The sequence below is a fragment of the Mycobacterium colombiense genome (assembly GCF_001953985.1).
Lineage (GTDB): Bacteria > Actinomycetota > Actinomycetes > Mycobacteriales > Mycobacteriaceae > Mycobacterium > Mycobacterium colombiense_B.
In genome coordinates, this window is sequence record NZ_MBEI01000079.1 from 1 (window position 1) to 230,686 (window position 230,686).

At 67.6% G+C, this 230,686-nt stretch carries 185 protein-coding genes, 1 tRNA gene, 3 rRNA genes and 3 pseudogenes (1 of these 192 cut by a window edge); 115 read left to right on the forward strand and 77 right to left on the reverse strand.

Translation table 11 applies throughout. The annotated features are described in order from the left end of the window. Positions 1 to 733, reverse strand: a 733-nt coding sequence (locus tag A5732_RS24105) for a hypothetical protein (protein WP_142256671.1), incomplete at its 3' end; no start/stop codon positions are given. Positions 734 to 782: 49 nt separating this feature from the next. Next, positions 783 to 1,541 carry a hypothetical protein gene (locus A5732_RS24110; protein ID WP_076103502.1) on the reverse strand — a complete coding sequence of 253 codons (759 nt, stop codon included), beginning with the start codon at positions 1,539 to 1,541 and terminating at the stop codon, positions 783 to 785. Positions 1,542 to 1,692: 151 nt separating this feature from the next. Here A5732_RS24110 and A5732_RS24115 point away from each other — a divergent pair, with 151 nt between their 5' ends. Then, a complete protein-coding gene (locus tag A5732_RS24115) occupies positions 1,693 to 2,982 on the forward strand; it encodes a mannosyltransferase (RefSeq protein WP_076103503.1) in 1,290 nt (429 codons plus the stop codon). On the opposite strand, the gene A5732_RS24120 is transcribed toward A5732_RS24115, so the two are convergent. Further along, positions 2,979 to 3,263: a 4a-hydroxytetrahydrobiopterin dehydratase gene (locus A5732_RS24120; protein ID WP_044487049.1), complete on the reverse strand. Its 285-nt coding sequence runs from the start codon at positions 3,261 to 3,263 to the stop codon at positions 2,979 to 2,981. The two genes, A5732_RS24115 and A5732_RS24120, sit on opposite strands and share 4 nt — an antisense overlap. A gap of 72 nt (positions 3,264 to 3,335) precedes the next feature. Continuing rightward, positions 3,336 to 4,109, reverse strand: coding sequence for a cell division protein DivIVA (locus A5732_RS24125; protein ID WP_076056086.1), 774 nt, complete (start codon positions 4,107 to 4,109; stop codon positions 3,336 to 3,338). A 214-nt stretch (positions 4,110 to 4,323) separates the two neighbouring features. Here A5732_RS24125 and A5732_RS24130 point away from each other — a divergent pair, with 214 nt between their 5' ends. From A5732_RS24130 to A5732_RS24160, 7 genes and pseudogenes are all read left to right on the forward strand, one after another. After that, positions 4,324 to 4,716, forward strand: a complete 393-nt coding sequence (locus A5732_RS24130) for a (deoxy)nucleoside triphosphate pyrophosphohydrolase (RefSeq protein WP_076056002.1) — start codon at positions 4,324 to 4,326, stop codon at positions 4,714 to 4,716. 460 nt (positions 4,717 to 5,176) lie between these two features. Further along, positions 5,177 to 8,875, forward strand: coding sequence for a nitrate reductase subunit alpha (locus A5732_RS24135; RefSeq protein WP_076103634.1), 3,699 nt, complete (start codon positions 5,177 to 5,179; stop codon positions 8,873 to 8,875). A gap of 34 nt (positions 8,876 to 8,909) precedes the next feature. Then, positions 8,910 to 10,523, forward strand: coding sequence for a nitrate reductase subunit beta (gene narH / locus A5732_RS24140; protein WP_076103504.1), 1,614 nt, complete (start codon positions 8,910 to 8,912; stop codon positions 10,521 to 10,523). After that, a pseudogene (narJ, locus tag A5732_RS24145) lies at positions 10,520 to 11,189 on the forward strand (nitrate reductase molybdenum cofactor assembly chaperone). The gene narH and the pseudogene narJ overlap by 4 nt, the downstream one beginning before the upstream one ends. Beyond that, a complete protein-coding gene (gene narI, locus A5732_RS24150) occupies positions 11,182 to 11,913 on the forward strand; it encodes a respiratory nitrate reductase subunit gamma (protein ID WP_076056007.1) in 732 nt (243 codons plus the stop codon). The pseudogene narJ and the gene narI overlap by 8 nt, the downstream one beginning before the upstream one ends. Before the next feature lie 70 nt (positions 11,914 to 11,983). Further along, positions 11,984 to 13,873, forward strand: coding sequence for a translational GTPase TypA (gene typA, locus A5732_RS24155; RefSeq protein WP_076056008.1), 1,890 nt, complete (start codon positions 11,984 to 11,986; stop codon positions 13,871 to 13,873). A 45-nt stretch (positions 13,874 to 13,918) separates the two neighbouring features. Next, positions 13,919 to 15,814: an ABC transporter family substrate-binding protein gene (locus A5732_RS24160; protein WP_171975097.1), complete on the forward strand. Its 1,896-nt coding sequence runs from the start codon at positions 13,919 to 13,921 to the stop codon at positions 15,812 to 15,814. 9 nt (positions 15,815 to 15,823) lie between these two features. Here A5732_RS24160 and A5732_RS24165 read toward each other — a convergent pair whose 3' ends face one another. Further along, positions 15,824 to 16,435: a TetR/AcrR family transcriptional regulator gene (locus A5732_RS24165; protein WP_076056011.1), complete on the reverse strand. Its 612-nt coding sequence runs from the start codon at positions 16,433 to 16,435 to the stop codon at positions 15,824 to 15,826. Between the two features lie 96 nt (positions 16,436 to 16,531). Between A5732_RS24165 and mshB the strand changes: the two genes are divergently transcribed. The 4 genes from mshB to A5732_RS24185 all read left to right on the forward strand — a co-directional run bounded on the left by mshB (position 16,532) and on the right by A5732_RS24185 (position 21,534). Then, a complete protein-coding gene (gene mshB, locus A5732_RS24170; protein WP_076056013.1) occupies positions 16,532 to 17,443 on the forward strand; it encodes an N-acetyl-1-D-myo-inositol-2-amino-2-deoxy-alpha-D-glucopyranoside deacetylase in 912 nt (303 codons plus the stop codon). Positions 17,444 to 17,535: 92 nt separating this feature from the next. Continuing rightward, the gene (locus A5732_RS24175; RefSeq protein WP_076056015.1) at positions 17,536 to 17,997 is read left to right on the forward strand and encodes a hypothetical protein; all 462 of its coding nucleotides are present in this window, start codon (positions 17,536 to 17,538) and stop codon (positions 17,995 to 17,997) included. A gap of 93 nt (positions 17,998 to 18,090) precedes the next feature. Next, positions 18,091 to 20,730, forward strand: coding sequence for a bifunctional FO biosynthesis protein CofGH (locus A5732_RS24180; protein ID WP_081389612.1), 2,640 nt, complete (start codon positions 18,091 to 18,093; stop codon positions 20,728 to 20,730). A 39-nt stretch (positions 20,731 to 20,769) separates the two neighbouring features. Beyond that, positions 20,770 to 21,534 (forward strand): maleylpyruvate isomerase N-terminal domain-containing protein, encoded by a 765-nt coding sequence (locus A5732_RS24185; protein WP_076103506.1) that lies wholly within the window; start codon positions 20,770 to 20,772, stop codon positions 21,532 to 21,534. Between the two features lie 24 nt (positions 21,535 to 21,558). Here A5732_RS24185 and A5732_RS24190 read toward each other — a convergent pair whose 3' ends face one another. Beyond that, positions 21,559 to 21,891, reverse strand: a complete 333-nt coding sequence (locus A5732_RS24190) for a hemophore-related protein (RefSeq protein ID WP_007773659.1) — start codon at positions 21,889 to 21,891, stop codon at positions 21,559 to 21,561. 388 nt (positions 21,892 to 22,279) lie between these two features. On the opposite strand from A5732_RS24190, the gene fdxA reads away from it, so the two are divergent. The 7 genes from fdxA to A5732_RS24225 all read left to right on the forward strand — a co-directional run bounded on the left by fdxA (position 22,280) and on the right by A5732_RS24225 (position 35,603). Next, a complete protein-coding gene (gene fdxA / locus A5732_RS24195) occupies positions 22,280 to 22,606 on the forward strand; it encodes a ferredoxin (RefSeq protein ID WP_007773662.1) in 327 nt (108 codons plus the stop codon). Positions 22,607 to 22,647: 41 nt separating this feature from the next. After that, a complete protein-coding gene (gene dapC / locus A5732_RS24200) occupies positions 22,648 to 23,733 on the forward strand; it encodes a succinyldiaminopimelate transaminase (RefSeq protein WP_142256676.1) in 1,086 nt (361 codons plus the stop codon). Positions 23,734 to 23,828: 95 nt separating this feature from the next. Beyond that, positions 23,829 to 26,192, forward strand: a complete 2,364-nt coding sequence (locus tag A5732_RS24205) for an APC family permease (protein WP_076103635.1) — start codon at positions 23,829 to 23,831, stop codon at positions 26,190 to 26,192. Between the two features lie 359 nt (positions 26,193 to 26,551). After that, complete coding sequence (gene pks2 / locus A5732_RS24210; RefSeq protein ID WP_076103508.1) at positions 26,552 to 32,938, forward strand: sulfolipid-1 biosynthesis phthioceranic/hydroxyphthioceranic acid synthase; 6,387 nt, start codon at positions 26,552 to 26,554, stop codon at positions 32,936 to 32,938. Between the two features lie 336 nt (positions 32,939 to 33,274). Next, positions 33,275 to 33,943: an adenylyl-sulfate kinase gene (cysC, locus tag A5732_RS24215; protein ID WP_065053445.1), complete on the forward strand. Its 669-nt coding sequence runs from the start codon at positions 33,275 to 33,277 to the stop codon at positions 33,941 to 33,943. Between the two features lie 74 nt (positions 33,944 to 34,017). After that, positions 34,018 to 35,277: a sulfate adenylyltransferase gene (sat, locus tag A5732_RS24220; RefSeq protein ID WP_076103509.1), complete on the forward strand. Its 1,260-nt coding sequence runs from the start codon at positions 34,018 to 34,020 to the stop codon at positions 35,275 to 35,277. Then, positions 35,274 to 35,603, forward strand: a complete 330-nt coding sequence (locus A5732_RS24225; protein ID WP_076056025.1) for a DUF6955 family protein — start codon at positions 35,274 to 35,276, stop codon at positions 35,601 to 35,603. Before sat ends, A5732_RS24225 begins: the two co-directional genes overlap by 4 nt. A gap of 2 nt (positions 35,604 to 35,605) precedes the next feature. On the opposite strand, the gene fadD21 is transcribed toward A5732_RS24225, so the two are convergent. Further along, on the reverse strand, positions 35,606 to 37,339 hold the full coding sequence (gene fadD21 / locus A5732_RS24230; protein WP_076103510.1) for a fatty-acid--AMP ligase FAAL21/FadD21: 1,734 nt from the start codon (positions 37,337 to 37,339) through the stop codon (positions 35,606 to 35,608). A 66-nt stretch (positions 37,340 to 37,405) separates the two neighbouring features. Beyond that, positions 37,406 to 39,001, reverse strand: coding sequence for a PucR family transcriptional regulator (locus A5732_RS24235; RefSeq protein WP_076056028.1), 1,596 nt, complete (start codon positions 38,999 to 39,001; stop codon positions 37,406 to 37,408). A gap of 83 nt (positions 39,002 to 39,084) precedes the next feature. Here A5732_RS24235 and pruA point away from each other — a divergent pair, with 83 nt between their 5' ends. Together pruA and A5732_RS24245 are read left to right on the forward strand one after the other, a co-directional pair. Continuing rightward, complete coding sequence (gene pruA / locus A5732_RS24240) at positions 39,085 to 40,716, forward strand: L-glutamate gamma-semialdehyde dehydrogenase (RefSeq protein ID WP_076103511.1); 1,632 nt, start codon at positions 39,085 to 39,087, stop codon at positions 40,714 to 40,716. Further along, positions 40,716 to 41,681 (forward strand): proline dehydrogenase family protein, encoded by a 966-nt coding sequence (locus A5732_RS24245; RefSeq protein ID WP_076103512.1) that lies wholly within the window; start codon positions 40,716 to 40,718, stop codon positions 41,679 to 41,681. The genes pruA and A5732_RS24245 overlap by 1 nt, the downstream gene beginning before the upstream one ends. Before the next feature lie 90 nt (positions 41,682 to 41,771). Here the strand turns inward: A5732_RS24245 and A5732_RS24250 are convergent, their stop codons facing one another. From A5732_RS24250 to A5732_RS24270, 5 genes are all read right to left on the reverse strand, one after another. Beyond that, a complete protein-coding gene (locus A5732_RS24250; protein ID WP_076103513.1) occupies positions 41,772 to 42,353 on the reverse strand; it encodes a TetR/AcrR family transcriptional regulator in 582 nt (193 codons plus the stop codon). Positions 42,354 to 42,388: 35 nt separating this feature from the next. Continuing rightward, complete coding sequence (locus tag A5732_RS24255) at positions 42,389 to 43,558, reverse strand: lipid-transfer protein (protein ID WP_076103514.1); 1,170 nt, start codon at positions 43,556 to 43,558, stop codon at positions 42,389 to 42,391. Continuing rightward, complete coding sequence (locus A5732_RS24260; protein WP_076103515.1) at positions 43,555 to 44,004, reverse strand: MaoC family dehydratase; 450 nt, start codon at positions 44,002 to 44,004, stop codon at positions 43,555 to 43,557. Before A5732_RS24260 ends, A5732_RS24255 begins: the two co-directional genes overlap by 4 nt. Before the next feature lie 77 nt (positions 44,005 to 44,081). Next, a complete protein-coding gene (locus tag A5732_RS24265) occupies positions 44,082 to 44,489 on the reverse strand; it encodes a Zn-ribbon domain-containing OB-fold protein (RefSeq protein ID WP_076103516.1) in 408 nt (135 codons plus the stop codon). Beyond that, positions 44,489 to 45,034 (reverse strand): FAS1-like dehydratase domain-containing protein, encoded by a 546-nt coding sequence (locus A5732_RS24270; RefSeq protein WP_076103517.1) that lies wholly within the window; start codon positions 45,032 to 45,034, stop codon positions 44,489 to 44,491. Before A5732_RS24270 ends, A5732_RS24265 begins: the two co-directional genes overlap by 1 nt. Before the next feature lie 197 nt (positions 45,035 to 45,231). On the opposite strand from A5732_RS24270, the gene A5732_RS24275 reads away from it, so the two are divergent. From A5732_RS24275 to A5732_RS24290, 4 genes are all read left to right on the forward strand, one after another. Further along, positions 45,232 to 46,692: an aldehyde dehydrogenase family protein gene (locus A5732_RS24275; RefSeq protein WP_076056091.1), complete on the forward strand. Its 1,461-nt coding sequence runs from the start codon at positions 45,232 to 45,234 to the stop codon at positions 46,690 to 46,692. A gap of 106 nt (positions 46,693 to 46,798) precedes the next feature. Next, on the forward strand, positions 46,799 to 47,707 hold the full coding sequence (locus A5732_RS24280; RefSeq protein WP_076056042.1) for an alpha/beta fold hydrolase: 909 nt from the start codon (positions 46,799 to 46,801) through the stop codon (positions 47,705 to 47,707). A 29-nt stretch (positions 47,708 to 47,736) separates the two neighbouring features. Next, on the forward strand, positions 47,737 to 49,152 hold the full coding sequence (locus A5732_RS24285) for an acyl-CoA synthetase (protein WP_076103518.1): 1,416 nt from the start codon (positions 47,737 to 47,739) through the stop codon (positions 49,150 to 49,152). Between the two features lie 187 nt (positions 49,153 to 49,339). Next, positions 49,340 to 50,635, forward strand: coding sequence for an MFS transporter (locus A5732_RS24290; protein WP_076103636.1), 1,296 nt, complete (start codon positions 49,340 to 49,342; stop codon positions 50,633 to 50,635). An 8-nt stretch (positions 50,636 to 50,643) separates the two neighbouring features. On the opposite strand, the gene dapD is transcribed toward A5732_RS24290, so the two are convergent. Continuing rightward, on the reverse strand, positions 50,644 to 51,597 hold the full coding sequence (gene dapD, locus A5732_RS24295; RefSeq protein WP_142254577.1) for a 2,3,4,5-tetrahydropyridine-2,6-dicarboxylate N-succinyltransferase: 954 nt from the start codon (positions 51,595 to 51,597) through the stop codon (positions 50,644 to 50,646). Positions 51,598 to 51,879: 282 nt separating this feature from the next. On the opposite strand from dapD, the gene A5732_RS24300 reads away from it, so the two are divergent. The 3 genes from A5732_RS24300 (at position 51,880) to dapE (ending at position 55,065) form a co-directional block, all read left to right on the forward strand. After that, on the forward strand, positions 51,880 to 52,695 hold the full coding sequence (locus tag A5732_RS24300; protein WP_076103637.1) for a PPE family protein, SVP subgroup: 816 nt from the start codon (positions 51,880 to 51,882) through the stop codon (positions 52,693 to 52,695). A 34-nt stretch (positions 52,696 to 52,729) separates the two neighbouring features. Further along, positions 52,730 to 53,893, forward strand: a complete 1,164-nt coding sequence (locus A5732_RS24305; RefSeq protein ID WP_076103520.1) for a PPE family protein — start codon at positions 52,730 to 52,732, stop codon at positions 53,891 to 53,893. A 107-nt stretch (positions 53,894 to 54,000) separates the two neighbouring features. Then, positions 54,001 to 55,065 carry a succinyl-diaminopimelate desuccinylase gene (gene dapE / locus A5732_RS24310; RefSeq protein ID WP_076103521.1) on the forward strand — a complete coding sequence of 355 codons (1,065 nt, stop codon included), beginning with the start codon at positions 54,001 to 54,003 and terminating at the stop codon, positions 55,063 to 55,065. On the opposite strand, the gene A5732_RS24315 is transcribed toward dapE, so the two are convergent. Continuing rightward, on the reverse strand, positions 55,062 to 57,188 hold the full coding sequence (locus tag A5732_RS24315) for an AAA family ATPase (RefSeq protein WP_076103522.1): 2,127 nt from the start codon (positions 57,186 to 57,188) through the stop codon (positions 55,062 to 55,064). The two genes, dapE and A5732_RS24315, sit on opposite strands and share 4 nt — an antisense overlap. 88 nt (positions 57,189 to 57,276) lie before the next feature. Between A5732_RS24315 and A5732_RS24320 the strand changes: the two genes are divergently transcribed. The 7 genes from A5732_RS24320 (at position 57,277) to A5732_RS24350 (ending at position 63,042) form a co-directional block, all read left to right on the forward strand. After that, positions 57,277 to 57,840 carry a TIGR00730 family Rossman fold protein gene (locus A5732_RS24320; RefSeq protein WP_076103523.1) on the forward strand — a complete coding sequence of 188 codons (564 nt, stop codon included), beginning with the start codon at positions 57,277 to 57,279 and terminating at the stop codon, positions 57,838 to 57,840. Positions 57,841 to 57,914: 74 nt separating this feature from the next. After that, positions 57,915 to 59,693, forward strand: a complete 1,779-nt coding sequence (gene fadD6, locus A5732_RS24325; RefSeq protein WP_076103524.1) for a long-chain-acyl-CoA synthetase FadD6 — start codon at positions 57,915 to 57,917, stop codon at positions 59,691 to 59,693. Between the two features lie 177 nt (positions 59,694 to 59,870). Next, positions 59,871 to 60,695, forward strand: a complete 825-nt coding sequence (folP, locus tag A5732_RS24330) for a dihydropteroate synthase (RefSeq protein ID WP_139334785.1) — start codon at positions 59,871 to 59,873, stop codon at positions 60,693 to 60,695. After that, complete coding sequence (locus A5732_RS24335) at positions 60,692 to 61,708, forward strand: glucosyl-3-phosphoglycerate synthase (protein ID WP_076056055.1); 1,017 nt, start codon at positions 60,692 to 60,694, stop codon at positions 61,706 to 61,708. The genes folP and A5732_RS24335 overlap by 4 nt, the downstream gene beginning before the upstream one ends. 56 nt (positions 61,709 to 61,764) lie before the next feature. Further along, complete coding sequence (locus tag A5732_RS24340; protein WP_076056057.1) at positions 61,765 to 62,124, forward strand: DivIVA domain-containing protein; 360 nt, start codon at positions 61,765 to 61,767, stop codon at positions 62,122 to 62,124. After that, positions 62,121 to 62,702, forward strand: coding sequence for a DNA-3-methyladenine glycosylase I (locus tag A5732_RS24345; protein ID WP_076056059.1), 582 nt, complete (start codon positions 62,121 to 62,123; stop codon positions 62,700 to 62,702). The genes A5732_RS24340 and A5732_RS24345 overlap by 4 nt, the downstream gene beginning before the upstream one ends. Positions 62,703 to 62,868: 166 nt before the next feature. Further along, positions 62,869 to 63,042, forward strand: a complete 174-nt coding sequence (locus A5732_RS24350; RefSeq protein ID WP_003878471.1) for a DUF3117 domain-containing protein — start codon at positions 62,869 to 62,871, stop codon at positions 63,040 to 63,042. A 29-nt stretch (positions 63,043 to 63,071) separates the two neighbouring features. Here the strand turns inward: A5732_RS24350 and glgA are convergent, their stop codons facing one another. Beyond that, complete coding sequence (gene glgA / locus A5732_RS24355) at positions 63,072 to 64,235, reverse strand: glycogen synthase (RefSeq protein ID WP_076103525.1); 1,164 nt, start codon at positions 64,233 to 64,235, stop codon at positions 63,072 to 63,074. A gap of 170 nt (positions 64,236 to 64,405) precedes the next feature. On the opposite strand from glgA, the gene glgC reads away from it, so the two are divergent. After that, complete coding sequence (gene glgC, locus A5732_RS24360) at positions 64,406 to 65,620, forward strand: glucose-1-phosphate adenylyltransferase (protein ID WP_076103526.1); 1,215 nt, start codon at positions 64,406 to 64,408, stop codon at positions 65,618 to 65,620. On the opposite strand, the gene A5732_RS24365 is transcribed toward glgC, so the two are convergent. From A5732_RS24365 to A5732_RS24390, 6 genes are all read right to left on the reverse strand, one after another. Next, a complete protein-coding gene (locus A5732_RS24365; protein ID WP_076103527.1) occupies positions 65,617 to 67,302 on the reverse strand; it encodes a CocE/NonD family hydrolase in 1,686 nt (561 codons plus the stop codon). The two genes, glgC and A5732_RS24365, sit on opposite strands and share 4 nt — an antisense overlap. Before the next feature lie 29 nt (positions 67,303 to 67,331). Further along, the gene (locus tag A5732_RS24370; protein ID WP_076056067.1) at positions 67,332 to 68,006 is read right to left on the reverse strand and encodes a methyltransferase family protein; all 675 of its coding nucleotides are present in this window, start codon (positions 68,004 to 68,006) and stop codon (positions 67,332 to 67,334) included. A 7-nt stretch (positions 68,007 to 68,013) separates the two neighbouring features. Next, positions 68,014 to 69,657 carry an ABC transporter permease gene (locus A5732_RS24375; RefSeq protein WP_142256672.1) on the reverse strand — a complete coding sequence of 548 codons (1,644 nt, stop codon included), beginning with the start codon at positions 69,655 to 69,657 and terminating at the stop codon, positions 68,014 to 68,016. Continuing rightward, a complete protein-coding gene (locus A5732_RS24380; RefSeq protein ID WP_076056071.1) occupies positions 69,654 to 70,607 on the reverse strand; it encodes an ABC transporter ATP-binding protein in 954 nt (317 codons plus the stop codon). Before A5732_RS24380 ends, A5732_RS24375 begins: the two co-directional genes overlap by 4 nt. Beyond that, the gene (locus tag A5732_RS24385) at positions 70,597 to 71,235 is read right to left on the reverse strand and encodes a TetR/AcrR family transcriptional regulator (protein WP_076056073.1); all 639 of its coding nucleotides are present in this window, start codon (positions 71,233 to 71,235) and stop codon (positions 70,597 to 70,599) included. Before A5732_RS24385 ends, A5732_RS24380 begins: the two co-directional genes overlap by 11 nt. Before the next feature lie 126 nt (positions 71,236 to 71,361). After that, the gene (locus tag A5732_RS24390) at positions 71,362 to 72,030 is read right to left on the reverse strand and encodes an O-methyltransferase (protein ID WP_076056074.1); all 669 of its coding nucleotides are present in this window, start codon (positions 72,028 to 72,030) and stop codon (positions 71,362 to 71,364) included. A gap of 202 nt (positions 72,031 to 72,232) precedes the next feature. Between A5732_RS24390 and sigE the strand changes: the two genes are divergently transcribed. The 4 genes from sigE (at position 72,233) to tatB (ending at position 75,589) form a co-directional block, all read left to right on the forward strand. Then, the gene (gene sigE, locus A5732_RS24395) at positions 72,233 to 72,988 is read left to right on the forward strand and encodes an RNA polymerase sigma factor SigE (RefSeq protein WP_076103529.1); all 756 of its coding nucleotides are present in this window, start codon (positions 72,233 to 72,235) and stop codon (positions 72,986 to 72,988) included. 129 nt (positions 72,989 to 73,117) lie between these two features. After that, positions 73,118 to 73,513 (forward strand): anti-sigma E factor RseA, encoded by a 396-nt coding sequence (rseA, locus tag A5732_RS24400; RefSeq protein WP_170880157.1) that lies wholly within the window; start codon positions 73,118 to 73,120, stop codon positions 73,511 to 73,513. 145 nt (positions 73,514 to 73,658) lie between these two features. Further along, on the forward strand, positions 73,659 to 75,173 hold the full coding sequence (gene htrA / locus A5732_RS24405; protein WP_076056078.1) for a serine protease HtrA: 1,515 nt from the start codon (positions 73,659 to 73,661) through the stop codon (positions 75,171 to 75,173). Beyond that, complete coding sequence (gene tatB, locus A5732_RS24410; protein ID WP_076056080.1) at positions 75,173 to 75,589, forward strand: Sec-independent protein translocase protein TatB; 417 nt, start codon at positions 75,173 to 75,175, stop codon at positions 75,587 to 75,589. Before htrA ends, tatB begins: the two co-directional genes overlap by 1 nt. A gap of 24 nt (positions 75,590 to 75,613) precedes the next feature. Here the strand turns inward: tatB and A5732_RS24415 are convergent, their stop codons facing one another. From A5732_RS24415 to A5732_RS27425, 6 genes are all read right to left on the reverse strand, one after another. Next, entirely contained in the window at positions 75,614 to 76,771 is a 1,158-nt protein-coding gene (locus tag A5732_RS24415; protein WP_139334781.1) for an Mrp/NBP35 family ATP-binding protein, read from the reverse strand. A 69-nt stretch (positions 76,772 to 76,840) separates the two neighbouring features. After that, positions 76,841 to 78,184 carry a lytic transglycosylase domain-containing protein gene (locus tag A5732_RS24420; RefSeq protein WP_178413061.1) on the reverse strand — a complete coding sequence of 448 codons (1,344 nt, stop codon included), beginning with the start codon at positions 78,182 to 78,184 and terminating at the stop codon, positions 76,841 to 76,843. 104 nt (positions 78,185 to 78,288) lie between these two features. Next, complete coding sequence (locus A5732_RS24425) at positions 78,289 to 78,831, reverse strand: DUF1003 domain-containing protein (protein WP_076103530.1); 543 nt, start codon at positions 78,829 to 78,831, stop codon at positions 78,289 to 78,291. Beyond that, the gene (locus A5732_RS24430; RefSeq protein WP_076056084.1) at positions 78,828 to 80,135 is read right to left on the reverse strand and encodes a magnesium transporter MgtE N-terminal domain-containing protein; all 1,308 of its coding nucleotides are present in this window, start codon (positions 80,133 to 80,135) and stop codon (positions 78,828 to 78,830) included. The genes A5732_RS24425 and A5732_RS24430 overlap by 4 nt, the downstream gene beginning before the upstream one ends. A 127-nt stretch (positions 80,136 to 80,262) precedes the next feature. Further along, the gene (locus tag A5732_RS24435; RefSeq protein ID WP_081396091.1) at positions 80,263 to 80,688 is read right to left on the reverse strand and encodes a DUF4190 domain-containing protein; all 426 of its coding nucleotides are present in this window, start codon (positions 80,686 to 80,688) and stop codon (positions 80,263 to 80,265) included. A gap of 10 nt (positions 80,689 to 80,698) precedes the next feature. Beyond that, positions 80,699 to 80,845 (reverse strand): hypothetical protein, encoded by a 147-nt coding sequence (locus A5732_RS27425; RefSeq protein ID WP_171975091.1) that lies wholly within the window; start codon positions 80,843 to 80,845, stop codon positions 80,699 to 80,701. Positions 80,846 to 80,925: 80 nt separating this feature from the next. Here A5732_RS27425 and A5732_RS24440 point away from each other — a divergent pair, with 80 nt between their 5' ends. Genes A5732_RS24440 through A5732_RS24465 form a run of 6 tightly spaced genes read left to right on the forward strand, consistent with a single transcriptional unit; the run spans position 80,926 to position 86,422 of the window. Beyond that, positions 80,926 to 81,447: a general stress protein gene (locus tag A5732_RS24440; RefSeq protein ID WP_065054053.1), complete on the forward strand. Its 522-nt coding sequence runs from the start codon at positions 80,926 to 80,928 to the stop codon at positions 81,445 to 81,447. Positions 81,448 to 81,469: 22 nt separating this feature from the next. Next, complete coding sequence (locus A5732_RS24445; protein ID WP_076103532.1) at positions 81,470 to 82,882, forward strand: extracellular solute-binding protein; 1,413 nt, start codon at positions 81,470 to 81,472, stop codon at positions 82,880 to 82,882. 44 nt (positions 82,883 to 82,926) lie between these two features. Next, positions 82,927 to 83,814, forward strand: a complete 888-nt coding sequence (locus A5732_RS24450) for a carbohydrate ABC transporter permease (protein WP_076103639.1) — start codon at positions 82,927 to 82,929, stop codon at positions 83,812 to 83,814. After that, entirely contained in the window at positions 83,804 to 84,655 is an 852-nt protein-coding gene (locus tag A5732_RS24455) for a carbohydrate ABC transporter permease (protein WP_076103533.1), read from the forward strand. The genes A5732_RS24450 and A5732_RS24455 overlap by 11 nt, the downstream gene beginning before the upstream one ends. Positions 84,656 to 84,659: 4 nt before the next feature. Beyond that, a complete protein-coding gene (locus A5732_RS24460; RefSeq protein ID WP_076103534.1) occupies positions 84,660 to 85,838 on the forward strand; it encodes an ABC transporter ATP-binding protein in 1,179 nt (392 codons plus the stop codon). Further along, positions 85,835 to 86,422 (forward strand): suppressor of fused domain protein, encoded by a 588-nt coding sequence (locus A5732_RS24465; protein WP_076055412.1) that lies wholly within the window; start codon positions 85,835 to 85,837, stop codon positions 86,420 to 86,422. The genes A5732_RS24460 and A5732_RS24465 overlap by 4 nt, the downstream gene beginning before the upstream one ends. 6 nt (positions 86,423 to 86,428) lie before the next feature. On the opposite strand, the gene corA is transcribed toward A5732_RS24465, so the two are convergent. Next, positions 86,429 to 87,529, reverse strand: coding sequence for a magnesium/cobalt transporter CorA (gene corA / locus A5732_RS24470; RefSeq protein WP_064952716.1), 1,101 nt, complete (start codon positions 87,527 to 87,529; stop codon positions 86,429 to 86,431). A 191-nt stretch (positions 87,530 to 87,720) separates the two neighbouring features. On the opposite strand from corA, the gene A5732_RS24475 reads away from it, so the two are divergent. From A5732_RS24475 to A5732_RS24485, 3 genes are all read left to right on the forward strand, one after another. After that, positions 87,721 to 88,710 carry a malate dehydrogenase gene (locus A5732_RS24475; RefSeq protein WP_076055410.1) on the forward strand — a complete coding sequence of 330 codons (990 nt, stop codon included), beginning with the start codon at positions 87,721 to 87,723 and terminating at the stop codon, positions 88,708 to 88,710. Positions 88,711 to 88,803: 93 nt separating this feature from the next. Continuing rightward, positions 88,804 to 90,012, forward strand: coding sequence for an NAD(P)-dependent malic enzyme (locus tag A5732_RS24480; RefSeq protein ID WP_076055408.1), 1,209 nt, complete (start codon positions 88,804 to 88,806; stop codon positions 90,010 to 90,012). After that, complete coding sequence (locus A5732_RS24485) at positions 90,009 to 90,878, forward strand: glycine betaine ABC transporter substrate-binding protein (protein ID WP_076103535.1); 870 nt, start codon at positions 90,009 to 90,011, stop codon at positions 90,876 to 90,878. Before A5732_RS24480 ends, A5732_RS24485 begins: the two co-directional genes overlap by 4 nt. A gap of 77 nt (positions 90,879 to 90,955) precedes the next feature. Here A5732_RS24485 and A5732_RS24490 read toward each other — a convergent pair whose 3' ends face one another. From A5732_RS24490 to A5732_RS24505, 4 genes are all read right to left on the reverse strand, one after another. Continuing rightward, positions 90,956 to 91,807 (reverse strand): SDR family NAD(P)-dependent oxidoreductase, encoded by an 852-nt coding sequence (locus tag A5732_RS24490; RefSeq protein WP_076055405.1) that lies wholly within the window; start codon positions 91,805 to 91,807, stop codon positions 90,956 to 90,958. Between the two features lie 95 nt (positions 91,808 to 91,902). After that, on the reverse strand, positions 91,903 to 92,730 hold the full coding sequence (locus tag A5732_RS24495; RefSeq protein ID WP_064952702.1) for an SDR family NAD(P)-dependent oxidoreductase: 828 nt from the start codon (positions 92,728 to 92,730) through the stop codon (positions 91,903 to 91,905). A 106-nt stretch (positions 92,731 to 92,836) separates the two neighbouring features. Beyond that, positions 92,837 to 96,472, reverse strand: a complete 3,636-nt coding sequence (locus tag A5732_RS24500) for a multifunctional oxoglutarate decarboxylase/oxoglutarate dehydrogenase thiamine pyrophosphate-binding subunit/dihydrolipoyllysine-residue succinyltransferase subunit (RefSeq protein WP_076103536.1) — start codon at positions 96,470 to 96,472, stop codon at positions 92,837 to 92,839. Between the two features lie 187 nt (positions 96,473 to 96,659). Then, positions 96,660 to 97,439, reverse strand: coding sequence for a hypothetical protein (locus A5732_RS24505; protein WP_171975092.1), 780 nt, complete (start codon positions 97,437 to 97,439; stop codon positions 96,660 to 96,662). A gap of 271 nt (positions 97,440 to 97,710) precedes the next feature. Between A5732_RS24505 and A5732_RS24510 the strand changes: the two genes are divergently transcribed. Both A5732_RS24510 and A5732_RS24515 read left to right on the forward strand, forming a co-directional pair. Beyond that, positions 97,711 to 99,699 (forward strand): MFS transporter, encoded by a 1,989-nt coding sequence (locus A5732_RS24510; RefSeq protein ID WP_076103538.1) that lies wholly within the window; start codon positions 97,711 to 97,713, stop codon positions 99,697 to 99,699. A gap of 212 nt (positions 99,700 to 99,911) precedes the next feature. Next, complete coding sequence (locus A5732_RS24515; protein WP_139334554.1) at positions 99,912 to 101,156, forward strand: N-acetylmuramoyl-L-alanine amidase; 1,245 nt, start codon at positions 99,912 to 99,914, stop codon at positions 101,154 to 101,156. Between the two features lie 55 nt (positions 101,157 to 101,211). Here the strand turns inward: A5732_RS24515 and A5732_RS24520 are convergent, their stop codons facing one another. Beyond that, the gene (locus A5732_RS24520) at positions 101,212 to 104,634 is read right to left on the reverse strand and encodes a TM0106 family RecB-like putative nuclease (protein ID WP_076103539.1); all 3,423 of its coding nucleotides are present in this window, start codon (positions 104,632 to 104,634) and stop codon (positions 101,212 to 101,214) included. 60 nt (positions 104,635 to 104,694) lie between these two features. Then, positions 104,695 to 105,285: an LppP/LprE family lipoprotein gene (locus A5732_RS24525; protein WP_064952151.1), complete on the reverse strand. Its 591-nt coding sequence runs from the start codon at positions 105,283 to 105,285 to the stop codon at positions 104,695 to 104,697. 166 nt (positions 105,286 to 105,451) lie between these two features. Here A5732_RS24525 and A5732_RS24530 point away from each other — a divergent pair, with 166 nt between their 5' ends. Next, positions 105,452 to 107,155 carry a DEAD/DEAH box helicase gene (locus A5732_RS24530; protein ID WP_076103540.1) on the forward strand — a complete coding sequence of 568 codons (1,704 nt, stop codon included), beginning with the start codon at positions 105,452 to 105,454 and terminating at the stop codon, positions 107,153 to 107,155. Beyond that, entirely contained in the window at positions 107,152 to 108,294 is a 1,143-nt protein-coding gene (locus A5732_RS24535) for an acyltransferase family protein (RefSeq protein ID WP_076103541.1), read from the forward strand. The genes A5732_RS24530 and A5732_RS24535 overlap by 4 nt, the downstream gene beginning before the upstream one ends. A gap of 204 nt (positions 108,295 to 108,498) precedes the next feature. Here the strand turns inward: A5732_RS24535 and A5732_RS24540 are convergent, their stop codons facing one another. The 4 genes from A5732_RS24540 to A5732_RS24555 all read right to left on the reverse strand — a co-directional run bounded on the left by A5732_RS24540 (position 108,499) and on the right by A5732_RS24555 (position 113,038). Beyond that, positions 108,499 to 109,080, reverse strand: a complete 582-nt coding sequence (locus A5732_RS24540; protein WP_064952136.1) for a TetR/AcrR family transcriptional regulator — start codon at positions 109,078 to 109,080, stop codon at positions 108,499 to 108,501. Next, complete coding sequence (locus tag A5732_RS24545; RefSeq protein WP_170879961.1) at positions 109,080 to 110,321, reverse strand: cytochrome P450; 1,242 nt, start codon at positions 110,319 to 110,321, stop codon at positions 109,080 to 109,082. The genes A5732_RS24540 and A5732_RS24545 overlap by 1 nt, the downstream gene beginning before the upstream one ends. 87 nt (positions 110,322 to 110,408) lie before the next feature. Beyond that, a complete protein-coding gene (locus A5732_RS24550) occupies positions 110,409 to 111,776 on the reverse strand; it encodes an FAD-binding oxidoreductase (RefSeq protein WP_076103542.1) in 1,368 nt (455 codons plus the stop codon). A 20-nt stretch (positions 111,777 to 111,796) separates the two neighbouring features. Next, positions 111,797 to 113,038 carry an MFS transporter gene (locus A5732_RS24555; RefSeq protein ID WP_076103543.1) on the reverse strand — a complete coding sequence of 414 codons (1,242 nt, stop codon included), beginning with the start codon at positions 113,036 to 113,038 and terminating at the stop codon, positions 111,797 to 111,799. 61 nt (positions 113,039 to 113,099) lie between these two features. Between A5732_RS24555 and A5732_RS24560 the strand changes: the two genes are divergently transcribed. The 3 genes from A5732_RS24560 to A5732_RS24570 are packed head-to-tail and all read left to right on the forward strand — an operon-like array spanning position 113,100 to position 116,133. Next, positions 113,100 to 113,927 (forward strand): uracil-DNA glycosylase, encoded by an 828-nt coding sequence (locus A5732_RS24560; RefSeq protein ID WP_076103544.1) that lies wholly within the window; start codon positions 113,100 to 113,102, stop codon positions 113,925 to 113,927. Further along, positions 113,924 to 115,054: an FAD-binding protein gene (locus A5732_RS24565; protein WP_076103545.1), complete on the forward strand. Its 1,131-nt coding sequence runs from the start codon at positions 113,924 to 113,926 to the stop codon at positions 115,052 to 115,054. The genes A5732_RS24560 and A5732_RS24565 overlap by 4 nt, the downstream gene beginning before the upstream one ends. A gap of 47 nt (positions 115,055 to 115,101) precedes the next feature. Then, positions 115,102 to 116,133, forward strand: a complete 1,032-nt coding sequence (locus tag A5732_RS24570; RefSeq protein ID WP_076051534.1) for an LLM class flavin-dependent oxidoreductase — start codon at positions 115,102 to 115,104, stop codon at positions 116,131 to 116,133. Here the strand turns inward: A5732_RS24570 and A5732_RS24575 are convergent. Together A5732_RS24575 and A5732_RS24580 are read right to left on the reverse strand one after the other, a co-directional pair. After that, positions 116,130 to 120,044, reverse strand: coding sequence for a diguanylate cyclase domain-containing protein (locus A5732_RS24575; protein ID WP_076103640.1), 3,915 nt, complete (start codon positions 120,042 to 120,044; stop codon positions 116,130 to 116,132). The genes A5732_RS24570 and A5732_RS24575 overlap by 4 nt on opposite strands. 195 nt (positions 120,045 to 120,239) lie before the next feature. Continuing rightward, on the reverse strand, positions 120,240 to 120,674 hold the full coding sequence (locus A5732_RS24580) for an HIT family protein (RefSeq protein WP_076051543.1): 435 nt from the start codon (positions 120,672 to 120,674) through the stop codon (positions 120,240 to 120,242). Positions 120,675 to 120,757: 83 nt separating this feature from the next. Here A5732_RS24580 and A5732_RS24585 point away from each other — a divergent pair, with 83 nt between their 5' ends. Beyond that, the gene (locus tag A5732_RS24585) at positions 120,758 to 122,143 is read left to right on the forward strand and encodes an amidase (protein WP_076103546.1); all 1,386 of its coding nucleotides are present in this window, start codon (positions 120,758 to 120,760) and stop codon (positions 122,141 to 122,143) included. Here A5732_RS24585 and A5732_RS24590 read toward each other — a convergent pair. Further along, positions 122,140 to 122,637: a DNA-deoxyinosine glycosylase gene (locus tag A5732_RS24590; RefSeq protein ID WP_076103547.1), complete on the reverse strand. Its 498-nt coding sequence runs from the start codon at positions 122,635 to 122,637 to the stop codon at positions 122,140 to 122,142. The two genes, A5732_RS24585 and A5732_RS24590, sit on opposite strands and share 4 nt — an antisense overlap. Before the next feature lie 40 nt (positions 122,638 to 122,677). Between A5732_RS24590 and A5732_RS24595 the strand changes: the two genes are divergently transcribed. Continuing rightward, complete coding sequence (locus tag A5732_RS24595; protein ID WP_436971840.1) at positions 122,678 to 123,799, forward strand: adenylate/guanylate cyclase domain-containing protein; 1,122 nt, start codon at positions 122,678 to 122,680, stop codon at positions 123,797 to 123,799. A gap of 305 nt (positions 123,800 to 124,104) precedes the next feature. Then, positions 124,105 to 124,689 (forward strand): hypothetical protein, encoded by a 585-nt coding sequence (locus A5732_RS24600; RefSeq protein WP_076103548.1) that lies wholly within the window; start codon positions 124,105 to 124,107, stop codon positions 124,687 to 124,689. 38 nt (positions 124,690 to 124,727) lie between these two features. On the opposite strand, the gene A5732_RS24605 is transcribed toward A5732_RS24600, so the two are convergent. The 6 genes from A5732_RS24605 to A5732_RS24630 form a co-directional block, all read right to left on the reverse strand. Continuing rightward, positions 124,728 to 126,569, reverse strand: coding sequence for a serine/threonine-protein kinase PknH/PknJ (locus A5732_RS24605; RefSeq protein WP_076103549.1), 1,842 nt, complete (start codon positions 126,567 to 126,569; stop codon positions 124,728 to 124,730). A 176-nt stretch (positions 126,570 to 126,745) separates the two neighbouring features. Next, complete coding sequence (locus A5732_RS24610; protein WP_436971841.1) at positions 126,746 to 127,927, reverse strand: BTAD domain-containing putative transcriptional regulator; 1,182 nt, start codon at positions 127,925 to 127,927, stop codon at positions 126,746 to 126,748. Between the two features lie 254 nt (positions 127,928 to 128,181). Further along, positions 128,182 to 128,874: a hypothetical protein gene (locus tag A5732_RS24615; protein ID WP_076051539.1), complete on the reverse strand. Its 693-nt coding sequence runs from the start codon at positions 128,872 to 128,874 to the stop codon at positions 128,182 to 128,184. Positions 128,875 to 129,037: 163 nt separating this feature from the next. After that, a complete protein-coding gene (locus A5732_RS24620) occupies positions 129,038 to 129,382 on the reverse strand; it encodes a DUF732 domain-containing protein (RefSeq protein WP_076051540.1) in 345 nt (114 codons plus the stop codon). A gap of 129 nt (positions 129,383 to 129,511) precedes the next feature. After that, positions 129,512 to 131,416: an ABC transporter ATP-binding protein gene (locus A5732_RS24625; RefSeq protein ID WP_076103550.1), complete on the reverse strand. Its 1,905-nt coding sequence runs from the start codon at positions 131,414 to 131,416 to the stop codon at positions 129,512 to 129,514. Further along, positions 131,413 to 133,179 carry an ABC transporter ATP-binding protein gene (locus A5732_RS24630; protein ID WP_076103551.1) on the reverse strand — a complete coding sequence of 589 codons (1,767 nt, stop codon included), beginning with the start codon at positions 133,177 to 133,179 and terminating at the stop codon, positions 131,413 to 131,415. Before A5732_RS24630 ends, A5732_RS24625 begins: the two co-directional genes overlap by 4 nt. Before the next feature lie 182 nt (positions 133,180 to 133,361). Here A5732_RS24630 and A5732_RS24635 point away from each other — a divergent pair, with 182 nt between their 5' ends. Next, a complete protein-coding gene (locus tag A5732_RS24635) occupies positions 133,362 to 133,919 on the forward strand; it encodes a DUF3558 domain-containing protein (RefSeq protein WP_076052433.1) in 558 nt (185 codons plus the stop codon). An 8-nt stretch (positions 133,920 to 133,927) separates the two neighbouring features. Then, entirely contained in the window at positions 133,928 to 134,488 is a 561-nt protein-coding gene (locus tag A5732_RS24640) for a DUF3558 domain-containing protein (protein ID WP_076052434.1), read from the forward strand. Positions 134,489 to 134,598: 110 nt separating this feature from the next. Here A5732_RS24640 and A5732_RS24645 read toward each other — a convergent pair whose 3' ends face one another. From A5732_RS24645 to A5732_RS24655, 3 genes and pseudogenes are all read right to left on the reverse strand, one after another. After that, a complete protein-coding gene (locus A5732_RS24645; protein WP_076103552.1) occupies positions 134,599 to 135,102 on the reverse strand; it encodes a SixA phosphatase family protein in 504 nt (167 codons plus the stop codon). Positions 135,103 to 135,168: 66 nt separating this feature from the next. Continuing rightward, positions 135,169 to 135,603 carry an oxoglutarate dehydrogenase inhibitor Odhl gene (odhI, locus tag A5732_RS24650; RefSeq protein ID WP_076052411.1) on the reverse strand — a complete coding sequence of 145 codons (435 nt, stop codon included), beginning with the start codon at positions 135,601 to 135,603 and terminating at the stop codon, positions 135,169 to 135,171. Positions 135,604 to 135,778: 175 nt separating this feature from the next. After that, positions 135,779 to 136,108: pseudogene (locus A5732_RS24655) on the reverse strand (DUF222 domain-containing protein); the annotation flags it as partial. A 1,223-nt stretch (positions 136,109 to 137,331) separates the two neighbouring features. On the opposite strand from A5732_RS24655, the gene A5732_RS24660 reads away from it, so the two are divergent. The 3 genes from A5732_RS24660 (at position 137,332) to A5732_RS24670 (ending at position 142,443) form a co-directional block, all read left to right on the forward strand. Continuing rightward, a complete protein-coding gene (locus A5732_RS24660; RefSeq protein ID WP_076103553.1) occupies positions 137,332 to 138,483 on the forward strand; it encodes a metallophosphoesterase family protein in 1,152 nt (383 codons plus the stop codon). After that, the gene (locus A5732_RS24665; protein WP_076103554.1) at positions 138,480 to 141,101 is read left to right on the forward strand and encodes an AAA family ATPase; all 2,622 of its coding nucleotides are present in this window, start codon (positions 138,480 to 138,482) and stop codon (positions 141,099 to 141,101) included. The genes A5732_RS24660 and A5732_RS24665 overlap by 4 nt, the downstream gene beginning before the upstream one ends. Positions 141,102 to 141,198: 97 nt before the next feature. Next, the gene (locus A5732_RS24670; RefSeq protein ID WP_076103555.1) at positions 141,199 to 142,443 is read left to right on the forward strand and encodes an alpha/beta hydrolase; all 1,245 of its coding nucleotides are present in this window, start codon (positions 141,199 to 141,201) and stop codon (positions 142,441 to 142,443) included. Here the strand turns inward: A5732_RS24670 and A5732_RS24675 are convergent. The 4 genes from A5732_RS24675 to A5732_RS24690 all read right to left on the reverse strand — a co-directional run bounded on the left by A5732_RS24675 (position 142,430) and on the right by A5732_RS24690 (position 147,849). Further along, on the reverse strand, positions 142,430 to 144,052 hold the full coding sequence (locus tag A5732_RS24675) for an ABC transporter family substrate-binding protein (RefSeq protein WP_249266723.1): 1,623 nt from the start codon (positions 144,050 to 144,052) through the stop codon (positions 142,430 to 142,432). The two genes, A5732_RS24670 and A5732_RS24675, sit on opposite strands and share 14 nt — an antisense overlap. Positions 144,053 to 144,116: 64 nt before the next feature. Next, the gene (locus A5732_RS24680; RefSeq protein WP_076103556.1) at positions 144,117 to 145,952 is read right to left on the reverse strand and encodes a dipeptide ABC transporter ATP-binding protein; all 1,836 of its coding nucleotides are present in this window, start codon (positions 145,950 to 145,952) and stop codon (positions 144,117 to 144,119) included. Beyond that, entirely contained in the window at positions 145,949 to 146,875 is a 927-nt protein-coding gene (locus A5732_RS24685) for an ABC transporter permease (protein WP_064950594.1), read from the reverse strand. The genes A5732_RS24680 and A5732_RS24685 overlap by 4 nt, the downstream gene beginning before the upstream one ends. Next, entirely contained in the window at positions 146,872 to 147,849 is a 978-nt protein-coding gene (locus A5732_RS24690; protein ID WP_076103642.1) for an ABC transporter permease, read from the reverse strand. Before A5732_RS24690 ends, A5732_RS24685 begins: the two co-directional genes overlap by 4 nt. A gap of 214 nt (positions 147,850 to 148,063) precedes the next feature. On the opposite strand from A5732_RS24690, the gene A5732_RS24695 reads away from it, so the two are divergent. Beyond that, complete coding sequence (locus A5732_RS24695; RefSeq protein WP_076052406.1) at positions 148,064 to 148,555, forward strand: beta-class carbonic anhydrase; 492 nt, start codon at positions 148,064 to 148,066, stop codon at positions 148,553 to 148,555. A gap of 22 nt (positions 148,556 to 148,577) precedes the next feature. Here the strand turns inward: A5732_RS24695 and A5732_RS24700 are convergent, their stop codons facing one another. After that, positions 148,578 to 149,018 carry a PaaI family thioesterase gene (locus A5732_RS24700; RefSeq protein WP_076052405.1) on the reverse strand — a complete coding sequence of 147 codons (441 nt, stop codon included), beginning with the start codon at positions 149,016 to 149,018 and terminating at the stop codon, positions 148,578 to 148,580. A gap of 201 nt (positions 149,019 to 149,219) precedes the next feature. Here A5732_RS24700 and cysD point away from each other — a divergent pair, with 201 nt between their 5' ends. From cysD to A5732_RS24720, 4 genes are all read left to right on the forward strand, one after another. Further along, positions 149,220 to 150,149 (forward strand): sulfate adenylyltransferase subunit CysD, encoded by a 930-nt coding sequence (cysD, locus tag A5732_RS24705; RefSeq protein ID WP_076052404.1) that lies wholly within the window; start codon positions 149,220 to 149,222, stop codon positions 150,147 to 150,149. Beyond that, complete coding sequence (gene cysC, locus A5732_RS24710) at positions 150,149 to 151,990, forward strand: adenylyl-sulfate kinase (RefSeq protein ID WP_076103557.1); 1,842 nt, start codon at positions 150,149 to 150,151, stop codon at positions 151,988 to 151,990. Before cysD ends, cysC (A5732_RS24710) begins: the two co-directional genes overlap by 1 nt. 57 nt (positions 151,991 to 152,047) lie before the next feature. Then, complete coding sequence (locus tag A5732_RS24715) at positions 152,048 to 152,533, forward strand: Rrf2 family transcriptional regulator (protein ID WP_064950599.1); 486 nt, start codon at positions 152,048 to 152,050, stop codon at positions 152,531 to 152,533. Between the two features lie 177 nt (positions 152,534 to 152,710). Further along, positions 152,711 to 153,139 (forward strand): DUF6188 family protein, encoded by a 429-nt coding sequence (locus tag A5732_RS24720; protein ID WP_065075113.1) that lies wholly within the window; start codon positions 152,711 to 152,713, stop codon positions 153,137 to 153,139. A 33-nt stretch (positions 153,140 to 153,172) separates the two neighbouring features. Here A5732_RS24720 and A5732_RS24725 read toward each other — a convergent pair whose 3' ends face one another. Next, positions 153,173 to 153,562, reverse strand: a complete 390-nt coding sequence (locus tag A5732_RS24725; RefSeq protein WP_064950601.1) for a VOC family protein — start codon at positions 153,560 to 153,562, stop codon at positions 153,173 to 153,175. A 52-nt stretch (positions 153,563 to 153,614) separates the two neighbouring features. After that, the gene (locus A5732_RS24730) at positions 153,615 to 154,037 is read right to left on the reverse strand and encodes a VOC family protein (RefSeq protein ID WP_076103643.1); all 423 of its coding nucleotides are present in this window, start codon (positions 154,035 to 154,037) and stop codon (positions 153,615 to 153,617) included. Between the two features lie 57 nt (positions 154,038 to 154,094). On the opposite strand from A5732_RS24730, the gene A5732_RS24735 reads away from it, so the two are divergent. Beyond that, positions 154,095 to 154,973: an LLM class flavin-dependent oxidoreductase gene (locus tag A5732_RS24735; protein WP_076103558.1), complete on the forward strand. Its 879-nt coding sequence runs from the start codon at positions 154,095 to 154,097 to the stop codon at positions 154,971 to 154,973. 76 nt (positions 154,974 to 155,049) lie between these two features. Continuing rightward, on the forward strand, positions 155,050 to 155,922 hold the full coding sequence (locus A5732_RS24740; protein ID WP_076103559.1) for a tetratricopeptide repeat protein: 873 nt from the start codon (positions 155,050 to 155,052) through the stop codon (positions 155,920 to 155,922). A 20-nt stretch (positions 155,923 to 155,942) separates the two neighbouring features. Here A5732_RS24740 and A5732_RS24745 read toward each other — a convergent pair whose 3' ends face one another. Both A5732_RS24745 and A5732_RS24750 read right to left on the reverse strand, forming a co-directional pair. Beyond that, complete coding sequence (locus A5732_RS24745; protein ID WP_076103560.1) at positions 155,943 to 157,670, reverse strand: NAD-binding protein; 1,728 nt, start codon at positions 157,668 to 157,670, stop codon at positions 155,943 to 155,945. Positions 157,671 to 157,942: 272 nt separating this feature from the next. Beyond that, positions 157,943 to 158,314 (reverse strand): nuclear transport factor 2 family protein, encoded by a 372-nt coding sequence (locus tag A5732_RS24750; RefSeq protein ID WP_064950605.1) that lies wholly within the window; start codon positions 158,312 to 158,314, stop codon positions 157,943 to 157,945. Between the two features lie 34 nt (positions 158,315 to 158,348). Here A5732_RS24750 and A5732_RS24755 point away from each other — a divergent pair, with 34 nt between their 5' ends. Both A5732_RS24755 and A5732_RS24760 read left to right on the forward strand, forming a co-directional pair. Then, entirely contained in the window at positions 158,349 to 158,918 is a 570-nt protein-coding gene (locus tag A5732_RS24755; RefSeq protein ID WP_171975099.1) for an NUDIX domain-containing protein, read from the forward strand. 74 nt (positions 158,919 to 158,992) lie between these two features. Continuing rightward, entirely contained in the window at positions 158,993 to 159,502 is a 510-nt protein-coding gene (locus tag A5732_RS24760; RefSeq protein WP_171975094.1) for a hypothetical protein, read from the forward strand. A gap of 34 nt (positions 159,503 to 159,536) precedes the next feature. Here the strand turns inward: A5732_RS24760 and A5732_RS24765 are convergent, their stop codons facing one another. Together A5732_RS24765 and A5732_RS24770 are read right to left on the reverse strand one after the other, a co-directional pair. Continuing rightward, positions 159,537 to 159,824, reverse strand: coding sequence for a DUF732 domain-containing protein (locus A5732_RS24765; RefSeq protein ID WP_064950629.1), 288 nt, complete (start codon positions 159,822 to 159,824; stop codon positions 159,537 to 159,539). A gap of 282 nt (positions 159,825 to 160,106) precedes the next feature. Next, a complete protein-coding gene (locus A5732_RS24770; RefSeq protein ID WP_142248560.1) occupies positions 160,107 to 160,781 on the reverse strand; it encodes a glycoside hydrolase in 675 nt (224 codons plus the stop codon). Positions 160,782 to 160,878: 97 nt separating this feature from the next. On the opposite strand from A5732_RS24770, the gene A5732_RS24775 reads away from it, so the two are divergent. The 3 genes from A5732_RS24775 (at position 160,879) to A5732_RS24785 (ending at position 164,367) form a co-directional block, all read left to right on the forward strand. Continuing rightward, complete coding sequence (locus tag A5732_RS24775) at positions 160,879 to 161,379, forward strand: nitroreductase family deazaflavin-dependent oxidoreductase (protein ID WP_076052395.1); 501 nt, start codon at positions 160,879 to 160,881, stop codon at positions 161,377 to 161,379. Positions 161,380 to 161,680: 301 nt separating this feature from the next. After that, positions 161,681 to 163,222: an adenylate/guanylate cyclase domain-containing protein gene (locus tag A5732_RS24780; protein WP_076103563.1), complete on the forward strand. Its 1,542-nt coding sequence runs from the start codon at positions 161,681 to 161,683 to the stop codon at positions 163,220 to 163,222. Between the two features lie 134 nt (positions 163,223 to 163,356). Beyond that, complete coding sequence (locus A5732_RS24785; protein WP_142256673.1) at positions 163,357 to 164,367, forward strand: hypothetical protein; 1,011 nt, start codon at positions 163,357 to 163,359, stop codon at positions 164,365 to 164,367. Positions 164,368 to 164,488: 121 nt separating this feature from the next. On the opposite strand, the gene A5732_RS24790 is transcribed toward A5732_RS24785, so the two are convergent. After that, a tRNA-Arg gene (locus A5732_RS24790) sits at positions 164,489 to 164,564 on the reverse strand. A 127-nt stretch (positions 164,565 to 164,691) separates the two neighbouring features. Between A5732_RS24790 and argS the strand changes: the two genes are divergently transcribed. From argS to A5732_RS24900, 21 genes and pseudogenes are all read left to right on the forward strand, one after another. After that, positions 164,692 to 166,344, forward strand: coding sequence for an arginine--tRNA ligase (gene argS, locus A5732_RS24795; RefSeq protein ID WP_076103564.1), 1,653 nt, complete (start codon positions 164,692 to 164,694; stop codon positions 166,342 to 166,344). Continuing rightward, a complete protein-coding gene (lysA, locus tag A5732_RS24800) occupies positions 166,341 to 167,759 on the forward strand; it encodes a diaminopimelate decarboxylase (protein ID WP_076103565.1) in 1,419 nt (472 codons plus the stop codon). The genes argS and lysA overlap by 4 nt, the downstream gene beginning before the upstream one ends. Positions 167,760 to 167,762: 3 nt before the next feature. Then, a complete protein-coding gene (locus A5732_RS24805; RefSeq protein ID WP_076103566.1) occupies positions 167,763 to 169,085 on the forward strand; it encodes a homoserine dehydrogenase in 1,323 nt (440 codons plus the stop codon). After that, on the forward strand, positions 169,082 to 170,164 hold the full coding sequence (gene thrC / locus A5732_RS24810) for a threonine synthase (RefSeq protein WP_076052389.1): 1,083 nt from the start codon (positions 169,082 to 169,084) through the stop codon (positions 170,162 to 170,164). The genes A5732_RS24805 and thrC overlap by 4 nt, the downstream gene beginning before the upstream one ends. A 37-nt stretch (positions 170,165 to 170,201) precedes the next feature. After that, positions 170,202 to 171,137 carry a homoserine kinase gene (thrB, locus tag A5732_RS24815; RefSeq protein ID WP_076103645.1) on the forward strand — a complete coding sequence of 312 codons (936 nt, stop codon included), beginning with the start codon at positions 170,202 to 170,204 and terminating at the stop codon, positions 171,135 to 171,137. 267 nt (positions 171,138 to 171,404) lie between these two features. Beyond that, positions 171,405 to 173,258: a transcription termination factor Rho gene (gene rho / locus A5732_RS24825; protein ID WP_076052388.1), complete on the forward strand. Its 1,854-nt coding sequence runs from the start codon at positions 171,405 to 171,407 to the stop codon at positions 173,256 to 173,258. Between the two features lie 156 nt (positions 173,259 to 173,414). Then, positions 173,415 to 173,645 (forward strand): 50S ribosomal protein L31, encoded by a 231-nt coding sequence (gene rpmE, locus A5732_RS24830; protein WP_007773875.1) that lies wholly within the window; start codon positions 173,415 to 173,417, stop codon positions 173,643 to 173,645. Positions 173,646 to 173,744: 99 nt separating this feature from the next. Beyond that, positions 173,745 to 174,818, forward strand: coding sequence for a peptide chain release factor 1 (prfA, locus tag A5732_RS24835; protein ID WP_065141879.1), 1,074 nt, complete (start codon positions 173,745 to 173,747; stop codon positions 174,816 to 174,818). Continuing rightward, the gene (gene prmC / locus A5732_RS24840) at positions 174,815 to 175,678 is read left to right on the forward strand and encodes a peptide chain release factor N(5)-glutamine methyltransferase (protein WP_076052387.1); all 864 of its coding nucleotides are present in this window, start codon (positions 174,815 to 174,817) and stop codon (positions 175,676 to 175,678) included. Before prfA ends, prmC begins: the two co-directional genes overlap by 4 nt. Next, positions 175,675 to 176,334, forward strand: coding sequence for an L-threonylcarbamoyladenylate synthase (locus A5732_RS24845; RefSeq protein WP_065073584.1), 660 nt, complete (start codon positions 175,675 to 175,677; stop codon positions 176,332 to 176,334). The genes prmC and A5732_RS24845 overlap by 4 nt, the downstream gene beginning before the upstream one ends. Before the next feature lie 28 nt (positions 176,335 to 176,362). Next, a pseudogene (locus A5732_RS24850) lies at positions 176,363 to 177,572 on the forward strand (glycosyltransferase family 4 protein); the annotation flags it as partial. A 215-nt stretch (positions 177,573 to 177,787) separates the two neighbouring features. Continuing rightward, positions 177,788 to 178,273 (forward strand): ATP synthase subunit I, encoded by a 486-nt coding sequence (locus tag A5732_RS24855; RefSeq protein ID WP_064950620.1) that lies wholly within the window; start codon positions 177,788 to 177,790, stop codon positions 178,271 to 178,273. Further along, entirely contained in the window at positions 178,266 to 179,021 is a 756-nt protein-coding gene (gene atpB, locus A5732_RS24860) for a F0F1 ATP synthase subunit A (protein ID WP_076052386.1), read from the forward strand. Before A5732_RS24855 ends, atpB begins: the two co-directional genes overlap by 8 nt. A gap of 95 nt (positions 179,022 to 179,116) precedes the next feature. After that, positions 179,117 to 179,362, forward strand: coding sequence for a F0F1 ATP synthase subunit C (locus tag A5732_RS24865; RefSeq protein WP_065052998.1), 246 nt, complete (start codon positions 179,117 to 179,119; stop codon positions 179,360 to 179,362). Between the two features lie 9 nt (positions 179,363 to 179,371). Further along, entirely contained in the window at positions 179,372 to 179,905 is a 534-nt protein-coding gene (locus tag A5732_RS24870) for a F0F1 ATP synthase subunit B (RefSeq protein WP_064950623.1), read from the forward strand. Positions 179,906 to 179,911: 6 nt separating this feature from the next. Continuing rightward, positions 179,912 to 181,252, forward strand: coding sequence for a F0F1 ATP synthase subunit B/delta (locus tag A5732_RS24875; protein ID WP_076052385.1), 1,341 nt, complete (start codon positions 179,912 to 179,914; stop codon positions 181,250 to 181,252). Between the two features lie 59 nt (positions 181,253 to 181,311). Continuing rightward, on the forward strand, positions 181,312 to 182,991 hold the full coding sequence (gene atpA / locus A5732_RS24880) for a F0F1 ATP synthase subunit alpha (RefSeq protein WP_076052384.1): 1,680 nt from the start codon (positions 181,312 to 181,314) through the stop codon (positions 182,989 to 182,991). Between the two features lie 6 nt (positions 182,992 to 182,997). After that, positions 182,998 to 183,906, forward strand: coding sequence for a F0F1 ATP synthase subunit gamma (locus tag A5732_RS24885; RefSeq protein ID WP_076103567.1), 909 nt, complete (start codon positions 182,998 to 183,000; stop codon positions 183,904 to 183,906). Between the two features lie 21 nt (positions 183,907 to 183,927). Beyond that, positions 183,928 to 185,397: a F0F1 ATP synthase subunit beta gene (gene atpD, locus A5732_RS24890; protein ID WP_064949971.1), complete on the forward strand. Its 1,470-nt coding sequence runs from the start codon at positions 183,928 to 183,930 to the stop codon at positions 185,395 to 185,397. Positions 185,398 to 185,431: 34 nt separating this feature from the next. Next, positions 185,432 to 185,797 (forward strand): F0F1 ATP synthase subunit epsilon, encoded by a 366-nt coding sequence (locus tag A5732_RS24895; protein ID WP_064949972.1) that lies wholly within the window; start codon positions 185,432 to 185,434, stop codon positions 185,795 to 185,797. 6 nt (positions 185,798 to 185,803) lie between these two features. Then, on the forward strand, positions 185,804 to 186,247 hold the full coding sequence (locus A5732_RS24900) for a DUF2550 domain-containing protein (RefSeq protein WP_064949973.1): 444 nt from the start codon (positions 185,804 to 185,806) through the stop codon (positions 186,245 to 186,247). A 21-nt stretch (positions 186,248 to 186,268) separates the two neighbouring features. Here the strand turns inward: A5732_RS24900 and A5732_RS24905 are convergent, their stop codons facing one another. Further along, on the reverse strand, positions 186,269 to 186,850 hold the full coding sequence (locus tag A5732_RS24905) for a cob(I)yrinic acid a,c-diamide adenosyltransferase (protein ID WP_076052382.1): 582 nt from the start codon (positions 186,848 to 186,850) through the stop codon (positions 186,269 to 186,271). Positions 186,851 to 186,918: 68 nt separating this feature from the next. On the opposite strand from A5732_RS24905, the gene murA reads away from it, so the two are divergent. The 4 genes from murA to rrf all read left to right on the forward strand — a co-directional run bounded on the left by murA (position 186,919) and on the right by rrf (position 193,668). Beyond that, positions 186,919 to 188,172: a UDP-N-acetylglucosamine 1-carboxyvinyltransferase gene (gene murA / locus A5732_RS24910; protein ID WP_076103568.1), complete on the forward strand. Its 1,254-nt coding sequence runs from the start codon at positions 186,919 to 186,921 to the stop codon at positions 188,170 to 188,172. Positions 188,173 to 188,542: 370 nt separating this feature from the next. Next, a 16S ribosomal RNA gene (locus A5732_RS24915) occupies positions 188,543 to 190,073 on the forward strand. Positions 190,074 to 190,356: 283 nt separating this feature from the next. Beyond that, a 23S ribosomal RNA gene (locus A5732_RS24920) occupies positions 190,357 to 193,466 on the forward strand. A gap of 89 nt (positions 193,467 to 193,555) precedes the next feature. Continuing rightward, positions 193,556 to 193,668 (forward strand): 5S ribosomal RNA (rrf, locus tag A5732_RS24925). The 16S, 23S and 5S rRNA genes sit together here, the layout of an rRNA operon. Positions 193,669 to 193,884: 216 nt before the next feature. Here rrf and A5732_RS24930 read toward each other — a convergent pair. Next, the gene (locus tag A5732_RS24930; protein ID WP_076052381.1) at positions 193,885 to 195,054 is read right to left on the reverse strand and encodes a PPE family protein; all 1,170 of its coding nucleotides are present in this window, start codon (positions 195,052 to 195,054) and stop codon (positions 193,885 to 193,887) included. 13 nt (positions 195,055 to 195,067) lie between these two features. After that, on the reverse strand, positions 195,068 to 195,367 hold the full coding sequence (locus A5732_RS24935) for a PE family protein (RefSeq protein WP_076052380.1): 300 nt from the start codon (positions 195,365 to 195,367) through the stop codon (positions 195,068 to 195,070). A gap of 354 nt (positions 195,368 to 195,721) precedes the next feature. Here A5732_RS24935 and A5732_RS24940 point away from each other — a divergent pair, with 354 nt between their 5' ends. Next, complete coding sequence (locus A5732_RS24940; protein WP_076103569.1) at positions 195,722 to 196,864, forward strand: PPE family protein; 1,143 nt, start codon at positions 195,722 to 195,724, stop codon at positions 196,862 to 196,864. Positions 196,865 to 196,918: 54 nt separating this feature from the next. Here the strand turns inward: A5732_RS24940 and A5732_RS24945 are convergent, their stop codons facing one another. From A5732_RS24945 to A5732_RS24960, 4 genes are all read right to left on the reverse strand, one after another. Next, on the reverse strand, positions 196,919 to 197,635 hold the full coding sequence (locus A5732_RS24945) for a hypothetical protein (RefSeq protein WP_076103570.1): 717 nt from the start codon (positions 197,633 to 197,635) through the stop codon (positions 196,919 to 196,921). A gap of 23 nt (positions 197,636 to 197,658) precedes the next feature. Continuing rightward, positions 197,659 to 197,967: a hypothetical protein gene (locus tag A5732_RS24950; RefSeq protein WP_076052377.1), complete on the reverse strand. Its 309-nt coding sequence runs from the start codon at positions 197,965 to 197,967 to the stop codon at positions 197,659 to 197,661. 96 nt (positions 197,968 to 198,063) lie between these two features. Then, positions 198,064 to 198,555, reverse strand: coding sequence for a methylated-DNA--[protein]-cysteine S-methyltransferase (locus tag A5732_RS24955; RefSeq protein WP_076103571.1), 492 nt, complete (start codon positions 198,553 to 198,555; stop codon positions 198,064 to 198,066). Further along, on the reverse strand, positions 198,552 to 200,039 hold the full coding sequence (locus tag A5732_RS24960) for a DNA-3-methyladenine glycosylase 2 family protein (RefSeq protein ID WP_076103572.1): 1,488 nt from the start codon (positions 200,037 to 200,039) through the stop codon (positions 198,552 to 198,554). Before A5732_RS24960 ends, A5732_RS24955 begins: the two co-directional genes overlap by 4 nt. A 223-nt stretch (positions 200,040 to 200,262) precedes the next feature. Here A5732_RS24960 and A5732_RS24970 point away from each other — a divergent pair, with 223 nt between their 5' ends. Then, positions 200,263 to 201,336 (forward strand): GGDEF domain-containing protein, encoded by a 1,074-nt coding sequence (locus tag A5732_RS24970; protein ID WP_076052374.1) that lies wholly within the window; start codon positions 200,263 to 200,265, stop codon positions 201,334 to 201,336. Positions 201,337 to 201,376: 40 nt separating this feature from the next. Here the strand turns inward: A5732_RS24970 and A5732_RS24975 are convergent, their stop codons facing one another. After that, entirely contained in the window at positions 201,377 to 202,291 is a 915-nt protein-coding gene (locus A5732_RS24975) for a LysR family transcriptional regulator (protein ID WP_076103573.1), read from the reverse strand. 89 nt (positions 202,292 to 202,380) lie between these two features. Between A5732_RS24975 and A5732_RS24980 the strand changes: the two genes are divergently transcribed. Continuing rightward, the gene (locus tag A5732_RS24980; RefSeq protein ID WP_249266721.1) at positions 202,381 to 203,616 is read left to right on the forward strand and encodes an MFS transporter; all 1,236 of its coding nucleotides are present in this window, start codon (positions 202,381 to 202,383) and stop codon (positions 203,614 to 203,616) included. Positions 203,617 to 203,858: 242 nt separating this feature from the next. Then, complete coding sequence (locus A5732_RS27430; protein ID WP_170880008.1) at positions 203,859 to 204,020, forward strand: hypothetical protein; 162 nt, start codon at positions 203,859 to 203,861, stop codon at positions 204,018 to 204,020. A 55-nt stretch (positions 204,021 to 204,075) separates the two neighbouring features. Here the strand turns inward: A5732_RS27430 and A5732_RS24990 are convergent, their stop codons facing one another. Beyond that, complete coding sequence (locus A5732_RS24990; protein ID WP_076103574.1) at positions 204,076 to 205,695, reverse strand: adenylate/guanylate cyclase domain-containing protein; 1,620 nt, start codon at positions 205,693 to 205,695, stop codon at positions 204,076 to 204,078. A gap of 45 nt (positions 205,696 to 205,740) precedes the next feature. On the opposite strand from A5732_RS24990, the gene nucS reads away from it, so the two are divergent. Both nucS and A5732_RS25000 read left to right on the forward strand, forming a co-directional pair. After that, entirely contained in the window at positions 205,741 to 206,412 is a 672-nt protein-coding gene (nucS, locus tag A5732_RS24995) for an endonuclease NucS (RefSeq protein ID WP_076052428.1), read from the forward strand. 23 nt (positions 206,413 to 206,435) lie between these two features. Next, positions 206,436 to 206,744 carry a hypothetical protein gene (locus A5732_RS25000; RefSeq protein WP_076052369.1) on the forward strand — a complete coding sequence of 103 codons (309 nt, stop codon included), beginning with the start codon at positions 206,436 to 206,438 and terminating at the stop codon, positions 206,742 to 206,744. 10 nt (positions 206,745 to 206,754) lie between these two features. Here the strand turns inward: A5732_RS25000 and mce are convergent, their stop codons facing one another. Continuing rightward, positions 206,755 to 207,222, reverse strand: a complete 468-nt coding sequence (gene mce, locus A5732_RS25005) for a methylmalonyl-CoA epimerase (protein ID WP_007773907.1) — start codon at positions 207,220 to 207,222, stop codon at positions 206,755 to 206,757. 78 nt (positions 207,223 to 207,300) lie between these two features. Here mce and A5732_RS25010 point away from each other — a divergent pair, with 78 nt between their 5' ends. Continuing rightward, complete coding sequence (locus tag A5732_RS25010) at positions 207,301 to 208,482, forward strand: acetyl-CoA C-acetyltransferase (protein ID WP_076052368.1); 1,182 nt, start codon at positions 207,301 to 207,303, stop codon at positions 208,480 to 208,482. 180 nt (positions 208,483 to 208,662) lie between these two features. Continuing rightward, on the forward strand, positions 208,663 to 209,577 hold the full coding sequence (locus A5732_RS25015; protein ID WP_076052367.1) for a tetratricopeptide repeat protein: 915 nt from the start codon (positions 208,663 to 208,665) through the stop codon (positions 209,575 to 209,577). Positions 209,578 to 209,581: 4 nt separating this feature from the next. On the opposite strand, the gene glgB is transcribed toward A5732_RS25015, so the two are convergent. Both glgB and A5732_RS25025 read right to left on the reverse strand, forming a co-directional pair. Continuing rightward, positions 209,582 to 211,777, reverse strand: coding sequence for a 1,4-alpha-glucan branching protein GlgB (gene glgB / locus A5732_RS25020; RefSeq protein ID WP_076052366.1), 2,196 nt, complete (start codon positions 211,775 to 211,777; stop codon positions 209,582 to 209,584). A gap of 23 nt (positions 211,778 to 211,800) precedes the next feature. Next, positions 211,801 to 213,894, reverse strand: coding sequence for an alpha-1,4-glucan--maltose-1-phosphate maltosyltransferase (locus A5732_RS25025; protein WP_216351591.1), 2,094 nt, complete (start codon positions 213,892 to 213,894; stop codon positions 211,801 to 211,803). Between the two features lie 227 nt (positions 213,895 to 214,121). On the opposite strand from A5732_RS25025, the gene glgP reads away from it, so the two are divergent. The 6 genes from glgP to A5732_RS25055 all read left to right on the forward strand — a co-directional run bounded on the left by glgP (position 214,122) and on the right by A5732_RS25055 (position 227,440). Continuing rightward, on the forward strand, positions 214,122 to 216,764 hold the full coding sequence (gene glgP, locus A5732_RS25030; RefSeq protein ID WP_076103576.1) for an alpha-glucan family phosphorylase: 2,643 nt from the start codon (positions 214,122 to 214,124) through the stop codon (positions 216,762 to 216,764). Positions 216,765 to 217,050: 286 nt separating this feature from the next. After that, the gene (locus A5732_RS25035) at positions 217,051 to 220,332 is read left to right on the forward strand and encodes an MFS transporter (RefSeq protein WP_081389509.1); all 3,282 of its coding nucleotides are present in this window, start codon (positions 217,051 to 217,053) and stop codon (positions 220,330 to 220,332) included. Further along, positions 220,325 to 221,242, forward strand: coding sequence for a DegV family protein (locus tag A5732_RS25040; protein ID WP_076103577.1), 918 nt, complete (start codon positions 220,325 to 220,327; stop codon positions 221,240 to 221,242). The genes A5732_RS25035 and A5732_RS25040 overlap by 8 nt, the downstream gene beginning before the upstream one ends. After that, complete coding sequence (locus tag A5732_RS25045; RefSeq protein WP_076052361.1) at positions 221,235 to 222,137, forward strand: DegV family protein; 903 nt, start codon at positions 221,235 to 221,237, stop codon at positions 222,135 to 222,137. The genes A5732_RS25040 and A5732_RS25045 overlap by 8 nt, the downstream gene beginning before the upstream one ends. Further along, positions 222,097 to 222,993: a DegV family protein gene (locus tag A5732_RS25050; RefSeq protein ID WP_139334615.1), complete on the forward strand. Its 897-nt coding sequence runs from the start codon at positions 222,097 to 222,099 to the stop codon at positions 222,991 to 222,993. Before A5732_RS25045 ends, A5732_RS25050 begins: the two co-directional genes overlap by 41 nt. Positions 222,994 to 223,000: 7 nt before the next feature. Then, positions 223,001 to 227,440: a protein kinase domain-containing protein gene (locus A5732_RS25055; RefSeq protein ID WP_076103578.1), complete on the forward strand. Its 4,440-nt coding sequence runs from the start codon at positions 223,001 to 223,003 to the stop codon at positions 227,438 to 227,440. Between the two features lie 3 nt (positions 227,441 to 227,443). Here A5732_RS25055 and A5732_RS25060 read toward each other — a convergent pair whose 3' ends face one another. Both A5732_RS25060 and A5732_RS25065 read right to left on the reverse strand, forming a co-directional pair. Next, positions 227,444 to 229,486 carry an ATP-dependent DNA helicase gene (locus A5732_RS25060; RefSeq protein WP_142256674.1) on the reverse strand — a complete coding sequence of 681 codons (2,043 nt, stop codon included), beginning with the start codon at positions 229,484 to 229,486 and terminating at the stop codon, positions 227,444 to 227,446. Between the two features lie 23 nt (positions 229,487 to 229,509). After that, positions 229,510 to 230,686, reverse strand: partial view of a nicotinate phosphoribosyltransferase gene (locus tag A5732_RS25065; protein ID WP_075236742.1) — the 3' portion only. It continues 140 nt past the right edge of the window; the window shows 1,177 of its 1,317 coding nt (coding positions 141–1,317); its start codon lies off the right edge, out of view; it ends in the stop codon at positions 229,510 to 229,512.

Consider the following 230,686-nt stretch of genomic DNA (forward strand, 5'->3'; position numbering starts at 1 on the left):
CCTCCGGTGCGGGCGCGGGGGCCGGGGGGGCCGCTGCCGGCGCCGGTGGCGCCGGGACAGGCGCCGCGGCCGGCACGTTGGCCGGTTGGGCGGGACCCGGCGCGGCGGGTGCCGCGGCGGGCGCGGGACCGGCCGCGTGCGCCGGGTCGATGCCGGCCGGCAGATGCGCCTCGGGCGCCGGAGCGGCCGCGGGTGCGGGCACGGCGGGTGCGGGTGCGGCTGCGGGTACCGGAGCGGCTGCGGGTGCCGGCGCGGCCGCGGGTGCGGGTGCGGCTGCGGGTGCCGCCTCGGGGGCCGGTCCGCCGGGTGCCGCCGCTGGGGCCGGGCCGGCCGCGTGGGCCGGGTTGATGCCGGCCGGCAGGTGAGCCTGCAAACCGGGTTCCACCCCCGCCGCGGGCACGTGTTGCGCCGGCGCGCCGGGCTCGGCGACGAACTGATTGACTGCGGCCGCAACGTTTTTCGACTCGTTGGGCGTGCTCGGGTTGTGCGCGAAGGCTTGCGCTGCGGCCATCAGCAGCTGTGTCGCTTGCTGCGGGTCGGTCGCCGCTTGCTGGATGAGCGGGCTCAGCTGCGACAAAGCAGGCAGACCCGGCAGTCCTTGGGCCGCATTCGGTTGCGGTGTCGGCTGCGGTGCCGCCGGGTCGGCTGCCGCGCTCGGGCAGAGCCCGAACGCGACAGCCGATGCCGTGACGACAGCGGCCAAACCTTTGGACAGATTCCAAGTGGTTGCCACGGTGTGTGTCCTCCGGTTCCAGTAGCGATTTAGCCGTTTACGAAACTGATCAGGGCAGGGCGGCCAGCAGTGGCGATACCGGGCTGGCGGCCGGCGCGGGTGCCGCCGGTGCCGCGGGTGCCGCCGGTGCGGCCGGAGCCTGACCCGAAGCGAGCGCCGGCAGGTCCTGCGGGAGCGTCATTTTCGGAGGCACACTGACCGGCAGGCCGGCCGGCATCGCCGGCATGTTGACCTGCGCCTGCGGGAGCTGCGGAGCCGGCGGAGTGGCCGGTGCAGCCGGAGACGACAGCCCCGGGATCGCGGGCAGGCCCGGGATCGAAGGAGCGGACGGAGCGGCGGGACCCGCAGCCGCCGGCTGCGCACCCGTCAGGCCCTGGATCATCCCCGGAATACCGCCGGTCGCCGTCGACGGCGCTGCGGGGGTCGCCGACTGCGCCAGTCCCGGAAGGAAGGGGTTGGCCGCCGCAGAAGGCACCTGGGCGGCGGGGCCGGTCGGTGCGGTCAGTCCGGGGATCGACGGAAGTCCCGCCGCCGGAGCCGCCGCAGTCGCCGGAGAGGTGGCCGCCGGAACACCCGGGAAGCTGATGCCCGGAGTGGCCGGAGCCGCCGGCGGCGTGGCGCCGAGTGCGGTCGCGAGGTTCTGCAGGATTTGCGGTGCGTTGGCCGCCGAACTGATCAGCTGCTGCGGAATGTTCGGCATGGCCGGGGCCGGCACGGGGTCGGCGTGGGCGATTCCGCCCGTCAATAGTGCTGCGGACGAACCGACCACGACGGCGGCTGCACGCATGTAAGTCCAGATGGTTGGCATGACTCTCCCTGATTGATCGATTACAGGTTCGGCGCTGAAGTTACTTTGATGCAGATGGGACTCAAGTGACACGTGTGGCATTTATGAACTCGTTACGGATACGAGTGACAAGGGTGACCCAACGGGTGAAAAGAGCCCTGCACGAAGCTGAATGGGGACCGACGGCGGGGCGGCGCGTACCCCGCTCGCTAAAGTCGGGCGGATAGACACCACCTCGGCCGCTCCGGCGGCACCCAAGCCCCAGCGGTTGGCGACTCTCCTTCAGGCGGCCGCGCCGATGCTGCTCATCGCGAGCATCGCCGCGCGGCTGGCGTGGACGTATCTGGCTCCCAATGGCGCGAACTTCGTCGACCTGCACGTGTACCTCGGCGGGTCGGCGGCGATCGACCACCCCGGCACCTTGTACAGCTACGTCTACGCCGACCAGACGCCGGACTTCCCGCTGCCGTTCACCTACCCGCCGTTCGCGGCGGTCGTGTTCTACCCACTGCACCTGTTGCCGTTCGGCGTCGTGGCCTTCCTCTGGCAGATCGCCACCATGGCCGCGCTGTACGGCGCGGTGCGGCTCAGCCAGCGCCTGATGGGCGTGGCCGACGACGCCGCGGGCCGGCGTGTCGCGATGTTGTGGACGGCGGTCGCCATCTGGACCGAGCCGCTGCGCAGCACATTCGACTACGGACAGGTCAACGTGTTGCTGATGACCGCGGTGCTGTGGGCGGTCTACACCACCCGGTGGTGGCTGTCGGGGCTGCTCGTGGGCGCGGCGGCCGGCATCAAGTTGACCCCCGCGATCTCCGGTGTCTATCTGCTCGGCGCCCGCCGGTGGGGCGCCGCGGTGTTCTCGGCGGTCGTTTTCGTTGCCACCATTGGGATTTCGGCCTTGGTCGTCGGGGATCAGACGCGCTTCTACTTCACCGACCTGCTGGGCGATGCCCACCGGGTGGGCCCCATCGCCACCTCGTTCAATCAGTCCTGGCGCGGCGGCATTTCACGGATCCTGGGCCACGACGTGGGATTCGGCCCGCTGCTGGTGGCCGCCGTCGCCGTCACCGCGGTGCTGGCCGTCCTGGCCTGGCGCGCGCTGGACCCCGCCGATCGGCTGGGCAGGCTCCTGGTGGTGGAGCTGTTCGGGCTGCTGCTTTCACCGATTTCGTGGACCCACCACTGGGTGTGGCTGGTGCCGCTGATGATCTGGGCGATCCACGGCCCGGTGCGCGAGCTGCGCGGAGCGCGCATCGTGGGCTGGGGCTGGCTGGCACTCACCGTGATCGGCGTGCCGTGGTTGCTGAGCTTCGCCCAACCGACCATCTGGCAGATAAGCCGACCGTGGTACCTGGCGTGGGCCGGCCTGATCTACATCGTGGCGGCGGTGGCGACGTTGATCTGGATCGCCGCTAGCGGCAGTCGGGAGACCGAGGAGAAGCGCCCGGCCGCCGTCTAGTTGTCGACGATGCCGTCGATGTCGCGGGCCATATCGATGTCGTTTTTGGTGATGCCGCCCTCAGAGTGTGTGACGAGGGCGAAAGTCACTGTCCGCCAACGAATATCGATGTCCGGGTGGTGGTCCTTGCTCTCCGCGTGCTCGCCCACCCGGCGTACGGCATCGATGCCGGCGAGAAAACTCGGAAATTTGATCGAGCGGCGCAGGGCGCCGTCGGCGCGCTCCCATCCGTTGAGATCGGGCAGTGCGGCGTCTACTTGCTCATCCGTTAACACAGCCATGCCTCCGACGCTATACCGTCACCGGCCATGCCGCGGTAGAGAAATATGCGACCCTTCCCGATGGGCGGTCAGCTACGAGGCAACAGCGGGACCCGGTGCCTGACTTTTCTGGTCCAGCTGCACCACGACGCTTTCCTCCGGCGGGTTGTTTCGTTCTTGGTATGCCGTCTCGAGGATCGCCGGAACCCTTTGAAGGTCGCGGGCTACGCCCATCAGTTCTTCCAGGATCATGATTCGTCGCTGATTCGCCTCACCCAGCGCCCGCCGAGCCTGCTCATCGCAATAACGAGCTCTCTGTTTCGCCTCGGCGAGGAGTTGGTCGCGCTCATGCTGGGCTTCCTGCCACGCCGCTTCGATCGACGACCGGGCTTCAGCGCGCATCCTGGCGAGTTCGGCGTCGAACTCTTTCCTGGTCGCCGCACACTCCGCCTCCAGCGCTTTGCGTTGCTCGGCGATGTCCGCCAGCAACTCCCGGTGCTCTCGTTGGGCGGCCTCGGCCTCGGCCTCGGCCTCGGCGATCAGCGCTTCTACCTCGGCGCGTGACTCGCCCTGCATCTGGGAAATCTCATCGAGCGCACGCCGCAGCAACTTCGCCATCCGATGCTGCATCGCGTACGGCGACGGCGAGGTGTCCGAGAGGAGGGCGACCTCATCCTTGAGGCAGGCGACTTCGATCCGGAGCGCGACCGCTTCATTGCCGGATTCGTTTCGCTCGGCCCTGAGGTTGCGGACTTCGTCGATCAGGAACTTCTGCTTGGCGAGCAACACCTCGATGTAGGCGTCGACCGCAGCCGTGTCATAGCCCCTGAACGTGCGGGAGAACGTCGTTGCGGGTTCGGTGGTCATTGCCAACCCCCATTCCTGGAAGTGCCTATAGAGATAGTGACCGGCTAGAGCCGAGTATCTCACGATGGCGCTCAAATCGGAACAGAACCGTTGTGTCACAAGGGAATTCGATCCACATCGCGGGGTTTCGATGCCCTCCCGGTGAAATTTGGTCTTCACCGGCTGAGGGCGTCGTGGCCTGGCCGGGGGCCCCGACGGTATACCGTCACTGGCCATGCCGACCCAGATCGTCGTCGCGGGCGCCGTGATCTGCGACGCCAAGGTCTTGGTGGCCCAACGCGTGCGTCCGCCGGAGCTTGCCGGCCTGTGGGAGCTGCCCGGTGGCAAGGTCGCACCCGGTGAAACCGAGCGCGACGCGCTAGCTCGCGAGCTGGCCGAGGAGCTGGGCCTGGCGGTCGGTGACGTCGCGGTGGGCGAGCGGCTGGGTGCCGACGTCGCGGTGGACGGCCGGTTCACGCTGCGGGCCTACCGCGTGCGCCTGATCCGCGGCGAGCCCGACGCCCGCGATCACGGCGCGTTGCGCTGGATCACGGCTGCTGAGCTGCACGATCTCGACTGGGTTCCGGCCGATCGTGGCTGGTTAGGGGACCTGAACCGGGCCCTTTGACGGGTGCCTCATAACAAGTCCACAGACTTCCGGCAGCTTATGTACAGCCGCGTTGCAGGTCTTCCTAGTGAACTGAATAGAACAATATGACTTGTAATAACGACGCCACACGAAGCTGCCCTGGATGTGCGTGCCGATATCGAGCCGAATGCTTGTGCAGACCTTCCCGTCATGGCCTCGGCGCCGTGCCGGGACACTGAAGGGCGCGCAAATACGGATGCTCATCACGACTTTTTCCGTAATTTGCCCACGCGCGGCGAACCTGATTTCGCCCTCGGCGCAGACCTATGCTGGTGCTGTATCGCCCCCCAGCCCGCGGGCCTGAGATGCCGAGCGTTGAGCCGATCCGAGCTGGTGCGGGCGGGTGGATCACCGGGCTGATTGCCGAACACAATGCACACGGGGCCGAACGATCGGCCCGGCGACGAGGCGCGACGCTACCGAATTGGAGGAGCACTTCTTGACTGTCACACCTCACATTGGCGGAGTGCTCGAGGAGCTCTTGGAGCGCAGCGGGCGGTTTTTCACGCCCGGCGAGATCTCGGCCGACCTGCGCACGGTGACGCGGGAGGGCGGCCGCGAAGCCGACGTGTTCTACCGGGACCGCTGGAGCCACGACAAGGTGGTTCGCTCCACGCACGGGGTGAACTGCACCGGGTCCTGCTCGTGGAAGATCTACGTCAAAGACGGGATCATCACCTGGGAGACCCAGCAGACCGATTACCCGTCGGTGGGTCCGGACCGGCCCGAGTACGAACCGCGCGGCTGTCCGCGTGGTGCGTCGTTTTCCTGGTACAGCTACTCGCCGACCCGCGTGCGCTACCCGTACGCCCGGGGCGTGCTGGTCGAGATGTACCGGGAGGCCAAGGCGCGGCTCGGCGACCCGGTGCTGGCGTGGGCCGACATCCAGGCGGATCCCGAACGTCGCCGCCGCTATCAGCAGGCGCGCGGAAAGGGCGGGCTGGTCCGGGTCACCTGGGCCGAGGCCACCGAGCTGATCGCCGCCGCCCACGTGCACACCATCAAGACCTACGGACCGGATCGCGTCGCCGGGTTCTCTCCGATCCCCGCGATGTCGATGGTGTCCTACACCGCGGGCTCGCGGTTCTTCGAGCTGATCGGCGCCCCGATGACGTCGTTCTACGACTGGTACGCCGACCTGCCGGTCGCCTCGCCGCAGGTCTTCGGCGATCAGACCGATGTGCCCGAATCCGGGGACTGGTGGGACGCAGCGTATTTGATGATGTGGGGCTCCAACGTCCCGATCACCCGCACGCCCGACGCGCACTGGATGGCCGAGGCGCGCTACCGCGGCACCAAGGTGGTGACCGTCAGTCCGGACTACGCCGACAACACCAAGTTCGCCGACGAGTGGATGCCGTGTGCGGCCGGCACCGACGGGGCGCTTGCCATGGCAATGGGTCACGTCATCCTCTCGGAATGCTATGTCCGCAAGCAGGTTCCGTTCTTCGCCGACTATTCCCGCCGCTACACCGACCTGCCGTTCCTGATCAAGCTGGAAGAACGCGGCGACATGCTGGTGCCGGGAAAGAACCTCACGGCCGCGGATCTGGGGGAGGCCGTCGAGAATGCGGCGCTCAAGCCCGCCGTGCTGGACGAGACGACCGATTCCGTTGTGGTGCCGCACGGTTCGCTGGGATTCCGGTACGGCGAATCGGGCGTCGGCAAATGGAATCTCGATCTGGGCGAGCTGACGCCGGCGCTCAGCGTGCGCGACGCCCGCCGCCGCAACGGGGACGAGGACAGCGCGCTGGTCCACCTGCCCAGCTTCGACACGGTGGACGGCGAGGGCACCACCGTGGCGCGCGGTGTCCCGGTGCGCCGCATCGGTAAGCACCTGGTGTGTACCGTCTTCGACCTGATGCTCGCCCAATACGGTGTGGCGCGGCCCGGCCTGCCCGGCGAATGGCCCACCGGCTACGACGACGCCACCCAGCAGAACACCCCGGCGTGGCAGGAAGCGATCACCGGCGTGTCGGCCGCCCAGGCCATCCGGGTGGCAAGGGAATTCGCGCACAGCGCCGAGGAATCCGGCGGCCGCTCCATGATCATCATGGGTGGCGGCATCTGCCACTGGTTCCACAGCGACGCCATCTACCGTGCGGTGCTCGCGCTGCTGATGCTGACCGGATCGATGGGCCGCAACGGCGGCGGCTGGGCCCATTACGTCGGCCAGGAAAAGGTGCGCCCGCTCACCGGATTCCAGACGATGGCGATGGCAACCGACTGGGTGCGTCCACCACGACAGGTGCCCGGCGCCTCGTACTGGTACGCACACACCGACCAATGGCGCTACGACGGGTACGGCGCGGACAAGCTGGCCAGCCCGGTGGGCCGGGGCAGGTTCGCGGGCAAGCACACCATGGACCTGCTGGCGTCCTCGGTGGCCATGGGGTGGAGCCCGTACTACCCCCAGTTCGACCGGTCCAGTCTGGACGTCGCCGACGAGGCACGCGCCGCCGACCGCGACGTCGCCGACTACGTCGCCGAACAGCTCGGCCAGCGCAAGCTGAAGCTCGCCGTGACCGATCCCGACAACCCCGTGAATTGGCCACGGGTGCTTACCGTTTGGCGCGCCAACCTGATCGGTTCGTCGGGCAAGGGCGGCGAGTACTTCCTGCGCCATCTGCTGGGGACCGATTCCAACGCTTCGGCGCTGCCTCCGGAGGAGGGGGTCCGGCCCGCTGACGTCACGTGCGAGGGGGACATCCCCGAGGGCAAGCTCGACCTGATGATGTCGATCGACTTCCGGATGACCTCGACGACGCTGGTGTCCGACATCGTGCTGCCGGCGGCGACCTGGTACGAGAAGGCCGACATCTCCAGCACCGACATGCACCCCTACGTGCATGCGTTCAGCGCCGCGACCGATCCGCCGTGGGAAACCCGTTCGGACTTCGACGCTTTCGGCGCCGTCGCCCGAGCCTTCAGCACCATGGCCAAGGACCACCTGGGTACCCGCACCGACGTGGTGCTCACCGCGCTGCAGCACGACACCCCGGACGCGATGGCCTATCCCGATGGCACCGAACAGGATTGGTTGCACTCCGGTGCGACGCCGGTGCCGGGGCGGACGATGGGCAAGCTCACCGTGGTGGAGCGCGACTACACCGCCATCTACGACAAGTGGCTGACCCTGGGCCCGCTGGTCGACAAATTCGGCCTGACCACCAAGGGCATCACGGTGCACCCCTTCCGCGAGGTCGAGGAGCTCGCCGCCAAGTTCGGTGTGCTCAAATCCGGTGTGGCGGCGGGTCGTCCGGCCATCACCACCGCGTCGCGGATGGCCGACGTGCTGCTGCTGCTGTCCGGCACCACCAACGGCCGGCTGGCGGTCGAGGGCTTCCACGAACTGGAGAAGCGCACCGGTCAGCGGCTGGTGCATCTGGCAGAAGGCAGCGAGGACAAGCGCATCAGCTACGCCGACACCCAGGCGCGGCCCGTTCCCGTGGTCACCAGCCCGGAGTGGTCGGGCAGCGAAACGGGCGGCCGCCGCTACGCGCCGTTCACCATCAACATCGAGAACCTCAAGCCGTTCCACACCCTCACCGGGCGAATGCATTTCTATCTCGCGCATGACTGGGTCGAGGAGCTCGGCGAGCACCTGCCGGTGTTCCGGCCGCCGCTGGACATGGCGCGCCTGTTCGGCCAGCCCACGCTCGGCGCATGCGAGGACGGCATCGGGCTCACCGTCCGGTACCTGACGCCGCACTCGAAGTGGTCGTTCCACTCCACCTACCAGGACAACCTGTACATGCTGTCGTTGTCCCGCGGCGGCCCGACGATGTGGATGAGCCCGGGCGATGCGGCGAAAATCCAAGTGCGCGATAATGATTGGGTTGAGGCGGTAAACGTCAACGGCATCTACGTGTGCCGGGCGATCGTCTCGCACCGGATGCCCGACGGCGTGGTCTACGTCTACCACGTTCAGGAGCGCACCGTGGACACGCCGCGCTCCGAAACCAACAACAAGCGCGGCGGTAACCACAACGCGCTGACCCGGGTGCGCATCAAGCCGAGCCACCTGGCCGGCGGCTACGGTCAGCACGCGTTCGCGTTCAATTACCTGGGCCCGACCGGTAACCAGCGCGATGAGGTGACCGTCGTGCGTCGTCGCAGCCAGGAGGTGCAGTACTGATGGGCACCGACACGGCGCGAAAGGGGGGACCGCGATGAAGGTCATGGCGCAGTTGGCGATGGTGATGAACCTCGACAAATGCATCGGTTGTCACACGTGTTCGGTGACCTGCAAGCAGGCCTGGACCAACCGATCCGGTACCGAATACGTCTGGTTCAACAACGTCGAAACCCGTCCCGGACAAGGCTATCCGCGCACCTACGAGGACCAGGAGCGGTGGCGCGGCGGCTGGATCCGCGACAAGAAGGGCCGGCTGCGGCTGCGCGACGGCGGTCGCCTGCAGAAACTGCTGCGGATATTCGCCAATCCGAAGCTGCCCCTAATCGGCGACTACTACGAGCCCTGGACCTACGACTACGAAAACCTGACCACGGCGCCCGCGGGTGACACCTTCCCGACGGCCGCACCCAAGAGCCTGATAACCGGTGAGCCCATGAAGATTTCGTGGGGGCCGAACTGGGATGACAACCTGGCCGGGTCGCCGGAGGTCCTGACCGAGGACCCGATCCTGAAGAAGGTCAGCGAAGAGGTCAAACTCTCGCTCGAAGAAACCTTCATGTTCTACCTGCCCCGCATCTGCGAGCATTGCCTCAACCCGTCCTGCGTCGCGTCGTGCCCGTCGGGCGCGATGTACAAGCGCAGCGAGGACGGCATCGTGCTGGTCGACCAGGACCGCTGCCGCGGCTGGCGGATGTGTGTGTCCGGATGTCCTTACAAGAAGGTCTATTTCAACCACAAGACGGGCAAGGCCGAGAAGTGCACGCTGTGCTATCCGCGGATGGAGGTCGGCCTGCCGACCATCTGCTCGGAGACCTGCGTGGGGCGGCTGCGCTATCTGGGCGTGGTGCTCTACGACGTCGACCGGGTGCTTCAGGCGGCGTCGGTGGAGAAGGAGACCGATCTGTATCCGGCGCAGTGCGAGATCCTGCTGGACCCCAACGATCCGGAGGTCATCGCCGGCGCGCGGGCGGAGGGCATCCCGGACGAGTGGATCGAGTCCGCACAACGTTCCCCGGTGTATGCGCTTATCCACACCTACAAGGTGGCGCTGCCGTTGCACCCGGAATACCGCACCATGCCGATGGTTTGGTACATCCCGCCGCTGTCGCCGGTGGTCGACGCGGTCAGCCGCGACGGGCACGACGGGGAGGACATCGGCAACCTGTTCGGCGCGCTGGACGCGCTGCGCATCCCGATGCAGTATTTAGCCGAACTGTTCACCGCCGGCGACACCGCGGTGGTCGAGGGCGTGCTGCGGCGGCTTGCGGCGATGCGCTCCTACATGCGTGACATCAACCTCGGCCGCGAGACCCAGCCGCACATCCCGCATTCGGTCGGCCTGACCGAAGAAGAGATCTACGAGATGTACCGGCTGCTCGCCATCGCGAAATACGAGGAGCGCTACGTCATTCCGACCGCGTTCGCGCCGCAGGCCCGCGACCTCGAGGAGATGGGCTGCTCGCTGACGGGTGACGGCGGGCCCGGCATGTACGAGTCGGATCCGGTGGTGTCGGTGGAGACCTTCCACACCCTCCAGCAGCGCGGCGACGATCCCGGCAACATGCGGCCGTCCGGCCGGGTGAACCTGCTCAACTGGAAGGGCGGCCAGGTGCCCGCCGGAATGTTCCCCGAAGAGCCGCAGCGATGAAACTGCTTGCGGCGCTTCGCGAGCGCTCTACCAACCGGACGATGCAGGATCGCCTGGTGTGGCAGGCGGCGTCGCTGCTGCTGGCCTACCCCGACGACGGGTTGGCCGGGCGGCTGGACGTTGTCGACGAATTGCTCGCCCACATCAGCGGTCCGCCGGCGGCGCTGCTCGGGCAGACGGTCGCGGCGCTGCGCGCCCGCGAGCCGATGGCCGCCGCGATGGACTACGTCGCCACCTTCGACATGCGCCGGCGCTGCACGATGTACCTGACCTACTGGACCGCGGGGGACACCCGCAATCGCGGCCGGGAGATGCTGGCGTTCGCCACCGCGTACCGGGAGGCGGGTGTGACGCCGCCAAGCGGCGAGGCGCCCGACCATCTGACGGTGGTGCTCGAATTCGCCGCCACCGTCGATCCCGAGGTGGGTCGGCGACTGCTGGATCAGCACCGCGTGCCGATCGACGTGCTGCGCGGCGCCCTGGCCGACGCCAAGTCGCCATACGAACCGACGGTCACGGCGGTCTGCGAGACCCTGCCCGTCGCAACCGATCAGGAAGTTCGCCGCGCCGAGCGGCTGGCGAAAGCCGGACCACCGGCGGAAGCCGTTGGGCTGCAACCATTTACCCTGACCGTGCCACCGAAGTAAAGGAACGCCAAGTGTTTAGCAACGTCCTGTTCTGGGACATAGCGCCCTACGTCACGCTGTCGGTGCTAATCGTGGGCACCTGGTGGCGCTACCGCTACGACAAATTCGGCTGGACCTCACGCTCGTCGCAGATCTACGAGTCGCGACTGCTGAACATCGCCAGCCCCATCTTCCATTTCGGCATCCTGGCGGTGTTCGCCGGACACGTGATGGGACTGTTCGTCCCGCCGAAGGTCACCCAGATGATGAAGATGAGCGACCACTTCTATCACCTCCAGGCGGTCATCGCCGGGTCGGTGGCCGGCATCGCGACCCTGATCGGGATCGGGTTGCTGATCTACCGCAGGTTCACCCGCCCGGCGGTGACCATGGCCACCAGCCGCAGCGACAAGGTGATGTACGTGGTGCTGCTGCTGGCGATCGTGGTGGGCCTGTACTGCGACCTGATCGGCACCGGCCCGCACGGCGGCGAGTTCCACTATCGCTACACGGTCGGCTTGTGGTTCCGCCGGATCTGGATATTCCAGCCGCACGGTGAGGTGATGACCAACGCGCCGCTGGACTACCAGCTGCACGCCCTGATCGGCATGGTGCTGTTCACGCTCTGGCCCTTCACCCGGCTGGTGCACGTGTTCAGCGCCCCGGTCGTCTATCTGTTCAGGCCCTATATCGTCTACCGCAGCCGCGAGGCGGCCGGCAAGGACCAACTGGTCGGTACGGCACCGCGCCGTCGGGGCTGGTAGCGGGGCGGCAAGGGGCGACCGGTTACCAGCCGGTTCGCTATCCGGGGCCCCCGCTGCCACAATCACCGACGTGCTATTTCGCAACGTCGCCATCGTCGCCCACGTCGACCACGGAAAGACCACCCTGGTTGACGCGATGCTGCGGCAGTCGGGCGCGCTGCACCACCGGGGTGACGACGCGGTCGAGCGCCTGATGGACTCCGGGGACCTGGAGAAGGAAAAGGGCATCACGATTCTGGCCAAGAACACGGCCGTGCATCGCAAGAATGCGGACGGAACGACGACCGTCATCAATGTCATCGACACCCCCGGCCACGCCGACTTCGGTGGTGAGGTGGAGCGCGGACTGTCCATGGTCGACGGGGTGCTCCTGTTGGTCGACGCCTCCGAGGGCCCGCTGCCGCAGACCCGTTTCGTGCTGCGCAAGGCCCTGGCCGCCCACCTTCCGGTGATCCTGGTCGTCAACAAGACCGACCGGCCGGACGCCCGGATCTCCGAGGTCGTCTCGGAGAGCCACGACCTGCTGCTCGACGTCGCATCGGACCTCGACGAGGAAGCGCAGAAGGCCGCCGAGCACGCCCTCGACCTGCCGACGCTGTACGCCTCGGGGCGGGCGGGCATCGCCAGCACGACGGAACCGGCCAATGGCGAGAACCCCGAGGGCGACAACCTCGACCCGCTGTTCGACGTTCTGCTCGAGCACATTCCGCCGCCGCAGGGCGATCCCGAGGCGCCGCTGCAGGCGCTGGTGACCAACCTCGACGCGTCGGCCTTCCTCGGCCGGCTCGCGCTGATCCGCATCTACAAGGGCCGGATCCGTAAGGGCCAGCAGGTGGCCTGGATGCGCGAGGTGGACGGGCATCCCGTCATCACGAACGCGAAGATCACCGAACTGCTGGTGACCGAGGGCGTGGAACGCACGCCCACCGACGAAGCCATCGCCGGGGACATCGTCGCCGTCGCGGGCATTCCGGAGATCATGATCGGCGACACGCTGGCCGATCCGGACCACGCGCACGCGCTGCCGCGCATCACCGTCGACGAGCCCGCGATCTCTGTGACCATCGGCACCAACACCTCGCCGCTGGCCGGCAAGGTGAAGGGGCACAAGCTGACCGCTCGCATGGTGAAGTCGCGGCTCGACGCCGAACTCGTCGGCAACGTCTCCATCAAGGTCGTCGACATCGACCGGCCCGACGCCTGGGAGGTGCAGGGCCGCGGCGAGCTCGCGCTTGCGGTGCTCGTCGAGCAGATGCGGCGCGAGGGTTTCGAGCTCACGGTCGGCAAGCCGCAGGTGGTCACGCAAACGATCGACGGCAAGCTGCACGAGCCCTACGAGGCGATGACCATCGACTGCCCCGACGAGTTCGTCGGCGCGATCACCCAGCTGATGGCCGCCCGCAAGGGCCGCATGGAAGAGATGACCAACCACGCGGCGGGCTGGGTCCGGATGGACTTCATCGTGCCCAGCCGCGGCCTGATCGGCTTCCGCACCGACTTCCTCACCCTGACCCGCGGCACCGGCATCGCCAACGCCGTGTTCGACGGCTACCGGCCGTGGGCGGGGGAGATCCGCGCCCGCCACACCGGCTCGCTGGTGTCCGACCGCGCCGGCACCATCACGCCGTTCGCCATGATCCAGCTCGCCGACCGGGGCCAGTTCTTCGTCGAGCCCGGCCAGGACACCTACGAGGGCATGGTCGTCGGAATCAACCCGCGCGCAGAGGATCTCGACATCAACGTCACCCGCGAGAAGAAACTGACCAACATGCGCTCGTCGACCGCCGATGTCATCGAAACGTTGGCCAGGCCGCTCGAGCTCGATCTCGAGCAGGCCATGGAGTTCTGCGCACAAGACGAATGCGTCGAGGTGACCCCGGAGATCGTGCGGGTGCGCAAGGTCGAGCTGGACGCCACCTCCCGGGCCCGCAGCCGGTCGCGCGCCAAGGCCCGGGGTTAACACCGCGTGGTCGGACGGGCTGCTGGGCAGCTGCTCGATACCCTGATCAGCGTGCCGAGACGCGTCCGCCGCTTGTTCATGGTGCTCGGCGGCCTCGTCTCGTTGGTCGGACTCGTCCTGTCGGCCTGCACGGTCAACCCGCCGCCGGCGCCGCAGAGCACCGATACGCCGCACAATTCGGTTCCGCCGCCGCCCCGGGTCAGCGAGATCATCATGGGCATCGACTCGATCGGAGCGGGCTTCAATCCGCACCTGCTGTCCGACCTGTCCCCGGTGAACGCCGCGATCAGCGCGCTGGTGTTGCCCAGCGCCTTCCGGCCCGTCCCCGACCCCAACACGCCGACCGGCTCACGCTGGGAGATGGACCCCACCCTGCTGGTGTCGGCCGAGGTGACCAACCAGAACCCGTTCACGGTGACCTACAAGATCCGGCCCGAGGCGCAGTGGACCGACAACGCGCCGATCGCCGCCGACGACTTCTGGTACCTGTGGCACCAGATGGTCAGCCAGCCAGGGGTCGTCGACCCGGCCGGGTACGACCTCATAACCGGCGTGCAGTCCCTGGAGGGGGGCAAGCAGGCGGTGGTCACTTTCGCCGAACCGTATCCGTCGTGGAAAGAGTTGTTCAGCAACATCCTTCCGGCGCACATCGTCAAGGACGTGCCCGGGGGCTTTGCCGCCGGCCTGGCCCGGGCGCTTCCGGTCACCGGCGGGCAATTCCGCGTGGAGAGCATCGATCCGCAGCGCGACGAGATCCTGGTGGCGCGCAACGACCGCTACTGGGGACCGCCGGCGAAACCCGCGCTCATTCTCTTCCGGCGCGCCGGTGCGCCGGCCGCGCTGGCCGATTCCGTGCGCAACGGCGACACCCAGGTGGCGCAGGTGCATGGCGGCTCGGCGGCCTTCGCGCAGCTGTCCGCCATCCCCGACGTCCGGACCGCCCGGATCGTGACGCCGCGGGTCATGCAGCTCACGCTGCGGGCCACCGAGGCCAAACTGGCTGACACGCAAGTGCGTAAGGCGATCCTGGGGCTGCTCGACGTCGACCTGCTCGCCGCGGTGGGCGCGGGCAGCGACAACACCGTCACCCTGGCCCAGGCCCAGATCCGCGCGCCGAGCGACCCCGGATACGAGCCGACCGCGCCCCCGGCGATGACGACGCCCGCGGCGCTGGCGTTGCTGGAGGGCGCCGGATACAAGGTCGAACCCAACTCCTCGGCATCACCTGAGCCGACCCCGCCGAACACCGGGCCGCCCGAGGTCATCCGCGGCCGGATCAGCAAGGACGGCCAACAGCTTTCACTGGTCATCGGGGTGGCGGCGAATGACCCGACCGCGGTCGCGGTGGCCAACACCGCCGCCGACCGGTTGCGCAACGTCGGCATCGCCGCGACCGTGCTGGCGCTGGACCCGGTCACCCTGTATCACGACGCGCTGAACGACAACCGAGTCGACGCGATCGTCGGCTGGCATCAGGCGGGCGGAAACCTGGCGACGCGGCTCGCCGCCCGATATGGCTGTCGCGCACTGGAATCGACCCAGGTTCCGATTTCCAACGGGCCGGCGCCCGTGCCCACCCCCTCCGCCGGTCCGAAGCCGTCCACCGGCCCGGCCGCCCCGTCGACGACCCCGACGACGACGCCGCCACCCAGCCGCCCCGCCGATCCCAACGCCCTGGTGCAGGCGCCGTCGAACCTGACGGGGATCTGCGATCGCAGCATCCAGTCGAACATCGACGCGGCCCTGAACGGCACCAAGAACATCAACGACGTGATCACCGCGGTGGAACCGCGGTTGTGGAACATGTCCACCGTGCTGCCGATCCTGCAGGACACCACGATCGTCGCCGCCGGCCCGAGCGTGCAGAACGTCAGCCTGTCCGGTGCGGTTCCGGTCGGCATCGTCGGCGACGCCGGCCAGTGGATCAAGACCGGGCCGTAACCCGCGTCGTCAGTCGGCGGCCCGCGCCGCCCGCGGCGGGATCACGGTGTCGACCATCAGCGCCAGCTCGCGCCGGTTCGGCGGCGACCCGTTCAGCAGGAAGTGCTGGTTGATCAGGGCCGACCCGATGCGGGCGGTGAGCGGCGTGACGACCTGCGGGTCCAGATCGCCGTCCTCGATGGCGGCCTGCAGGATCGATTCCACGATCTGCAGCCGCGGCCGTACCACGGCGTCGGCGAAGATGGCCCGCATCTCGGGTTCGTGCAACAGCTGATGGATGACGTCCAGACCGGGGAAGCTGGTCTTTCCGGCCAGCAGGTCACGCTGGGCGGTGAACATCGCCAGCAGGTTCTCTCTGGCCGAACGGCCGGAACGCAGCTCGGGCAGCGGCGGCAGCGCGAAAACCAAAGCGGCGTGCACCAGCTCGCACTTGGTATCCCAGCGCCGGTAGAGCGCGGCTTTGCCGGTGTGGGCCCGCGCCGCGATTCCCTCCATGGTCAGGCCGCCGTAACCGACTTCGGTCAGCTCGGCCAGGGTCGCCTCGTAGAGGGCGCGTTCGAGGACCTCACCTCGCCGACGGCTTCGGCTGCCGGTGTGGTCTGCGTCCGTTAGCTGAGGCACTCCTTGATAGTAGCCGTGCGCGTTCCTATCTGTCGCTTACCGGTGGGTAGCCGCCGGGCTGCCGAAATGGGCGCCGCTGACGGTAGGGTGCCGTCCATGCCTGAGTCGCCGCGGCTGCTGTTCGTCCACGCGCATCCCGACGACGAAAGCCTCGGCACCGGCGCCACCATCGCCCACTACGCCGCCAGCGGCGCGGACGTCCGCGTCGTCACCTGCACGCTGGGCGAAGAGGGCGAGGTGATCGGCGATCGCTGGGCCGAACTCGCCGTCGATCGCGCCGACCAGCTGGGCGGCTATCGGATCGGCGAATTGACCGCCGCGCTGCGGGCGCTGGGCATCGGCGAACCCCACTATCTCGGGGGCGCCGGCCGGTGGCGCGATTCGGGCATGCGCGGCACTCCGCGGCGGCACCGGCAACGATTCATCGACGCCGACGAGCGCGAGACCGTCGGCGCGCTGGTGGCCGTCATTCGCGAGCAGCGCCCGCACGTCGTCGTGACCTACGACCCGGGCGGAGGCTACGGGCATCCCGATCACGTGCACGCGCACCGGGTGACGGTGGCCGCCGTGGCGGCGGCCGGGCCGGGGGCCGGCGCCGACTTCCCCGGCGAGCCCTGGGCAGTGCCGAAGTTGTACTGGTCGGTCTTCGCGACACGCACATTCGAGGCGGCCATGGACGCCCTGACGCCCGAGGATCTGCGGCCCGAGTGGGCGATCCCGCCCAAGGAAGAGTTCACCTTCGGCTACGCCGACACCGACATCGACGCCGTCGTCGAGACCGCCCCGGCGGCCCGGGAGGCCAAGCGGGCGGCGCTCGCCGCGCATGCCACCCAGGTGGTGGTCGGACCGACCGGTCGGGCCTGCGCGCTGTCCAACAACGTGGCGATACCGATACTCGGCGACGAGCACTACGTCCTGGCCGCCGGCGCCGCGGGGGAGCGCGACGGGCGCGGCTGGGAGACGGACCTGCTCGCAGGGCTTGGTTTTCCCGCGGCCCCCACGCGGTAGGCTGCCAATCAGGCAGCCACGGAAGGAATTCGCATGGACCCCGACCTGGACCCTAATCAGCAGCACTGGCAGGACCGGCTGGACAGCCTGCAATGGGTTATCGGTTCCATCATGTCCAACATCGACAGCGTCCCGACCTGACCGAAACCAAGCCACGCGTCGCGCCCGTCGACGACAGCGGCGCCACCGACCCCGCGATCCGTTTCGTCGTGTTGGCCCTCTTGGCGGTCGACGGGGTGTTCTCCGCACTTGCCGGAGCTCTGCTGCTGCCTCTCTATATCGGGACGGTTCCGTTTCCGATCAGTGGACTGATTTCTGGACTGGTCAACGCGGCGCTGGTGTGGGCCGCCGGTCGCTGGACCCGCTCGCCGCGGCTCGCGGCGTTGCCGTTGTGGACCTGGCTGCTGACGGTGGCGGTGATCAGCATGGGCGGCCCGGCCGACGATGTCATCCTGGGCGGCCGCGGCCTGATGGCCTACGGGGCGTTATTGCTGCTGGTCCTGGGGGTCGTACCGCCCGTGTGGGTGCTGTGGCGGCGCGGCCGGGGCGTCTGACATTCGGCAGGGATGTCGCCCGCCTGCCCGCGCGGGTGTGCCGCTACTGTTGACTGTTGCCCAGACGGGACCCGCCAACGGGTGCCACGATTTATGTTGGGACGCACGGATGAAATTCGATCGTCGGGAAGTTACACCAAAGTGCTGTTGACTCCGGGCGAGGAGCCTACCGCTTTGCCTAACCCTGTGGTTCCGGCCAAGGCCCCCACTGAGGTCAGTGCCTCTGCGCTGCGACGGGTATTGCGACGGGCTCGAGATGGTGTGGCGCTGAACATCGACGAGGCCGCGATCGCGATGACCGCGCGCGGCGCGGATCTCGCGGATCTGTGCGCCAGCGCGGCGCGGGTGCGTGACGCGGGTCTGGAGTCGGCCGGACGCCGCGGCCCGGGCGGCGGGCTGCCGATCACCTACTCACGCAAGGTTTTCATCCCGGTCACCCATCTGTGCCGGGACAGCTGCCATTACTGCACCTTCGTCACCGTCCCCGGCAAGCTGCGCGCCCAGGGCGCCGGCATGTACCTGGAGCCCGACGAGATTCTCGACATCGCCCGCCGCGGTGCCGAACTGGGTTGCAAGGAAGCACTATTCACCCTCGGTGATCGGCCCGAGGATCGCTGGCCGGAGGCGCGCGAGTGGCTGGAGGCCCGTGGCTATGACTCCACGCTGTCCTACGTGCGCGCGATGGCGATCCGGGTGCTCGAGGAAACCGGCCTGCTGCCGCACCTGAACCCCGGCGTCATGAGCTGGTCGGAGATGGCGCGGCTCAAGCCGGTGGCGCCGTCGATGGGCATGATGCTCGAGACGACGTCGCGGCGGCTGTTCGAAACGAAAGGGCTTGCGCACTATGGCAGCCCGGACAAGGACCCGGCCGTCCGGCTGCGGGCGCTGACCGACGCGGGCCGGTTGTCGATTCCGTTCACCACCGGCCTGCTGGTCGGCATCGGCGAGACCCTCGCCGAACGTGCCGACACCTTGCACGCGATTCGCAAGTCGCACAAGGAGTTCGGTCACGTGCAAGAAGTGATCGTGCAGAACTTCCGGGCCAAGGAACACACCGCGATGGCCGCCGTCCCCGACGCCGGCATCGAGGACTACCTGGCGACGGTGGCGGTGGCGCGGTTGGTGCTCGGCCCCGGGATGCGCATTCAGGCGCCCCCGAACCTGGTATCCCGCGACGAATGCCTCGCACTGATCGGCGCCGGAGTCGACGACTGGGGCGGTGTTTCACCGCTGACGCCCGACCACGTCAACCCGGAGCGGCCGTGGCCGGCCCTGGACGAGCTGGCCGCCGTCACCGCCGAGGCCGGCTACGAGCTGGTTCAGCGGCTGACCGCGCAGCCCAAATACGTGCAGGCGGGCTCGGCCTGGGTCGACCCGCGCGTGCAGGGACACGTGACGGCGCTGGCCGATCCGGCGACCGGTCTGGCTCGCGACGTCAACCCGGTGGGGATGCCCTGGCAGGAGCCCGACGACGTCGGCTCCTCGGGCCGGGTCGACCTCAACGCGGCGATCGACAGCGAGGGCCGCAACACCGAAACCCGCAGCGATATCGACAGCGCCTTCGGCGACTGGGAATCGATCCGTGCCCACGTCAACGAACTGGCCGCGCAGGGCGCCAAAGCGCCAGAACGCCTGGACACCGACGTGCTTGCCGCGCTGCGCTCCGCCGAACGCGACCCCGCCGGCTGCTCCGACAGCGAATACCTGTCGCTGGCGACCGCCGACGGTCCGGCGCTGGAAGCCGTTGCCGCCCTTGCGGATACGCTGCGCCGCGAGACCGTCGGCGATGACGTGACCTTCGTGGTGAACCGCAACATCAACTTCACCAACATCTGCTACACCGGGTGCCGGTTCTGCGCGTTCGCGCAGCGCAAGGGGGACGCCGACGCGTACTCGCTGTCCACCGAGGAGGTCGCCGACCGCGCGTGGGAGGCGCACGTCGAAGGCGCCACCGAGGTGTGCATGCAGGGCGGCATCGACCCCGAGCTACCGGTCACCGGCTACGCCGACCTGGTCCGGGCGGTCAAAGCGCGGGTGCCGTCGATGCACGTGCACGCGTTTTCGCCGATGGAGATCGCCAACGGTGTTACCAAGAGCGGGTTGAGCATTCGTGAGTGGCTGATCAGCCTGCGCGAGGCGGGCCTGGACACCATCCCGGGCACCGCCGCCGAGATCTTGGACGACGAAGTGCGCTGGGTGCTGACCAAGGGCAAGTTGCCGACGTCGTTGTGGATCGAAATCGTCAGCACCGCACACGAGGTGGGGCTGCGGTCGTCGTCGACCATGATGTACGGCCATGTCGACAGCCCGCGGCACTGGGTCGGCCATCTCAACGTGCTGCGCGACATCCAGGACCGCACCGGCGGTTTCACCGAATTCGTGCCGTTGCCGTTCGTGCACCAGAGCTCGCCGCTGTATCTGGCCGGCGCGTCGCGTCCCGGGCCCACCCATCGCGACAACCGGGCGGTGCACGCGCTGGCTCGAATCATGTTGCACGGCCGCATCTCCCAGATTCAGACCAGCTGGGTCAAGCTCGGTGTCGAGCGCACGCAGGTGATGCTGAACGGCGGCGCCAACGACCTGGGCGGCACGTTGATGGAGGAGACCATCTCGCGGATGGCCGGTTCGGAATTCGGCTCGGCCAAGACGGTGGCCGAGCTGATCGCGATTGCCGAGGGCATCGGCCGCCCGGGGCGGCAACGCACCACCGACTACACGACCCTGGCCGCCTAGTTCGCTTTCTTGTCACAGGCGGCGGGTATACCCGAAGCCGTGAAGCGACGAATCGACGACGACAGATTTCCCGAGTGGGCGCCGTTCGTGGATGCGGTGCGCAGGCACGCACCCGACGCCGGCACCTGGTGTGAAGCATGGACGGTGCGCGACATCGTCGTCCATCAGGCCGGAAACGCCGAAGAACTCGCCCGGGTACTCGGCGGCCATCTGGCGGGTGAGCCCGTCGCCACCCGCGGCTTCGAGGAACGCGAGGGCCCGTTGCGCGCCCTGAACGACGCGGACCTGTGGGACGCGCTGCTGGACCGGATGGTCACCCTCAACGATGTCGCGGCGGCCGCCGAAGGGGTGCCCGCCGACACCGATGTCGCCTGGACGGGACGCACCATGAAGGTGCCCTGGTTCGCCGAGCACATGCGCGAGGAGCTCGTCCTGCACGGCTGGGACATCACCGGGGACGAGCCGGCCGCCCAGGCCCGGCTCGCCGAGCCGTGGATGACCACGCACAGCGTCCTCGCGGTCGGCAGGCCGCTGCTGGTGAAGGGGGCCAAGCAGCTGCAGCCGGGTGAGCGGATCGAGGCCCGCCTGCGAGCCGACGGCACCGACGACGTCGTCCTGGCCGCCGATCCGGATCAGATCACCATCGCTTTGGCCGAGCCGGACGGCCCGGCCACCCTGGAAACCGACGCGGCCGCGCGCGTGCTGTTGCTGTGGGGCCGTAGGCCCGCCGATCCATCACGCATTCGCAGCCGCGTCGGGCCGGACACCCTGGGCCGGGTACGCCGCCTGCTCGGCGGTTACTGAACCGCTTCGTGCGAAGCGATCGGCTCAGTAGTTGTTACAGGTAACCGCGACCTGGTTGATGTCGTCGTAGTACTTCTGCGCCGACGGCATGGCCTGGATCTGCTGGGCCATCTGCTGGCGCTTCGGCGGCGGCGCCGCCAGGAAGTTGCGGATGTAGGACTGCGCGACAGGCGACGAGTTCAGCTGCTGGGCGGCAGCCGGGTCAGTCGCGTTCAGCGCCGCGATGACCTGCCCGTAGTTGCAGGTGGTGTTGATGATCGCGTCCGACGGGTCGGCCGATGCGACCCCGGCCGCGGCCGTCAACGCCACCGCCGCGCTGCCAACCGCAACGCCCAATTTGCTCAACGACAGCCTCATGTGTGGACACCTTCCCCGAGTTAATGCACCGCTATTACGGCGAGAACGTCTGCCCAGCGGTTGCCGTCTTTCGGATGAGATTACCAGGCCCCGTGAGCGTGCTCGCAACGCAAGAGCTATCGACCGCCACTGCCGAAGCGTTACTTTTCGCAGGTCAGCGGCTCGTCAGCGTTGTTCGCCCTCGGCGAAACGGGACCCGGTCGCGGCCTCCGAGACTGTCGGTCTTAAATCTGTGTATCGACAGGCGCGCCAAATGGTTGACCTGTATCTGCAACGTCTAGTATCAGTAACCGAGAGCTTCATCGGAAGCGGTCGGACGCGCCGGTGCGAGCTGAACAGCAGCCACATTTCAGCCCACGAGATGACCTAGTACATGGAGGAGACGTCTGTGACGTACACGATCGCCGAACCCTGTGTCGACATCAAGGACAAAGCCTGTATCGAGGAGTGCCCGGTCGACTGCATCTATGAAGGCGCTCGGATGCTCTACATCCACCCCGACGAATGCGTCGACTGCGGGGCGTGCGAGCCGGTCTGCCCCGTCGAAGCGATCTACTACGAAGACGACGTGCCGGACCAGTGGAGCCAGTACACGCAGATCAACGCCGACTTCTTCGCCGAGCTGGGATCACCCGGCGGCGCGGCCAAGGTCGGCATGACCGAGAACGACCCGCAAGTGGTCAAGGATCTGCCACCGCAGGGCGAAGGCGACTGAGCGGCCCGGTGCCACACCAGCTCAAAAAGCGCCGGCCGGCCGTGTCGGCGTCCCTGCCGGAGTTCCCCTGGGACACCCTGGCCGACGCGAAAGCGCAGGCCGGCGCCCATCGGGACGGGATCGTCGACCTCTCGGTCGGCACCCCGGTCGACCCGGTCGCCCCGGTTATCCAGGAGGCGCTGGCCGCCGCCGGTTCGGCGTCGGGCTATCCCGCCACCGTGGGCACCGCCCGGCTGCGCCAATCGGCGGTCTCGGCGCTGGACCGCCGGTTCGGCATAACCGGGCTGACCGAGGCGGCCGTGCTCCCGGTCATCGGCACCAAGGAGCTCATCGCCTGGCTGCCCACGCTGCTGGGCCTGGGCCCCACCGACCTGATCGTGGTGCCCGAGCTGGCGTATCCGACCTATGACGTCGGGGCCCGGCTGGCCGGGGCGCGGGTGCTGCGCGCGGATTCGCTGACCCAGCTGGGCCCGCAATCGCCGTCGCTGTATTACCTGAACTCGCCGAGCAATCCGACCGGACGCGTCCTCGGCGTCGATCACCTGCGCAAAGTGGTCGGCTGGGCCCGCGACAGGGGCTGCCTGGTGGCCTCCGACGAGTGCTATCTGGGACTGGGCTGGGACGAGCAGCCGCTGTCGATCCTGCATCCCTCGGTGTGCGACGGCGACCATGCCGGCCTGCTCGCGATCCACTCCCTGTCCAAGAGCTCGTCGCTGGCCGGGTACCGGGCCGGTTTCGTCGCCGGAGACCCCGAGCTGGTCGCCGAGCTGCTCGCCGTGCGCAAGCACGCCGGGATGATGGTGCCCACGCCGGTGCAGGCGGCCATGGTGGCGGCCCTGGACGACGACGCCCACGAGCTGGCGCAGCGGGAGCGCTACGAACGGCGCCGCGCGGCGCTGCTGCCCGCCCTGCGCTCGGCCGGCTTCACCATCGACTACTCCGAAGCCGGCCTTTATCTGTGGGCCACCCGCGGCGAGCCGAGCCACGACAGCGTCGCGTGGCTGGCGCAGCGCGGCATTTTGGTGGCGCCGGGCGATTTCTACGGGCCGCGCGGTGCGCAGCACGTGCGGGTTGCTCTGACCGCCAGCGACGAGCGGATCGCCGCCGCCGTGCAGCGGCTCGCCTAACCCGCCCAGCCGGCGCGCGCCGCGGGCGCCCGGGACGGGCGGGCGTGCACAATGCATCGGAGGCGTTCCACGTTCTCTGGCTAAGGACGGTGCTCGTGACCAGTTCGACCGGCAAGCTGCGCATCCCGCTCTCGCTAGGGGACATCGCCAAGCGGGTGTTCCTCGGAAAGCCGCTGATCACCGAGGACATCGCGTCCGAGAAACTATCGAATTCCGTTGCGCTGGGCGCACTTTCGCCTGACGCCGTCTCCTCCGTCGCGTACGGTCCCGAGCAGATCCTGATCGAACTGCTGCCCCACGCCGGTCTGGCCGCGTTCCTCCTGCTGCTGCCCATCACCGGTGTCATCCTGCTGATCCTGGTGCTGGTGGCCGCGTCGTATCGGCAGGTGGTCATGGCCTACACCCGCGCGGGCGGTTCGTACATCGTCGCGCGCGACAATTTCGGGCCCAGAGTTGCGCAGATCGCCGCCGCGGCGCTGTTGATCGACTATGTGGTCACCGTCGCCGTGCAGTCGGCGGCCGGGACCGTCGCGGTGGTCTCGGCGATTCCCGCGCTGGGCCCGTACAGCCTCGAGATCACCGTCGCCGTGGTGCTCATCATCTGCTACGCCAACCTGCGGGGCCTGAAGGAAGCGGGATTGCCGTTCGCGGTGGCGACCTATTCCTTCATCGTCATGGTCGGGCTGACCATCGTGATCGGCGTCGTCCGCGCGGCCATCGGGAACCTGCCCACCTACGATCCCAGCCACATGGCCGGCACGGTGCCGGTGCACCAGGGCAACGGCCTGGTGCTGGGCGCCACGATCTTGGTGCTGCTGCGTGCGTTCGCCAACGGCGGTTCGTCGCTGACCGGGGTCGAGGCCATCTCCAACACGGTCGACTACTTCCGAAAGCCCCAGGGCCGCAACGCGCGTCGAGTGCTGACCGCGATGGCGACCGTCCTCGGCCTGCTGCTGGCCGGCGTCGCCTACCTGGCCCACGTCACCCACGCGACGCCGTATCTGACGGAGTACCCCTCGGTGCTCTCGCAGATCGGCCGCGCCGTGTTCGGCAGCGGTACCGTCGGTGACGTCTTCTACGTCCTGGTCCAGGCGGCGACGGCCTCCATCTTGTTCACCGGCGCGAACACCAGCTTCAACGGCTTTCCGGCCCTGGCCAGTTTCGTCGCCGAGGACCGCTTCCTGCCCCGGCAGCTCACCAAACGTGGCCACCGCCTGGTGTTTTCGAACGGCATCATCACGCTGACGGCGCTCTCGGTCGCACTGCTGGTGACCACCGGCGGGTCGGTGAACGCGCTGGTGCCCTTCTACGCGATCGGCGTGTTCACCGGCTTCTCGATGGCCGGCTACGGGATGACCAAACACCATCTGACGCACCGGGAACCGGGCTGGCGACGCCGGCTGGCGATCAACCTGTCCGCGGCGGTCTTGTCGACGATCGTGGTGGGCATCTTCGCGGTGGCGAAGTTCACCGAGGGCGCCTGGCTGGTGGTCGTCGTGTTCCCCCTGTTGGTGTTCATGCTGACCCGGCTCAACCGCGAATACCGCGCCGAGGCGGCCATTCTCGAGATGTTCCGCACCGACCGCCCGGAGCTGGTGAAGTACGCGCGGCACCGGGTGTTCGTGTTCGTCGACTCCGTCGACCTGGCGGTGATCGAGGCCTTGCGCTACGGCCGGGGACTGCGGGCCGACGAGCTGATCGCGGTGCACTTCATGGTCGACCCGGCCCACGCCGCGCTGCTGCGAAAGCGTTGGGACCATTTCGAACTCGACACTCCGCTGCGGATTGTGGATTGCCCCGACCGCCGGATCAGCCGGGCCGCGCAGCTGCTGGTGGCCAAGGCGCTCGACGAGAACGCGCGGACCAATGTGACGGTGCTACTGCCGCGCCGGACCTTCGCCCGGCTGTTGGGCCGGGTGTTGCACGACCGCACCGCGGACAGGATCTCGCGAGCGGTCAGCCTCATCCCCGACGCCGCGGCCACGATCGTGCCCTACGATGTCGAATCCCGGATCAGGGAGGCCTACCCCGACACCTTGGAGCAGCGCCTCGGGCAGGGCATCGACAAGATCGAGGCGTGGGTGTCCCAGGACGAGGACCGGAAGGTCGACGCCTACGAACACCCCGAGCGGCCCCGGTCGGTGATCATGGTGGCGGGCCTGATCTCCGGGCAGCGCGCCAGCGTCGAAGGGCGGGTCAGCGAGGTCGAAGACGTCACGACCCGCGGCCGGACCCATCGGCAGATCGTCATCGGAGACAACACCGGCGAAATGACCGTCACCTTCCGCCCGGGCAACGGGGGCGCCGACATCCAGCCCGGTCAGGTGCTGCGGATCACCGGCAAGGCCCGCCAGACCGGTACCCGGGCCATATCCATGCTCGACCCGGCATATCAAGTCATCGAGGACCCCGCGAAGGACGCCGAGTCCGAGGACTCCGACCAAGCCGCCGATACGTAACCGGCCGGCTGAATAGCCGCCAATTGCCTTCCGAGTGAGGCGCTTTCGATGCCCCGGTTCCCACCAAGGATGGCGCGGGTTGGGTAGGCGCCAGGGCGTGCCGGGGAGCCGCATCAACGGATTGCACAGTCACGGCGCGTGTTTCGCGACCACTCAGTCTTGCCGGCGCGTTTTCGGAACGCCGACCCGAAATTGTTTACTCCGGCTAAGCTGACCTGGTCCGAAGGTAAACTGACATCTGCATAATAGGCTGAAACACGTGAGCACAGACGGTGCGTGCCGATGCTCACGGCCACCCGCGCGCATGCGCATGGCTATCGAATGCCCAACCGGTTGGGCGAGGATAGGGGACTTGCACTTTGCGTGCCGCGAACGTCACACCCGTTGCCGTTATCGGGATGGCCTGCCGGCTCCCCGGCGGGATCGATTCCCCCCAACGCCTCTGGGAGGCGCTGCTGCGCGGTGACGACCTCGTCGGCGAAATTCCCGCCGACCGGTGGGATGCGGACCTGTTCTACGACCCCGAGCCCGGCGTACCCGGCCGATCGGTAACCCGGTGGGGGGCGTTCCTCGACGATGTCGGCGGCTTCGACTGCGACTTCTTCGGGATGACCGAGCGCGAGGCCACCGCGATCGACCCGCAACACCGCCTGCTGCTGGAGACGTCCTGGGACGCCATCGAGCACGCCGGCCTGGATCCCGCGTCCCTGATCCATTCGCAGACCGGGGTATTCGTCGGCCTGACGCACGGCGACTACGAATTGCTGTCCGCCGACTGCGGCGCGGCCGAAGGGCCGTACGGATTCACCGGCACCAGCAACAGCTTCGCGTCCGGGCGCGTGGCCTACGCCCTCGGCCTGCGCGGCCCGGCCGTCACGGTGGACACGGCGTGTTCGTCGGGGCTGATGGCCGTCCACCAGGCGTGCGGCAGCCTCGGCAGCGGCGAATCCGACCTCACCCTGGCCGGTGGCGTCGTGGTGACCCTGGAACCGCGCAAGTCCGTTTCGGGCTCGCTGCAGGGCATGCTGTCCCCGAGCGGCCGCTGCCACGCCTTCGATGTCCGCGCCGACGGCTTCGTGTCCGGCGAGGGCTGCGTGATGCTGCTGCTCAAGCGGCTCGACGACGCGCAGCGCGACGTCGAGCGCATCCTGGCGGTACTGCGCGGCACCGCGGCCAATCAGGACGGCCGCACCGTGAACATCGCGGCGCCCTCGGAAACGGCTCAGGTCGCCGTGTACCGGAAGGCCCTGGAAATCGCGGACGTCGACGCGGCCACGGTCGGCCTGGTCGAGGCGCACGGCACCGGCACCCCCGTCGGCGATCCGATCGAATTCGCCAGCCTGGCCGCCGTATACGGCACCGGCGGCCCCTGCGCCCTGGGATCGGTGAAGACCAACTTCGGCCACCTGCAGTCGGCGTCCGGGCCGCTGGGACTGATGAAGGCGATCCTCGCGCTGCGGCACGCCGTGGTGCCGCAGAACCTGCACTTCACCCGGCTCCCCGACGAGATGGCCCGGCTCAAGACGGATCTTTTTGTGCCGCAGAGCAATACGCCGTGGCCCAGCAACGGCCCCCACCCGCGACGCGCCGCGGTGTCGTCGTACGGGATGTCGGGCACCAACGTGCACGCCATCCTGGAACAGGCCCCCGAACAGGCGCCGGCGCAGGCTCCTGATGAGCCGGCCGGGTCCCCGCTGCTGTTTCCCCTGTCGGCCACCTCCGCCGAGCAGCTGCGTGTCACGGCCGCCCGGCTGGCCGACTGGCTGGACGAGCACGGCGCCGTTGACGGCGAAAGTGGCGCCGGCCTATGGGATCTGGGCTACACGCTGTCGCGCCGGCGCGCGCACCGGCCGGTGCGGACCGTGGTCTCGGCGAACAGCTTCGGCGAGTTGCGCGCCGAGCTGCGCGCGGTCGCCGACAGCGACATCCCGTACCAGCCCGCGGTGGGGCAAGGCGACCGCGGACCGGTGTGGGTGTTCTCCGGCCAGGGTTCGCAATGGCCGGGAATGGGCGCCGAACTGCTGGCCAAGGAGCCGGTGTTCGCCGCGACCATCGCGGCCATCGAGCCGTTGATCGCCGCGGAATCCGGCTTTTCCGTGACCGAGGCCCTGTCCGGGCCGCAGACGGTGACCGGCATCGACAAGGTGCAGCCGACGATCTTCGCGATGCAGGTCGCGCTCGCCGAGACGATGAAGTCCTACGGGGTGCGTCCCGGGGCCGTCATCGGGCATTCGCTCGGCGAATCCGCGGCGGCCGTCGTCGCCGGCGGGTTGTCGGTGGCCGACGGTGTGCGCGTCATCTGCCGACGCTCGAGGCTGATGGCGCGGATCGCGGGCAGCGGTGCGATGGCATCGGTGGAACTGCCGGGACAGCAAGTGTTGTCCGAACTTTCGATTCGCGGCGTCTCCGACGTGGTGCTCTCGGTGGTCGCGTCGCCGACATCGACCGTCGTCGGCGGTGACACCCAGACCATCCGCGATCTGGTCGCGGCCTGGCAGGAGCAGGACGTGATGGCGCGCGAGGTGGCCGTGGACGTCGCCTCGCATTCACCGCAGGTGGAACCGATCCTCGACGAGCTGGTCGACGCCCTCGCCGAGCTGCGACCGACGGCGCCCGAGGTTCCGTACTATTCCGCGACACTGTGGAATCCGCGCGAACGGCCGTCGTTCACCGGCGAATACTGGGCCGAAAACCTGCGCTACACCGTGCGATTCGCGGCCGCGGTGCAGGCGGCACTCAAGGATGGGTTCCGCGTCTTCGGTGAGCTGGCGCCGCATCCGCTGCTGACGCACGCCGTCGAGCAGAACGCCGGCAGCCTGGACATGCCCATCGCCGCCCTGGCGGCCATGCGACGACGCGAGCCGGGGGTACCACCCGCATGCGGGGGAGAGCTGCCGTTCGGCCTGCGCCGCTTCGTCGCCGACGTGCACAGCGCCGGCGCGCAGGTCGACTTCGCCGTCCAGTACCCGACCGGGCGATTGGTGGACGCCCCGCTGCCGACGTGGACCCACCGCCGGTTGATGCTCAGCCGCGAGGCAAAGGAGCAGGCGCACGGCGCCTCGGTCCAGGCCGTGCACCCCTTGCTCGGTGCGCACGTGCACCTGCAGGAGGAACCCGAGCGCCACGTCTGGCAGGGCGAGATCGGCACCGACGCCCACCCGTGGCTTGCGGATCACCAAATCCACGGTGTCGCGGCGTTTCCCGGTGCCGCCTATTGCGAGATGGCGCTCGCGGCCGCGCGTGCGGCCCTCGGTGACGGCGCCGAGGTCCGCGACGTCGCGTTCTTGCGGACGCTGTTGCTGGGTGACGAGACGCTGGCGTCGGCGGCCGCGACGGTCGCCGCACCCGGTGTTCTCGACTTCACCGTGGACACCCACGGGGAGGGCGAACGCATCCGCCGGGCGAGCGCGGTCCTGCATGTCGACGCGGGAGCCGACGCGGATTCGGCCGAGTCGCAGCTGCCGCCCGCGCACGACCTGGACACGCTGATCGCCAACCACCCGACGCGCATGGGCGGTGCGGAATTGCGAAAGGCGTTCGACGCCGTGGGAATTCACTACGGCCCGGCGTTTTCTGGCCTGGCCGCCGTGCTGGTTCCCGACGGGGAGATCACTACGGTGCTTGCCGAAGTGGCACTGCCCGGCGCCATTCGCTCGCAGCAGTCGGCCTACGCCGCGCACCCGGCTCTGCTCGACGCGTGCTTCCAGTCGGTCGTCGTCTCACCGCAGGTGCAGCAGGCCGGCGCCGGCGGCCTGCTATTGCCGGTCGGTGTGCGCAGGCTGCGTAACTATCACTCGACGCGCAACGCGCACTACTGTCTCACCCGGGTCACGTCCGCCCGGCCCGGCGAATGCGAAGCAGACCTCGACGTGCTGGACCAATCCGGAACGGTGCTGTTGACCGTCGAGGGACTGCGGCTGTCCGGCGGCACGTCCGAACGCGAACACGCCCACCGGCTGCTCAACGAGCGGCTGTTGACGATCGATTGGGAGCCCCGGGAGCTGCCCGAGGCCGCGCACGGCGAGAGCGGCTCGTGGGTGCTGCTCAACGCGTCCGACGATCGCGACCCGCTGCCGGCGCGGCTTGCCGAGGTACTGAATTCCGATGGCGCGCACTGCACCACGGTGCCGGTTCCCCTCGGGACCGTGGACACCGCATGGCTGCGGACGCTACTGTCCGGCGGCGGCGCGACCGCCTCCAACGGTAACGGCCCGCTGAAGGGGCTGACCGGCGTCGTCGTGGTGACCGCGGGATCCGCTGGCGCCGTGGGCGATCCGCACGCGCAGCGGCGCGGCCGGGATCACGTGTCGCATCTCGCGGCCATCGCCCGCGAGCTCTCGGAGCTGCCGGGGGAGTCGCCGCGGTTGTACGTGGTGACCCGCAACGCCGCGAGCGTGGCCGCCGGTGATGTGGTGAACCTGACGCAGGCCGGGCTGCGCGGACTGATGCGGGTGATCGACTCCGAGCATCCGCATCTGAGCGCCACCCAGATCGATGTGGACGACTCGACCGATACCGAACAGGTTGCGCTGCAACTGAAAAGCGGCTCGGAGGAAGACGAGACGGCCTGGCGCGGCGGCCAGTGGTACGCCGCGCGCCTGCGGCCCGGTCCGCTTCGCCCGTCCGAGCGGCGCACCACCGTCGTCAATCACGAGCGCGACGGCATGCGCCTGCAGATCCGCACTCCCGGTGACCTCGAATCGCTGGAGTTCGCCGCGTTCGACCGGGTGGCGCCCGGGCCGGGGGAGATCGAGGTGGCGGTGGCCTCGTCGACCATCAACTTCGCGGATGTGCTTGTCGCCTTTGGGCGTTACCCCACATTCGAGGGCTACCAGCAGCAGTTGGGCGGCGACTTCGCCGGCGTGGTGACCGCCGTCGGCCCGGACGTCTCCGAGCACAAGGTCGGCGACCCCGTCGGCGGAATATCCCGCAACGGATGCTGGGGCACATTCGTCATCGCCGACGCCCGGCACGCGGTCACGCTGCCGCCCGAGGTGCCGCTGGAAGACGCGGCCGCGGTGCCGACCGCGTCCGCGACCGCGTGGTACGGACTGCACGATCTGGCGCGCATCGCACCGACCGACAAGGTGCTCATCCATTCCGGGACCGGTGGCGTCGGGCAGGCGGCCATCGCGATCGCCCGGGCCGTGGGCTGTGAGATCTTCGCGACCGCGGGCAGCCCGCAGCGCCGGCAACTGCTGCACGACATGGGTATTGAGCACGTCTATGACTCGCGCAGCACGGAATTCGCCGACCAGATCCGCCGTGACACCGACGGGTACGGCGTCGACGTGGTGCTCAACTCGCTGCCCGGCGCCGCGCAACGGGCGGGGATCGAATTGCTGGCCTTAGGCGGACGCTTCGTCGAGTTGGGCAAGCGGGACATCTACGGCGACAGCCATCTGGGCCTGTTCCCGTTCCGGCGCAACCTCTCGCTGTTCGCCGTCGACCTCGCGCTGCTGACTTTCAGCCACCCGCACACGGTTCGGCGCCTGTTGAGCACCGTGTATCAGCGCACCGCCGCCGGTGAACTTCCCTTGCCGCGCACCACGCACTATCCGATTCACGACGCGGCCGCCGCGGTGCGTCTGGTCGCCGGCGCGGGACACACCGGCAAGGTGGTGCTGCAGGTGCCGCGGGCGGGAAGCAGTGTGGCCGCCGTGCCGCCGGACAAGGTGCGGCCGTTCCGCGCCGACGGCGCCTACATCATCACCGGCGGACTCGGCGGCCTGGGTTTGTTCCTGGCCGGCAGGATGGCTTCTCGTCACGCCGCGGCGGGCTGCGGACGGATCGTGCTCAACTCCCGCTCGCAACCCAACGAGCAGGCGCGCGACGTCATCGAGCGGCTTCGGGCCGCGGGGGCAGACATCGCGGTGGAGTGCGGTGACATCGCCGAGCCGCAGACGGCCGAGCGGTTGGTGGCGTGCGCCACGGCCACCGGGCTGCCGGTGCGGGGCGTGCTGCACGCCGCCGCGGTCGTGGCGGACGCCACGCTGGCGAATGTCACCGACGAGCTCATCGACCGGTGCTGGGCGCCAAAGGTTTACGGCGCGTGGAACCTGCATCAAGCACTGCGGGAAACCGGGCAGCCGCTGGACTGGTTCTGCGCCTTCTCGTCGGCCGCCGCGCTGGTGGGGTCGCCTGGGCAGGGCGCCTACGCCGCGGCCAACAGCTGGCTGGACGCGTTCGCGTATTGGCGCCGCGCCCAAGGTCTTCCGGCCACCTCGATCGCCTGGGGCGCGTGGTCCGAGGTAGGCCGCGCCACCGCCCTGGCCGAGGACGCCGGCATCGCGATCACGCCGGCCGAGGGTTTCCGCGCCTTCGAAACGCTGCTGCGCTACGACCGCCCGTATTCGGGCTACGCGCCGATCGTGGGGACGCCATGGTTGACGTCCTTCGCACAACGCAGCCGCTTCGCCGAAGCGTTCGGCTCGCTGGGCCAAGGCAAACCGGACACCGGCAAGTTCCTCGCCGAGCTGCAGGCGCTGCCGCGCGAGGAATGGCCGTCGGCCATCCGCCGGCTGGTCTCCGGTCAGATCAGCCTATTGCTCCGGCGCACAATCGATCCGGATCGGCCGCTGTCCGACTACGGCCTGGATTCGCTGGGGAACCTGGAGCTGCGGACCCGCATCGAAACCGAAACGGGTGTGCGCGTCAGCCCCACCAAGATCACCACCGTTCGCGGTTTGGCCGACCACCTGTGCGAGGAGCTGGCCGACCTGGAAGCCGCGCCGACAGCATCCTGACCCGCAAAGGCGCCGGACCGTAAATAAAATTGCGTCGGCGTTTACCGTCGCGCCGCGTCACATCCCCCGCCACGCGATTGCCGTCCGGGTTCCGGAACGGCCTGGATGCGGCAGGGTCAGCGGGTAGCCCAGCAACGGAAAAACCCCCGTAAGTTGGCCATCTTTACTTGTGGGCTGGTTCTAATCCGGATTCGTTGCTAAACAATATGGTGAAGGTGTGTGGCCAGGATCGATGCGGCAAAGTTGCCGCGCGGAAGCTGGGCATCGGTGTCGGCGGGTGAACAATCCGGCGCACGCGTCCATGCGCGGCTGAAACGTTGTGAACAGGAGCTGGCAATGTCGAACAACATCACCTGGCACGAACACCAGATAAGCCGCACCGAACGGGAAAGACTCAACGGTCACAAGGGGTGCGTCATCTGGTTCACCGGCCTGAGCGGCAGCGGCAAGAGCACGGTGGCCAACGTCGTCGAGCAGAAGCTCTACGAGCGGGGCATCCGCAGCTACCTGCTGGACGGGGACAACGTCCGCTATGGACTCAATGCCGGCCCCGACCTTCTCGAGGAGCGCCACGGGCCCGAGTTCGCGAAACGGTTCGGCCTGGGATTCTCCGCCCAGGATCGCGAGGAGAACATCCGCCGTATCGGCGCGGTCGCGAAGCTGTTCTGCGAGTCCGGCACCATCGCGCTGACGGCGTTCATCAGCCCCTACGTGCGTGATCGTGACGCCATCCGGGCCACCCTGAACGACGGCGATTTCCAGGAGATCTTCATCGACACCCCGATTGAGATCTGCGAGCAGCGCGACCCGAAGGGCCTCTACAAGAAAGCCCGCGCCGGCGAGATCAAAGGGTTCACCGGAATCGACGATCCCTATGAGGCCCCGGCACAGCCCGAGCTGCGGCTCGAAGGCGGCAACAAGGACGCGGACACGTTGGCCGAGGAAGTGATCGCCCATCTCGAGCGGGCGGGCGTCATCTCGGCCACGGTCCGGCCAGACGCTTAGCGGAGGGGTCCGGCAGTGACGGCGTCGGGAGCCGTCCACGGGCAAGCGCTGATTACCGAAACGAGGTCACTTTCATGAGCTACCAAGGCCATAACGGAAAGCCGATCGTGGAACGGGTCTCCACGGAGAATGCGGCGGGCCAGATCGAAGGGTTGCCGCGCATCCCGATCCCGAAAGCCACCGCGCACGAGGTGATCAGCCTGTCCTACGGGTTCTTCACCCCGCTGACCGGGTTCATGAGCCGGCGTGAAGTCGATGGCACGCTGGACAACTTCCAGCTGCCGGACGGCACGCTGTGGAGCATCCCGATCGTGTTCGACCTTTCCGCGGAAGACATCGAAAGGTACGGGGTGAAGGAGGGCGAACGCGTCGTCCTCGAATATCTCGATGCCCCGATGGCGATCTTCGAGGTCTCCGAGATCTACGAATACGACCTGCAGCGGATGGCCGAAAAGACCTACGGCACCACCGATCCCCGGCACCCGGGCGTCAAGAAGACGCTGGCGTACGCGAATCGGTTCGTCGGCGGCGACATCACGCTCATCAACGAGCCGGTGTTCAACGAACCCTTCAAGAGCTTCTGGCTCACGCCGCGGCAGCACAAGGATGCGCTGGCGAAAAAGAACTGGACGCGCGCCGTCGCCCATCAAACCCGCAACGTCCCGCACACCGGCCACGAAGCCCTGATGAAGCAGGCATGGCTGGCCGCGAACGAGGACCAGCCTGTCGACAACCTGAACACCGGCGTGCTGGTCAATGCCATCATCGGCCAGAAGCGCGTCGGCGACTACATCGACGAGGCAATCCTGTTGGCGCAAAACGAGTTGCGGACCAGTGGGTATTTCCGCGAGGACGTCCACCTGGTGTCGTTCACGCTGTGGGACATGCGCTACGCCGGGCCGCGCGAGGCCATCTTCCACGCGATCCTGCGGACGAACCTCGGCTGTACGCATCACATGTTCGGGCGAGACCACGCCGGCGTCGGCGATTTCTACCACCCCTACGATTCCCAGAACATCCTCAAGGAACACCGCGGCGAGCTGGGCATCAAACCGGTGTTCCTGCGCGAGAACTGGTACTGCCCGGTGTGCCAGGAGGTCACCAACTCGGCCCTGTGCGGTCACGACGACCAGTCACAAAGCTTCAGCGGCAGCCTGATTCGCAGCATCCTGACCGACGAGGTCAAGCCGACCCAAAAGGTGATGCGGCACGAGGTCTTCGAGGTCGTGATGGACAGCGCCGCCAAGTACGGCCAGGGTTCGCCGTTCGTCACCGAGGATTATCTGAAAGACAGATTGCCGGTCTTTACGCTGAACCAGTTGGAGAACTCATGAGCAACGGCGAGAAGAAGATCAAGGTCAACGTCTGGATCAACGAGGAACGGCTGGAAGCGCTGGCGAATGCCGGAATGGCGGACCTGGCGATCGAGGCGTTCGCCGGCATGAAGCTGCTCGAGATCTACACCACCGACGAGCAGAAAGACATTCTGCTGCAGCGCTTTCCCGGGGCTAAGTATGACTCGGCCACCACTCGCTCGATCGAGTTGTTGCCGAAGCAGGCCAAGGACAGGCTGCTCGAACTGTCCATCAAGATGCACTCCACCGGCCCCGACGTGGTGGGTCACTTCCTGGAGGAAGCCCAGGCGGCGAACAGCCAATAGGGCTAAGCGTCCAGCCGGGTGAACTGCCGGCGGCGGTACTGCTCGACGCATGCGGCCCGCCGGATCTTGCCGCTGGTGGTGGTGGGAATCGATCCCGGTGCCACCAGCACCAGATCGGCGACGTTGAGCCCGTGCGCGTTCGATATCGCCGCGGTGACGTCGTTCTTGACGGTGTCGAGGTTGCGCTTCGCGTCCGCGTCGGAATCGCCGCGCCTCTTCAATTCGATGATGGTGACCAGCTTTTCGGTCTCGTCCACGGGAACCGAGATGGCCGCGACCCGGCCGCCGGTGACCCGCTGCACCGTCGACTCGATGTCCTCGGGATAGTGGTTGCGCCCGTAGACGATCAGCAGATCCTTCATCCGGCCCACGATGAACATCTCGTCCTCGCAGATGAAACCGAGGTCGCCGGTGCGCAGCCACGGTCCCACGGGCGTGCCGGGCGACGGGTCGGCCAGGACGCCGCCGAAGGTGCGCCGCGTCTCCTCCGGCTTCTGCCAGTAGCCGTCGGTGACGTTCTCGCCGCTGACCCAGATTTCGCCGACCGTCCCGGCCGGGCACAGGGTCCTGGTGTCCGGATCGACGATCCGCACCGCCGGCGCCGTCGGCGTGCCGTAACTCAGCAGCGGTGAGCCGGTCTCTGCCGAGCACCGCTGCGCCCTGCCCTGCGACAGTTGCTCGGGTTCGAAGTGGACGACGTGCGGGGCGCCGCCGCCGGCGCGGCTGGCCACGAAGACGGTGGCCTCGGCCAACCCGTAGGAGGGCTGCATCATGTGTTCGCGAAAGTTATACGGCGCGAACCGTTTACAGAACCGGTCGAGCGTGGCGGGATGGATCCGTTCGGCGCCGCTGACGATGCTGATTACGTTGCCCAGGTCGACTCCGGCCAGGTCGTCCTCGGTGGTCTTGCGGACGGCGAGCTCGAAGGCGAAGTTCGGCGCCGCGGAGAACACCGGATCGGTCTGGGACATCGCGTGGATCCAGCGCGCCGGGCGCTGCAGGAACGCGACCGGGCTCGTCACATCGCCCAGGTAGCCGCCCAGGATCGGGGCGATGACGCCCTGCATCAACCCCATGTCGTGGTAGAAGGGCAGCCACGACACGCAGACGGTGTCGCGCGGGGCCAGCCCGTGGAAGCCGGGAAAGTACGCGGCCATCAGTTGCTGGAAATTCACGTGCAGGTTGCGGTGCGAAACCATGACGCCGGCCGGAAGGCGCGTGGAGCCCGACGTGTACTGCAGGTAGGCGATGCTCGGGGCGCCGCTGATCCGGATGCTCGACGAGTCCGGCTGGTCCAGGTCCAGCGCGTCGACGGCGATGACGGCCGCGGGCGACTCCGGCCGTTGCAGGTAGTCGTTGACGGTCGCGGCGGCCGCGGACGTGGTGAGGACGACGGTGGGTGTGGTGTCCGCCAGGACGGCGGCGACGCGCTCGTCGTGCGAGCCCGGCTGCGGAACCGAGAGCGGGACCGCGATCAGCCCGGCCTGGATCGCGCCCAGGAACGCCACAATGTAGGGAAGGCCCTGGGGGGCAAGGATGACCGCGCGGTCCCCGGTGCTGCCATGCCGCTTGACCTCGTGCGCAACGTTCAGGGTTCGCTGGTACAGCTGCGCCCACGTTAGCGTCTCGGTGACGCCGGCCCAGTCCTGCTCGTAATCGGTATACCGGAACGCCACGTCGTCGGGTTGCAGACCGGCGCGTTCCCGCAGCAGGGAGACGACCGACGAACTTTGCATGCGGGTTAGGGTACCGCTTCTGGGTTTTCGCGCATGCCGGCCGCCGTGTCCGGGAACGCGAGCGGGTCAACGACTTTCCAGCACCCGCAATCCCAGCGAAAACAGCAGCCGCACCTCGGGATCGGCAAGCGACGCCGACAACGATTTCTCGATCCGTCGCACCCGGTAGCGAACCGTATTCGGATGCACCCGCAACGCTTGTGCGGCCGCGGCGATATCGCCGAAGGCGTCCAGATAGACCCGCAGCGTCTCGGCAAGCACCGGCTCGTCGTCGCGCAGCGCCACGATCCGCGGGTCGATCAATCGCTCGTCGCTGCCGACCAGGGTCACGATCTCGTCGAGCAGCACGGTGGTGCGCGCTTCGGCCAGCGACGTCACCTGTCCGAACGAAATCGGGTGCCGCTCAGCGCTGTCCAGCACGCGGTCCACCTCGATGCGCGCCGCGGCAATCCCGGACAGGCCGGCGACGGGTGCGGCGATGGCCGCCCGTAGCTGCACCCCGAGTTCTGCGCGCATCGCGCCGATGGTGCCGCGCACCCACGAGGTGACCGACCGGTTGCGCGTCTGGGGGAGGAGCACATACGTGCGCGCGCCGTTCGAGGCGACCTGGGCGTCGGCGCGAAAAGCGCTGGCGCTCAGCGCGATAACATCGGCGAGCCGACCGTGACCGGGTGAGCCGTCGGCCGCGTCCCAACCGATCAGCGCCGCGTCGCCGTCGGCGGCCAGGCCCAGTTCACCGGCAACCGCGGCGACGTCGACGTGCGCAAGGGTCTCGGCATCGGCGAGGCCGAGGAGTTGCTGCACCCGCCGGGCATGCGTGGACGGCCGGGCCGCCAGCCGCGACATGATGCGGGCGGCCAGCACGGCGGCACCCCGCAACATCTCCTCGGCGTCGTCGGCCAGCGGTTGCGAGCCTTGTTGCACCCAGATGGTTCCGGCGAACACCGGCGGCCGCCGCGCGTCCGGTGCCGGCCGGTGGATGCCGACGGCCAGTCGCGGGCGCAGCCCCAGCTCGGGCCGCTCGGCGACGCGGACGACGTCGCCGCTCGACCGCAACGCGTCGAAGATGCCCCATTGGCCGATCCACTCGAGATGTTCGGGCGGGCCGGCCCTGCCCAGGATGGACAGGCGGCGCAGCTCGTCGGCTTCGTCGTTGGAGGCGGAATAGGCCAGCACGTGCGATTGGGCGTTTTCGATGCTGACCATGCCGTGGATGCGGTCGGCGAGCGACTGCGCCAACCCGAACAGGTCGGTGCCCGAGTCGTCCGTCGCATCCGCGCGGTCCCCGTGATGCTCGAGGACGTGGTTGACCAGCTGGTAGAGCCGCTCCCAGCGGGCCCGCGGGTCGGCGGCCACCACGGCGGAGCCGGCCGCAACGGCCTTGGCCACCAACGCATTCGACGGCTCTTTGACGAAGATGGCCACCGGTACGCGCTCGCGCGCCTGCTTGTCCACCCACCGCAGCGCCTCGTGGTCGGCGACCCCGAGAAGGAAGAAGACATCGGCCGAGCCCGCCGCGGCCGCCAGCCCGAGCCGCACGTCGTCGGAGTCGATCAGTGCCGCGGACCCCACCGGCAGGTCCAGGCCGCGGGGCGCGTCGACCAGGCTCACCAGGGTTGCGTCCAGCGCGAGTAGCAGCTGTCCCAGCCCGACGCCGGCCATGTTGTCGGATTTTACTACGGATACTGGCCCGTATTGTCCGATCGGCTAATTAACTGCGGGTCCGCCGCGAGGATCCTTGCAGGATGGACGCCATAACCCAGGTCCCGATGCCGGCCAACGAGCCGGTCCACGACTATGCGCCACACTCGCCGGAACGCGCCCGGCTCCGGACCGAACTGGCCGCGCTGACCGATGGCCCGATCGACCTGCCGCATGTCATCGGCGGCACCCATCGGATGGGCGACGGCGAGCGCATCGACGTCGTCCAGCCGCACCGGCACGCCGCGAAGCTGGGCACATTGACCAACGCCGGGCACGCGGACGCGACGGCGGCGATCGAGGCCGCGATGGCCGCGAAACGCGCATGGGCCGCACTGCCCTTCGACGAGCGGGCGGCGGTGTTCCTGCGCGCCGCCGACCTGCTGGCCGGACCGTGGCGGGAGAAGATCGCCGCCGCGACGATGCTCGGCCAGTCCAAGTCGGTCTATCAGGCCGAGATCGACTCGCCGTGCGAGCAGATCGACTTCTGGCGATTCAACGTGGCGTTCGCGCGTCAGATCCTGGCGCAGCAGCCGATCAGCGGGCCGGGGGAGTGGAACCGCAGCGAGTACCGCCCGCTGGACGGCTTCGTCTACGCGATCACGCCGTTCAACTTCACCTCGATCGCAGGCAACCTGCCGACGGCGCCCGCGTTGATGGGCAACACGGTGGTATGGAAGCCGTCGATCACCCAGACGCTGTCGGCGTATCTGACCATGCAGCTGCTCGAGGCCGCGGGGCTGCCGCCCGGGGTGATCAACCTGGTCACCGGCGACGGCTTCGGCGTCTCCGATGTGGCACTGGCCGATCCGAGGCTGGCGGGCATCCACTTCACCGGGTCGACGGCCACCTTCCAACAGCTGTGGCAGCAGGTGGGCGCCAATATCGGCCGCTACCACAGCTATCCGCGACTGGTCGGCGAGACCGGCGGCAAGGACTTCGTCGTCGCCCACGCCTCGGCACGCCCGGAGGTGTTGTGCACGGCGCTGATTCGCGGCGCGTTCGACTACCAGGGCCAGAAATGCTCTGCCGCGTCGCGGGCCTTCGTCGCACAGTCGGTGTGGCGCCGCATGGGTGACGACTTCCTGGGGAAGGCCGCCGCGCTGCGCTACGGCGACGTGACCGACCTGACCAATTACGGGGGAGCGCTGATCGACCGGCGCGCCTTCATCAAGAACGTCGATGCCATCGAGCGGGCCAAGGGCGCACCGCACGTCACCATCGCCGTCGGTGGCGAATACGACGACAGCGAAGGCTATTTCGTGCGGCCCACGGTGTTGCTGTCCGATGACCCGACCGACGAGTCGTTCGCGACGGAATACTTCGGCCCGCTGCTGTCGGTGCACGTGTACCCAGACGACGATTACGAGCGAATCCTCGACGTCGTCGACACGGGGTCGCGGTACGCGCTGACGGGCGCGGTCATCGCCGACGACCGCGACGCCGTGCTGACCGCACAGGAACGGTTGCGGTTCGCCGCCGGGAACTTCTACGTCAACGACAAGCCGACCGGCGCGGTCGTCGGGCGTCAGCCGTTCGGGGGATCGCGCGGCTCGGGCACCAATGACAAGGCCGGATCGATGCTGAACATGTTGCGCTGGACGTCGGCTCGCACCATCAAGGAGACCTTCATCCCGGCAACCGACCACAGCTATCCGCACATGGGCGCCGAGTGATGGCCGGACTGTTCGCCACCACCCTGCGCCCGGCGATCCTGGCCGCGAGCCGCCGCGAAGGCCTGCGCCGCACCGCCGAACGGCTGAAGGTGACCCGTAAGGTGGTGCACCGGTTCGTACCCGGGGAGACCATCGATTCCGTGGCGAATAGCGTGGCGGTCCTTCGTGATTCGGGCCGACTCATCAGCATCGACTATCTGGGCGAGGACGTCGCCAACGCCGACGACGCTGACGCGGTGGTGCGGACCTACCTGAATCTGATCGACACGTTCGGCGAGCCCGGCGGGGCGGGCGACGGCGTCCGGCCGCTGGAAGTCTCGGTCAAGCTGTCGGCGCTGGGGCAGTCGCTGGAGCGGGACGGACACAAGATCGCGCGGGAGAACGCATGGTCGGTCTGCGACGCCGCCCAGCGTGCCGGCGTGTGGGTGACGGTGGACGCCGAGAATCACACCACCACCGATTCGACGCTGCGCATCGTGCGCGACCTGCGCGCCGAATTCCCTTGGCTGGGCCTGGTTTTGCAGGCGTATCTGCGGCGCACCCTGGAGGACTGCGAGGAATTCGCCGGCTCCGGCGCCCGGGTCCGGCTGTGCAAGGGCGCCTACGACGAACCGGTCTCGCTGGCCTATCGCGAGCCGACCGAGGTCACCGACTCTTATCTGGCATGTCTTCGGGTGCTGATGGCCGGGTCCGGCTACCCGATGGTCGCATCCCACGACCCGCAGATCATCGCCGCGGTGCCCGAGATGGTGCGCGAATCGGGCCGCCGCGGCGGTGAATTCGAATACCAGATGCTCTATGGCATCCGCGACGACGAGCAGCGGCGTCTCGCCGCGGCCGGCAACCGGGTGCGGGTGTACGTCCCGTTCGGCACCCAGTGGTACGGCTACTTCATGCGGCGGCTGGCCGAACGCCCGGCGAACCTGACATTTTTCCTGCGGGCGCTGGCGGAACGCGGCCACTGAGTGTGCGGCAGTGGCTTTGAGTGTGCGCTCAGGGCGGCGACACGCCGATAATCCCGCCCTGGAGGCACACTCAACGCCGCGGTCGCACACTCAACGCCGCCGCGGGCGATCGCTGGCGAAGCCGCGCACCACGTGGGCGCGAACGAATTCCGCCGCCACGTCCGGATCGTCCATGTCCAGCGTCGAGGACGGCGTGCTGAACAGCGAGAACAGGATGCGTGCGAACCATTCACCGGCGGCCTCGATGTCGAGGTCCTTGCGCACCTCGCCCGTGAGCCGGGCGGCGGACAGGTAGGGGGCGAAGAACTCGACGCATTCGCGCAGCAGCACGCCGGCGTCCTTGGTCAGCAGCAGGCTGATGGCATCCTCGTCAAAGTACTTCTCCGAGGCGATGACCCGGCGCGCCTGCGTGACGAATACCGCTGCAGCACAGAGCTTGTCCTCGAGGGTACTGCTCGGATCCATCGCCTTGGTCATTTCGCGGTAGAACTGCTGCGACGCGTGTTCGGCACAGGCCTCGACGATGGACGCCTTGTCGGAGAAGTATTCGTAGATGGTGCTGCGGGAAACCCCGGCCCGTCTGGCGATGTCGACGATGGTCGCCTTCTGCAGCCCCTGCTTGCCGAAACACGCGAACGCCGACTCCACGATCAGCTCGCGGGTGTCGGTCATTTGGCTGTCTGCAGAAGTCTGAGTCACGGAACTCCTCAGTCCGCCGGTGCGAGGATCAGGCCACTGGTCGGCACGCCGGTTCCCGACGTCACCAGCACGTGCTCGACGTTGTCGACCTGGTTGTAGGAGGTGCCCCGCACCTGGCGTACCCCCTCGGTGATGCCGTTCATGCCGTGGATGTAGGCCTCGCCTAGCAGGCCGCCGTTGGTGTTGATCGGGAAGTCCCCACCCAGCGACAGCCGTTCGACGGTGGCGAAGTCCTTGGCCTCCCCGCGCCCGCAGAAGCCAAGCTCCTCGAGCTGGGCGAACACGAACGGCGTGAAATGGTCGTAGATGAAGGCGGTTTGGATGTCCTGTGGCTTGAGCCCCGAGTCACGCCACAGCTGCCGGCCCACCACGCCCATCTCCGGCAGCCCGGTGATCTCGTCGCGGTAGTAGCTCGTCATCATCTCCCCGTTGTGGGCCGCTCCCTGCGCGGCCGCGGTGATGATGGCCGGCGGCTGGCGCAGGTCGCGGGCGCGCTCGGCGCTGGTGACGACGAGCGCGACGCCGCCGTCGCTTTCTTGGCAGCAATCCAGCAGGCGCAGCACCGGTTCGACGATCCAGCGCGAATTCTGGTGGTCTTCCAACGTGATCGGGCGTTCATAGAACCAGGCATCGGGGTTGGTCGCCGCGTGCTTGCGATCTACCACCGCGACCCGGCCGAAGTCCTCGTTGGTGACGCCGTACGTCGACATGTAGCGCTGGGCGTGCATCGCGACCCAGGCCGCGGGCGTGAGCAGCCCGAACGGCGCGTAATGCGCCATGAACAAGGGCGTTTCGGCCATGCTGCGGCCGCTGCCGCCGAACCTGAAGCCGGACCGTTCGTTGAAAGCTCGCCAGCACACCACCACGTCGGCGACACCGGTGGCGACGGCCATTGCCGCGTGCACGACGGTGCCGGCGGCCGCGCCGCCGCCGTGGTGCACGCGAGAGAAGAAGCTCAGGTCGCCGATGCCCACGTTGCGCGCGATGTCGATCTCATCGCTGGAATCCATGGTGAACGTGACCATGCCGTCGACGTCAGCGGGTGCCAGGCCGGCGTCGTCGAGTGCGGCGCTGACCGCCTCGCACGCCAATTGCAGCTCGCTGCGCCCGGATTCCTTCGAGAACTCCGTCTGGCCGATCCCGACGATGGCCGCGGCGCCCGGCAGCGTCCGGTTCATGCCTGGGACCCGTCGAGCAGGCTGAGCACCGCGGTGCCGGACACGTGGTCGCCCAGGCTGTTGGCGCCGGCGAAGGTCACCTCGACGAAGTTCTCGCCGTCCGATCCTCCGGTCTTGCCGGTGACGCTGCCGGTGAACCGCAGCGGGTCGTCCGGGAAGCACGGCACGCCAAGGCGAATCGACAGGTTCTTCACCATCGCCTCGGGTCCGGCCCAGTCGGTGAGGAAGCGCACGCAGTAGCCGTTGGTGGTCAGGATGTTCATGAACAGGTTGGGCGAGCCCTGCTGTTTGGCGTAGTCGCGGTCGTGGTGCACCGGCATAAAGTCGCGGCTGGCGATCGCGCCGGCGACGATCATCGTTGTGGTGATCGGGATTTCGAGCGGCGTGACCTCGTCGCCCTCCGTGATGTCCTGCCATCGCAGGGTGCGGTTGGCGGTCGTCGTCATTCGTGTCCTTCCGAATAGGTTGCGTCAAGGCAAGTAAGCTGGGTCCAAGCGGGTCCGCGCGAAAAAGCTGAAATCCATTACAGCGCCAGGCCGCTGGGCCGGAATTGGTGCAACACCAGGCCATCGTCGAACGACTGGTAGTAGACCTCCACGGGCAGTCCTGGCGTCACATCGGACGGATCGATTGCGGTCAGGTTGGACACCAAACGGACACCCTCTTCAAGTTCGACCAGAACGACGACGTAGGGGTATTCGAAGAACGGGAACTTGGGCTCGTGCGGCATCACATAGCTGTAAACGGTGCCGCGGCCTGACGACTCGATCGTCTCCCAGTGCAGCGAACGGCAGTGCGGGCACATCGGGCGGGGCGGGTGCCGCAACTGCCCGCAGCCTCCGCAGCGCTGGATCAGAAGTTTGTTCTTTCGCAACCCATTCCAAAAGAACTCGGTGTCGGCGGTGATCGCCGGCGCGAGACGGGTCGCCATCAGCTCGCCGGCCTGAATCGCAGCACCCGGAATCGCTGCCGTCCTAACACTGCACCGTTCTGGTCGGTGTAGGTGGTCAGCCAGGTCAGAAAGAAGCCGGTGCCCAGCGCGGTCTTCTTCTCGTCGGAGACCGACTCGTAGACCGTAGTCGCGCTGATCACGTCGCCCAGCCGCGGGTAGCGCTCGATCTCGAACTCCGAATTGGTTGCCACCGTGCTGGTGTAGCCCGCCTCGTCAAGAAATGCCGTTGGGTTGCTTTGGATCTCGACGGGCGCCCCGCCGCGTTCGCCGATGCCCTCGAGCTTAGGTGACGGCATGGTCCAGGATTGCAGCATCACCGGTGGCGACACGATGCCGCCGAACCGTGACGAGGCGGCGAACTCCGGGTCGATATAGACCGGGTTCATGTCGGCCATCGCGTACGCCCAGTGCCGGATCATCGGCTGGTTCACCGGGTCCGGTGCGAGCGAAGGTTTTCCGGTGCCGCCGGTCGGTTGCCCGACCAGGGCCCGCACCTTGGCGCTGACGGTTTCTGAGTCGGTCACGTAACAAAGCCCCTCTCGCAGGACACCTAATCCGACAGATTGATGCGATCTGTCATGCGAGTCGTGTGTACTCTGCGCCGTCACGCGCTGTCAATACGACGGCAAAGCATGGCAAGAGCGAGGAATTCGCGCGACTGATGATTGACGGCGGCAGCTGCGGCGAGTACACCAAGTGATCAGATGACCGGAGGATGCAGATGGCCGATTCACCCGCACTTGTCCAGACCTATCAGCTCTACATCGGGGGTAACTGGGTCGAGCCGCAAGACGGCCGGTACGACGACATCTCCCCGTCCACCGAAGCCGTGATCGCCACCGCGCCCGATGCGAGCGTCGCGCAGGTCGGTGACGCGATCGGTGCCGCACGGCGCGCCTTCGACAGCGGGCCGTGGGGCACGATGAGCGCCGAGCAGCGCGCTACGTGCCTGAACCAGCTGGGCGAGGCGCTGACCAAGCACGCCGACGACTTCTTCGCGCTCTCCCAGGCGGAGTGGGGCTGCATTGCCAACGAGCGCATGATGCAGATCGACGGTGCCGGGTTCATGTCGATGCATGCCGCCGGGCTCGCCACCCAGCTGACCGATCAAGAGGTCACCGGACTAAGCGCCGGAACCACGTTGTTGCGGCATGCGCCGCTGGGTGTGGTCTCGGTTCTGACGCCATGGAACTTTCCGCACTGCCTCAACGTCATGAAGCTGAATCACGCTCTGGCGGCGGGGAATACCGTCGTGCTCAAGCCGTCCCCGCTGACCCCGCTGGCTGGGCTGGCGCTCGCGCGGATCATCGACGAGCACACCGACATCCCGCCCGGTGTGGTCAATGTCGTCACCCCGTCCAGCGTGGACGCGGCCAAGCTGCTCACAACCGATCCGCGGATCGACATGGTGAGCTTCACCGGCAGTTCGGTCGTGGGCCGGCAGGTGATGTCTGCCGCCGGTGACACGATGAAGCGGATCCTTCTCGAGTTGGGTGGCAAGTCGGCGAGCATCGTCCTCGACGACACCGAGATCACCGACGAGATGCTGCAGCAGATGCTCTTCGCGAGCTGTTCGCTGCACGCCGGGCAGGCCTGCATCCTGCACAGCCGGCTGCTGCTGCCCGATTCGCTGCATGACGACGTCGTCGACCGGCTCGCCGCACTGGCCCGTGACGTCAAGGTCGGCGATCCGTTCGATCCCGAGGTGCAGATGGGCCCGCTGATCAGTGCGGCGCAACGGGATCGGGTCGAGGCCCACATCGCCGCCGCGCTCCAGGAGGGAGCCAAGCTGGTGACCGGCGGCCGTCGTCCGGCCGGCCTGGACGTCGGCTTCTACGTCGAACCGACGATCCTCTCCGGCGTCGAACCGAATTCGACTATCGCGCAAGAGGAAGTGTTCGGTCCGGTGTTGGCGGTGCTGCGCTACCGCGACGTGGACGACGCGATCGCGATCGCGAACAACTCGCAGTACGGGCTCTCCGGCGCGGTCTGGAGTGGCGATGTAGATCGCGCGGTGGGTGTGGCGCGCCGCATCCGGACCGGCCAGATCGCCGTCAACGGCGTCAGCCCCGGCGGCGCGCCGTTCGGTGGCTTCAAACTCAGCGGGCTGGGCCGCGAGGGCGGTGGCATCGGCGGACTCCATCAATACATGGAGCCGATGGCCATCGGGGTTCCCGCGTAAGGCGACCGCCCCCGGGCGTACTCGGAATCGCTTTGAGGCGCGTCACCGAGTTTGGTCTCTGCGTCACCCTTTGGCGAAGCGCGCCTGACGTGCCAAGCTGCTCGACATGGTCATCGAGATCGCCCGCCCCAAACTCGAAGGAAACGTCGCCGTCGGCGAGGACCGCCAGATCGGCTTCGCTGAGTTCGGCGATCCGCAGGGCCGGGCCGTCTTTTGGCTGCACGGCACCCCAGGCGCCCGCCGCCAGATTCCCACCGAAGCCCGTCTCTACGCCGAGAACCACAAGATCCGGCTGATCGGGCTGGACCGCCCCGGGATCGGCTCCTCGACGCCCCACCGCTACGAGAACATCCGGGCCTTCGCCGACGACCTGCGGACCATCGCGGACACGCTCGGCATCGACAAGATGGCCGTCATCGGCCTGTCCGGCGGCGGTCCCTACGCACTCGCGTCGGCCGCGGTGCTCTCCGATCGGGTCGTTGCCTGCGGCGTGCTCGGCGGCGTCGCGCCTTTCCTCGGCGACGAAGGCATCACCAGCGGCCTGATGAACCTGGGCAAACGGGTGGCACCCCTGCTGCGGTTGGGCGGTGACCCGCTGCGGATCGGCGCGAGCCTGGTGGTCCGGGCCATCCGTCCGGTCGCGAATCCCGCGCTGTATCTATATGCCGCGATATCGCCCGAGGGCGACCGGCGCCTGCTGACCCGGCCGGAGTTCGGCGCCATGTTCCTCGACGACCTGCTCAACGGCAGCCGCAAACAGCTGGCGGCCCCGTTCAACGACATCATCCTGTTCACCCAGGACTGGGGATTCCGGCTCGACGAGGTCAAGGTTCCGGTGCGCTGGTGGCACGGCGACAGCGACCACATCGTGCCGTTCGCCCATGGCCAGCACGTCGTGTCCCTGCTGCCCGACTGCGAGCTGATCGTGCTCCCGGGCGAAAGCCACCTCGGCGGCCTCGGCCGCGGCGAGGAGATCCTGTCCACCCTGATGAAGATCTGGGACGAGAAAGGCTGACCTTCCGCGGCGCCGGGTAGCCTGCTGACGTGCTGCTGGCGTCCCTGAATCCTTCGGTCCTCACCGCCACCGATGTCGCCGACGCGGTACGCATCGACGGCACCGTGCTCAGCCGCAGCGACCTGGCCGGCGCCGCGACGTCGGTGGCCGAACGGGTGGGCGGCGCGGGCCGCTTCGCCATCCTGGCCGCCCCGACCGCCGCGACGGTGCTGGCCGTCACCGGGTGCCTGATCGCCGGGGTGCCCTTCGTCCCGGTGCCCGCCGACGTCGGCGCGGCCGAACGCCGGCACATGCTCACCGACTCCGGAGTAAAAGCCTGGCTCGGACCGGCGCCGGACGAGCCGGAGGGGCTGCCGCACATCCCGGTGCGGTTGCACGCCCGCTCCTGGCACCGCTACGCCGAGCCGTCGCCCGACGCCACCGCGATGATCATCTATACCTCGGGGACCACCGGGCTGCCCAAAGGCGTGGTGCTGAGCCGACGGGCGATCGCCGTCGACCTCGACGCCCTCGCGGAAGCCTGGCAGTGGACGGCCGACGACGTCTTGGTACACGGCTTGCCGCTCTTTCACGTGCACGGCCTGGTGCTGGGCCTGCTCGGCTCGCTGCGGATCGGGAACCGCTTCGTCCACACCGGCAAGCCGACGCCGGCGGGCTACGCGCAGGCCGGGACCGAGCACGGGGGCACGCTGTTTTTCGGGGTGCCCACGGTGTGGTCGCGGGTGGTGGACGACGAGGCGGCCGCCCGGGCGCTGCGCCCGGCGCGGCTCCTGGTCTCCGGCAGCGCGCCGCTGCCGGTTCCGGTGTTCGACCGGCTGGCCGGGATCACCGGACACCAGCCCATCGAACGCTACGGTGCGTCGGAATCGCTGATCACGCTGTCCACCCGGGCCGACGGCGAGCGGCGCCCGGGGTGGGTGGGCCTGCCGCTCACCGGCGTGCAGACCCGGGTGCTCGCCGACGACGGCGGGCTGGTGCCGCATGACGGCGAGACCGTCGGGAAGCTGCACGTGCGCGGGCCGATGATGTTCGACGGCTACCTGAACCGGCCGGACGCCACCGCCGAGGCGTTCGACGCCGACGGCTGGTACCGCACCGGCGACGTCGCGGTGATCGACGCCGACGGGATGCACCGCATCGTCGGGCGCGAGTCGGTCGACCTGATCAAGTCCGGCGGTTACCGCATCGGTGCGGGCGAGATCGAAACGGTGCTGCTCGGGCACCCGGGCGTCCAGGAGGCGGCGGTGGTCGGGATGCCCGATGCGGACCTGGGTCAGCGCATCGTCGCGTTCGTCGTCGGATCGGCCGACGGCGACGCCCTGATCGACTATGTCGCCCAGGAGCTTTCGGTGCACAAGCGGCCGCGCGAGGTGCGCATCGTGGACGCGCTGCCGCGCAACGCCATGGGCAAGGTGCTCAAAAAGCAGCTGCTGACCGACGGCTGAGCGGCCGCCCAACCGGGTGGCACCCGGTCAGCCGGTCGCCGAGACACGCAGCAATTTGCCAGCTCCAGCGCCGAGCGTGGCCGCGAAGCTTCACCTACCGTCGTAACCGTGCATCGACGTAACCGGGCGGCGAAAGGCCGCCATGGGTGACCCCGCTCGGCCCGTGGGCACCTCCGTGCCCACCCCCATGCGGCGGATCGCGATGGCCTGCCTGGTGGGCTCGGCCATCGAGTTCTACGACTTCCTGATCTACGGGACCGCGGCGGCGCTGGTGTTTCCCGCGGTCTTCTTTCCGCACCTGGGCCCGACGGTGGCCACCATCGCCTCGATGGCGACGTTCGCGACGGCGTTCCTGTCCCGCCCGATGGGGGCGGCCGTCTTCGGCTACTTCGGCGATCGGCTGGGCCGCAAAAAAACGCTCGTCGCCACCCTGCTGATCATGGGCGGATCGACGGTCAGCGTGGGCCTGGTCCCCGACACGGCGTCGATCGGGATCGCGGCGCCGCTGATCCTCATCGTCCTGCGGCTGCTGCAAGGCTTCGCCGTCGGCGGCGAATGGGCAGGGTCCGTCCTGCTCAGCGCCGAATACGCGCCGCCCGGCAAACGCGGCTGGTACGGCATGTTCACCTCGCTGGGCGGCGGCACTGCGGGCATCCTCGCCAGCCTGACCTTCCTCGCCGTCAGCCTCACCGTGGGCGAGAGCAGCCCCGCGTTCCTGGACTGGGGATGGCGGGTGCCCTTCCTGATCAGCAGCGGGCTGATCGCCATCGCCCTCTATGTGCGGCTCAACATCGACGAGACCCCGCTGTTCGTGGAGGAGAAGGCCCGCAACGAGGTGCCCAAAGCGCCGCTGGCAGAGCTGGTGCGCTTGCAGCGGCGGGAGATCGTGCTGGTGGCGGGCTGCTTCCTGGGCGGCATGGGCTTCGTCTACCTGGGCAACACTTTCCTGGTCATGTACGCCTACTCCCACCTGGGCTACTCGCGCAGCTTCATCTGGGGCGTCGGCGCCCTGGGCGGGCTGACCAGCATCGCGTTCGTCTCGTTCGGGGCGTGGCTGTCCGACCGCGTCGGGCGTCGCCGGGTGATGCTGTGCGGGCTGGCGGCGTGCCTGCCGTGGGCGTTCGTGGTCATCCCGCTGATGGACACCGGCAATCCGGTCATGTACGTGGTCGCCGTCCTCGGCATGTTCGCCTGCGCGGCGGTGGCCAACGGCCCCACGGGAGCCTTCGTTCCCGAGCTGTTCGCCACGCGCTACCGCTACAGCGGCGCGGCGGTGGCGATGAACCTGGCCGGCATCCTCGGCGCCGCGGTGCCGCCGCTGCTGGCGGGCACCCTGCTGGCGACCTACGGCAGCTGGGCGATCGGGCTGATGATGGCGACCCTCGTGGTGGCCAGTTTCGTGTCCGTCTCGCTGCTGCCCGAGACCAGGGGGACCGCGCTGCGGACCGTCGCGGTCGACGAGCGGGTCCCCGCCGACCTATAGGCGCGCCCTCAGTTGGCGTGCAGGTCCTCGTTGAGGGCGATGCCCTGCCCGCCGCGGGCCACCACTTCCACCGCCCCGCTCACCGAATTGCGGCGGAACAACAGGTTGTTGCCGCCGGACAGCTCCAGGGCCTTCAGCGTCTTGCCTTCGGGCGTAATGACTTTGGTGCCCGCCGTGACATACAGGCCCGCCTCGACGACGCAGTCGTCCCCCAGCGAGATGCCCAGGCCCGCGTTGGCGCCGAGCAGGCAGCGCTTGCCGATCGAAATCACCTCGGTGCCACCGCCGGACAGCGTGCCCATGATCGAGGCGCCACCGCCGATGTCGGAGCCGTCGCCCACCACCACGCCGGCGGAGATGCGTCCCTCCACCATCGACGCCCCCAGCGTGCCGGCGTTGTAGTTGACGAAGCCCTCGTGCATCACCGTCGTGCCCGGGGCCAGGTGGGCGCCCAGCCGCACCCGGTCGGCGTCGGCGATGCGCACCCCGGTCGGCAGAACGTAATCGACCATGCGGGGGAACTTGTCCACGCCATAGACCGTCACCGGTCCGTGGCGCCGCAGCCGCGCCCGGACGGCCTCGAAACCCTCGACGGCGCACGGCCCCCGATTAGTCCAGACGACATTGGTCAATACCCCGAATAAGCCGCCGGCGTTCAGCCCATGCGGCGCCACCAGCCGGTGCGAGAGCAGATGCAATCGCAGGTAGGCGTCGTAGGCGTCGGCGGCCACGTCGTCCAGTGAGCCGATGACCGTGCGCACGGCGACGGTCTCGGTGCCGCGGTCGTCGTCGCGGCCGATCAGCGCGGTCAGCTCCGGGGGGACGTCGGACAGCGCCAGCCGCGATGTCGCGCCGGTGCCCGATTCGGTCAGTTCCGGTGCGGGAAACCACGTGTCGAGGATCGATCCGTCGGCGGCCAGCGTTGCCAGCCCGATACCTGCAGCTCCAGTCACGGCGGTCAGGTTACTTCCTGGGCCCGGCCCGGATCCGCGCGCCCTGCGGCGCAATCGGCCAAGCGCGCCGCGCGAAAGCCAAAGGCCAACGCGGGCAACGCAATTCGGCAGGCCAGGGCCGGTGGTATGGGTCCGTGGACGTCCGGCTTGGCCAGTCGTAGCAGGTCAAGGCGTGAATTTCACCGTTTCGGGTACGCAGCTTCCGGGGTCCGGGGGTCGTTTTTCTGACCTCGTCGCAGGTCCCTTCGTCGCCGGTCCGTTGTGGCCGCCTGATTGCCCGAGGAGAAGAACATGTCCTTTGTCACCACCCGGCCCGAGGCGCTGCTGTTCGCGGCGAGCACCCTCGAAGGCCTCGGCTCTTCGATGGCCGCCCAGGACGCCGCGGCCGCGGCGCCCACCACGAGCATCGCTCCCGCGGCCGCCGACGAGGTGTCCGCGTTGCAGGCCGCGCAATTCTCGGCCTACGGCGCGTGGTACCAGCAGGTCAGCGCCCAGGCGAAGGCGATTCACCAGACACTGGTGAACAACCTGAACAGCAACGCCGGTTCGTATGGAACGACGGAAGCCGCGAACAAGGTCACCACCAGCGCCGCGGCGTTGCCCGCCGCCGCGCCGGCCGCCGCAGCCGCCGACCCGCCGCCCGGGGACGCCGCCCTCGGCACCACCATCGAGTGGGGGCAGAACGTCGGCGCCGCCGCGTCGGACTTCATCACCTTGGGCGAGGGGCAATTCGCTCCCGTCCCCGGCGCGGCCGGGATCCCGAATTTGTCGGGTGATGTCGGTGCGGCAACCCCGGCGAGCGCGCCCGTCCCCGCCACTCCCGCGGGCGTGGGTGCGGCGCCGGTACTGGCGAGCGTCGGTCGGGGTCCCTCGATCGGTGCGCTGTCGGTGCCGCCCAGTTGGGCGACAAGCGGTGTGCCCGCGATGAATCCCACCGCCGCGACGCTGACGGGGGCGGGCTTCACCAGCGCCGCACCCCACAACGCGTCGATGACCACCATCCCGGGTGGCCTGCCGTCGATGGCCACCACCGGGCGCGGGGGCTACGGCCTGGGCGCACCCCGCTACGGCGTCAAGCCCGTCGTGATGCCCACACCTGCCGTCTAGCACCCACTTAAAAGCTGAGAAGAGGAGTCCCGCAATGACTTTCGATTTCGGAGCACTGCCCCCAGAGGTCAACTCCCTACGCATGTACACCGGCGCTGGAGCCGCGCCGATGATGGCCGCCGCGACGGCGTTCAGCGCCCTGGCTGACGAACTGAGCACCAACGCCACGGCCACCCAGTCGGCCATTTCGAATCTGACCGGCGAGGAGTGGATGGGTCCGTCCTCGGCCGCGATGGCCACCGCCGCCGCGCCGTACGTGATGTGGATGCACACCACCGCGGCCCAGTTGCAACAGGCGGCCTCTCAGGCCATCGCATCGGCGGCCGCCTACGAGGCTGCCTTTGCGATGACGGTGCCGCCGCCACTGGTCGCGGCCAACAGGGCCCAGCTCGCGTCCCTGGTCGCGACGAACGTCCTGGGCCAGAACACCGCGGCCATCGCGGCCACCGAGGCGCAGTACGCCGAGATGTGGGCCCAGGACGCCGCGGCGATGTATGGCTACGCCGCGTCGTCCGCCGCCGCGGCCCGGCTGAGCCCGTTGACATCACCGGCGCCCACCAACAGCCCGGGCGGGCTGGGCGTGCAGACGGCGGCCACGGCCGCGCAGACGAGTGGGCTCCGCGGGGTCGTCTCCAACGTGCCCAACGCCGTGCAGTCGTTCGCCGCGCCGGCCGCCGCGCCCGCCGCATTGCCGGGGGCGAGCGCGGTGGGGACCGCGCTGGACAGCGTGCTCGGCGACCCCGTCGTATCCAACGTCGGCAACGCGGGTTTCGACGTCGTGTCCTGGAATGTGTTCAACACCATCGTGTCCAACATCCTGTACAACCACACCCTGGACGTCGCGGCCGCCGGCAGCGTGGCCGGCAGTGTGGGAGGCGCGGCCGGCGGTGGCGCTTTGGTGGCCGCGGCGGCACCGGTCAGCACCGCGGGCGGGGGCGCCGCCCCGGTGCTGGCGAGCGTGGGCTCGGCGGCCCCGGTCGGCGGATTGTCGACGCCCGCAGCGTGGTCGGCCGCCACCCCCCGGGTCCCCGCCGCGACCGTCGCGGGCACGGGGTGGACCGCACCCGTCGAAGACCCGCACACCACCTGGGCGTCCGGCATGCCGGCGGTCGCCTCCGCGGGGCGGGGCGGCGGCTATGGCATGGGCCCGCGCTACGGCGTCAAACCCAAGGTGATGCCCACGCGGTTGCTCGTCTAGCCCGCCGCGCTTCCGCGGTTCGCCGACATTGGTGACTCGCTACATCGATCGCGGCGACCCGCTGCTCCCGGCTCCGCCGCGCTTGCGATCGCCACTATCGTTGGACCGTGCTCGACTTACGCGGAGACCCGATCGCGCTGACCGCTGCGCTGGTCGACATCCCGAGCGAATCGAGGGACGAAGCGCGGCTGGCCGACGAGGTCGAGGCCGCGCTGCGCGCCCAGACCGCCGGGTTCGAGATCGTTCGCAACGGCAACGCCGTGCTGGCACGCACCAACCACGGGCGGCCGTCGCGGGTCCTGCTGGCCGGACACCTGGACACCGTGCCGGTGGCCGGAAACCTGCCCAGCCGCCGCGAGGGCGACGACCTGTACGGCTGCGGCACGGCGGACATGAAATCGGGGGACGCGGTCTTTCTGCATCTCGCCGCCACCGTCGCCGACCCCGTGCACGATCTGACGCTGGTGATGTACGACTGCGAGGAAATCGACGCCGCGGCAAACGGATTGGGCCGCATCGAACGCGAGCTGCCGGACTGGCTGGCCGCCGACGTGGCAATTCTGGGCGAGCCCACGGGAGGCTACATCGAGGCCGGCTGCCAGGGCACCCTGCGCGTGGTGGTCAGCGCCAGCGGTATCCGTGCGCATTCGGCGCGATCCTGGTTGGGCGACAACGCGATTCACAAGCTCGGCGCCGTGCTGGAGCGGCTGGCCGCGTACCAGGCGCGCAGCGTCGACATCGACGGCTGCGTCTACCGTGAGGGTCTGTCGGCCGTGCGGATCGACGGCGGCGTGGCGGGCAACGTCATTCCCGACGCGGCCGCGGTGACGGTCAACTTCCGTTTCGCCCCCGACCGGTCGCTGCCCGAGGCGCTGCAGCACGTGCACGACGTGCTCGCCGGGCTCGACGTGCACATCGAACAGACCGACGCGGCGGCCGGCGCGCTGCCCGGGCTGTCCCAGCCCGCCGCCAAGGCCCTGGTCGAGGCGGCCGGCGGCAACGTCCGGGCCAAGTACGGCTGGACCGACGTGGCACGGTTCGCCGCGCTGGGCATACCGGCGGTCAACTTCGGGCCGGGTGATCCCAATCTGGCGCACAAGCGCGACGAGCGGGTCACGGTCGCCAACATCACCGCCGCCGTGGACGTGCTGCGCGGTTACCTGAGCGGCTAAGCGGGCCCGGCCCCGCACCGCTGCGCCTGCGCGGCGGCGTCGGCGGCGGCCGCGTGCATGCCGATCGAGGTCAGCTCGTCCGACACCGCCCGCAGGCCCGCGTCACCGCCGGCGGCCAGCGCGCGGGCATGGGTCAGCGCGATTCTGCCTGCGACGCAGTCGATCTCGGCGCACAGCCGGGCCAAAGGATCGGCGGCCCGGGTGTCGCCCAGCCGTACGGCCTCGTGCCAGACGCGCACCGCCACGCCCCGCTGGCCGCCGCGTTCGGCCATCCGGGCGGCGTCGCGCGCGGCGGCCACCGCGCCGTGTGGGTCGCGCACCAAGGCCAGCCGCCACGCCCGCGCCACCCCGAGCTCGGGCGCGAACAGCGCCGACTTGGTTCCGTGCCGGGATTCGGCCCTGCTCAACGCCTTTGCCGCGGCGGCGGTGTCGCCCTGCTGGGCCAGCGCGGTGGCCAGCAGCGTCAGCGACAGCGGCCCCCACGAGTATCCGGTGCGCTCCAGGGTGGCGGCCGCCGGAGCCAATAATGCTGCCGCAGAGGCGAATTCGCCGCCGGCGATCAGCACATGCGCCAGCAGCACCTCGCCGATGGCGCGGCCCGGCTGTTGCAGTTCGGCGAAGTCGGTGAACTGCTGCGCGAGCCGGCGGGCTTGGTCGGGGTGGCCGGCCATCAGCAGCGCGGTGGTCTGACCCAGCCCGATGGTGAAGCGCAGCAGCCCGGGGTGTTCGGCGGCCAGGGCGCGCTGCGCGAGCGGCTCGACGTCATCGAAGCGGCCTTCGCGCGCCGCGCACAATGCGCCGGCGCTGGCCGCCCAGGCCACCGCCTGGTCGTCGGCCGCCGGCGATGCCAGGACGTCGCCGGCGACCTTGACCGCGTGCCCGACGTTGCCCGCGTTCATCGCGAAGGTCGCGCTGAGCGCGTCCAGGGTGGTTCGCGGGCCGGTATCGGTGACCCGATTGCGCACGGTGCGCAGGAACGCGGTGGCGCGCTCGGGTTCGCTGAGCATCCAGAACTGGTTCGCCGCCCGCAGCAGCGCCCAGTCCATCAACGCCGCTTCGGTCAACGCGGTGGAGTCGACGTCGGCCAGCACCGAATCGGCCTCCCGGCCGCGGCCCTGCCACGCCAGGGCGTGCGCCAGGGCGAGCCGCGCCGCCAACCCACCGGAGCGCTGCAGCGCCGACCGGGCCAGCCGTTCGCCCAGCGGCAGGTCGCCCAGCCGCAGCGCCTGCTGGGCGGCGGCGACGACGTCGGCGACCCGCGGGGGAGTGTCGCTGTCCAGCGCCAGCGACACCAGCCGCAACCGGTCACTGAGGTGCTCGGACGGCCGCCGCGACAGCAGCCGGACCAGGTCGGTGCGCCGTTGCCGGGCGTCTTCGGGGTCGAGCGCGGCCCGCGTCCGCTCCGCGAACAGCGGGTGGGCGGTATAGACGACCGGGTCGTCCGACGACCCGCCGCGCGTCCGGGTCTCCGCGGCGCCCCACGTCACCGCCTCGGCCACCGCGCCGTCGCCGGCCAGCGCGGTCAGGTCGGCGACCGAGAGCGGCTCCGCGACGGCGAGATACTCGAGCACCGATCGCGCCGCCGGGGGGAGCTCGGCGAGGAACGTGGTGATCTCCGCCGGCGCGGCCGCCCCGCCGGGCGGCTCGACGTCGATCCGGGTGAGCAGGCCGTCGCGCCACAGCGCCGCGATCGCCTCGGGGGCGGAGTCGGCTTGCGCGGTGACGATGAGCCGTCCCGCGCCGTCGCGCGCCAGCTGATAGACCAGCGTGGCCGACAGCACGTCCAGGTGCTGGGCATCGTCGACGATCAGCAGGAGGTCGTCTCCGCCCAGCGATGCCCGGGCGGCCCGCAACAGCGCGGCCGGCTTGCCGAGTTCGGCGATCTCCACCAGATGGCTGAACGCCCCGAACGGGACGGCGCGTTCGGTCGGGGTGCCGGTGACCCAGCGGACGAGCGTGTTCGGGTGCCGGCCGGCGAACCGCTCCGCGGCCACCCGGGCCAGGGTGGATTTGCCGACGCCGTCGGGTCCCAGCACCACCGCCCCGCGGGCCCCCTCGGCCAACGACGCATCCAGCCGCTCTGAGGCCGTCGCATGTTGGGGGACGTTCCATCGAATCGGCACTGCCGAATTTTATGGTGCGAGGGCTAGGCGGCAGGGCGAAAGCCCCAGATATGACGGGCCGTATGGGCTTGGTCTACCTTTGGCAAATATGCCCGGCCAACGCGATTCGTCCAGCGAGTGGTCGGTGTGTGTGTACTGCGCATCCGGACCGGAGCATCCCGAATTGCTCGGAGTCGCTGCGGAACTCGGCGAGGCGATCGCCGAGCGCGGTTGGACGCTGGTGTGGGGTGGGGGCCGGGTGTCGGCGATGGGCGCGGTGGCGAGCGCGGCGCGCGCCCGCGGTGGCCGGACCGTCGGCATCATTCCCAAGGTCCTGATGCGCCGCGAGGTCGCCGACGCGGACGCCGACGAGCTGATCGTCAGCGACACCATGCACGAGCGCAAGCAGCTCATGGAGGACCGCGCCGACGCGTTCATCGCGCTGCCGGGTGGCATCGGGACCCTCGACGAGTTGCTTGACGCATGGACGACCGCCTTCCTCGGTCTGCACGAGAAACCCATCGTGTTGCTGGATCCCTTCGGTCACTACGAAGGGCTGTGGACCTGGTTGTGCGGACTGCTGGACAGCGGTTACATCTCCCAGGCGGCGATGGACCGGTTGGTGCTGGTCGACAAGGTGAGTGCGGCGCTGGAAGCGTGCGCACCCGGCTGAGGCCGCCGACGGGTTTGCCACCCCTACTAGGCTGTCCGCCGAGCTTGACTTTGGAAACGAATCGAGGGGATCACGTGTCCGATCGTGACGGGGGAGCGCGCACGGCGGTCAAACTGACCGACATCGCATTTCGGGCGCCGGCCGTGCTGGCCGACCTGCCCGTGATCGCGCGCGGCGCGATGACCGGGCTGCTGGCTCAGCCGGGCTCCAAGAAATCGATCGGCACGGTGTTCCAGGAGCGGGCCGCCCGCTACGGCGACCGCATCTTCCTGCGCATGGGCGATCAGCAACTGACCTACCGCGACGCCAACGCGGCCGCCAACCGGTACGCCGCCGTGCTGGCCGCGCGCGGCGTCGGCCAGGGCGACGTCGTCGCCATCATGCTGCGCAACTCGCCCAACACCGTGCTGGCCATGCTGGCCGCGGTCAAGTGCGGCGCGGTCGCCGGCATGCTCAACTACCACCAGCGCGGCGAGGTGCTCGCGCACAGCCTCGGACTGCTCGACGCCAAGGTGCTCATCGCCGAGGCCGATCTGGTCAGCGCCGTGGCCGAGTGCGGCGGCTCGGGCAGCACCGAGACGCTGACCGTCGAGGACCTGGAGCGGTTCGCGGTGAGCGCGCCGGCCACCAACCCCGCCTCGGCGTCGGCCGTGCACGCCAGGGACACCGCGTTCTACATCTTCACCTCGGGCACAACGGGATTCCCGAAGGCCAGCGTCATGACGCACCTGCGCTGGCTCAAGGCGCTCGCGGCGTTCGGCGGGATCGGGTTGCGGCTCAAGAGCTCCGACACGCTCTACTGCTGCCTGCCGCTGTACCACAACAACGCGCTGACGGTGGCGCTGTCGTCGGTGATCAACTCGGGGGCGACGCTGGCGCTGGGCAAGTCGTTCTCGGCGTCGAAGTTCTGGGACGAGGCGATCGCCAACGATGCCACCGCGTTCATCTACATCGGCGAGGTGTGCCGGTACCTGCTCAACCAGCCGGCCAAGCCGACCGACCGCGCACACAAGGTGCGGCTGATCGCCGGAAACGGGTTGCGCCCGGAGATCTGGGACGAGTTCACCACGCGATTCGGCATCGCCCGGGTCTGCGAGTTCTACGCCTCCAGCGAAGGCAACGCCGCATTCATCAACGTCTTCAACGTGCCCCGCTCCACCGGCGTCTTCCCGATGCCGCTGGCCTACGTCGAGTACGACCCGGACACCGGCGCCCCGCTGCGCGACGACAACGGGCGGGTCCGTCGGGTTCCGGCCGGCGAGCCCGGGTTGTTGCTCAGCCCGGTCAACCGGCTGCAGCCCTTCGACGGCTACACCGACCAGGAGTCGAGCGAAATGAAGTTGGTGCGCAACGCCTTTCGCGAGGGCGACTGCTGGTTCAACACCGGCGACGTGATGAGCCCGCAAGGCATGGGCCACGCCGCGTTCGTCGACCGGCTCGGCGACACCTTCCGGTGGAAGGGCGAGAACGTCGCCACCACGCAGGTCGAGGCGGCGCTGGCGTCCGACGACTCCGTCGAGGACTGCACGGTCTTCGGGGTCGAGGTGCCCCGCACCGGCGGCCGCGCCGGCATGGCCGCGGTCAAACTGCGCGACGGCGCCGAATTCGACGGGCAGTCGCTGGCCCGCTCCGTGTACGACCAGCTGCCCGTCTATGCGCTGCCGCTGTTCGTGCGGGTGGTGGAGTCCATCGAGCAGACCACGACGTTCAAGAGCCGCAAGGTGGAGCTGCGCGATCAGGCCTACGGCTCGGACGTGGAGGACCCGCTGTACGTGCTGGCCGGGCGCGACGAGGGCTACGTGCCGTACTACGACGAGTACCCCGGCGAGGTGGCCGAGGGCAAACGACCCTAACCGCCGAATGTGCGGCTGGCCGCACATTCGGCGTCCACTGTGCGGCTGGCCGCACATTCGAGCGTCGGGTTCACCGTCGGCGGTCCCCGGGCCGCGCCCGCGGCGGCGACCGGGCACCATGTACGTGTGCAGTCAACTTGGTGCGGCCGCCCGGTCGCGGGCGATCGTGCGCTGATCATGGCCATCATCAACCGCACCCCGGACTCGTTCTATGACAGGGGCGCGACCTTCAGCGACGAGGCCGCCAGGGCGGCCGTGCACCAAGCCGTCGCCGACGGCGCCGATGTCATCGACGTCGGCGGCGTCAAGGCCGGCCCCGGTCAAGAGGTCGATGCCGACACCGAGATCGCCCGGCTGGTGCCGTTCATCGAATGGCTGCGCGACGCCTATCCGGACCAGCTGATCAGCGCCGATACCTGGCGCTCGGAGGTCGCCAAGGTGGCCTGCGCGGCCGGCGCGGACCTGATCAACGACACCTGGGGCGGCATCGACCCGGCGCTACCGGAGGTGGCCGCGGAGTTCGGGGCGGGTTTGGTGTGTTCGCACACCGGCAACGCGCTGCCGCGCACGCGCCCCTTCCGGGTGAACTACGGCACCACCACCCGGGGCGTGGTCGACGACGTCATCGCCCAGGTCACCGCGGCCGCCGAGCGTGCGGTGGCCTGCGGGGTGGCCCGCGACCGGGTGCTGATCGACCCCACCCACGACTTCGGCAAGAACACCTTCCACGGGCTGCTGTTGTTGCGGCACGTGGGCGATCTTGTTAACACCGGATGGCCCGTGCTCATGGCTTTGAGCAACAAGGACTTCGTCGGGGAGACTCTGGGTGTGGAACTGACCGAGCGGCTCGAGGGAACGCTGGCCGCCACCGCGCTGGCGGCCGCCGCGGGTGCGCGCATGTTCCGCGTGCACCAGGTCGCGGCCACCCGCCGGGTGCTGGAAATGGTGGCCTCGATCCAGGGCACCCGCCCGCCTGCGCGCACGGTGAGGGGGCTGGCATGACCGCGTCGGACCTGTTCGCCGGTGATCTCGCCAAGCACAGGGCGCTCGCCGCCCGGCCCGGAGACGTGTGGCTGGCCAACGACACGCGCAACCGTCCGGGCTGGACGATCGCCGAACTCGAAGCGGCGAAGGCCGGGCGGACCATCTCGGTGGTGCTGCCGGCCCTCAACGAGGAAGAAACCATCGAGTCGGTGATCGAAAGCATCTCGCCGCTGGTCGATGGGCTGGTCGACGAGCTGATCGTGCTGGATTCGGGCTCCACCGACGACACCGAGATCCGCGCCGTCGCCGCGGGAGCCCGCGTCGTCAGCCGCGAGCAGGCCCTGCCCGAGGTGCCGATACGTCCCGGAAAGGGCGAGGCGTTGTGGCGCTCGCTGGCGGCCACCAGCGGCGACATCGTGGTGTTCGTCGACTCCGACCTGATCGACCCGCACCCCATGTTCGTGCCGTGGCTGGTCGGCCCGATGCTCACCGGCGACGGCATTCACCTGGTCAAAAGCTTCTACCGACGACCCCTGCGGGGCAGCGAGCTCAGCGACGTCGGCGACGTGGGCGGCGACGTCAGCGCCACCGGCGGCGGGCGCGTCACGGAGCTGGTGGCCCGGCCGTTGCTTGCGGCGCTGCGTCCGGAGCTGGGCTGCGTGGTGCAGCCGCTGGGCGGCGAGTACGCGGCCAGCCGCGAGCTGCTGACCTCGCTGCCGTTCGCGCCGGGCTACGGCGTCGAGATCGGCCTGCTGGTGGACACCTTCGACCGGCTGGGGCTCGACGCGATCGCCCAGGTCAACCTCGGGGTGCGCGCGCACCGCAACCGGCCGCTGGCCGAGCTGGGCGTGATGAGCCGCCAGATCATCGCGACCCTGCTGTCGCGCTGCGGCATCTCGGACTCCGGCATCGGGCTGACCCAATTCGTCGCCGACGGCCCCGAGGGCTCCGACTTTCAGGGCTACACCCAGCGCACCTCGCCGGTGTCGCTGGCGGACCGGCCGCCGATGCAGGTGCTCAGGCCCCGGTAGGTCCCGCGGTCACGCTGAACGTCGCCGTGTCGGTGGCATAGGGCAATATCGATCACGTGGCGTTGGTGTTGCTGTACCTGGTGGTCCTGGTGCTGGTGGCGATCGTCCTGTTCGGCGCGGCCAGCCTGTTGTTCGGTCGCGGCGAGCAGCTGCCGCCCCTGCCCCGGGGGACGACGGCCACGGTGCTGCCGGCGTTCGGGGTGACCGGCTCCGACGTCGACGCCGTCAAGTTCACCCAGGTCCTGCGCGGTTACAAGACCAGCGAGGTGGACTGGGTGCTGGATCGGCTCGCGCGCGAGCTCGAGGCGCTGCGCGGCCAACTGGCCGCCGTGCACGCCGCGCCGGCCGCCGGGCAGGAGGCCGAGGGCGAACCCGGGGAACCAGACGACGGCGAGGATCGTCAGGACTCATTGTGAGTGAAGACGAGCTGGTTCGCTGCAGCTGGGCGACCGTGCGACCGGGGCCCGATTTCGAGCTCTATCGCGACTACCACGACCGCGAATGGGGCCAGCCGGTGCGCGACGGGGTCGCGTTGTTCGAGCGGATGAGTCTGGAGGCCTTTCAAAGTGGCCTGTCATGGCTGATCATCCTTCGGAAACGGGAGAATTTCCGGCGTGCGTTCGCCCGGTTCGACATCGCCGAGGTCGCCGAATACACCGAGGCCGACGTGCAGCGGCTGATGGCGGATCAGGGAATCGTGCGCAACCGCGCCAAGATTGAGTCGACGATCGCCAACGCCCGGGCCGCCGCTGAACTGGGAACTCCGGCGGACCTGGCGGACCTGCTGTGGTCGTTTGCGCCGTCGCCGCGGTCCCGGCCGGCCGACCCGTCCCAAATCCCCTCGGCCACTGACGAATCGAAGGCCATGGCCCGCGAACTCAAACGGCGCGGCTTCCGTTTCGTCGGCCCGACCACCGCCTATGCGCTGATGCAGGCGACCGGCATGGTCGACGACCATATTGACGGTTGCTGGGTGCCCGCCACCGCCCGCTGAACACACACTTGTGGGTCTTTGTACAAGTGATGACCTGGATAGGGAACAATGGAGGGGTGATAAGGCAGTTCGATGCCGGGCATGGCTTGAAGTTCGCTGGCGGGGCATGCTCGGTGCCGACCAGGTCCGCACGGGCGGGCCAGCTCGAATCTGGAGGGAGCACTCGATGGCGGCGATGAAGCCCCGGACCGGAGACGGTCCTCTGGAAGCAACGAAGGAGGGGCGCGGCATCGTGATGCGGGTACCACTTGAGGGAGGCGGTCGACTTGTCGTCGAGCTGACGCCCGACGAAGCGGCTGCCCTCGGTGACGAACTCAAGGGCGTCACGAGCTCCAGCTAGGGCTTGCCGCCGAACGGATGTCGGCGGCGTTACGCACACACCTTCCGATAGATCTCCAGGGTCTGCTCGGCGACGTGGGCCCAGGAGAACTCTTCGACGCAGCGCTGGCGTCCCGCCTTGCCGTAGCGCTGCGCCTTGTCTGGGTCGGCGATCAACGCGTTGACCGCTTCGGCCAATCCGGTCTGATAGCCCTGCGCGTCGTCGGCGTCGTAATGCACCAGCGTCCCGGTGATCCCGTCGGCAACCACCTCCGGGATGCCGCCGACATCGGACGCCACCACCGCCGCCGAGCAGGCCATCGCCTCCAAATTCACGATGCCCAACGGCTCGTACACCGACGGGCATACGAAAACCGATGCCGCCGAAAGGATTTCGCGTAACTCCCCGATGGGCAGCATTTCCCGGATCCAGAAGACCCCGGTGCGGCTGCGCGACAGCGCGGCCACGGCGTCGCGGATCTCCTCGGCGATCTCCGGGGTGTCGGGCGCGCCGGCGCACAACACCACCTGCGCCTCCGGGCTGAACCGGTGGCCGGCGGCCACCAGGTGCGCCAGCCCCTTCTGCCGCGTGATCCGGCCCACGAACACCACGATGGGCCGGGACGGATCGACGCCGAGTTCGGTCAGCATCGATCCGCTTTGCACCGGCCCCGCCGGGTACCAGACGTCGGTGTCGACGCCGTTGCGGATGACGTGCACGGCGCTGGGATCCAGTGTGGGATAGACACGCAGGACGTCCTCCCGCATCGCGGAGCTGACCGCGATGACGGCGTCCGCCGCCAGCACGGCGGTCTGCTCGATCCAGCTCGAGATCCGGTAGCCCCCACCGAGTTGCTCGGCCTTCCACGGGCGCCGCGGTTCGAGCGAGTGCGCGGTCAAGACGTGCGGGACGCCGTAGAGCAGTGCGGCCAGATGCCCGGCCATGCCGGTGTACCAGGTGTGTGAATGCACCACGTCGGCCTCCGACGCCGCGTTCGCCATCATCAGGTCGGCCGACAGGGTCGACATCGCCGCGTTGGCGCCCTGGAGCCGCGGGTCGGGCTCATGCACGTGGGCGCCCGGGCGCGGTGCGCCCATGCAATGCACGTCGACCGCGCACAACCGGCGCAGCTGGGCGACGAGCTCGGTGACGTGTACCCCCGCCCCGCCGTAGACCTCCGGCGGGTACTCCCGCGTCATCATCGCCACCCGCATACCCCGAACCGTAGTTCGGCGACGGGGCTCGCCGCGAGTCGGGTTCGCCACAGCGCGGCGCCATCTTCGCGGCGTGCGCGGCCAAATACCTTGACGGACAGCCCCACAGAACGTCGCCAATCACCCCTTCCCCCTGGCAGCCCTTCGCAACGGCCGATAGGTTTGACAGCATGAGGGAAGCGCCACACGTGCTGGGCATCGTCCTGGCCGGCGGTGAGGGCAAGCGGCTGTATCCGCTGACCGCGGACCGCGCCAAGCCCGCGGTTCCTTTCGGGGGCGCCTACCGACTGATCGACTTCGTCCTGTCCAACCTCGTCAATGCGCGGTATCTGCGCATCTGCGTTCTCACCCAGTACAAGTCGCATTCACTGGACCGTCATATTTCGCAGAACTGGCGGTTGTCCGGCCTGGCCGGTGAGTACATCACCCCGGTGCCCGCCCAGCAGCGGCTCGGCCCGCGCTGGTATACCGGCTCGGCCGACGCGATTTACCAGTCGCTCAACCTGATCTATGACGAAGACCCCGACTACATCGTGGTTTTCGGTGCCGACCACGTGTACCGGATGGACCCCGAGCAGATGGTCCGGTTCCACATCGACAGCGGCGCGGGCGCGACGGTGGCCGGCATCCGGGTGCCCCGCAGCGAAGCCACCGCGTTCGGCTGCATCGACTCCGACGAGTCGGGCCGCATCCGCCAGTTCGTGGAGAAGCCACTGGATCCGCCGGGCACCCCGGACGACCCCGAGCAGACGTTCGTGTCGATGGGCAACTACATCTTCACCACCAAGGTGCTCATCGACGCGATCCGTGCGGACGCCGACGACGACCATTCCGATCACGACATGGGCGGCGACATCATCCCGCGACTGGTCGACGACGGGATGGCCGCCGTGTACGACTTCAGCGACAACGAGGTGCCCGGCGCCACCGATCGTGACCGCGCCTACTGGCGCGACGTCGGAACGCTGGACGCTTTCTACGACGCCCACATGGACCTGGTGTCGGTGCATCCGGTGTTCAACCTGTACAACAAGCGCTGGCCGATCCGCGGCGAGTCGGAGAACCTGGCGCCGGCCAAGTTCGTCAACGGCGGTTCCGCGCAGGAGTCGGTGGTAGGCGCGGGCAGCATCATCTCGGCGGCCTCGGTGCGCAACTCGGTGCTCTCGTCCAACGTGGTGGTCGACGACGGCGCGATTGTGGAGGGCAGCGTGATCATGCCCGGCGCCCGCGTCGGCCGCGGCGCCGTGGTGCGCCACGCGATCCTGGACAAGAACGTCGTCGTCGGGCCGGGCGAGATGGTGGGCGTGGATCTGGAAAAGGACCGCGAGCGCTTCGCGATCAGCGCCGGCGGTGTCGTCGCCGTGGGCAAGGGCGTCTGGATCTAGCCCGGGATCTCCGGAATCAGCAGGTGGGCCTCGCGCTGCGGTCCCCAGTGCAGCGTGACGCGGCCGCGCGGCGAGCCCTGGTACCACGCCGGAAACTGGCCGGTGAGTGGGTTTCTCGGGGACAGCCAGCGCGCGGCGACCACCAGCCGCAGCTGGTCGCCGGCGCGGAACAGCGTCGCCGACGGGCCCAGCTCCACCTCGACCGCGGCCACCTCGCCGGCCGACAGCGGCCGCGGATCGACGCCCGTGATGACGGGTTCGGCCGGCCGGGACAGTTCGGGGTCCAGGGTGCGCAGCGCAATTCGCTGCCATCCGCTGGTCACCCGGTCGCGGCCGTAACCGTAGGACCCCTCGAAGCCGACGAACCGCCCGTCGCGCCACTTCTCCACACCGACGAACAGGTTCGCGTCGTCGCAGCCGCTCAGCTCGACCCACAGCCGGGCCACCATCGGGCCGGTCAGCTCGACGTCCTCGGTGACGGTCCAGGCGAAAGATGCCGCACCGGAACGTGTTCCGAACGCGATGCGGCCGGGCGTCGCGGGCTGTTCGGCCGTCAGCGCGCCGGCATCGCCCAAATACAGTGGGCGCCAACGCGTGCGGGCCAGCGGCCATTCGGCCTCTTCGCGCACCGCGGTGACGGTGTCGCGGTCCTCGCGCACTTCCAGGCGCACACTGCGCGAGGCCGTAGCGCCGCCCAGCACGTCGCGGAAGAACTTCAGCTGCTCGGCGCGCGCCGCGTCGGAGTAGAAGGTCGTCCACTTGCCGCCGCGGTGCGTGTAGAGCCGGGCGTGGTCGGAGCCGCCGTGCACGAATGCCCGCATCGAACCGCGGCTGTGCAGGTTGTTGTCCGAGAAGCTGCCGCAGACCAGCATGGGGACCTTGATCGCCGACAGGTCGGGCGCCAGCGAGCGCCAGAACTCGTCGCGCTGCGGGTGGTCTTCCTGCATCCGCGCAAGGTCGTAGCTCTGCCGGGTGTCTCGACTGAGGTTGCGCGACCACAACCGGCTGAAGCCGATCTCGTGAACGCCGCCGGGAAACATCAGGTCGCGGTAGGCGTCGGTGAACCCTTCCCACGGGCAGATCGCCCGCAACGCCGGCGGCGCCAGGGCGGCCACGGCGTACTGGCTGATCGCCAGGTAGGACACCCCGAGCATGACCACGTTCCCGTCGCTCCACGGTTGTTCGGCGATCCACTGCACCAGGTCGTAGGTGTCCTCGGCTTCCTGGCGGGACAACAGGTTCCCGGTGCCGTCCGAATGGCCGCAGCCACGCGAGTCGGCGTTCACCACGACGAAGCCCTGCGCGGTCCACCATGCTGGGTCCGGTGCCTCCCAGCCGGTCAGGGTGGAAAAGGCCACCGGTTGCGGCTGGCGTATCACGCGGTACTGCACCGAAAACGTCGTCTTGTTGCCGCGCCGGGTCGGCAAGTTGTCCTTGCCGTACGGGTGGATGCTCAGGATGACCGGCCGGGGTGCTTCGGCCCCTTCGTGAAAGACGTTGGCCCGCAATACCGTTCCGTCCCGCGTGGTGACGGCCACGTCACGCTCGACCTGCAGATCCGCGGGCGGGTCGGTGACCGTGACGGGCGGCTTGGCGACCCCGCGAATCCTGGTCAACGCATACCGCAGCGCGCCGGGGCGCCGCCACGGGCGGTCCAGCGCCGGTGGCCGATGGTGCGCCACGTCAATACCCTAAGCGGCCGGTCCGGTGGCTACCAGACGTACGGCACCAGCCGGTAGCGCACGCGGTCGGCATATTCGCGGTATCCGGGCAATTCCCGGAGAAGCAGCTTTTCCTCATCGCGGATGCGCAGCGTCAGTCCGATGGTGCCCGGGATGATGAAGAGCAATCCCCAGTACGAGCCGAGCGCCAGGGGGATGCCGATCATCATGATCACATTGCCGACGTACATCGGATGGCGCACGAATTTGTAGAGGCCGTCGGACACGACAGTCTGGCCGCTTTCCACCGTGACCGTGGCGCCGGCGTAGCTGTTCTGGACGATCACCAGCATGGCGATGCCGAGGCCCGTCGCCACCAGCACGTCACCGAGCACCGACAGCCACGGCGGCACCGACGACCAGCCGAACCGATGATCGAGCGCGCTGAACACCATCGTCGCGAACAGGCCGAGAAACGACCCGGCGATGATGAACTTCTGAGCCTTCCGGGGCTCGGCCCTCGGGCCGGCGCGCATGCGGCGCTGCAAAGCCGCGGGATTGGCCCGGGCCAGGTAGACCGTGGGGACGATGGTCGCCACCGTGAACACGGCGATGAAGACCCACGCCTGCCAGTAATGCAGGGTGCCGGCCGGCAGGAGGAGGATCAAAATCCAGGAGAGAATGCCCCAGAGGGATGTCGCCGTTATTCTGATCCCGGTTTTCATTGCCCTCCTAGCAGCGGAGATCGCGGCGCCGAAAAACTATGGCACCCAGAGCCACCAACCCTACGTCTATGGCCAGTAGCCATAACAGTGGTACGACGGTGAAATCTGAGCCGATTCGCGGAATGTGCGCAAACGGTTCCAGGTCGAGTATCCACTGCGAGAAACCGGCCAACGACCCGATCAGGTACAGCGCCACGAAGCCGATCAGCGCACCCCACGCCACCGGCGTCAGGCGCGGCGCAAAGCCGAACACGCAGACCGTCACGGCCGACAACAGCCATACGGCGGGCAGTTGGACGGCCGCGCTGGCAACGACCATGGGCAGCTTGGCGCCGACATCGCCGGCCGCGACCCCGTAGACGACGCCTGCGGTCAGGCCGCTGGCCAGCATCGCCGCCGCGGACCCGGCAAGCGCGGTCACCAAATGACTTGTCAGCCAGCGGGTTCGCGACACCGCGCCGGCCAGCACCGTTTCGGCGCGCTGGCTCGATTCTTCCTGGTGCAGCCGCAACGTGAGCGAGACGGCGAACGCGGCGGCCACCATGCCCATCATGGAAAACGCGACGGCGATGAACGCCTCCTCGAGGGCGCTGGTGCCGCCCATCCGCGCGACGATGTCGCGCGCCACGCCGCTGTCGCCCAGCTCGTCGCCGATGCCGTGCACCACGCTGCCGATCAGCAGGCCATACAGGCACAACCCAGCCGTCCACAGCAGCAGCGCGGCGCGGTCCAGCCGCCACGTCAGCCCGAACGCGTTGCCCAGCGCCGGCGCGGCGTCGGCGGGGCCGGGCCGCTCCGCGATCAGCCCGGCGCCGACGTCGCGCCCGGCGAGCAACCGATACGCCAGCACGGTCAACACGGCCGTCGTCACCAGGTGCAGCACCAGCACCCACCAGCGGTCGCCCGCGTACGGTTTGACCTGCAGCGACCATCCCAGCGGCGAGAGCCACGACAGCGTGCCGTCACCGGCGTCGCCGACGGCACGCAGGGTGAACGCGGCGCCCAGTACTGCGAACGCGGCACCGCGGGCGAACCGGGCGCTCGGCGACAGCTGCGCGGTCACCGCGGCGACGGCGGTGAACACCAGGCCGGAGCAGGCCAGCGCCGCCCCGAAGGCCAGCGACCCGCCGGCCGGGACGTCGGTGCTCAGTAGGCCGGCCGCACCGATCACACCGGTGGCGATCGATGCTCCGAACGACAGCAGCAGCGCCGCGCTCAGGCTGGCGTAGCGGCCGATCGCGGTCGAGTCCACCAACTCGGTGCGCCCGTTCTCCTCGTCGGCGCGGGTATGCCGGATCACCGTGAGGATGACGGCCACCGCGATTAACACGTGGAACATGCCGGCTTTCCAAATGCCCACGGCGCCAAGGCTGTCGTTGTACACCTGGCCGTAGAGGGCGCGCTGGGCCGGGCTGGCCATGATGGAGGCCGCGAATCCGGCGCGGGCGGGCGCGGTGGGGTAGACCTTTTCGATGCTGCCGACGTACACCGTGGCCAACGGTAGCGACAGCAGCAGCACCCACAACGGCATCGAGACGCGGTCGCGGCGCAGGTAGAGCCGCAGCATCGCGAGCGTTCCGGAGAAGCTCGAACTCCCAAGCGGCGCAGGCGATGCCGACGCGAAAGGTCGGTCCAGCGTGGTCGTGCTCATGACAGCGAGACCTTCGCTTCGTCGCGTCCGTGCCGACCGTCGCCGCCCGACGTGTCGTAGTGGCGCAGGAAAAGCTCTTCGAGGGTCGGCGGCTGGCTGACCAGGCTGCGCACCCCGGCGTCGCCGAGGACTCGGATGAGCTCGCCCAGGCTCTCGCTGTCCACCTGGGCGCGCAGTGTGTTGCCTTCGACGGTGATGTCCTCGACGCCCTTGATGCGCCTGAGATCACCTGGATCGCCGGTCATTTCGGCCTTGATCGAGGTGCGGCTCAGGTGCCGCATGGAGTTAAGCGAGCCGCTTTCGATGGTCTTGCCGGCGCGGATGATCGTGACTCGCTCGCACAACGCTTCCGTCTCGGCCAGGATGTGGCTCGACAACAGCACCGTCGCGCCCCGGTCGCGGGCCTGCGCCACGCACTGCTGAAACACGTTCTCCATCAACGGGTCCAGGCCGCTGCTCGGCTCGTCGAGGAGCAGCAGCCTGGCGTGCGACGAGAACGCCGAGATCAGCGAGACCTTCTGGCGGTTGCCCTTGGAGTACGTGCGAGCCTTCTTGTGCGGGTCCAGGTCGAAGCGCTCGATCAGCTCGGCGCGGCGCTTCGTGTCGATGCCGCCCCGCATGCGGGCCAGCAGGTCGATGGTCTCACCGCCGGTCAGCGACGGCCACAGGGTGACATCGCCTGGCACGTAGGCGATTTGGCGATGGAGGTCGACGGCCTGGGCCCAGGGGTCGCCACCGAGCAGTCGCACGCTGCCGCCGTCGGCCTTGACCAGGCCCAGCAGGATGCGGATGGTCGTCGACTTCCCGGCGCCGTTGGGCCCGAGGAACCCGTGGACTTCGCCTTCCCGCACCGTGAGGTCCAGGCCGTCCAGCGCCCGCACCACACCGAAATTCTTGGTGAGGCCGCGGATCTCGATGGGCGCGACACCGGTGGCGTTTTCAGTTGGCATCAGATTCTCCTTGATCTTCAGCGGCCAGGAATGCGTCGTACATGGTCCGGTCGGTCAGCAGCCCCTCGGTGTAGACCTCGAGCGCGGGCAACACCATGTCACGCGAGTAGTCGCGCAGCACCGCCCGCAGATCCGTTGGTGTTTCATGCATCTGGATGTAAAGCAGGAAGCCGCCGCCACCGGTGATGGCCAGATACCTGGCCCTGGCCTTGGGGTCGCGGCTGGGCTTGATCGTCCCGGCGCGCACGCCCTCTTCCATGTATTCCTCGGCGTTGTCGATCATCTTGCGCCACAACATGTTTGCCAGGTCGCCGCCGGCCTGCATGCTGCGCACCAGATACGCCATCAGTGGCGCGTATTCCTCGATCTCGGCCATCTGGGCGAACCACGTGGCCGGGTCGTTGGACTGCAGTGCCTCCGACTTGGTGCCGCGAATCGTTTCGGCGATGTAGTCCTCGCACGCCTTGCGCAGACCGTCCTTGGAGCCGAAGTGGTGAATAACCAGTGCGGCGCTGACGCCGGCTGCTTCGGCGATGGTGCGCAACCCCACGCCGAACCCGTGCTCGCCGAATTGTTCGATGGCCGCGTCTCGGATCCGCGCGGCTGCGGTCAAGTCGGCTGAACGCATGTTCAGTACGCTAAACGCACGTTCAGTGCGCGGTCAAGGACGACACGCGTCAAGAATCCATAAAGATGTGGACGACCCGGAAACGGTCAGCGCCGAAGCGGCGGGATGCAGAAAACTCAAGGCGAATCAGTCGCGAACGGCGGCTAGGATGCCGTCGCCGAGCGGCACCAGTGCGGGGGTGAGGCGCTCGTCCTCGGCGATCAGGCGCGCCGCCTCCCGCACCGCGACGACCTCGGCGTCGCGGGCAGCCGGATCACCGGCCCGGCCGCCCAGCGCGGCGCGATGCACCACGATCACGCCACCGGGGCGCAGCAGCCGCACGCCCTCGACCACGTAGTCCGGCTGATCGACCGGGTCGGCGTCGATGAACACCAGGTCGTAGGACTCGTCGGCGAGCCGGGTGAGCACCTCCTGGGCGCGGCCACCGATCAGCCGGGTGCGCGACGGGCCGATGCCGGCTTCGGTGAACGCCTGCTTGGCCAGCCGCAGGTATTCGGGCTCGATGTCGATCGTCGTCAAGACGCCGTCGTCGCTCATGCCGGACAACAGCCACAGCCCGCTGACGCCCGCGCCGGTGCCCACTTCGGCGATGGCCTTGCCGCCGCTCAGCTTGGTCAGCAGGCTCAGCAATGCGCCGACCGCCGGTGTCACCGCGCCGGCGCCGATGTCCTCGGCCCGCTCCCGCGCGGCCGCCAACAGCGCGTCTTCCGATATCGAGCTTTCGGCGTGCGCGAAGAGCGATTCGGCCCGGCTGGGCGCTGCCTGGCCGGGGGCTTCTGCGTCGATGCCGTCCATGCGGGCAGCGTATTCCACTTCGGCGCGCAGTCCGACAGGCGCGCCTGAATCAGATCGGGGTGACACGCCCAACGGTCCAACTGCGTTTAAGGTCACTGCGCGCTGGATATCTCCTGCACAGCGCAGGTAACGATACGGTTTCTCAGGGTCAGCTCAGATTGTTCATATACCGCACATACTCCGGTACGCGACGGTAGGCCCTATGGATCGCGGAGGGCGTTGGACCGGGAATACCGAATGGGAACTACCTGTTGGCACCAGTGACGAAGTGCCATTGTTCGGCACGCCGGATTCGGAGGATTTGATCATCACCACGCTTCTCAGCCCGTCCAGCATGTCTCATGCGCAGGAGCTCCCCGCCGACGAGTGGGTGGAGCCGTCCGACGCGCTGCAAGGGACCGCGGTGTTCGACGCGACTGGCGACAAGGCGGCCATGCCGTCCTGGGACGAGTTGGTGCGCCAGCACGCCGACCGGGTGTACCGGCTGGCCTACCGGCTTTCCGGCAATCAGCACGACGCCGAGGACCTCACCCAGGAGACCTTCATCCGGGTCTTCCGGTCGGTGCAGAACTACCAGCCGGGAACGTTCGAAGGGTGGTTGCACCGCATCACCACGAACCTGTTCCTCGACATGGTGCGCCGGCGCTCGCGCATCCGGATGGAGGCGCTGCCCGAGGATTACGAGCGGGTGCCCGCCGACGAGCCGAACCCCGAGCAGATCTACCACGATTCGCGGCTGGGCCCCGACCTGCAGGCCGCGCTCGACTCGCTGCCGCCGGAATTTCGTGCCGCTGTCGTGCTGTGTGACATCGAGGGTCTGTCCTACGAGGAGATCGGTGCCACGCTGGGCGTCAAACTGGGGACCGTCCGCAGCCGCATCCACCGCGGCCGCCAGGCGCTGCGGGACTATCTGGCCGCGCACCCCGATCACGACGCCGTGCGCGCCAAGTCGGCGTAATCGCCGAGCGCCCGCCTAACGTTCGGGCAGCTATTCAGCCGCATTGCGGTCTTGGCCTCGGCATCGCGCGCCCTCTCGCGTTACATTCGAATAAGGCGGCGTTAAGAAATGCATGGCGAGGAGTTGGTGATGCCCGATCGTGGACATGTGTTCCGCCGCGCGTTCTCCTGGCTCCCCGCTCAGTTCGCCTCCCAGAGCGACGCCCCCATTGGGGCACCACGCCAGTTCGGGTCCACCGAGCACCTGTCCGTCGAAGCAATCGCGGCGTTCGTCGACGGCGAGCTCCGGATGAACGCGCACCTGCGGGCCGCGCATCATCTGTCGTTGTGCGCCCAGTGTGCGCGCGAGGTCGAGGACCAGAGCCGGGCGCGCGCTGCGCTGCGTGATTCGCGCCCCATCCGCATCCCCAGCACGCTGCTCGGCATGCTCGCCGACATTCCCTACGAGTCGCCCGACGACTCCTCCGCGCAGGCAATCGACCGCTTCGCCGACCGTGACGGACGTGAGCGGCGCAAGCGCCGGTAGCGTCCAGTCCACCCCACACGCGCGTTCATGCCGACCGACGGCGCGCCATGGATACTAGGGTGGACACGGACAACGCCGGTGCCGCGAATTTCGCCCGGTAAAGGCCTGTCTCGAGCGCTCAAGTAGAGGATCCAAAAGGGATAACGTGACCTCCGACCAAGGCTACGACCAAGCAAAAGACAGCGGCAACCGCTTAGCGCCGCGCCCCGTCTCGCGTCCGCCGGTCGACCCCGCATCGACCCGGGAGTTCGGTCGTCCCGCCGGGCTGCGCGGGTCGTTCGTGGCCGAACGGGTCCGTCCGCAGAAGTACCGGGACCAGGCCGAATTCCGGCCGAGCAACCGGCCGGCCGACCCCGTGCTGCAGGAGGCTTTCCACCGGCCCGACGGCAGCCCCGACTCGCTGCAGCGCCATCCGGTGGACGCCAACGCGCTGGCCGGCGAGAAAAACGGTGTGGGGCCCGACGGGCAAGACGATCCCTGGCGAGACCCTGGGGCCGCGGCGGCATTGGGCACGCCGGCGGTGGCGCCGTCGCGATCCGGGACCGCGCTGGGCTACGGCGGCAAACTGGGCGTGCGCGACGTGTTGTTCGGCGGCAAGGTCTCCTACCTCGCATTGCTGATCCTGCTGTTGATCGCGTTGGTCATCGGCGTGCTCGGCGGTGTGATCGGTCGCAAGACGGCCGAGGTCGCCGAGGCGTTCACCACCTCGAAGGTGACGCTGTCGACCAATGGCAACGGCGAAGCGCCGGCCGGCCGCTTCGCCAAGGTGGCGGCCGCGACGGCGGGCGCGGTGGTGACCATCGAGTCCAAGAGCGACCAGGAAGGCATGCAGGGCTCCGGCGTCGTCGTCGACGGCCGCGGCTACATCGTCACCAACAACCACGTCATCTCCGAGGCGGCGAACAACCCCAGCCAGTTCAAGACGACGGTGGTGTTCAACGACGGCAAAGAGGTGCCGGCGAATCTGGTGGGCCGCGATCCCAAGACCGACCTGGCCGTGCTCAAGGTCGACAACGTCGACAACCTGTCGGTCGCGCGCCTCGGCGACTCCGACAAGGTGCGGGTGGGCGACGAGGTCCTGGCCGCGGGTGCACCGCTGGGGCTGCGCAGCACCGTGACGCACGGCATCATCAGCGCGCTGCACCGGCCGGTGCCGCTGTCGGGGGAGGGCTCGGACACCGACACGGTGATCGACGCGCTGCAGACCGACGCCTCGATCAACCACGGAAACTCCGGTGGTCCGCTGATCGACATGGATTCCCAGGTGATCGGCATCGACACGGCCGGTAAATCGTTGTCCGACAGCGCAAGTGGGCTGGGCTTCGCGATCCCGATCAACGAGGCCAAGCAGGTCGCCCAGACGCTGATCAAGGACGGCAAGATCGTGCACCCGACGCTGGGCGTCAGCACCCGGTCGGTGAGCAACGCGATCGCGTCCGGCGCCCAGGTGGCCAACGTCAAAGCGGGCAGCCCCGCGCAAAAGGGCGGAGTCCTGGAGAACGACGTCGTCGTCAAGGTCGGCAACCGCAAGGTCGCCGATGCCGACGAGTTCGTCGTCGCGGTGCGGCAGTTGACCATCGGCCAGGATTCGCCGATCGAGGTCGTCCGCGACGGCCGCCACGTCACGCTGACCGTCAAGCCAGACCCTGACCAAAGCTGATGTTCGGCAGCCTGAGCTGGGAGCACATGCTCGTCCTCGTCGTGGTCGGGCTGGTGGTCCTTGGGCCCGAGCGGCTGCCAGGTGCCATCCGGTGGACGTCCAACGCCTTGCGTCAGACGCGTGACTACCTAAGCGGTGTGACCAGCCAACTGCGCGAGGACCTTGGTCCCGAGTTCGACGATCTGCGCGTCCCGCTCAGCGAACTGCACAAGCTGCGGGGCATGACACCGCGCGCGGCGCTGACCAAGCATCTGCTGGACGGCGACGACTCCTTCCTGACCGGAGCCTTCGACAAACCCGCGAATGGCGCCGCGCCGCAGACCCCGCACCCGGCCCCGCACCCGGCGAACGGCCAGGCGCTGACGGCCGAACAACAGGCCGGCGGTCACACACCGTTCGACACCGACGCGACCTGACGGCCATCAGCGGCCGCGGGTGGGTCAGCGCCGGGTCGGATCGAGCCCCAGCGATACGCCGGCGAGCCCGCGCTTGCGCGACGACAAGCTGTCGGCCACCCCGCGCAGCGCCTTGCCCACCGGCGAATCGGGTGCGCTCAGCACCAGCGGCGTGCCGGAATCACCCGCCGCCACCAGCTCCGGATCAAGCGGGATCTGCCCCAGCAGCGGCACGTCGGCGCCGACCGCCCGGGAGAGCCGCTCGGCCACCTGCTGGCCACCGCCCTCACCGAACACCTGCAGCGTGGAGCCGTCGGGCAGGGTGAGCCCGGACATGTTCTCCACGACGCCGACGACGCGCTGACGGGTCTGCAGCGCGATGCTGCCCGCCCGCTCGGCGACCTCGGCCGCGGCCAGCTGCGGCGTCGTCACCACCAGGATCTCCGCGTTCGGAATCAGCTGCGCCACCGAGATGGCGATGTCGCCGGTCCCCGGGGGCAGGTCGAGCAGCAGGATGTCCAGATCGCCCCAGTAGACGTCGGCCAGGAACTGCTGCAGCGCGCGGTGCAGCATCGGCCCGCGCCACACCACCGGGGTGTTGCCCTCGGTGAACTGGGCGATGGAGATGACCCGGACCTCGTGCGCGATGGGCGGCAGGATCATCGACTCGACCTGGGTGGGCCGCTCGGTGGTGCCCATCATCCGGGGGATGGAATGGCCGTGGATATCGGCGTCCAGCACACCGACCGACAGGCCGCGGGCCGCCATCGCCGCCGCCAGGTTGACGGTGACGGTGGACTTGCCGACCCCGCCCTTGCCGGACGCGACGGCGTAGACCCGGGTCAGCGAATTCGGTTGTGCGAACGGGATAACGGGCTCGCGCGCGTCGCCGCGCAACTGCTTGCGTAGCTCGGTGCGCTGCTCGTCGTTCATCACGTCCAGGGTGACCTTGACCGCGCCGGTGCCCGGGACGTCGGCGACCGCCTGGCTGACGCGGTCGCTGATCTCGGTTTTCTTCGGGCAGCTGGCGGTGGTCAGGTAGATCGCGACATGCACCGCGCCGTCGGGCTCGGTGTCGACGCTCTTGACCATCCCGAGTTCGGTGATCGGACGCCGCAGTTCGGGGTCGATCACCTTGCCCAGGGCGGTGCGGATAGCCGCGCTCAGGTCGGCTGCTGAATCGGAAGAGTCATGGCGGGACATCACCGCCGAGTGTAGGCGTGCGCGACGATGCCGTTTTGCGGCGTCCCGCCGGGCTGTTTGGTGGGCCGGTCAGTTCGCCGGACCGGGTCCCGCCGGCTTCGGCTTCAGCGCGCCGGGAGCCGCGCCCGACGGGCCGGCGGGCTTGGGCGCCGGCGCGGCCTGCGAGGGTCCGGCGGCCGCGGGAGCCGGCGCCGCGGCCGGGGGAATCGGCGGGGGTCCGGCGTCCGGGGGCGGCGCGCCGAACGGCGGCGGCGCCGGGGGCGCGAACGGTGCCGGAGGCGCGAACGGCGGCGGAGGGCCGGCGGGAGGCGTGCCCTGCGAGCCGATGCAGATCACCGTGCAACCGGGAAGCTGGGCCGGCGCCTGCTGGGGCGTGGGCGTCATCCACGGGAACATCGGCGGGGGGCTGACGAGTGCCGGGCTGCTCAGGTCGATCAGCGGAATGCGCGCCAGCGGGTCGTCCAGCGGCAGGCCGTTGATGTTCATCGGCAGGTTGGGGCCGAGCCCCTCGGGGTGCTCGAGGTGCGCGTCGCCCAGCGGCGGCGGCGGTCCGGTCATCGGCGGCAGGTCGACCGGCACGACGCCGGTGGCGTAGGCCGCCGCCCAGCCCAGCACGTTCTGCGCGTAGGGCATCGAGTTGTTGTAGCGCAGGATCGCGGTCAAGACCTGCGTCTGATCACGCAGGTTGAGCCCGCCGCTGCACAGGTAGCGGGCGGCCGCCAGGGTGGCGTCGAAGATGTTCTGCGGATCCGCCACGCCGTCGCCCTTGCCGTCGGAGGCGTAGCGTGCCCAGGTCCCCGGCAGGAACTGCATCGGTCCCATCGCGCGGGCGTAGGTGACGCGGTTGCCGGCGCTGCTCTGGATGATCGTTTCGTTGCCGGGCAGCGTGCCGTCCAGCGACGGTCCGTAAATGGGGCTGATCGCGGTGCCACGGGCGTCGACCGCACCGCCGCCCGCGTGGCCCGATTCGATGCGTCCGATGCCGGCCAGCAGGTTCCAGCTGACGCCACAGCCCGGGGCGGCGGCGGCCATCTTCTGTTCCGCGCTGCGGTATGCGGCCAGCGCGATGCTCGGAATGCCCAGTGCGCCAGGCGCGTTGACGATCATCGCCGGCGGCGGCGCGGACAGTGCGGGCTCGGCGACGTGGAAGACGGTCGGGCCGCGGTCGACCGCGACGACGGCGGGCCCGGTGAGGTCGGGGATGGTCGGCGAGACCGCGGCCACCGGGGTGACGGCGGCATGCCGCGACGGCATTCGCACCGGAAGCGGAGGGGCCGCGGCGCTGACCGCCCCCGCGAAGACCAGTGGAGTAATCATTGCTACGCCGAAAATCGGCTTGCGCGTGTTCCGAAGTGCTCGCTGCCGCTCAGTCGCGGCGGCGGGGCTCTCACCCCGGCTTCCCCCAATGCGCACTCGACCGTCCTAGGTGTGAGCTGGGCTTACTTTCGTTAGCTCGGTGAACCAGATCACCATACATAACTCTTGTGACACGAGTGGCGCAATGGTCCAAACGGTTCTCACCTGGATTTCTTAGCCGTGCGCTCCAGGCCGTCGCCGCCCTGAATCGCGTCGCCGTCCGCGGTTTCGGACAGCAGATTGGTCAGCAGTTCGCGCACGTCATCGAGCTCGTGACGCAAGTATTCGCGGGTCACGCCCTCGCCCACGGCCAGCCGCAGCGCGGCCAGTTCGCGGGCCAGGTACTCGGTATCGGCTTTGGTTTCGGCGGCGCGACGACGGTCTTGCTCCAGTGCGACCCGGTCGCGGTTCTCCTGGCGGTTCTGCGCCAACAGGATCAACGGGGCGGCGTACGCGGCTTGGGTCGAGAAGGCCAGGTTCAGCAGGATGAACGGATAGGGGTCGAAGCGCTCCGCGACCGCGATGAGATTGAATGCGATCCACATAATCACCACGACCGTCTGGATCAGCAGGTAGCGACCGGTGCCGAAGAAGCGCGCGATCGACTCGGTGATCTGCCCGACGGCCTCTGGGTCCAGCCGCGGCGAATACCTGCGCGACGTCCGCGGGGTGTACAGGCCCCGCGGGGCCGAGGATTTACTCACTCGGGTCCTCCCAGTCCATTGGTCCGGCCGGCGGCGTCGAACTCCTGCATGTCCACCCGCCAGTCGTGCGGCAGCAAGTGATCGAGCAGGTCGTCCACCGTTACCGCGCCGAGCAGATGATTCTGATCGTCGACCACCGGTCCGCACACCAGGTTGTACGCGGCCAGGTAGCGGGTGACCGCACCGAGCGGAGTCTCCGGCGTCAAGGTCAACAGGTCGCTGTCGACGATCCCACCGACCAGGGCCGCCGGCGGCTCACGCAGCAGTCGTTGCAGGGGAACGCAGCCCAGGTAGTGGCCGGTGGGGGTGGCCGTCGGCGGGCGCGCGACGAACACCATGGACGACAGCGCGGTGGTGAGTTCGGGGTCGCGAACCCGGGCCAGCGCCTCGGCAACGGACGTGTCGGGGGTCAGCACCACCGGGTCCGATGTCATCAAGCCGCCGGCGGTGTCGGGGGAATGCGCGAGGAGCCGGCGCACCGGCTCGGACTCATCGGGATCCATCCGGGTCAGCAGCATCTCGGCGTCGGTCGGGTTCAGCACCCCGAGCAGATCTGCGGCGTCGTCGGGATCCATCTCCTCGAGCACGTCGGCGGAGCGTTCGGTGCCCAGCTGCGACAGCACGTCGGCCTGATCCAGTTCGGGCAGCTCCTGCAAGACGTCGGCCAGTCGGTCGTCGTCGAGCGCCTTGAGCACCTCGTAGCGCCGCTTGACCGGCAGCCCGCGGATGGCATCCGCCACGTCGACCGCCCTGCGGCCCTCGAACTGGTCCAGCAGTTGGGTCACTCCCTGGCCCGGCAACGCCAGCGCCGACGGGGTCAGGCCCTGCACGTTCTGCCAGTCGACGACGTGGACGGGGCCGCGTCGTCCCAGCCGCCTCGGCACGCGGACGGCGACCCTGGTGACCATCCAGTCCCGAGTCCTGGTCTGTTCGATCCCCAGGTCCGTGATGACCACGTCGAGGCCCGCCAGCTCCGGCAGATCGGGGTCCTTCACCTTGACTTGCGTGTCGAGCACCTGGCCCATCGCCAGCACCTCGCCGGGCCGCTGCACGAAATGGCGCAGGGACACGCTGCCGGTGCTCAGCGTCACGGCGTTGGGTTCGATGGAGGCGACCCGCAGGATCGGGATGAAGATGCTGCGCCGCGTCGCCAGGTCGACGACCAGCCCGAGGACGCGCGGTTGCTGGCGCACGATGCTGATGCTGATCACGACATCGCGCACCCGCCCCACGGATTCGCCGAGCGGACCCAGCACCAACATCCGCGACAGCCGCGCGATGTACACCCTGTTGACCGATCCCATGGAGGTAAAGCCTAGGCAGCCGTCGGCCCGATGGCCGACAACCCGGGCCCGGCGTCGCTGGGTCTGACGCGTGGCGACCCGCTGCGCCCGGCTGCGCCGCGCGTGCGATCGCCCCGGGCCTGACGCGCTAAAGCGCGTGCAGCCTGAAGATCACGATCACCAAAATCACCACCAGTGTGGCGATTCCGATGACGATGCCGGCCACCGCCAGGCCGAAGCCGTCCTGGCGAGTCCGCTTGATCTGATCCAGGGCGATCGCGCCCAGCACTATGCCCACGATCGAGCCGATGCCGCACAGCAGGCCGGTGAAGGCCGCGATGAGCGAGGCGATCGCCAGACCGTTCGTCCCGGCCCGGTGGGGTCCCGGGGGGCCGTAGCCACCCTGGTAATCCGGCGTCGGGTAGTAACCGCCCGGATAGCCGGGGGGCCCGTAGGTGGGCGGCTCCCAGGGCGCGGTCGCGTCCGGCTGGTCGGCGGCATCGCCGCCGGCGGCGGGCCGGTCGGCCTTCTCGTGGTGGCCGCCCTCGCCGAAGCCGTCTCCGGGAGCTGTCATGGTGTTCAACCTAGCCCATGCGCAGGTGGCGGGTGGCGCCGCGAATCGCCGCCAGGCGCACGAAGCTGCCGCGGCGGGTGGGGGCCCATCCGGAACGAAATCCCGGCTCGTCGTGGCACCGCGACCGGATCCGCGTCGCCGGGCGAACCGTGTTCACGCAGGTGACGCGACGTCGATGGATAGGGTGAGGAGGCCCTGAGATGAAACGACGGCCGAGGCGGAGGACAATGAGCGGCGATGACTAATCCTTTCCAGCCTGGGCAGGTTCCCGGCGCCACGCCTCCGGGTGGGGCGGGTCGCCGCGGGCCGGGGCTGCCGACGCCGCCGCGGGGCTGGCCGGTCGGGTCCTATCCCACCTACGCCGAGGCGCAGCGCGCGGTCGACTATCTATCCGATCAGCAGTTCCCGGTGCAGCAGGTGACCATCGTCGGTGTCGACCTGATGCAGGTGGAGCGGGTCACCGGCAGGCTGACGTGGCCCAAGGTGCTGGGCGGCGGCGTGCTGAGCGGGGCTTGGCTGGGGTTGTTCATCGGGCTGGTGCTGGGCTTCTTTAGCCCGAACCCGTGGGGGGCGCTGGTCACGGGTTTGGTCGCCGGCGTCTTCTTCGGGCTGATCACCTCCGCTGTTCCCTATTCAATGGCCCGTGGCACAAGGGATTTCAGCTCGACCATGCAATTGGTAGCCGGGCGCTACGACGTGCTTTGTGATCCGCAAAACGCAGAAAAGGCGCGGGACCTGTTGGCGCGCTTGGCGATCTGAGGCACGCGAGAGGCGTGAATTAGTGGTGAGTCGTCGCGGGCGCGTGCGCCGGATGGGCGCAATCGCGCTGGCGACGGCAATCGTCGCCGCCGCGGCATCGGCGTGCGCGTCCGGAAGCCACGGGCTGGTCATCAGCTTTTACACGACGGCCGCCGACGGTGCGACATTCACCGCGGTGGCCCAGGACTGCACGAAGCAATTCAACGGCCGCTTCGCCATTCAGCAGATCAGTCTGCCCCGGGCGCCCGGCGAGCAGCGTCTGCAGCTGGCGCGCCGGCTGACCGGCCGCGACCGCACCCTGGACGTGATGTCGCTGGACGTGGTGTGGACGGCCGAGTTCGGCGAGGCGGGCTGGGCGTTGCCGTTGTCCGACGACCCGGAGGGGCGGGCCGAGGCCGACGCCACGGTGGACACGTTGCCGGGCCCGCTGTCGACGGCGCGCTGGCAAGGCAAGCTCTACGGCGCACCCGTCACCACGAACACCGAATTGCTTTGGTACCGGCCGGATTTGGTGACCCAGCCGCCGCGAACCTGGGATGCAATGGTGTCCGAGGCCACCCGATTGCACGACGCGGGGCAGCCCAGCTGGATCGGCGTGCAGGCCAACGAGGGTGAAGGCCTGGTGGTCTGGTTCAACACGCTGCTGGTGAGCGGGGGTGGACAGGTGCTCTCCGACGACGGCCGCCGCGTCACGCTCACCGACACGCCGGCGCACCGGGCGGCCACTGTCACCGCGCTGCGCGTCCTCAAATCCGTGGCCCTCGCGCCGGGAGCCGATCCGTCGATCAGCCGAACGGACGAGAGCACCGCGCGGTTGGCGGTCGAACAAGGTCGGGCGGCGCTCGCCGTCAACTGGCCGTACGCGCTGGCGTCCATGCTGGAGAACGCGGTGAAGGGCGGGGTGCCCTTCCTGCCGCTCAACCGGAATCCGGAGCTGGCCGGCAGCATCAACGGTGCGGGGACGTTCGTGCCCAACGACGAGCAGTTCCGTATCGCTTATCAGGCCAGCCAGAAGGTTTTCGGCTTCGCGCCGTATCCCGGTGTGGCACCGGGTCGTCCGGCCAAGGTGACTATCGGCGGGGCCAACCTGGCGGTGGCCAGCACCACCCGGCACCGTGCCGAAGCCTTCGAAGCCATTCGCTGCCTGCGTAACATGGCGCACCAGAAGTACGTCGCGATCGAAGGCGGCCTGCCCCCGGTGCGCACCACGCTGTATTCCGATCCGCAGTTCCAGAGCAAGTATCCGATGTACACGATCATCCGCCGGCAGCTCACCGATGCCGCGGTGCGCCCGGCCACGCCGGTCTATCAGGGCGTGGCCATCCGGCTCGCGGCGACGCTGAGCCCGATCGGCCAGATCGACCCCGAGCGGACCGCCGACGAGCTCAGTACCCAGGTGCAGAAGGCGATCGACGGGAAAGGGCTGCTGCCGTGACGCGCTCCGGCGACCAAACCCGCACCGCGCCAGCGTCTTCCGTGATGGCACGGTTGCGCGGCCGGCCCTCCGAGCGACGGCTGGCGTTTCTTCTCGTCGCGCCGGCCGCGATCCTGATGGTGGCGGTGACGGCGTATCCGATCGGCTACGCCGTGTGGTTGAGCCTGCAGCGCAACAACCTTGCCGTGCCCAATGACACCGCGTTCGTCGGCCTGAACAACTACGTGACCATCCTGACCGACCGCTATTGGTGGACCGCGCTGGCGGTGACGCTGGGCATCACGGTGGTCTCGGTGACCCTGGAATTCGTGCTGGGCCTGGCGCTGGCGCTGGTGATGCACCGCACCCTGGTCGGCAAGGGTCTGGTGCGCACCGCGGTGCTGATCCCGTACGGCATCGTCACCGTCGTCGCTGCGTACAGCTGGTATTACGCGTGGACGCCGGGCACCGGGTATCTGGCCAACCTGCTGTCGCACGGCAGTGCACCGCTGACCGAACAGGTCCCGTCGCTGGCGATTGTCGTCCTCGCCGAGGTGTGGAAGACCACGCCGTTCATGTCGCTGCTGTTGCTGGCCGGTTTGGCGCTGGTGCCCGAGGATCTGCTCAAAGCCGCCCAGGTCGACGGCGCGGGACCGTGGCGGCGGCTGACCGGAGTGACCCTGCCGATCATCAAGCCCGCGGTGGTGGTCGCCTTGCTGTTCCGGACGCTGGACGCGTTTCGCATCTTCGACAACATCTACGTGATCACCAACGGCGCCAACAACACCGGTTCGGTGTCGATGCTGGGCTACGACAACCTGTTCAAGGGCTTCAACGTCGGGCTCGGCTCGGCGATCAGCGTGCTGATCTTCGTCTGTGTCGGTCTGATCGCGCTGCTGTTCATCAAGGCGTTCGGCGCGGCGGCGCCCGGGGGTGACGTCGATGGCCGCTAACGGGGCGGGGCTGTCGACGGGCGCGCGGCGCACCGCGATCTGGGCCGTCATCGACACCCTGGTGGTGGTGTATGCCCTTCTTCCGGTGCTGTGGATCTTCAGTCTGTCGCTGAAGCCGAGCTCAACGATCAAGGACGGCAAGCTGATTCCGTCGTCGATATCCTTCGACAACTATCGCGGCATCTTTCACGGTGACTTCTTCAGTTCGGCGCTGATCAACTCCGTCGGGGTCGGGTTGATCACCACCGTGATCGCGGTGGTGCTCGGGGCGATGGCGGCGTACGCCATTGCCCGCCTGGACTTTCCGGGCAAGCGGCTGCTGGTCGGAACCACCCTGCTGATCACCATGTTTCCCGCGATCTCGCTGGTGACGCCGCTGTTCAACATCGAACGATTCATCGGCTTGTTCGACACCTGGCCCGGCCTGATCCTGCCCTACATCACCTTCGCGCTGCCGCTGGCGATCTACACGCTGTCGGCGTTCTTCCGGGAGATCCCTTGGGATCTGGAGAAGGCGGCGAAAATGGACGGCGCGACGCCGGCCCAGGCTTTCCGCAAGGTGATCGTGCCGCTGGCGGCCCCCGGGGTGGTGACCGCGGCGATCCTGGTGTTCATCTTCGCCTGGAACGATCTGCTGCTGGCGCTGACGCTGACCGCCACCAAAGCGGCCATCACCGCGCCGGTGGCGATCGTGAACTTCAGCGGCAGTTCCCAGTTCGAGGAGCCGACCGGCTCGATCGCGGCCGGCGCCGTCGTGATCACCGTCCCCATCATCGTTTTTGTTTTAATCTTCCAACGACGAATCGTCGCCGGGTTGACCTCCGGCGCGGTGAAGGGATAACTCGATGGCCGAGATCGTGCTGGACCATGTCAGCAAGAGTTACCCCGACGGCGCGACGGCGGTGCACGACCTGACCCTCACCATCGCCGACGGCGAATTCCTGATCCTGGTGGGCCCTTCGGGCTGCGGCAAGACCACGACGCTGAACATGATCGCCGGGCTCGAGGACATCTCGTCCGGCGAACTGCGCATCGGCGGCGAACGGGTGAACGACAAGGCGCCCAAAGACCGTGACATCGCAATGGTGTTCCAGTCGTATGCGCTGTACCCGCACATGACGGTGCGGCAGAACATCGCCTTTCCGCTGACGCTGGCCAAGATGAAGAAGCCCGAGATCGCCCAGAAGGTCGAGGAAACGGCGAAAACCCTTGACCTGACCGAACTTCTGGACCGCAAACCATCGCAGCTGTCGGGCGGGCAGCGGCAGCGGGTGGCGATGGGTCGCGCCATCGTGCGCCATCCCAAGGCGTTTCTGATGGACGAGCCGCTGTCGAACCTGGACGCGAAGCTGCGGGTGCAGATGCGCGGTGAGATCGCCCGGCTGCAGAAGCGACTGGGCACCACGACGGTCTACGTCACCCACGATCAGACCGAGGCCATGACGCTGGGCGACCGCGTGGTGGTGATGCATTCCGGTGTCGCGCAACAGATCGGCACCCCCGACGAGCTCTACGATCAGCCGGCCAACCTGTTCGTCGCCGGCTTCATCGGCTCGCCGGCCATGAACTTCTTCCCGGCCACGCCGACGCCCGGTGGGCTCAAGCTGCCGTTCGGTGAGGTGATGTTGACGCCGGAGGTCCAAGAGGTGATCGGGCAGCATCCGGTGCCCGCGAACGTCATCGTCGGTGTGCGGCCCGAGCATCTGTCCGACGCCTCGCTGATCGACGGCTACCAGCGCATCAGGGCGCTGACGTTCGAGGTGAAGGTCGACCTGGTCGAATCGCTGGGCGCGGACAAGTACGTCTACTTCTCCACCGCGGCGTGGGCCGCCCACTCAACCCAGTTGGACGAGCTGGCCGCGGAGTCTGACGCCCACGAAAACCAGTTCGTGGCAAGGGTTCCCGCCGAATCAAAGGCGGCCATCGGGCAGTCGATCGAGCTGGCGTTCGACACCAGCAAGCTGGTGGTCTTCGATGCCGACTCGGGAGCGAACCTCACCATCGCGCCGTCGGGGACACCGTGACACAGGATCAGGTGCGGGCGCATCTGCGGGCTCACTTCACCGACCCCGAGCCCGATGCGGCGAGCGTGACCTTTCTGGGCACCGAGACCATCGAGGTGCTGCGTTTCCGCGAGCCGGACGGCACGGTGTACTACGTCACGCTGGGCTGCTCGCGCCACCCGATGACCGAACCGACGCTGGATCTGGCCGACCCGGTGCGCGGTCCGCGCGCCGAGGTCGTGCTGCGGCTGCGCGATCCCGGCACGGTCTCCGGCATCGCGCGCAGCCTGGCGATCCTGGCGGCCGCGCCTGCCGTCGACGGTGTGGTGCTGTGCGCCGACGCGCTGGTGGACCTCGGCTCGCCGCTGTGGGCGTCCCCGTCGTCGCGGGTGCCGTTCACCGCTGTCCTGTTGGGCCGCAGCGGGATTGACGATCTGGCGCTGGACCCGCCCCGCGACCCGGTGCAGTTCCTGTCGGCCACGCCCATCACCGCGACCGAAGCCGCGTGGGTGCGGCTCAAGGGCGCCGAGGCGATGCGTCAGGCGTGGGACAACGACGGCGTCGACGTGCTGGATCCGAATCGCCCTGCCGCACAGCCCCGTTGACGCCCGCTAAAGCCAGTTGTTGCGCCGGAACTGAAAGTAGAGGCCCACGCACGAGACGACCATCAGGGCCATGATTCCCGGGTATCCCCACGTCCAGTCCAGCTCGGGCATGAAATGGAAGTTCATCCCGTAGATGGCGGCGACCATGGTGGGCACCGCCAAGATACCGGCCCAGGCCGCCATCTTGCGCATGTCGTTGTTCTGCTGCATCCCGACGCGGGCCAGTGCCGCCTGGATCAGCGAGTTGAGCATGTCGTCGTAGCTGGCGATCTGGTCGGCGGCCTCGGAGTGGTGGTCGGCCACGTCGCGCAGATAGCGCCGCACCTCTTTGGAGATCACGTCCTTGTTGTCCATCTGGATGCGATGGAACGCGGCCGACAGCGGGTTGACGCAGCGGCGCAGTTCGACCACCTCTCGCTTGAGCAGGTAGATCGGCTCGACGTCGATCTTGCTGCCGGGGGCGAACGCCAGCCCCTCGATGCTGTCGATGTCGGACAGCATCAAACCGCTCACCTCGAGGTAGTGGTCCACCACATGGTCGGCAATCGCGTGCATCACCGCGAAGGGGCCCAACTGCATCTGCTCGGGGTCGCCGTCCATCCGCTTGCGCACGTCGGACAGCCCGCCGTGTTCGCCGTGGCGGACCGTGACCACGAAATCCTTGCCGACGAAGACCATGATCTCGCCGGTCTCGACGATCTCGCGGGCCAGCACCACCGATTCGTGGGGCACGTAGTTTACGGTCTTGAGGACCAGGAACAAGGTGTCGTCGTAGCGCTCGACCTTGGGCCGCTGGTGGGCGCACACCGCGTCTTCCACGGCCAGCGGGTGCAGCCCGAACACGTCGGCCACTTCCTGCATCTCGGACTGGCTCGGTTCGCGTAAGCCGACCCAGACGAAGCCGTCGTGCCCCAGCGTCTCGATCTCGCGCACTTTATCCAGTGCGGCCGCGTAGCCGAGTTTGCCGGGCAACCGGTGGCCGTCGGCGTAGACGGCGCAGTCGACCAGCGTCTCCTTGGGCGGCTCGGGGGCCGGGCTGGGCTTGGGGTGCGGTTCGTGCGCGAGCGGCCGAAGCGCTTCGGGCAATGCGTCGAATCCTTGGAACACATCCACCTCCTATCAAGCGCAAATCCGCTCCGGGCGGTGGTCCATGGTACGCGTCCCGGCTGTTCGAAGCGCGACGATCAGGTGTCGGGAAAGCCCTGGTAGCGGACCGGGGATCGGCGGCGGAGAAGAGTGCGCTAGTTTCGAGCCGAACCCGGAATCTGCACGAACATCTCCACAAGGAGTAAATCGACGTGAGCGCAAGTCCTCTCAAGGTCGCCGTCACCGGCGCCGCCGGCCAGATCGGCTACAGCCTGTTGTTCCGCCTGGCGAGTGGCTCGCTGCTGGGCCCCGACCGCCCGATCGAGCTGCGTCTCCTGGAGATCGAACCCGCGCTCAAGGCGCTCGAGGGCGTCGTGATGGAGCTGGACGACTGCGCGTTCCCGTTGCTGTCCGGCGTCGAGATCGGCGCGGACGCGAACAAGATCTTCGACGGCGTGAACCTGGCGCTGCTGGTCGGCGCGCGGCCGCGCGGGCCGGGCATGGAGCGCAGCGACCTGCTGGAGGCCAACGGCGCGATCTTCACCGCGCAGGGCAAGGCGCTCAACTCCGTCGCCGCCGACGACGTCCGCATCGGCGTGACCGGCAACCCGGCCAACACCAACGCGCTGATCGCGCTGAGCAACGCCCCCGACATCCCCAAGGAGCGGTTCTCCGCGCTGACCCGCCTGGACCACAACCGGGCGATCTCGCAGCTGGCCCAGAAGACCGGCGCCAAGGTCACCGACATCAAGAAGATGACGATCTGGGGCAACCACTCGGCCACCCAGTACCCCGACATCTTCCACGCCGAGGTGGGTGGCAAGAACGCCGCCGAGGTGGTCAACGACCAGAACTGGATCGAGAACGACTTCATCCCGACCGTCGCCAAGCGCGGTGCGGCGATCATCGACGCGCGCGGCGCCTCCTCGGCCGCCTCGGCCGCGTCGGCCACCGTGGATGCTGCCCGTTCCTGGCTGCTGGGCAGCCCGGACGGTGACTGGGTGTCGATGGCGGTCTACTCCGACGGCTCCTACGGGGTGCCCGAGGGCATCGTGTCGTCGTTCCCGGTGACCACCAAGGACGGCAACTGGTCGATCGTGCAGGGGCTGGAGATCGACGAGTTCTCCCGCGGCCGGATCGACAAGACCACCGCCGAGCTGGTCGACGAGCGCGCCGCCGTCACGGAGCTCAAGCTGATCTAGCGGCGATCGCGAGCCCCGCGGGCGCCCCTGGATCGGCAGTGAGACCACCTCACCAATTAGGGCTACTAACGGGTAGTCAGTACCCTGAAGCGCGTGTCCGAATTGCTTGAATCGATACAGACGAATGCCGAGCAGGGCGTGATCACCGACGCCGAGATCTTCGAGGCACACGTAGGCGGCAAGCTTTCCGTAGGCCTGACCTCCCCGCTGGACACCCAGCGCGCTCTGTCCATCGCCTACACCCCCGGCGTGGCACAGGTCAGCCGGGCGATCGCCGCCGACCACGCCCAGGCGGCCCGCTACACGTGGGCGAACCGGCTGGTGGCCGTGGTCAGCGACGGCAGTGCGGTACTGGGCCTGGGCGACATCGGGCCCGCGGCGTCGCTTCCGGTCATGGAAGGCAAGTGCGCGCTGTTTCAGGCCTACGGCGGGCTGAACGCCATCCCGATCGTGCTGGACACCAAGGATCCCGACGAGATCGTGGAAACCCTGGTGCGGCTGCGCCCGACGTTCGGCGCCGTCAACCTCGAGGACATCTCGGCGCCGCGCTGCTTCGAGATCGAGCGTCGCCTCATCGAGGCGTTGGACTGCCCGGTGATGCACGACGACCAGCACGGCACGGCGATCGTGGTGCTGGCCGCACTCATGGGTGCCAGCAAGGTCCTCGGCCGCGACATGGCCTCGCTGAAGGTGGTGGTGTCCGGGGCCGGTGCGGCCGGCATCGCGTGCACCAATCTCCTTATGGTGATGGGTGTTTCGGATATCACCGTGCTCGACTCGCGCGGGATTCTGCACACCGGTCGCGACGACATGAATGACGTCAAGGTGGCTCTGGCGCAGCGCACCAACCCCACCGACCTGACCGGCAGCCTGGCGGAGGCCGTTCGGGGCGCCGACGTGTTCCTGGGGCTCTCGGGTGGCGTGGTCCCCGAAGAGATGATCGCCACCATGGCACCCAACGGCATCGTGTTCGCGCTGTCCAACCCCGATCCGGAGATCCACCCGCAGATCGCGGCCAAATACGCCGCGGTGGTGGCCACCGGCCGTAGCGATTTCCCGAATCAGATCAACAACGTGCTCGCCTTCCCCGGGGTGTTCCGCGGTGCGCTGGAAGCCGGTGCGCGCCGGATCACCGAAAAGATGATGGTCGCGGCGGCCGAGGCGATCTTCTCCGTCGTCAGCGACGACCTCGCTCTCGACCGGATCGTCCCCAGCCCCCTGGACACCCGGGTCGGGGAAGCGGTCGCCACGGCGGTCGCGCTGGCCACCGAAGCGTCGGACACTTCCGTCGCCGGGGGGTGAGAATCGGCAGGCTGGCGGTGTCGCTGCTCGCCGCCGCACTGACCGTCGCCGGTTGCGCGACCGATACCGGCGACCGTCGTGCCCGTGCCGAGGTGGTGGTCGGATCCCGGCCTGACGCCGATTCGGCCCTGCTGGCCGGCGTGTACGTCGCCGCCCTGCGGTCCTACGGGTTCGGCGCGCGCGCCGCGACCGCGGCCGACCCGAAGCCGCAATTGGATTCCGGCGCATTCACCGTCGTGCCCGCGTTCACCGGCCGAACGTTGCAAGCCCTGCAGCCCGGCGCGACGGCGATGTCGGACAAAGACGTTTACCGCGCGATGATCGCCGCGCTGCCCGAGGGCGTCGTCGCGGGCGACTACACGACGGCCGCCGAGGACAAGCCCGTGTTGCTGGTGAGCCGGCCCACCGCCAAGGCGTGGGGCGGCAGCGATGTCAGTGCCGACTTGAGCACGCTGCCCAAGCACTGCGACGGCCTCGTCGTCGGGTCCGTCGCCGGGCACCAGGAGCCGTCGACGGTCGGGTCTTGCCGGCTTCCCGCGCCACGCGAATTCCCGGACGGTGCAACGATGTTCGCCGCGATTCGGGCCGGGCAACTGACCGCGGGGTGGACCACCACCACGGATCCCGGCACCCCCGGGGACCTGGTCGCGCTGGCCGACGGCAAGCCCGCATTGATCCGCGCCGAGAACGTGGCGCCGCTGTATCGCCGCAACGCGCTCAGCGATCGGCAGTTGCTGGCAATCAACGAAGTGGCCGGCGTGCTGGACACCGCGGCCCTGGTCGATATGCGGCGCCAGGTTGCCAGCGGCGCCGACCCGCAGGCGGTGGCGGGCGGTTGGCTGGCCGAGCATCCCCTCGGCCGCTAGACCGGGTCCGGGCTGACGGGTCAGGACTGACGTGCCCCGGCCCTCTTTCGCGCGTATCCACGCGCTCATCGACCGGGTCAGCGCTTCGGCAGCAACCGGGTGACGAAGTCCTTGACGCGGCTCATCACGGGCCCGCCCAGCAGTCGGTCGTAGTTCGGCCCGGCGACCCGCACCAACAGGTCCATCGCCTTGACGTCGGGACCGACCAGGACCCGGGGCTGGTTCTTGCGCACGCCGTCGAGGATCAACTGCGCGGCTCGCTGCGGGGTGGTCTTGGCCTGCTGCTCCTCGAACAGGCTGGCCAGCTCGGCATGGTCGAGTCCCTCGACGCCGGTCGCGTTGCGGGCGAAGGCGGTTTTGATGCCGCCCGGGTGGACCGTCGTCACCCGCACCGGGTGACCGGCGCGGGCCATCTCCTGATGCAGCGCCTCGGTGAATCCCCGGACGGCGAACTTGGCCGCGACGTATGCCGCCTGGCCGGGCGCGGAGAACAGGCCGAGCGCGCTCGAGATGTTGATGACGTGGCCGTCGCCGGAGGCGATCAGGTGCGGCAGGAACGCCTTGGTGCCGTTGACGACACCCCAGTAGTCGACGTCGATCACCCGCTCGATGTCCTTGAACCGGCTGTCCTCGATGGATCCGATGAACGTGATGCCGGCGTTGTTGTAGATCTGATTGACCTTGCCGAAGTGCACATTCACCGCGTCGGCGTAGGCCAGGAAGGCCTCGCGCTCGGTGACGTCGAGCCGATCGGACTTGAACGCCGCGCCGATCGCCGTCAGCTGTTCGGCGGTCTGCGCCAGCCCGGCGGTGTCGACATCGCTGATGGCCACCTTGGCACCCGCCCGGCCCAGCTCGACCGCCAGCGCCTGGCCGATGCCCGAACCCGCGCCGGTGACGACGGCGACCTTGCCGGCGAACGTATCCATGCAAAACTCCCTCGTGCGGGTGACCGCTTGACGCTAATCGTTACCAGCGATGCCGGCTACAGCAGTGCGAAATCGTGAATCGGCGACGCTGAGATTCACTGCTTGGGCAGCAGCCGGCCCATCACAGGCCCGAAGAGCTGTTGGTAATACGGGCCCGCCACCCGCACCATCACGTCCAGAAGTTTGGCATCCGTGCCGACCAGGACCCGGGCCTTCTTCTTGCGCACCGCGTCCAGGATGATCTGGGCGGCGCGTTGCGGGCTGGTCCTGGCGAGCCGCTTGTCGAACAGCTTGGCGAGTTGTTCGGGGTCGAGCCCCTCGGCGGCGGTGGCGTTGCGCGCGATGGCGGTCTTGATGCCACCGGGGTGCACCGTCGTCACCGCCACGGGGTGGCCGGCCGCCCCCATCTCCTGCCGCAGCGCCTCGGTGAACCCGCGCACGGCGAACTTGGCCGCGTTGTAGGCCGCCTGCCCGGGCACCGAGAACAGCCCGAACACGCTGGACACGTTGACGACGTGCCCGTCGCCGGAGGCGATCAGGTGCGGCAGGAACGCCTTGGTGCCGTTGACGACGCCCCAGAAGTCGACGTCCATCACCCGTTCGATGTCCTTGAACTGGCTGATTTCGACGTCGCCGGTGAAGGCGATGCCGGCGTTGTTGTAGATCTGGTTGACCTTGCCGAAGTGCTCCTTGACGCCGTCGGCGTAGGCCAGGAACGCCTCGCGCTCGGTCACGTCGAGCCGATCGGACTTGAACGACGCGCCGATCGCCTTCAGTTGTTCCTCGGTGTGGGCCAGGCCCTCGAGGTCGACGTCGCTGATGGCCACCTTTGCGCCCGAGCGGGCCAACTCCACGGCCAGCGCCTGCCCGATACCCGAACCCGCGCCCGTCACCACCGCGACCTTGCCGGCGAACCCTTGCATGAGCACCCTTCCTTATCGGCACGTTTTGCGTCGAGGCTAGCCGGTACCAGCGGTCCCTGATACCCGTGGGTCGCAGAACCCTGCCCGGCTCAGTCCCCGTCGCCGGTCAGGCGAAGGCCGTGTCGATGATCTCCTGCTGCTCGACGGCGTGCACCTTCGACGAGCCCGACGACGGGGCCGACATCGCCCGGCGCGAGATCCGCTTGATCCCGGTCAGCTTGTCGGGCAGCAGCTCGGGCAGCTCAAGCCCGAACCGCGGCCACGCACCCTGGTTGGCCGGCTCCTCCTGCACCCAGAAGTACTGGTTGACGTTCGGGTAGCGGTCCAGCGTCTCGCCCAGCCGGCGCTTCGGCAGCGGGGCGAGCTGCTCGATCCGCACGATCGCCACGTCCTCGCGGTTGTCCTTGGCCTTGCGGGCCACCAGCTCGTAGTAGAGCTTGCCGCTGGTCAGCAGGACCCGGGTGACCTTGCTGCGATCACCGATGCCGTCCTCGTAGGTCGGCTCTTCGAGCACCGAGCGGAACTTGATCTCGGTGAAGTCCCGGACGTCGCTGACCGCCGCCTTGTTGCGCAGCATCGATTTCGGCGTGAATACGATCAGCGGCCGCTGCACGCCGTCGAGGGCGTGACGCCGCAACAGGTGGAAGTAGTTGGACGGCGTCGAGGGCATCGCGATCGTCATCGAACCCTCGGCCCACAGCTGCAGGAAGCGCTCGATGCGGGCCGAGGTGTGGTCGGGGCCCTGGCCTTCGTGGCCGTGCGGCAGCAGCAGCACGACGTTGGACAGCTGGCCCCACTTGGCCTCACCGGAACTGATGAACTCGTCGATGATCGACTGCGCGCCGTTGACGAAGTCCCCGAACTGCGCCTCCCACAGCACCAGGGCGTCCGGGTTGCCCACCGTGTAGCCGTACTCGAAGCCGACGGCGGCGAACTCCGACAGCGGCGAGTCGTACACCAGGAACTTGCCGCCGGTGCGGGTGCCGTCGGCGTTCACCGTCAACAGCTGCAGCGGCGTGAACTCTTCGCCGGTGTTGCGGTCGATGATCACCGAGTGCCGCTGGGAGAAGGTGCCGCGCTTGGTGTCCTGGCCCGACAGCCGCACCAGCTTGCCCTCGGCCACCAGCGAGCCCAGCGCCAGCAGCTCGCCGAAGGCCCAGTCGACCTTGCCCTCGTAGGCCATCTCGCGACGCTTCTCCAGCACCGGCTGCACCCGCGGGTGCGCGGTGAAGCCGTCCGGAGTCGCCAGGAACGCGTCGCCGATGCGGGCCAGCAGCGCCTTGTCCACCGCGGTGGCCAGGCCCGCCGGCAGCATCTGGTCGGCCTCGACCGATTCGCTCGGCAGCGCGCCGTGTTTCTCCAGCTCGCGGACCTCGTTGAACACCCGCTCCAGCTGGCCCTGGTAGTCGCGCAGCGCGTCCTCGGCTTCCTTCATCGAGATGTCGCCGCGGCCGATCAGGGCTTCGGTGTAGCTCTTGCGGACCCCGCGCTTGATGTCGACGACGTCGTACATCGCGGGGTTGGTCATCGACGGGTCGTCGCCCTCGTTGTGCCCGCGCTTGCGGTAGCACAGCATGTCGATGACGACGTCCTTCTTGAACTCCTGCCGGAAGTCGACGGCCAGCTTGGCCACCCACGCGCACGCCTCCGGGTCGTCGCCGTTGACGTGGAAGATCGGTGCCCCGATCATCTTCGCGACGTCGGTGCAGTACTCGCTGGAGCGCGAATACTCCGGCGCGGTGGTGAAACCGATCTGGTTGTTGGCGATGATGTGAATGGTGCCGCCGACCCGGTACCCGGGCAGGTGGGTCATGTTCAGGGTTTCGGCGACCACGCCCTGACCGGCGAACGCGGCGTCGCCGTGCAGCATCATCGGCACCACCGAGAAGGCCTTCTCATCCCCGTGGTCTTCGGCGCCGTGGTCCAGCAGGTCCTGCTTGGCCCGCACCAGACCTTCGAGCACCGGGTCGACGGCCTCCAGGTGCGACGGGTTGGCGGTCAGCGACACCTGAATGTCGTTGTCGCCGAACATCTGTAGATATACGCCGGTGGCGCCCAGGTGATACTTGACGTCACCGGAACCGTGCGCCTGCGCCGGGTTGAGGTTGCCCTCGAACTCGCTGAAGATCTGCGAGTACGGCTTGCCGACGATGTTGGCCAGCACGTTGAGCCGGCCGCGGTGCGGCATCCCGATGACCACCTCGTCGAGCCCGTGCTCGGCGCACTGATCGATCGCCGCGTCCATCATCGGGATGATGCTTTCCGCGCCTTCCAGTGAAAATCGTTTCTGGCCAACGTATTTGGTCTGCAGGAAGGTTTCGAAGGCCTCGGCCGCATTCAACTTGCTCAGGATGAACTTCTGCTCGGCCACCGTCGGTTTGACGTGCTTGGTCTCGACGCGCTGCTGCAGCCATTCCTGTTGCGACGGTTCGAGAATGTGGGTGTACTCCACACCGATGTGGCGGCAGTAGGCGTCGCGCAGCAGGCCCAGCACGTCGCGCAGTTTCTTGTACTCGCTCCCGGCGAATCCGTTGACTTTGAACACCCGGTCGAGGTCCCACAGCGTCAGGCCGTGGTTGAGAATCTCGAGGTCGGGGTGGCTGCGGAACCGGCTGCCGTCCAGCCGCAGCGGGTCGATGTCGGCCATCAGGTGACCGCGGTTGCGGTAGGCCGCAATCAACTCCATCACCCGGGCGTTCTTGTCGACGATCGAGTCCGGGTTGTCGGTGCTCCAGCGCACCGGCAGGTACGGGTTGCCCAGCTCGCGGAAGATCTCGTCCCAGAAGTCGTCCGACAGCAGCATCTCGTGGATGGTGCGCAGGAAGTCGCCGGACTCCGCGCCCTGGATGATGCGGTGGTCGTAGGTGGAGGTCAGCGTGATCAGCTTGCCGATGCCCAGCTCGGCGATGCGTTCCTCGCTGGCGCCCTGGAACTCCGCGGGGTATTCCATGGCGCCGACACCGATGATGGCGCCCTGGCCGTTCATCAGCCGCGGCACCGAGTGCACGGTGCCGATCGTGCCCGGGTTGGTCAGCGAAATGGTCACGCCCGCAAAGTCTTCGGCGGTCAGCTTGCCGTCGCGGGCGCGTCGCACAATGTCTTCGTAGGCGGTGACGAACTGCGCGAAGCGCATGGTTTCGCAGCCCTTGATCCCGGCGACCACCAGGGAACGCTTGCCGTCCTTGCCCTGCAGGTCGATCGCCAGGCCGAGGTTGGTGTGCGCCGGCGTGACCGCGGTCGGCTTGCCGTCGACCTCGGCGTAGTGCCGATTCATGTTCGGGAACTTCTTGATCGCCTGCACCAGCGCGTAGCCGAGCAGGTGGGTGAACGAGATCTTGCCGCCGCGGGTGCGCTTGAGCTGGTTGTTGATGACGATCCGGTTGTCGATCATCAGCTTGGCCGGGACGGCGCGGACGCTGGTCGCCGTCGGTACGTCCAGCGACGCCGACATGTTCTTGACGACGGCCGCCGCGGCGCCGCGCAGCGTCTGTAGCTCGTCGCCTTCCGCCGGCGGGGGAGTGGGGGCTTTGGCCGGCCGCGGCGCGACCCCGTTGCCGGCGGCCGGCGGACCGTCAGCGCTGGTCGGGGCGGCCGGCGCGGGCTCGCCGGCGGGCTCGGGGTTGTAGTCGACCAGGAACTCGTGCCAGCTCGGATCGACTGACGAGGGGTCGTCGCGGAACTTGCGGTACATCTCCTCGACCAGCCATTCGTTCTGCCCGAATGGTGAACTTATGTTGCTCACGACCGCAGTTCGCCTCAATCCTTCTGTTCCGCAAGCGCATTCCCGTGGCGCCTGCACCCTTGTCGGCCCCGGGGGACCGAACACCTCACACCCAGGGCGGTACCCATTGTTCCGCCCTATAAAGGCTAACCTTTCGCCGCCGATCCGCCAGGTTGACCGGGGGGCATGAGGACGGCCGCGGGTTGGGCTAGCCGGCTTCGTGGATCGGGCGCACCAGATGCAGCGCACGGGGCCAGCGCACCGGCGGGGCGCCGAACGCCCTGTTGGCGTTGCGGATCATCTTCTTGCCGGCGAGATAGTTGCCGACGGCGCCCACCACGACCCCGATTCCGACCGGCAGCAGTTTGCCGAACAGCAGCGCGCCGCGCCGCACGGTGTACTTGCGGACCGCCGACTTGAGCAGCCGCGAGTTCAGCTTCGACATCGACGACAGCGGCAGGGCGGCCAGGCTCTCGGAGATCCAGCCGCCGTTGGTGCGGCGCGGGCCGATCAACTGGGCGACGGCGTGCTCGCTGTTGTCACCGGCGAGGACCGCCAGCACCAGCGCGCGGCGCCGTTCCCGGTGATCGGCCGGAATGTCGTAGACCACCGCCGTCGCCAGCACGAAGAACGCGGTGGCCTCCAAGAATGTCACCGTTTCCGCGGCCGCCGCGGACAGGGCGCTGATCGTGCCGATGCCGGGAACGGTCGCGGCGGCCCCCACGGCAACGCCGCCGGCCGTCACGATGGCCAGGTATCGCTTCTGCAGCTTGGCCATGATCTCGGCCGGGCCGCCATTGGGGTGCGCGTTGCGCAGGCGGGTCACATAGGCCTCGGCGGCCGGGCCCTGTATCCACGAGCTCCGCTCGATGACCTGCGCCAACGCTCGCGCGGACATCTTGGGTCGACCGCTCTTGGCGGGCGGCTGCTGTCCAGCGTTGGACATGGTGAAGAACCCGTTCGGCGACCTTTTCCGTCGAGCCCGCATATTTCTCTCCTGCAGATGGCGTTCCCCCAGGCTAACGCGCCGGCGACGAATACTGCCGCGTTATGCGCCCTGACCGGGTCCTTGGCTGCCGGCCTATTGCCTCACCGGGAATAATCAGGCTGGATGTCAGCGACGGTCCGTGCCGTTCGTCGGTCTTCAGGCTGCTTTCCGCGCCGCGCGCGTGGTGTATCAGCCGCGTGGGTTGGGCCGGTCGACCAGCCGGGCCGATACGGCTGAACAGCGTCGTCGGGAGCGAAACGAGGTGGGGTGGATGACCACGCCTACGCCCCGCACGCCCGGGGGAACGGGGCGCGCGGGATCGGGGCCGGCCCGGGCCGCCAACCGCTGGGACTTTTTCACCCGGAGCTCGCCGCAGTCGCAGAATCCCTGGAACCCGCTCTGGGCGATGATGATCGGCTTCTTCATGATCATGGTCGACTCGACCATCGTCGCGATCGCCAACCCGACCATCATGGCTAGCCTGCGCATCGGCTACGACACCGTGGTCTGGGTGACCAGCGCCTACCTGCTGGGGTATGCGGTCGTGTTGCTGGTGGCCGGGCGCCTGGGCGACCGGTTCGGTCCCAAGAACCTGTACCTGTTCGGCCTGGTCGTGTTCACCGCCTCCTCGGTGTGGTGCGGGCTGGCCGGCAGCGCCGCGATGCTGATCGCCGCGCGCGTCGTGCAGGGCGTCGGCGCGGGGCTGCTCACCCCGCAGACCCTGTCGACGATCACCCGGATCTTCCCGTCGGAGCGGCGCGGCGTCGCGGTGAGCCTGTGGGGTGCCACCGCCGGTGTGGCCAGCCTGGTGGGCCCGCTGGCCGGCGGCGTCCTGGTCGACGGGCTGGGCTGGCAGTGGATCTTCTTCGTCAACGTCCCCATCGGCGTCATCGGGCTGGCGTTGGCGTACTGGCTGATTCCGGTGCTGCCCACCCAGTCGCACCGCTTCGACCTGATCGGGGTCGCGCTGTCCGGCATCGGCATCTTTTTGATCGTGTTCGGGCTGCAGCAGGGGGAGGCCGCGCACTGGCAACCCTGGATCTGGGCGTTGATCGTCGCCGGCGTCGGGTTCATGACGGCCTTCGCGTTCTGGCAGGCGCTGAACGCCCACGAGCCGCTGATTCCGTTGATCATCTTCGGCGATCGCGACTTCAGCCTGTGCAACATCGGGGTCGCCATCATCTCGTTCACCGCGACGGCCATGATGCTGCCGCTGACGTTCTACGCGCAGGCCGTGTGCGGGCTGTCGCCGACGCGCTCGGCCCTGCTGATCGCGCCGATGGCCATCGCCAACGGTGTCTTCGCGCCGTTGGTCGGCAAGATCGTCGACAAATACCACCCGCAACCGGTGCTCGGCTTCGGCTTCTCCGTGCTGGCGATCGCGCTGACCTGGCTCACCTTCGAGATGTCGCCGACGACACCGATCTGGCGGCTGGCGTTGCCGTTCTTCGTGATGGGTGTCGGGATGGCGTTCGTGTGGTCGCCGCTGACCGCGACCGCGACGCGTAACCTGCCCCCGCACCTGGCGGGCGCGGGCTCCGCGGTCTACAACTCCGTGCGCCAACTCGGCGCGGTCCTCGGCAGCGCCGCCATGGCGGCGTTCATGACGTGGCGCATCAGCGCCGAGATGCCGCGGCAGCCGTCCGGGGACGCCGCCGGCGAGGACGCGCTCGCCCTGCAATTGCCCGGGTTCCTGCGCGAGCCGTTCGCTGCCGCGATGTCGCAGTCGGTGCTGTTGCCGGCGTTCATCACGTTGTTCGGGATCATCGCCGCACTGTTTCTGGTGGGCACCGTGCCCTGGGCGGGCACGGGCGATGGCCGGGGCGGCGACGATCCGGACCCCGACGATGACCTCGTCGACGACGACTATGACGACGATGAGTACGTGGAATTCGTCCTGGTGCGCGAGCCCGAGTTCCAGCGGGGCAGCGATCCCGAGCCGCCCCGGCAGCCAGTCGAACGCCCGCGCCCCGCATCCACCGGAGTGCCGCGGCGCGGCCCGGCCGCGCAGGCTCAACCAATCGGCTATGCCCACAACGGGTCTCACGTGGACGGCGGCAAACGCCTTCGCCAGGTGGCGGTTCGGCGTCCGCCCAGATCCATGCCGCCCGGTGATCGGCCCACCCGGCCACCGCGCCGCCACCACAACGGATCGGCGGGCCTGCACTTCACCGACGGTGAATCGCCGCGGGGTTTCCATCACCGCTCCGATCCGGATGACGACCCCACCGGTTCGGGCCGGCACTCGTCAACCGGTTAGCGGCCAATTTGCGTCAGTGCGCAACTGTGGCACAAAAGCCGTGTGCAGCAGCGCTTTACCAATCGATATCGCAACCGATGTTCTCGGCTGCCGTCAACCATTGTCGTAGTGTTGGTACGGTCAGGGGTGAAGTGCGGGTCGCGCGCAACCTGGCGCTACGAACCCCTCGCCTACAACAGCATTAGGCTCCGGCGGGTCGCGCGAGGAATAGCGTGACCACGGGCTATCGTGGCGCCGTGCGTGATCGGTGCGGGTGCAGTGCGACACCGTCTCCCTCGCGCCGTGATGTCCTCAAATATGCTGCGGCGGCGCCGATTATGCTCAGTTTGGGCACCGCCGCATCAGGTCTGGTCCAGCCCCTGAGGGCGGCAGCTGACAACACGTCCTTGGTTTCGGCGGTCGAAGCGCCCGGGCAGGACCTCAATATCATCAGTCGGGCCGGGTGGGGCGCCGATGAGTCGATTCGCCGCCGAGCACCGATGTACGACAACGGAATCAAGGCAGCCGTCGTGCACCACACCGCCGGTGTAAACGAATACGCGCAGCAGGATTCGGCGGCAACTGTGCGATCGATCTACGACTATCACACCCGCACTCTGGGCTGGCCGGACATCGCCTACAACGCGCTGGTCGACAAGTACGGTCAGATATTCGAGGGCCGATTCGGCGGGATGACCAGACCGGTTCTGGGCACCCACACTGGCGGGTTCAACCGCAACACATGGGCGGTGTGCATGATCGGCGACTTCGACGCGGTGGTCCCCACGCCGGTTCAGCTGCGCACCGTGGGGCGCCTGCTGGGGTGGCGTCTGGCACTGGATGGCGTCGACCCGCAGGGAAGCGTCGCGTTGACATCGGAAGGGGGCCCCTACACCCGTTTCCCTCAGGGCACCACCGTGGGCTTGCCGTGCATTTTCGCTCACCGCGACGTCGGCGATACCGATTGCCCCGGCAACCTTGGATTCCCGTTGATGAACCAGATTCGCGACATTGCTGCGCGGTTCAACAAGCGCCCCAGCGCCGATGATCTGGCGCAGTCGATGCAAGGTAGTGCCATCTATGACCGGTGGCAGGCGATGGGCGGCATGAAAAGCGCCCTGGGGGCGCCACAGTCGTCGGAATCGACCGGGGCGGGAGCCACGCGCTACGTCATCTTCGAAAAGGGGGCGATGTACTGGTCGCCGACCACCGGGGCGCAGCCCGTCACCTCCACCATCTACGCCGCGTGGGGCACCCTGGGCTACGAACATAGCTCGCTGGGGCTGCCGACCAGCGCCGAAATCCAGGAGCCGGAGTGGGTCGTCCAGAATTTTCAACATGGCACCCTGAACATTGAGCGTCGGAGCCGGACGGTCGTGGCCGTGATCAACGGTGTCGCTGCCGTCGTACCGCCGCCGTCAGCCGACGGCCCGCCCGTGCAGGTTGAGCGGTTTTCACCGATGCGCAACCGAGTTTGACGCGGAGGCTCCGCGGGCCACATTCATCGCTGTTGGAACACTTTTCGCGTCGCGGTCAGGCCGGTGATCGCAGATCGGGCTGCGTGAGCGCCAGGAAGGCGCCCAGGTCGATCAGGCCCGCCGGTGTCGCGGGCAGATACTCCGTCAGCGACGGCGAGCGCACGATCACGGCCGCGTACTGGGCCCGGCTCACCGCGACGTTGAGCCGATTCCTGTTGAGCAGGAAGGAGATTCCGCGCGGCACCACGTCCATGGACGACACCGTCATCGAGACGAACACCACCGGCGCCTGTCCGCCCTGGAACTTGTCGACCGTCCCGACCCGCACCCCGTCGAGCTTCGCCGCGCCCAACCGGCGGCGCAGCAGCGCCACCTGGGCGTTGTAGGGCGCCAGCACCAGCACGTCGGCGGCGGTCAGCGCCCGGGTGCCGTGTTCGTCGGTCCACGACACGCCGAGCAGCCGGTTGATCTCGGCGGCGATCGCGTCGGCCTCCTCGGGGCTCTCGGTCGAATTGCCCTGGTGCTCAACCGAAAGCAGCCGAACGCCTGGCTGATACCCGTCGAGGTGGCGGGCGGCGGTGCAGTCGTGGGAATGCAGTCTGTCCTCGTAGGACAGCGCCGATACCGCGCCGCAGACCGCCGGATGCATGCGGTACGACAGGTCCAGGAAGTAGCCGCGCTCGTCCGGTAGGGTGCGCTGACCGTCGACCAGCCATTCCAGCGCGGACGTGTCCACCGGCTCCGGATGGGTGCCCTGGCTGACTTGCGGCAACTGCTGGGGGTCCCCGAGCAGCAGCAGGTTGGCGGCGGCCGGGGCCACGGCAATCGTGTTGGCCAAACAGAATTGGCCGGCTTCGTCGATCACCAGCAGATCCAGGCTTCCCGGCGGTATCCGGTTGGCATTGGCGAAATCCCATGCCGTTCCGCCGATCACACATCCCGGCGTGTCGGAGAGGAATGCGGCGTAGGCGCCACCGTCGATCTCTTGCCAGCGCGGGGCCCGGTGGTCGTTGCGCTTCTTCGCGATTCGTTGCGGATCCAGGCCGGCGTCGATCACGCAATCCAGCACGTTCTCCACGGTGGCGTGCGACTGAGCGACCACGCCGACGCGCCAGGCGTGTTTGGTGACCAGGTCGTGGATCACCCGGGCGGCGGTGTGCGTCTTGCCGGTGCCGGGCGGGCCGTGCACCGCCAGGTACGACGAGTCCAGATCCAGTAGCGCCGCGGTGATGTCGGCGACGGTGTCGTCGCTACGGGGTGGGGGGGCGGCACTGCGCGTGCGGGGCGCGCGGCGCAACAGCACGTCGACCATGGCGCTGTCGGGGAGTTGCGGCAATCCGGCGGCCACCGCCGCGGCGGTCGCCTCGATCGAGTCCCGCAGGGCCGTCGTCGGGATGGGCGGGCCGGGCGTCAGCGCGAACGGCACCTGGTGAAAGGTGTTGCCGTCGCTGCCAACTCGTTCGAGAACGATCACTTCGCTGGGCACGGCCGGATCGTCGGCCTCGACGACCGAGGCCCGCCCGGCCGCCCGCCGGTCCGGGCTGTCGGTCATGCCGGGCGGCGCCGGCGGGTGGTAGAGCGCAAAGACGTCGCTCTTCAAGTCGCCGCGGGCCAGCTCGCCGCGCAGCTGCACCCGCCGCTGCGGTTTGCGCGCGCGGGGAGGCGTGTGCCAGTCGACGCTCACCGACGCGTGCTCGGCGACGAACACATCGGTGTTGTCCGACCACTCCTCGATGGGGAAGTTCAGCCGGTCGAAATGCGCCCACCAGAACGGTTTGTCCTCGCGCCGGTGGTAGCCGCGCGCCGCGGCCAGCAGCGCCACCGCCGTCTGCTGCGCGGTGCGGTCGTCGACGCCGGAGGTTCCGGTGAACGCCGCCAATGTCACCGCCAGCTGGTCGCGGTCGTCGACGGTGTTGCCGTCGGGCACCGGCTGGGCGCCGATCGGTACCACACCGGATTCGTAGGCGCGCAACGTCAGCCAGTTCCGCAGTTCCTGAGTCGACCGGCAGTCGTAGTGGTTGTAGTCCTCGATCTCCTTGAGCACCGATGCGGCCTCGTCGCCGCGGCCGTCCGCCTGAAGTTCGCAGTACCGCGCATAGGAGGTGATCGAACCGGTGGCCGTGGTCACGTCGCCCGCGCGTAGTTGAGCCCCCATGTAGAGCGGCTCAAGCGCCTTGAGGCTGAACGACTCCGCGCCCACGCGAATGCTCCTGCGCACCAACGGATAAAGGTCGACCAGCGTACCGCTGCGGAGCAGTTCGTCAACCTCGTCCTCGCCCACCCCGTAGCGCCCCGCGAGCCGCAACAACGCGGTCTTCTCGTAGGGCGCGTAATGGTAGATGTGCATGTTGGGGCGGCGCTTGCGGCGCTTGGCCACCAGCGATAGAAAGTCGATCAGCGCCTTGCGTTCGTCGGCCCGGTTGTGCGCCCACAGCGGGCGGAACTTGCCCGTCGGGCCGGCCTCCAGAACACCGAACAGGTACTCCAGGCCCCACTCGCGCCCATCGGTGGTCCACAGCGGGTCGCCTTCGAAGTCGAAGAACAGGTCGCCCGGGTCGGGCTCGGGCAGCAGGGCCAGCGGCTGCGCGTCGATGACCTCGACCTGAGGAACACCGGTTTCGCGTTGCCGGACTTGCAGTTTCGCCTGGATGGTCAGTTTGTTCAGCACGCCGGGCGCCAGGTCGGCCACGGGTCCGCGATGATCGGCCAGCTCGGCGACGGTGCTGATCCCGGCGTCAAAGAGCTTGTCCCGCTGGCTTACTCGCATACCGGCGACCAATAGAACGTCGTCGGCCGCCTGCAGCTGTTCGAGGCACAGCGGGCAGTGAAAGCACGCTGCCACGCCCTCGTCGTCCCAGCGGACCGCGGCGCCGCCCGCGTAGTGCTCATCAAGGAGGCGCTGCAGCCGGGCCCGCTGGGAGCGGTACACCGGGATCAGGTCGCACACGCGGTGCCGCACCGCGGTCCCATCGCCCAACCGCAGCTCGGCCTCCGGTGCGACCGGGATGCCGGACGCGGCCAACGCGTCGGCGTACGCGGCCAGCTGCAGCAGCGCGGTCACCTTGGCCGAGCGGGCCAGTTTGGTGTCGACGACGCGGTACCGCTCGCCGTCGCGCACCAGGAAATCGGCGAAGCCGACGAAGCGGCCGTCGAACATCGCGGCCTGATACACCACGGGCGCGCGGTCGGCGACGGCGCGGCGGGTGGCGGCGGCGGCGGCCGCCAGGCCGGCCGGGGTGTAGGCCGGGCGGCCGATGATCGCGACGTCCTGCCCGAACCGGTCGCGCAGCGAGGCGAGTTCGCGTCGTTCGTGTTCACTACCCAGCTCGGCCGTGCGCGCGAGCAGTTCGTCCTCGACGGTGACGGCGGGCCCGCGCCCCAGCTTGGCGTCGAAGTCCCGCAAGAGCGCGAATTCGCAGCGGGCGGCGGCGGCAAGATCCGATGCGCTGTAAACGATGCTGTCGCCGGAGACCAACACTGGGCCACTGTAGGTCAGCGCTCCGACAGGAGGGCCGTGCCGGGCGGGCGTACCCGGAGATTAGTGGGCCGGGGTGTTGCCGATGAGTTCGACCGTGTTGCCGTTCCAGTGGAATTTGACGTCGGTGTTCAGGCCGTTGATCCCGCCGGGATAGGTCAGCGCCACCGTGTCGCCGGTGGTTTGCGCCGGGTCAACGCCGTTGAATCCGTAGGTGTCGGGCACGCCCTGCGGGATGAACTGGCCGAGGTGGAACAGCACCGCACGGGTGGTCGGGGCGACCGCATTCGTGTTGGCCTTGATGATGATCGCCGAGAGCTGCGCGCACTGGTTGTAGTTGCCGGCCAGCGGTTCGGGGTTCCAGGGCTGCTGGCTGCGCGGGTCGCGGGGCAGCTCGGACACCACCTTGGCAATGGTGGGCGACGCGAGGTTGACCGCGCAGGGATCGGTGGGCGGGGCGTTGCCCGGCGGGGCGGCGGCCGTCGGCGTGGCCGGCGCCGTGATCGACGCGGTCTCCGACGTCCTGGCCTGCGGCGTCTTTGCGACGGTGGAATCGCCCGAACCGCAGCCGCTCAACGTGAAGGCGATGAGAGCGACAGCGGCCGAGCCGGTCAGTGGCTCGGTACGACACGGCAACGACCACACACCGGGCACCGTACCGTCACCGGCTCCCGGGCCGTCGCAGACATGGCCGGGTGTGCTGATGATCACCGCCAGCGCTCAGCGTCCGCTGAGCTCGCGATCACACTGGGCCTTCTGGTGGTGACCCGCAGCGCTCAGCGTCCGCTGAGCTCGCGATCACCACTAGACTCCTTGGACGATGACCCTCTCGGACAGCTCGACTGAAGCTGCCTCTACGACGTTTGCCGACCTGCAGATCAATCCCTCGGTCCTGCGGGCGATCGCCGACGTCGGCTACGAGTCGCCCACCGGCATTCAGGCCGCGACGATCCCGGCGCTGATGGCCGGCTCCGACGTCGTCGGCCTGGCCCAGACCGGCACCGGCAAGACCGCCGCCTTCGCCATCCCGATCCTGTCCAAGATCGACGTCACCAGCACCGCCACCCAGGCGCTGGTGCTCGCCCCGACCCGGGAACTGGCCCTGCAGGTGGCCGAGGCGTTCAGCCGGTACGGGGCCCACCTGCCCAAGATCAACGTGCTGCCGATCTACGGCGGCTCGTCCTACGGCGTCCAGCTGGCCGGGCTGCGCCGCGGCGCCCACGTGGTGGTCGGCACGCCGGGCCGGGTCATCGACCACCTGGAGCGCGGGACGCTCGACCTGTCCCACGTCGACTACCTGGTTCTCGACGAGGCCGACGAGATGCTCACCATGGGCTTCGCCGAAGAAGTCGATCGCATCCTGTCCGAAACCCCGGAATACAAACAGGTGGCGCTGTTCTCCGCGACCATGCCGCCCGCGATCCGCAAAATCACCACCAAGTATCTGCACGACCCGCTCGAGGTCAGCACCAAAGCGAAAACCGCCACCGCCGAGAACATTTCGCAGCGTTACATCCAGGTCGCCGGGCCGCGCAAGATGGACGCGCTGACCCGGGTGCTGGAAGTCGAGCCGTTCGAGGCGATGATCGTCTTCGTCAGGACCAAGCAGGCCACCGAGGAAGTCGCCGAAAGGCTAAGGGCCCGAGGCTTCTCCGCGGCCGCCATCAACGGGGACATCCCGCAGGGCCAGCGCGAACGCACCGTCGCCGCTTTGAAGGACGGCAGCATCGACATCCTGGTCGCCACCGACGTGGCCGCGCGCGGGCTGGACGTGGAGCGGATATCGCACGTCCTGAACTACGACATCCCGCATGACACCGAGTCGTACGTGCACCGGATCGGGCGCACCGGCCGGGCAGGGCGTTCGGGAACCGCGCTGCTGTTCGTCTCCCCGCGGGAGCGTCACCTGCTCAAGGCCATCGAAAAGGCCACCCGCCAAACGCTCACCGAAACCGAATTACCCACCGTCGAGGACGTCAACGCCCAGCGGGTGGCCAAGTTCGCCGACTCCATCACCACCGCGCTCGGTTCCCCCGGAATCGACCTGTTTCGCAAGTTGGTCCAGGACTACGAACGCGACAACGACACCCCGATGGCCGACATCGCCGCCGCGCTGGCCCTGCAGTCCCGCGACGGCGAGGAATTCCTGATGGCGCCCGAACCGCCGCCGGACCGGCGCGAGCGGCGCACCGAACGCCGTGAACGCCCCGAAAGACCAAGGGATGCAAAGCCTTTCGCCACCTATCGCATCGCGGTGGGCAAGCGGCACAAGATCGGCCCGGGCGCGATCGTCGGCGCCATCGCCAACGAGGGAGGGCTGCATCGCAGCGATTTCGGGCACATCGCGATCGGACCGGATTTCTCCCTGGTCGAGTTGCCGGCCAAGTTGCCCAAGTTGACTTTCAAAAGGCTTGAGCACACCCGCATTTCGGGGGTGTTGATCAACCTCCAGCCGGAGCGGTCGTCCGGCAACAAGCCCCGCGGCCGAGACGGTGGGAAGCCGCGCAGGAAACACGGCGGATGACGCTGTCGGAAGAGCAAGACGCCCAGGGCGGGCTCGAGCAGACCTCTCGCGTCGACCGGGTCGCCTCGCTGACCGGGATCCGTGCGGTCGCCGCGCTCCTCGTCATGGGCACCCACGCGGCCTACACCACGGGCAAATACACGCACGGGTATTGGGGCCTGGTCGGTTCCCGGATGGAGATCGGGGTGCCGATCTTCTTCGTGCTCTCCGGTTACCTGTTGTTCCGCCCCTGGGTGAAGTCCGCGTCGAGAAACAGCGCGGCGGCGCCGTCGCTGAGTCGCTATGCGTGGCACCGGGTTCGGCGCATCATGCCCGCCTACGTGATCACCGTGCTGTTCGCCTACGTGCTGTACCACTACCGCGACGCCGGACCGAACCCCGGGCACAGCTGGCTGGGGCTGGCGCGCAACCTGACGCTGACGCAGATCTACTGCAACGGCTACCTGGGCAAGTATCTGCACCAGGGGCTGACCCAGATGTGGAGCCTGGCGGTGGAGGCCGCGTTCTACGTCATCCTGCCGCTGCTGGCCTACCTGCTGCTGGTGGTGATCTGCCGGCGGCAGTGGCAGCCGAAACTGGTGCTGGGCGCCCTGGCGGGGATGGCGTTGATCAGCCCGGCCTGGCTGGTGCTGGTGCACACCGACCATTGGTTTCCGGACGGCGCGCGGCTGTGGCTGCCCACCTATCTGGCCTGGTTCCTCGCCGGAATGATGCTCACCGTGCTGCAGGAGATGGGCGTGCGCGGTTACGGATTCGTGGCCATACCGCTGGCCGTCATCTGCTATTTCATCGTGTCCACGCCCATTGCCGGTGCGCCCACGACCTCCCCGGCGACGCTGAGCGAGGCGTTGTTCAAGACGTGCTTCTATGCCGTCATCGCCGCGCTCGCTGTGGCACCGCTGGCGCTCGGCGACCACGGCTGGTATTCGCGAATCCTGGCCAGCCGCCCGATGGTGTGGCTGGGGGAGATCTCCTACGAGATCTTTTTGATCCACCTGATCACCATGGAATTCGCGATGGACTACATCGTCGGCGCCCGCGTCTATACCGGCTCGATGCTGTACCTGTATGTCGCGACGCTGGTGGTGACGATCCCGCTGGCGTGGCTGCTGCACCGGGTCACCCGCGTCCGGGACTGAGCCGGCCGCCGGTCGGGGCACAGCCGGGCGCCGCAGCGCACCATTCGTAACACCGACCCCGCGAGTCACTCCGCAGGTGGAGAGGCGATTTGCCCGCCTCACAGCGACAACTTCGTTTATGGGCGTGACCTGCGGAAACAGGTTGTCGCTCGGAGGCGGGCACTTCCAACAGTGGTTGCGGGCCGCCGGGCGTGACGCGCGGGCTTAACCGCGGGCGGAGACCGGCGTCACGATCGGAACGACGAACTCCTCGAGCATCGCCCGCTCCTCGTCCTCGTCGCGCCCCGGGTGCGTCAGCAGCGAGACGATCACCCGCACCGTCCAGCGGCCGCGGCGCTCGATGACCGCGGGATCGTCGGGCCCCAGCGACTGCAGGAACGCCACCGCCAGGGCTGCGATCACGTCGGATTGGCCGGCCAATTCGCCACCCACCGGCGGGCGGGTGGTGGCGAACCAGGACGCCAGCGCCGGGCTCTCGCGCACCATCCTCAGCGTGACGAGGATGCTCGCGACCAGCCGTTCGCGCGGGTCCTCGATGTCGCCGGTGCGCGCGATGATCTCGCGGCCCAGCCGGTGGGTTTCGCGGTGGATGTAGGCGGTTCGCAGCGCCTCGCGGTTCTCGAAATACCGGTACAGAGTCGCGCGGGAACAGCCTGCCGCCCGGGCGATTTCGTTCATGCCGATCGAGTCCGAGTCGCGCTCGGTGTACAGCCGCTCGGCGGCGTCGAGGATGCGGTCGGCGGCCGCCTCGGTCCGGTGCGTGCCCAGCCAGTCGTTGCCGGGCATCAGGATTTCACCCGGATGGGCACCGACAGGGGACGCCGGACATAACTGCCACCGGCCCAGACGATTCCGGAGTCGTCAACCTCGAAGTCTGGGCAGCGCGCCAGCAGTTCGGTCAGCGCAACCCGGGACTGCATCCGGGCCGCGGCCGCGCCCAGGCAGTGATGCGCGCCGTGGCTGAACGTCAGGATATTGCGTGGGCAGCGGGTCACGTCGAGTTCGCCTGCGTCCGAGCCGTATTGGCGTTCATCGCGGTTGGCCGAGCCGTAGAGCAGCAGCACCCTGCGCCCGGCCGGGATGGTGGTCTCGCCGACGGTGACGTCACGGGTCACGGTGCGGGCCAATCCCTGCACCGGCGAGGTCAGCCGCAGCAGCTCCTCGACCGCGTCGGGAATGCGAGCCGGTTCGTCCACCAACAGCTGACGTTGGTCGGGGCGCTGGTGCAGCAAAGGCATCGAGCCGCCGAGCATGCCGGTGACGGTGTCGTTGCCGCCGGTGACCATGGTGAACGTGAACGCCAGGATGGACAGCGTGCCGGCGATGTCGCCGTCGGCCCCGACTCCGGCGGCCACCAGGTGCGAGATGGTGTCGTCCTCGGGTTCGGTCCGGCGCCGTTCGATCAGCCCGGTGAAGTAGGCCATCATCGACCCGACCGCATCGCCGACGGTTTCCAGCGCGCCACCGACCCCGCCCTCGGCGGTGTTGGCCGCGACGATCGCCTGGGTCCAGCCGTCGAATTGGACCCAGTCCTCCTCCGGCACACCGAGATAATGCGCGACCACCATCGACGGCAGCGGTTTGAACAGCTCCGCGACGATGTCGCCGCCGCCGGCCGAGCGCAACCCCTCGATGCGCTCAACGACGAACTCCCGGACCTTGGGTTCCACCGCCTCGACCTGCCGCGGCGTGAAGCCGCGCGACACCAATTTGCGGAATTCCGTGTGTACCGGTGGATCCTGCATGACAAACGGCGGATTATCCTGCAGCCCAATCAATTCCAGGTCGTCATAGTTGACTGTCAGTCCCTGCGCGGAGGAGAAGGTCTCGTGATCGCGCGCCGCGGCCCACACGTCGGCGTGCCGGGAGAGCACGTAGTAGTCATCTTCGGGGTGCTTCGCAGGAACGACGTGGTGCACCGGGTCGTGGTCGCGCAAGGCGCGGTACATCGGCCACGGGTTCGGCCACGTGTCGGCGGTGGCCAGCTGAAACTTGACCGGTGCGTCGTGAGACATAACGGCAGCCATGTCTCATTCGTACGACACCAAGACCAGGATGTCAACCGCGCACGATACCGAGCGCCCCGCCAGCCGGGCACTTACTCAAAGCAAGACCTAAATACCCGACCCCGGGTTCAAAATGCCCTGCGGATCCAGGGCCTGCTTGATGCGCCGGTTGAGATCCATCACGTCGGGTCCCAGATAGCCGGCCAGCCAGGGCCGCTTCAGCCGGCCGACGCCGTGCTCGCCGGTGATGGTGCCGCCCAGCCCGACCGCCAGGTCCATGATCTCGCCGAACGCCAGGTGGGCGCGTTCGGTCATGTCGGCATCGGCGGGGTCGTAGACGATCAGCGGGTGGGTGTTGCCGTCGCCGGCGTGCGCGATCACCGAGATCATCAGGTCGCGTTCGGCGGCGATGCGCGCGATCCCGGTGACCAGCTCGCCCAGCGCCGGAAGCGGCACCCCGACGTCCTCGAGCAGAAGCGAGCCCTTGGCCTCGACGGCCGGGATGCAGAACCGCCGGGCGACGACGAATGCCTCGCCCTCGTCGGGGTCGTCGGTCGAAAACACTTCGGTCGCAGCGTGTTCCGCGAACACCTCGGCCATGATTTCGGCGTCCTCGCTGCCGGCGCGGCCGCGCTCGTCGGACCCGGCCACCAGCATGGCGGCCGCCCCGCGGTCGAGATCCATGCGCAGGGTGTCCTCGACGGCGTTGATCGCCACCGAATCCATGAACTCCAGCATCGAGGGGCGAAGCTTCCCGGTGACCCCGAGCACCGCCTCGACCGCGTGCTCGACGGTCGCGAAGCTGGCCACCACGATGCTGGACGCGTTCTGCTTGGGCACCAGCCGCAGCGTCACCTCGGTGACGACGCCCAGCGTGCCCTCGCTGCCGACGAAGAGCTTGGTCAGGCTGAGCCCCGCGACGTCTTTGAGGCGCGGGCCGCCCAGCCGGACCGCGGTGCCGTCGGCCAGCACCACCTGCATGCCCAGCACGTAATCGGTGGTGACGCCGTATTTCACGCAGCACAGCCCGCCGGCGTTGGTGGCGATGTTGCCGCCGATGCTGCAGATTTCGAACGACGACGGGTCCGGCGGATACCACAGGCCGTGCTCGGCGGCCGCCTTCTTCACCTCGGCGTTGAACAGCCCGGGCTGGCACACCGCGGTGCGGGTCACCGGGTCGATAGTGATGTCGCGCATCTTCTCGGTGGACAGCACGATGCCGTTGTCCAGTGCCGTCGCCCCGCCGGACAGGCCGCTGCCGGCGCCGCGGGTCACGACCGGGACCCGGTGCGCGGCGGCCCAGCGCAGCACGGTCTGCACCTCTTCGGTGTGCCGCGGCCGGACCACGGCCAGCGGCTTGCCGGCCGACGGGTCGAACGCGCGGTCCTGGCGATAGCCCTCGGTCACGGTCGGGTCGGTGACGACCATCCCGTCGGGCAGGTCGGCGATCAGGCTGGCCAGGGCGTCAGAGCTCACGGCCCGATACTAGGCCCGCCTCACGGGCCCGGGCCTTGCGCGAACTCCGGCGCGCGGTCCAGTTCGTGCAGCGACGGCAGCCGGCAGGCGACCAGGCCGATCAGCAGGATCGGTACCGCCAGCGCCAGGAACGTGACCTTCAGCCCGGCCGCGTCGGTCAGCGGACCGGCCACCAGCAGGCCCAGCGGGCCCGCCGCGTAGGTCAACCCGGTCATCACCCCGACCACTCGGCCGCGCAGCCGGTGCGGGGCCCGGGTCTGCATCATGTAGTTGTAAATCGGCTGGATCGGTCCGTAGACCACGCCGGTGACCGCGCACAGCACCAGGATCACCGGCAACGGCGGCAGGAACGCGACCCCGACGGTCGCCGCCCCGAAGGTGAGGGTCGCCGTGAGCACGGCCGTGCGCCGTCGCAGATGGTTCGACAGCGCGGCATAGCCGAGCGCTCCCGCTACGCCGCCGAACCCGATCGCCATCAGCGCCCATCCCAGTTGCGCGGGTTGGCGTTGGTCGGAGAAGTACTTCGGAAACAGGACGCTTTCCATCGGCAGGTAGAGCGCGGTGACGGCCAGGTCGATCAAGCCCAGCGTCCGAAGCACCCTCATGTTCCAGACGAAGCGCAACCCTTCGGCGATGCCGGACACCCATCCGCCGGGCCGGGTCTCGCGCGCAGGCTTTCCGCTGCCCTCGAGCCGCAGCGACCCGATCGTCAGGATGGACAGCCCGAACAGCCCGGCCGTGATCCACATAGTGTTGATGCCGCCGACGGTGGCGATCATCAGGCCCCCGATGCCCGGCCCCACGATGTACCCCAGGTTGAGAATCGCTTCGTAGATGCTGTTGGTGCGTGCCAGCGACCAGCCCGCGCGGCCGGCGGGGCCGGGCAGCATCGACTCGCGCGCCGTGGTCCCGGCCGGGTCGAAGCCGGCCGCGAAGAAGGCGAGGACGGCCAGCAGCGCCAGGTTGAGGGCGTCCGCGCCGAGACCCCACGCGATCAGCGGCACCAGGGTCACCGCCGCCCCGGAGAGCGAATCGGAGACCAGCGATATTCGGCGGCGTCCGAAGAAGTCGACCGCGGTGCCCGCGACGAGCGTGGACAGCACCAACGGCAGCGTCATCGCCAAGGCCACGGCCGAGGCGTCGCGCGCGCTGTTGTGGTGCTGCAACGCCAACCAGGGGAACGCCACTATCGAGATGCCGCTACCCGCCGTCGCCATCAACGTGGCGAACAGGATCAGGAATGCTGGGCCGCCGCTTTTCATTGGAATATCGCCGCTGAATTTATGCCAATGCGGTATTTGCGGCGACCGAATTTTTCGACTCATGCAGGATGTTCATGTGCTCGCCCACCCACGCACCGGCCAGATGTTCGGCTCTCCGGTCGGGGCGGGCGCCGGATGGCCGGGCGATCCGGCCACGCCGCTGACACCGGTGGCAACCGATGCCGCCGCCGTCGTCGAGCTCGCCGAACACGCCGGTTCGATTCCCGAAATCGACGCGCTGGTCAGCGTCTGCCGGGCCTGCCCGCGATTGGTCAGCTGGCGCGAGGACGTCGCGGTCGTCAAGCGCCGAGCCTTTGCCGACCAACCGTATTGGGGGCGACCCGTGCCCAGTTGGGGGTCGGCGCGGCCCCGGCTGTTGATCGTCGGTTTGGCGCCCGCCGCGCACGGGGCCAACCGGACCGGGCGGATGTTCACCGGCGACCGCTCGGGCGACCAGTTGTACGCGGCGCTGTACCGGGCCGGACTGGTGAACCAGCCGACCAGTGTCGACGCCGCGGATGGGTTGCGGACCAAGAAGGTTCGCATCGTCGCGCCGGTGCGCTGTGCGCCTCCGGCCAACGCCCCGACGACCGAGGAGCGCGACGCCTGCTGGCCCTGGCTGCAGGCCGAATGGCGGTTGGTGTCCGAGGATGTCCGCGTGGTGGTGGCCCTGGGTGGGTTCGGTTGGCAGATCGCGCTGCGGCTGCCGGGCACCTTCGCGGGGCGAAAGCCGCGGTTCGGCCACGGCGTCGTTGCCGATTTGGCGCCCGGCGTGCGATTGCTCGGCTGCTACCACCCCAGCCAGCAAAACATGTTCACCGGTAGGTTGACACCAGCAATGCTCGACGACGTCTTTCGCGACGCAAAAGAACTGGCAGGGATCAAGTGACCGAGGTTCTGGTATCGGGCGCCAGCGTGGCGGGCGCGGCGACCGCGTTTTGGCTTGGGCGGCATGGCTTTTCGGTGACCGTAGTGGAGCGCCACCGAGGGCCGAGGCCGGGCGGACAGGCGATCGACGTGCGCGGACCGGCGTTGACGGTGCTCGAGCGGATGGGCCTGCTGGGCGCCGCCCAGAAGCGCAAGACGCAAATTCAGGGGTCCTCGGTCGTCGATCGTGACGGCAACGAATTGTCCCGGGACACCGAGTCGACACCCACCGGTGGGCCCATCGACAGTCCCAACATCGAGCTGTTGCGCGACGACTTGGTCGAATTGCTTTATGGCGCAAGCCAATGGACGGCCGAGTATCTCTTCGATGACACCATCGTCGCCGTGCAGGACGATGGCGCGGCGGTCCACGTCACCTTCGAGCGCGCCGCGCCGCGCAGTTTCGATCTCGTGATCGGTGCCGACGGATTGCACTCCAATGTGCGGCGATTGGTCTTCGGGCCGGAAGAGGATTTCATCGAGAGGCTGGGCACCCACGCGGCGATCTTCACGGTGCCCAATTTCTTGGACCTGGACTACTGGCAGACGTGGCACTACGGGGACGCCACCATGGCGGGGGTCTACAGCGCGCGCAACAACACCGAGGCCCGGGCCATGGTCGGCTTCATGGATACCGAGCTGCGGATCGACTACCGCGACACCGAGGTCCAATTGGCCGAGCTGGAGCGGCGGATGGCCGGCGACGGCTGGGTTCGCCCGCAACTGCTGGAGTACATGCGGACCGCACCGGACTTCTACTTCGACGAGATGTCGCAGATCAAGATGGATCGCTGGTCGCGGGGGAGGGTGGCGCTGGTCGGTGACGCCGGATACTGCTGTTCGCCCCTGTCGGGTCAGGGGACCAGTGTCGCGCTGCTGGGCGCCTACATCCTGGCCGGTGAGCTCAAGGCGGCCGCCCGGGACGAGACAATCGACTACGAAGCCGGCTTCGCCAACTATCACCGCGAGTTCAGCGACTACGTCAAGCGCAACCAGTGGCTGGTCGTGGACAACATTCCGGGCGGTGCGCCGATACCGCAAGAGGTATTCGACCGCATCGTCGTCTCCATCACGCTCAAGGACTACTGAGCCCGCGCGGCGGGAACGTTTGCGGGGCCGCGCGCGTTGACGCGATCGTGCGTCTTTCCGTCCTTGACCTCATCCCGGTGCGCACCGACCAGACGACTGGTGGGGCCCTGGCGGCCACCGTGCAGCTCGCGCAGGCCGCCGACCGGCTGGGTTTCACCCGCTACTGGGTCGCCGAGCACCACAACATGCCGTCGGTGGGTGCCACCAGCCCACCGGTGGTGCTCGCTTACCTGGCCGCGCAGACCTCGCAGCTGCGGCTCGGGTCGGGCGGCGTGATGCTGCCCAATCACGCCCCGCTGGCGGTGGCCGAGCAGTTCGCGCTGCTGGAAGCCGCCGCCCCGGGCCGGATCGACCTCGGCATCGGCCGGGCGCCCGGATCGGATCCGGTGACGTCGTATGCCCTGCGCGGCGGTCGGGACGATCGTGACATCGAGAACTTCCCCGAATACCTCGACGACGTGGCGGCGCTGATGAGCGCTCGCGGCGTGCGGGTTCCGCTGCGCTCGGGTGATTACACCCTCAGGGCCACCCCGGCCGCGGCGGGTGAACCGCGTCTGTGGCTGCTGGGCTCGTCGATGTACTCGGCGCATCTGGCCGCCGCCAAGGGGCTGCCGTATGTGTTCGCACATCACTTCTCCGGCAACGGAACCGAAGAGGCGCTCGAGGTGTACCGCTCGCGATTCAAGCCTAGTGAGTTGACGGCCGAGCCGCTGACGTTTCTGACGGTGAACGCGGCGGTGGCCGAAACGCGGGAAGAGGCAACGGCTTTGATGTTGCCCAACCTGCAGATGATGGCCCGGCTCCGGACCGGCCAGCCGCTGGGGCCCGTGCCGCTGGTCGAGGAGGCCGCGGTCGCCGAATTGACCGGACAGCAACAGCGGATCGTCGAGAGTGGCCTGCAACGCGCCGTTTTGGGGGCACCGGCTGAAGCCGCCGACCAGATCCGGGCGCTGGCCGACCGGTTCGGCGTCGACGAGGTCATGGTGAACCCGGTGGCCTCGGCGCGCCGCGGCACCGATCCTGACACCGCACCGGCGCGCGTCGCGACGCTGGAGCTACTGGCCAAGGAGCTGTTCTAGCCCTCGTTCGAACGCGCCCGCTCGTTGGACCGGCTGGGCTGAGGATTCGGCGCGTGGCTGGCGATCCAGTCCCGCAGGTCATCCGGCGGCAGCGGCGGGCTGTGCACGAAGCCCTGGGTGATGTTGCAGCCATACCGCCGCAGGGCGTGCAGGGTGGCCTCGTTTTCGACTCCCTCGGCGACCAGATCGGCACCCAGGTTGGACGCCAGCGCCACCGTCGACCGCACGATGGCGACCGAGCGCGCGTCGTGGGCCAGCCGCGACACGAAGATTCGGTCGAGTTTCAGCTCGTCGACCGAAACCTCTTGCAGGCGAGCCAATGACGACCAACCGGTGCCGTAATCGTCGAGCGAGATGCGGATTCCCAGGCCCTGCAGCGCGGCGACGGTGTTGCGGGATCGCACGGAATCCACCAGCGCGCTCTCGGTGATCTCGAGGATGAGCGCCTCGGCGGGCAGATCGTAATTGGCGAGTAGTCGCTCGACGGTGCCGACGAGTTCGATGTCCAGCAGGTTGGTCGTCGACAGGTTCACCGCGACTGTCAGCGGCATGCCTTCTTCGCGCCACGAGCGGACCTGCGCCAGAGCCATGGACAGTGTGCGGTTGGAGATTTTGCGCATCAGCCCGGCGCGTTCGGCGACGGACAGAAACTCCTCCGGCAACAGTGTTCCGCGGGTGGGGTGCTGCCAGCGCAGCACCGCCTCGACACTGTGGACGCTGTTGTCGCGGCCGTCGATCTTGGGCTGGTAGTGCAGCTTCAGCTCCTCGGTATCGAACAATGCCGTGCGCAATTCCTCAATCAAGCTCGGGTCGTTGTCGCGATGGACCTCGAACGAGGAGTCGTAGACCGCGATCTTGCTGCGGGCGGATTTGGCGTGCGCCATGGTGGTTTCGGCGCGACTCAACAAGTCTTGCGGGGAGTCGCAGTGATCTGGGCAGAGCGCGATGGCGATGCGGGCGTCCACCTGCACGGTGATCGGATCCAAGGCGATTGGCTCACTTAAGGCTTCGAGCAGCCGGCCCGCCGAGGCGCTGGCCGCGGTGAGGTTGGCCCCATCCGACAGCAGCACGGCGAATTGTTCTTCGCCCACCCGTGCGAGCAGATCATCACGACGGACGCAGCCGGCCAGTCGATTTGCGATATGGCATAGCAGCTCATCACCGAACTGCCTGCCGATCGAGTCGGTGATCTCGTGAAAATCGCTCAGGCTCAACAACAACAGCGCGCGGCGCGCGTGTGCTCTGGTCGGAATCGACCGCGTTCCCGATGGCGGCGAAACGGGCAACCCGGTCAGGGCCGTCGCCAGTGAGCGCCGGTTCGGCAGTGCCGTCAACTCGTCGATCATCCCGAGTCTGTCGTTCGTCTCCAGCAGGCTCGCGTTGCGGAAGGTCAGCGCGAACCGACCGGTCGCCACGACAAGGCTCAACGCCGCCAGCGTCGCGGCGAGTCCCGAATGATGTGCCAGGACGATCACGCCCAGCGCCACGATGGCGGACACCACCGGAGTGATGTAGGGCCCGTATCGGCCTCGGGGTGGTTGCGTGAACGACGGCGATCTGGCCCAGCTCGCCATCGCGATGAGCAACGACGACGCGGCCCAGCACGCATCCAGCAGCGAGCCGGCCCGGTACAAGCCGGCGGACGTCTGGAAGAGATAGGCGGCATCCGCGACCGCGAACAGGACCAATCCGGCCACCAGCAGCGCCCAGCGAATTTCGTTGCGCCAGCCGAGGATTGGCAACATGCCGGCGGCCAGGGCCAGGAGCACCAGATCGCTCCACGGATAGGCCAGCCCAACCCATACGGTCGCCGCGCTGTGTACCGCGGCGGCCCGGATCGGGCCGGCCGTCAACGCCGCGGCCACCGCCGCCAACGTCAAAGCGCAGATGAACGAGTCGAGCTGAATCGGGACCGGGAGCCGCTTGAGCCGTGCCCGCATGAGCAGCAACAGCCCGGCGTAGACGAAGGGGTAGTACGCCAGGTATTCGGGGTCGGCCACCGACGGGGATCGGCCGCTCGGCACCCACAGGGCATAGACGATGTCACCCACCGCCGAGGACGCCATGCCCGCGGCGATCAGCGCCCAGCCGATCCGGTCGGCCGGGACACGGTAGGCGCGAAGGGCGATCAGTGCCGCCGCGACCACGGTCAACGCCGTATACAGCGCGGCGGCCGAGACGATGCCGTGCCCGGCATTCGGACGCACGGCGCTGGACACGGTGAAGGCGACCAATCCGACTGCCAGCAGCGCGATTGCGGCCCGAACGTCCCGCGGCGGCCAGCGGACGGCGTCGGGAGCGTCCTCGGGCGGGCTCGGTGCCGCGGTCGCGACCTCGGCGGCCGGGCGGGAATCGCGCGGCGTATCGCCGTTGCCATCACTGATAACACGGGAGGCCACGGGCGATCTGTGCGAATCCGGCGCCGCCGGAAACGCATATGGCAGCGGCAAGTCGGGCATGAAGCTGCGGATGCATTGTCCGCCTTCGCGTTTGGCGGCGTACATAGCCAAGTCGGCGTGTCTCAGCAGCTGATCGACGGTGCAGTTCGCCGAGCCGGTGGCCACTGTGAATCCGATGCTCGGCCGCACCGTGATCGGAATGCCGTCGATCAAAATGGCTCCGGTGAATGCGTCGAGGATGCGGTGCGCGGCCGCCTGCGATTCTTCGACGGAGGTTTCGATGACCGCCGCGAATTCGTCGCCGCCCAGCCGGGCGATGGTGCCCGCGTCACCCAGGGCGGCGGTGAGCCGGCCGGCCACCCGGACCAGGAGTTCGTCACCGGCCGGATGGCCCAGGGCGTCGTTGACCGCTTTGAAGTTGTCGAGGTCCAGGCACAGCACCGCGATGGGTGTGCCGTCGGGGTGCCGGCGCGCGACGGCCAGCTCCAACCGGTGCAGGAAGAGCGCCCGGTTGGCCAGACCGGTCAGGTGGTCGCGGAAGGCCTCCTGCGCGACTTCGGACAGCAGATTCTGGTTCTCCACCAGGGCCACGAATTGTCGGGCCAGTACGGCGGCCACGAGTATTCCCAGCGCGCCCAGCAAGGGTTTGTGCAGCGTGTTTCCGGCCGCATGCGCCCAGCCCACCGCGGCCGCCATGATCAGCGGCAGGTACGGCAGCCACAGGCGGGTGCGCAGCTCCATCTCGTCCGGCGATGCTTGCGAGGCCGGCGCGGGATGCTCGTGCCAGCTGGCCGCCGCAGCCAGCGCCACCATCGCCAGCCCGGCGACCCGGGCCAGGTCGCCCACGTAGCCGGTGTGATAGCTGCCGATGCCGGTGTCGAAAACCAGCACCAGGTCGGCAAGGTTGATCGTCCCGATCCCGCCGGCCAGCAGAGCCCGGCTCGGCTGGTCGCCCGGACGCGCCCGCGACAGCATCAGGATCGCCGTCGTCAGCAGGACGATGTCGCTGAAGACCTCCGCGAGCGTCGCCAGCCGGGTGCCGGTGTGCTCCCGCAGCTGAGTTTCGACCACGAACACCCAGGAGATGACGAACAGCGAAGTCGCCACGATGAGGCCGTCGAGCAGCAGACGCCGGAAGTTGTCGAGGCGAGAGAGCCGAGACAGCAATACCAACGAGGTCATGGCGCCGAGCGGATACAACAGCAGCACGATCTCGGTCGCGGCCGGGTTGGCGGCGTGGTCGAATTCGGGGCGCACGTCGTAGACCGCCCAGATGATCTCGCCGGCCGCCCAGCCGACCAGGCCCGTGACCAGCGCCAGCCAGCCGTATCGCTGTCGTCCGGCCTTGGGGCGGGCCGCGAAGCCGGCGCACACTGCCGTGATGGCGAGGCACACCGCGATGACGACCTCGTTGATCGGCCGCGTGCCGTAGGGGCCACGTGATCCCCAGAACTTCGACAACACGATCAACAACTCGGCGACGCCGTACGCGCCGGCGAGCAGCCAGCCCATGCGCGCGGGCACCCCAAACCGCCGCCACGGATTCACCGCCCAGCGTTTCATCGCCGCACCAGCCGCTCCCCTGCTGTGTGGTGAAGGAATGAACAACCTCACCACGAGTTACAGGGCATTAAACCGCCGCTGACGCTCGCGACGTGGGGCTTTTGCCAGGTTGGTGCGGGCGTGGGCCGTGATCGGTCGCCCGGCTCAATCCGGCTGACTTGCATCGATGCGGGCCAGCGCGGTGCGCAGAATCTGGCCGGTGGCGTCCCGGTCGGGGTCGCGGCGCAGCAACAGCCCCTTGGCCACCGACAGCTTGTCGCCGTTGCGGCGGGGCAAAACGTGCAGGTGGATATGTGAGACGGTCTGGAAAGCGGCGCGGCCGTCGTTGACCGCGATGTTCGTCGCGTCGGCCAATTCGGTGCTGCGCGCGGCCCGGGCGATGCGTTGCCCCAGGGTGACCATTCCGGCCAGCGTCTCCGGCGGAGTGTCGGTGAGATCGACGCTGTGCCGCTTGGGCAGCACCAACGTGTGGCCGCGGGTGAACGGGCGGATGTCGAGGATGGCCAGGTAGTCGTCGTCTTCGTAGATCCGGATGGCCGGAGCCTCGCCGGCGACGATCGCACAGAACACACAGGACATGTCGCCCACGGTACTGGCTGCCGCGTCGCGGCAATGCCGAGACCATTCGGGGCCTGCCACGATTATCGAGATACGCTGCCGCGGTGAACGATCTCGCCTTCGCCGGCGCGGCGGCACACGCGCGCATGCTGGCCAACGGTGAATTGACCGCGCCGGAGCTGCTCGAGCTCTACCTGGAGCGGATCGCGCGGCTGGACAGCCAGCTGCGTTGCTACCGCGTGGTGCTCGCCGACCAAGCCCGTTACGAGGCCGCCGTGGCGCAGGAGCGCCTGGACGCGGGCGAACGGCTACCGCTGCTCGGCGTGCCGATCGCGATCAAGGACGATGTCGACGTCGCGGGGGAGGTGACGACTTTCGGCAGCGGCGGACACCGGCCCGCCGTCACCTCCGACGCGGAGGTGGTGCGCCGGTTGCGGGCCGCGGGCGCCGTGATCATCGGCAAAACCAATGTGCCCGAGCTGATGATGCTGCCCTACACCGAGTCGATGACCTTCGGGGCAACCCGTAACCCGTGGAATCCCAACCGCACCCCGGGCGGCAGCAGCGGGGGGAGTGCCGCCGCGGTCGCCGCCGGGCTGGCTTCGCTGGCACTGGGATCCGACGGGGGCGGCTCGATCCGCATCCCGGCGACGTGGTGTGGCCTGTTCGGGCTGAAGCCACAACGCGACCGCGTGTCGCTCGAACCGCACGACGACGCCTGGTACGGGCTGAGTGTCAACGGCCCGATCACGCGGACGGTGATGGACGCCGCGGTGTTCCTGGATGCGACGTCGACGGTGCCCGGCCCCGAAGGGGAGTTCGCGATCGCGGCGCGGCGAAGTCCCGGCCGGTTGCGAATCGCGTTGAGCACCAAAGTCCCAACGCCACTCCCGGTCAGGGTCGGCAGGGCGGAGTTGACCGCGGTCGACCAGGCGGGCGCGTTGCTTCGCGACCTCGGCCACGACGTCATCATGGCCGACCCGGAATATCCGGCCTCGGCGATGTTCGCCAATTACCTGCCCCGCTATTTGCGCGGGATCTGCGACGACGCGGACGCCCTGGCCCATCCGGAACGCCTGGAAAAGCGCACCCGCAACATCGCCCGTTTGGGGTCTTTCTTCTCGGACCGGCGGATGGAGGCTATCCGAGCCAACGAGGGCGCGGTGATCTCGCGGATCCAGGCGGTCTTCGACAACGTCGACGTCGTCGTCACCCCCGGCACCGCGACGGGCCCGTCGCGCATCGGCGCGTATCAACGCCGCGGCGCCGTGTCCACGCTGCTGAGGGTCGGTCAATACGTTCCCTACCAACAGATCTGGAACCTGACCGGACAGCCCGCGGCGGTGGTTCCGTGGGACTTCGACGGGGATCGCTTGCCGATGTCGGTCCAACTCGTCGCCAGGCCCTACGACGAAGCGACCCTGCTGTCGCTCTCGGCGCAGATCGAAGCCGCCCGGCCGTGGGCGCTGCGGCGACCGCCGGTCTCCTAAGCGGGGCTCAGCAGCACAGTCCACGCCGCGAGCTTGGCGCCCGGCCGCACCGCGTGGGCCGGACTGGTCGACGGCAACCGCTGATACCGGATCCGCTCGGGCGCCGTCGCCAGCCGCCGGAACAGGTCGGCGGCCTTGGCGCCGTTGAAGTACACCGCCGTGATGGTGGGGTAGTGCTCGAATAACTGGCCGAAATCGTTGACCGACAAGCTCTTTGGCTCAATGGCCGAGTCGGAGCTGCCGACCCGGCGGCACGCGTGCACCACGTCCCAGAGCGCGACGCCATGGGACCGCAGTGCCGCGAGCCTTGCGTCGTAGGGCGCAGCCGCGTCGAAGCCGAACAGCTCACCGGTGATCGACCAGAACGCATTGCGTGGATTGGCGTAGTACTGGCCCGCCGCCAGCGACTGTGCACTGGGAAACGAGCCGAGGATCAGCGTCCTGGCGCGCTCATCGACGACGGGCGGGAATCCCCGTAGCAGCGGTGTGCTCATCACCTCACATCATGGCTCGCGCGCGTTGTACGTTGGCGACGTGCAGGACGGGGCCGACCGCGACATCGACGATCTGCTCGAGGGGCTCGAGGGCAGCGCGCGCACGGAGCGCGCCGAGCTGGTGAAGTGGCTGTTCGAGCAGGGCGTCACCGCCGAGGAGATCCGCACCACCAATCCACCCTTGCTGCTGGCCACCCGCCACCTCCTCGGCGACGACGGCAGCTACGTGTCCACCCGCGAGATCAGCGAGGCCCATGGCATCGACCTGGGGCTGCTGCAGCAAGTGCAGCGCGCGATCGGCCTGGTCCGCGTGGACGACCCCGACGCGGCCGTGCACATGCGCGCCGACGGTGAGGCCGCCGCCTTCACGCAACGATTCGTGGAGCTGGGACTGGATCCCGAACAGCTGGTCCTGGTGGTGCGGGTGCTCGCCGAGGGGCTGTCGCGGGCCGCCGAAGTCATGCGGTACACGGCCCTTTCGGCGATCATGCGCCCCGGCGCCACCGAACTCGAAATCGCCCAGGCCTCAAAGGCTTTGGTGACCGAGATCGCGCCGATGCTCGGCCCGATGATCGAGCACATGTTGTTCATGCAGCTGCGTCACATGATGGAGACCGAGGCGATCAATGCCGCGGAGCGGGCCGCCGGCAAGCCACTGCCGGGCGCGCGCCAGATCACCGTTGCCTTCGCGGACCTGGTCGGCTTCACGAAGATCGGCGAGGCGGTATCGCCCGAGGAGCTCGGGCACCTGGCCAACCGGCTGGCCATTCTCGCCCGGGACATGACGGTGCCCCCGGTGCGATTCATCAAGACCATCGGTGACGCGGTGATGTTCGTCTGCCCTGATCCGCTGCCGTTGCTCGACGTCATCGTCAAGCTCGTCGAAGCCGTCGACACCGACAACGACTTTCCGCGGTTGCGAGCGGGGTTGGCGTCCGGCATGGCGGTGAGCCGAGCCGGTGATTGGTTCGGCAGCCCGGTCAACGTCGCAAGCCGCGTCACCAACGTGGCGCGCCCGGGCACGGTCCTGGTCGCGGATTCGGTCTGGGACGTCATCGGCGACCGCGGTGGGTTCTCCGGATCGTTCGCAGGCGCACGTCGCCTCAAGGGCATCAAAAGCGAGGTGAAGCTCTTTCGCGTCCGGCGCGGCGACGGCGACTGACCCGCACAAGGGCAGGCCCGGCGCGACTCCAGGGGGCGTCTGACTCCGTCTTATGCGTGTCCTACGCGGCCGGATTCCTACCCCGTTTTCCGGCACTTCGAATTGGTCGCTTCCGGGCCTGCTTCGCTAACCAAAATACGCCGACGAACTGCCCGGATCAACGGGTTTTCCGGGTTGGCCGGAGTCCTCGATCGCCCGTGAGCCGGCGGCCTGGAAGTGGCTGGAGGTTGGCCCGCGTCGGTCCATCGTTTCGCTGCCGGTGAAAGGCCATTCCATAACACTTGCAACGGTGTAATCATGTAATCATGAAGGCTCATCACACACACGGGCGGCGTTACGGCCGCCCGGGGGGCTGGCAGCAGGCCCAGCAACCCGACGCCAGCGACGCCGCGGAATGGTTCGCGGGTCGTCTTCCGGAGGACTGGTTCGACGGCGACCCGACGGTGGTCGTCGACCGCGAAGAGATCACCGTCATCGGCAAGCTCCCGGACGCGGCGAGTCCGGAAGGCGAAGCCAGCGAGGCCCGCGCCGCCGGGCGAGCTTCGCGATTCCGCGAAGACACCCGGTCGGAGCGGATGCACATCGCCGACGAAGCGCAGGATCGCTACGGGCGCAAGGTGTCCTGGGGCGTCGAGGTCGGCTCCACGGCGGGCACCGAGCGAATTCTGTTCACCCACATCGCCGTACCGGTCATGACGCGGCTGAAGCAACCCGAACGTCAGGTGCTGGACACGTTGGTCGATGCCGGGGTCGCTCGATCCCGCGCCGACGCGCTGGCGTGGTCGGTGAAGCTGGTCGGCGAACACGCCGAGGAGTGGCTGGCCAAGTTGCGGGGCGCGATGTCGGCGGTCGACGACCTACGCGCGCAGGGACCCGATCTTCAGTCGTGACAACGCCTTAACGGTATGGGCCGTAACGGTCCGGCCGGTCAGCCTTCCGGCTTCTCGCTGTCGATTTTGCCGACGATCTTGTCGGCGATCTGGCCACCCTGATCGCTGATGTGGTACCCGCATGCGTTGATGTCGACGACGACGTTGTTGGCCACGCTGAGTGCGCGCTCGCACTCCCAGCCGTCGGCGCCTTCCTGGGTGTCCATCAGCGTGACCCTCGGCGGGCTGCCCTGAAGCTGGGCGAACGTCCACCGATAGGTCTTGCTCTTGTTTGTGACGGTCACCGTCTTGCCGGCGCAGCCCTTCCACTTCTCCGCGGAGTTCTGCACGAAGCTCTTGGCCCGGTCGGCGGACGGGAAGAGCACGACGGCCTGGTTGACCCAGTGGTCGTAGTTGTCGCCCGCCTCCGAGGACACCAGTCCGCTGACCGCCGAGTAGCCGCTGCCGGCATAGACCGGATCCTGGGTGGTGTAGAGCGCGCCTTGGCAGTCCGGCGCGGACACCGTCACCGAGGAGCTGTCCGTCGACGTGATCGGTTTGCCCGGCTGCATCGACGACGAGCCCATCACACCGTTGATGTCGGCCGGGCTGAGCAACAGGCCGCTGAGGCGGTCGGGTCCCAGCGGGGCGGCCTGCGGTGGTTCCGGCTTGGTCCGGGCGACCAGCCAGATGCCCACGCCGCTCGCGATGACCACGAGCACTACGGCGATGGCCGCGATGATGGGCCAGACATTGCGGTGCGGACTGGGTGGGGGCTGACCCCAGGGTGTTGAGCTGACGAAGTGTGGCGGGCCGCCCCAATTGGCGTTGCCGCCTTGGTAATACGGCGGCGCGGGCGGGCCGGGCGCCGGGATCGGGCCGCTGGTGGGGGTCCACGCCTGAGCGCCCTGCAATGGTAATGGCGACGGCGGCGGGGTGTTGAACGTGGGCTGGTACGCCGGCGGAGGCGCTGGAGCGGCGTGGGCCTGAGCGCCGGAGTTACCGACGGTGGGCAGTGCGGCTTCCTGGCTGCGACGCAAGATGGTGGCGGCGCGGTCCTGGTCGGGATTGCTGAGCGCTTCCTTGGCGGCCAGGGCCAGGTCACCCGCGCTGGCATAGCGGTCATTGGGCTTTTTGGCCATGCCCCGGGCGATCACCGCATCGAAGGCCTTGGGGACGCCCGGGCGCTGCTCGCTGGGCGCCGGGATGGGATCCATCATGTGGGCGGAGACCAGCACACCGGCGCTGTCGGCGCGGTAGGGCGGGGATCCGGTCAAGCACTCGAACAGCACGCAGGCCAGTGCGTAGATATCGGCGCGATAGGTGACCTCCGCGTCGGAAAACCGTTCTGGCGCCATGTATTTCCAGGTGCCGACCGCGGTGCCGAGCTGGGTGAGCTTCTCGTCGGTGGTCGCGCTGGCGATGCCGAAGTCCACCAGGTAGGCGAAGTCGTCACGGGTGACCAGAATGTTCTGCGGTTTGATGTCGCGGTGCATCACCCCGGCGGCGTGGGCGGCGTCGAGCGCGGAGGCGATCTGGGTGATGATGGCGACCGCGCGGGGTGGGGTCAGCGGGCCGAAGCGTTTGAGCACGCTGTCCAGGTCGGTGCCCTCGACCAAGCGCATCTCCAGAAACATCTGGCCGTCGATTTCGCCGTAGTCGTGCACCGGCACCACGTGCGGTTCCTGCAAACGACCGGCGGTGCGGGCTTCGCGTTTCAACCGCTCGCGAAACACCGGGTCTCTGCTGAAGCTTTCGGAGAGGAGTTTGACCGCGACCGTCCACTCCTTGACGGTGTGTTCGGCCTCGTAGACCTCACCCATCCCACCGCGGCCCAGCAGCCGCTTCAGGTGGTAGGGGCCGAACATAGACCCCGCCCGTGAGGACTGCTCGTCACTCATTCCTCATCCTTCCAACCCAACCCCTAGCCTGCCGCTCTCATTCAAGACATTGCGGACAGGCACACGATCGCAACCCGTGACTGAGCACTCATGACGGTAAGCGCGCAGGCGTCCCACCGCACGAGAACGGCAACAATTTCGGTGCGTTCCAGCACGCGGTCGGCTTTGCCGAGGTCCTAGCCCTCGCCGTCGTTGTCAGCGGCGATCTGGAAGGTGAATTCGTGGTCGCAGATCCGGACGCGGTCGCCGTCCTGCAAGGTGGCGGCCGAACGGATTCGTTGGTCCTGCACGTGCACGCCGTTCGAGGACCGTAGGTCGTCGATGATGTAGCCGGTTCCGGTGTCGACGATGACGGCATGGTGGCGGCTGACTTTGGGGGAGTCGAGCACGATGTCGTTGTCGCTAAGCCGCCCAATCGTTGTCGATCCTTGCAGCGGATAGCTGCGCCCGGTCACCTCGTGCAGATAGGCGACCACCTTGTCGTCGGTCGTGTACTGCTCGAGCACGGTGATCGCGACCGCCGCGGTGGTCATGGCGTTCTTCTTGGCATCCAGCGGTTCCTGGCGCAGGATCCGGTCATTGAGGGCGCGCAGGTTCTGGCCCGGATCGATCCCGAGGTCGTCGGCGAGTGACTTCTGCACGCGGCGATAGGCCGCCAGCGCGTCGGATTGGCGGTCGGTCAGGTAGTAGGCGGTCATCAACTGGGCCCACAGCTGCTCGCGGTAAGGATGTTCGGCCGTCAGCGCTTCCAGCTCGGTGATCACGGTAAATGCACGTCCGCAGGCGATTTCGGCCTCGGCCTGCGCCGTGTGGGTCAGGATCTTCTCCTCGACGAGTGACGTGGCGAAGGCGTCGACGAACCGGAAGTCTTCCAGGTCCTCGAGCACCGGGCCGCGCCATTCGGCCAGGGCCGCAGACAGGTGCTGGCTGGCCTGTTCGAAGCGTCCCGCGGCCGCCGCGTGTACGCCGGCGGATTTTTCGGCGATGAAGCGGCCGAGATCGCAAGTGTCATCGGGGATGTTGAGCCGATACCCCGGCGGCGCCGCGACCAGTACGGTGCGCGGGTCCACGCCGGCGCCGGTCAGCAGCTTGCGCAGGTTGGACACGTAGGAGTGAATGCTGGCCCGCGCCCCCGACGGCGGCGACTCGTCCCACAGTGCGGTGATAAGCCGGTCGACGCCGACCGGGCTGTTGCGGTTCATCAGCAGCAGGGCCAGCACCGCCCGCTGTTTGGGCGTGCCGAGCGGCACCAGGACACCGTCAACGCTCATCTCCAACGGCCCGAGCAGACCGAATTCGAGACGTTTGTCCGCCATCGCGCCTACCAGCCTTTCCGCGTCCGCGCCGTCGGATGCCATGAGGTCACAGTTGTGATTGTGACGCCAACCGGTCGGATTCGTTGACAATCCTGACAAACCGTCGAGCTCGGGCGGCATGTCGTCGAATTGATCGGCCCGCCAGAACACGGTGCCCTGCTATCGGATGACTGAAATGTGTTCGTACCCAGCGCGATAGTAGACGGCCCGCACGAATTGGATTGCATTGGCGAGACATACCCGCGGCGCGCAAGCCCGGGGGCGTTGCGCGCCGCGTGAGGCGAATCGCCTTCGGTTCAGGTCGTGACGACCATCAACTCGTTGCTGGTGTCCCACGACTCGACGAAGAGCTGAATGGGAATCTGCTCGTTACGGCCTTCCGGAATGCCGCTGTCGTTGAGGTGAACCATGCCGGCGACGGTGTCCACCCCGGTCACCACTACGGCGTGATTGGACTCCGGGCGGCCGTTCTTGTCCTTCTGTTCGACGGGCTGGTGCCAGATGAGTTCGGCGTTGAGGCTGACGATCACCTTGTGCCCGGCGGCCAGTGCTCGCTCGAGCCCGACCATTCCCGACGGGGTGCCGGTCTGCGCGGCGTCGTCCTTGTCGCCGGCGACGGCGCCGATCTTGTACTGGGCCAGCAATTCGGGGATGTCCGCGGTGTTCGCTCCAGGACCCGCCTCCGGGTTGCTGCTGGCGGCGGGCTTGGTGTAGATCGGGCCGGGGTGGGCGACGCTGGGCGTCGACTGGGCCTTTTCGATGATGTCGTGCTCCGACGGCTGCACGCCGGTGATCTCGCCGATGACGTCGGCGCTCGACATGAGCACGCAGTCGTCGTATTGCTGCTGGCGCCAGAACTGGGCGGCGGCGGTCGGGTCGCCGTAGGTGAGCTGGGAAGCCGCGGCGCCGGCCGGGGCCGCCAGGCCGAGGGCGATTGCGGCGGCGGCCACCACGAAGGTGAGGGTCTTGGCGATGTTGGCGGTCTTCACGGTGGGCCTCTTCTCGTGTCTCGCGGGTGTCTTGAGAAGAGCTTCGGATGTCCGCCTTTTTGACTTCTCTACGAATCCTTGGAGCGGTCTGGCGTGGGGTGGGCTCCAGCTACCGATGGGGGATCCCGGTAACCGGAATCCCCCATCGTGGGTCGTGGGTCGGCTAGGCGGGCTGCCCGGAGAACTGCGGGCAGTAGGCGTTGGTCGCCGCGATCACCACGTTGGCCGCCTGCGGGGGAGTCAGGTTGGTGTGGCGGAAGATCTGGACGGTGACTGCGGTAGGGGTCTGGCCGGCGGCCAGGTCAGTGCACACCTGGTGGCCCGCTCGCACGGCATCTTGAGTCGACGGGAAAGAGACGCCGAGGCTTTGCATCTGGCCCAGGAACGCCTGATCGGCGGTCTGCACGGAGCTCGCCGCGGCGGTGCCGGCCATGGCAGCGGACGCAAGCCCGATGGCGGCGGTGCCGACGGCGGCGGTGGCCATTGTGATGATGCGGCGGGAGAACATTGCTGCCACCCCTTTCAGGTGCGTTACTGAGTAGGACGATCCCAGCGTCTGGTTTGTTCCTTGGTGTCTTCTCAATAACTTCTTGGTAGCGATCGCGGCCGCTTATCAATGCGCCCCAGGCGCGCGGCATTACGCCTGTGTCATCTCGTAATACGTGCCGCGCCGGGCGAGTAGTTCACTGTGATTGCCCTGCTCGACTATGCGGCCGGCCTCGACCACCAAGATCCGGTCGGCATCGCGGATCGTCGAAAGCCGGTGCGCGATGATAAAACTCGTGCGGTCGCGGCGCAGTTCGCACATCGCGTGCTGGATGAGGGCCTCGGTGCGGGTATCGACCGAACTGGTCGCCTCGTCGAGGATCAACAACTGCGGGCGGGCAAGGAATGCGCGTGCGATGGTGATCAGCTGCTTTTCGCCGGCGCTGATGTTGCCTCCGTCACCGCTGATTCGGGTCTGGTAGCCGGCCGGCAACGTCCGCACGAAACGATCGACGTAGGCGGCCTCGGCGGCCTCGAGCACCTTGTCCGCACCGGCGTCGGGACGTCCATAGGCGATGTTCTCCGCGATCGTCCCGTCGAAGAGCCAGGTGTCCTGCAGCACCATGCCGATTCGCGACCGCAGCGACCGGCGGTCCATCGTGGTGATGTCGACCCCGTCGAGCAGGATCTGGCCCGCGTCGACGTCATAGAACCGCATCAGCAGGTTCACCAGCGTGGTCTTGCCCGCTCCGGTCGGCCCGACGATCGCCACCGTGCTGCCCGGTTCGGCCACCATGGACAAGTCCTCGATCACCGGGGTGCCCGGGCGGTAGGCGAAGCTCACGTGGGCGAATTCGACACGCCCAGCCGGCTGCGGGTTCGCGCCGGGCCGGGTGGCGGGCGCGGGATCCGGCGATTCCTCGGGCTCGTCGAGCAGCGTGAAGACACGTTCGGCGCTGGCCGCCCCCGACTGCAGGGTGTTGTACATCCCGGCCAGTTGGCTCAACGGCGAATTGAACTGCCGCACATACTGAATGAACGCCTGGATGTTGCCCAGGGTGATGTGGCCGGTGGCCACCTGCAGGCCGCCGACGACGGCGACGGCGACGTACCCGAGGTTGCCGATGAACGTGGTCGCCGGGGCCACCAGCCCGGAGAAGAATTGCGCGCCGAAGCTGGCGCGGTAGACGTCGTCGTTAAGGGTGCGGAATTGTTCGCGCGCCGCGGCCTGGTGGCCGAACGTCGTGACCACCGTGAAACCGCTGTAGGTCTCCTCGATGTGGGCGTTGAGGCGTCCGATGCTGGTCCACTGGGCGACGAACAGCCGCTGGGAACGACGCGCTATCGCCCGGGTCGCCAACAGGGACAACGGCACCGTCAGCACGGTGATCACCACCAGCAGCGGCGAGATGGACACCATCATCGCCAGCACCGCGACCACGGTCAGAACCGATGTCAGCAGCTGGCTGATCGTCATCGACAGCGACGATTGGATGTTGTCGATGTCGTTGGTGACGCGGCTCAGCAGTTCACCACGCTGGCGGCCGTCGAAGTAGGACAACGGCAACCGGTGGATCTTGTCCTCGACATCGGAACGCAGCGCCACCATGGTGCGCTGCACGGTGACGTTGAGCAGCCGGGCCTGCCCCCAAATCAGCAGCGCGGAAACGAGATACAGCGCCAGTGCCAGCGTCAGCGTCCGTGCGACCGCCTCGAAGTCCACACCGTGGCCCGGCACCACATTCATCCCGGACAGCAAGTCGGCGAAGGTGTTGGCCCCTCTGCCACGTGCGGCGGCGACGGCCTGTGCCTTGGTGATTCCGGTGGGGAGCTGGCGCCCGATGACACCGTTGAACAGTAAATCGGTGGCATGCCCCAGGATCCGCGGGACGACCACCCCGATGGCCGCGCCGGCGATTCCCAAGGTGATCACCGCGGCGCACAGCCGTCGTTGCGGCGCAAGCCGTTTCACCAAACGGGCGGCTGTGCCCCGGAAGTCGCGGGAACGGTTGGCGGGGGCGGGCGGCCGGGGCGCCTTGGTGCTCGCGCGGGTCACGGCGTGCCCCCGACTCGACCCGAGCGCACGGCATCGACCGACTGCGAGTCGGCGAATTCGGCGTAGGTGGTGCAATCGGCCAGCAGCGATTCGTGCGTGCCCGCGCCCACCAGATTCCCGTTGTCGATCACGATCACCTGGTCGGCCTGCGCCGCGATCGAGATGCGTTGTGTGACAAGGATAACGGTGGCCTCACTGGAGATTTCCTGCAGCGAGGCGCGGACCCGCGCGTCGGTACGGGCATCGAGCGCGCCGAACGAGTCGTCGAACAAATAGATGGCCGGGCGGCGGATGACCGCCCGGGCGATGGCGAGTCGCTGCCGCTGCCCGCCGGAGAAGTTGATACCGCCCTGGGCCACCCGCATGCGCAGCCCGTCGTCGTGGGCCCGCACGAAATCGTCGGCGGCCGCCACCCGCAACGCTTCCCACATCTGTTCGTCGGTCACCTCTTGGTGGGGGGCCGCGCCGTAGCGCAGGTTGTCCGCGACCGTCCCGGAGAACAGGTAGCCGCGCTGGGGGACCAGCCCGATCGCCGACCACAACCGCTCCGTCTGATAATCGCGAACGTCGATGCCGTCCACAGAGACCGCCCCGCCGGTCACGTCGTAGAGCCGGCAGATCAGCGAGACCAGCGTCGACTTGCCCGAACCGGTGCTGCCGACGATGGCGGTGGTGGTTCCGGGCAGCGCGGTCAGCGAAATGTTCTGTAGCACTGGGCGATCGGCGCCCGGGAAGGTGAACGTCGCTTCCTCCAGGCGCACCGTCCCGGTGATCGCGCCGCGCGGGGAGCGCGGATTCACCGGATCGGTGACGGCGGGGCGGGTGGCGAGCACCTCGGTGATCCGTTCGGCGCAGACGGAGGCCCGCGGCAAGACCACCAGTGTCATCGTCGCCATCAACACCGCCATCAGGATCTGGGTGAAGTAGGCCAGGAAGGCGGTCAGCGAACCCACCTGCATCTGGCCGCGGTCGATACGCAACCCGCCGAACCAGATCAGCGCCACGCTGGACACGTTGATGGTCAGCGTGGTGACCGGCAGCATCAACGCTTGCCAGTTGCCCGCGGTCAGTGCGGTATTCGACAGCGCGGTGTTGGCGCGGGCGAAGCGGTCACGCTCGAAATCTTCCCGAGCGAACGCCCGGACAACCCGCACCCCGGACAGCTGGTCGCGCATCACCCGGTTGATGCCGTCGATCAGGCCCTGCATCCGGCGGAACAGGGGCAGCATGTGCGACATCACCCAGTAGTTGGCCACCGCCATGATCGGCACGCTGACCAACAGCAGCCACGTCAGCGCGGCCTCCTGGCGGATGGCCATGAAAATCCCGCCGAGGCACATGATCGGGGCCGTCACCAGCACGGTGCCCGTTATCTGCACCAGGTACTGGATCTGCCGCACGTCGTTGGTGCTGCGCGTCAACAGCGTGGGCGCTCCGAATCGGGCGGTCTCGCGCTCGGAAAAGGTGGTGACGTGTTCGAACATCGCCGCGCGCAGGTCGCGACCGAAGCCCATCCCGGTGCGCGAGCCGAAATAGACCGCCCCGATCGAGCACAACACCTGCAATGCGGTGACCCCGAGCATCACCATGCCGAGCCGGACGATCGTGGTGGTGTCGCCCTTGGCGACTCCCTCGTCGATGATGGCGGCGTTGACCGTCGGCAGATACAGCGAAGCGAGGTTGCTGACCAGCTGCAGCGCCATCAACACCGCCACCAGCCGTCGGTACGGCCGGATGTACTGGCGCAGCAGTGCCAGGAGCATTGGGTAACTGTCGCATACCGTCGGCCCGGCCGTCCCCGCCAACCGCCGGACGGTCAAGGTCCGAGCCGTACGTGTTGGCGGCCCCGAAATACCTGCTCAGGCGCGTCGGTGGTTGACCCGCTGGGCTGCCGCTACAGTGCATCGTGTGGACCAGCAGCGGGCGGAACGGAAGCAGGGTAGCGGTGCGGCGTGACACCAGGGCGCTGGCTCTTGTGGCGTCAGCATTGACGATCCTGATCCCCGCGGCCGCGGGCTGCTCCGATTCCGGCGGCAACAAACCGGGAGGGACGGCGTCGTCGACGCCGCAGAGCGGCCAGGGCAGCCACGGTGCGATGTTCCCGCAATGCGGCGGCATCAGCGACCAGACGGTCGCCGAGCTCACCAAGGTCACCGGGCTGATCAACACCGCACGCAACTCCGTCGGATGCCAGTGGCTCGCCGGCGGCGGCATCCTCGGGCCGCACTTCTCCTTCTCCTGGTATCGCGGGAGTCCGATCGGGCGTGAACGCAAGACCGAGGAGCTCTCGCGTGCCAGCGTCGACGACATCAACATCAACGGCCACGGGGGTTTCATCGCCATAGGCAACGAGCCCAACCTGGGTGACTCGCTGTGCGAGGTGGGCATTCAGTTCCAGGACGACTTTATTGAATGGTCAGTCAGTTTCAGCCAGAAGCCGTTCCCGCCGCCGTGCGACATAGCGAAAGAACTGGCTCGCCAATCGATTGCGAATTCGAAGTGATGGCCTCGATGCGTGCCGGGTCGCGCAGCAGAAGGACTGCCCGCATCGCCGCGACCGTCGTGATCGCCGCGCTGCTGGTGTTGACGGGCTGTTCCCGCTCGATCGGGGGCAACGCGGTCAAGGCGGGTGGCAATGTGCCCCGCAACAACAACGCCCAGCAGCAGTATCCGAACCTGCTCAAGGAATGTGAGGTCTTGACCAGCGACATCCTGGCCAAGACCGTGGGCGCCGATCCGCTCGACATTCAGAGCACCTTCGTCGGCGCGATCTGCCGCTGGCAGGCGGCCAACCCGGCCGGCCTGATCGACATCACCCGGTTCTGGTTCGAGCAGGGCAGCCTGTCCAACGAGCGCAAGGTCGCCGAATTCCTGAAATACAAGATCGAGACGCGCTCGATCGCCGGCATCGACTCCATCGTGATGCGGCCCGACGACGCGAACGGTGCGTGCGGCGTGGCCAGCGACGCCGCCGGGGTGGTCGGATGGTGGGTCAACCCGCAGGCCCCGGGCATCGACGCGTGCGGGCAGGCCATCAAGTTGATGGAGCTGACGCTGGCCACCAACTCCTAGCGGCGATCGCAAGCGCGGCGAAGCCGGGCGCGGCGGGTCGCCGCCATCGACTCCCAGCGGCGATCGCAAGCGCGGCGAAGCCGGGCGCGGCGGGTCGCCGCCATCGACTCCTAGCGCGGCACCTCGAAGTCGATCAGCGTCGCCACCCCGAGCTCCAGCTGCTTCCACGCGCACGGCACGGTGAGCACCGCGATCGCTGACGTCGGAAATTTGACCGAAATCCGTTCGGCGGCAGAGGTATTCGTATCCCCGGCACCGCCGAGCCCCAGCGCAAGGGTCGACATTGTCGGCTCATGCCCGATGACGAGCAGCGCGTTGACGCCGTCGTCCACCGTGTTGATCTCGTCGATCATCGTGCCCGGGGTGGTGGCGTAGAGGCGCTCGCTGTATCGCACCGGCGCTTCGACGCGGGTGTTCAGCAGCGTCTCGCGGGTGCGCGTCGCCGTGGAGCACAGCACACCATCGATGGTGGGCGCGTTGGCACGCAACCAGTCGCCTGCAAGCCCGGCCTGCTTGATTCCGCGCGGCGCCAACGGCCGATCATGGTCGGCGACACCGGGCGGGTAGTCGGACTTCGCGTGCCGCATCAACAGCAAGGTGCGCTGGTCAGTCACGAGAAATCAGGTTAATCAGTGGGCGCCGAGTCGTCATCATCAGCGTCGCCGCCGGGCAGGGCAGGACTATCCGGTCAGGAAGACCAGCCGGAACTTACCGATCTGCACCTGATCGTTATTGGCCAGCACTGTTGAGTCCACCGGCCGACGGTTGACGTAGGTGCCGTTGAGGCTGCCGACGTCGGCGACGGTCCAGTCGCCGTCCTCGTTGAGGCGAAACTCGGCGTGGCGACGGCTTACGGTGACGTCGTCGAGCAGAATGTCGCTGTCGGGATGGCGCCCCGCCGAGGTGACTGGCTGATCGAGTAAGAATCGAGAACCGGCGTTCGGGCCACGCTTAACAACCAGCAGCGCCGATCCGCTCGGCAACCCTTCGATGGATTCCGCCGCGGCCGTAGCCGTCGAACCGTCCTGCTGCTCGTCAAGGAAGTCGGCGCCATAATCCGCGGTGGTCTCCCCCGCCGCTTCGGTGAGGTGTCGGTCGTCGTCGCCGCGGTTCATGTATTTCCATCCCCCGCCGCTCTGGCCGGTTTTGCATGGTGCCAGCCCATTGGACGGCTCCTTTAACCTGAACCTCGGGCACGATCAGATACCCGCTAGCCAAAATGAAGTACCCGGCTTGCGGCGGACTTATGCCCGGGGCCAGCTAACTAAGTTGGGCTGCCCCCGTTGGGACGGCCGAGGTGGTGGCCAGAACCGGCAGGACGGATTCACCGGTCAGGCCGTGCCGAGAGCCCAGATCCCGCGCCTCCTTGACGCGCCGGGCGGCCTCGCCGCGGCTGATCGGCGTCGACTCGGTGATCGCGTGGGTCAACGTGGCGCCGAGTTCCTCGGACGGGGCTTGGCGGGCAAGGGAATTGACCAGCGGATGCTCCAGCGCCGGAGAGCGCTGGCGCCACTTCTCGCAGCGCTGCAGGATCGCCAGTTGTTGCCGCGCGTTCAATGCGTCGAACGACAATCCGCAGGCACGGTCGAACACCGCGTCGACGTCCAGCTGACCAGTCAGACTCGCACGCCAAACTAGCCGCACCCACCGACAAAACTCCGCCCGCTGACCCCGGTGTCAGTTGGCAGAAGGAAGTGGCCGAGCTCGGCTGTAGCCGGTAGGCGCAGTGAGTTGGAGATGGTCGGCCGACAGCCAGCACAGTCTCGGCGGCGATGGCCAGAATCAACCTAATGGGGACGAATCTCAAATCCTCTGCGATTTTGTGCGGGGCGTTGTAGAACTTGGGATAGCAGTCCCCCTCGAGGCACGCGCTGCCCATTGCCGAAGCCAGAAGGCGTTACAGTGAAAGAGTCGTTGCGCACGGGAATTAGATTACTTGTGGCGCTGGGCGTTGCATGGTGGGTAATCCTCAATTCGCCGGTGGCCTGGGCCGGTCCGGGCGGCAATCTTCCAGGACCTGGCGTGTGCGACTATCCCGGTGTTGGCGGAAGTACTTTCGAGGCGGGGGCCACGACGTACTACTGCGATTTTCCTGTCGAAGAGAACAGCACACACTGGCACTGCGAATATGGTGGATGGAACCTGGGTGGTCCAGGTGGCAATTCCCCCATCGGTGGAAGTTTCATGGGTTTCGGGTTGACTATTCCTGCAGGCGATTTCGGGGGTGCGTCCGGTAGCTGTTCATGGCGCTGGCCGGATAACACCATCGGCCCTGCGCCGAATCCACCGGGCGCGTGGAAGAACTACTTGGTGCCCAAGCCGCCACCGCCCGAACATCGAGCACCCCCGCCTCCATCAGCTGAGCCAGAGTCCGGACCACCACCGGTAATGAATCCGAATCCCGGCGATGAGCCACAGACACCGGCCTACACCAACCCCGCGTTTCCGAACCCCGGCAGGCCTCAGAACCCGCCAAGTTAGCTTGTGCCGCATGCACAGCGGCCGCAAGCTCGTTGGGTTTCGTGAGATCGCATCGGAAGTGTGGTTTTCCAACGTGGTTCGAGTCGGACCGGTGGATGCTGAGCTTGGCTGACTGCAGCGGCGTGTGCAGGCCTTCAGGGTAGATTCACGCCCGCGCAACCCATTTGAAGCATGGTCGCGAGCAGTTCCTGACTGGGGCCCTGATCCGGTTTCCCCCGGGATTCGACGCGCTGATCCGGGTCAGCCGATGTGCGAGATTTCTCAGACCAAGACCTGCCGATCGAGGTCCCGCGTCTTGTCGGTGCGCAGACCTAAACTCTCGATGCCCAGGTAAAAACGCACTTCGAAAGGGGGTCGCCGGCATGCGATTCCTGCACACCGCCGACTGGCAGCTGGGCATGACCCGGCACTTCCTCGCCGGTGACGCCCAGCCGCGCTATTCGGCGGCCCGCCGCGACGTGGTCTCCGGTCTGGGCGCGCTGGCGGCAGACGTCGGCGCCGAGTTCGTCGTCGTGTCGGGCGATGTCTTCGAACACAATCAGCTTCCGCCCAAGGTGATCGGGCAGTCCCTGGAAGCCATGCGCGCCATCGGAATTCCGGTGTACCTGCTGCCGGGCAATCACGACCCCCTGGACGCCTCCTCGGTGTACACCAGCGCACTGTTCACCGCCGAGCGTCCCGACAACGTGGTGGTGCTCGATCAGGCCGGCGCGCATCAGGTGCGTCCCGGGCTCGAGATCGTCGCCGCGCCGTGGCGGTCGAAGGTGCCGACCACCGACCTGGTCGCCGACGTCCTCGACGGCCTGCCCGCGGCGGAGGGCACCCGGATCCTCGTCGCGCACGGCGGCGTGGACGTGCTGGACCCCGACCGGGACAAGCTCTCGCTGATCCGGCTCGCCACGGTTGACGACGCGCTGACCCGCGGCGCGGTGCACTATGTCGCGCTGGGGGATAAGCACTCCCTCACCCAGGTCGGCGGCAGTGGCCGGGTGTGGTACTCCGGCTCCCCGGAAGTCACCAACTTCGACGACGTCGAATCCGACCCCGGCCATGTCCTGATCGTCGACATCGACGAGGCCGACCCGCAGCGCGCGGTCTCCGTGACGTCGCGGCACCTCGGCAGCTGGCGGTTCGTCACGATGCACCGGCAGGTCGACACCAGTCGCGACATCGCCGACCTGGACATGAACCTGGACCTGATGAGCGAGAAGGACCGAACCGTGGTGCGCCTGGCTCTGACCGGTTCGCTGACGGTCACCGACCGCGCCGCGCTGGACGCCTGCCTTGATAAATACGCGCGGTTGTTCGCCTGGCTGGGCCTGTGGGAACGACACACCGATTTGGCGGTGATCCCGGCCGACGGCGAATTCAGCGACCTGGGCATCGGAGGCTTCGCCGCCGCGGCGGTCGAAGAATTGGTGGCGACGGCGCGCGAGGAGGACTGCGCGACCGCGGTCGACGCGCAGGCGGCGCTGGCGCTGCTGCTGCGCCTCACCGACCGAGGCGCGGCGTGAAGCTGCACCGGCTGATCCTGACGAACTACCGCGGCATCTCGCACCGCGAAATCGACTTTCCCGACCACGGTGTCGTCGTGGTGTGCGGCGCCAACGAGATCGGCAAGTCGTCGATGATCGAGGCCCTGGATCTGCTCCTGGAAGCGCGGGACCGCTCGACGAAGAAGGAAGTCAAGCAGGTCAAGCCCACCCACAGCGACGTGGGCTCCGAGGTATCCGCCGAGATCAGTTGCGGGCCTTATCGTTTCGTCTATCGCAAGCGGTTTCACAAGAAGTGCGAGACGGAGCTGACGGTGGTCCGGCCGTACCGCGAACAGCTGACCGGCGACGAGGCGCATGAACGGGTCCGGGCGATGCTGGCCGAGACGGTGGACAGCGACCTGTGGCACGCCCAGCGGGTCCTGCAGTCCGCGTCGACCGCCGCGGTGGATCTGTCCGGGTGCGACGCGCTGTCGCGCGCGCTTGATGTGGCCGCCGGTGACAGCGGGGGGCTGTGTGGCACCGAGCCCTTGCTCATCGAACGCATCGACGCCGAATACGGCCGTTACTTCACCCCGACCGGGCGTCCGACGGGCGAGTGGGCCGCCGAGATCGCCCGGCTGGCCGACGCCGAGGCCGCCGTCGCCGAGTGCGCGGCGGCGGTCGCCGAGGTCGACGAGCGGGTGGCTCGCCACGCCGTGTTGACCCAGCAGGTGGCCGACTTCTCCCAGCGCCGCATCGCCGCCGGGCCGCGGGTCACCGCCGCGCAGGAGGCCGCCGACAAGGTCGCGGCGCTGACCGCGCAGCGGCGTGAGGCCCAGCTGGTCGCGGAGGCCGCGGCCGCCACCGCGGCCGCGGCGAGCGGCGCCCACGCCGCGCGCCGGCAACTGCTCACCGAAATCGAGGCCCGCGCCGGCGCCGTCGCCGAAACGCAAACGCAGGGCCAAGAAGCCGCGGCCGCCCAAGCGGCGGCGCATGCGGAGGCCGAGGCGGCCGGCGCCGCGCTGCAACAGGCCACCGAGGCCCTTGCCGAGTTGCAACGCCGGACCGAATCCGCGCGGGGCACCGTCGACCAACTCGCCAACCGCGAAGAGGCCGACCGGTTGACCGCCCGGCTGGCCAAGATCGATGCCATCGAGCGGGATCGCGAACGGATCGGCGTCGAGCTCGGCACCATCGCCGTCACCGAGGCGGTGCTGCGACGCATCGAGGACGCGGCGGCCGCCGTCGATCGCACCGGTGACCAGTTGGCGCTGACGTCGGCAGCCATCGAATTCACCGCCGCCGCAGACATTCAGCTGACCGTGGACGGCCGGCAGGTCTCCCTGCCGGCCGGACAGAGCTGGTCGACCACCGCCGCCGGACCCACCGCGGTGGAGGTTGCCGGTGTCCTGACCGCGCGGGTCACCCCGGGCGCGACCACGCTGGACATTCACGCCAAACACGCTGCGGCACAAGAGGAGATGGCGGCGGCGCTGGCTGCCGGTGGGGTGAGCGACCTCGCCGCGGCACGGTCCGCCGACCAGCGTCGCCGCGAGTTGCACAGCACCCGCGATCAGCACACCGCAACTCTGGCCGGCCTGTGCGGTGACGAACAGGCCGGCGAGCTGCGGTCGCGGCTGGCGCAATTGCGCGCCGAACACCCCGCCGGGGCCGAACTCGTCGTCACCGACATCGGCGCCGCCCGCGCCGAACTCACCGCGGTCCTTGATGCTCGCGCGGCCGCTTCGAGCGAATGCGAGGCACGCCGACAGGCCGCCACCGCCGCCGCCACCAAGCTCGGCGAGTTGTCCACGCGGGCAACGGTTCTGCAGAACACCCTGCAGGCTCAACGCGCCGAGCTGGACGCCGCCGCCGGTCGACTGGCCGCCGAACGCGCGTCGGCCGGCGATGACGAACTCGCGGCCGCCGCGGCCACGGCGCTGGGCGCGGCGCAGGCCGCACAGCAGCGGGCCGCCGAACTCGCCTACGCCGTGGCCGCGGCCGCACCCGATGCGGTCGAGACCGAATTGGCCGATGCCAAAAGGGAAGCCGACTCGCTGCGCGAGCGCTACGAGGAAGCCGCCCGCGCGTTGCGTGAGATCACGATCGAACTCTCGGTGTTCGGCAGTGAGGGACGCCAGGGCAAGCTCGACGCCGCGGAAACCGAACGCGAGCACGCCGCCAGCGAACACAGCCAGGTGGGGGGCCGCGCCCGCGCCGCGCAACTGTTGCGGTCGGTCATGACGCGCCACCGCGACACCACCCGGCGACGCTACGTCGAGCCCTATCGTGCGGAACTGCAGCGGCTCGGCCGCCCGGTCTTCGGCCCGAGTTTCGAGGTCGACATCGACAGCGATCTGTGCATCCGTAGCCGCACGCTGAACGGCATCACGGTGCCGTACGAATCCCTATCCGGCGGCGCCAAGGAGCAACTCGGCATCCTGGCGCGGCTGGCCGGCGCGGCCCTGGTCGCCAAGGAAGACGCCGTCCCGGTGGTGGTCGACGACGCGCTCGGTTTCACCGACCCCGACCGGTTGACCAAGATGGGCGAGTTGTTCGACACCGTGGGGACGCACGGGCAGGTGATCGTCCTCACCTGTAGCCCCGACCGCTACGACGGTGTCAAGGGCGCCCACCGCATCGATCTCAGCGCTTAGCCCTGGCGGCTGACCACGGCCGATATCGCTGGTCAAAGCGATTCATCGCCGCCCCGGCGCCTTGCCTGCAGAATGGGATCATGGGGGGCCCACCCGAATGACGATGAACGCGAAGCGCAGCCGGATGCAGCAGAAGCTCGCGGAGCTGCCCGGCGTGCGCCCCGTACGCCGGCCGATCTCACCGCACAGCGCCGAAGAGTTCGATCTGTACTACGTGCGCGCGGGCCGCAAGTCCGCCCACCCGCTGGTCATCATCCCCGGCGGTCCGGGAGTGGCGTCGGTGCAGATGTACAAGGGGCTGCGGCGGCGCGCTGCGGCGGCCGGTCTCGACGTCATCATGATCGAGCACCGGGGCGTGGGGATGTCGCGGCACGACGATTCGGGTGCCGATCTGCCCCCGCAGTCACTGACCGTGAACCAGGTCGTCGACGATGTGGCGGCGGTGCTCGACGACGTCCAAGCGGAGTCGGCCGTCATCTACGGCGCCTCGTACGGCACCTACATCGCGGCCGGCGTCGGGGTGCGCCACCCGAACCGGGTGCGGGGCATGGTGCTCGATTCACCGCTGCTGTCGCGGCACGACATCGTCATCGTGCGCCGGGCGATCCGCCGGCTGCTGCTGAAGGGCGACAGCCCCGAAACCGCTTCACTGGCGCCAAAAATGCGCAAACTCGTCGATGCCGGCGTCATGAACGCGACGGCAACACAGGTCGTCGCGACGATCTACGGCTACGGCGGAACCGACGTGCTCGAGCGGCAACTCGACCTGCTACTCGATGGCCGAAAACTACTGTGGTGGGCGCTATCCCGGTTCACCACCCTGAGCAACCTACCGTTTCGGTACGAAGAAGATCTAGTGAGCCGCATCGCGTTCCGCGAACTGGACTACGCCGCCGAACCCGACGGCCTACCGCTCGATCCCGCGGTCGCCGAAAGCAGAACACGCACGCAGCGAGTGACGTTCGAGGACGAGCCCTATGACCTGACGGCCGAAATGCCGAAATTCGACTGGCCCACCGCGGTGGTTTCCGGAGGCCGCGACCTGATCACCCCGCCGGCCGTCGCGCAACGCATCGCCTCGCTGCTGCCCAATGCGGTGCTGTTGAGCTTGCCGAGCATGGCGCACAGCGCGCTGGATTTCCGTGAGCCGGTCGCGCTCGCCAGTGCCGACGCGGTTCGTCGCGGCGACCTGAACGGGCTTGCCGCACAGGCGCCGGCGCTGGACGCGCTCCCGCCGCGCCCGGAGGTGCGGCTGCTGTGGAAGGCGCTCGGGGCGGCGGCCGTCGCCGAGGGCGCCCTGCCGATCCCGAATCGGCTACGGCGGCGGCTCAACTCCGCGTGAACCCGATGGCGGTGTAGTCGAGGTCGGCCAGACCGGCCGCCCCGAAGTTGGCCAGCGTGCTGCGCACCGCGACATCGCCAGGGGACTGGGTCAGCGGAAGGCTGAATCCCTCCGCCCAGATCATCTTGTCGAGATCGTTGGCCAACGCCCGCGCCTTGGCGGGATCGAGTTCTTCCAGCGTGCTTTCGATCGCGGCGTCGATCTGCTCGCTGCCGATCTTGCCGAAGTTGCTTTCCCCGTCGGACTTGTAGATCTGGGTCAGCGCCGACAGGGGGAAAGCGTCTCCGAGCCAACCGAATTGGGCCATGTCGAAAGCGCCGACGTTGATGTAGTTGGTGAAGAAGCCGCTGCCCGACCGGGAGACGAGCTCGAGCTTGACGCCGATCTGGGCGAGGCTGTGCTGGGCGATCTGGGCGAACTGCCGGCTGCCCTGGGCGTCGTAGAACAAGTCGCGGATGACCAGCTGCCGACCGTCCTTCTCCCGGAACTGCCCGGCCCGCTTCCAGCCCAGCGCGTCAAGCTCTCGGCCGGCCGCGGCCGGGTCGTAGGGCAAGACCGAGCTGTTGTCCTGATAGCCCTGCTGGCCGGCGACATAGATGTGATTGCCCAGTGCCACAGGGTCACTGGTGAGGCCGTACTGGACGACCTTGGCGATGGTCTGCCGATCGATCCCCTTGGCCACCGCCACGCGCAGCGCCTTGTCGGCCAGGATCGAACCGGGGGCGCCGTTGAACGTGAAGTGCGACCAGGCCGGGGCGGGCGCGCGCCGGATCGAGATCCCTTTGGTGCGCTGGGCGATGGTCAGCTGGTCGATCGTGCCGACCCCGGTGGCGTCGATGGTGTTGTTCTGTAAGGCCGGGAGCCGCGCGGCGTCGTCGAGCACCAGGTAGGTGATGCTGTCCAGGCGGGGCCGCGCGCCCCACCATTTCGGGTTGCGGCTCAACACGATCCGTTGGGTGGTCCGGTCCAGCGACGACACCACGAACGGGCCGGCCGACGGACCGGGGCCCTCCAGCTGGCCCTTGTTGAACGCCTCCGGGGTGGCCGTCATGCTCTTGGGCAGCAGCATTCCGTTGCCGGCAAACATGCCGCGCCATTCGGCGTAGGGCTTGGCGAACGTCATCACGGCCTGCCGGTCGTCGACGCCGCGGGTCACCGACGCCACGCGGTCGGCGCCGCTGGGCCCGGCGATCTCGAAGGCCTTGTCGGCGCCGCTCAGGGCGTGGATCTGGCTGGCGATGTCCTCCCAGGTGATCGGCGTGCCGTCGGACCACACCGCCTTGGGGTTGATCGTGTACGTAACCACCTGCGGCGCAGTGCCGGTCAGTTCGATGCTGGTGAAGTAGTCGGTGTCGACCGTCGTCGAGCCGTCGGGCCCGATGACGAACGCCCGGGGCAGGGTGGCCTTCATCATCGCGGAGACGTCGGCCGAGTTGCCGTCGATATGCAAGATGTTGAAGTTCGGCGGAAAGTCGGTCAGCGCAAGCCGGAGGTCGCCGCCGTCTTGCAGGGTCGCCGGATCGTGTGGGTTGACGTCGCTCGTCGAGCCGATCTGCGCGTTGTGGCCAGTCTCCGGAATGAGATTGACGGCCGGCGAACAGCCTGACAGCGCGAGCGTCAACGCAAGAAACGCCGCCGCGAACCGGGTGCCTACACCCGCCTTGATCCCCGGCCTAGACACGTCGACCCGGATCCGGTTGCGGCACCGCGTTGAGCAGCCGCCGCGTGTATTCGTGCTGCGGGTCGGCGAAGACCTGACGGCTGTCGCCCTGCTCCACGATCGCGCCGGCATACATCACCACCACGTGGTGCGCGAGGTGCTTGACCACCGAAAGATCATGGGAGACAAACAGATAGGACAGACCGAACCGCTCCTGCAGGTCAAGCAGCAGGTTGATGATCCCAGCCTGGATGGACACGTCGAGCGCGGACACCGGTTCGTCGAGTGCGAGGATCTTCGGTTGCAGAGCGAGCGCGCGCGCTATGCCGATGCGCTGCTTCTGCCCGCCGGAGAACTCCGCGGGGTAGCGGACCGCGTCGGCGCGGCGCAGCCCCACGATCTCAAGCAGCTCGGCGACACGCGAGTTGGTGCGGCCCTTGTCGAAGCCGTTGGCCCGCAGGGGTTCCGCGAGCAGCTCGAACACCGGGAGCCGCGGGTCGAGCGACGCGACCGGGTCCTGGAAGACGACCTGGATGTCGCGGCGCAGCGCTCGCCTGCTCGCGGCGCTCAACGCGGTGACGTCGGTGCCCAGCACCTCGATCGAACCCGATTCCGGCCCGGTGAGTTCCAAGATCTCGTGCAGGGTGGTCGACTTGCCCGAACCGGATTCGCCGACGATGCCCAGGGTGCGGCCCTGCCGTAGTTCGAAACTGACGCCGTCGACCGCGCGGACCTCACCGGCGCTGCGGCGCAACACGCCCTTGGTCAGCCGGTAGGTCTTGGTCAGGTCGCGCACCCGGACGACCACCGAGGTGTCGGCGGATTCCGCCTGGCGGGCGTCGGTGCTCACCCCGTAGATGTCCGCGGCGCTTCGGCCGTCGACCTGCTCCGTGCGGATGCAGGCTGCCCGGTGATCGGCGCCGACGGAAAGCAATTCCGGCTCCGCGAGCCGACATTCGTCGATGGCCAGCGGGCAGCGCGGCGCGAAGGGGCACCCGGGGTCCAGGCCCGCCAGCGACGGCGGCGCGCCGGGGATCGGCACCAACCGGGTACCCTGTGCGGCGTCCAGCCGCGGCACCGAGCCCAGCAGCCCGACGGTGTAGGGCATGCGGCGATCGCGGTAAAGGTCATGCACGGAAGCGGATTCGACGACCCTCCCGGCGTACATCACCAGGGCCCGGTCGGCGAACTCGGCCACCACCCCGAGGTCGTGGGTGATGATGAGCACCCCGGCGCCGGTGATGTCGCGCGCCGTCTTGAGCACCTCGAGGATCTGCGCCTGCACCGTGACATCCAGTGCGGTGGTGGGCTCGTCGCAGATCAACAGGTCGGGGTCGTTGGCGATGGCGATGGCGATGACCACCCGTTGCCGTTCGCCGCCGGACAGCTCATGCGGAAAGGCGCCGGCGCGTCGCTCCGGCTGCGCGATGCCCACCAGCTCGAGCAGTTCCACGGCACGGCGGCGAGCGGCCTTCCTGCCCACCCGCGGCTGATGGATCTCGATCGCCTCGGCGATCTGGTCGCCGACGGTGTAGACGGGCGTCAGCGCGGACATGGGGTCCTGGAACACCATGCCGACCGTCTTGCCGCGGAAGCGCGACATCGCGTCGTCGCCGAGGCCCAGCAATTCGGTGCCGTGCAACCGCACCGAGCCGTGCACCTGTGCGTACTCGGGCAACAGGCCGATGGCCGCCATCGCCGAAACGGACTTCCCCGAACCGGATTCGCCGACCATGGCGACGACTTCCCCCGGTTCGATGCGGTAGCTGATACCGCGCACCGCGGTCACCGGAGCGCCGCCCGTCGGGAACGTGACCGCCAAGTCGGTGACCTCGAGCAGCGGGCTCATCGGCCCCCACCGCCGAGCACCGCGCTGCCGGGGTCGAGCGCATCGCGCAGGCCGTCACCGGTGAGGTTGGCGCACACCAGGATCAGTACCAGCACTCCCGCGGGAAACAGAAACACCCAGGGAAATGTGGTCGCGGATTGGGTGCCGTTGGCGATCAGCGTGCCCAGCGACACGTCGGGTGGCTGAATGCCGAAGCCCAGGAAGCTCAGCCCGGTTTCGGCCAGGATTGCCGACGCGACGTTGAGCGCGGCGTCGATGATCAAGATGGACGCCACGTTGGGCACCACGTGACCGACGATGATGCGGCGGCTTGAGACCCCCATATACCTTGCGGCCCGGATGAATTCGCGTTCCCGCAGACTCATGGTCATGCCGCGCACCATGCGCGAGCTGACCATCCAGCCGAACCCGGCCAGCAGCAGGACAAGCATCAAGACATTGGCCGAGTTCTTGATTCGCGGCGTCACGATGGCGATGAGGATGAAGCTGGGCACCACCAACAACAGGTCGACGACCCACATCAGCGCGCGGTCGCGCCAGCCACCGAAATAGCCCGCAATCGACCCGACGGTGGCGGCGATGCCGGTGGAGATGACCGCGACGCAGACGCCGATCAGCATCGACTTCTGCATCCCGCGCAGGATCTGCGCCAGCAGGTCTTGACCCAGCGCGTTGGTGCCCAGCCAGTGGCGCGCGTTCGGCGGCTGCAGCAGCGCGGCGAAATCGAGGTCCTCGTAGGAATATGGCAGCACGGCGGGCAGCGCGTAGCAGCCGACGAACAACAGCACCAACAACGTCAGCGACGCCACCGCGAACCTGTTGCGGGCGAACCGCCGAAGTACCAGGGTGCGCCGCGAGGTGAAGTCCGCGACCTCGTGGCCCGAAAAACCATGGGCGCCATCGATGTTCGCCTGGGCCGTCATGACACCCGTACCCGAGGATCGAGGGCCGCGTAGAACACGTCCGAGAGCAGGCCGGCCAGCAGCACCACCGCGCCGGAGAACAGGGTGATCGCCGCGATGATGTTGGTGTCCTGAGTCGCGATGCCCTGCACCAGCCATTCGCCCATGCCGTGCCAGCCGAAGATCTTCTCCACGAACACCGCCCCGGTCACCAGACCGGCCACCCCGTAGGCGAACAGGGTGGCCAGCGGGATCAGCGCGGTGCGCAGCCCGTGCTTGACCAACGCCCGCCGGCGGGTGAGTCCTTTGGCGCGCGCGGTGCGAATGAAGTCCTGGCCCAGGACGTCAAGCATCGCGTTGCGCTGATAACGGCTGTATCCCGCCGCGGCGGCCAGCGCGAGGGTCAGCGACGGCAAGACCAGATGCCGTAACCGGTCGAGCAGGTGCGCGCCGGTCCCGCCGGTCACGCCCGGTGAGGTCTCCCCGGTGTAGTCGAAGATGTGAATGCCCACCGCCCAGTTCACCCGCAGCGCACCGAGGATCAACAGGCTGGCGATCACGAATGTCGGGGTGCTGAGCACCAGCAGCGCCACCATGGTGACCACACGATCGCTGAGTCGATACTGCCGAATGGCGCCCCACGCCCCGGCCGCGACGCCCAGCACGGTGCCCACCAGCGAACCAATGATCAGCAGCCGCAGGGTCACTCCGACCCTGCGCCACAGCGTCGTCCCGACGGGCTGCCCGGTGATGGTCTTGCCGAAGTCACCGCGCACGGCGTGCGACGCCCAGTGCGCGTAGCGGATCGGTATCGCCTCATCCAGGCCGAGCGTGTGGGCCTTGGCGTCGATCACGGACTGTGGCGGGCGCGGGCTGCGCTGCAGCAGGCTGTCCAGTGGCTTGAAGGCCACCGACGTCAGGCAAAACGTCAGAAACGATGCCAGCGCCAGCAGCACAACGTAGTTGAGCAACCGGCGTGCCAGAAACCGAGTCATGCCGGTCCGCACACCCCACATCGCATTGGGACAGGCTATCGAGCCGCCGGCACAGCGTCGCGCGTTGCGGTCGCCCGGCGCGTTCGATCTCCTTCCGATCCGGTTGATTCTCACGCGTGAATCGCGTGAGATCGATTGTTAGGATCCACCGCGGTACCGAGCCGCGCAGCAAACGCAGCACGGCTCAGGCCGCGACACTCCCAAGGAGGCTTGCGTGACGGTTACCGATGATTACCTGGCCAACAACGCCAAATATGCGAGCACCTTCGAGGGGCCGCTGCCGATGCCGCCGGGCAAACATGTCGCGGTCGTGGCGTGCATGGACGCGCGGCTCGACGTCTACCGCATCCTCGGGCTCAACGAGGGGGAGGCCCACGTCATCCGCAACGCCGGCGGAGTCATCACCGACGATGTCATCCGGTCGCTGGCCATCAGCCAGCGATTGCTGGGGACGCGCGAGATCATCCTGATTCATCACACCGACTGCGGCATGCTCACCTTCACCGACGACGACTTCAAGCGCAGCATCCAGGAGGAGACGGGCGTCAAACCGCCGTGGGCGGCGGAGGCCTTCGCCGATCTCGCCGAGGATGTCCGCCAGTCGTTGCGCCGCATCGAGGGCAGCCCCTTCGTCACCAAGCACGTCTCCGTGCGCGGCTTCGTCTTCGACGTGGCCACCGGCAAGCTGGAGGAAATCAAGCCCTGATCGCCGTTGCCCGCCAGCGACCTCAACCGACCTTGTAGGTCGCCAGCGCCTTGGCGACCAGCGTGCCCTGTGGGTCGACGATCTCGGCCTCGCAGTTGACCAGTGACCGGCCGCGCCGCAGGACCCGCCCGATGCCGATCACATCGGTGGCCCGGGCCGGGGCCATGAAGTCCAACGTGAGGGACACCGTCACGCCCCGCAGGTCGGGCGGGGCCTGGGCGCCGCACCACGCCGCCGCCATGACGGTGAGATCGGCGAGCGTGGCGATGGCGCCGCCGTGGACCATGTCGCCGATGGTCACGTTGGACGGGTCCCAAGGCAGCCGCAGCCGCACTTCGTCCGCTTCGAGGCGGTCGGCGACGATGCCCAGCTTGACGACGAACGGGGATTGGGGAAGGAACTGGGCGATGACGTCGCGACCGCTCGGCGCGGATGGTCCGGCGGTTTCAGGGGTGGCAGTCATTCCTCCATGTTTTCGCATCCCCAACCGGCGGCAAAAGTGCCGCCGCGACTCTTGACGTGATGTGTCCGGTGACCGGTGTGCGGGTCAGGCCGATCCGGCGGTCGCAGGTCCAGCGGTTGACAGCGCCGGGTCGAGCTGGTCTTATTTATTGCTAATATGCCAAATATGGTCAGTTCTGCCAGGTTTTAATCGAAGGAAGCTATGACCACTGATGTGACGGTGGCGCCCGCCGCCGGACAGTACGAGTTGAGTCATCTGCGCTCGCTGGAGGCAGAGGCGATCCACATCATTCGTGAGGTGGCCGCGGAGTTCGAGCGGCCGGTGCTGTTGTTCTCCGGCGGCAAGGACTCCATCGTCATGCTGCACCTGGCGCTGCGCGCCTTCCGTCCCGGGCGGCTGCCGTTCCCGGTGATGCACGTCGACACCGGGCACAACTTCGACGAGGTGATCGCGACCCGCGACGAGTTGGTGGCCGAGCACGGGGTGCGCCTGGTCGTCGCCTCGGTCCAGGAGGACATCGACGCCGGCCGGGTCGTCGAGCCGCGCCAGGGGCGCAACCCGATCCAGACCGTCACGCTGCTGCGTGCCATCCGGGAGAACAAGTTCGACGCCGCGTTCGGGGGGGCGCGCCGCGACGAAGAGAAGGCACGCGCCAAGGAACGGGTGTTCAGCTTCCGCGACGAGTTCGGCCAGTGGGATCCGAAGGCGCAGCGGCCCGAGCTGTGGAACCTCTACAACGGCCGGCATCACAAGGGCGAGCACATCCGGGTGTTCCCGTTGTCCAACTGGACCGAGTTCGACATCTGGTCCTACATCGGCGCCGAGAACATCGCACTGCCGTCGATCTATTACGCCCACCAGCGCAAGGTGTTTCGCCGCGACGGCATGCTGCTGGCGGTCGACAAGAACATGCACCCGCGCGATGACGAACCCGTGTTCGAGGCGACCGTGCGGTTCCGCACTGTCGGGGACGTGACGTGCACCGGCTGCGTGGAATCGCAGGCCGCCACCGTGGACGAGGTCATCGCCGAGACCGCGGTGTCGCGGCTGACCGAACGCGGTGCGACCCGAGCTGACGACCGGATTTCCGAGGCCGGCATGGAAGACCGCAAACGGCAGGGATACTTCTGATGACAACGCTATTGCGCTTGGCCACCGCGGGTTCCGTCGACGACGGCAAGTCCACCCTGATCGGTCGGCTGCTCTATGACTCCAAGGCCGTGATGGAAGACCAGTGGGCGGCGGTGGAGCAGACGTCCAAGGACCGCGGTCACGATTACACCGACCTGGCGCTGGTGACCGACGGCCTGCGGGCCGAGCGCGAGCAGGGCATCACGATCGACGTCGCCTACCGCTACTTCGCCACTCCCAAGCGGAAATTCATCATCGCCGACACCCCCGGTCACATCCAGTACACCCGCAACATGGTCACCGGCGCGTCGACCGCCCAACTGGTGATCGTGCTGGTCGACGCGCGCCACGGCCTGCTCGAACAGTCCCGCCGGCACGCCTTCCTGGCGTCCCTGCTGGGCATCCAGCACATCGTGCTGGCGGTCAACAAGATGGACCTGATCGGTTGGGACAGAGAGAAATTCGAGGCGATCCGGGACGAATTTCACGCCTTCGCCGCGCGCCTGGACGTGCACGACGTGGCCACCATCCCGCTTTCGGCCCTGCACGGTGACAACGTGGTGACCAGGTCGGACCAGACACCGTGGTACGAGGGCCCGGCGTTGCTGTCGCACCTCGAGGAGGTGTACATCGCGGGTGACCGCAACATGGTCGACGTGCGGTTCCCGGTGCAGTACGTCATCCGCCCGCACACCCGCGAACACCAGGACCACCGCAGCTACGCCGGTACCGTCGCCAGCGGGGTCATGCGTCCCGGGGATGAAGTGGTGGTGCTGCCCGTCGGCAAGCAAACCCGGATCACCGCGATCGATGGGCCGAATGGTCCGGTGCAAGAAGCCTTCTCGCCGATGGCCGTATCGCTGACCCTGGCCGACGAGATCGACATCTCGCGCGGCGATTTGATCGCCCGCACCCACAATCGGCCCCGGGTCGCGCAGGAGTTCGACGCGACGGTCTGCTGGATGGCCGACGATGCGGCCCTCGAACCCGGCCGCGACTACGTCATCAAGCACACCACCCGCACCACGCATGCCAAGGTGACCGCGCTCGACTACCGGCTCGACGTCAACACGCTGCATCGCGACAAGACGGCAACGGCGTTGAAGCTCAACGAACTCGGCCGCATCTCGCTGCGCACCCAGGTGCCGCTGCTGCTCGACGAGTACACGCGCAACGCCAGCACCGGTTCGTTCATCCTGATCGACCCGCACACCAACGGAACGGTGGCGGCCGGCATGGTGCTGCGCGACGCCTCGGCGCAGGCCGCCAGCCCGAACACGGTGCGGCACAAGTCATCCGCCATCGCCGAGGCACGGCCGCGGGGCAAGACGGTGTGGTTCACCGGTTTGTCCGGCTCCGGCAAGTCATCGGTGGCCATGCTGGTCGAGCAGAAGCTGCTCCAAAAGGGAACTCCGGCATACGTTCTCGACGGCGACAATCTGCGGCACGGCCTGAACGCCGACCTCGGCTTTTCCATGGCCGACAGAGCCGAAAACCTGCGCCGGCTGGCGCATGTGGCGGCGCTGCTCGCCGACTGCGGAAACGTCGTGCTGGTGCCGGCGATCAGCCCGCTGGCCGAGCAACGCGAACTCGCCCGCAACGTGCACGGCGAGGCCGGCTTCGATTTCATCGAGGTGTTCTGCGACACCCCGATCGAGGAATGCGAAAAGCGTGATCCCAAGGGTTTGTACGCCAAGGCGCGTGCGGGTGAGATCAGCCAGTTCACCGGCATCGACAGCCCGTATCAGGCGCCGGTGAACCCCGATCTGCGGCTCACCCCGGACGGTACCGTCGAGGAGCAGGCGCAGCGGATCATCGACCTGCTCGAATCACGCGGGTAGCCGCACGATCAGCCAGGCTGCACCGAAATTGTGTCATCGGGTGGCACAATCCTGTGAGTGCGCATGTCGGCGAAGGCGGAGTATGCCGTGCGGGCGATGATTCAGCTCGCCACGGTGCCCGACGGAACGCTGGTGAAGACCGATGATTTGGCCCAGGCCCAGGGCATTCCCCCGCAATTTCTCGTCGACATCCTGACCAACCTGCGCACCGACCGGCTGGTGCGAAGCCACCGCGGTCGCGAGGGGGGCTACGAATTGGCCCGGTCCGGGAAAGACATCAGCATTGCCGACGTGTTGCGCTGTATCGACGGCCCGCTGGCCAGCGTCCGTGACATCGGGCTCGGCGACTTGCCGTACTCGGGGCCGACGGCCGCGCTCACCGACGTCTGGCGCGCGCTGCGGGCCAGCATGCGGTCGGTGCTCGAAGAGACGACGCTGGCCGACGTCGCCACCGGTGGCCTGCCCAAGCACGTCGCACAACTGGCCGATGACTACCGCAAGCAGGAAAACCAGCGGCACGGCACTGCGCGAACCGGCGACTAAGGGCCCCGCAGGCCGCTGCCCAGGCGGATGGCGTTGACGATTCGCGCGATCGGCGCCAAGAAATCCTGACCCTGGTCGGGTTAACTGCCCAGCCGCGCGGGAACCCGAATTATCTGACGCTCTGCCGGGCGGTGCGCGCCGTTTGTGCACTTGGCATATCAAGGACGGAGTGGATATATGGCCAAATCGAAAATGATCGAGCATTGGCTTGAGGGCTGTGCCTTACAGCGGATCATGTTCCGCGATGGTTTGGTGCTGAATTTCGACGATGACAATGAGCTTGTCATCTCGGTACCGATGCGCCTGACCCTGCCGGCCATTGCCAGCGCCCCCGCGGAAGTGGTCGCGATCGACCCGAATGGCCCGGCCGACCAGGAGCGCCCGCTCTTCGATTTCTCCGGGCAAAACTGCACAGGCTTTGATTGGTTTGACACCGGAGATCTTCACCTCGAGTTCTCCGACGGTCACAAGATCGACGTGCCTCCGGACGACGACGCCACCGCGTGGGAGCTGTATGGCAAGTACCACGGATATGCCGCCTGCCTACCGCACGGCAAGGTGCGGGTTGTGCGGCACGACGTGGACGAAACGAACGCCGACGAGTGAGCTCCCGGCGCACCTGATGGTCGCCGGTCGCGCTCAGCCGCCAGAGCCGTAGGGGCGCGTCAGGATCTCCATGGCGTGTCCCGAAGGATCGAGGAAGTACACGCCGCGCCCGCCGTCCCGTTGGTTGATTTCGCCGGGTCGCTGGGCGCCCGGGTCCGCCCAGTGCTGCAAATTGCGCGATGTGATCTTGCCGTAGATGGCGTCGAACTCGTCCTCGGACACCAAGAACGCGTAATGCTGGCGTGGGATGTCCGCGCCTTCGCCGGCATCCGAGTAGTCGAGACTCACCCCGTGCTCGAGTTCGACAACCATGAAGTGGCCGAAGGGCTTTGGGCTGGGCAGGCCGAACAGCTCGGCGAGGAACTCCGCGGATTCGCGTTTGTCGCGTGCCGCGACGATGGTGTGGTTGAAACTGATGGTCATAGTTCTTTCCAGTCAACCACTCCGATGCCCGTCGCGACAACGGCCGAGCGCGCTACTTCGGCGCGGTTAGCTCCAGGGCGATGTTGTCGGGATCGCGGAACTCCAGGATGTAGGACGGCCCGATGTCTTTGACCGGCTCGTGGGCCACGCCGAGTTCCTCGAGATGCGCTGCCGCCGAATCCAATTCATCTTTGCTGGCCAGCCGGAAGGCAATGTGGTCGAGCCCGACGCGGTCCTCGTCGAAGCGGTCGGCGGCGACCGGCCGCAGCCCGAGAAGTGTCCCGCCGAGGTCGTAGATGACGCCGCCGAACAGGAAGCTCAACTGGGTGCGGGTGGACTCGTCGGCATTCTCGGGAACTTCGATCAACACCGGCCAACCGAACACGCTCTCGTAGAACTGCCGCGACCGCTCGATATCGGTCACGGTCAGTCGGACATGTGCGATGGAACTACTCGTGAACGCCACTCGGCCCATGGTTCCACCGAAGGGCCGCATATTAAACATGCCAGAATCGCCGTCGTGCGGATTGCGATGACGATGCCGGTGATGGAGCCGGATCTGGATGCGACGGTGCTCGAGACGTGGGCGCGCGCCATCGACGAGGGCCCGTTCTCGTCGCTGTGCTGGGGCGAGCGGATCGCCTTCGACAACCCGGACAACCTGACGTTGCTGGGCGCGCTGGCCGCCTGGACCAACCGGGTGCGGCTGCTGACGACCGTCATCGTGCCGCAGCTGCACGATCCCGTCATGCTCGCCAAGGGGCTGGCGACCGGTGACCTGCTCAGTGGCGGGCGGTTGACCGTGGGAATCGGGGTGGGCGGCCGGCACGAGGACTACCACGCCGTGAGCGCCGACCCGGCGACGCAGACGATGCGCGGCATGGCCGAACGCGTTGCCGTGATGAAGCGCGTCTGGGCGGGGGAGAAGACCACCGACTCGGTGCTGCCCGTCGGGCCGGCGCCGGTCCAGCCCGGCGGTCCGCCGCTGTTCGTCGGCAGTATCGGGCCGAAAACCATCCGCAGCGCGGCCGCGTGGGCCGACGGGCTGGCCGGCACCACGCTGGACCTCGACGTCGCCAAGCAGAACGAGCTGTTCGACGTGACCCGGGAGGCCTGGGCCCAGGCCGGCAAGCCCAAACCCCACCTGATCACGTCGTTCTGGTTCGCCTTCGGATCCCCCGAGGAGTCTCGCGAGCAGATCCATCGTCATCTGCGGCGCTACATGAACTGGATACCGGCGGAGTACGTCGACGCGATGGCGCCAATGACGGGCTGGGCCGGCAGCGAAGACGAGCTGCTGGACGTGTTGCGCAAGTTCGAGGAGATCGGCACCGACGAGGTTCAGCTCATCCCGACGAGCTCGGATGTCGATCAAGTACGCCGCGCCGCGGACGTGGCGGCGCGCCTGTAACCTACAGCCCTCTGGGATCGCCGCAGGTAGATCCGGGTGAATTGCAGCGCCGGCGCGGTGGCGATTTCATTGGCGAATGACGCAGCAGGAGTTGCCCGCCCCGCTGGCCGAACTGACCGGGCTGATGACGGACTGCGCGAAGCACGGTGATTACGCCGGGGCCGCGCGGCAGGCAAACGAGCTGGTCACCCTCTGCCGCGCGACGCTGGGCGAGCGTCATGCCACGGTCCTGGAACTCAAGGTGTCGCTGGCCACCTTGCAGCTGCGGGCGGGTGAGGAGGCCGTCGCCTACGACGAGTTCGCGCGGCTGATACCGGACCTCGTCGAGGTGCTCGGTCGCGACCACCTCAGCACCCTGACCGCCCGCCACCTACTGGCGGGCCGGCAACAACCCTCGCTGTCATCGCTTGCCGAGTGGTCGCAGCTCTTCGCCGACGAACAGCGCATCCTGGGCGGCGAACACGAGAGCGTGCTGGTCGCCCGCGAGAAGATCGCCGAGAAGCGTTGGGAGATAGGCGATGTCGTGGGCGCAATGGCCGAAGGCGAACAGGTCCTCGCCGCGCGCCGCCGCGTGCTCGGCGACGACCACGCCGACACCCTGGGAACGAGATTGATGCTGGCGATCTGGCGGGGCCGGGCGGGTGATGTGCCGACGGCCGTCGCCGAACTCGAACCGTTGATCCGCGACCTGCGCGAAAAGCTGGGGGCCGACCACGTGCACCTGCTGATGGCCCGGCACATGTTCACGCTCTGGGCCCCGGACCGCGCCGGCGTCACCGACGAGGTCGCCGCGTGGGCGGCACTGGTCGACGAGGAAGCGCGGGTGCTCGGTGAAGAGCACCCGGTGACCGTCGCCGCCCGCCACGAGCTGGCCGAATGGTGCGCCCGGCATGTCGGCCGCGCGAACGGAACCGGCGGCCCGGGCTCGCTGGGCTGGTCGGCTTCCTGACCCGATGTGGCGCTGAGTTTTTAGGTGGCCGCCTTGTCGGCCGGGCGCTCGTCGCTGACCGCAGGCTCCTGCGGCGGCTGCCCCTTGCGCAGCGTCTCCAGCAGCTCGCGGTAGGGCCCCACCAGGTAGACGGTGTCGCCGCCGCGAAGCCACGCGTCCCGGCGAGGGTGCAGCTCGACGGGCGTATCCCGGCGGGTGATCGCGATGACCCGGGTCTGGGTGGACATCTCGAACATCCGCAACCCGTCGAGCTCGCTGCCGGGCGCCACGTGCATGGCCCCGACCATGAACGAGCGCGGCCCGACCGAGAATGTCCCCAGCACCTGCAGGCCCATCGCGGCGCCGATGAACCAGGGCGCGGCCAGGTCGACGGTCGAGCGGACGTTCTCGAAACCGAACCGCTTGGCCACCGCGTCGCCCAGGGTGCGGTCATAGATGCGCAGCACGATCGGCACGTCGGGCCGGTTGACCTCGGGCATCACCCGGGGACCGAGCATCTCGCGCAGCACGATTCCGGTCTCGATGTTGACCATGTCGTCCTGGGTCAGCACCGCGACGGCGCGGGCGCGGTCGACGCGGGCCGACTCCAGCGTCTGGCGCAGGGTCGCGTCCCCGAAGATCACCGGCACGTCGAGTTCGTCTGCGGTCGAAAGGAATCGGTTGTTCTCGTCGCGCTCGATCACCGCGACGTCGTATCCGGCGGCGGTCAGGTCGCCGACGACGCGACTGCCGAACGAGCCCAGCCCGACGACGATGATGTGGTTGCGCAGATGGCGAACGCGCCGGACGCCGGCCGATTGGACGAAACGGCGCGACAGCAGCAGGTCGGCCAGGAACGCGACGAGCAGCGCGGTGGTGGTCACTCCGGTGAACATCAGGGCGACGGCGAAAATGCGCAGCCACGCGGACTGGTGCAGGAAGGTGAATTCGCCGTAGCCCACCGTGGTGATGGTCTCCGCCGTGAAGTACATGGCGTCCAGCCAGGACAGTCGCGGCTTCGTATAGGAGAAATGCACGACGGCCGTCGAGGCGAGTAGCAGGCTGATCGCGAGCAGCATTGCAGGGAAAAGCATCGGGTTGACGTCGTCGCGCATCGCCCGGGCGGCGTCCGACACACGCCGCATCCACGATTGGCGAGAGCGTGTCTCGGCCGGCCGGGGCGTCTTGATGCCACGCGCGGCCAGCTCATCGGCGCTGCCGATCATGGCGGTCCAGTCGCCGGCGCGCACTTGATGATCCCTTCCCGGGCATGGGACCACCTCGTCGGGCGTGGCGGAGTTCTCGCCGTGGATCACGGCTACCGGGGCCAGGTCGCCGTAGATCTCCCGGAGCGTCGCGTCGCGGGGCGCCTCGGCCCCCGACACCAGGAATTTGATACCGGCCGCTTCGACCGGATGCGTGTGGCTCGACAGACAGGCCTCGACGACCGACGGCGCCGCGAGGTCGGCGACGTCCAGAATGGCGCCGGGGCCGTTGTCGGCGGCCACCGCTCCCCGCAGCACGTCGTTGCCCAGGCGGGCGACGACACGCACATGGGGATTCGTTTTCCTTGCCAGCAAGGCGATTTCGAGATTTTTGGCGTCGTCGTCACCGGCGCAGACGATGGCGCTCGCTCGGGCGAGATCGGCGGCGGCGAGCTCCTCGCTGTGCAGCTTGGTAATGGTGGCGCCCGCGCGGTTCAATTCCTCGGCGATCGTGGTCGCGAGCGCGTCGTCACCGCTGACGATGATGTGGCGGCGCGTGCTCATATATCCCCACCTCTGACGACATTGGCCTCAGCTGTTGCTATGACTATCGGGCACAGTGCCGACGGATGCCAGCGCGACATGTCGTGAGTTTTCAGGGAGATAAGCGACCGCATCGTCGCTTTGCTGAAACTGGGTGGGAGAACGCGGTGGAGGGCGAGCCGCTGGAGTGGTGGTCGGACCGGGTGAACACGCCACCACCCTCGTGCAGGGCCTCCTCGGGCGGATCCCGAGTTATGCCGTCAGCCAACAGAATTGGCGAGGCACCTACCGGCTTACAAGACCCGAACGTCGGCGGGCGACCAGAACGCGCGCATCGACGTGATCTTGGCGTCCCCGTCGAACGACATCGTCGAGATCGGCGAGATTCGGGTGCGGCTGTCACCCGCGTCGAGCGTCAGATGCCAGAAGAAGGCGGCTTCGCCGCCGCCGATCCGTATTTCGGCGAGTTCGGTGTCCTTCTTGGCGTCTTGGAAGCCCGCATAGAACGCGCGGATGGCGTCATGTCCGCGGCGGATGTCGGATCCGATCGGATCCTCGATCGTGGCGTCGTCGGCGTAGAGAGTCACGATGTCGTCGGCGGTGCCGGTTGCGACCAGCGCAAGGTAGCGATTGACGGTCTCGGTGATGGCTTCTGGGGACGGCATAGCTTCGGACGCTACTCCTTGGCTTCGCCACGGTATGGGGTGCGGTATTCAGGGCAATATTGGCGTCGTGACTTTCATCGAACGCCTGGCGACCCGTGAGATCTACCGGAACCCGTGGATAGTGCTGCGAGAGGATGACATCCGTCGCCCAGACGGCAGCAAGGGCATCTACAGCGTCGTCGACAAGCCGGCCTATGCGCTCGTGATGCCCTACGACGGACACCGCTTCCGCTTGGTTGAGCAGTTTCGTTATCCCCTCGGCGAGCGACGCTGGGAGTTTCCCCAAGGCACCGCTCCCGACCTGGTCGACGCCGAACCGGCGGAGCTGGCCGAGCGCGAGTTACGTGAGGAAACCGGATTGAGCGCAACGTCGTTCGAGGCACTTGGCCAGCTCGACGTCGCACCGGGAATGACCAGTCAGCGGGGCTGGGTGTTTTTGGCCACCGGTATCGCCGAGGGAGAAGCCGACCGCGAGCACGAGGAACAGGACATGCGCAGTGCGTGGTTTGCGCGTGCAGAGGTCGAGCGGATGATTCGCGGGGGAGTGATCGCCGACGCGCAGTCGATCGCCGCCTATGGGTTGTTCCTGCTGCGAGTGGATTGAGAACCCGTCGGCGACACCGCGATCGTGTCCGCGCCGAGATCCCGCCGCGTCATCGAACGGCCACCATTGACGCAATGCGGCCGAGGTATCGGGTAGTTGCGGTGCTCGCTGCCGTCGCTGCGTCGATCGCCGGCGCACCCGGCATAGGTGCGCATGCGCTGACACCCTCGTGGAACGGCAAATACTCGCTGGTGAGGTATGCGGTCAGCAAAACCGGCACCAGCGTCGCTGCCACGCAGGCCGAATCGACCTTCAGCGCGGATTACGTCTTCACCACCGCATGCACCTCGGGCAGATGCGTGGCCACTGCCACCAACGGCCCGAGGCCGAAGAACCCGACGCTGCCCCAGCCTTCGCACTACACCTGGGACGGCGCCAGGTGGGTTGAGCGCTTCGACTTCCAGTGGGATTGCTATATGGGCGAAGGCGTTTCGAAGCTATGGGCACCCGCGAGGTCGTGGGCCTTCTACACACCGCAGCCCGATGGTTCGCTACGTGGGACGTGGCACACCGACATCAACAGCGGTCCGTGCCAGGGGAGTGTCGAAATGCCGGTGGCGGCGTTCGCCGCCGGACCGGCATGACGGAGACGCCGTCACGACGACGCCTCAGGATTGGCTAGGGGCAGTAGTTCGATTCCGCCGCGCTCACGATGGCGGTGGCGTCCCCGTAGTTGAAGGAACTGTTCAACCCGGAATGAACATCGGTGGCCAGCTCGTCCGGAGTCTTGCCGGAGGCGCGATCGGAGCAGATGGCGTGCCCCAGCGAGATCAGCGTGCCTTCGCCGCCCGGCTGCCACACCACGCCGATCTTCTTCAATTGGCCCAGGTACCCGTCATCGTCGGCGGCGGCGACCCCGCTACCTACCGTTAATGCGGCAGCAACCACAGCCGGAATACATAACACGCGCAACCCGCAAACAGTCTTCACTCTCGGCTCCTTCTCTCAGGAATAGTGACAACGGCCTCAGTATGCGGCGTGCGGTGCGGGATTGCGCGACGAACAGCAAAACCTGGCAAACCAGCATTGAGCAACTATGTCCTGCGTCAGCAATCTAGGCCATGTTCCGTGGCAACCACACCAACGGGTGGAGCGGTGGCGTGATCGGATGCGTCGACCCGCCGGGGCCGCCCGTGGTGCGGGCGATGGACGGTGCCCAATCCTGTTGCTGGGTAATGACTTAGCGGATCAGTCCTGCGGCGTGGGGGTCATCGACGCGATGTAATAGGTTTCGTGCCCGCTCGGGTAGCCGCCTCCGCCGGTCGCGATATGAACATGGTCGTAATGGTCGGCGGTCTCTGAGCCCAGGTCCGCCATCCAGTTGCCGCCGCCGATGCCCGGGTAGATCTTCTGCCGCCAGATGACGTGGTTGATGCCCCATCGCTTCGCGTTCGCCAAGGCGTAGCCGGCGATCTGGTTGCCCAACTCGATGCCCTCGGGGGAGTGGTAGTTCGGGATCATCACGTCGATCGCCAGCCCGTTGGGATGCCACGGCAACGGATCCTCGCGGTACCCGTAGATGGTCTTGATCTGGGGGAAGAGCACGGTGATGACGCGGGCCGCCCAGATGGTCTTGACCTGCAACCGTTCCTCGGATCCCACACTGTGAGGCAATGCCAGCTGGAATTGCTGGCCCGCGGACGGGGCCGGCGGTGCCAGGGCCGTCAGCGATTCCACCTCAGCCGGACTGGCGGTGCGCGGCGCGCCGGCTGGCCGCGGCGCGGCGGCGGCGCTGGTGGTGGGAGTCGGCGCGGGCGTCTCGACGCAGCACCGTGTCTTGGTGCCCTGCGCGTGGATCATGGCCGCGGAGACGACGAGCGACGCCGCGATCGCCAGCCATCGCCCGCCGCCCTTGGCGAACACCTTCACGCGCACGACCAGCAGCTTAATGTCGTTTGTGACGTGTGGGGCGGGTTTTGCTTTGCTTGTCCGGCGCAGGCGGGCGGGCCAGAATGACACCATGCCCGGGCGGTCGTTCGACGATGCGAATGCCTTTCACCGGGTGATGCGCCGGTTCGCGTCCACGACCGTGGGTGTGGCGCTTCTTCGCCCGACGGCGCACCACCTCGACCGCCTTGTCGCCAAGGCCACCGGTGGTAGAAGCAGCTTTGCCGAGGTGGCGACCGGCATCCCCGTGGTGATGATCACCTCCACCGGCGCCAAATCCGGTGAGTCCCGCACCGTCACCGTGTACGGGATCCCGCACCCCGAGGGCCTGGCCCTCATCGCGTCCAACTTCGGCGGTGCCAAGCATCCGGCCTGGTACCACAATCTCAAGGCCAACCCGAAGGCGAAGGTCACGGTCGGCCGCGAGACGTGGAACGCCACCGCGCGGCTCGCGACCCCAGACGAGCGCGACGAGATCTGGGCCAAGGGACTCGAGCTGTATCCCGGCTGGCGGAAGTACGAAGTGCGGGCTAAAGATCGACACATCGAGGCGTTCGTACTGGCACGAATCTGAGTGAGCAGTCTCCAGGGCGTAGCTCGGATATGTTGTCTCAGTTGCGGTTTCAGGTCGAACAGGTCCATTGCACCCATGCCCGAGACAACGCGTGACACCGATCGGCTCTGCTCAGCTCTGCGGACGGCGCCCCTCCGCACGACATGGGCGCCCCTTTCGGATCGAGAAATGTGCAACTGAACACCATTGGGCGCTGGTCATCTCCTGCGTGACCAGCTGCCTGGGGCATCACTAAAGGGGACATCCGGCGGACTGCGGCTGGCACGCCGCCGAGCGCTGGGATCAGCAGTACGCTCAGGCCATGGCGGAAACGTCATACGCACCGTGTGGCGATCTCAGCCTGGCGTATCAGGTGTTCGGCGACGGGCCTGTCGAGCTGGTCGTCGTGGGGCCGTTCGTCAGTCACCTCGAGCTGGCCTGGACTCTTCCCCAGTTCAAAGCGTTCATGGAGCAGCTCGCCACGTTTTGTCGCGTCCTCGTCTTCGACAAGGCCGGGGTCGGGCTTTCGGACCCGGTGCCGAAAGTTCGCACGCTGGATGATCGGGTGGCCGAGATCGAGGCCGTCATGGATGCCGCCGGCTTCGGACGTGCAGTCGTCTCCGGTTTGAGTGACGGTGGGCCGGCGTCCATGATGTTCGCGGCAGCACGGCCCGAGCGAGTGCGGGCGCTGATCCTTTGCGCCACATATTCGTTTCACCCCTGCGGATGGGACGATATGGACCGCGACCCGGTCGAGCTGCGGGCGCGCTTTCTTGGCGAGTTGGGCGAGGACTACACGCCCTCCGTTGAACAGCTCGCCCGATGGCTGGAAGGCGGTCGTGCTGTGCGCTCCAGGTGGGGCAGCGGCGTGGCAGCCAGCATCAGCGCGCCGTCGGTCCGGTCGATACGCCAGCTCGCAATGTTGGAGCGTATGAGCGCGAGCCCGGGAATGGCGCGGGCGTCATTCGAAGCGGCCTTTCTGACCGACCTGCGACCGATCCTGCCAACGATCACCACACCAACCCTGGTCATCCATGCCCGCGAGGACCCCGCGGTTCCGGTACAGGGCGGCCGGTATCTCGCCGACCACATCCCCGGCGCGCGATACCTCGAGGTCGAGGGTGTGGACCACGCACCCTTTTTAACCGAGCCCGACAAGATCCTGACCGGCATCGAGGAGTTCCTCACCGGCGGCCATGCCGCGCCTGCACAGTCACATCGCGCCCTGCGAACCGTGTTGTTCACCGACATGGTCGCCTCGACCCAACACGCCGCGGCGGCGGGCGATGAGCGGTGGCGCGCGGTGCTATACCGCTTCGGTGAGATCACCGCCGAACTCACGCAGCGGTTCGGCGGCACGGTGGTCAAGAGCACCGGAGACGGCCACCTCACCACGTTCGACGGCCCGACGCAGGCCATCCGTTGCGCCGAGGCGTTGCGCGCCGACACCGAGATCCTGGGCATCCAGATTCGCGTCGGCATCCACACCGGCGAATGCGAACTGCTGGACAACGACATAGGGGGAATCGCGGTCCACATCGCGGCGCGGATCCTCGGGCACGCCGGGGCGGGCGACATTCTGGTGTCCCGGACCGTGCGTGACCTGGTCGTCGGGTCGGGCACTGGCTTCGAAGACCGCGGCAGCGTCGAGCTGCGTGGCGTGCCCGGCAGCTGGCAACTGCTGGCCGTCGATCGCCACGGCCCCCGGCCGGGGTCGCCTGAGGCGGAAGTGGCGTCAATCCCCACCCCTGGCCGCCGGACCGCGATGCGCCGCTCGGACCGCGCCGTGGAGCTGATCGCGATGCGCGCCCCGTGGGTGCTCCGCGGGATGGCGCACCTCGCCCCGGCCACCGGCCGCCGCTGAACGACCGGCTTCCGCGCGGTTCGAGGTATCGGAGGCAACAGGAAATCAAGTAATGCATTACGCATCCTCGCCTCACGGCTGCGTGCGAATATCGGCGTCACGGGCGTTTGAGCGCGGCGGGAAGGTGGCCCACGATGACCAAACTCGATTCGCGCCTCCGTGAGGCGCTGAAAGCTGCGCGTGATCTGAGCGGCGGCAGAGATGCGCCACAGCGTGCAGGCGACTCGACGCGAGGCCGGCAGCTTCCCCAGAGCACCCGCGTACGCGCGCTAGCCGCCGAGAAGCTTGTCCGCATGGGATTCGACGCCACGTCAATCGACCGCGAACTGGCCGCGGAACGGGCGGAGAACCACCGCCGCCTGGAAAAGCTCAAGGCGGAGGCGGTCGCCCAGTCCGGTGCGCGGGCCGAGTCCCTGGGCCGCACGGTCGATGCTCAGCGTCAAGCATGGGGCGGGGTGATCGGTGTCGGGCCGCCGACGACGCAGTACCTCACCCTCGACAGCCCGGTCGAAATCTGGGCGACGGACGGCGTGAGCCTCGAGTCGACCACCATCGAGCCGTACAAAAGCCGCGCGCAGATCCGCCTCGATGCGAGCGAGTCCCACGATTGGTGGCACGGCGCGTACCTCTTCACCACGAATTACGACTTCCTTCACTTCTATTTCCTCTGGGAAAACCAACAGAGTGAATCCGCCGTCGTGGATGTCAATGCAATTCTCATTCTCAACGGCTTCTGCTCGGCACACTCGCAAGGCGGTTGGTTTTTCGGCGGAAAGGGGGAGCTAACTCTCGATCCGACTCTCGACCTCTTGCAGACTTGGACGCAGCCGCTATCCTCGGCGCCGCCGCAGACCGGCGAAACGTGGAACGTCCTCGACCTCGTCGCCGATTCGACCGGCTTCGACACCGATGACAAAACGAACTACGAGGTGGTGTATCGAGGAACGGTCGTGGGCTACCAGCAGGAGATCGTGCCACCCGGCCAGTACCTGATCATCGACGTCGCGTTAAGGCTGGGCTCCTACGTCGACAACTCCGACGTCAGCGCGGACTTTGCAACGGGCGAGTTCTACGTGATGAGCCCATTAGTCGGCCTGAAAGCCGTTTACCCGGCGATCGGCGCGGTCTACGCACCAACTAATTAACGACATCCCGGCCGGGCAGAGTGTGGGCGCAGTTGTGACCTCGTCGTGATACCCGGCCCGGTGCTCGAACGCTCGCACAGCACCTGGACTTAGGAAAAGGCAGGTCAAGCCGTGTTTTGGATGGTGCCCCCGGCAGGATTCGAACCTGCGGCCTTCTGCTCCGGAGGCAGACGCTCTATCCCCTGAGCTACGGGGGCGCACCGACATACCTGTTGCGCCATGGGGCTTTCGAACAAGCACGGACAGACTAACGCATCGCGGTGACCACCCCGCCACCGCAATGGATTCGGGGCGCGGGCGCCCCAGCCAATAGGATGGACGCTCGTGACCCCCGCTGACCTGGCTGAGCTGCTCAAAACCACCGCCGCCGCGGTGCTGGCCGAGCGCGGGCTGGATGCTGCCGCGCTGCCGCAGACGGTCACCGTGGAGCGTCCCCGCAATCCCGAGCACGGCGATTACGCCAGCAACCTGGCGCTGCAGCTGGGCAAAAAGGTCGGCGCCAACCCCCGCGAGCTGGCCGGATGGCTCGCCGAGGCGCTCGACCGGGCCGACGGCATCGCGTCGGCGGAGGTGGCCGGCCCCGGGTTCATCAACCTGCGCCTCGAGGCGTCGGCGCAAGCCGTCGTGGTCAACAACGTCATCGACGCCGGCGACCGCTTCGGTCACTCCGACGCGCTGGCCGGCCACCACATCAACCTGGAGTTCGTGTCGGCCAACCCGACCGGGCCGATCCACATCGGCGGCACCCGCTGGGCCGCCGTCGGCGACGCGCTGGGCCGGCTGCTGTCCACCCAGGGCGCCGACGTGGTGCGCGAATACTATTTCAACGACCACGGCGCCCAGATCGATCGGTTCGCCAGCTCGCTGGTCGCCGCGGCCAAGGGCGAGCCCACCCCGGACGACGGCTACGCCGGCGCCTACATCAACGACATCGCCGCCCAGGTGTTGCAGAAGGCGCCCGACGCGCTGAGCCTGCCCGAGGCCGAGATGCGCGAGACCTTCCGCGAGATCGGTGTCGACCTGATGTTCACCCACATCAAGGAGTCGTTGCACGAGTTCGGCACCGACTTCGACGTCTACACCCATGAAGACTCGATGCACACCAAGGGCCTTGTCGAGGAAGCCATCGGCAGGCTGCGCGAGACGGGCAACATTTACGAGAAGGACGGCGCAACGTGGTTGCGCACCAGCGCGTTTGGTGACGACAAGGACCGCGTCGTCATCAAGAGCGACGGCAAGCCGGCCTACATCGCCGGTGACATCGCCTACTACCTGGACAAGCGGCAGCGCGGCTTCGAGCTGGCCATCTACATGCTGGGGGCCGACCACCACGGCTACATCGCGCGGCTCAAGGCCGTAGCGGCGGCGTTCGGCGACGACCCGGCCACCGTCGAAGTGCTGATCGGGCAGATGGTCAACCTGGTCCGCGAGGGCCAGCCGGTCCGGATGAGCAAGCGGGCCGGAACGGTGATCACGCTGGACGACCTCGTCGAGGCCATCGGTGTCGACGCCGCGCGCTACAGCCTGATCCGTTCTTCGGTGGACACCCCCATCGACATCGACCTCGCGCTGTGGTCCTCGGCGTCGAACGAAAACCCGGTCTATTACGTGCAATACGCGCATGCCCGGCTCTCGGCGCTGGCCCGCAACGCCGCCGAGCTCGCCCTGATCCCCGACACCGCGCACCTCGAACTGCTCAGCCACGACAAGGAGGGGACGCTGCTGCGCACCCTCGGCGAATTCCCGCGGGTGCTCAGCACGGCGGCGACGCTGCGCGAACCCCACCGGATATGCCGGTACCTGGAAGACCTCGCCGGCGACTACCACCGGTTCTACGACGCATGCCGAGTCTTGCCGCAGGGCGACGAGCAACCGACCGATCTGCACACCGCGCGCCTGGCGCTGTGCCAGGCGACCCGCCAGGTGATCGCCAACGGCCTGGCGATACTGGGCGTCACCGCTCCGGAGCGAATGTGAACGTCCACCCCGCCGGTCCTCGGCACGCCGAAGAGACCCGCCACGCCGAAAGCCCGCTGCGGCCGCAATCCCCCGAGGAGCTGCTGCTGCTGGCTCCGAATGTGTGGCCGCGCAACGTCGCTCGTGATGAGGCCGGAGTCGCCAGCATCGGGGGCGTCACAGTGACCGACCTCGCCCAGGAGTACGGGACCCCGCTGTTCGTCATCGACGAGGACGACTTCCGGTCCCGCTGCCGCGAGATCGCGTCGGCCTTCGGCGGCGGTAAGAACGTGCACTATGCCGCGAAGGCGTTCCTGTGCAGCGAGATTGCGCGCTGGATCGACGAAGAAGGCCTGTCCCTCGACGTGTGCACCGGCGGCGAGCTGGCGGTCGCGCTGCACGCCAACTTCCCGCCCGAACGGATTACCTTCCACGGCAACAACAAATCCGTCGCCGAGCTGACGGCCGCGGTCAAAGCCGGTGTCGGCCATGTCGTGTTGGACTCGATGGTCGAGATCGAGCGCCTCGACGCGATCGCGGGGGAGGCGGGCATCGTCCAGGATGTCTTCGTCCGCCTCACCGTCGGTGTCGAGGCGCACACCCACGAGTTCATCTCCACCGCACACGAGGACCAGAAGTTCGGGTTGTCGTTGGCCAGCGGCGCGGCTCTGGACGCCGTCGGCAAGGTATTCGACGCCCGGCACCTGCGACTGGTGGGCCTGCACAGTCACATCGGTTCGCAGATCTTCGATGTCGCCGGCTTCGAACTCGCCGCACGGCGGGTCATCGGTCTGCTACATCAGGCCGTCGAACGATTCGGTGTCGAGAAGACCGCGCAGATCTCCACCGTGGATCTGGGTGGCGGACTGGGCATCTCCTATCTCGCCGCCGATGATCCGCCGCCGATGGGCGAGCTGGCCGCCAAGCTGAGCGAGATCGTGCGCCACGAGTCGGCGGCCGTCGAGCTGCCGACCCCGCGACTGGTGGTCGAGCCGGGGCGGGCCATCGCCGGGCCGGGCACCATCACGCTCTACGAGGTGGGCACCGTCAAGGATGTCGACGTGAGCGCCACCGCGCACCGGCGCTACGTCAGCGTCGACGGCGGCATGAGCGACAACATCCGCACCGCGCTCTACGACGCGCAGTACGACGCCCGGCTGGTCTCGCGGCTCAGCGATGCCCCGGCCGAGCTGGCCCGTGTCGTCGGAAAGCATTGCGAGAGCGGCGATATCGTGGTGCGCGACACCTGGGTGCCTGGAGACATACGACCGGGTGACCTGATCGGGGTCGCCGCCACCGGTGCCTACTGTTATTCATTGTCGAGTCGTTACAACATGATCTGCCGCCCCGCCGTCGTCGCGGTGCGCGACGGGCGCGCCCGTCTGCTCCTGCGTCGTGAGACGGTCGACGATCTGTTGAGTCTGGAAGTGAGGTGAACTGTGCCCCGTGACGAAAAGCCGGTGGGTGTAGCGGTACTCGGGTTGGGCAACGTCGGCAGCGAGGTTGTCCGAATCATCGAGGACAGCGCTGATGACCTCGCCGCTCGTGTCGGCGCACCCGTGGTGTTGCGCGGCGTCGGAGTGCGCCGCGTCGCGGCGGACCGCGGTGTCGCCGTCGAGCTGCTCACCGACGACATCGAAGCGCTCGCCGCCCGCGACGACGTCGACATCGTCGTGGAACTGATGGGGCCGGTGGAGCCATCCCGCAAGGCCATCCTGTGCGCCCTCGAGCACGGCAAATCGGTCGTCACGGCGAACAAGGCGCTGTTGGCCACCTCCACCGGCGAGCTGGCGCAGGCCGCCGAAAGTGCGCATGTCGACCTGTATTTCGAGGCGGCCGTCGCGGGCGCGATTCCGGTCATCCGTCCGCTGACGCAGTCGCTGGCCGGCGACACGGTGTTGCGCGTCGCCGGGATCGTCAACGGCACCACCAACTACATCTTGTCGGCGATGGACAGCACCGGCGCCGACTACGACACCGCGCTGGCCGAGGCCAGCGCGCTCGGTTACGCCGAGGCCGACCCGACCGCCGACGTCGAGGGCTACGACGCCGCGGCCAAGGCGGCGATCCTGGCGTCCATCGCCTTCCACACCCGGGTGACCGCAGACGACGTCTACCGCGAGGGCATCACCAAAATCACCCCGGCCGACTTCGAATCGGCCCGGGCCCTGGGGTGCACCATCAAGCTGCTGTCCATGTGCGAGCGCATCAAAACCGATGGCCAGGAGCGGGTTTCGGCGCGCGTCTATCCCGCACTTGTACCATTGTCCCACCCACTGGCCACGGTCAACGGCGCCTTCAACGCGGTGGTGGTCGAGGCCAAGGCCTCTGGCCGGCTGATGTTCTACGGCCAGGGCGCCGGCGGCGCGCCGACCGCGTCGGCGGTGGCCGGTGACATGGTGATGGCCGCGCGCAACCGGGTGCTGGGCAGCCGCGGGCCGAAGGAATCCAAGTACGCCCAACTACCCATTGCCCCAATGGGTTTCATCTCCACTCGCTACTACGTCAGCATGAACGTCGCCGACAAGCCCGGCGTGCTGTCCTCGGTGGCGGCCGAATTCGCCACGCGCGAGGTCAGCATCGCCGAGGTCCGTCAGGAAGGCGTCGTAGACGAAGACGGGCGACGGATCGGGGCCCGCATCGTCGTGGTCACCCACACCGCCACGGATGCCGCGCTGTCCGAAACCGTGGATGCGCTGGCCCATTTGGATGTCGTGCAGAGCGTCACCAGCGTGCTGCGACTGGAAGGGACCACGCTATGAGCGCGCCGCGCACCGCCGTCCACAAGCCGTGGCCCGGTCTCATCGAGGCTTATCGGGATCGGTTGCCGGTGGGCGACAACTGGACCCCGGTCACCCTGCTCGAGGGCGGCACCCCGCTGATCGCGGCGGGCCGGATCTCGGAAAAGACCGGCTGCAGCGTTCATCTCAAGGTCGAGGGCCTCAATCCCACCGGCTCCTTCAAAGACCGCGGCATGACGATGGCCGTCACCGATGCGCTGGCGCGTGGCCAGCAGGCGGTGCTGTGCGCGTCGACCGGAAACACCTCGGCGTCGGCGGCGGCCTACGCGGCGCGCGCCGGCATCACCTGCGCGGTGCTGATACCGCAGGGCAAGATCGCGATGGGCAAGCTGGCGCAGGCGGTCATGCACGGCGCCAAGATCATCCAGATCGATGGCAACTTCGACGACTGCCTGGAGCTGGCCCGCAAGATGGCCGCCGACTTTCCGACCATCGCGCTGGTCAACTCGGTCAACCCGGTGCGCATCGAGGGCCAGAAGACGGCCGCGTTCGAGATCGTCGACGCGCTCGGGACCGCGCCCGACGTGCACGCTCTGCCGGTCGGCAACGCGGGAAACATCACCGCGTACTGGAAGGGATACACCGAGTATCACCACGAGGGCCTGATCGAGAAGCTGCCGCGCATGCTGGGCACCCAGGCCGCCGGTGCGGCCCCGCTGGTGCACGGCGCGCCGGTCAAGAACCCGGAGACCATCGCGACCGCCATCCGCATCGGCGCGCCCGCGTCGTGGACGGCGGCCGTTGACGCGCAGCAGCAATCGAACGGCCGCTTCCTGGCCGCGACCGACGACGAGATCCTGGCCGCCTACCACCTGGTGGCGGAGTCGGAGGGCGTCTTCGTCGAACCCGCCTCGGCGGCCAGCATCGCGGGCCTGCTCAAGGCCATCGACGACGGCTGGGTGGCCCGCGGGTCGACCGTCGTGTGCACGGTGACCGGCAACGGCCTCAAGGACCCCGACACCGCGCTGCGGGACATGCCGACGGTGACCCCGCTGCCGGTGGACCCGGTCCTCGTGGTCGAAAAGCTGGGGCTGGCCTAGTGGCGATCGCAAGCGCGGAAGGCTGTTGATGACCCCGATGCTGCCCGCCGGGCTGGTGGCCAGCGCCGTGGTTTCGGCGTCCAGCGCCAATCTTGGCCCCGGCTTTGACAGCATCGGTCTGGCACTGAGCCTGTACGACGAAATCATCGTCGAGACAACCGATTCCGGACTGGTCGTGCGGGTCGAGGGCGAAGGGGCGGGCCAGCTGCCGGTGGGTCCCGAACACCTGGTGGTGCGCGCACTGGAGTGCGGCTTGCGGGCAGTCGGGGTCCGCGCCCCGGGCCTGGTGGTGCGCTGCCGCAACGCCATCCCGCATTCGCGCGGCCTCGGCTCCTCGGCGGCGGCGGTGGTCGGCGGCCTGGCGGCCGCAAACGGCCTTGTCGCACAAACGGATTGGACGCCGCTCAGCGCAACCCAACTGATCCAGGTGTCCTCGGAGTTCGAGGGTCATCCCGACAACGCCGCGGCCGCCGTGTTGGGCGGCGCGGTCGTTTCGTGGGCCGACCGCACCGGCGATCGTCCCCAGTACGCGGCGGTGCCGCTGCGGCTACATCCCGATATCCACCTCTACTCTGCGATTCCCGAGGAACGCTCGCTCACCGCCGAGACCCGCGTGCTGCTGCCCGCGCAGGTCAGCCACGAGGACGCGCGCTTCAACGTCAGCCGCACCGCGTTGCTGGTGGTGGCGCTCACCGAACGCCCGGACCTGCTGATGGCGGCCACCGAAGACGTGCTGCACCAGCCGCAGCGCGCCCCGGCAATGCCGGCCTCGGCGGAATATTTGCGCCTCCTGCGACGTCATAACGTGGCAGCGACGCTTTCCGGGGCCGGACCATCACTGATCGCGTTAACCACAGCGGCGGAGCTGCCCTCGGAAGTGGCGGAGTACGGCGAGGCCAACGGATTTGCCATCACCAAGATGGCCGCTGGCGAAGCAGTTCGCTGGAGTCCCGGAGTCACCGTCGTCGGTTGATCCACAGCGTGGCCGGAGGGTTTGCTTGCTTCCGGCAAGGATGGGAGCTATCCTCGGACGCGTCCAGCAATCGCAGCATCTGCATCTGCATCCATACTGCCTTGCCGCTAGGACACACCAATTCTTCTTGTGGACGAGGTTCGCCGTTTACTCCGCCGATCCAGGCGATCACCGTTGCAATGTCGATGATTGGGCGCACTCGGCAATTTGCCTGAATGCAACGAACCCTCCGTATGACCTGATCAGCGGGGGAAAGAAAGGAAATCCGTGACTGATACGGACCTGTTCACGGCTGGCGAAAACACTGACGCCAATCAACTCTCGAATGCCGTGACCACAGACACTCCAGACGCGAAACCCAACGTCTCGGGTGGATCACTGTCCACGATGGTGCTGCCCGAGCTGCGCGCGCTGGCCAATCAAGTTGGCGTCAAAGGGACGTCGGGGATGCGTAAGAACGAACTGATCGCCGCGATCAAGGAAGTCCGGGGGCAGGCCAACGGCGCTCCCGCCAATGGCACCAAGTCCGCTGTGGACAGCGGCAAGTCGGACACCAAGGACGGCACCAAGACCGACAACAGCACCGCGGACGCGCCGGCGGCCAAGGGCGACCAGAACGGTACGACCGAGGCGCCCCGCCGCGAACGACGCGGCGCTTCGCGCGAAGCGGGATCCGCAGCCCGCGGCAACGACGAGGCCGACCGCGAGAGCTCAGGCAGCCGTGAGGGCGCCGCTCCGGGTGAGTCCGACCGCCGCGAGAAGGCCAAGCAGGACAACCAGAATGACGACCGCGGCCAAGACGGCGGCGGCGACCAGGATCAGAACTCCGGCGGCCAGCAGGGCCGCGGCGGCTCGAACCAGCAGGACGACGACGGCGAGGGCCGTCAGGGCCGGCGGGGACGCCGCTTCCGTGACCGCCGCCGCCGGGGTGAGCGCTCCGGCGAGGGTGGCGACACCGAGCTGCGCGAGGACGATGTCGTCCAGCCGGTGGCCGGCATTCTTGACGTTCTCGACAATTACGCCTTCGTGCGCACCTCCGGCTACCTGGCCGGTCCGCACGACGTCTACGTGTCGATGAACATGGTGCGCAAGAACGGCCTTCGTCGCGGTGACGCGGTCACCGGCGCGGTCCGCGTGCCGAAGGAAGGCGAACAGCCCAACCAGCGGCAGAAGTTCAACCCGTTGGTGCGCCTGGACAGCGTCAACGGTGGCTCGGTCGAGGACGCCAAGAAGCGCCCCGATTTCTCCAAGCTGACGCCGCTGTACCCCAACCAGCGCCTTCGCCTGGAAACGACCAGCGACCGGCTGACCACCCGGGTCATCGACCTGATCATGCCGATCGGTAAGGGCCAGCGCGCGCTGATCGTGTCGCCGCCCAAGGCCGGTAAGACGACGATCCTGCAGGACATCGCCAACGCGATCACCAGGAACAACCCGGAATGCCACCTCATGGTCGTGCTCGTCGACGAGCGGCCCGAGGAGGTCACCGACATGACCCGCTCGGTCAAGGGCGAGGTCATCGCCTCGACCTTCGACCGGCCGCCGTCAGACCACACTTCGGTCGCCGAACTGGCGATCGAGCGGGCCAAGCGGCTGGTTGAGCAGGGCAAGGACGTCGTCGTGCTGCTGGACTCGATCACCCGCCTCGGGCGCGCCTACAACAACGCGTCGCCCGCCTCGGGCCGGATCCTGTCCGGTGGTGTCGACTCCACCGCGCTGTACCCGCCCAAGCGGTTCCTGGGCGCCGCCCGCAACATCGAGGAAGGCGGGTCGCTGACCATCATCGCCACCGCGATGGTCGAGACGGGGTCCACCGGCGACACGGTCATCTTCGAGGAGTTCAAGGGCACCGGTAATGCCGAGCTCAAGCTGGACCGCAAGATCTCCGAGCGACGCGTCTTCCCGGCGGTCGACGTGAACCCGTCGGGTACCCGTAAGGACGAGCTGCTGCTGTCGCCGGACGAGTTCGGCATCGTGCACAAGCTGCGCCGCGTGCTGTCGGGGCTGGACTCGCATCAGGCCATCGACCTGCTGATGTCGCAGCTGCGCAAGACGAAGAACAATTACGAGTTCCTGGTCCAGGTGTCCAAGACGACACCCGGGGCGATGGACAACGACTAGCCGGGAATGCGCGGGCGCAGCTCGCTGTTTGGGATGATGGTGGTTGACCTGGCATAATCGGGGCTCGATTATCCGACAACCGCCTGAGGTTCGGAGTTCACGCCCGACCGTCCGAGTTTGGATGGGGGCGGGCGGCAAACGATCGAAGAGGACATCATGAAAGCTGACATTCACCCCGCCTACGGGGAGACCACGGTGCTCTGCGGGTGTGGCAACACCTTCCAGACGCGCAGCACCAAGGACGGCGGACACATCGTCGTCGAGGTCTGCTCGCAGTGTCACCCCTTCTACACCGGCAAGCAGAAGATCCTCGACAGCGGCGGCCGCGTGGCCCGCTTCGAGAAGCGGTACGGCAAGCGCAACGCCGGCGCTGCTGCCGACAAATAGCTCGGTTCCCGACGCCCGAACTGTGCGCACCGTCGCACAGGCCGGGCGTCGGTTTGCGTTCGGCGTGATGACAGGCGAAGCGGGGCAGGAGGTGTGGCGGTGACCAAGCCGGTACAGACCATCGATGTGCTGCTGGCCGAGCACGCCGACCTCGAGCGCCGGCTGGCGGATCCGGAATTGCACAGCAATCCCGACGAGGCCCGCAAGGCCGGTCGGCGGTTCGCCCGGCTGGCCCCGATCGTGGGTACCTACCGCAAGCTGGCGGCCGCGCGCGATGATCTGGAAACGGCGCGAGAGCTGGCCGCCGACGACGCGTCCTTCGCCGCCGAGGTGACCGATCTGGAAACCCAGGTGGCCGAGCTGGACACCCAACTCACCGACATGCTGGCGCCGCGTGACCCGCACGACGCCGACGACATCGTGCTCGAAGTGAAATCCGGTGAGGGCGGCGAAGAATCGGCGTTGTTCGCCGCCGACCTGGCGCGGATGTACATCCGCTACGCCGAGCGGCACGGCTGGACCGTCACCGTCTTGGACGAAACCACCTCGGACCTCGGCGGCTACAAGGACGCGACGCTGGCCATCGCCAGCAAGGGCGACACCGCCGACGGAGTCTGGTCGCGGATGAAATTCGAGGGCGGAGTGCACCGGGTGCAACGCGTCCCGGTGACGGAATCCCAAGGCCGCGTTCATACTTCGGCGGCCGGCGTGCTGGTGTATCCCGAACCCGAAGAAGTCGGCGAGGTGCAGATCGACGAGTCGGACCTGCGCATCGATGTCTATCGCTCGTCGGGCAAGGGCGGCCAGGGCGTCAACACCACCGACTCCGCGGTGCGCATCACGCACCTGCCCACCGGCATCGTCGTCACCTGCCAGAACGAGCGTTCGCAGCTGCAGAATAAAGCCCGCGCGCTGCAGGTCCTGGCCGCCCGACTGCAGGCCCTGGCCGAGGAGCAGGCCCTGGCGGATGCCTCGGCGGACCGGGCCAGCCAGATCCGCACCGTGGACCGCAGCGAACGCATCCGCACCTATAACTTCCCGGAGAACCGGATCGCGGACCACCGCATCAACTTCAAGTCGCACAACCTCGACCAGGTCCTCGACGGCGACCTCGACGCCCTGTTCGACGCCCTGGCCGCCGCCGACAAGCAGTCCCGGCTGCAACAGGCATGAACGTCCTGCGGCGCGCGATCGACGATGCTGCGGCCACCCTTGCCGAAGCGGGAATCGATTCCGCTCGTTGGGATGCCGAACAGCTGGCCGCCCACCTGGCGGGAACCGACCGCGGGCGCCTTACCCTGCTGGACCCGCCCGGTGAGGAGTTCTTCGGGCGCTACCGCGACGTCGTGGCCGCGCGCTCGCAACGGGTGCCGTTGCAACATCTGCTGGGGACCGCGGCATTCGGCCCCGTGACGCTGCACGTCGGACCGGGGGTCTTCATACCTCGGCCCGAGACCGAGGCCCTGCTGGAATGGGCTGTTGCGCAACAACTTGCGCCGCATCCCGTCATCGTCGACTTGTGCACCGGTTCGGGCGCTTTGGCGGTGGCGCTGGCCCACCACCTGCCTGACGCGCGAATCATCGCCATCGACAACTCCGACGCCGCGCTCGAGTACGCGCGCCGCAACGCGCGCGGCACCGCGATCGAGCTGCTGCGCGCCGACGCCACCGAGGCCGGGCTGCTCGCCGAACTGGACGGGCGGGTCGACATGGTGGTGGCCAACCCACCCTATGTCCCCGACGGTGCGGTGCTGGATCCCGAAGTCGCGCAACACGATCCGCACCAGGCGGTCTTCGGCGGTCCGGACGGATTGGCGGTGATCGCCCCCCTCGTCCGCCTCGCCGGCCGCTGGCTCCGCCCGGGCGGGCTGATCGGTGTCGAGCACGACGACACCACCTCGGCCCAGACGGCGGAATTGTTCGACCGCACAGAAGTATTCGACGACGTCCAGGCCCGCGCGGACCTGACCGGGCGGCCGCGCTTCGTGACGGCCCGCAGGACGGCGACAGCGCGGGAGGAGCGGCGCCGATGACTGAGGTCTTCGACTGCGCGGATCCCGGTCAGCGCGCGCTCGGCATCGCCGCGGCGGCAGGAGCGCTCAAGGGCGGCCGGCTGGTCGTCATGCCCACCGACACCGTGTACGGCATCGGCGCCGACGCGTTCAACAGCGCCGCGGTCTCCGCCTTACTGTCGGCAAAGGGCCGGGGGCGCGACATGCCGGTGGGGGTGCTGGTCGGCTCCTGGCACACCATCGAGGGACTCGTCTACACCATGCCGGACGGGGCCCGCGACCTGATCCGCGCGTTCTGGCCGGGCGCGTTGAGCCTGGTGGTCAGCCAGGCGCCGTCGTTGCAGTGGGACCTCGGCGACGCCCGCGGCACGGTGATGTTGCGCATGCCGCTGCATCCCGTTGCCATCGAACTGTTGCGTGAGGTCGGGCCACTGGCGGTGTCGAGCGCCAACATCTCCGGCCATCCGGCGGCCGTCGACGCCAACGAGGCGCGCAGCCAGCTCGGCGATCTGGTGGACGTCTATCTGGAGGCGGGTCGTGCCGATCAGGGAGCCGCCTCGACGATCGTCGACCTGACCGGTGCGACGCCCCGGATTCTGCGGCCGGGCCCGGTGAGCGCGGAGCGGATCGCGGAAGTGCTCGCCGTCGATCCCGAAAGCCTGACCGCCCCGGCCTGACTGGAGCGGTTGTCGGGGTGCCAGGTTTGTCCAGTACGGTCTCGGTGATGTCCAGCGACGTAACCACCCTTGCCGGTGGGTTGCTCGCGCTGACCGACCGCGGCGCCGGCGTCCCGCTTCGTGAGCTGGCGCTGGTGGGATTGACCGCGGCGATCATCACGTACTTCGCGACGGGACCGGTCCGGGTGCTGGCCACCCGGCTGGGCGCGGTCGCCTATCCCCGCGAGCGCGACGTCCACGTCACGCCGACCCCCCGGATGGGCGGGCTGGCGATGTTTCTCGGCGTCATCACGGCCGTCTTTCTGGCCTCCCAACTTCCGGCGCTCACCCGTGGCTTCGTCTACTCCACCGGAATGCCCGCGGTGCTGGTGGCCGGCGCGGTCATCATGGGCATCGGCCTCATCGACGACCGTTGGGGCCTCGACGCTTTGACCAAGTTCGCCGGACAGATCACCGCGGCCAGCGTGCTGGTCACCATGGGTGTGGCGTGGAGCGTCCTCTACATCCCGATCGGCGGCGTTGGCACCATCGTGCTCGACCAGGCTTCGTCGATCCTGCTGACCCTCGCCCTGACCGTGTCCGTCGTCAACGCGATGAACTTCGTCGACGGGCTCGACGGCCTGGCCGCCGGGCTCGGGCTGATCACCGCGCTGGCCATCTGCATGTTCTCGGTCGGGCTGCTGCGCGACCACGGTGGTGACGTCCTGTTCTATCCGCCAGCGGTGATCTCGGTGGTGCTCGCCGGGGCCTGCCTGGGCTTTCTGCCGCACAACTTCCACCGCGCCAAGATCTTCATGGGCGACTCCGGCTCGATGCTGATCGGTCTGATGCTCTCGGCCGCGTCGACGACGGCCGCGGGCCCGGTCTCGCAGAACGCCTACGGCGCCCGTGACGTGTTTGTGCTCCTGTCACCGTTCCTGCTGGTGGCCGCGGTCATCTTCGTGCCGATGCTGGATTTGCTGCTGGCGATCGTGCGCCGCACCCGTGCGGGCCGCAGCGCGTTCAGCCCCGACAAGATGCATCTGCATCACCGGTTGCTGCAGATCGGTCACTCGCACCGGCGGGTGGTGTTGCTGATCTATCTGTGGGTCGGGATCGTCGCGTTCGGCGCCGCCAGCACAATCTTTTTCCGTCCCCGCGATACCGCGGCGGTGATGCTGGGTGCGATTGTGGTGGCCGGCATCGCGACGGCGATCCCACTTTTACGCCGTGGGGACGACTACTACGACGAGGAGTAGTAGTAAGGTCCGCGGTGTGATACGGTGCTGGTAGAACCCCAAAAAGCCGCGCAGGCTACCGGTCCATCGGAGGCTAATCCGAGCGGGCTGGTTAAAGACCGGCCTCGGGAGATACCCCTTGGGTGATTCAACTGTGACGTGCGATACGCTCGGCGGACCACCGATCAGTCGGTCGGGGGGTTCCCGTACTACCAACCTGGGATTGAGGTGCTGCAGTGACGACACCAGCGCAGGACGCGCCGTTGGTGTTTCCCTCTGTTGCTTTCCGTCCGGTTCGGCTCTTGGTGATCAGCATTGCCATCACGGCGGTGGCGGTGCTCGCCGCCGGACTGTCCGGTCACCTGATGGTCGGAGTCTTCTTCGGTATCGGGCTTCTCCTGGGTTTGCTCAATGCGGTGTTGGTGCGTCGCTCGGTTGAAGCGATTACCGCCAAGGATCACCCGCTGAAAAGGTCGATGGCGGTCAACTCGGCGTCACGGCTGGCCATCATCACCGTCGTCGGGCTGATCATCGCCTACGTCTTCCGGCCCGCCGGCCTGGGCGTCGTGTTCGGATTGGCGCTTTTCCAGGTCCTATTGGTCGCCGCGACAGCGCTTCCGGTGTGGAAGAAGCTGCGCGCAGGCGACTGGGCGGGGTCTTCGGACGGTGCCGAGGGCGGCGTGATCGAAGGAACGGAAGGAAGGAACCCCACCGATGCCTGAGACGACGTTCCTGGCCGCGGCGATCGAGGTTGGCGATCACACCCAAGCAAAGTGGCTCGGCATGACCGTCAACACCGACACGATTTTGTCGACCGCGATCGCTGCGGTGATCGTGTTGGCGCTGGCCTTCTTCCTACGCGCGAAGATCACCTCGAAGGGCGTGCCCAGTGGCGTTCAGTTGTTCTGGGAGGCGATCACCGAACAGATGCGCGGACAGATTGAGAGCGCCATCGGCATGCGGATCGCCCCGTTCGTGCTGCCACTGGCCGTCACCATTTTCGTGTTCATCCTGATCTCCAACTGGTTGTCTGTGCTTCCGCTGCAGTACACCGACAAGTCGGGACACGCCACCGAACTACTGAAGTCGGCGGCGGCGGACATCAATTACGTTCTGGCGCTAGCCCTTTTCGTCTTCGTCTGCTATCACGTGGCCGGCATCTGGCGCCGCGGCATAATCGGGCATCCGCTCGCCGTCGTGAAGGGCCATGTGGCGTTCTTGGCGCCGATCAACCTCGTCGAAGAGCTCGCGAAGCCGATTTCGTTGTCGCTCCGACTTTTCGGCAATATCTTCGCCGGCGGCATCCTGGTTGCGCTGATCGCGATGTTCCCGCCGTACATCATGTGGGCGCCCAACGCGATCTGGAAGGCCTTCGACCTGTTCGTCGGCGCGATCCAGGCGTTCATCTTCTCGATCCTGACCATTTTGTACTTCAGCCAAGCCATGGAGATCGAGGATCACCATGACTGAGACCACCACGAAGTGTTCTGTCCCACGCACCATTACAAAGGCCTGGTAGACCCCTACCAGATAGGCCCCCAATTAAGGAGGAAAGAATGGCAGCCCTGGACCCCCAAATCGCTGCCGCCGCTCTCATCGGCGGTGGCCTGATCATGGGTGGCGGCGCGATCGGCGCCGGCATCGGTGACGGCATTGCCGGTAACGCGCTGGTTTCGGGTATCGCCCGGCAACCCGAGGCGCAGGGCCGGCTGTTCACGCCGTTCTTCATCACGGTCGGTCTGGTCGAGGCGGCCTACTTCATCAACCTGGCGTTCATGGCGTTGTTCGTCTTCGCTACCCCGGTCAAGTAATTCGCCGCAATGCGTGACGCGAGTCTGAGTATTTTGGCATCCAGCCAGGTGGTGGCCGAGGGAGGCAGCAACTTCCTCGTCCCCAACGGCACCTTCTTCTTCGTGCTGGCCATCTTCCTGATCGTGCTGGCCGTCATCGGCACATTCGTTGTGCCGCCGGTGATGAGAGTGTTGCACGAGCGCGACGCCATGGTCGCCAAGACGGCTGCGGACAACAAGAAGGCGGCCGAGCAATTCGAAGCGGCCAAGGCCGATTACGAAGAAGCCCTGACCGAGGCACGGGTTAAGGCGTCGTCATTGCGCGACAATGCCCGCGCCGAAGGTCGTAAGGTGGTCGAAGACGCGCGCGCCCGTGCCGAACAGCAGGTGATGTCGACGTTGCAAATGGCATCCGAGCAATTGAAGCGGGAGAGGGACGCCGTGGAACTGGATCTGCGTGCCAACGTGGCGTCGATGTCGGCGACGTTGGCCAGTCGAATCCTCGGCGTCGACGTCGCCCCCGCCGCCGCGACCACATCCGCAACCAAGACATCCGGACGGTAATTACGTATGTCGACTTTCATCGGCCAGTTGGTGGGCTTTGCGGCCATCGTGTTCTTGGTGGTGCGCTACGTCGTGCCGCCAGTGCGTCGGCTGATGGCCGCGCGGCAAGACGCTGTGCGCCAACAGCTGAAAGATGCTGCGACGGCAAGTGATCGGCTGACCGAGTCGACCACGGCGCACAGCAAGGCCGTGGAAGACGCGAAGACGGAGGGTGAACGGGTCGTCGAGGAGGCCCAGGCCGACGCGGGCCGCATCGTCGAGCAGTTGCGGGCCCAGGCGGATGTCGAGTCCGAACGCATCAGCGTGCAGGGCAGCCGCCAGGTCGATCTCTTGCGCACCCAGCTGAGCCGACAGCTCCGGTTGGAACTCGGCCACGAAGCGGTGCGTCAGGCGGGCGAGTTGGTGCGCAACTACGTCGCCGACGCCGAACAGCAGTCGGCGACCGTCGACAGGTTCCTCGACGAGCTCGACGAGATGGCGCCCGCGTCGACCGACGTCCAGTACCCGCTGATGACCAAGATGCGCTCGTCGAGTCGCGTCGCACTGGGCAACCTGTCGGACAAGTTCAGCACCATAGCCAAAGACCTTGACAGCAAGGCGCTTTCAAGTCTCTCCAGTGAGCTGGTAGAGGTTGCCCAGATGCTGGACCGCGAGATCGTCGTCACGCGGTATCTGACGGTTCCGGCCGAGGATGGAGCCCCCAGGGTCCAGTTGATCGAGCGGCTGCTCTCCGGCAAGGTCGGCGACGTCACCCTCGACGTGCTGCGCTCGGCTGTATCGGAGCGTTGGTCGGCCAACTCCGACCTCATCGACGCCATCGAACACGTGTCGCGGCAGGCGCTGCTCGAAGTAGCCGAACGTGAGGACAAAGTCGACGACGTCGAAGAACAGCTGTTCCGGTTCTCGCGCGCCCTCGACGCGGAGCCGCGGCTGGCGATCCTGCTGGGCGACTACTCCGTTCCGGTGGAGGGGCGAGTCGGCCTCCTGCGCAAGGTGCTTGAGAGCGCGAGCGGCCGGGTCAATCCGATCACGATGGCACTGCTGGCCCAGACTGTGGAGCTGCTGAGGGGCCAGAATGCCGACGAGGCCATTCAGTTCCTGGCGGAGGTTGCGGTTGCGCGCCGCGGCGAGATAGTGGCGCAAGTCAGCGCAGCGGCCGAACTCAGCGATGCGCAGCGCGCCCGCCTCACCGACGTGCTTGCCCGCATCTACGACCACCCGGTGGCGGTGCAGCTCCAGATCGATGCCGAACTCCTGGGCGGGCTGCTCATCTCCGTGGCCGACGAAGTGATCGACGGGACGCTCGCTTCTCGACTTGCCGCGGCCCAGGCTCAATTGCCCGACTGACCACCATCGACCAATCACAATCACACGCGAACCAAGATCAAGTAGGAAGACGAAAAGCCATGGCCGAGTTGACCATCTCCGCTGAGGACATCCAGAGCGCCATCGAGGAGTACGTAGGCTCCTTCACCTCCGATACTGCCCGCGAGGAGGTCGGCTCGGTCATCGAGGCCGGGGACGGTATCGCGCACGTCGAGGGTTTGCCCTCCGTCATGACCCAGGAGCTGCTCGAGTTCCCGGGCGGGGTCCTCGGCGTCGCCCTGAACCTCGATGAACACGACATCGGCGCGGTGATCCTGGGTGACTTCGAGAAGATCGAAGAAGGCCAACAGGTCAAGCGCACCGGCGAGGTCCTGTCGGTGCCCGTAGGCGACGCGTTCCTAGGGCGCGTGGTCAATCCGCTCGGCCAGCCGATCGACGGCCAGGGCGACATCGATACCGACATTCGCCGCGCGCTGGAGATCCAGGCGCCGTCGGTGGTGCAGCGGCAGAGCGTGAGCGAGCCGCTGCAGACCGGGATCAAGGCCATCGACGCGATGACCCCGATCGGACGCGGCCAGCGCCAGCTGATCATCGGCGACCGCAAGACCGGCAAGACCGCCGTCTGCGTGGACACCATCCTCAACCAGCGGGAGAACTGGGAGAGCGGCGACGAGCGCAAGCAGGTGCGCTGCGTGTACGTGGCCATCGGCCAGAAGGGCACCACGATCGCCTCGGTCCGACGCGCGCTCGACGAGGGCGGCGCCATGGACTACACCACCATCGTCGCGGCGCCGGCATCCGATTCCGCCGGCTTCAAATGGCTTGCGCCGTACACGGGTTCGGCGATCGCGCAGCACTGGATGTACGAGGGCAAGCACGTGCTGATCGTCTTCGACGACCTGAGCAAGCAGGCCGAGGCCTACCGAGCCATCTCCCTGCTGCTCCGTCGCCCGCCGGGTCGCGAGGCCTACCCCGGTGACGTGTTCTACCTGCACTCCCGCCTGCTGGAGCGTTGCGCCAAGCTTTCCGACGACCTCGGTGGTGGCTCGCTGACCGGGCTGCCGGTTATCGAGACCAAGGCGAACGACATCTCCGCCTACATTCCCACCAACGTCATCTCGATCACCGACGGCCAGTGCTTCCTGGAGTCCGACCTGTTCAACCAGGGTGTGCGGCCCGCCATCAACGTCGGTGTGTCGGTGTCCCGCGTGGGCGGTGCGGCGCAGATCAAGGCGATGAAGGAAGTCGCCGGCTCGCTGCGACTGGACCTGTCGCAGTATCGCGAACTGGAGTCGTTTGCCGCCTTCGCCTCGGACCTGGACGCGACGTCGAAGGCCCAGCTGGAGCGCGGTGAACGCCTGGTCGAACTGCTCAAGCAGCCGCAGTACCAGCCGATGCCGGTTGAGGAGCAGGTGGTCTCGATCTTCCTGGGCACCGGCGGTCACCTGGACTCGGTGCCCGTCGAGGACGTCCGGCGTTTCGAGACCGAGCTGCTGGACCACATGCGGGCCTCGGAAGAGAAGTTCTTGAGCGGCGTCCGCGACAGCGGAAAGCTCTCGGAAGAGGGCGAGAACCAGCTCACCGAGATCATCAACAAATTCAAGAAGGGTTTCGCGGCCACCGGCGGTGGATCGGTCGTGCCCGACGAGCACGTCGAGGCCCTGAACGAAGAGGATCTGGAGAAAGAGTCCGTACAGGTCAAGAAGGAAAAGCCGAAGGACAAGAAGGAATCCAAGGCCTCCGGCAAGGACAAGAAGTAACTACCGATGGCAGCCACACTTCGCGAATTACGCGGCCGGATCCGTTCGGCCGGGTCGATCAAGAAGATCACCAAGGCACAGGAGATGATCGCGACCTCGCGCATCGGCAAGGCGCAGGCCCGGTTGGAATCCGCGCGGCCCTACGCATTGCAGATCACCTCGATGCTCACCACGCTGTCCTCCGAAGCCGCCTTGGACCATCCACTGCTGGTCGAACGAGAAGAACCGAAGCGCGCCGGCGTCCTGGTGGTGTCCTCGGACCGCGGTCTGTGCGGCGCGTATAACTCGAGCATCTTCCGTCGCTCCGAGGAGCTGTTCTCCCTGCTGCGGCAGGAAGGCAAGACGCCGGTTGTCTACACGGTGGGCCGAAAGGCGCTGAACTACTTCAAGTTCCGCAACTGGGACATCACTGAATCCTGGACCGGTTTCTCCGAGCAGCCCCAGGTGGAAAACGCCCAGGAGATCGCGTCCACCTTGGTCGAGAGTTTCATGGCCGGGGTCGGTGATGACGAGACACCCGACGACCAGGGCGTCGACGAACTGCACATCGTCTACTCGGAGTTCAAGTCGATGATGTCGCAGGCCGCGGTGGCCCACCGCATCGCTCCGCTGGTCATGGAATACGTCGAGGACACCGACGAACTCCACACGTTGTACTCATTCGAACCAGACGCCACAACGCTTTTCGACGCGTTGCTGCCGCGGTATGTGACGACCCGGGTGTACGCCGCGTTGCTCGAGTCGGCGGCATCGGAGCTCGCGTCGCGTCAACGCGCAATGAAGTCGGCGACCGACAACGCCGACGACCTGATCAAAGAGCTGACGCTGATGGCGAACCGGGAGCGCCAAGCTCAGATCACCCAGGAGATCAGCGAAATCGTCGGCGGCGCAAACGCGCTCGCCGACGCTCAGTAGCACACGAGGAAGAAGAAAAATATGGCTGCTACTACTGAAAGCACCCAGAAGACCGACAAGAAGTCGACCAATGGCGACACCAACGGCCGCATCGTGCGGGTGACCGGCCCCGTCGTCGACGTCGAGTTCCCGCGCGGCTCGGTACCCGAGCTGTTCAACGCGCTCAACGCGGAGATCACCTTCGAGGAGCTCAAGAAGACCCTGACACTCGAGGTTGCGCAGCACTTGGGCGACAATCTCGTTCGGGCCATCTCGCTGCAGCCCACCGACGGCTTGGTGCGCGGCGTTGAGGTCACTGACTCCGGCAAGTCGATCTCGGTGCCGGTCGGTGAGGGCGTCAAGGGCCACGTCTTCAACGCCCTGGGCGACTGCCTGGACAAGCCCGGTTACGGCGAGGAGTTCGACCACTGGTCGATTCACCGCAAACCGCCGGCGTTCGAAGAGCTTGAGCCCCGCACCGAGATGCTCGAGACGGGTCTGAAGGTCGTAGACCTGCTCACCCCGTACGTGCGTGGTGGCAAGATCGCGCTGTTCGGCGGTGCCGGCGTGGGCAAGACGGTGCTGATCCAGGAGATGATCAACCGTATTGCCCGAAACTTCGGTGGCACTTCGGTTTTCGCTGGCGTCGGTGAGCGCACCCGCGAGGGCAACGACCTGTGGGTCGAGCTGAAGGAAGCCGACGTGCTCAAGGACACCGCGCTGGTGTTCGGTCAGATGGACGAGCCGCCCGGCACCCGTATGCGGGTGGCGTTGTCCGCACTGACCATGGCCGAGTGGTTCCGCGACGAGGCCGGCCAGGACGTGCTGTTGTTCATCGACAACATCTTCCGATTCACCCAGGCCGGTTCGGAGGTCTCGACGCTGCTCGGTCGTATGCCGTCCGCGGTGGGTTACCAGCCGACGCTGGCTGACGAGATGGGCGAGCTGCAGGAGCGCATCACCTCGACGCGAGGCAAGTCGATCACGTCGATGCAGGCCGTGTACGTGCCCGCGGACGACTACACCGACCCTGCGCCGGCAACGACGTTCGCGCACCTGGACGCCACCACCGAGCTCTCTCGAAACGTGTTCTCCAAGGGCATCTTCCCCGCGGTGGACCCGCTGGCATCAAGCTCGACCATCCTCGACCCGAGCGTCGTCGGTGACGAGCACTACCGGGTGGCGCAGGAGGTCATCCGAATCCTGCAGCGGTACAAGGACTTGCAGGACATCATCGCGATCCTCGGTATCGACGAGTTGTCCGAAGAGGACAAGCAGCTCGTTCAGCGTGCGCGCCGGATCGAGCGATTCCTGTCGCAGAACATGATGGCGGCCGAGCAGTTCACCGGTCAGCCGGGCTCGACGGTGCCGCTGAAGGAGACCATCGAGGCGTTCGACCGCCTGACCAAGGGCGATTTCGACCACATCCCGGAGCAGGCGTTCTTCTTGATCGGTGGCCTCGACGACCTGGCGAAGAAGGCCGAAGGCTTTGGCGCCAAACTGGAATCCTGAGGCGTGAGCGAAAAGGCTCTGAAAGGCTCGTGGCATGGCTGAATTGAACGTTGAGATAGTCGCCGTCGACCGCAAGATCTGGTCGGGTGAAGCAACGTTTCTCTTCACCCGCACCACCGTCGGTGAGATCGGCATCATGCCGCGGCACATCCCGCTGGTGGGGCAGTTGGTCGACGACGCAATGGTGCGCGTCGAACGAGAGGGCGAAGACGATCTGCGGGTCGCGGTCGACGGCGGATTCCTGTCCGTCACCGAGGAATCGGTGACGATCCTCGCCGAATCCGCCGAGTTCGAGTCGGAGATCGACGAGAGCGCCGCCAGAGAGGCCGCTGAGTCTGACGATCCGCGTATCGCCGCCAGAGGGCGCGCGAGATTGCGCGCCGTCGGCGCGATCGACTAACCGCCGATGAGCGCGCCCATGATCGGCATGGTCGTGCTCGTCGTCGTGCTGGCGAGCGCCGTCATCGGGCTGAGCTATCGGCTGTGGAAGCTGCGTCAGGGCGGCACGGCCGGGATCATGCGAGACATTCCCGCGGTCGGGGGCCATGGCTGGCGGCACGGCGTAATCCGTTACCGCGGTGGCGAAGCCGCGTTCTACCGGCTCTCCAGCCTGCGACTGTGGCCGGACCGGCGGCTGAGCCGGCGAGGCGTGGAGATCGTGTCCCGGCGCGCGCCGCGCGGTGATGAGTTCGACATCATGACCGACGAGATCGTCGTCATCGAGTTGCGCGACACGACCCAGGACCGCAGGTCTGGCTACGAGATCGCCTTCGACAAGGGCGCGTTGACCGCATTCCTGTCGTGGCTGGAGTCGCGTCCGTCACCGCGTTCGCGTCGGCGCAGCCTGTAGAGCGGGCGCACTGCCGGCCGACTACGTGCCGGCGTTCTCGCCGCCGGGTTTCCACAGCACGTCACCGTCGGGGTTGGCCACGCGCGACAGGATGAACAGCAGATCCGACAGGCGGTTCAGGTATTTCGCCGGCAGGACGTTGACCTGTCCGGGCGCGGCGTCGACGGCAGCCCACGCCGACCGCTCGGCTCGACGCACCACGGTGCGGGCGACGTGCAGCAACGCCGACAACGGCGAACCACCTGGCAGCACAAACGAATTCAGCTTCGGCAGCGGCTCGTTATATGTGTCACACCATTTTTCGAGCCGATCGATGTAGGGCTGGGTGACCCGCAGCGGCGGATACTCGGGTTTTTCGACCACGGGAGTCGACAGATCCGCGCCGGCATCGAACAAGTCGTTCTGGATCTGCCGCAGGACACCCGTGAGCTTCTCGTCCGGCTGACCCACGGCGACCGCGACGCCGATCGCCGAGTTGGCTTCGTCACAATCGGCGTACGCCACCAGGCGAGGGTCGTTCTTGGAGACACGCGAGAAATCACTCAATCCCGTGGTGCCGTCATCGCCGGTTCGTGTGTAGATGCGAGTCAGGTGTACAGCCATGAGCAAACCGTACTCGGGTGCGGGTCGGCCGACTGACAAGCCGATAGCGCTTCACTAGACTGACGCGGGTGGCTGAGCGATTCGTGGTGACCGGCGGCAACCGGTTGGCAGGCGAAGTCGCAGTGGGGGGCGCAAAGAACAGCGTGCTCAAGCTGATGGCCGCGACGCTGTTGGCCGAAGGCACCAGCACGATCACCAACTGCCCCGACATCCTGGATGTGCCGCTGATGGCCGAGGTGCTGCGCGGCCTGGGCGCAACCGTCGAACTGGACGGCGACGTCGCGCGAATCACCTCTCCGGATGAGCCCAAGTACGACGCCGACTTCGCCGCGGTGCGACAGTTCCGCGCGTCGGTGTGCGTGCTGGGACCGCTGGTCGGCCGATGCAAGCGCGCCCGCGTCGCGCTGCCGGGCGGCGACGCGATCGGATCGCGCCCGCTGGACATGCATCAAGCCGGCCTGCGCCAACTCGGTGCGCAGTGCAACATCGAGCACGGATGCGTGGTGGCACAAGCCGATACGTTGCGCGGGGCGGAGATTCAGCTGGAGTTCCCCTCGGTGGGAGCCACCGAGAACATCCTGATGGCCGCGGTCGTGGCCGAGGGCGTGACCACCATCCACAACGCGGCACGCGAGCCCGACGTCGTGGATCTGTGCACGATGTTGAACCAGATGGGCGCGCAGATCGAGGGCGCGGGTTCGCCGACGATGACCATCACCGGTGTCCCCAAGCTGCACCCGACCGAGCACCGCGTCATCGGGGATCGCATCGTCGCCGCCACCTGGGGGATCGCCGCTGCGATAACCCGCGGGGACATCACGGTGACGGGCGTCGACCCCTCGCACCTGCAGGTGGTGCTGCACAAGCTGCACGACGCCGGCGCCACCGTCACCCAAACCGACGACAGCTTCCGGGTGGCGCAATACGAACGCCCGAAGGCCGTCAACGTGGCGACGCTGCCGTTCCCCGGATTCCCGACCGACCTGCAGCCGATGGCGATCGCGCTGGCCTCGATCGCCGACGGCACGTCGATGATTACCGAGAACGTATTCGAGGCGCGCTTCCGATTCGTTGAAGAAATGATCCGCCTTGGCGCCGACGCCCGCACCGACGGACATCACGCCGTCGTTCGGGGGTTGCCGCAATTGTCGAGTGCACCCGTGTGGTGTTCGGACATTCGGGCCGGCGCCGGCCTGGTGTTGGCCGGGCTCGTCGCCGACGGAGACACCGAGGTCCACGACGTCTTCCACATCGATCGCGGCTACCCGTTGTTCGTGGAGAACCTGGTGATTTTGGGAGCGGAGATCGAGCGGGTACAGTAACCAAAGTCAGTGCCCCACAAGCGCGGTCACCAACGCGAAGGTGGACGAGATCGGGGCCTTGACTCCCTCGCTGGATTGGTACTAGCCTGGCACGGCTGCTCCCGAGACGGTCTCTAGAAGATCAAAATTGGGAGTTGACTTACCTGCCGGATCTGTATTAAGCTGGCAGGGTTGCCCCAAAACGGGCGAAACAAGTGTTGTTTGAGAACTCAATAGTGTGTTTGGTCTTTTTATTTGTTGTTGTTTTTTGGCCATACTTAAACACTCCCCGTGTGTCGGTATGGCCGTAATTTTGATGCCAGTTTTTGGTGTCTTTTTGTTAGGTCAGATTTTCTCTGATTTGAATTCACCTCGTTCTGCGAGGAGTTTTTGTTTGGAGAGTTTGATCCTGGCTCAGGACGAACGCTGGCGGCGTGCTTAACACATGCAAGTCGAACGGAAAGGCCTCTTCGGAGGTACTCGAGTGGCGAACGGGTGAGTAACACGTGGGCAATCTGCCCTGCACTTCGGGATAAGCCTGGGAAACTGGGTCTAATACCGGATAGGACCTTTAGACGCATGTCTTTTGGTGGAAAGCTTTTGCGGTGTGGGATGGGCCCGCGGCCTATCAGCTTGTTGGTGGGGTGACGGCCTACCAAGGCGACGACGGGTAGCCGGCCTGAGAGGGTGTCCGGCCACACTGGGACTGAGATACGGCCCAGACTCCTACGGGAGGCAGCAGTGGGGAATATTGCACAATGGGCGCAAGCCTGATGCAGCGACGCCGCGTGGGGGATGACGGCCTTCGGGTTGTAAACCTCTTTCACCATCGACGAAGGTTCGGGTTTTCTCGGATTGACGGTAGGTGGAGAAGAAGCACCGGCCAACTACGTGCCAGCAGCCGCGGTAATACGTAGGGTGCGAGCGTTGTCCGGAATTACTGGGCGTAAAGAGCTCGTAGGTGGTTTGTCGCGTTGTTCGTGAAATCTCACGGCTTAACTGTGAGCGTGCGGGCGATACGGGCAGACTAGAGTACTGCAGGGGAGACTGGAATTCCTGGTGTAGCGGTGGAATGCGCAGATATCAGGAGGAACACCGGTGGCGAAGGCGGGTCTCTGGGCAGTAACTGACGCTGAGGAGCGAAAGCGTGGGGAGCGAACAGGATTAGATACCCTGGTAGTCCACGCCGTAAACGGTGGGTACTAGGTGTGGGTTTCCTTCCTTGGGATCCGTGCCGTAGCTAACGCATTAAGTACCCCGCCTGGGGAGTACGGCCGCAAGGCTAAAACTCAAAGGAATTGACGGGGGCCCGCACAAGCGGCGGAGCATGTGGATTAATTCGATGCAACGCGAAGAACCTTACCTGGGTTTGACATGCACAGGACGCGTCTAGAGATAGGCGTTCCCTTGTGGCCTGTGTGCAGGTGGTGCATGGCTGTCGTCAGCTCGTGTCGTGAGATGTTGGGTTAAGTCCCGCAACGAGCGCAACCCTTGTCTCATGTTGCCAGCGGGTAATGCCGGGGACTCGTGAGAGACTGCCGGGGTCAACTCGGAGGAAGGTGGGGATGACGTCAAGTCATCATGCCCCTTATGTCCAGGGCTTCACACATGCTACAATGGCCGGTACAAAGGGCTGCGATGCCGTAAGGTTAAGCGAATCCTTTTAAAGCCGGTCTCAGTTCGGATTGGGGTCTGCAACTCGACCCCATGAAGTCGGAGTCGCTAGTAATCGCAGATCAGCAACGCTGCGGTGAATACGTTCCCGGGCCTTGTACACACCGCCCGTCACGTCATGAAAGTCGGTAACACCCGAAGCCAGTGGCCTAACCTTTTGGAGGGAGCTGTCGAAGGTGGGATCGGCGATTGGGACGAAGTCGTAACAAGGTAGCCGTACCGGAAGGTGCGGCTGGATCACCTCCTTTCTAAGGAGCACCACGAAAAGCACTTCAATTGGTGGAGTGCGAGCCGTGAGGGGTTCTCGTCTGTAGTGGACGAAAACCGGGTGCACAACAGCAAATAATTGCCAGACACACTATTGGGCCCTGAGACAACACTCGGTCGAACCGTGTGGAGTCCCTCCATCTTGGTGGTGGGGTGTGGTGTTTGAGTATTGGATAGTGGTTGCGAGCATCTAGATGAATGCGTGGTCCTTCGTGGCCGGCGTGTTCATCGAAATGTGTGATTTCTTTTTTAACTCTTGTGTGTAAGTAAGTGTTTAAGGGCGCATGGTGGATGCCTTGGCATCGAGAGCCGATGAAGGACGTGGGAGGCTGCGATATGCCTCGGGGAGCTGTCAACCGAGCATTGATCCGAGGATTTCCGAATGGGGAAACCCAGCACGAGTGATGTCGTGTTACCCGTATCTGAATATATAGGGTGCGGGAGGTAACGCGGGGAAGTGAAACATCTCAGTACCCGTAGGAGAAGAAAACAATTGTGATTCCGTCAGTAGTGGCGAGCGAACGCGGAACAGGCTAAACCGCACGCATGTATAACCGGGTAGGGGTTGTGTGCGCGGTGTTGTGGGATTGATATGTCTCAGCTCTACCTGGCTGAGGGGTAGTCAGAAAGTGTCGTGGTTAGCAGAAATGGCCTGGGATGGCCTGCCGTAGACGGTGAGAGCCCGGTACGCGAAAACCCGTCACCTACCTTGTATCAACTCCCGAGTAGCAGCGGGCCCGTGGAATCTGCTGTGAATCTGCCGGGACCACCCGGTAAGCCTAAATACTTCTCGATGACCGATAGCGGATTAGTACCGTGAGGGAATGGTGAAAAGTACCCCGGGAGGGGAGTGAAATAGTACCTGAAACCGTGTGCCTACAATCCGTCAAAGCCTCTTCGTGGGGTGATGGCGTGCCTTTTGAAGAATGAGCCTGCGAGTCAGGGACACGTCGCGAGGTTAACCCGTGCGGGGTAGCCGCAGCGAAAGCGAGTCTGAATAGGGCGCATCCCCTTTGGGGTGTAGTGGCGTGTTCTGGACCCGAAGCGGAGTGATCTACCCATGGCCAGGGTGAAGCGCGGGTAAGACCGCGTGGAGGCCCGAACCCACTTAGGTTGAAGACTGAGGGGATGAGCTGTGGGTAGGGGTGAAAGGCCAATCAAACTCCGTGATAGCTGGTTCTCCCCGAAATGCATTTAGGTGCAGCGTTGCGTGGTTCACCACGGAGGTAGAGCTACTGGATGGCCGATGGGCCCTACTAGGTTACTGACGTCAGCCAAACTCCGAATGCCGTGGTGTAAAGCGTGGCAGTGAGACGGCGGGGGATAAGCTCCGTACGTCGAAAGGGAAACAGCCCAGATCGCCGGCTAAGGCCCCTAAGCGTGTGCTAAGTGGAAAAGGATGTGTAGTCGCAGAGACAACCAGGAGGTTGGCTTAGAAGCAGCCACCCTTGAAAGAGTGCGTAATAGCTCACTGGTCAAGTGATTATGCGCCGATAATGTAGCGGGGCTCAAGCACACCGCCGAAGCCGCGGCACATTCACCGTACGGTGGATGTGGGTAGGGGAGCGTCCCTCATTCAGCGAAGCCTCCGGGTAACCGGTGGTGGAGGATGGGGGAGTGAGAATGCAGGCATGAGTAGCGATAAGGCAAGTGAGAACCTTGCCCGCCGTAAGACCAAGGGTTCCTGGGCCAGGCCAGTCCGCCCAGGGTGAGTCGGGACCTAAGGCGAGGCCGACAGGCGTAGTCGATGGACAACGGGTTGATATTCCCGTACCCGTGTATAGGCGTCCCTGATGAATCAGCGGTACTAACCACCCAAAACCGGATCGACCATTCCCCTTCGGGGGCATGGAGTTTCGGGGCTGCGTGGGACCTTCGCTGGTAGTAGTCAAGCGATGGGGTGACGCAGGAAGGCAGCCGTACCAGTCAGTGGTAATACTGGGGCAAGCCTGTAGGGAGAGCGATAGGCAAATCCGTCGCTCATTAATCCCGAGAGGTGATGCATAGCCGATTGAGGCGAATTCGGTGATCCTCTGCTGCCAAGAAAAGCCTCTAGCGAGCACATACACGGCCCGTACCCCAAACCAACACAGGTGGTCAGGTAGAGAATACCAAGGCGTACGAGATAACTATGGTTAAGGAACTCGGCAAAATGCCCCCGTAACTTCGGGAGAAGGGGGGCCGGAATACCGTGAACACCCTTGCGGTGGGAGCGGGATTCGGCCGCAGAAACCAGTGGGTAGCGACTGTTTACTAAAAACACAGGTCCGTGCGAAGTCGCAAGACGATGTATACGGACTGACGCCTGCCCGGTGCTGGAAGGTTAAGAGGACCCGTTAACCGTAAGGTGAAGCGGAGAATTTAAGCCCCAGTAAACGGCGGTGGTAACTATAACCATCCTAAGGTAGCGAAATTCCTTGTCGGGTAAGTTCCGACCTGCACGAATGGCGTAACGACTTCCCAACTGTCTCAACCATAGACTCGGCGAAATTGCACTACGAGTAAAGATGCTCGTTACGCGCGGCAGGACGAAAAGACCCCGGGACCTTCACTACAACTTGGTATTGGTGTTCGGTACGGTTTGTGTAGGATAGGTGGGAGACTGTGAAATACAGACGCCAGTTTGTATGGAGTCGTTGTTGAAATACCACTCTGATCGTATTGGACACCTAACGTCGAACCCTTATCGGGTTCACGGACAGTGCCTGGCGGGTAGTTTAACTGGGGCGGTTGCCTCCTAAAATGTAACGGAGGCGCCCAAAGGTTCCCTCAACCTGGACGGCAATCAGGTGTTGAGTGTAAGTGCACAAGGGAGCTTGACTGCGAGACTTACAAGTCAAGCAGGGACGAAAGTCGGGACTAGTGATCCGGCACCTCTGAGTGGAAGGGGTGTCGCTCAACGGATAAAAGGTACCCCGGGGATAACAGGCTGATCTTCCCCAAGAGTCCATATCGACGGGATGGTTTGGCACCTCGATGTCGGCTCGTCGCATCCTGGGGCTGGAGCAGGTCCCAAGGGTTGGGCTGTTCGCCCATTAAAGCGGCACGCGAGCTGGGTTTAGAACGTCGTGAGACAGTTCGGTCTCTATCCGCCGCGCGCGTCAGAAACTTGAGGAAACCTGTCCCTAGTACGAGAGGACCGGGACGGACGAACCTCTGGTATACCAGTTGTCCCACCAGGGGCACGGCTGGATAGCCACGTTCGGACAGGATAACCGCTGAAAGCATCTAAGCGGGAAACCTTCTCCAAGATCAGGTTTCTCACCCTTTTAGAGGGATAAGGCCCCCCGCAGACTACGGGTTCGATAGGCCAGACCTGGAAGCCCAGTAATGGGTGCAGGGAACTGGCACTAACCGGCCGAAAACTTACCAACACACAATCGCAACCACAGTCCATTTCTTCGGCAATTTGCCGCAGAAAGTTCCGACGCCACACCCCCCACCAAACAAATTTAAATAGAGTTACGGCGGCCACAGCGACAGGGAAACGCCCGGTCCCATTCCGAACCCGGAAGCTAAGCCTGTCAGCGCCGATGATACTGCCCATACGGGTGGAAAAGTAGGACACCGCCGAACATACACAAAAACACCCCCGGCAACGGGGGTGTTTTTGCATTCTCGGCCAAAACCGCTGGGGCACAGGCAGTTCCGGTGGCCACCGGCAGTTGGAGGCACATCGATACCACGATCGGCTACGCGCACGCGCCGGCTTCGGAGCGGTGCTCAATGGTCGATCGAACGGCGTTGTTGCGAACCGGATCTCGCCCGGGGAATGGCCGGTGTGCTGGTCAGTTATCCCGCAAACGGCGGGCGCGCCATCACCGTCGGACGGATCCCATAGCGCGGACCCGCACCGGACGATCCGGTGCCGGCACCCGCCAGCGGCATCCCTCCGAGCAGGTTTCCGGGCCCTGACGTCTCCGGCGTTGTGATGAAGCGGCTGATCGGAATTGACGAAGCCCCAGAAGCCGCCGGGCCTGCGGCGGAGGCCCAGCTGGCCGGCACGGAGAGTCCGCCGACCGGCGCCGCGCTGCCCAGGCCCGCCGAGATGGCGCCGCCTCCGGCGCCCAGGGCCTGCCCGATTGCGGGAAGGCCCGCCGCTGCTTTGGCGCCGTCGCTGGCGGCCTTCGCGGCCGGCGCCAACGCCTTCGCGAGCGATTGAAAGTGGGTCGACATGCCGGTTACGCGATAAGCCATCGCAAGGGTGTTCTGGGTCGGACTGGAATATTGCGACCACAGGCTCACAAACTCATTCTGTTTCAACGCGTCCGAGATCGGTGTTGCGGACGCAGTTGATGAACTAGGTGACGCGAGGCTTTGCAGCGCGGAGGGCGTGGAGGACAACAACTGCGACTGCGTAGCCTGCGTGCCGGTGCCGCCCGACGTGCCTGCGGCTCGGGTGACCGCCGCGGCCTGCGTGGCTTGTCCGGCGGGGTTGGTGGTTTCCGTCGGCTCGGTGAATGGCGTGACTTCGGCAGTCGGCGCGGTTTGGGCGGCGTAGCCGTACATCGCGGCGGCATCTTGAGCCCACATTTCACCGTATTGGGCCTCGAGCTGCGTGATCAGCGGGGTGTTTTGACCGAGGACGTTCGTCGAAATCGCCTGGGCCAGCAGGGTGCGGTTCGCCTCGATCAGCGGTGGGGGCACCGTAGCGGCGAACGCCGTCTCGTAGGCGCCGACTGCAGCCCTGGCCGATGTGGCGGCCTGCTCGGCTTGCGCTGCGCTGGTACGCATCCACGCCAGATAGGGTTTGGCCGCGTCGGCCATTTGTCTCGATGCCGGGCCCATCCACTCTTCGCTGGTCAGTTGTGTGATTACGGTGTCGTAGGCGGTTGCGGCTGAGTCCAGCTCGGCGGCCAGCATGTTCCACGCCCATGCAGCAGCCATCATCGATGCCGGCCCCGGTCCGGAATACATGCGGGCAGAATTGAATTCAGGCGGTAACGCCCCGAAATCCAGCACCTCCCCACCCTCCTCAGCTGGTCGCGGCCGCGTTGATGGCCTCGGTGGCCGCGTACGAGCCGGCGCCGAGCTGCAGCATCTTCACGAAGCCGTCGTGAATCATCGTGGCCTGGGCACAGACCGTCTGATACATCTGGGCATGCGTCGCGAACTGCGCAGCGATCAGGACCGAGACCTCGTCAGGTGCCGCGGGAACCACTCCCATCGTCGGCGCCGACGCGGCCGCATTCTGCGCGGCCAGCGCCGAACCGATCACGGCCAATTTGCTGGCTGCCGCGGATAACGCTTCCGGTTGGGTCGTCACGAACGACACGGTGATTTCTCTCCTCGCTGGTTCCGATTTCCGACGGCTCCCAAGCCGCTCCTCAGCGAGGTTAGGTGCTGCGTGGCCGATAGTGTATGACTAACGACAAGTGTTCATCTCCAGCTAGATTCAGTTCATAATCATGAACATCTGAGTACATATATCTACTTAAGATCACATATGTGCACCATCATCCACTTCTGAGCGATCGTTGCGGCGGCCACACAGGCGCTTCGCATTCGTGACTACGTGGCTGACGGTGTCGGCTGCGCTGGGCGGGCCCCGCGCACAAGTATCTGACCACAGTTTCGGGGGTTACTGGCGCGGATGCGAAAGGCGTCGACGAGGTGAGGGGACCGATTAGTGGATTACGGCGCGCTTCCGCCGGAAGTCAACTCTGGGCGCATGTATGTCGGCGCGGGGGCGGGGCCGATGTTGGCGGCCGCCGCAGCCTGGGACGGGTTGGCCACCGATCTGTACATCGCGGCCGCCTCCTACAGCTCGCATATCTCTGAACTCACATGTGTGTGGCTGGGTCCGGCGTCGGCGTCGATGGCCAGCGCTTCGGCGCCGTATGCGGCGTGGCTGACGGCGACCGCCGCGCGCGCCGAGCAGACGGCCGTCCAGGCGAAGGCCGCCGCACGAGCCTATGAGGCCGCGTTCGCGATGACGGTTCCGCCGCAAGTGATCGCAGCCAACCGTGCGCAACTGATGACGTTGATCGCGACCAACTTCTTTGGACAGAACCTGCCGGCGATCGCGGCGACGGAGGCGCACTACGCCGAAATGTGGGCCCAGGACGCAGCTGCGATGTACGGCTACGCGGCGGCCTCGGCGGGGGCATCAGCATTGACCACGTTCGACCAGCCGCCCTCCAACACCAACCCGGCGGGCCAGGCCGGTCAGGCCGCCGCCGTCTCCCACGCCGCTGACGCAAGTGCACAATCCAGCGCGTCCGCCTCGCGGCTGGCAAACCTCAGATCGGCCTCTGGTGCACTATCGAATGCATCGACTGGGTCGTCCGAATCGTCGAAACCGGTTGCCTGGAAAGACTGGGTATCGATGTACACCAACGACCTTGGGATCGCATATAACCATTTGGGCGACTGGGACCACATGATGAAGCTCTGGGAAGGTGGGATACCGGCCGCCGCCAGCAAAGGAGCTGAGGCTGCTGTGGCGGCCGCGCCAGGGGTCGGCGGAACGCTGGCCAGCGGCCCGGTGTCGTCGGGCACGTCGTCGGCTGTCTCCGCGGGTCTGGGCAGGGCGGGCACGGTCGGCCACTTGTCGGTGCCGCAGAGTTGGGCCGCTGCGGCCCCAGCGACGGGCGGGGAAAGCAACCTGTCGGCTCTCGGCGGTGCCACCGTTGGCTCCGAAGCCAAGGAAGCGGGCCTGCTTCGCGGCATACCGCTGACCGGCACGGGCAGGGGCTCCGGGGGGAAGGTGGTTGGACAGCGGTACGGATTCCGTCATGCCGTGATGGCGCGGTCGGTGGTTGGTGGGTAAGTGGGGAGATTGGCGATGCGCACCGATCGCGGGTGTCGCCGCCCGCGAGCCGGCCTAATGGTCCGAAGTGAACCAGGCGACCTTGGCCTGCCACGATCGGGCAGACCCGTAGGCGAAGCCAATTGCGCTCAGGCAGGCGCACAACCAGACCGGCAAGACGATGTCGGAGCCCGCCCAGGCGGTGCCCATCTGAATCACGGTAGCTGCCACGCCGAATGCGGCCGAGATCAGATAGAGGTCGACGGTCGTCGTTGAGCGGGGATCCGTCCGCAGTATCAGGAGTACTCGCCCGGCGTAGCCGAGTAGATAGATCATCAGGGCGCCCAAAACCAACCAGTAAGCCGCTAGCCAGATGTCGCTGGCCGGGGCGGCGAAGAAGTCGAGGTGATGGCCTTCGTCGGCGATGATGAACAGGGCCACCAGCAGCGGAATCGCAAGCCTGAGCGGCCGCGCGACGTGTTTGCGCAACAGACCGCGCTCGTGGATTTCGTCAACGAGACGGATGAGTCCGTGCCGGATGATGGCCGTCACCGCGAAGATCCAGCAGATGTGGCCGAGAAGATGTTGTATGTTCCACAGCCCGAAGACGCGGTGCAGGGGCGGGCCGAGCGCGGCCGACGCCCAGTGTGACATCAGTAGGACGGCGCAGCCGTGCAGTGCGATGTTGCGGGTTGCGCCGGCCTCCCATCGGGAGCGCCAGGTGTCGCGCCGGATCCACAGGCAGCACAGGATGGCAGCCAGGGTGGCAATGATGAGTGCGGTTTTGATCATTAAATGGGTCCCGGCAGTGCCGCTCAGACGGGCGGACTGTTGGGATCGGGACGAAGGTCACGCAATCGGGGCGGCCCCGCTTGGGACTCCACGTATTCGGTGACCGAGTCGCGGTCGATCAGGCCGTAGCGGACTTGCAGGTCTACCGGGTTCAACCCTAAATACTTAGCGGCCCTGATCAGGTTGTCTGCGGTGATCAGCCTGCCTTCGCGAGCCGCCTTGTAATACGCGGACTTGCGGTAGCCGAATGCTTCGTAGACCTCGGTAGCCGCCAAGGGCCGACCCACCAGGTACGGCAGAACCACGGCTGGGTCCTTCGCACTGTCGTCCACAATTATGGACGATAGCGCCGTTCGACGGACCTGGCAAAAGGAAGCGCGGGTCACCGTGAATTCCCGTACCGAACGTGGATCACCACGCCCCTGCGGTCAATCGAACAGTGTTGCGCAGCTGCGGGCCGTTTCCAGATCCAGAAGGGTGCGTTTGCGTTGCAGCCCACCGCCGAAGCCGGTGAGACTTCCGTTGGCGCCGATGACGCGATGGCAGGGAACGACGATGGCGATCGGGTTGTGGCCGTTGGCCAACCCGACGGCACGGGCGGCGCCCGGCGCTGCGATCTGCTCGGCGATTTCACCGTACGAGCGGGTTTCGCCGTACGGAATGGTCAGCAGCGCCCGCCACACTCGGCGCTGAAATTCGGTGCCTCGCAGGTCGAGCTCGACATCGAAATTCGTCAGCTCGCCGGCGAAATACGCGCCGAGTTGCTCGACGGCCTCGCCGAAAGCCTGCGGGTTCGGCGACCAATCGCTGCGGCTCGGTTCGTAGGTCTGATCGACCATTCGAAGATTCGTCAGCACCGAGCCGTGACCGGCCAGGGTCAGCAGCCCGATCGGGCTGTCGATGGTGCGGTACTCGGTCATGCGACCTCCTGTGGCGGCCAATGGTTTACCGGATGCTCGAGGGTGGTCCAGAGGTATTGGGTGGCGTAGGAACGCCAGGGTCGCCACTGCGCACTGCGGGCGACGAGGGAGCGCTCGTCGGCCGGCAAGCCCAGCTGTTCGGCGGCCAGGCGCAAGCCCAGATCGCTGGCGGGGAACGCGTCGGGATCGCCGAGGCCGCGCATAGCGATCACCTCCGCGGTCCAGGGACCCACGCCGGGCAAGGCGAGTAATTGCGTTCGGGCAGTGTCCCAGTCGCAGCCGGCGCTCAGCACCACACTGCCGTCGGCGAGGCCGGCGACCAGAGCGCTCAGCGTCCGTTGCCGGGACTTGGGCACCGCCAAGTGGATAGGGTCGATGTCCGCGAGCTGCTCAACGGACGGGAAGGTGTGCGTCAACGTTCCCTCGGGATCATTGATCGGCTGCCCGTAGGCGGCGACCAGGCGGCCCGCGTGGGTGCTCGCCGCCTTGGTGGACACCTGCTGGCCCAGCACCGCGCGCACCGCGAGTTCGGCTTCGTCGACGGTGCGGGGAATCCGCTGCCCCGGCGCATTGGCCACGACGGCGCAAAACTCCGCGTCCCCGGCCAGCGACTCGTCCACCGCTTCGGGATCGGCATCGAGGTCCAGCAGGCGGCGGCAGCGCGCGATAGCCGTTGTCAGATCACGGAAGTCGTCGAGCACGAGCACGCACCGGACGTGATCGACGGCTGGGGTCAGGGTGACGATCGCGTTGCCGAACGGGAGGCACAGACTGCGCCGGTACGCGCCGTCACGGACCTCCTCGCAGCCGGGCACCGTGCCCGCCGCCAGGTGACCGAACACACCGGCGTAGGCGAAGGGTGTGCGCACCGGGAGCCGAAGGCACACGGTGCCAGGCGAATTCGGGACAGATGCGGAACGTGTCGTCGCGCGTTGGCGCAGCGCGCTCGGTGTGTTCTCGAAGACCGAGCGAACGGTGTCGTTGAACTGGCGGATGCTGGAAAAACCGGCGGCGAAGGCGACGTCGCCGAATGGCAGGTCCGTGGTCTCGATCAACACCCGGGCGGTCTGCGCCCGTTGCGCGCGGGCCAGTGCGAGTGGGCCGGCGCCGACCTCGGCCTGTAACAGCCGCTCCAGCTGCCGGGTCGTGTAACCGAGGCGGGCGGCCAGGCCAGCGACGCCTTCCCGGTCCACCGTCCCGTCTGCGATCAGGCGCATCGTTCGCGCCACGACGTCGCCGCGCACATTCCATTCCGGAGATCCCGGGGACGCGTCGGGGCGGCACCGCTTGCAGGCCCGAAAGCCGGCCCGCTGAGCGGCCGCCGCCGTCGGGTAAAAGCGCACGTTGCGGGCGAATGGTGGCCGCACCGGGCAGCTGGGTCGGCAGTAGATGCGGGTGGTCAGCACCGCGGTGACGAACCAGCCGTCGAACCGCGCGTCCTTGGACTGGACGGCGCGGTAGCAGCGTTCGAAGTCGTCATGCACGCTTCAAGACTTACACCCGCCGACCGACAAAACTGGCGGAAAAGCGACATCGTCGTGGGATGGGCCTGAGGCGACGAATCGGGCGTGGGGCGGCTCGCCATCCGGCGCCCTTTCTCGTCGATTCGAGATTTTTACCGCCCCCAATGGTATTTACTGTGATCCGGCTCACTGACTCTGGTGGTGTGACTCGACGGGGTGAGCGAGTTCGGGGAAAGGCGAACGAATGACGTGGCTGGCGACTTGGTGGGGCCAAGACGACCATTTCGACTGGCTGACAGGCTATTTGCAGGCTCACGGGCTCAGCACCCCCACCCGCAGGGTTCTGGCCGTGGTGGCGGCCTCCCTGGTGCTGGTGCCGGTCAACGTTTTGTACGGACCCGCACCGATGTATCCGCGTGTGGCGCTGACGGTTTCGGTCGTCGCCGCCATCCTGGGCCTGGGCATGGCGGCGCTGTGGCTGAGCGGGTGGCCCACCCGGCGCCAGTCCGTTTTCTACATCATGACCGGCGCCGTATCCATCGGCGGCGGTTGCCTGTGGCAACCGCAGCCACTCGTCGGGCTGATGGCATGTTCGGCCATGGCGGTGACGGGCGGCTACATCGCGTTCTTCCACACGGCCAGGCTCATGGCGCTGAACTTCGTCATGGCCTGCGCGATCGCGGCCTGGCAAGCGGTGCGCCTGGCCGCTACCGGACAGGCCGTGCTGGCCTTCACCGGCTACTTCCTGGTGCTGGAACTCAACGTGGTCGTCCCGCTCGCCATCCAAGTCGTGGTGCGGGCGCTGTGGCTCGACCTGCTACGCGCCAACCGCGACCCGCTGACCGGACTGCTGAATCGGAGGGCCTGCGACCGGGCGATCGTGGGCCGGATGCTCGCCGGCGCCAACAACATGCATCTGGCGGTGGCCATGCTTGATCTGGACCGCTTCAAAGAGCTCAACGACACCCACGGGCATGCCGCCGGCGACGAGGCGCTCATCGCGGTGGCGGACACGCTGACGACCGCATGCGGCGAGACCTCCGTCGTCGGCCGGGTCGGCGGGGAGGAATTCCTGGTCGCCGACATCGTGACGACCGAACAGCTGCCGTCCTGGGGCCGACAGCTCTGTGACGCGGTGGCCGCGGTGAACGCGGCGGTGACCGCCAGCGTCGGAATCGCCACCCTGGCGCTGGGCAGCGTCGTCTCGGAATATGCCGAGCATGCGTTTCACCAGTTGGTCGCCCACGCCGACGCCGCGATGTACGAAGCGAAGCGGTGTGGGGGAAACCAGACCCGCCATCACCAGATCGCTGTCTGAGCCGACGCTCGCATCCCCGCCACGGTCACGACGCCGCGCTCTACCGCCCCGCGGGAGGGATTGTCCGGGGCCGCATCTCGTGGTGCTCTACGGCCGCGGCGGCCGCGATGAAGTCCCGTGCCGAGCGAGACAGTGGCCGATCGGAATTCCAGATCATGCCCACATCGCGGTAGGCGTCGGCGTCGGCCAGGCGCAGCACGCGCACGCCCGGTGCGTACTCGCTGCCGTCGATGGGCACCAGGCTGACGCCAAGTCCGGCGGCGACCAGGCCCGCGACCGTCGTGAGATTCGGTGCTTCCAAGCCGATCCGGGGCCGGAATTGCGCTGCGGCGCAAAGCTCGTCGAGCAGTCGACGCATGCCGAATCCGGGGTGCATGGTCACGAACGGTTCGTCGGCCAGATCGGTCATGGATACCGCCGCAACGCCCGAAAATCGTTGATCGTCCGGCACGGCGACACCGAGGCGCTGACGAAACAGGCTGCGCCAGGCCAGAGTTCGTTTGCGCGGGCGCGGTGACACCACTCCGATGTCGACGACGCCGGACTGCACCCGATCGCCGATCGATTCCGCGGCCCCCTCCTCGAGCGTGAACGTCACCCGCGGGGAGGACTCCCCGAATGTCGCGATCAAGCGCGGCACCACGGTTGACCCGAACGAACTCAGAAAGGCCAACCGGATCTCGCTGACGGCCGGATTCGTCAGGTCATCGATCGCGCGCCTGGCCGAATCGAGCTCCAGCTGGGCCCGCCGGGCGTGCTCGTAGAAGATCCGGCCGTAGGTGTTGAGCGACAGCCTCCTGCCGTGGCGATCGAACAGCGACACCCCCACCTGCTGTTCCAGGCGCGCCAGCATCCGGGTCAGCGTCGGCTGCGCGACATGAAGCTGCTCGGCCGCCGACGTGACGTGCTGCAGCTCCGCGAGTGTGATGAACCACTCGTAGTCACCGTCCGCCATCCTGTCACCTTTGCTTATGCGCTTTATGCATCATAAACCGCGAAATAATTCATTTCCTTTTAGGCGCCGCGGCACGAAGCATCATTGCCATGCCTCAGGCCGCCGTCGCGCATCAAGCCGGAACCACGGGATACCGGCGAATGACCGCCGCGCTGTACGGCGCCGGCCTGGCCAGTTTCGCCGCGATGTACTGCACGCAGGCCCTGCTGCCGGCGTTGTCGGCGAGTTATCGGATCACCCCGGCCACCGCCGCGTTGACGGTCTCACTGACGACGGGAATGTTGGCGCTCTCGATCATCCCGGCGAGCGTGCTGTCCGAGCGGTACGGGCGCACCACCGTGATGCTCGCCTCGGGGATAGCGTCCAGCGTCATCGGGATGCTGCTGCCGTTGAGCCCCACGCTCGGCGTGCTACTCGCCGGACGCGCGCTGCATGGCGTGGCGCTCGCCGGCATACCCGCGGTCGCCATGGCCTTCCTCGCCGAGGAGGTGCACGCCTCCTCGCTCGGTTCGGCGATGGGCTGCTACGTTGCGGGGACCACGGTGGGCGGGCTGGCCGGACGGATCGTGCCCGCGCTTGTCGTCGACGTCAGCAATTGGCGGGTCGCGCTGCTGGCGTGCTCCGCGACGACACTGGCCGGCACGGCCGTGTTCGCGCTGCTGGTGCCCAGGTCGCAATTTTTCACCCCGAAGGCGGCGAGCGTGCGGGCCACCGTGCACAACCTTGTCGCGCATGTGCGAAACCCGGTGTTGCTGAAGCTGTTTGCGTTGGGCTCGGTACTGATGGGGGGATTCGTCACGGTGTACAACTACCTCGGCTACCGGCTGACTGAGCAGCCCTTCGGATTGGCGCCCTCGGTGGCCGGCCTGCTGTTCGTCCTGTACCTCGTGGGCACCTGGACGTCGGTCGTGGCGGGGCGGCTCGCGGACCGCAGGGGGCGCTGGTTCGTGCTGGGCGCCGCGTTGCCGATCACCGTGACCGGCCTGCTGCTCACCGTCCCGCACGCGTTGGCCGTGATCGTCATCGGTGTGGGTGTGTTCACCGGTGGATTCTTCGCCGCACACACCGTTGCCAGTGGCTGGGTGGGTGCGGTCGCGCACCGGGACCGCGCCGAGGCGTCCGCGCTGTACCTGTTCAGTTACTACCTGGGCGGGTCGGTGGCCGGCGCGCTGGGAGGTCTCGTCTACGGCGTTGGCGGCTGGCGGGCGACGGCGTGGTTTGTCGGCGGGCTGCTCGTGGCCGGCTCGCTGCTCGTCGCACTGTTGGTGCGGGAGAACGGATCCCGCGCCAAAAGCTTCGCCGGGTCGATGGCCACCGCTCGGTGACCAACCCGCCGCGCTAGCCCCGGTATCAGCCGGGAGGCGTCCCGACGCACGCGCCCCCGGCGCATGCACCCGCGCCGCCCGGTCCCGCGGAAGCTCCGGCGCCCGGCACACCCGCACTGGCCCCACCCGGTCCGGCGCCGGCGCCCGATCCGCCAGGACCGGCGGTGGTGGCGCCACCCTGCCCGACGCCGGGTCCACCGCCACCCGGACCGCCGGTCCCCGGTGCCGTCGGAGCCGTCGTCGTGACGCTCGCCGGCGTCGTGACGGTGGTGGTCACGGTCGAGGTGCTGGGGCTCTTGTTGTTGTTGCTCGAGCATCCCGCGGACAACGAACTCAAGGCAATCGCCACGGCGATCCCCGCGGCGACCGAAACACGGCGGGCAGTTCCACTACCGGTCATGTAAAAGCCAATCTCTGAGGGGTCAAGTTCTTTGTCGCTGTACCCATTTCGACTCGGTATCAATCATCGAACGGGTCGACCGGCGACGCCAGTCGGGTCGGACGCTCGTGCCCGCGCAGGGTCACGGTGTCGCCCAAAGACCAACGCGCCCGCTCGTTTTCACCTGCGCGCTCAATGGCGTCGGCCGTCGCGAGCAGCCGGCTCGATTGCGACTTAGCCAGCTCGCACAACCGGGCCGCCTCGTTGACCGGTTCACCGATCACCGTGTACTCGAAACGTTCCCTGGCACCGACGTTTCCGGCGACGGCTTGACCCGCCGCCACACCGATGCCGGCCGAGAGCTCACACATTTCATTGGCCAGTCGTTGGGCAATGCACCGCGCGGCAATCAGCGCCTCGTCCTCCGGAGAATCGAGACGATTGGGCGCTCCGAAGATCGCAAGCGTCGCATCGCCTTCGAACTTGTTCACCAGCCCGCGGCGGCGGTCCACTTCCTCGACGACGATGCCGAAGAATTGGTTGAGCACCGCGACCACATCGGCAGGCGGCCGGCTCGTCACGAGTTGGGTGGACCCGACGATGTCGATGAAGACGACGGCCACGTGGCGTTCTTCGCCGCCCAGTTCGGGGCGCTCGCGTTCGGCGGCCGCCGCCACTTCGCGCCCCACGTGGCGGCCGAACAGGTCGCGCACCCGTTCGCGCTCACGAAGCCCGTCAACCATGCGGTTGAAGCCTCGCTGCAGCTCCCCGAGCTCGGTTCCGTCGAACACCACGAGATCGCCACGTAGATTGCCGCGCTCCACCCGCTGCAGTGCCGCGCGCACCACTCGCACCGGCGTCGCGGTCAGCCAGGCCAGGATCCACATCAGGACGCATCCGAAAATCAGGGCGGCCGACGACACGATCAGCACACCGACCGCGAACTCGGTTTGGGTGAGATTGTTCAGCCATACCTCGAACAGCGCCAGCAGCGCGATGCCGATGACCGGCACGCCCGAACCGAGGAACCACACCGTCATTGTTCGGCCCATGATCCCCGACGCCAGCCGCCGCGGCGGCGGACCCGCCTCGAGCGCCTGAGCCGCCACAGGACGCAATGCGAACTCGGCGAGCAGGTAACTGCCGGTGGCCACGAGGACGCCGCAGAAGCTCACCCCGACCAGGAAACGGGGGATGAACATCGTGTTGACCATGCCGTAGAGGACCGAATAAAGCACCGCCCCGGTCCCCCACAAGACGAGGTCGACCAAGGCGATCCGCCACGGGGCGATGAACGTGTTGCGCTCGTCCTCGGCAGTCGGGGTGCGCTCCTCGATCGCCCAGCGCAAGGCAAGGACGGTCCTGCGGGTGATCCATACGGTGCCCAGGGCGAGGGCCAGGGTTGCGTATGCCGGCATGGCCCCGAACGTGATCCAGGCCGGCGCATCGGCGAAAATGCTCGGTACCGGGATGGCAACGGTTACCAACACCACCGCCGCGCCGATCCCGATCAGGTTCGCTCCCAGAACCAGAACGGTCATGATGATCTGGATGCGTATCCGTCGCCGTCCCTGGCTTTCCGACACCCGTCCGAGCAGCAGGGAGCCGTACGCGGGCGTCGCCGGCAGACGGCCGCTCTGACGGGTGATCCGCTCGAGCACCCGGCCTATTCGCTGTGCCACGGAACGGTGGGCCGACATGGTGGCGTCAGCCTATGTTGTCGGGCACGCTCTAAGGTGAATCGGGTGCGCCTAGTGATCGCTCAATGCACCGTTGACTACGTCGGCAGGCTCACCGCGCATCTGCCCTCGGCCCGCAGGTTACTGCTGTTCAAGGCCGACGGATCGGTCAGTGTGCACGCCGACGACCGCGCCTACAAGCCGCTGAACTGGATGAGCCCGCCGTGCTGGCTGACCGAGGAGCCCGGCGATGAGTCTCCGGTGTGGGTGGTCGAGAACAAAGCCGGCGAACAACTGCGCATCACCGTCGAGGACATCGAACACGACTCCAGCCACGAGCTCGGCGTCGACCCCGGGCTGGTCAAGGACGGCGTCGAGGCGCACCTGCAGGCGCTGCTCGCCGAGCACGTGCAGCTGCTGGGTGAGGGATACACGCTGGTTCGCCGCGAGTACATGACCGCCATCGGGCCCGTCGACCTGCTGTGCCGTGACGAACTCGGTGGCTCGGTGGCGGTGGAGATCAAGCGACGCGGCGAGATCGACGGCGTCGAACAACTCACCCGCTATCTGGAGCTGCTCAACCGCGACACGGTGCTCGCGCCGGTGAAAGGCGTGTTTGCCGCGCAACAGATCAAACCGCAGGCCCGCACACTCGCCACCGATCGCGGGATCCGTTGTCTGACATTGGATTACGACAAGATGCGCGGGATGGACAGCGACGAATACCGGCTGTTCTGAGGGTCCGCCACTAAACTGATCGGATGGCTCGGCGCCGTACCCCGCCACGCCGGCAGCGGCCCTTGGCGCCGCGGCCGGCACTGCGCCGGGTGGAGCTCGGGCCCGATGGTCACGAGTACGAAGTCCGTCCCGTCCCGGCGGCCGGCGCGGTCAAGACCTATCGGTGCCCCGGCTGCGATCACGAAATACGCTCCGGCTCAGCACATCTGGTGGTGTGGCCAATCGATTCGACGCTCGGCGGAGGCCCCGGTCAGATCGAGGACCGCCGGCATTGGCACACGCCGTGCTGGGCGCACCGCGCTACCCGCGGTCCAACCAGGAAGTGGTCGTGAATAACCGGTCTCAGGCGGCCGGTTCGACGAGTTCGATCAGAACTCCGCCGCCGTCCTTGGGGTGGATGAAGTTGATCCGGGAGTTTGCCGTGCCGCGGCGGGGTGCATCGTAGATCAGGCGCACGCCCTGCTCGCGGAGCTGCTCGACCAAGGCGTCGAGGTCACTCACCCGAACGGCCATCTGCTGGATGCCCGGACCGCGCTTGTCGAGGAACTTCGCGATCGTCGAGGACTCGTCGATCGGGGCCATCAACTGGATCTGTGCGGTACCCGCCGGGGCGCCGCGCACAGCCAGCATGGCTTCGCGGATTCCCTGCTCCTCGTTGACTTCCTCGTGCACCAGGATCATGCCGAGGGTGTCGTGGTACCAGGCGATGGCGGCGTCCAGGTCGGCGACTGCGATGCCGACGTGATCGATCGCCGTCACCAGTGAGGTGGCCAGGATCTGACGGGCGTCAACTTGATCGGTCGTCATCACATAACGGTAACCTGGCGGCAAAGATTGCGCTTCCCCGGGAGGCCGGACCGGCCGTCGGCGCAGGGTTAGGAGATTGTCATGACGACGTCGGTGATCGTTGCTGGAGCACGGACCCCCATCGGCAAGCTGATGGGTTCGCTGAAGGACTTTTCCGCCAGCGATCTGGGGGCCATCGCGATCGCGGGCGCGCTGGAAAAGGCCAATGTGCCGGCCACCGCGGTCGACTACGTGATCATGGGCCAGGTGCTGACCGCCGGGGCCGGCCAGATGCCGGCGCGCCAGGCGGCCGTCGCGGCCGGCATCGGCTGGGACGTTCCGGCGCTGACAATCAACAAGATGTGTCTGTCCGGCATCGACTCCATCGCGCTGGCTGACCAGCTCATTCGCGCCGGGGAGTTCGACGTGGTGGTGGCCGGCGGCCAGGAGTCGATGACCAAGGCGCCGCACCTGCTGATGGACAGCCGCTCGGGCTACAAGTACGGCGACGTGACGGTGCTGGACCACATGGCCTACGACGGCCTGCACGACGTGTTCACCGACCAGCCGATGGGCGCGCTCACCGAGCAGCGCAACGACGTCGACAAATTCACCCGGCAGGAGCAGGACGAGTTCGCTGCGCGGTCCCACCAGAAGGCGGCCGCGGCCTGGAAGGACGGCGTCTTCACCGACGAGGTGGTGCCGGTCAACATCCCGCAGCGCAAAGGTGATCCGCTGCAGTTCACCGAGGACGAGGGCATCCGCGCCAACACCACCGCCGAATCGCTGGCCGGCCTCAAGCCGGCATTCCGCCGCGACGGCACCATCACCGCCGGTTCGGCCTCGCAGATCTCGGATGGCGCGGCCGCCGTCGTGGTGATGAGCAAGGCCAAGGCCCAGGAAATGGGGGTGAGCTGGCTGGCCGAGATCGGCGCGCACGGCGTGGTGGCCGGACCGGACTCCACCCTGCAGTCGCAGCCGGCGAACGCGATCAAGAAGGCGCTCGGCCGTGAGGGCATCTCCGTCGACCAGCTCGACGTGATCGAGATCAACGAGGCGTTTTCCGCGGTGGCGCTGGCGTCGACCCGCGAACTGGGCGTGAACCCCGACCTCGTCAACGTCAACGGCGGCGCGATCGCGGTCGGGCACCCCATCGGGATGTCCGGGGCGCGGATCACGCTGCATGCCGCCCTGGAGTTGTCACGACGCGGCTCCGGATACGCCGTGGCGGCGCTGTGCGGTGCCGGCGGGCAGGGCGACGCCCTGATTCTGCGCGCCGGTTAGCCAGAGCTCGGGGCCGTCGCCGACGTTGCTGGCACGACGCGCCGATGTCGGATTGTGATCTTCGTCATATTTGCCGATCACGACCCCTTTCGGTGAGCTTTTTCGCCGGGTGGAGTCGCGGTCTGAGTGCCGCCGTGACCGGGTGGATGGGTAGCCCATCCGCATGACAAACTTGACGGCGTGACACGTCCGCGACCTTCTATCGGCCCCGCCCTGGCTGGTGCGGTCGATCTCTCCGCTCTCAAGCAGCGGCCCCAGCCCGCGGGCCCTCCTGGAGGACCCGCGCCGTCGGCGGCCGAGGGTGACACCGGGATCATCGCGGTCACCGAGGCCAACTTCGAGGCCGAGGTGCTGCTGCGGTCCGAGGAAGTGCCCGTCGTCGTGCTGCTGTGGTCACCGCGCAGCGACGCGTGTGTCCAGCTGCTCGACACGTTCGCCGGCCTGGCGGCCCAGGACAACGGCAAGTGGTCGTTGACGACGGTCAACGTCGATGTCGCGCCCCGGGTCGCGCAGATCTTCGGTGTCGACGCGGTCCCGACGGTGGTGGCGCTGGCCGCCGGCCAGCCGATATCGAGTTTCCAGGGAATGCAGCCGGCCGAACAGCTGCGCGGCTGGTTGGATCAGATCCTCTCGGCGACCGCCGGAAAGCTCAAGGGCGCAACGGGTTCCGGCGAGCCCGAGGAGGTCGACCCCGAGGTGGCGGCGGCGCGGCAACAGCTGGAAGACGGCGACTTCGAGGCGGCCAAGGCGTCGTACCAGTCGATCCTGGACGCCAACCCGGCCAACGCCGAAGCCAAGGGCGCGATTCGCCAGATCGAATTCCTCACGCGCGCAACCGCGCAACGCCCGGACGCCGTCGCCGTCGCCGACGCCGCGCCCGGTGACATCCAAGCCGCCCTGGCGGCGGCCGACGTCCAGATCCTCAATCAGGATGTCGGCGCCGCCTTCGATCGCCTGATTGCCTTGGTGCGCAGCACATCCGGGGACGACCGCACTTTGGTGCGGACCCGGCTGGTCGAGCTCTTCGAACTGTTCGACCCGGCCGATCCCGAGGTTGTCGCCGGACGGCGCAACCTCGCCAACGCGCTGTACTGACGCCTTACTCGGGCTCGAGCCACAGCGCCGACGTGGGCGGCAGCACCAGCAGCGCCGACGCCGGCCGGCCGTGCCACGGGTCCTCGGTGGCGTCCACGCCGCCCATGTTGCCGATCCCCGAACCGTTGTAGGCGGTCGCATCGGTGTTGAGCACCTCGCGCCAGCGACCGGCCGACGGCAGGCCCAGTCGGTATCCGCCGTGCTCGGCGCCGGCGAAGTTGAACACACATGCCATCACCGAGCCGTCCTTGCCATAGCGCAGGAAGCTCAACACGTTGTTGCCCGAGTCGTTGGCGTCGATCCAGGAGTAGCCGTCGGGCACGGTGTCCTGGCTCCACAACGCCGGGTGACTGCGATAGATGTTGTTGATGTCGCCGATCAGGCGCAGGACCCCGTTGGAGAACCCCTGCTCGTCGAGCTGCCACCAATCCAGGCCGCGCTCCTCGGACCACTCGGCACGCTGCCCGAATTCCTGTCCCATGAACAGCAATTGCTTGCCCGGGTGCGCCCACTGGTAGGCGAGCAGGCTACGCAGACCGGCCGCCTTGACGTGATTGTTGCCCGGCATCCGGCCCCACAGCGTGCCCTTGCCGTGCACCACCTCGTCGTGGCTGATCGGCAGCACGTAGTTCTCGCTGAACGCGTAGAGCATCGAGAACGTCATCTCGTGGTGGTGAAAACTACGATAGATCGGATCGCGGCTGATGTAGTCGAGCGTGTCGTGCATCCAGCCCATGTTCCATTTCATCGAAAAGCCCAGGCCGCCAAGGTTGGTCGGCCGCGTCACCCCGGGCCACGAGGTTGACTCTTCGGCGATGGTGACGATGCCCGGGGCGGTCTTGTGCACCGTCGCGTTCATCTCCTGCAGGAACTGCACGGCCTCCAGATTCTCGCGGCCGCCGTAGATGTTGGGGGTCCAGCCGCCTTCGGGGCGTGAGTAATCCAGGTAGAGCATCGACGCGACCGCGTCCACCCGCAGGCCGTCGATGTGGAACTCCTCGAGCCAGAACAGCGCGTTGGCTACCAGGAAGTTACGGACCTCCCGGCGACCGAAGTCGAATACGTAAGTGCCCCAATCGAGTTGCTCGCCGCGCTTCGGGTCGGAGTGCTCGTAGAGCGGCGTGCCGTCGAACCGGCCCAGCGCCCACGCGTCCTTGGGGAAGTGCGCCGGCACCCAGTCCACCAGCACGCCGATGCCGGCCCGGTGCAAGGCGTCGACCAGGGCGCGGAACTCGTCCGGCGTGCCGAAGCGCGACGTCGGTGCGTAGTACGACGTCACCTGGTAGCCCCACGATCCGGCGAACGGGTGCTCGGCGACCGGCAGCAGCTCGACGTGGGTGAACCCGTGTTCCACCACGTAATCCGTCAGTTCACGGGCCAACTGCCGGTAATTGAGCCCGGGACGCCAGGAACCCAGGTGAACCTCGTAGGTGCTCATCGGCTCGAACACCGGATTGCGCTGCGCGCGTTCGGTCATCCAGGCGGCGTCTTCCCACGTGTACTGGCTGCGCGTGACCCGCGAGGCGGTGTGCGGCGGCACCTCGGTGGCGAACGCCATCGGGTCGGCCCGCTCGGTCACGACGCCGTCGGCGCCGTGCACGCGGAACTTGTACAGCCCGTCGATGGGGAACCCAGGCCAGAACAGCTCCCAGACACCCGATGAGCCCAGGGCCCGCATCGGGGCTTCGCTGCCGGTCCAACCGTTGAACTCACCGATCAGGTTGATGCCCTTGGCGTTTGGCGCCCACACCGCGAACGACACGCCGTTCACCACACCGTCGGCCGTGGTGAACGAGCGGGGATGTGCGCCAAGGACTTCCCAGAGCCGCTCGTGGCGTCCCTCCCCGAACAGGTGCAGGTCGACCTCGCCCAGCGTCGGCAGGAAGCGGTACGCGTCGGCGATGACGTGCGGCTCGGCACCCTCGTAGGTGATCTGCAGCCGGTAGTCGATCAGGTTGACGAACGGCAACACGACGGCGAAGAGGCCGGATTCGATGTGCTGCATCGGGAAGCGGTCGTCACCGACCAGCGCGACGACTTCGGCCGCGTGCGGCCGGTACGCCCGGATGACGGTGTGATCACCGTATTCGTGGGCGCCCAGAATGCTGTGGGGGTTGTGGTGGGTGCCAGCGACCAGGCGCGACAGGTCGGCCGGATCGGGCGCCAAGTGTGTCCGAGCGAGTTGGTCGGCTTGGCTCATGTCCCTTTCACCTCCGGTCCGTTTCATCGCCTGCGTAGCAGTGTCATTCGTGCTTCATGCGGTATGAGTGGCATGTTGATGATGTGCGCGACCGCCTGCCCGGGGTCGAGCCGGACGTAATTGGCCTGGCCCCATTGGAATTCCTGGCCGGTGATCTCGTCGCGCACCCAAAAGCGCTCGTATGGCTCCATACCCAAAGCGGCCATATCTAAAAACAGTGTCGCCTCCTCGGCGCCGTACGCGTTGAGCGTCACCACCACCAACACGCAGTCGCCGGTCGCCGGGTCGAACTTGGAATAGGCGAGCAATGCCTCGTTGTCCACGCTGTGGAAATGGATCGTGCGCATCTGCTCCAGGGCGGGATGCAGCCGGCGAATTGCGTTGAGCTGCGTGATGAATGGCTCGAGCGACCGGCCTTCGGCCAGCGCGCCCGCGAAATCGCGGGGCCGCAACTCGTACTTCTCCGAGTCCAGGTACTCTTCGCTGCCCTCGCGCACCGCTCGGTGTTCGAACAGTTCGTAGCCCGAGTACACGCCCCACGCCGGCCCCATGGTCGCCGCCAGCACCGCGCGGATGGCGAACATGCCGGGCCCGTTGTGCTGCAGGATCGCGTGCAGGATGTCGGGGGTGTTGACGAACAGGTTGGGCCGGCGGAAGTCGGCGAGGTTGGCGATGTCGTTGCCGAATTCGGTCAGCTCCCACTTCGCCGTGCGCCAGGTGAAGTAGCTGTAGGACTGGGTGAACCCCAGTTTGGCCAGGCCGTACTGCCGGGCGGGCGGCGTGAAGGCCTCGGACAAGAACAGCACGTCGGGGTCGATGGCCTTGACCGTGGCGATCAGCCAGGCCCAGAAGTCCGGCGGCTTGGTGTGCGGGTTGTCGACGCGAAAGAACTTGACGCCGTGGTCCATCCAGTGCCGGACCACCCGCAGCACCTCGTCGTAGAGGCCGGCCGGGTCGTTGTCGAAATTGATCGGATAGATGTCCTGGTATTTCTTCGGCGGGTTTTCCGCGTAAGCGATGGTGCCGTCGGGCAATTCGGTGAACCAGTTGCGATGGTCGCGCGCCCAGGGGTGATCGGGTGCGCACTGCAGCGCCAGGTCCAGCGCCACCTCCATGCCCAGCTCGCGCGTCGCGGCGACGAAGGCGTCGAAGTCGTCGATGGTGCCCAGATCCGGATGCACGGCATCGTGGCCGCCCTCGTCGCTGCCGATCGCCCAGGGCGATCCCACATCTCCGGGGGCGGCGGTGGGGGAGTTGTTGCGGCCCTTGCGATGTACCTTGCCGATCGGGTGGATGGGCGGCAGGTAGACCACGTCGAATCCCATTGCCGCGATGCGCGGAAGCTGGGCGGCGGCCGTGGCGAAGGTGCCGTGCACGGGGTTGCCCTCGGCGTCCCACCCGCCGGTCGACCGGGGAAACATCTCGTACCAGGAGCCGAACCGGGCCAGTGGCCGGTCCACCCAGACGCCGTGCTGCTCACCCCGGGTGACCAGATCGCGCAACGGGTAGTCGGCCAGGATTTCCTCGATCGCCGGTCCCAGCGCCAGCGCGGTCCGGGTCACCGGGTCGCCTGGCTTGCGCAACGCGGTTGCGGCGGCCAGTAGCGGTTCGCGCAGTGCGCGCGGCACGCCCGTCGCCGCGCGCTCGAACAGTCCCGCACCGACCAGAAGATCGTTGGACAGTTCGGTCTCGCCCTGACCGGCGTCCAGCTTGGCGATCACCCCGTGGCGCCACGAATGAATCGGGTCGCCCCACCCGTCGACCCGGAACGTCCACAACCCGACCTGATCGGGGGTGAACTGACCATGGAAAACGTATGGCTCCAGGCCCATCGTCATCGGCAGCAGCAGCGGTTTGATCCGTTGCTGGTCCACCTTGCCGTCGCGTTCGGTCACCGGCTTTTCCGGGGCCTGAACCGCCTTGACGCGACGCGTCTCGGTTACCTGCGGATAGCCGGGCCCGAGGTAGCGCACGACCAAGGTCGCCGCGACCGCCTCGTGGCCTTCTCGCCATACCGCGGCGCTGACCGGCACCACTTCGCCGACCACGGCTTTCGCGGGATACGCGCCACAGGAAACGACCGGCTGGACGTTATCGATCTCGACACGACCGGGCACCACCACTCCGTTCCGATTGTGTGCGGCCGATCCCGCGGTGTGCTCCGTGCGGAATGCCGCTCGTCGGGAAACTTCCTGTCGTGGGGAAAATTTCTGTGTGGGGAAGCATCGTTGCGACCCCGATAACTACCCGATACCCACCCTAGTCTTCGGTCACACACCGGCGGGGAAAAGCGGCCCTTCCCGCCGCAGTGCGCGGGCCGGGAACCTCAGTAAGGTAGGAACGCGTGAAAGCCCTCCGCCGGTTTACCGTCCGTGCTCACCTTCCGGAGCGCCTGACCGCGCTGGACCAGCTGTCGACCAACCTGCGGTGGTCGTGGGACAAACCCACCCAGGAGCTTTTCGCGACCATCGACCCCGAGCTCTGGGAGCGGTGCGGCAGCGATCCGGTGGCGTTGCTGGGCGCGGTGAATCCGGCGCGGCTCGACGAGCTTGCGATGGACGAGGCTTTCCTGGGCCGGCTCGACGCGCTGACCGCCGATCTGAACGATTACCTGAGCCGCCCGCTGTGGTACCAGCAGCGGCAGGAGCAGGGCGCCGAAATGCCGGCCGCGGTCGCTTACTTCTCGATGGAGTTCGGCATCGCCGAAGTGCTGCCCAACTACTCCGGTGGCTTGGGCATCCTCGCCGGCGACCACCTGAAGTCCGCGTCGGATCTGGGCGTGCCGCTGGTGGCGGTGGGGCTCTACTACCGGTCCGGCTACTTCCGCCAGTCGCTGACCGCCGACGGCTGGCAGAACGAGACGTACCCGTCGCTGGACCCGCAGGGCCTGCCGTTGCGGCTGTTGACCGATGCGACCGGCGAGCCCGCGCTGGTCGAGCTGATGCTGCCCGACTCCGCGCAGCTGCACGCCCGCATCTGGGTCGCGCAGGTGGGCCGGGTTCCGCTGTTGTTGCTGGATTCCGACGTCCCGGAGAACGAGCACGATCTGCGTAGCGTCACCGACCGGCTGTACGGGGGCGACCAGGAACACCGGATGAGGCAGGAGATCCTGGCCGGCATCGGCGGGGTGCGGGCGATCCGTGCCTTCACCGACATCCACGGCCTACCCGCACCCGAGGTGTTCCACATGAACGAGGGCCACGCGGGTTTCCTCGGAGCGGAACGCATCCGCGAGTTGATGACCGGTCCGGGATTGGACTTCGACACCGCGCTGACCGTGGTGCGCTCCAGCACGGTGTTCACCACCCACACCCCGGTGCCGGCCGGCATCGACCGGTTCCCCATCGAGATGGTGCGGCTGTACTTCGACGACCATGCCGGCGATGAGGCGGAATCCGGCGAGAAGGCCGCGACCTCTGATGGCACGCCGGTGTTGTTGCCCGGCGTGCCGACGGCCCGCATCCTGGCGCTCGGCGCCGAGGACGACCCCACCAAGTTCAACATGGCGCACATGGGTCTGCGGCTGGCCCAGCGCGCCAACGGTGTGTCGTCGCTGCACGGCCGGGTGAGCCGGTCGATGTTCAACGAACTGTGGCCCGGCTTCGACGCGAGTGAGGTGCCGATCGGCTCGATCACCAACGGAGTTCACGCGCGCACGTGGGCGGCGCCGCAGTGGCTGCAGCTGGGTCGTGAGCTGGCCGGGTCGGATTCGTTCAGCGATCCGGGGGTTTGGCTGCGCCTCAAGCAGGTTGACGCGGGCCACCTGTGGTGGATCCGCTCGCAGCTGAGGTCCCTGCTAGTCGACGACGTCCGGCAGCGGCTACGTCGCTCCTGGCTGGAACGGGGCGCCTCAGACGCCGAATTAGGTTGGATCGCAACGGCATTCGACCCTGAGGTGCTGACCATCGGGTTCGCTCGGCGGGTGCCGACCTACAAGCGGCTGACGCTGATGCTGCGTGATCCGGATCGGCTGGAACAGCTGCTGCTCGACTCGGAACGGCCGATCCAGTTGATCGTCGCCGGGAAGTCGCACCCGGCCGATGACGGCGGCAAGGCGCTGATCCAGCAGGTGGTGCGTTTTGCCGACCGGCCCGCGGTGCGCCACCGCATCGCGTTTCTGCCCGACTACGACATGTCCATGGCGCGGCTGCTGTATTGGGGCTGCGACGTGTGGCTGAACAACCCGCTGCGGCCGTTGGAGGCTTGTGGCACTTCGGGAATGAAGAGCGCACTCAACGGCGGGCTGAACCTGTCCATCCGCGATGGCTGGTGGGACGAATGGTACGACGGCGAAAACGGTTGGGAGATACCGTCTGCCGACGGCGTGGCCGACGAGGACCGGCGCGACGACCTGGAGTCCAGCGGGCTCTACACACTGCTGGAAGAGGCTGTGGCCCCGAAGTTCTACGAACGCGACGAACACGGCGTGCCGCCGCGCTGGATCGAAATGGTGCGCCACACGGTGCAGACGCTCGGTCCGAAAGTGTTGGCGTCGCGCATGGTGCGCGACTACGTCGAGCAGTACTACACGCCCGCCGCGCAGTCGCTGCGCAAGACGATCGCACCCGCCGACGACGCGGGGGGCGGCGGCGAGTTCGGCGCCGCCCGTGAGCTGGCCGCCTACCGCCGGCGCGCCCACGATGCCTGGCCCAAGATCGTCATCACCGACGTAGACAGCACCGGCCTGCCGGACAGCCCCGTGCTCGGCTCCAAGCTGACCCTGACCGCCACCGTGCAACTGGCCGGCCTGGCGCCCGACGAGGTCACCGTCCAGGCGCTGGTGGGCCGCGTCGACTCCAGCGATGCGCTGCTGGACCCGATCACCGTCGAGATGTCCTACACCGGCACCGCCGAGGGCGGCAACCAGGTCTTTTCGACGACGACCCCGCTGCCGCTGGCGGGATCGGTCGGCTACACCGTGCGCGTGCTGCCGCGCAACCCGATGCTGGCCGCCAGCAACGAGCTCGGCCTGGTCACGCTGGCCTAACTGCTCGACAACGAGCCAAAGTCGGTGAAGCGCGGTCAACGTGATGTATTGGGCTCGCGCGCAACGGTTTTCGCGACCAGTCGCGGCTGGCGCCGCTCGGCGGCGTTGAGGGCAACGTGAGGTATCCAGTGGTGCCGGCCGGATAGGAGCCGTGCTCAGCCGCGCGTCGGCCGGCGCTTGTTAATTTTCACAACAGTAATTAGGAGATTTTCGAACTCAGCACGGGCGCTTGAGCGACAATTGCGACGCGGTCAGAGTCGCAACTGCCTCACAGTGGAGGTGCGCCATGACGCACAGAATTGCTGTCACAGCCCGGACTACCCCGAGGCGCACTGCAGAGCGCGCGACGACGAACGGGGATGGCCCGGCCGGCAGAGTCCTTGATCCAGACACCGGCGTGAGCCGCAGACGTCTCCGGACGGGCCGACCCCCCGCCCCGCTCACTCGACGCCGGCAGCCCTCCCCGACGGCAGTGCTGCTGGTCGCGGCTTTCGGCGCCTTCCTCGCATTCCTCGACTCCACGATCGTCAACATTGCCTTCCCGGCCATCCAGCGCTACTTCCACAGCAGCGACATCAGCAGCCTGTCGTGGGTGCTCAACGCCTACAACATTGCCTTCGCCGCGTTCCTCGTGGCCGGCGGCAGGATTGCTGACCTGCTTGGCCGCAAGCGGATGTTTATCTACGGCGTGGTGTTGTTCACCGCCGCGTCAGCGTTGTGCGCGGCCGCCGACACAGTCGGCCAGCTGGTCGCCTTCCGGGTGCTGCAAGGCATCGGAGCGGCGGTCCTGGTGCCGGCGTCCCTGGCGCTCGTCGTCGAAAGTTTCGACGAGGCCCGCCGCGCACATGGCGTCGGCCTTTGGGGCGCGGCAGCCGCAATCGCATCGGGTCTCGGGCCGCCAATCGGTGGTGCTCTCGTTGAGGCATCGAGTTGGCGCTGGGTTTTCTTGGTCAATCTGCCGCTTGGCGCTGTGGCCGTGATGGTGGCTCGACGCGGCCTGGTCGAGAGCCGCGCCTCGGGACGACGTCGCGTGCCCGACTTACGGGGCGCGGCTTTGCTGGCCGCCGGGCTCGGTTGCCTGACCCTCGGGTTGGTCAAGGGCCCGGACTGGGGCTGGGTCAGCCCGGCAACCATCGGGTCATTCCTCGCCGCAGTGGTCGCGATGCTCGGATTCCTGATGAGTTCGCGGAGGCATCCAACCCCGTTGATAGAGCCCGCGTTTCTGCGCATCCGGTCGTTCACGGCGGGCAATACCTTGACGTTGATCGCCAGCGCGGGGTTCTACGCCTACCTGCTGACCCATGTCCTGTTCCTCAACTACGTGTGGGGTTACAACTTGCTACGCGCGGGCCTGGCGGTGGCACCTGCCGCGTTCGTCGCGGCTGTCGTCGCCGCGGTACTAGGCCGCGTCGCCGACCGGCACGGTTACCGCCTCATCATCATCGCCGGCGCGCTGATCTGGACAGGCAGCCTGCTGTGGTACATCGAACGCGTCGGCTCCAAGCCCGATTTCCTCGGGCAGTGGTTGCCCGGCCAAATGCTGCAGGGCATCGGGGTCGGGGCCACGCTGCCAATGCTTGGCAGCGCCGCCCTGACTGGGCTGGCCGCAGGCGGCAGCTATGCCACCGCGTCGGCGGTAGTCAGCAGCACGCGACAGCTCGGAGCCGTGATCGGCATCGCGTTGTTGGTGATTGTGGTCGGAACGCCGGCTCACGGCGCCACCGAAGAGACCTTGCGACGAGGTTGGGTGCTGGCCGCGGTCTGCTTTGCGTTGGTCGCTATCGGTGGTGTGTTGTTGGGCCGCACCCGCCACGTCGAGGCGATTGCAGGGGAGTCCGAACCCCCTCCGCAATTGGATTCGCCGGGATCGCGGTCGGCGCCGGGGGTCGTGTCGCTACCCGCCGAGATTCGGCCGGCGGCAGACGGTGAGGTCGACCCGCTCGGCGCTCTGCCGCTGTTTGCCGGCCTTGACCCGATCACTCTGGCGGAGCTGCGAGAGCACGCCGAGCAGGTCGAGCTGGAGGCGGGGTCGTATCTCTTTCACGCGGGCGAGGCGTCCGATTGCCTGTACGTCGTGCGAAACGGCCGACTGCAGGTGCTCCAGAATGACGTCGTAACAACGGAATTGGGCCGCGGCGAGGTCGTCGGCGAGCTGGGATTGCTGATCGATGCGCCCCGCTCCGCGTCGATTCGCGCGGTGCGCGACTCGACGCTGATCCGGCTCACCAAAACCCAATTTCAAAGCATTGCCGATTCGGGCGTCCTGGAAGCAATGGTCCGGGTGCTGGCCACGCGGCTACACCAGGCTCCGCCGCCCGCGGTGCCGCGGGCTGCGACACCGGAGGCGGTCGTTGCGATCGTCGGCGTCGACGTCGCTGCGCCCGTATCGCTGGTGGCTGCCGAATTGGTCACCGCGCTGTCGGGCCGGCTACAGGTGGTGGACCCGGGCCGTGTAGACCGCGACGGGTTGGACCGCGCCGAGCGGGTGGCGGACAAGGTGGTGCTGCACGCGGCAGCCGATGATGCGGACTGGCGTGATTTCTGCTTGCGGTCGGCCGATCGCGTGGTTCTGGTGGCGGCGCATCCGGCGCCACCGGTGGCACCGCTGCCGGCGCGTGCGGCCGGCGCCGACCTAGTCCTCGCCGGACCACCCGCAGCCCGGGAACACCGGCACCTGTGGGAGGAATTGATAACGCCGCGCTCGGTGCATACAGTCCGCGCCGGGCACGCGACCGCCGATCTGCGACCGCTCGCAGCGCGCATCGCGGGGCGCTCGGTCGGCCTGGTCCTCAGCGGCGGGGCAGCGCGAGCTTTTGCGCACCTTGGGGTGCTGGACGAGCTGGAAGCGGCGGGAGTGGCCGTCGACCGTTATGCCGGGACCAGTATGGGGGCGATCATCGCCGCGCTCGCGGCAACCGGTAAGGATGCGGCCGCCGTCGACGCGAATATGTATGAGTACTTCATTCGCAGCAACCCGACAAGCGACTACACGCTGCCGAGCAAGGGACTGATCCGGGGGCGGCGCACCCTGGGCGCTCTGGAGAGCGTCTTCGGTGGACAGCTAGTCGAGGAATTGCCGAAGGAATTCCGTTGTGTCAGCGTCGATCTGCTGGCGCGCCGGGCCGTCGTGCATCGACGAGGTCCGCTCGCCGATGTCGTCGGCTGCTCCCTGCGGGTCCCGGGTTTGTATGCACCGGTCGTCTACAACGGGGCGCTACACGTCGATGGCGGTGTGCTCGACAACCTGCCGGTAATGACGCTGGCTCGACACGAGGGCCCACTGATCGCAGTGAGCATCGGCACCGGTCAGCAGGCGACCCCCGTCTCCGCTACGAGGCTGCCGCGCTCGCCGCGGGTGCCTAATGTCGTCGACACGCTCATGCGCACGATGACGATCGGTAGCGCGATGGCATCAACGGCGGTTCTGGAACGCGCCGACCTCGCGATCCACCCCGACACCAGCAGTATCGGATTCCTGGAGTGGCATCAGATTGACCGCGCCCGCGAGGCGGGCCGGGTCGCGACGCGTGAAGCGTTGCCGCGGATCATGGAGGTGGTCGGTGGCTGACGTCGCGGTGGTCACCGACAGCACCGCCTACTTGCCCGCTGCACTCGTCGACAAAATCGGCATCACGGTTGTGGCGCTGTATTACGACGTCAGCGGCGACGCGTCGCCAGGCGGCGGTCACGATGTGCCTGGCCGCGGGCTGCGCGAATCGGAATTCGACGGTGATCTCGGACGGTTCTATGCGGAGCTGGACGCGTCGAAGACAGTGGCGACGACGTCGCCGCCTACCGTCGAGGATTTCGTCGAGGTCTTTGACCGGCTTCTGCAGCGGCACAGCGCCGTCGTCTGCGTGCTGATCTCCTCAGGCATTTCCAGGACCTGCTCGATCGCCCGACAGGCAGCCGCACGGCTGGAGTCTGAGGGCCGGGGTGGCGAGCGGGTGGAGGTGACCGACTCGGCTGGCACGGGCGGCCACCAGGGTGTTCAGGCACTGGCGGCGGCGCGGGCTGCCGCCGCGGGGGAAGACAGCGCAGGAGTGATCGCCGCGATGCGGCGGGCGCGCCAGGAGGTCAGGCAATGGTTCGTTCTTGACACGCTTGAGTATGTGCGGCGCAGCGGCCGGATCGGCGGCGCGGCCGCATGGTTCGGATCGGCACTCGACCTCAAGCCGATCTTGTTGATCGAATCGGAGTTCAAGGCGGTCGAACGTGTGCGGACGCGTAGGCGCGCTGTCGAGCGGTTGGTGGAGCTGATGCGGGAGCGCCGCGCGGTGGGCGCCGATCGTTGGTTCGTCCAACACGCGTATGCGCACGAGGACGCGCAGCGGCTGGCCGAGCGCCTTGCCAAAGTATTCGGCTCTGAGCCTGCGTTCGTCTCCGAGGTCGGCCCGGTAGTCGCGACGCATACCGGGCCGGGAGCGTTGTCGGCCGGTGGTCTTCCCGGCGCGGCGTTGGGGGGTGCATATGGCTGACGTCGCCGTGGTCACCGACAGCACCTGTGCCTTGCCGCGGGCGCTGGTCGAGAGCCTGGACATCACGGTGGTGTCGCTTTATTACGACATCACTGGCGCGGCGTCGCCCACCGGCGGTCACGAGCTGCCCGGCCGGGGGGAGCGCGAGTCGGACTTCGACGGTGATTGGGCGCGGTTCTTTGCCGAGCTGGACGCGTCGAAGACGGTGGCGACGACGTCGCCGCCTACCGTCGAGGATTTCGTCGCGACGTATGAGCGACTGCTGCAGCAGCACAGCGCCGTGGTCGCCGTCATGCTTGGCTCAAACCTCTCCCCGACGTGCGAGTTCGCCCGGGAGGCGGCGGCGCGGGTGGACGGCGAGCGGATAGTGGTGTTCGATTCGGCCGGCGTGGCCGGCCACCTGGGCTGTCAGGCGCTGGCGGCGGCGCGTGCCGCGGCGGCAGGGGCCGACCTACAGGGCGTGACCGAGCAGGCGCGCCGGGCGCGCCAGGAGGTCAGGCAATGGGTCCTGGTCGACACGCTCGAGTATCTGAGGCGCGGCGGCCGAGTCGGCACCGCGGCTGCATGGATCGGATCGGCGCTCGACCTCAAGCCGATCTTGATGGTCGAATCGGAGTTGAAGGCCGTCGAACGTGTGCGCACGTTCAAGCGCGGGGTCGAGCGGTTGGTTGAGTTGATGCGACAGCGCCGCGCGGTGGGCGCCGATCGATGGTTCGTCCAACACGCCTATGCGCACGAGGACGCGCGGCGACTGGCCGAGCGTCTCGCCGCGCTGTTCGGCACCGAGCCGGAGTTCATCTCTGAGGTCGGGCCGGTACTCGCAACTCATACCGGTCCCGGGATGGTGACGGTCGGTGGTCTCCCAGGCGCGGCGTTGGAGGGTGCGTATGGCTGATGTCGCTGTGGTTACCGACAGCACCGGCTACCTGCCGCGTGCGCTCGTCGACAAATTCGAAATCACCGTTGTCTCACAGTATTACGACGTCGGTTTCGGCCCGCTGCGTGAGTCGGAGTTCGACGGTGATTTCGGACGGTTCTATGCGGAGTTGGACGCGTCAAAGAACATAGCGACGACGTCGGCGCCTACCATCGACGATTTCGTCGCGGCCTTTGACCGGCTGCTGCAGCAGCACGCCGCCGTTGTCTCGGTGCTCATCTCCTCTGGCGTGTCCGAGACCTGCTCGATGGCTCGGCAGGCAGCCGCAAAGCTAGAGGGCGACCGAGGCGCGCGGGTCACGGTGATCGACTCGGCCGGCTTTGGCGGCCACCTTGGACTCCAGGCGCTGGTGGCTGCGCGTGCCGCCGCCGGGGGAGCCGACCCGGAGGGCGTTATCGAGCGAGTGCGGCAGGCCCGTCAGGAAGTCAAGGGCTGGGGTCTGGTGGATACGCTCGAATACCTCCGCCGAAGCAACCGGGTGGGCAGTGTGGCCGCATGGGTCGGGTCGGCGCTCGACCTCAAGCCGATCCTGGCGATCGAATCGGAGCTCAAGGCCGTCGAACGCGTGCGCACGCGTCGGCGCGGCGTCGAGCGGCTGGTCGAGCTGATGCGCCAGCGACGCGCGGCGGGCGCCGACCGGTGGTTCGTCCAGCATGTCCACGCTCCTGATGACGCGCAGACGCTAGTCGACCGGTTGGGAACCGAGTTCGGCACCGAGCCGGAATTCGTCTCCGAGGTCGGACCGGTGGTGGCAACGCACGTCGGACCGGGCACGCTGGTGGTCGGCGGACTTCCAGGATCGGCGTTGAGGTGACCGATCCATGAGTTCGCCCGCGAGCGTCGAATGCAGCAAATGTGGGGCCGGGAACCGGCCTCAGGCCAAGTTCTGCAACAGCTGTGGTGCCCCGATTGTGGCCGAGGTCGCGTGCCCCGGCTGCGGCGCGCGCCAACCGGGCTCGCAGCGCTTCTGCGACGAGTGCGGCACCATGCTGGGGGCCCAGCCCATGGCGGCGCAGCCGGCGGCACCGCCCGTCCCCAAGACACTTGCGGGCGGGCGTTACACGCTCGGCCGCCTGCTCGGCGAAGGCGCGGGCAAGCGGGTGTACCTGGCCACCGACACGCGCCTGCAGCGCGAGGTGGCCGCCGCTTTGTTGAAGGCCGGCGGGACGGACGAGACGGCCATGCGCCGCGCGCGCCGGGAGGCCGAGGCGATGGCGAAGCTTGGCGAGCACCCCAATGTCGTCAACGTGTATGACTTCGGCGAAGAAGATGGGCAGCTCTACCTGATCAGCCAGTACATGGCCGGCGGTGACCTTTATGGCCTGCTCGCGGACGCGGCGGATCACCGGCTCGCCATCGAAGAGGTGGTCCGGATCGGTGGCGAGATCGCCAGCGGGCTCGCGCATGCGCACGCCCAGGGCGTCGTGCACCGCGACGTCAAGCCCCAGAATGTTTGGCTGGCACCCGACGGCACCGCCAAGATCGGAGATTTCGGGCTCGCGGTCGCGGAAGGCTCAACGCGCGTGACGGCCGTGGGGACGGTGATCGGAACGGTCGCCTATATGCCGCCCGAACAGGCTCTCGGTCGCGGCTCCGACGCTCGTTCGGATATCTACTCCCTTGGCGCTTTGCTGTACGAATTGCTCTGCGGGATAACACCTTTCGCGGGCGAGTCGCCGGCTGCCATTGTCTCCCAGCATGTTTCGACCGCTCCGGTCGCGCCAAGCGGGCATCGCTCCGGCGTTCCAGCACCGCTCGACCAGTTGCTGCTGAGGATGCTGGCGAAGTCGCCGGAGGCGCGTCCCCAGCAAGCGGCCGAGGTTCGCGATGCGCTTGCGACGATCGCCGCCGCGGTCGCGAGTGGTGATGGCGCGACTCGGGATATGGCGGCGCTCGACCGGATCACCGACAGCACGTTCCTCGGGCGAGAACGAGAAACGCACGAGCTCCGCGCCGCGATCGATGACGCCATGGGTCGCCGCGGCCGCACCGTGCTGATCAGTGGAGAGTCGGGAATCGGCAAGACACGCCTTGCGTCGGAGGCCGCGGCATACGCCGCCCTTCGGGGCGCGCAGGTTCTGTGGGGCCGCTGCTATGCGGGCGCGGGCGCTCCTGCCTATTGGCCGTGGGTGCAGGCGATCCGCGACTATGCACGTAGTCACGATGCCGAGACGGTGGCTTCTGACCTGGGCTCGGGCGCGTTTGAGATCGCCCAGATCGTCTCTGAGATTCGCGAGCGCATGCCGGAGATCCCCGAATCGCCACCGCTGGACGCCGAGCAGGCGCGCTTTCGGTTGTTCGACTCGGTGTCGCGGTTTCTGATCGGCGCCTCCGACCGCCAGCCACTCGCGATCTTCCTCGAAGACCTGCAACAGGCCGACCACCCCTCGTTGATGCTGTTGGCGTTCGTCGTGCGCGAGCTGGCCCACTCACGCGTGTTCGTGCTGGGCACTTATCGAGACGACGAGCTCCCCGACGACCATTATCTGAACGAGGTACTCACCGGGCTCAGCAAGGAACGGGGATACGCACGCATCAAGCTGCGGGGCCTCTCCGATCAACATGTCAAGGCGATGCTCGAAGCGGTACTGCAGCAACCGCTGGAGCGACGAAGTGAACTCGCACTTGCAGACGCCGTTTGCCGCGAGTCGGAGGGCAACCCGTACTTCACCGAAGAGATCGTCCGCCATCTGATCGACTCTGAAGTGCTCGACTGGCGCGACGGCCGGTGGGTTACCAACATCCGGGACGACGAGGAGCTCGGCATCCCTCGGGGTGTCCACGAGGTGGTCTCCCGTCGGTTGGAGAAGCTGCCGGCTGAAACGCTCGAGCTACTGTCGACCGCAGCGGTGATCGGCCGCGAGTTCGATCTGCCGATCCTGACGCACGTCAGCGGGCTGGAGGCAGACGTCGCATTTGCGCGGATGCAGCCGGCTCTGGACGGGGCGATCGTGCGGCAGGCCACCGGCGAGCCGGGCCGCTACGGCTTCGCGCATGGCGCGACTCGCGACGCGCTGTATGACGACCTGCCCGCGCTACGGCGCTCCCAGCTGCACATCGCCGCCGGCGAGGCGATCGAGGAGCTCTACGAGGACCGCATCGAGTCTCATCTGTCCGCAATCGCATTCCACTTCGCGAAGGCGGCTCCATACGGCGACGCCGCGAAGGCGGCCGACTATGCCTGGTGGGCGGGCGAACGCGCGGCGGCGACGTATGCCTACGAAGACGCGGTCAGCCTTTACGCGACGGCGCTCCGGCTCTTCGACACGATCTCGGAGGTGGTACCGCAGCGCCGATGCGATCTGCTGCTGGCGCTGGGGGACGCGCGGTGGCGGGCCGGCGAAGCCGAAGGCGCCCGCAAGACATTCGGCGAGGCTGCGACCATCGCGCGCGAGCTGGCGCTCAATGACCACTTTGCCCGTGCCGCGCTCGGATACGGCGGCGGCCCGGGCGGATTCTCGATCACCGATCGTGCCGATGAACAGCTGGTGGCGTTGTTGGATGAGGCGCTCGAGGTGCTGCCCGCGCGTGACAGCGCGCTGAGGGTGACGGTTCTTGCCCGGCTGGCCCTCGAGCTTCGCCGCAAGGGCGCGCTGGCGGAAGCCGACCGAACCAGCGCGCAGGCCATCGAGATGGCCGAGCGCGTCGGCGACACGAAGATCTTGCTGCTGGCCATGCACAGCCGGCAGTGGTCAACCTTGGGCCCCGACCGGACCGAAGAGGCGATCGCGTCGGGCGAGGAAATGGCGCGGCTCGCCCGGATCCTCGGTGATCGGGACATGGAGTTCGAGGGTCACCAGCTGCGGCTGATCGCCCTTGCCCAGCTCGGCGACTTCGGGGCGGTGGATCAAGAGATCGCGGCGTGTGACCGGCTGGCCAACGAGCTACACCAGCCGCGCTACCTGTGGCAGACGGCGGTGTTCCGCACGATGCGAGCGCTGATGCAGGGTCGCTATAAGGAGTCGGAGCGGCTCGCGCAGACCGCGCTGTCGATCGGGCAGCGTGCGGAGCCGGAGGTCGCGGCAGTGGTATTCGGCGCGCACTCGTTTCTGACCCGGCTCGCGGATGGCACTCTGGAACGGCTGCGCGATGTCGGCCGCGAGGCCGCCGCGCGCTACGGTCAGGCGTGGCCGGCATCGTACGTATGGCTGTTGACCGAGATCGGCCAGCTCGACGAGGCCCGCGCCAGGTTCGCCGAGCTTGCCGGCGACGGATTCGAGGCGCTCCGGCGCGGCAGTGATTGGTTGACGTCGGTCTGCGTCCTCTCGATGGCGTCGATCCCGATCGGTGATCGAGAAGCCGCATGCGCGCTCTACGAGCTGCTGTTGCCCTACGAAGACCGCTGCACTCTGTTTCTGGCCGGAGCCGGGTGCCTCGGCTCCAACCACACGTTCCTGGCCTTCGCCGCCGCGGCGGCGGCCCGCAAAGAGGACGCCGCGCACCACTTCGACCTCGCCCTTGCGCGCAATGCGGAGATCGGCAGCGACTACGTGACACCCCGGGTCTGCTACGAGTACGCACGCATGCTGCTCAGCACATCTGGGCCGGCGGATCGGGACAAGGCGATGGGCCTGATCGACCGCGGGCTTGACCTCGCGCAGCGCAACAGCATGCGTGTCGAGGTCGAGCGACTCGTGCAACTGCGCCGAGGGCACAAGGAGAGCCGGGAGCACCAGCTCGGCTGGTCGGTGATGGACGACGTTGCAGAGTCCGTCGAGGCGGACCGGCCCGACCTCAGCAAAGTGGCCGCTCCCGACGGAACCGTCACGATCATGTTCTCGGACATCGAAGGCTCGACGGCACTCGCCGAGCAGCTCGGCGATGAGCGGTGGCTCAAGCTTTTGCACCGCCACAACACGGTCATCCGCCGGCAGCTGGCCGCCCACAGCGGCTTCGAGGTCAAGTCGCAGGGCGACGGGTTCATGGTCGCCTTCGCCAGCGCCCGCAACGCGCTTCGCTGTGCGGTCGCTATCCAGCGCGACTTGCGGGGGTATCGCGACCAGTCCGGTGGCCAGGTGCTGCGCGTCCGGATCGGACTCCACACCGGGGAGGTGATCCGCGAGGAGGAGGACTTCTTCGGGCACACCGTGATCCTCGCCGCGCGAATCGGGGCGAAGGCGAACGGCAATGGGATCCTCGTGTCCGCGGTGCTGCGCGGGTTGGTCGCCGGCAGTCACGAGTTCCGATTCGGTGAAACGCGCGAGGAACAGCTCAAGGGAATTAGCGATCCCCAGCGTGTCTTTGAGGTCTGCTGGGAATAGGGCTCAGACCGACAGGCCCTCTTCGTTTGCCGGGCCGGTGCGCAATCGCTGCAGCGCCTGGCGCACCTGCTCCCCGTTGGTGGTCTGCCAGAACGGCGGCAACGAGGCCCGCAGGTAGCCGCCGTAGCCGGCGGTGACCATGCGCGAGTCGAGCACCGCGACCACTCCGCGATCGGTGACGCGGCGTAACAGCCGCCCCGATCCCTGCGCCAGCAGCAGCGCCGCGTGGTTGGCCGCGACGGCCATGAATCCGTTGCCGCCGCGCGCCGCGACCGCACGCTGCCGCGCACCCAGCAGGGGATCGTCGGGCCGGGGAAAAGGGATGCGGTCGATCAGCACCAACGACAGCGACGGCCCGGGCACATCGACGCCCTGCCACAGTGACAGCGTGCCGAACAGCGACGTCTGCGGGTCGGCGCTGAACTGCTCGACGAGCGCCGACGTGCTGTCGTCGCCCTGGCACAGCACCGGTGTCGAGAGGCGTCCGCGCATGGCCTCGGCGGCCGCCCGGGCGGCGCGCATCGACGAGAACAAGCCGAGGGTGCGCCCGTCGGCGGCGGCGATGAGTTCGGCGATCTCGCTCAGCTGCTCGGCCGAGCCGGTGCCGTCGCGTCCGGGCGGGGGCAGGTGCGCGGCCACATACAGGATTCCGGCTTTGGCGTGCTGGAACGGCGAACCAACGTCCAGGCCGCGCCACCGCGCGTCGTCGTCCTCGGCCGTCAGTCCCCACGCCGTTGCCATGGCATCGAACGAGCCGCCGATGGTCAGCGTCGCCGACGTCAGCACCACCGTCGAACGCGAGAACACCCGGGATCGCAGCAGCCCCGCAACCGACAGCGGCGCCACCCGCAACACCGGTCGCGATGAACCCCTGATCTCGTCGTGCTCCAGCCACACGACGTCGGTGCGGTCGGGGATGGCCGGGCCGAACGATTCGAGGACGCGCGACGCGGTGTCCGAGATCTCGCTCAGTGCCGCAACGGCTTCGGCGCGCGCCGACGCGGCCTTGGGGTCGTTGGTGGTGTCGATCGCCGAGCGCGCCGCGGTCGACACGTCGCGCAGCGCGGTCAGGTAGGTCGCCAGCTCGTCGTCGAGGCGGTCGATGCGGCCCGGGGTGCCGTCGTGGATGACCGAGGCGAAGTTCGCCGTCGTCGCCTCCAGGCGCTGGACCAATTCCGGGTCGACCAGTCGGGCGATCCGCCGGGCGGCCACCCCGAGGGAGGCCGACGTCAGCTCCGCGGTGGCCACCGACGTCACCCGGTCCACCAGCTCGTGGGCTTCGTCGACGACCAACAGCGCATGCTCGGGCAGCACCGCCGATTCGGCGACCGCGTCGATGGCCAGCAGCGCATGGTTGGTGACCACCACGTCGGCGCGGCCGGCCCGCGCCCTGGCGCGTTCGGAGAAGCACTCGGTGCCGAACGGGCAGCGCGCCATGCCGAGGCATTCCCGCGCGGAAACGCTGACCTGCGACCAGGATCGGTCCGGGACTCCGGGCTTCAGGTCGTCGCGATCGCCCGATTCGGTGCTCGAGGCCCATTCGGTGAGCCGCTGCACGTCGCGGCCCAGGGCGCTGACGGCCATCGGGTTGAAGAGCTCCTCCTGCGGCCGGTCGTCGCCGTCGTCGCCGTCGGCCGCCCCACCGTTGTGAATCTTGTTCAAGCACAAATAGTTTCGCCGCCCCTTGAGCAACGCGAACTGCGGGCGGCGCGGCAGCGCATCGGCCAGCGCATCGACCAGCCGGGGCAGATCGCGATCGACCAGCTGGCGCTGCAGAGCGATCGTGGCCGTGGACACGACGACGGGCGAGTCGTCGTCAAGGGCGTGGACGATGGCGGGCACCAGATACGCGAGCGACTTGCCGGTGCCGGTGCCGGCCTGCACCACCAGGTGTTCCTCGGTGGCGAAGGCCCGCGCCACCGCGGCGGCCATCTCCTGCTGGCCGCCGCGTTCACTACCGCCGAGAGCGGCCACCGCGGTGGCCAGCAACTCGGACACGGAAACGTCGGACGTGGCTACCTCTTCGCTGTTCGGTGCGGCGCTCACGCCGCGGCATCATTCGGGCGGCGCTAACGCCGGACGGCGGAAATCTGCGTCGTCGCGACCGCGGGATCGCCGTGCGACAAGTTCAATCCCTCCCACGGCAGACTGCGCAGCCCGGAAGTTACCAGTTCGCGCGCCGCGGCGAGGTTCGGTTTGGACACCAGTTCTCCACCGCGCACCAGTGGGACGGTCAACACGCGAGCCGGTTCGGAGACGGCGGGCTGTTGGCCGGCGGGATACACCACCTCCTCGGTGATGATGCCCGAGCCGCGCGACAGCCGCAGCGCCTCCTTGCGCCCGCCGTGAGATTCCTTGTGGCTGCTGCGCTTCTGGACCGGCAGGCCGTCCACCTCGACGAGTTTGTAGACCATATTCGCCGTGGGGGCGCCCGAGCCCGTCACCAGCGACGTGCCCACGCCGTAACTGTCCACCGGCTCGGCGGCCAGCGCCGCGATGGAGAACTCGTCGAGGTCGCCGGAGACCACGATGCGGGTCCCGGTGGCCCCCAGACTGTCGAGCTGTTCGCGCACCTGGCGGGCCAGCACGCCCAGCTCGCCGGAATCGATGCGCACCGCACCGAGCTCGGTGCCAGCGGCCGCGACCGCATTGGCCACACCGGTCGTCACGTCATAGGTGTCCACCAGCAGGGTGGTGTCCACGCCGAGCGCGTCGACCTGCGCCCGGAAAGCGGCCAATTCGATCGATTCCGTAGCGGAGTCGGCGCGGGTGAACAGCATGGTGAACGCGTGCGCCGAGGTGCCCTCGGTGGGTATGCCGTAGCAGCGCTGCGCCTCCAGATTGGATGTCGCCGCGAAGCCGGCGAGGTAGGCGGCGCGGGCCGCGGCTACGGCCGCCTGCTCGTGCGTGCGCCGCGACCCCATCTCGATCAACGGGCGCCCCCGGGCCGCGCTGACCATGCGCGCCGCGGCGGACGCGACCGCGGTGTCGTGATTGAAAATCGACAGCGCCAGCGTCTCGAGCACCACGCATTCGGCGAAGGTCCCGCTCACCGACAGCACCGGGGATCCGGGGAAGTACAGCTCGCCCTCGGCGTAGCCGTCGATGTCACCGCCGAACCGGAATTCGCGCAAGTAGCGCAACGTGTCCGGGTCGAGGAATTGCCCCAGCGATTGGCACGCCTGGTCATCGAAGGTGAACTGCGGCAGCGCCTCGAGCAGCCGGCCGGTCCCGGCCACCACGCCA

Bases quoted from the DNA above. Each gene is read 5' to 3' on its own strand.
- A5732_RS25035 (WP_081389509.1), top strand. From the start codon at position 217,051: ATGACGCACAGAATTGCTGTCACAGCCCGGACTACCCCGAGGCGCACT.
- A5732_RS24745 (WP_076103560.1), bottom strand. From the start codon at position 157,670: ATGAGCACGCGCCGCCACATCATCGTCAGCGGTGACGACGCGCTCGCG.
- atpD (WP_064949971.1), top strand. From the start codon at position 183,928: ATGGCTGCTACTACTGAAAGCACCCAGAAGACCGACAAGAAGTCGACC.
- glgC (WP_076103526.1), top strand. From the start codon at position 64,406: ATGAGGGAAGCGCCACACGTGCTGGGCATCGTCCTGGCCGGCGGTGAG.
- glgA (WP_076103525.1), bottom strand. From the start codon at position 64,235: ATGCGGGTGGCGATGATGACGCGGGAGTACCCGCCGGAGGTCTACGGC.
- A5732_RS24350 (WP_003878471.1), top strand. From the start codon at position 62,869: ATGGCGGCGATGAAGCCCCGGACCGGAGACGGTCCTCTGGAAGCAACG.
- A5732_RS24260 (WP_076103515.1), bottom strand. From the start codon at position 44,004: ATGACGACGACCGCCAACCGCACCCTGCGATGGCAGGACATCACGGAG.
- A5732_RS24375 (WP_142256672.1), bottom strand. From the start codon at position 69,657: ATGAGCACGACCACGCTGGACCGACCTTTCGCGTCGGCATCGCCTGCG.
- thrB (WP_076103645.1), top strand. From the start codon at position 170,202: ATGCTGCCCGCCGGGCTGGTGGCCAGCGCCGTGGTTTCGGCGTCCAGC.
- A5732_RS24660 (WP_076103553.1), top strand. From the start codon at position 137,332: ATGCGATTCCTGCACACCGCCGACTGGCAGCTGGGCATGACCCGGCAC.
- A5732_RS24235 (WP_076056028.1), bottom strand. From the start codon at position 39,001: ATGGCCGGCGTCGGGCTGGGACAGCTGCTACTCGCGCTGGACGCAACC.
- A5732_RS24385 (WP_076056073.1), bottom strand. From the start codon at position 71,235: ATGCGTTCAGCCGACTTGACCGCAGCCGCGCGGATCCGAGACGCGGCC.
- rpmE (WP_007773875.1), top strand. From the start codon at position 173,415: ATGAAAGCTGACATTCACCCCGCCTACGGGGAGACCACGGTGCTCTGC.
- rseA (WP_170880157.1), top strand. From the start codon at position 73,118: ATGCCCGATCGTGGACATGTGTTCCGCCGCGCGTTCTCCTGGCTCCCC.
- A5732_RS24245 (WP_076103512.1), top strand. From the start codon at position 40,716: ATGGCCGGACTGTTCGCCACCACCCTGCGCCCGGCGATCCTGGCCGCG.
- A5732_RS24955 (WP_076103571.1), bottom strand. From the start codon at position 198,555: ATGACCGAGTACCGCACCATCGACAGCCCGATCGGGCTGCTGACCCTG.
- A5732_RS24535 (WP_076103541.1), top strand. From the start codon at position 107,152: ATGACGCTGTCGGAAGAGCAAGACGCCCAGGGCGGGCTCGAGCAGACC.
- A5732_RS24545 (WP_170879961.1), bottom strand. From the start codon at position 110,321: ATGGCTGCCGTTATGTCTCACGACGCACCGGTCAAGTTTCAGCTGGCC.
- A5732_RS25000 (WP_076052369.1), top strand. From the start codon at position 206,436: ATGGCTCGGCGCCGTACCCCGCCACGCCGGCAGCGGCCCTTGGCGCCG.
- A5732_RS24945 (WP_076103570.1), bottom strand. From the start codon at position 197,635: ATGATCAAAACCGCACTCATCATTGCCACCCTGGCTGCCATCCTGTGC.
- A5732_RS24450 (WP_076103639.1), top strand. From the start codon at position 82,927: ATGGCACGGTTGCGCGGCCGGCCCTCCGAGCGACGGCTGGCGTTTCTT.
- A5732_RS24120 (WP_044487049.1), bottom strand. From the start codon at position 3,263: ATGGCTGTGTTAACGGATGAGCAAGTAGACGCCGCACTGCCCGATCTC.
- A5732_RS24590 (WP_076103547.1), bottom strand. From the start codon at position 122,637: ATGAGCACACCGCTGCTACGGGGATTCCCGCCCGTCGTCGATGAGCGC.
- A5732_RS24740 (WP_076103559.1), top strand. From the start codon at position 155,050: ATGACGCAGCAGGAGTTGCCCGCCCCGCTGGCCGAACTGACCGGGCTG.
- A5732_RS24760 (WP_171975094.1), top strand. From the start codon at position 158,993: ATGCGGCCGAGGTATCGGGTAGTTGCGGTGCTCGCTGCCGTCGCTGCG.
- A5732_RS24730 (WP_076103643.1), bottom strand. From the start codon at position 154,037: ATGGGCCGAGTGGCGTTCACGAGTAGTTCCATCGCACATGTCCGACTG.
- odhI (WP_076052411.1), bottom strand. From the start codon at position 135,603: ATGAACCGCGGCGACGACGACCGACACCTCACCGAAGCGGCGGGGGAG.
- A5732_RS24510 (WP_076103538.1), top strand. From the start codon at position 97,711: ATGACCACGCCTACGCCCCGCACGCCCGGGGGAACGGGGCGCGCGGGA.
- atpA (WP_076052384.1), top strand. From the start codon at position 181,312: ATGGCCGAGTTGACCATCTCCGCTGAGGACATCCAGAGCGCCATCGAG.
- A5732_RS24750 (WP_064950605.1), bottom strand. From the start codon at position 158,314: ATGCCGTCCCCAGAAGCCATCACCGAGACCGTCAATCGCTACCTTGCG.
- A5732_RS24225 (WP_076056025.1), top strand. From the start codon at position 35,274: ATGAGCAACGGCGAGAAGAAGATCAAGGTCAACGTCTGGATCAACGAG.
- A5732_RS24785 (WP_142256673.1), top strand. From the start codon at position 163,357: ATGACCAAACTCGATTCGCGCCTCCGTGAGGCGCTGAAAGCTGCGCGT.
- A5732_RS24555 (WP_076103543.1), bottom strand. From the start codon at position 113,038: ATGAAAAGCGGCGGCCCAGCATTCCTGATCCTGTTCGCCACGTTGATG.
- A5732_RS24280 (WP_076056042.1), top strand. From the start codon at position 46,799: ATGGTCATCGAGATCGCCCGCCCCAAACTCGAAGGAAACGTCGCCGTC.
- A5732_RS25055 (WP_076103578.1), top strand. From the start codon at position 223,001: ATGAGTTCGCCCGCGAGCGTCGAATGCAGCAAATGTGGGGCCGGGAAC.
- A5732_RS24980 (WP_249266721.1), top strand. From the start codon at position 202,381: ATGCCTCAGGCCGCCGTCGCGCATCAAGCCGGAACCACGGGATACCGG.
- A5732_RS24530 (WP_076103540.1), top strand. From the start codon at position 105,452: ATGACCCTCTCGGACAGCTCGACTGAAGCTGCCTCTACGACGTTTGCC.
- A5732_RS24780 (WP_076103563.1), top strand. From the start codon at position 161,681: ATGGCGGAAACGTCATACGCACCGTGTGGCGATCTCAGCCTGGCGTAT.
- tatB (WP_076056080.1), top strand. From the start codon at position 75,173: ATGTTCGGCAGCCTGAGCTGGGAGCACATGCTCGTCCTCGTCGTGGTC.
- A5732_RS24455 (WP_076103533.1), top strand. From the start codon at position 83,804: ATGGCCGCTAACGGGGCGGGGCTGTCGACGGGCGCGCGGCGCACCGCG.
- A5732_RS24335 (WP_076056055.1), top strand. From the start codon at position 60,692: ATGACCGCGTCGGACCTGTTCGCCGGTGATCTCGCCAAGCACAGGGCG.
- A5732_RS24680 (WP_076103556.1), bottom strand. From the start codon at position 145,952: ATGAGCCCGCTGCTCGAGGTCACCGACTTGGCGGTCACGTTCCCGACG.
- A5732_RS24970 (WP_076052374.1), top strand. From the start codon at position 200,263: ATGACGTGGCTGGCGACTTGGTGGGGCCAAGACGACCATTTCGACTGG.
- A5732_RS24380 (WP_076056071.1), bottom strand. From the start codon at position 70,607: ATGCCAACTGAAAACGCCACCGGTGTCGCGCCCATCGAGATCCGCGGC.
- A5732_RS24900 (WP_064949973.1), top strand. From the start codon at position 185,804: ATGAGCGCGCCCATGATCGGCATGGTCGTGCTCGTCGTCGTGCTGGCG.
- A5732_RS24460 (WP_076103534.1), top strand. From the start codon at position 84,660: ATGGCCGAGATCGTGCTGGACCATGTCAGCAAGAGTTACCCCGACGGC.
- pruA (WP_076103511.1), top strand. From the start codon at position 39,085: ATGGACGCCATAACCCAGGTCCCGATGCCGGCCAACGAGCCGGTCCAC.
- A5732_RS25010 (WP_076052368.1), top strand. From the start codon at position 207,301: ATGACGACGTCGGTGATCGTTGCTGGAGCACGGACCCCCATCGGCAAG.
- A5732_RS24250 (WP_076103513.1), bottom strand. From the start codon at position 42,353: ATGACCGACACCCGCGAGCTGATCGTGGAGTCGGCGTTCGCGTGTTTC.
- A5732_RS25045 (WP_076052361.1), top strand. From the start codon at position 221,235: ATGGCTGACGTCGCCGTGGTCACCGACAGCACCTGTGCCTTGCCGCGG.
- cysD (WP_076052404.1), top strand. From the start codon at position 149,220: ATGACCACTGATGTGACGGTGGCGCCCGCCGCCGGACAGTACGAGTTG.
- A5732_RS24895 (WP_064949972.1), top strand. From the start codon at position 185,432: ATGGCTGAATTGAACGTTGAGATAGTCGCCGTCGACCGCAAGATCTGG.
- A5732_RS24775 (WP_076052395.1), top strand. From the start codon at position 160,879: ATGCCCGGGCGGTCGTTCGACGATGCGAATGCCTTTCACCGGGTGATG.
- A5732_RS24390 (WP_076056074.1), bottom strand. From the start codon at position 72,030: ATGGACGGCATCGACGCAGAAGCCCCCGGCCAGGCAGCGCCCAGCCGG.
- A5732_RS24540 (WP_064952136.1), bottom strand. From the start codon at position 109,080: ATGCCCGGCAACGACTGGCTGGGCACGCACCGGACCGAGGCGGCCGCC.
- A5732_RS24620 (WP_076051540.1), bottom strand. From the start codon at position 129,382: ATGTTCTCCCGCCGCATCATCACAATGGCCACCGCCGCCGTCGGCACC.
- A5732_RS24320 (WP_076103523.1), top strand. From the start codon at position 57,277: ATGCCCGGCCAACGCGATTCGTCCAGCGAGTGGTCGGTGTGTGTGTAC.
- A5732_RS24440 (WP_065054053.1), top strand. From the start codon at position 80,926: ATGACTAATCCTTTCCAGCCTGGGCAGGTTCCCGGCGCCACGCCTCCG.
- A5732_RS24845 (WP_065073584.1), top strand. From the start codon at position 175,675: ATGACTGAGGTCTTCGACTGCGCGGATCCCGGTCAGCGCGCGCTCGGC.
- A5732_RS24110 (WP_076103502.1), bottom strand. From the start codon at position 1,541: ATGCCAACCATCTGGACTTACATGCGTGCAGCCGCCGTCGTGGTCGGT.
- A5732_RS24700 (WP_076052405.1), bottom strand. From the start codon at position 149,018: ATGACTGCCACCCCTGAAACCGCCGGACCATCCGCGCCGAGCGGTCGC.
- A5732_RS24415 (WP_139334781.1), bottom strand. From the start codon at position 76,771: ATGTCCCGCCATGACTCTTCCGATTCAGCAGCCGACCTGAGCGCGGCT.
- fadD21 (WP_076103510.1), bottom strand. From the start codon at position 37,339: ATGCAAAGTTCGTCGGTCGTCTCCCTGCTGCGGGAACGCGCCGGTCTG.
- A5732_RS24885 (WP_076103567.1), top strand. From the start codon at position 182,998: ATGGCAGCCACACTTCGCGAATTACGCGGCCGGATCCGTTCGGCCGGG.
- A5732_RS24580 (WP_076051543.1), bottom strand. From the start codon at position 120,674: ATGTCCTGTGTGTTCTGTGCGATCGTCGCCGGCGAGGCTCCGGCCATC.
- A5732_RS24605 (WP_076103549.1), bottom strand. From the start codon at position 126,569: ATGAGTGACGAGCAGTCCTCACGGGCGGGGTCTATGTTCGGCCCCTAC.
- A5732_RS24175 (WP_076056015.1), top strand. From the start codon at position 17,536: ATGGGTTATCGGTTCCATCATGTCCAACATCGACAGCGTCCCGACCTG.
- A5732_RS24275 (WP_076056091.1), top strand. From the start codon at position 45,232: ATGGCCGATTCACCCGCACTTGTCCAGACCTATCAGCTCTACATCGGG.
- A5732_RS24505 (WP_171975092.1), bottom strand. From the start codon at position 97,439: ATGCGGGCTCGACGGAAAAGGTCGCCGAACGGGTTCTTCACCATGTCC.
- folP (WP_139334785.1), top strand. From the start codon at position 59,871: ATGGCCATCATCAACCGCACCCCGGACTCGTTCTATGACAGGGGCGCG.
- A5732_RS24990 (WP_076103574.1), bottom strand. From the start codon at position 205,695: ATGTCGGCCCACCGTTCCGTGGCACAGCGAATAGGCCGGGTGCTCGAG.
- A5732_RS24130 (WP_076056002.1), top strand. From the start codon at position 4,324: ATGCCGACCCAGATCGTCGTCGCGGGCGCCGTGATCTGCGACGCCAAG.
- sat (WP_076103509.1), top strand. From the start codon at position 34,018: ATGAGCTACCAAGGCCATAACGGAAAGCCGATCGTGGAACGGGTCTCC.
- sigE (WP_076103529.1), top strand. From the start codon at position 72,233: ATGGATCGCGGAGGGCGTTGGACCGGGAATACCGAATGGGAACTACCT.
- A5732_RS24600 (WP_076103548.1), top strand. From the start codon at position 124,105: ATGAAGGCTCATCACACACACGGGCGGCGTTACGGCCGCCCGGGGGGC.
- A5732_RS24125 (WP_076056086.1), bottom strand. From the start codon at position 4,109: ATGACCACCGAACCCGCAACGACGTTCTCCCGCACGTTCAGGGGCTAT.
- A5732_RS24670 (WP_076103555.1), top strand. From the start codon at position 141,199: ATGACGATGAACGCGAAGCGCAGCCGGATGCAGCAGAAGCTCGCGGAG.
- A5732_RS24560 (WP_076103544.1), top strand. From the start codon at position 113,100: ATGCAGGATGTTCATGTGCTCGCCCACCCACGCACCGGCCAGATGTTC.
- cysC (WP_065053445.1), top strand. From the start codon at position 33,275: ATGTCGAACAACATCACCTGGCACGAACACCAGATAAGCCGCACCGAA.
- A5732_RS24255 (WP_076103514.1), bottom strand. From the start codon at position 43,558: ATGAACCGGACGCTGCCGGGCGCCGCGGCCATCGTCGGGATCGGCCAG.
- A5732_RS24870 (WP_064950623.1), top strand. From the start codon at position 179,372: ATGCGTGACGCGAGTCTGAGTATTTTGGCATCCAGCCAGGTGGTGGCC.
- A5732_RS24610 (WP_436971841.1), bottom strand. From the start codon at position 127,927: ATGGCATCCGACGGCGCGGACGCGGAAAGGCTGGTAGGCGCGATGGCG.
- A5732_RS24490 (WP_076055405.1), bottom strand. From the start codon at position 91,807: ATGGATACGTTCGCCGGCAAGGTCGCCGTCGTCACCGGCGCGGGTTCG.
- A5732_RS24690 (WP_076103642.1), bottom strand. From the start codon at position 147,849: ATGACTCGGTTTCTGGCACGCCGGTTGCTCAACTACGTTGTGCTGCTG.
- A5732_RS24640 (WP_076052434.1), top strand. From the start codon at position 133,928: ATGCGTGCCGGGTCGCGCAGCAGAAGGACTGCCCGCATCGCCGCGACC.
- A5732_RS24875 (WP_076052385.1), top strand. From the start codon at position 179,912: ATGTCGACTTTCATCGGCCAGTTGGTGGGCTTTGCGGCCATCGTGTTC.
- A5732_RS24575 (WP_076103640.1), bottom strand. From the start codon at position 120,044: ATGGGCTGGCTGCTCGCCGGCGCGTACGGCGTCGCCGAGTTGTTGATC.
- A5732_RS24975 (WP_076103573.1), bottom strand. From the start codon at position 202,291: ATGGCGGACGGTGACTACGAGTGGTTCATCACACTCGCGGAGCTGCAG.
- A5732_RS24735 (WP_076103558.1), top strand. From the start codon at position 154,095: ATGACGATGCCGGTGATGGAGCCGGATCTGGATGCGACGGTGCTCGAG.
- narH (WP_076103504.1), top strand. From the start codon at position 8,910: ATGAAGGTCATGGCGCAGTTGGCGATGGTGATGAACCTCGACAAATGC.
- A5732_RS24630 (WP_076103551.1), bottom strand. From the start codon at position 133,179: ATGCTCCTGGCACTGCTGCGCCAGTACATCCGGCCGTACCGACGGCTG.
- A5732_RS24305 (WP_076103520.1), top strand. From the start codon at position 52,730: ATGACTTTCGATTTCGGAGCACTGCCCCCAGAGGTCAACTCCCTACGC.
- A5732_RS24905 (WP_076052382.1), bottom strand. From the start codon at position 186,850: ATGGCTGTACACCTGACTCGCATCTACACACGAACCGGCGATGACGGC.
- A5732_RS24755 (WP_171975099.1), top strand. From the start codon at position 158,349: ATGGGGTGCGGTATTCAGGGCAATATTGGCGTCGTGACTTTCATCGAA.
- cysC (WP_076103557.1), top strand. From the start codon at position 150,149: ATGACAACGCTATTGCGCTTGGCCACCGCGGGTTCCGTCGACGACGGC.
- A5732_RS24190 (WP_007773659.1), bottom strand. From the start codon at position 21,891: ATGAGGCTGTCGTTGAGCAAATTGGGCGTTGCGGTTGGCAGCGCGGCG.
- atpB (WP_076052386.1), top strand. From the start codon at position 178,266: ATGCCTGAGACGACGTTCCTGGCCGCGGCGATCGAGGTTGGCGATCAC.
- glgB (WP_076052366.1), bottom strand. From the start codon at position 211,777: ATGAGCCAAGCCGACCAACTCGCTCGGACACACTTGGCGCCCGATCCG.
- A5732_RS24685 (WP_064950594.1), bottom strand. From the start codon at position 146,875: ATGACGGCCCAGGCGAACATCGATGGCGCCCATGGTTTTTCGGGCCAC.
- A5732_RS24265 (WP_076103516.1), bottom strand. From the start codon at position 44,489: ATGGCGACCCGTCTCGCGCCGGCGATCACCGCCGACACCGAGTTCTTT.
- A5732_RS24300 (WP_076103637.1), top strand. From the start codon at position 51,880: ATGTCCTTTGTCACCACCCGGCCCGAGGCGCTGCTGTTCGCGGCGAGC.
- A5732_RS24180 (WP_081389612.1), top strand. From the start codon at position 18,091: ATGTTGGGACGCACGGATGAAATTCGATCGTCGGGAAGTTACACCAAA.
- A5732_RS24290 (WP_076103636.1), top strand. From the start codon at position 49,340: ATGCGGCGGATCGCGATGGCCTGCCTGGTGGGCTCGGCCATCGAGTTC.
- A5732_RS24115 (WP_076103503.1), top strand. From the start codon at position 1,693: ATGGGGACCGACGGCGGGGCGGCGCGTACCCCGCTCGCTAAAGTCGGG.
- A5732_RS24725 (WP_064950601.1), bottom strand. From the start codon at position 153,562: ATGACCATCAGTTTCAACCACACCATCGTCGCGGCACGCGACAAACGC.
- A5732_RS24370 (WP_076056067.1), bottom strand. From the start codon at position 68,006: ATGAAAACCGGGATCAGAATAACGGCGACATCCCTCTGGGGCATTCTC.
- thrC (WP_076052389.1), top strand. From the start codon at position 169,082: ATGAGCGCGCCGCGCACCGCCGTCCACAAGCCGTGGCCCGGTCTCATC.
- A5732_RS24430 (WP_076056084.1), bottom strand. From the start codon at position 80,135: ATGGGATCGGTCAACAGGGTGTACATCGCGCGGCTGTCGCGGATGTTG.
- A5732_RS24720 (WP_065075113.1), top strand. From the start codon at position 152,711: ATGGCCAAATCGAAAATGATCGAGCATTGGCTTGAGGGCTGTGCCTTA.
- prmC (WP_076052387.1), top strand. From the start codon at position 174,815: ATGAACGTCCTGCGGCGCGCGATCGACGATGCTGCGGCCACCCTTGCC.
- mshB (WP_076056013.1), top strand. From the start codon at position 16,532: ATGCCTGAGTCGCCGCGGCTGCTGTTCGTCCACGCGCATCCCGACGAC.
- A5732_RS24495 (WP_064952702.1), bottom strand. From the start codon at position 92,730: ATGCAAGGGTTCGCCGGCAAGGTCGCGGTGGTGACGGGCGCGGGTTCG.
- A5732_RS24435 (WP_081396091.1), bottom strand. From the start codon at position 80,688: ATGACAGCTCCCGGAGACGGCTTCGGCGAGGGCGGCCACCACGAGAAG.